The sequence below is a fragment of the Clostridium sp. MD294 genome, assembly GCF_000364165.2.
Taxonomy (GTDB): Bacteria; Bacillota; Clostridia; order Lachnospirales; family Anaerotignaceae; genus Coprocola.
The window spans coordinates 1614801-1845486 of sequence record NZ_CP097810.1 but is presented as its reverse complement, the minus strand read 5'-3'; the positions used below and the strand labels follow the sequence as shown (position 1 = coordinate 1845486).

General features: G+C 30.6%; 262 protein-coding genes and 1 pseudogene (2 of these 263 only partly in view). 45 read left to right on the top strand and 218 right to left on the bottom strand.

The features are described from left to right. On the bottom strand, nt 1–206 hold the 5' end (the start) of the coding sequence (locus C820_RS09300; RefSeq protein WP_004034545.1) for an APC family permease. 1501 nt of this gene lie to the left of the window's left edge; the window shows 206 of its 1707 coding nt (coding positions 1–206); the start codon lies at nt 204–206; its stop codon lies off the left edge, out of view. A 736-nt stretch (nt 207–942) separates the two neighbouring features. Between C820_RS09300 and C820_RS09295 the strand changes: the two genes are divergently transcribed. Further along, on the top strand, nt 943–1395 hold the full coding sequence (locus C820_RS09295) for a GNAT family N-acetyltransferase (protein ID WP_004034547.1): 453 nt from the start codon (nt 943–945) through the stop codon (nt 1393–1395). A gap of 147 nt (nt 1396–1542) precedes the next feature. On the opposite strand, the gene C820_RS09290 is transcribed toward C820_RS09295, so the two are convergent. The 12 genes from C820_RS09290 to C820_RS09235 all read right to left on the bottom strand — a co-directional run bounded on the left by C820_RS09290 (nt 1543) and on the right by C820_RS09235 (nt 12715). Next, nucleotides 1543–2001 (bottom strand): hotdog fold domain-containing protein, encoded by a 459-nt coding sequence (locus C820_RS09290; RefSeq protein ID WP_004034549.1) that lies wholly within the window; start codon nt 1999–2001, stop codon nt 1543–1545. A 27-nt stretch (nt 2002–2028) separates the two neighbouring features. Beyond that, nucleotides 2029–2547, bottom strand: coding sequence for a 2-oxoacid:ferredoxin oxidoreductase subunit gamma family protein (locus C820_RS09285; RefSeq protein WP_004034551.1), 519 nt, complete (start codon nt 2545–2547; stop codon nt 2029–2031). Continuing rightward, complete coding sequence (locus tag C820_RS09280) at nt 2544–3299, bottom strand: thiamine pyrophosphate-dependent enzyme (RefSeq protein WP_004034552.1); 756 nt, start codon at nt 3297–3299, stop codon at nt 2544–2546. The genes C820_RS09285 and C820_RS09280 overlap by 4 nt, the downstream gene beginning before the upstream one ends. Nucleotides 3300–3316: 17 nt before the next feature. Further along, nucleotides 3317–4369 (bottom strand): 3-methyl-2-oxobutanoate dehydrogenase subunit VorB, encoded by a 1053-nt coding sequence (gene vorB / locus C820_RS09275; protein WP_004034554.1) that lies wholly within the window; start codon nt 4367–4369, stop codon nt 3317–3319. A 15-nt stretch (nt 4370–4384) separates the two neighbouring features. Then, nucleotides 4385–4597, bottom strand: coding sequence for a 4Fe-4S binding protein (locus tag C820_RS09270; RefSeq protein ID WP_004034555.1), 213 nt, complete (start codon nt 4595–4597; stop codon nt 4385–4387). A gap of 379 nt (nt 4598–4976) precedes the next feature. Next, nucleotides 4977–5888 carry a DMT family transporter gene (locus C820_RS09265; RefSeq protein WP_004034557.1) on the bottom strand — a complete coding sequence of 304 codons (912 nt, stop codon included), beginning with the start codon at nt 5886–5888 and terminating at the stop codon, nt 4977–4979. A gap of 65 nt (nt 5889–5953) precedes the next feature. Next, entirely contained in the window at nt 5954–7000 is a 1047-nt protein-coding gene (gene dctP / locus C820_RS09260) for a TRAP transporter substrate-binding protein DctP (protein WP_004034559.1), read from the bottom strand. 14 nt (nt 7001–7014) lie between these two features. Then, nucleotides 7015–8292, bottom strand: coding sequence for a TRAP transporter large permease (locus C820_RS09255; protein WP_004034561.1), 1278 nt, complete (start codon nt 8290–8292; stop codon nt 7015–7017). After that, nucleotides 8292–8888, bottom strand: coding sequence for a TRAP transporter small permease (locus C820_RS09250; protein WP_004034563.1), 597 nt, complete (start codon nt 8886–8888; stop codon nt 8292–8294). Before C820_RS09250 ends, C820_RS09255 begins: the two co-directional genes overlap by 1 nt. Nucleotides 8889–9011: 123 nt before the next feature. Beyond that, the gene (locus C820_RS09245; protein ID WP_242824470.1) at nt 9012–10199 is read right to left on the bottom strand and encodes a M24 family metallopeptidase; all 1188 of its coding nucleotides are present in this window, start codon (nt 10197–10199) and stop codon (nt 9012–9014) included. 46 nt (nt 10200–10245) lie between these two features. Continuing rightward, the gene (locus C820_RS09240; RefSeq protein WP_004034565.1) at nt 10246–11421 is read right to left on the bottom strand and encodes a M20 metallopeptidase family protein; all 1176 of its coding nucleotides are present in this window, start codon (nt 11419–11421) and stop codon (nt 10246–10248) included. A 43-nt stretch (nt 11422–11464) separates the two neighbouring features. Next, a complete protein-coding gene (locus C820_RS09235; RefSeq protein WP_004034566.1) occupies nt 11465–12715 on the bottom strand; it encodes a Glu/Leu/Phe/Val family dehydrogenase in 1251 nt (416 codons plus the stop codon). Between the two features lie 215 nt (nt 12716–12930). On the opposite strand from C820_RS09235, the gene C820_RS09230 reads away from it, so the two are divergent. Next, nucleotides 12931–13809 carry a LysR family transcriptional regulator gene (locus tag C820_RS09230; RefSeq protein ID WP_004034567.1) on the top strand — a complete coding sequence of 293 codons (879 nt, stop codon included), beginning with the start codon at nt 12931–12933 and terminating at the stop codon, nt 13807–13809. A gap of 116 nt (nt 13810–13925) precedes the next feature. Here the strand turns inward: C820_RS09230 and C820_RS09225 are convergent, their stop codons facing one another. The 5 genes from C820_RS09225 to C820_RS09205 all read right to left on the bottom strand — a co-directional run bounded on the left by C820_RS09225 (nt 13926) and on the right by C820_RS09205 (nt 19743). Next, complete coding sequence (locus C820_RS09225; RefSeq protein WP_004034568.1) at nt 13926–15347, bottom strand: 6-phospho-beta-glucosidase; 1422 nt, start codon at nt 15345–15347, stop codon at nt 13926–13928. Nucleotides 15348–15366: 19 nt separating this feature from the next. Further along, nucleotides 15367–17295 carry a beta-glucoside-specific PTS transporter subunit IIABC gene (locus tag C820_RS09220; protein ID WP_004034569.1) on the bottom strand — a complete coding sequence of 643 codons (1929 nt, stop codon included), beginning with the start codon at nt 17293–17295 and terminating at the stop codon, nt 15367–15369. Nucleotides 17296–17371: 76 nt separating this feature from the next. Next, nucleotides 17372–18220: a BglG family transcription antiterminator LicT gene (gene licT / locus C820_RS09215; RefSeq protein WP_004034570.1), complete on the bottom strand. Its 849-nt coding sequence runs from the start codon at nt 18218–18220 to the stop codon at nt 17372–17374. A gap of 353 nt (nt 18221–18573) precedes the next feature. Next, nucleotides 18574–19239 (bottom strand): flavodoxin, encoded by a 666-nt coding sequence (locus C820_RS09210; RefSeq protein WP_004034571.1) that lies wholly within the window; start codon nt 19237–19239, stop codon nt 18574–18576. A 27-nt stretch (nt 19240–19266) separates the two neighbouring features. Continuing rightward, nucleotides 19267–19743: a flavodoxin gene (locus C820_RS09205; protein WP_004034572.1), complete on the bottom strand. Its 477-nt coding sequence runs from the start codon at nt 19741–19743 to the stop codon at nt 19267–19269. Between the two features lie 134 nt (nt 19744–19877). Here C820_RS09205 and C820_RS09200 point away from each other — a divergent pair, with 134 nt between their 5' ends. After that, nucleotides 19878–20342: a MerR family transcriptional regulator gene (locus tag C820_RS09200; protein ID WP_004034574.1), complete on the top strand. Its 465-nt coding sequence runs from the start codon at nt 19878–19880 to the stop codon at nt 20340–20342. Between the two features lie 261 nt (nt 20343–20603). On the opposite strand, the gene C820_RS09195 is transcribed toward C820_RS09200, so the two are convergent. Next, nucleotides 20604–20837, bottom strand: a complete 234-nt coding sequence (locus C820_RS09195) for a hypothetical protein (protein ID WP_004034576.1) — start codon at nt 20835–20837, stop codon at nt 20604–20606. A gap of 144 nt (nt 20838–20981) precedes the next feature. Here C820_RS09195 and C820_RS09190 point away from each other — a divergent pair, with 144 nt between their 5' ends. After that, a complete protein-coding gene (locus C820_RS09190; RefSeq protein ID WP_004034578.1) occupies nt 20982–21884 on the top strand; it encodes a radical SAM protein in 903 nt (300 codons plus the stop codon). Between the two features lie 84 nt (nt 21885–21968). Then, nucleotides 21969–22319 (top strand): cupin domain-containing protein, encoded by a 351-nt coding sequence (locus tag C820_RS09185; protein ID WP_004034580.1) that lies wholly within the window; start codon nt 21969–21971, stop codon nt 22317–22319. 438 nt (nt 22320–22757) lie between these two features. Here the strand turns inward: C820_RS09185 and C820_RS09180 are convergent, their stop codons facing one another. The 8 genes from C820_RS09180 to C820_RS09145 form a co-directional block, all read right to left on the bottom strand. Continuing rightward, nucleotides 22758–23345 carry a hypothetical protein gene (locus C820_RS09180; RefSeq protein WP_004034582.1) on the bottom strand — a complete coding sequence of 196 codons (588 nt, stop codon included), beginning with the start codon at nt 23343–23345 and terminating at the stop codon, nt 22758–22760. Between the two features lie 23 nt (nt 23346–23368). Further along, nucleotides 23369–24745 (bottom strand): AAA family ATPase, encoded by a 1377-nt coding sequence (locus C820_RS09175; protein WP_004034583.1) that lies wholly within the window; start codon nt 24743–24745, stop codon nt 23369–23371. Between the two features lie 282 nt (nt 24746–25027). Next, nucleotides 25028–25870, bottom strand: a complete 843-nt coding sequence (locus C820_RS09170) for a peptidoglycan recognition protein family protein (protein ID WP_004034584.1) — start codon at nt 25868–25870, stop codon at nt 25028–25030. Nucleotides 25871–25879: 9 nt separating this feature from the next. Then, nucleotides 25880–26143: a phage holin gene (locus tag C820_RS09165; protein WP_004034585.1), complete on the bottom strand. Its 264-nt coding sequence runs from the start codon at nt 26141–26143 to the stop codon at nt 25880–25882. Nucleotide 26144: 1 nt separating this feature from the next. Beyond that, nucleotides 26145–26399, bottom strand: coding sequence for a hypothetical protein (locus tag C820_RS09160; protein ID WP_004034586.1), 255 nt, complete (start codon nt 26397–26399; stop codon nt 26145–26147). Nucleotides 26400–26499: 100 nt separating this feature from the next. Beyond that, nucleotides 26500–26652, bottom strand: coding sequence for an XkdX family protein (locus tag C820_RS09155; RefSeq protein ID WP_004034587.1), 153 nt, complete (start codon nt 26650–26652; stop codon nt 26500–26502). After that, nucleotides 26645–26833, bottom strand: coding sequence for a hypothetical protein (locus C820_RS09150; RefSeq protein ID WP_004034588.1), 189 nt, complete (start codon nt 26831–26833; stop codon nt 26645–26647). Before C820_RS09150 ends, C820_RS09155 begins: the two co-directional genes overlap by 8 nt. Then, a complete protein-coding gene (locus tag C820_RS09145) occupies nt 26830–28614 on the bottom strand; it encodes a fibronectin type III domain-containing protein (protein ID WP_004034589.1) in 1785 nt (594 codons plus the stop codon). The genes C820_RS09150 and C820_RS09145 overlap by 4 nt, the downstream gene beginning before the upstream one ends. Before the next feature lie 174 nt (nt 28615–28788). Here C820_RS09145 and C820_RS09140 point away from each other — a divergent pair, with 174 nt between their 5' ends. The 3 genes from C820_RS09140 to C820_RS09130 are packed head-to-tail and all read left to right on the top strand — an operon-like array spanning nt 28789 to nt 29567. Beyond that, nucleotides 28789–29049, top strand: coding sequence for a DUF4160 domain-containing protein (locus C820_RS09140; RefSeq protein ID WP_004034590.1), 261 nt, complete (start codon nt 28789–28791; stop codon nt 29047–29049). 43 nt (nt 29050–29092) lie between these two features. Next, complete coding sequence (locus C820_RS09135; RefSeq protein ID WP_004034591.1) at nt 29093–29356, top strand: DUF2442 domain-containing protein; 264 nt, start codon at nt 29093–29095, stop codon at nt 29354–29356. After that, nucleotides 29349–29567, top strand: coding sequence for a helix-turn-helix domain-containing protein (locus C820_RS09130; RefSeq protein ID WP_004034592.1), 219 nt, complete (start codon nt 29349–29351; stop codon nt 29565–29567). Before C820_RS09135 ends, C820_RS09130 begins: the two co-directional genes overlap by 8 nt. A gap of 54 nt (nt 29568–29621) precedes the next feature. Here C820_RS09130 and C820_RS09125 read toward each other — a convergent pair whose 3' ends face one another. From C820_RS09125 to C820_RS14480, 35 genes are all read right to left on the bottom strand, one after another. Beyond that, entirely contained in the window at nt 29622–30383 is a 762-nt protein-coding gene (locus C820_RS09125; RefSeq protein WP_004034593.1) for a hypothetical protein, read from the bottom strand. A 12-nt stretch (nt 30384–30395) separates the two neighbouring features. Beyond that, the gene (locus C820_RS09120; protein WP_004034594.1) at nt 30396–31859 is read right to left on the bottom strand and encodes a peptidase G2 autoproteolytic cleavage domain-containing protein; all 1464 of its coding nucleotides are present in this window, start codon (nt 31857–31859) and stop codon (nt 30396–30398) included. Beyond that, nucleotides 31822–33714: a hypothetical protein gene (locus C820_RS09115; protein ID WP_162213044.1), complete on the bottom strand. Its 1893-nt coding sequence runs from the start codon at nt 33712–33714 to the stop codon at nt 31822–31824. Before C820_RS09115 ends, C820_RS09120 begins: the two co-directional genes overlap by 38 nt. 507 nt (nt 33715–34221) lie before the next feature. Next, the gene (locus C820_RS09110) at nt 34222–34962 is read right to left on the bottom strand and encodes a putative phage tail protein (protein ID WP_004034596.1); all 741 of its coding nucleotides are present in this window, start codon (nt 34960–34962) and stop codon (nt 34222–34224) included. Next, on the bottom strand, nt 34959–36077 hold the full coding sequence (locus tag C820_RS09105) for a baseplate J/gp47 family protein (protein ID WP_004034597.1): 1119 nt from the start codon (nt 36075–36077) through the stop codon (nt 34959–34961). Before C820_RS09105 ends, C820_RS09110 begins: the two co-directional genes overlap by 4 nt. Before the next feature lie 57 nt (nt 36078–36134). After that, nucleotides 36135–36551 carry a type II toxin-antitoxin system HicB family antitoxin gene (locus C820_RS09100; protein ID WP_004034598.1) on the bottom strand — a complete coding sequence of 139 codons (417 nt, stop codon included), beginning with the start codon at nt 36549–36551 and terminating at the stop codon, nt 36135–36137. Nucleotides 36552–36616: 65 nt separating this feature from the next. After that, entirely contained in the window at nt 36617–37030 is a 414-nt protein-coding gene (locus C820_RS09095) for a type II toxin-antitoxin system HicB family antitoxin (RefSeq protein ID WP_004034599.1), read from the bottom strand. Nucleotides 37031–37084: 54 nt separating this feature from the next. Continuing rightward, on the bottom strand, nt 37085–37255 hold the full coding sequence (locus C820_RS09090) for a type II toxin-antitoxin system HicA family toxin (protein ID WP_004034600.1): 171 nt from the start codon (nt 37253–37255) through the stop codon (nt 37085–37087). A 69-nt stretch (nt 37256–37324) separates the two neighbouring features. Continuing rightward, a complete protein-coding gene (locus tag C820_RS09085) occupies nt 37325–37774 on the bottom strand; it encodes a DUF2634 domain-containing protein (protein WP_004034601.1) in 450 nt (149 codons plus the stop codon). Beyond that, entirely contained in the window at nt 37767–38273 is a 507-nt protein-coding gene (locus C820_RS09080) for a S1 domain-containing protein (protein ID WP_004034602.1), read from the bottom strand. Before C820_RS09080 ends, C820_RS09085 begins: the two co-directional genes overlap by 8 nt. Then, nucleotides 38270–39253 (bottom strand): XkdQ/YqbQ family protein, encoded by a 984-nt coding sequence (locus tag C820_RS09075; RefSeq protein ID WP_004034603.1) that lies wholly within the window; start codon nt 39251–39253, stop codon nt 38270–38272. The genes C820_RS09080 and C820_RS09075 overlap by 4 nt, the downstream gene beginning before the upstream one ends. 13 nt (nt 39254–39266) lie before the next feature. Beyond that, complete coding sequence (locus C820_RS09070; RefSeq protein WP_004034604.1) at nt 39267–39944, bottom strand: LysM peptidoglycan-binding domain-containing protein; 678 nt, start codon at nt 39942–39944, stop codon at nt 39267–39269. 49 nt (nt 39945–39993) lie between these two features. Beyond that, nucleotides 39994–40887 (bottom strand): hypothetical protein, encoded by an 894-nt coding sequence (locus C820_RS09065; RefSeq protein ID WP_004034605.1) that lies wholly within the window; start codon nt 40885–40887, stop codon nt 39994–39996. Between the two features lie 194 nt (nt 40888–41081). Beyond that, nucleotides 41082–41204 carry a hypothetical protein gene (locus C820_RS14485; RefSeq protein WP_004034606.1) on the bottom strand — a complete coding sequence of 41 codons (123 nt, stop codon included), beginning with the start codon at nt 41202–41204 and terminating at the stop codon, nt 41082–41084. A gap of 79 nt (nt 41205–41283) precedes the next feature. Next, the gene (locus C820_RS09060; protein ID WP_004034607.1) at nt 41284–41724 is read right to left on the bottom strand and encodes an XkdF-like putative serine protease domain-containing protein; all 441 of its coding nucleotides are present in this window, start codon (nt 41722–41724) and stop codon (nt 41284–41286) included. Nucleotides 41725–41812: 88 nt separating this feature from the next. Further along, on the bottom strand, nt 41813–41995 hold the full coding sequence (locus C820_RS09055; protein ID WP_004034608.1) for a hypothetical protein: 183 nt from the start codon (nt 41993–41995) through the stop codon (nt 41813–41815). A 263-nt stretch (nt 41996–42258) separates the two neighbouring features. Further along, entirely contained in the window at nt 42259–42501 is a 243-nt protein-coding gene (locus tag C820_RS09050) for a non-structural maintenance of chromosomes element 1 family protein (RefSeq protein ID WP_004034610.1), read from the bottom strand. A 3-nt stretch (nt 42502–42504) separates the two neighbouring features. Beyond that, nucleotides 42505–43140 carry a hypothetical protein gene (locus C820_RS09045; RefSeq protein ID WP_004034611.1) on the bottom strand — a complete coding sequence of 212 codons (636 nt, stop codon included), beginning with the start codon at nt 43138–43140 and terminating at the stop codon, nt 42505–42507. A 162-nt stretch (nt 43141–43302) separates the two neighbouring features. Then, nucleotides 43303–43572, bottom strand: coding sequence for a hypothetical protein (locus C820_RS09040; RefSeq protein WP_004034613.1), 270 nt, complete (start codon nt 43570–43572; stop codon nt 43303–43305). After that, nucleotides 43569–45107: a phage minor head protein gene (locus C820_RS09035; protein ID WP_004034615.1), complete on the bottom strand. Its 1539-nt coding sequence runs from the start codon at nt 45105–45107 to the stop codon at nt 43569–43571. The genes C820_RS09040 and C820_RS09035 overlap by 4 nt, the downstream gene beginning before the upstream one ends. 3 nt (nt 45108–45110) lie before the next feature. Next, nucleotides 45111–46373 (bottom strand): phage portal protein family protein, encoded by a 1263-nt coding sequence (locus C820_RS09030; RefSeq protein ID WP_251855591.1) that lies wholly within the window; start codon nt 46371–46373, stop codon nt 45111–45113. 21 nt (nt 46374–46394) lie between these two features. Continuing rightward, nucleotides 46395–47825, bottom strand: coding sequence for a phage terminase large subunit (terL, locus tag C820_RS09025; protein WP_004034619.1), 1431 nt, complete (start codon nt 47823–47825; stop codon nt 46395–46397). A gap of 1 nt (nt 47826) precedes the next feature. Beyond that, entirely contained in the window at nt 47827–48480 is a 654-nt protein-coding gene (locus C820_RS09020; RefSeq protein WP_004034621.1) for a helix-turn-helix domain-containing protein, read from the bottom strand. A gap of 257 nt (nt 48481–48737) precedes the next feature. Next, the gene (locus tag C820_RS09015) at nt 48738–49151 is read right to left on the bottom strand and encodes a hypothetical protein (protein ID WP_004034622.1); all 414 of its coding nucleotides are present in this window, start codon (nt 49149–49151) and stop codon (nt 48738–48740) included. A 176-nt stretch (nt 49152–49327) separates the two neighbouring features. Further along, the gene (locus C820_RS09010) at nt 49328–49600 is read right to left on the bottom strand and encodes a hypothetical protein (RefSeq protein WP_004034623.1); all 273 of its coding nucleotides are present in this window, start codon (nt 49598–49600) and stop codon (nt 49328–49330) included. 183 nt (nt 49601–49783) lie between these two features. Further along, nucleotides 49784–50479, bottom strand: coding sequence for a replicative helicase loader/inhibitor (locus tag C820_RS09005; protein WP_004034624.1), 696 nt, complete (start codon nt 50477–50479; stop codon nt 49784–49786). Beyond that, a complete protein-coding gene (locus C820_RS09000; RefSeq protein ID WP_004034627.1) occupies nt 50476–51351 on the bottom strand; it encodes a hypothetical protein in 876 nt (291 codons plus the stop codon). The genes C820_RS09005 and C820_RS09000 overlap by 4 nt, the downstream gene beginning before the upstream one ends. A 141-nt stretch (nt 51352–51492) precedes the next feature. Further along, a complete protein-coding gene (locus C820_RS08995) occupies nt 51493–51870 on the bottom strand; it encodes a single-stranded DNA-binding protein (RefSeq protein WP_004034628.1) in 378 nt (125 codons plus the stop codon). Beyond that, entirely contained in the window at nt 51863–52441 is a 579-nt protein-coding gene (locus C820_RS08990; RefSeq protein WP_004034629.1) for an ERF family protein, read from the bottom strand. Before C820_RS08990 ends, C820_RS08995 begins: the two co-directional genes overlap by 8 nt. Continuing rightward, nucleotides 52416–52760, bottom strand: a complete 345-nt coding sequence (locus C820_RS08985) for a hypothetical protein (protein WP_004034630.1) — start codon at nt 52758–52760, stop codon at nt 52416–52418. Before C820_RS08985 ends, C820_RS08990 begins: the two co-directional genes overlap by 26 nt. A 14-nt stretch (nt 52761–52774) precedes the next feature. Beyond that, nucleotides 52775–53275, bottom strand: coding sequence for a siphovirus Gp157 family protein (locus C820_RS08980; protein WP_004034631.1), 501 nt, complete (start codon nt 53273–53275; stop codon nt 52775–52777). Nucleotides 53276–53361: 86 nt separating this feature from the next. Continuing rightward, nucleotides 53362–53538, bottom strand: coding sequence for a hypothetical protein (locus C820_RS08975; protein WP_004034632.1), 177 nt, complete (start codon nt 53536–53538; stop codon nt 53362–53364). Next, entirely contained in the window at nt 53535–53720 is a 186-nt protein-coding gene (locus C820_RS08970; RefSeq protein ID WP_156801391.1) for a hypothetical protein, read from the bottom strand. Before C820_RS08970 ends, C820_RS08975 begins: the two co-directional genes overlap by 4 nt. Before the next feature lie 12 nt (nt 53721–53732). Next, nucleotides 53733–53960 (bottom strand): helix-turn-helix domain-containing protein, encoded by a 228-nt coding sequence (locus tag C820_RS08965; protein WP_004034634.1) that lies wholly within the window; start codon nt 53958–53960, stop codon nt 53733–53735. A gap of 192 nt (nt 53961–54152) precedes the next feature. Continuing rightward, nucleotides 54153–54275: a hypothetical protein gene (locus C820_RS14480; RefSeq protein ID WP_279282463.1), complete on the bottom strand. Its 123-nt coding sequence runs from the start codon at nt 54273–54275 to the stop codon at nt 54153–54155. Between the two features lie 161 nt (nt 54276–54436). Between C820_RS14480 and C820_RS08960 the strand changes: the two genes are divergently transcribed. Both C820_RS08960 and C820_RS08955 read left to right on the top strand, forming a co-directional pair. After that, complete coding sequence (locus tag C820_RS08960) at nt 54437–54676, top strand: helix-turn-helix domain-containing protein (RefSeq protein ID WP_004034637.1); 240 nt, start codon at nt 54437–54439, stop codon at nt 54674–54676. Nucleotides 54677–54960: 284 nt separating this feature from the next. Continuing rightward, nucleotides 54961–55191 carry a helix-turn-helix domain-containing protein gene (locus tag C820_RS08955; protein WP_004034638.1) on the top strand — a complete coding sequence of 77 codons (231 nt, stop codon included), beginning with the start codon at nt 54961–54963 and terminating at the stop codon, nt 55189–55191. 58 nt (nt 55192–55249) lie between these two features. Here the strand turns inward: C820_RS08955 and C820_RS08950 are convergent, their stop codons facing one another. Together C820_RS08950 and C820_RS14475 are read right to left on the bottom strand one after the other, a co-directional pair. After that, nucleotides 55250–55447 (bottom strand): helix-turn-helix domain-containing protein, encoded by a 198-nt coding sequence (locus tag C820_RS08950; RefSeq protein ID WP_004034639.1) that lies wholly within the window; start codon nt 55445–55447, stop codon nt 55250–55252. 191 nt (nt 55448–55638) lie between these two features. Beyond that, nucleotides 55639–55764 carry a hypothetical protein gene (locus C820_RS14475; RefSeq protein ID WP_279282464.1) on the bottom strand — a complete coding sequence of 42 codons (126 nt, stop codon included), beginning with the start codon at nt 55762–55764 and terminating at the stop codon, nt 55639–55641. Nucleotides 55765–55905: 141 nt separating this feature from the next. Between C820_RS14475 and C820_RS08945 the strand changes: the two genes are divergently transcribed. The 3 genes from C820_RS08945 (at nt 55906) to C820_RS08935 (ending at nt 56740) form a co-directional block, all read left to right on the top strand. After that, nucleotides 55906–56136 carry a helix-turn-helix domain-containing protein gene (locus C820_RS08945; RefSeq protein ID WP_004034642.1) on the top strand — a complete coding sequence of 77 codons (231 nt, stop codon included), beginning with the start codon at nt 55906–55908 and terminating at the stop codon, nt 56134–56136. Nucleotides 56137–56216: 80 nt separating this feature from the next. Next, the gene (locus C820_RS08940; RefSeq protein WP_004034644.1) at nt 56217–56480 is read left to right on the top strand and encodes a type II toxin-antitoxin system RelB/DinJ family antitoxin; all 264 of its coding nucleotides are present in this window, start codon (nt 56217–56219) and stop codon (nt 56478–56480) included. Beyond that, complete coding sequence (locus tag C820_RS08935; RefSeq protein WP_004034646.1) at nt 56477–56740, top strand: Txe/YoeB family addiction module toxin; 264 nt, start codon at nt 56477–56479, stop codon at nt 56738–56740. Before C820_RS08940 ends, C820_RS08935 begins: the two co-directional genes overlap by 4 nt. A 52-nt stretch (nt 56741–56792) precedes the next feature. Here the strand turns inward: C820_RS08935 and C820_RS08930 are convergent, their stop codons facing one another. From C820_RS08930 to C820_RS08900, 8 genes are all read right to left on the bottom strand, one after another. Continuing rightward, nucleotides 56793–57167 carry a hypothetical protein gene (locus tag C820_RS08930; protein ID WP_004034647.1) on the bottom strand — a complete coding sequence of 125 codons (375 nt, stop codon included), beginning with the start codon at nt 57165–57167 and terminating at the stop codon, nt 56793–56795. A 9-nt stretch (nt 57168–57176) separates the two neighbouring features. After that, nucleotides 57177–57470 (bottom strand): Rha family transcriptional regulator, encoded by a 294-nt coding sequence (locus C820_RS08925; RefSeq protein ID WP_004034648.1) that lies wholly within the window; start codon nt 57468–57470, stop codon nt 57177–57179. Continuing rightward, nucleotides 57467–57748, bottom strand: coding sequence for a hypothetical protein (locus tag C820_RS08920; RefSeq protein ID WP_004034649.1), 282 nt, complete (start codon nt 57746–57748; stop codon nt 57467–57469). The genes C820_RS08925 and C820_RS08920 overlap by 4 nt, the downstream gene beginning before the upstream one ends. Before the next feature lie 4 nt (nt 57749–57752). Next, the gene (locus C820_RS14660) at nt 57753–57914 is read right to left on the bottom strand and encodes a DUF6906 family protein (RefSeq protein WP_502799853.1); all 162 of its coding nucleotides are present in this window, start codon (nt 57912–57914) and stop codon (nt 57753–57755) included. After that, complete coding sequence (locus C820_RS08915) at nt 57872–58144, bottom strand: Veg family protein (RefSeq protein ID WP_004034650.1); 273 nt, start codon at nt 58142–58144, stop codon at nt 57872–57874. Before C820_RS08915 ends, C820_RS14660 begins: the two co-directional genes overlap by 43 nt. 93 nt (nt 58145–58237) lie before the next feature. Then, nucleotides 58238–58465: a hypothetical protein gene (locus C820_RS08910; RefSeq protein ID WP_004034651.1), complete on the bottom strand. Its 228-nt coding sequence runs from the start codon at nt 58463–58465 to the stop codon at nt 58238–58240. Nucleotides 58466–58668: 203 nt separating this feature from the next. Further along, nucleotides 58669–59082, bottom strand: coding sequence for a hypothetical protein (locus tag C820_RS08905; protein WP_004034652.1), 414 nt, complete (start codon nt 59080–59082; stop codon nt 58669–58671). An 83-nt stretch (nt 59083–59165) separates the two neighbouring features. Next, the gene (locus C820_RS08900; RefSeq protein WP_004034653.1) at nt 59166–59348 is read right to left on the bottom strand and encodes a helix-turn-helix domain-containing protein; all 183 of its coding nucleotides are present in this window, start codon (nt 59346–59348) and stop codon (nt 59166–59168) included. 177 nt (nt 59349–59525) lie between these two features. Here C820_RS08900 and C820_RS08895 point away from each other — a divergent pair, with 177 nt between their 5' ends. Further along, entirely contained in the window at nt 59526–59909 is a 384-nt protein-coding gene (locus tag C820_RS08895) for a DUF2513 domain-containing protein (protein WP_083863683.1), read from the top strand. Here C820_RS08895 and C820_RS08890 read toward each other — a convergent pair. Genes C820_RS08890 through C820_RS08880 form a run of 3 tightly spaced genes read right to left on the bottom strand, consistent with a single transcriptional unit; the run spans nt 59875 to nt 60493 of the window. Further along, nucleotides 59875–60045, bottom strand: coding sequence for a hypothetical protein (locus C820_RS08890; RefSeq protein WP_004034654.1), 171 nt, complete (start codon nt 60043–60045; stop codon nt 59875–59877). The genes C820_RS08895 and C820_RS08890 overlap by 35 nt on opposite strands. Nucleotides 60046–60086: 41 nt before the next feature. After that, the gene (locus tag C820_RS08885) at nt 60087–60308 is read right to left on the bottom strand and encodes a helix-turn-helix domain-containing protein (RefSeq protein WP_004034655.1); all 222 of its coding nucleotides are present in this window, start codon (nt 60306–60308) and stop codon (nt 60087–60089) included. Continuing rightward, nucleotides 60305–60493 carry a hypothetical protein gene (locus tag C820_RS08880; protein ID WP_004034656.1) on the bottom strand — a complete coding sequence of 63 codons (189 nt, stop codon included), beginning with the start codon at nt 60491–60493 and terminating at the stop codon, nt 60305–60307. Before C820_RS08880 ends, C820_RS08885 begins: the two co-directional genes overlap by 4 nt. A gap of 142 nt (nt 60494–60635) precedes the next feature. On the opposite strand from C820_RS08880, the gene C820_RS08875 reads away from it, so the two are divergent. The 4 genes from C820_RS08875 (at nt 60636) to C820_RS08860 (ending at nt 61817) form a co-directional block, all read left to right on the top strand. Continuing rightward, nucleotides 60636–60854, top strand: a complete 219-nt coding sequence (locus C820_RS08875; RefSeq protein ID WP_004034657.1) for a helix-turn-helix domain-containing protein — start codon at nt 60636–60638, stop codon at nt 60852–60854. A 244-nt stretch (nt 60855–61098) separates the two neighbouring features. Continuing rightward, nucleotides 61099–61326 carry a helix-turn-helix domain-containing protein gene (locus C820_RS08870; RefSeq protein ID WP_004034658.1) on the top strand — a complete coding sequence of 76 codons (228 nt, stop codon included), beginning with the start codon at nt 61099–61101 and terminating at the stop codon, nt 61324–61326. A 28-nt stretch (nt 61327–61354) separates the two neighbouring features. Further along, a complete protein-coding gene (locus tag C820_RS08865) occupies nt 61355–61615 on the top strand; it encodes a hypothetical protein (RefSeq protein ID WP_004034659.1) in 261 nt (86 codons plus the stop codon). After that, nucleotides 61608–61817 carry a type II toxin-antitoxin system HicB family antitoxin gene (locus C820_RS08860; protein WP_004034660.1) on the top strand — a complete coding sequence of 70 codons (210 nt, stop codon included), beginning with the start codon at nt 61608–61610 and terminating at the stop codon, nt 61815–61817. Before C820_RS08865 ends, C820_RS08860 begins: the two co-directional genes overlap by 8 nt. 68 nt (nt 61818–61885) lie before the next feature. On the opposite strand, the gene C820_RS08855 is transcribed toward C820_RS08860, so the two are convergent. After that, nucleotides 61886–62092 carry a helix-turn-helix domain-containing protein gene (locus C820_RS08855; protein WP_004034661.1) on the bottom strand — a complete coding sequence of 69 codons (207 nt, stop codon included), beginning with the start codon at nt 62090–62092 and terminating at the stop codon, nt 61886–61888. A gap of 172 nt (nt 62093–62264) precedes the next feature. Between C820_RS08855 and C820_RS08850 the strand changes: the two genes are divergently transcribed. From C820_RS08850 to C820_RS08835, 4 genes are all read left to right on the top strand, one after another. Further along, a complete protein-coding gene (locus C820_RS08850) occupies nt 62265–62741 on the top strand; it encodes a helix-turn-helix domain-containing protein (protein WP_004034662.1) in 477 nt (158 codons plus the stop codon). A gap of 334 nt (nt 62742–63075) precedes the next feature. Then, nucleotides 63076–64065, top strand: a complete 990-nt coding sequence (locus C820_RS08845) for a replication protein (RefSeq protein WP_004034663.1) — start codon at nt 63076–63078, stop codon at nt 64063–64065. A 79-nt stretch (nt 64066–64144) separates the two neighbouring features. Next, on the top strand, nt 64145–64984 hold the full coding sequence (locus C820_RS08840; RefSeq protein WP_004034664.1) for an Rpn family recombination-promoting nuclease/putative transposase: 840 nt from the start codon (nt 64145–64147) through the stop codon (nt 64982–64984). A 146-nt stretch (nt 64985–65130) separates the two neighbouring features. Then, a complete protein-coding gene (locus C820_RS08835; protein WP_004034665.1) occupies nt 65131–66309 on the top strand; it encodes a tyrosine-type recombinase/integrase in 1179 nt (392 codons plus the stop codon). 65 nt (nt 66310–66374) lie between these two features. Here the strand turns inward: C820_RS08835 and C820_RS08830 are convergent, their stop codons facing one another. Next, on the bottom strand, nt 66375–66638 hold the full coding sequence (locus C820_RS08830; protein ID WP_004034666.1) for a hypothetical protein: 264 nt from the start codon (nt 66636–66638) through the stop codon (nt 66375–66377). A gap of 144 nt (nt 66639–66782) precedes the next feature. Between C820_RS08830 and C820_RS08825 the strand changes: the two genes are divergently transcribed. Continuing rightward, the gene (locus C820_RS08825; RefSeq protein ID WP_004034667.1) at nt 66783–68162 is read left to right on the top strand and encodes a hypothetical protein; all 1380 of its coding nucleotides are present in this window, start codon (nt 66783–66785) and stop codon (nt 68160–68162) included. A 20-nt stretch (nt 68163–68182) separates the two neighbouring features. Beyond that, the gene (gene asnB / locus C820_RS08820) at nt 68183–70036 is read left to right on the top strand and encodes an asparagine synthase (glutamine-hydrolyzing) (protein ID WP_004034668.1); all 1854 of its coding nucleotides are present in this window, start codon (nt 68183–68185) and stop codon (nt 70034–70036) included. Between the two features lie 55 nt (nt 70037–70091). On the opposite strand, the gene C820_RS08815 is transcribed toward asnB, so the two are convergent. Beyond that, nucleotides 70092–71087: a stalk domain-containing protein gene (locus C820_RS08815; protein ID WP_004034669.1), complete on the bottom strand. Its 996-nt coding sequence runs from the start codon at nt 71085–71087 to the stop codon at nt 70092–70094. Between the two features lie 314 nt (nt 71088–71401). Between C820_RS08815 and C820_RS08810 the strand changes: the two genes are divergently transcribed. After that, entirely contained in the window at nt 71402–72445 is a 1044-nt protein-coding gene (locus C820_RS08810; RefSeq protein WP_004034670.1) for a hypothetical protein, read from the top strand. Between the two features lie 151 nt (nt 72446–72596). On the opposite strand, the gene leuS is transcribed toward C820_RS08810, so the two are convergent. Next, a complete protein-coding gene (gene leuS / locus C820_RS08805; protein WP_004034671.1) occupies nt 72597–75008 on the bottom strand; it encodes a leucine--tRNA ligase in 2412 nt (803 codons plus the stop codon). Nucleotides 75009–75285: 277 nt separating this feature from the next. Next, on the bottom strand, nt 75286–75948 hold the full coding sequence (trhA, locus tag C820_RS08800; RefSeq protein ID WP_004034672.1) for a PAQR family membrane homeostasis protein TrhA: 663 nt from the start codon (nt 75946–75948) through the stop codon (nt 75286–75288). Nucleotides 75949–76127: 179 nt separating this feature from the next. Here trhA and C820_RS08795 point away from each other — a divergent pair, with 179 nt between their 5' ends. From C820_RS08795 to C820_RS08785, 3 genes are all read left to right on the top strand, one after another. Then, nucleotides 76128–76736 carry a DUF1836 domain-containing protein gene (locus C820_RS08795; protein WP_004034673.1) on the top strand — a complete coding sequence of 203 codons (609 nt, stop codon included), beginning with the start codon at nt 76128–76130 and terminating at the stop codon, nt 76734–76736. Between the two features lie 25 nt (nt 76737–76761). Beyond that, nucleotides 76762–78054, top strand: coding sequence for a tetratricopeptide repeat protein (locus C820_RS08790; RefSeq protein ID WP_004034674.1), 1293 nt, complete (start codon nt 76762–76764; stop codon nt 78052–78054). A 130-nt stretch (nt 78055–78184) separates the two neighbouring features. Then, nucleotides 78185–79684, top strand: coding sequence for a tetratricopeptide repeat protein (locus tag C820_RS08785; RefSeq protein ID WP_004034675.1), 1500 nt, complete (start codon nt 78185–78187; stop codon nt 79682–79684). A gap of 69 nt (nt 79685–79753) precedes the next feature. On the opposite strand, the gene C820_RS08780 is transcribed toward C820_RS08785, so the two are convergent. Further along, nucleotides 79754–80602 carry an undecaprenyl-diphosphate phosphatase gene (locus tag C820_RS08780; protein ID WP_004034677.1) on the bottom strand — a complete coding sequence of 283 codons (849 nt, stop codon included), beginning with the start codon at nt 80600–80602 and terminating at the stop codon, nt 79754–79756. Nucleotides 80603–80762: 160 nt separating this feature from the next. Here C820_RS08780 and C820_RS08775 point away from each other — a divergent pair, with 160 nt between their 5' ends. Both C820_RS08775 and C820_RS08770 read left to right on the top strand, forming a co-directional pair. Beyond that, the gene (locus C820_RS08775; RefSeq protein WP_004034678.1) at nt 80763–82199 is read left to right on the top strand and encodes a hypothetical protein; all 1437 of its coding nucleotides are present in this window, start codon (nt 80763–80765) and stop codon (nt 82197–82199) included. Between the two features lie 15 nt (nt 82200–82214). After that, on the top strand, nt 82215–83291 hold the full coding sequence (locus C820_RS08770; protein WP_004034679.1) for a PstS family phosphate ABC transporter substrate-binding protein: 1077 nt from the start codon (nt 82215–82217) through the stop codon (nt 83289–83291). Nucleotides 83292–83373: 82 nt separating this feature from the next. Here the strand turns inward: C820_RS08770 and yajC are convergent, their stop codons facing one another. Beyond that, nucleotides 83374–83853: a preprotein translocase subunit YajC gene (gene yajC, locus C820_RS08765; RefSeq protein ID WP_004034680.1), complete on the bottom strand. Its 480-nt coding sequence runs from the start codon at nt 83851–83853 to the stop codon at nt 83374–83376. Between the two features lie 82 nt (nt 83854–83935). Continuing rightward, entirely contained in the window at nt 83936–85066 is a 1131-nt protein-coding gene (gene tgt / locus C820_RS08760) for a tRNA guanosine(34) transglycosylase Tgt (RefSeq protein ID WP_004034681.1), read from the bottom strand. Nucleotides 85067–85219: 153 nt separating this feature from the next. Here tgt and C820_RS08755 point away from each other — a divergent pair, with 153 nt between their 5' ends. Further along, nucleotides 85220–86356, top strand: coding sequence for a THUMP domain-containing class I SAM-dependent RNA methyltransferase (locus C820_RS08755; protein WP_004034682.1), 1137 nt, complete (start codon nt 85220–85222; stop codon nt 86354–86356). A gap of 42 nt (nt 86357–86398) precedes the next feature. Here C820_RS08755 and C820_RS08750 read toward each other — a convergent pair whose 3' ends face one another. The 13 genes from C820_RS08750 to C820_RS08690 all read right to left on the bottom strand — a co-directional run bounded on the left by C820_RS08750 (nt 86399) and on the right by C820_RS08690 (nt 101292). Then, entirely contained in the window at nt 86399–87871 is a 1473-nt protein-coding gene (locus C820_RS08750) for a D-alanyl-D-alanine carboxypeptidase family protein (RefSeq protein ID WP_004034683.1), read from the bottom strand. Nucleotides 87872–87962: 91 nt separating this feature from the next. Then, complete coding sequence (locus C820_RS08745) at nt 87963–89249, bottom strand: methionine gamma-lyase family protein (protein ID WP_004034685.1); 1287 nt, start codon at nt 89247–89249, stop codon at nt 87963–87965. A 7-nt stretch (nt 89250–89256) separates the two neighbouring features. Further along, nucleotides 89257–90201 carry a tRNA (adenosine(37)-N6)-dimethylallyltransferase MiaA gene (gene miaA / locus C820_RS08740; RefSeq protein WP_004034687.1) on the bottom strand — a complete coding sequence of 315 codons (945 nt, stop codon included), beginning with the start codon at nt 90199–90201 and terminating at the stop codon, nt 89257–89259. Nucleotides 90202–90218: 17 nt separating this feature from the next. Next, nucleotides 90219–92114: a DNA mismatch repair endonuclease MutL gene (gene mutL, locus C820_RS08735; protein ID WP_004034688.1), complete on the bottom strand. Its 1896-nt coding sequence runs from the start codon at nt 92112–92114 to the stop codon at nt 90219–90221. Between the two features lie 4 nt (nt 92115–92118). Then, complete coding sequence (gene mutS / locus C820_RS08730) at nt 92119–94740, bottom strand: DNA mismatch repair protein MutS (RefSeq protein WP_004034690.1); 2622 nt, start codon at nt 94738–94740, stop codon at nt 92119–92121. 127 nt (nt 94741–94867) lie between these two features. Continuing rightward, on the bottom strand, nt 94868–95272 hold the full coding sequence (locus tag C820_RS08725; RefSeq protein ID WP_004034691.1) for a YlbF/YmcA family competence regulator: 405 nt from the start codon (nt 95270–95272) through the stop codon (nt 94868–94870). 7 nt (nt 95273–95279) lie between these two features. Next, nucleotides 95280–96704: a tRNA (N6-isopentenyl adenosine(37)-C2)-methylthiotransferase MiaB gene (gene miaB, locus C820_RS08720; protein WP_004034692.1), complete on the bottom strand. Its 1425-nt coding sequence runs from the start codon at nt 96702–96704 to the stop codon at nt 95280–95282. 269 nt (nt 96705–96973) lie between these two features. After that, a complete protein-coding gene (gene rpsI, locus C820_RS08715) occupies nt 96974–97366 on the bottom strand; it encodes a 30S ribosomal protein S9 (RefSeq protein WP_004034693.1) in 393 nt (130 codons plus the stop codon). A gap of 18 nt (nt 97367–97384) precedes the next feature. Continuing rightward, the gene (rplM, locus tag C820_RS08710) at nt 97385–97822 is read right to left on the bottom strand and encodes a 50S ribosomal protein L13 (RefSeq protein WP_004034694.1); all 438 of its coding nucleotides are present in this window, start codon (nt 97820–97822) and stop codon (nt 97385–97387) included. 194 nt (nt 97823–98016) lie between these two features. Beyond that, nucleotides 98017–98763, bottom strand: a complete 747-nt coding sequence (truA, locus tag C820_RS08705; protein WP_035295584.1) for a tRNA pseudouridine(38-40) synthase TruA — start codon at nt 98761–98763, stop codon at nt 98017–98019. A 5-nt stretch (nt 98764–98768) separates the two neighbouring features. Further along, on the bottom strand, nt 98769–99593 hold the full coding sequence (locus tag C820_RS08700) for an energy-coupling factor transporter transmembrane component T family protein (RefSeq protein ID WP_004034696.1): 825 nt from the start codon (nt 99591–99593) through the stop codon (nt 98769–98771). Next, on the bottom strand, nt 99590–100450 hold the full coding sequence (locus C820_RS08695; protein WP_004034697.1) for an energy-coupling factor transporter ATPase: 861 nt from the start codon (nt 100448–100450) through the stop codon (nt 99590–99592). The genes C820_RS08700 and C820_RS08695 overlap by 4 nt, the downstream gene beginning before the upstream one ends. Next, the gene (locus C820_RS08690; RefSeq protein ID WP_004034699.1) at nt 100426–101292 is read right to left on the bottom strand and encodes an energy-coupling factor transporter ATPase; all 867 of its coding nucleotides are present in this window, start codon (nt 101290–101292) and stop codon (nt 100426–100428) included. The genes C820_RS08695 and C820_RS08690 overlap by 25 nt, the downstream gene beginning before the upstream one ends. 214 nt (nt 101293–101506) lie before the next feature. Between C820_RS08690 and C820_RS08685 the strand changes: the two genes are divergently transcribed. Then, nucleotides 101507–102634, top strand: a complete 1128-nt coding sequence (locus C820_RS08685; RefSeq protein WP_004034701.1) for a stalk domain-containing protein — start codon at nt 101507–101509, stop codon at nt 102632–102634. A 14-nt stretch (nt 102635–102648) separates the two neighbouring features. Beyond that, entirely contained in the window at nt 102649–103809 is a 1161-nt protein-coding gene (locus C820_RS08680) for a stalk domain-containing protein (protein ID WP_004034703.1), read from the top strand. Between the two features lie 48 nt (nt 103810–103857). Here the strand turns inward: C820_RS08680 and C820_RS08675 are convergent, their stop codons facing one another. The 38 genes and pseudogenes from C820_RS08675 to C820_RS08490 form a co-directional block, all read right to left on the bottom strand. After that, complete coding sequence (locus C820_RS08675) at nt 103858–105525, bottom strand: immunoglobulin-like domain-containing protein (RefSeq protein WP_004034707.1); 1668 nt, start codon at nt 105523–105525, stop codon at nt 103858–103860. 136 nt (nt 105526–105661) lie between these two features. Beyond that, complete coding sequence (locus C820_RS08670; protein ID WP_004034709.1) at nt 105662–106204, bottom strand: bL17 family ribosomal protein; 543 nt, start codon at nt 106202–106204, stop codon at nt 105662–105664. Nucleotides 106205–106294: 90 nt separating this feature from the next. Further along, nucleotides 106295–106525: pseudogene (locus tag C820_RS08665) on the bottom strand (DNA-directed RNA polymerase subunit alpha C-terminal domain-containing protein); the annotation flags it as partial. A gap of 135 nt (nt 106526–106660) precedes the next feature. Further along, nucleotides 106661–107620 carry a DNA-directed RNA polymerase subunit alpha gene (locus tag C820_RS08660; protein ID WP_004034711.1) on the bottom strand — a complete coding sequence of 320 codons (960 nt, stop codon included), beginning with the start codon at nt 107618–107620 and terminating at the stop codon, nt 106661–106663. Nucleotides 107621–107694: 74 nt separating this feature from the next. Then, entirely contained in the window at nt 107695–108297 is a 603-nt protein-coding gene (gene rpsD, locus C820_RS08655; protein ID WP_004034715.1) for a 30S ribosomal protein S4, read from the bottom strand. A 30-nt stretch (nt 108298–108327) separates the two neighbouring features. Next, nucleotides 108328–108729 (bottom strand): 30S ribosomal protein S11, encoded by a 402-nt coding sequence (rpsK, locus tag C820_RS08650; protein ID WP_004034717.1) that lies wholly within the window; start codon nt 108727–108729, stop codon nt 108328–108330. 30 nt (nt 108730–108759) lie between these two features. Next, on the bottom strand, nt 108760–109128 hold the full coding sequence (rpsM, locus tag C820_RS08645; protein WP_004034719.1) for a 30S ribosomal protein S13: 369 nt from the start codon (nt 109126–109128) through the stop codon (nt 108760–108762). A gap of 247 nt (nt 109129–109375) precedes the next feature. Continuing rightward, the gene (rpmJ, locus tag C820_RS08640) at nt 109376–109489 is read right to left on the bottom strand and encodes a 50S ribosomal protein L36 (RefSeq protein ID WP_004034721.1); all 114 of its coding nucleotides are present in this window, start codon (nt 109487–109489) and stop codon (nt 109376–109378) included. A gap of 18 nt (nt 109490–109507) precedes the next feature. After that, nucleotides 109508–109726 carry a translation initiation factor IF-1 gene (gene infA, locus C820_RS08635; protein ID WP_004034723.1) on the bottom strand — a complete coding sequence of 73 codons (219 nt, stop codon included), beginning with the start codon at nt 109724–109726 and terminating at the stop codon, nt 109508–109510. A gap of 3 nt (nt 109727–109729) precedes the next feature. Then, a complete protein-coding gene (locus tag C820_RS08630; RefSeq protein WP_004034724.1) occupies nt 109730–110005 on the bottom strand; it encodes a KOW domain-containing RNA-binding protein in 276 nt (91 codons plus the stop codon). A gap of 12 nt (nt 110006–110017) precedes the next feature. Then, nucleotides 110018–110770: a type I methionyl aminopeptidase gene (gene map / locus C820_RS08625; RefSeq protein WP_004034730.1), complete on the bottom strand. Its 753-nt coding sequence runs from the start codon at nt 110768–110770 to the stop codon at nt 110018–110020. Nucleotides 110771–110772: 2 nt separating this feature from the next. Next, nucleotides 110773–111402, bottom strand: a complete 630-nt coding sequence (locus C820_RS08620) for an adenylate kinase (protein WP_004034731.1) — start codon at nt 111400–111402, stop codon at nt 110773–110775. Nucleotides 111403–111480: 78 nt separating this feature from the next. Then, a complete protein-coding gene (gene secY / locus C820_RS08615; RefSeq protein ID WP_004034733.1) occupies nt 111481–112746 on the bottom strand; it encodes a preprotein translocase subunit SecY in 1266 nt (421 codons plus the stop codon). Nucleotide 112747: 1 nt separating this feature from the next. After that, nucleotides 112748–113191 (bottom strand): 50S ribosomal protein L15, encoded by a 444-nt coding sequence (gene rplO, locus C820_RS08610; RefSeq protein WP_004034735.1) that lies wholly within the window; start codon nt 113189–113191, stop codon nt 112748–112750. Between the two features lie 27 nt (nt 113192–113218). After that, on the bottom strand, nt 113219–113398 hold the full coding sequence (gene rpmD, locus C820_RS08605) for a 50S ribosomal protein L30 (RefSeq protein WP_004034744.1): 180 nt from the start codon (nt 113396–113398) through the stop codon (nt 113219–113221). Nucleotides 113399–113411: 13 nt separating this feature from the next. After that, entirely contained in the window at nt 113412–113915 is a 504-nt protein-coding gene (gene rpsE, locus C820_RS08600) for a 30S ribosomal protein S5 (protein WP_004034752.1), read from the bottom strand. An 18-nt stretch (nt 113916–113933) separates the two neighbouring features. After that, nucleotides 113934–114302, bottom strand: a complete 369-nt coding sequence (rplR, locus tag C820_RS08595; protein WP_004034754.1) for a 50S ribosomal protein L18 — start codon at nt 114300–114302, stop codon at nt 113934–113936. A 118-nt stretch (nt 114303–114420) separates the two neighbouring features. Continuing rightward, nucleotides 114421–114963 (bottom strand): 50S ribosomal protein L6, encoded by a 543-nt coding sequence (gene rplF / locus C820_RS08590; protein ID WP_004034758.1) that lies wholly within the window; start codon nt 114961–114963, stop codon nt 114421–114423. A gap of 23 nt (nt 114964–114986) precedes the next feature. Next, nucleotides 114987–115388 carry a 30S ribosomal protein S8 gene (gene rpsH / locus C820_RS08585; protein WP_004034760.1) on the bottom strand — a complete coding sequence of 134 codons (402 nt, stop codon included), beginning with the start codon at nt 115386–115388 and terminating at the stop codon, nt 114987–114989. 19 nt (nt 115389–115407) lie between these two features. After that, nucleotides 115408–115593: a type Z 30S ribosomal protein S14 gene (locus C820_RS08580; RefSeq protein ID WP_004034761.1), complete on the bottom strand. Its 186-nt coding sequence runs from the start codon at nt 115591–115593 to the stop codon at nt 115408–115410. A 15-nt stretch (nt 115594–115608) separates the two neighbouring features. After that, the gene (rplE, locus tag C820_RS08575; protein WP_004034762.1) at nt 115609–116148 is read right to left on the bottom strand and encodes a 50S ribosomal protein L5; all 540 of its coding nucleotides are present in this window, start codon (nt 116146–116148) and stop codon (nt 115609–115611) included. 22 nt (nt 116149–116170) lie between these two features. Further along, a complete protein-coding gene (rplX, locus tag C820_RS08570; protein WP_004034763.1) occupies nt 116171–116482 on the bottom strand; it encodes a 50S ribosomal protein L24 in 312 nt (103 codons plus the stop codon). A gap of 15 nt (nt 116483–116497) precedes the next feature. Next, nucleotides 116498–116866 (bottom strand): 50S ribosomal protein L14, encoded by a 369-nt coding sequence (rplN, locus tag C820_RS08565; protein WP_004034764.1) that lies wholly within the window; start codon nt 116864–116866, stop codon nt 116498–116500. A 25-nt stretch (nt 116867–116891) separates the two neighbouring features. Continuing rightward, nucleotides 116892–117149, bottom strand: coding sequence for a 30S ribosomal protein S17 (gene rpsQ, locus C820_RS08560; RefSeq protein WP_004034765.1), 258 nt, complete (start codon nt 117147–117149; stop codon nt 116892–116894). Nucleotides 117150–117179: 30 nt separating this feature from the next. Continuing rightward, a complete protein-coding gene (gene rpmC, locus C820_RS08555) occupies nt 117180–117389 on the bottom strand; it encodes a 50S ribosomal protein L29 (RefSeq protein ID WP_004034766.1) in 210 nt (69 codons plus the stop codon). Further along, nucleotides 117386–117826 (bottom strand): 50S ribosomal protein L16, encoded by a 441-nt coding sequence (gene rplP, locus C820_RS08550; RefSeq protein ID WP_004034767.1) that lies wholly within the window; start codon nt 117824–117826, stop codon nt 117386–117388. Before rplP ends, rpmC begins: the two co-directional genes overlap by 4 nt. A gap of 2 nt (nt 117827–117828) precedes the next feature. Next, a complete protein-coding gene (rpsC, locus tag C820_RS08545; RefSeq protein ID WP_004034776.1) occupies nt 117829–118488 on the bottom strand; it encodes a 30S ribosomal protein S3 in 660 nt (219 codons plus the stop codon). An 11-nt stretch (nt 118489–118499) separates the two neighbouring features. Next, on the bottom strand, nt 118500–118889 hold the full coding sequence (gene rplV, locus C820_RS08540; protein WP_004034777.1) for a 50S ribosomal protein L22: 390 nt from the start codon (nt 118887–118889) through the stop codon (nt 118500–118502). A gap of 29 nt (nt 118890–118918) precedes the next feature. Beyond that, nucleotides 118919–119203, bottom strand: coding sequence for a 30S ribosomal protein S19 (rpsS, locus tag C820_RS08535; RefSeq protein WP_004034779.1), 285 nt, complete (start codon nt 119201–119203; stop codon nt 118919–118921). A gap of 49 nt (nt 119204–119252) precedes the next feature. Beyond that, nucleotides 119253–120083, bottom strand: coding sequence for a 50S ribosomal protein L2 (gene rplB, locus C820_RS08530; protein WP_004034781.1), 831 nt, complete (start codon nt 120081–120083; stop codon nt 119253–119255). A 58-nt stretch (nt 120084–120141) separates the two neighbouring features. Next, on the bottom strand, nt 120142–120441 hold the full coding sequence (rplW, locus tag C820_RS08525) for a 50S ribosomal protein L23 (RefSeq protein ID WP_004034782.1): 300 nt from the start codon (nt 120439–120441) through the stop codon (nt 120142–120144). Further along, nucleotides 120441–121061 carry a 50S ribosomal protein L4 gene (rplD, locus tag C820_RS08520; RefSeq protein WP_004034785.1) on the bottom strand — a complete coding sequence of 207 codons (621 nt, stop codon included), beginning with the start codon at nt 121059–121061 and terminating at the stop codon, nt 120441–120443. The genes rplW and rplD overlap by 1 nt, the downstream gene beginning before the upstream one ends. A 27-nt stretch (nt 121062–121088) precedes the next feature. Next, nucleotides 121089–121718 carry a 50S ribosomal protein L3 gene (gene rplC / locus C820_RS08515; protein WP_004034787.1) on the bottom strand — a complete coding sequence of 210 codons (630 nt, stop codon included), beginning with the start codon at nt 121716–121718 and terminating at the stop codon, nt 121089–121091. 192 nt (nt 121719–121910) lie between these two features. Then, nucleotides 121911–122225, bottom strand: coding sequence for a 30S ribosomal protein S10 (rpsJ, locus tag C820_RS08510; RefSeq protein WP_004034789.1), 315 nt, complete (start codon nt 122223–122225; stop codon nt 121911–121913). A gap of 423 nt (nt 122226–122648) precedes the next feature. Continuing rightward, a complete protein-coding gene (locus C820_RS08505) occupies nt 122649–122882 on the bottom strand; it encodes a hypothetical protein (protein ID WP_004034791.1) in 234 nt (77 codons plus the stop codon). Nucleotides 122883–123460: 578 nt separating this feature from the next. Further along, nucleotides 123461–125053 (bottom strand): DUF4153 domain-containing protein, encoded by a 1593-nt coding sequence (locus tag C820_RS08500; RefSeq protein ID WP_004034796.1) that lies wholly within the window; start codon nt 125051–125053, stop codon nt 123461–123463. Between the two features lie 3 nt (nt 125054–125056). Beyond that, entirely contained in the window at nt 125057–125266 is a 210-nt protein-coding gene (locus tag C820_RS08495; RefSeq protein ID WP_004034798.1) for a helix-turn-helix domain-containing protein, read from the bottom strand. Nucleotides 125267–125276: 10 nt separating this feature from the next. Then, nucleotides 125277–125717: a DUF2975 domain-containing protein gene (locus C820_RS08490; protein WP_004034800.1), complete on the bottom strand. Its 441-nt coding sequence runs from the start codon at nt 125715–125717 to the stop codon at nt 125277–125279. A gap of 172 nt (nt 125718–125889) precedes the next feature. Here C820_RS08490 and mnmA point away from each other — a divergent pair, with 172 nt between their 5' ends. The 3 genes from mnmA to C820_RS08475 all read left to right on the top strand — a co-directional run bounded on the left by mnmA (nt 125890) and on the right by C820_RS08475 (nt 128315). Beyond that, the gene (mnmA, locus tag C820_RS08485; protein WP_004034801.1) at nt 125890–126960 is read left to right on the top strand and encodes a tRNA 2-thiouridine(34) synthase MnmA; all 1071 of its coding nucleotides are present in this window, start codon (nt 125890–125892) and stop codon (nt 126958–126960) included. A 31-nt stretch (nt 126961–126991) separates the two neighbouring features. Next, a complete protein-coding gene (locus tag C820_RS08480; RefSeq protein ID WP_004034803.1) occupies nt 126992–127801 on the top strand; it encodes a histidinol-phosphatase HisJ family protein in 810 nt (269 codons plus the stop codon). 103 nt (nt 127802–127904) lie between these two features. Continuing rightward, entirely contained in the window at nt 127905–128315 is a 411-nt protein-coding gene (locus tag C820_RS08475) for a hypothetical protein (RefSeq protein WP_004034805.1), read from the top strand. 104 nt (nt 128316–128419) lie between these two features. Here C820_RS08475 and C820_RS08470 read toward each other — a convergent pair whose 3' ends face one another. Next, on the bottom strand, nt 128420–129766 hold the full coding sequence (locus C820_RS08470; RefSeq protein ID WP_004034807.1) for an RsmF rRNA methyltransferase first C-terminal domain-containing protein: 1347 nt from the start codon (nt 129764–129766) through the stop codon (nt 128420–128422). A gap of 140 nt (nt 129767–129906) precedes the next feature. Here C820_RS08470 and C820_RS08465 point away from each other — a divergent pair, with 140 nt between their 5' ends. Continuing rightward, nucleotides 129907–130497, top strand: a complete 591-nt coding sequence (locus C820_RS08465; protein WP_004034811.1) for a flavin reductase family protein — start codon at nt 129907–129909, stop codon at nt 130495–130497. 95 nt (nt 130498–130592) lie between these two features. Further along, nucleotides 130593–130880, top strand: coding sequence for a hypothetical protein (locus C820_RS08460; RefSeq protein WP_004034813.1), 288 nt, complete (start codon nt 130593–130595; stop codon nt 130878–130880). Between the two features lie 46 nt (nt 130881–130926). Here C820_RS08460 and C820_RS08455 read toward each other — a convergent pair whose 3' ends face one another. The 6 genes from C820_RS08455 to nifS all read right to left on the bottom strand — a co-directional run bounded on the left by C820_RS08455 (nt 130927) and on the right by nifS (nt 137462). Further along, entirely contained in the window at nt 130927–132069 is a 1143-nt protein-coding gene (locus C820_RS08455; RefSeq protein ID WP_004034820.1) for an acyl-CoA dehydrogenase, read from the bottom strand. Between the two features lie 249 nt (nt 132070–132318). Next, complete coding sequence (gene thpR / locus C820_RS08450; protein WP_004034821.1) at nt 132319–132882, bottom strand: RNA 2',3'-cyclic phosphodiesterase; 564 nt, start codon at nt 132880–132882, stop codon at nt 132319–132321. Between the two features lie 69 nt (nt 132883–132951). Next, the gene (gene tkt, locus C820_RS08445) at nt 132952–134937 is read right to left on the bottom strand and encodes a transketolase (protein WP_004034822.1); all 1986 of its coding nucleotides are present in this window, start codon (nt 134935–134937) and stop codon (nt 132952–132954) included. Between the two features lie 36 nt (nt 134938–134973). Next, nucleotides 134974–135621: a fructose-6-phosphate aldolase gene (fsa, locus tag C820_RS08440; protein WP_004034824.1), complete on the bottom strand. Its 648-nt coding sequence runs from the start codon at nt 135619–135621 to the stop codon at nt 134974–134976. 199 nt (nt 135622–135820) lie between these two features. After that, complete coding sequence (gene nifU, locus C820_RS08435; RefSeq protein WP_035296004.1) at nt 135821–136252, bottom strand: Fe-S cluster assembly scaffold protein NifU; 432 nt, start codon at nt 136250–136252, stop codon at nt 135821–135823. A 28-nt stretch (nt 136253–136280) separates the two neighbouring features. Next, a complete protein-coding gene (gene nifS, locus C820_RS08430) occupies nt 136281–137462 on the bottom strand; it encodes a cysteine desulfurase NifS (RefSeq protein ID WP_004034832.1) in 1182 nt (393 codons plus the stop codon). Between the two features lie 404 nt (nt 137463–137866). On the opposite strand from nifS, the gene C820_RS08425 reads away from it, so the two are divergent. Further along, complete coding sequence (locus C820_RS08425; protein WP_004034834.1) at nt 137867–138373, top strand: helix-turn-helix domain-containing protein; 507 nt, start codon at nt 137867–137869, stop codon at nt 138371–138373. A gap of 43 nt (nt 138374–138416) precedes the next feature. Here the strand turns inward: C820_RS08425 and recN are convergent, their stop codons facing one another. From recN to secG, 14 genes are all read right to left on the bottom strand, one after another. Then, on the bottom strand, nt 138417–140111 hold the full coding sequence (recN, locus tag C820_RS08420; protein ID WP_004034835.1) for a DNA repair protein RecN: 1695 nt from the start codon (nt 140109–140111) through the stop codon (nt 138417–138419). Nucleotides 140112–140168: 57 nt separating this feature from the next. Further along, entirely contained in the window at nt 140169–140624 is a 456-nt protein-coding gene (gene argR / locus C820_RS08415) for an arginine repressor (protein WP_004034837.1), read from the bottom strand. 16 nt (nt 140625–140640) lie between these two features. Further along, nucleotides 140641–141492, bottom strand: coding sequence for an NAD(+)/NADH kinase (locus tag C820_RS08410; protein WP_004034840.1), 852 nt, complete (start codon nt 141490–141492; stop codon nt 140641–140643). Next, complete coding sequence (locus C820_RS08405; RefSeq protein ID WP_004034841.1) at nt 141489–142316, bottom strand: TlyA family RNA methyltransferase; 828 nt, start codon at nt 142314–142316, stop codon at nt 141489–141491. The genes C820_RS08410 and C820_RS08405 overlap by 4 nt, the downstream gene beginning before the upstream one ends. Next, nucleotides 142309–144189, bottom strand: coding sequence for a 1-deoxy-D-xylulose-5-phosphate synthase (gene dxs / locus C820_RS08400; RefSeq protein ID WP_004034843.1), 1881 nt, complete (start codon nt 144187–144189; stop codon nt 142309–142311). Before dxs ends, C820_RS08405 begins: the two co-directional genes overlap by 8 nt. Before the next feature lie 41 nt (nt 144190–144230). Beyond that, a complete protein-coding gene (locus tag C820_RS08395; RefSeq protein ID WP_004034846.1) occupies nt 144231–144659 on the bottom strand; it encodes a divergent PAP2 family protein in 429 nt (142 codons plus the stop codon). Nucleotides 144660–144699: 40 nt separating this feature from the next. Beyond that, a complete protein-coding gene (locus C820_RS08390) occupies nt 144700–145584 on the bottom strand; it encodes a polyprenyl synthetase family protein (protein ID WP_004034848.1) in 885 nt (294 codons plus the stop codon). Nucleotides 145585–145588: 4 nt separating this feature from the next. Next, nucleotides 145589–145828 carry an exodeoxyribonuclease VII small subunit gene (gene xseB, locus C820_RS08385; protein ID WP_004034850.1) on the bottom strand — a complete coding sequence of 80 codons (240 nt, stop codon included), beginning with the start codon at nt 145826–145828 and terminating at the stop codon, nt 145589–145591. Beyond that, entirely contained in the window at nt 145803–147035 is a 1233-nt protein-coding gene (gene xseA, locus C820_RS08380; RefSeq protein ID WP_035296011.1) for an exodeoxyribonuclease VII large subunit, read from the bottom strand. The genes xseB and xseA overlap by 26 nt, the downstream gene beginning before the upstream one ends. A gap of 8 nt (nt 147036–147043) precedes the next feature. Next, a complete protein-coding gene (gene nusB, locus C820_RS08375; RefSeq protein ID WP_004034854.1) occupies nt 147044–147454 on the bottom strand; it encodes a transcription antitermination factor NusB in 411 nt (136 codons plus the stop codon). 87 nt (nt 147455–147541) lie between these two features. Then, nucleotides 147542–147928: an Asp23/Gls24 family envelope stress response protein gene (locus C820_RS08370; protein WP_004034857.1), complete on the bottom strand. Its 387-nt coding sequence runs from the start codon at nt 147926–147928 to the stop codon at nt 147542–147544. A 159-nt stretch (nt 147929–148087) separates the two neighbouring features. Further along, nucleotides 148088–149416, bottom strand: coding sequence for a sodium-dependent transporter (locus tag C820_RS08365; RefSeq protein ID WP_004034858.1), 1329 nt, complete (start codon nt 149414–149416; stop codon nt 148088–148090). A 32-nt stretch (nt 149417–149448) separates the two neighbouring features. Further along, nucleotides 149449–151596 carry a ribonuclease R gene (gene rnr, locus C820_RS08360; RefSeq protein WP_004034860.1) on the bottom strand — a complete coding sequence of 716 codons (2148 nt, stop codon included), beginning with the start codon at nt 151594–151596 and terminating at the stop codon, nt 149449–149451. A gap of 119 nt (nt 151597–151715) precedes the next feature. Further along, nucleotides 151716–152027 carry a preprotein translocase subunit SecG gene (gene secG, locus C820_RS08355; RefSeq protein WP_004034862.1) on the bottom strand — a complete coding sequence of 104 codons (312 nt, stop codon included), beginning with the start codon at nt 152025–152027 and terminating at the stop codon, nt 151716–151718. A 157-nt stretch (nt 152028–152184) separates the two neighbouring features. On the opposite strand from secG, the gene purE reads away from it, so the two are divergent. Further along, complete coding sequence (gene purE / locus C820_RS08350) at nt 152185–152700, top strand: 5-(carboxyamino)imidazole ribonucleotide mutase (protein ID WP_004034864.1); 516 nt, start codon at nt 152185–152187, stop codon at nt 152698–152700. A 29-nt stretch (nt 152701–152729) separates the two neighbouring features. On the opposite strand, the gene C820_RS08345 is transcribed toward purE, so the two are convergent. The 34 genes from C820_RS08345 to C820_RS08180 all read right to left on the bottom strand — a co-directional run bounded on the left by C820_RS08345 (nt 152730) and on the right by C820_RS08180 (nt 196478). Then, nucleotides 152730–153572 (bottom strand): DUF368 domain-containing protein, encoded by an 843-nt coding sequence (locus tag C820_RS08345; RefSeq protein WP_004034865.1) that lies wholly within the window; start codon nt 153570–153572, stop codon nt 152730–152732. 212 nt (nt 153573–153784) lie between these two features. After that, nucleotides 153785–154366 carry an NAD(P)H-dependent oxidoreductase gene (locus C820_RS08340; protein ID WP_004034867.1) on the bottom strand — a complete coding sequence of 194 codons (582 nt, stop codon included), beginning with the start codon at nt 154364–154366 and terminating at the stop codon, nt 153785–153787. Further along, a complete protein-coding gene (locus C820_RS08335) occupies nt 154363–155784 on the bottom strand; it encodes an ADP-ribosylglycohydrolase family protein (protein ID WP_004034868.1) in 1422 nt (473 codons plus the stop codon). Before C820_RS08335 ends, C820_RS08340 begins: the two co-directional genes overlap by 4 nt. A gap of 18 nt (nt 155785–155802) precedes the next feature. Beyond that, entirely contained in the window at nt 155803–156708 is a 906-nt protein-coding gene (locus C820_RS08330; protein WP_004034870.1) for an ABC transporter permease, read from the bottom strand. Nucleotides 156709–156713: 5 nt separating this feature from the next. After that, a complete protein-coding gene (locus C820_RS08325) occupies nt 156714–157787 on the bottom strand; it encodes an ABC transporter permease (RefSeq protein WP_004034872.1) in 1074 nt (357 codons plus the stop codon). Then, a complete protein-coding gene (locus C820_RS08320) occupies nt 157788–159332 on the bottom strand; it encodes an ABC transporter ATP-binding protein (RefSeq protein WP_004034873.1) in 1545 nt (514 codons plus the stop codon). It lies immediately after the preceding gene. A gap of 81 nt (nt 159333–159413) precedes the next feature. Further along, nucleotides 159414–160556 (bottom strand): BMP family ABC transporter substrate-binding protein, encoded by a 1143-nt coding sequence (locus C820_RS08315; protein ID WP_004034875.1) that lies wholly within the window; start codon nt 160554–160556, stop codon nt 159414–159416. A 70-nt stretch (nt 160557–160626) separates the two neighbouring features. Then, nucleotides 160627–161535: a ribokinase gene (gene rbsK, locus C820_RS08310; RefSeq protein ID WP_004034877.1), complete on the bottom strand. Its 909-nt coding sequence runs from the start codon at nt 161533–161535 to the stop codon at nt 160627–160629. A 29-nt stretch (nt 161536–161564) separates the two neighbouring features. Then, nucleotides 161565–163532 (bottom strand): PfkB family carbohydrate kinase, encoded by a 1968-nt coding sequence (locus tag C820_RS08305; RefSeq protein ID WP_004034879.1) that lies wholly within the window; start codon nt 163530–163532, stop codon nt 161565–161567. 155 nt (nt 163533–163687) lie between these two features. Then, nucleotides 163688–165715 carry a ferrous iron transport protein B gene (gene feoB / locus C820_RS08300; RefSeq protein ID WP_004034883.1) on the bottom strand — a complete coding sequence of 676 codons (2028 nt, stop codon included), beginning with the start codon at nt 165713–165715 and terminating at the stop codon, nt 163688–163690. After that, the gene (locus C820_RS08295) at nt 165705–165938 is read right to left on the bottom strand and encodes a FeoA family protein (protein WP_004034889.1); all 234 of its coding nucleotides are present in this window, start codon (nt 165936–165938) and stop codon (nt 165705–165707) included. The genes feoB and C820_RS08295 overlap by 11 nt, the downstream gene beginning before the upstream one ends. Nucleotides 165939–165951: 13 nt before the next feature. After that, nucleotides 165952–166542: a sugar O-acetyltransferase gene (locus C820_RS08290; RefSeq protein WP_004034890.1), complete on the bottom strand. Its 591-nt coding sequence runs from the start codon at nt 166540–166542 to the stop codon at nt 165952–165954. A gap of 82 nt (nt 166543–166624) precedes the next feature. Beyond that, on the bottom strand, nt 166625–168595 hold the full coding sequence (locus tag C820_RS08285) for an ATP-binding protein (protein ID WP_004034891.1): 1971 nt from the start codon (nt 168593–168595) through the stop codon (nt 166625–166627). Nucleotides 168596–168607: 12 nt separating this feature from the next. After that, nucleotides 168608–168997: a DUF4280 domain-containing protein gene (locus C820_RS08280; RefSeq protein WP_004034892.1), complete on the bottom strand. Its 390-nt coding sequence runs from the start codon at nt 168995–168997 to the stop codon at nt 168608–168610. Then, nucleotides 168963–169583, bottom strand: a complete 621-nt coding sequence (locus C820_RS08275; protein ID WP_004034894.1) for a Pvc16 family protein — start codon at nt 169581–169583, stop codon at nt 168963–168965. Before C820_RS08275 ends, C820_RS08280 begins: the two co-directional genes overlap by 35 nt. Nucleotides 169584–169593: 10 nt before the next feature. Next, nucleotides 169594–171708, bottom strand: coding sequence for a stalk domain-containing protein (locus tag C820_RS08270; protein WP_004034895.1), 2115 nt, complete (start codon nt 171706–171708; stop codon nt 169594–169596). Nucleotides 171709–171720: 12 nt separating this feature from the next. Further along, complete coding sequence (locus C820_RS08265; RefSeq protein ID WP_004034896.1) at nt 171721–173703, bottom strand: TolC family protein; 1983 nt, start codon at nt 173701–173703, stop codon at nt 171721–171723. Beyond that, the gene (locus C820_RS08260) at nt 173700–175205 is read right to left on the bottom strand and encodes an MORN repeat-containing protein (protein ID WP_004034897.1); all 1506 of its coding nucleotides are present in this window, start codon (nt 175203–175205) and stop codon (nt 173700–173702) included. The genes C820_RS08265 and C820_RS08260 overlap by 4 nt, the downstream gene beginning before the upstream one ends. Further along, entirely contained in the window at nt 175206–177917 is a 2712-nt protein-coding gene (locus tag C820_RS08255) for a HAMP domain-containing protein (RefSeq protein WP_004034898.1), read from the bottom strand. It abuts the gene before it with no gap. 26 nt (nt 177918–177943) lie between these two features. After that, on the bottom strand, nt 177944–179233 hold the full coding sequence (locus C820_RS08250) for a protein kinase family protein (RefSeq protein WP_004034899.1): 1290 nt from the start codon (nt 179231–179233) through the stop codon (nt 177944–177946). Nucleotides 179234–179257: 24 nt separating this feature from the next. Then, nucleotides 179258–181003 (bottom strand): hypothetical protein, encoded by a 1746-nt coding sequence (locus C820_RS08245; RefSeq protein ID WP_004034900.1) that lies wholly within the window; start codon nt 181001–181003, stop codon nt 179258–179260. A 15-nt stretch (nt 181004–181018) separates the two neighbouring features. Then, the gene (locus tag C820_RS08240) at nt 181019–182137 is read right to left on the bottom strand and encodes a phage tail protein (RefSeq protein WP_004034902.1); all 1119 of its coding nucleotides are present in this window, start codon (nt 182135–182137) and stop codon (nt 181019–181021) included. Nucleotides 182138–182150: 13 nt separating this feature from the next. Beyond that, on the bottom strand, nt 182151–184259 hold the full coding sequence (locus tag C820_RS08235) for a baseplate J/gp47 family protein (protein ID WP_004034904.1): 2109 nt from the start codon (nt 184257–184259) through the stop codon (nt 182151–182153). Between the two features lie 23 nt (nt 184260–184282). Then, on the bottom strand, nt 184283–187141 hold the full coding sequence (locus C820_RS08230; protein ID WP_004034905.1) for a baseplate J/gp47 family protein: 2859 nt from the start codon (nt 187139–187141) through the stop codon (nt 184283–184285). Nucleotides 187142–187176: 35 nt separating this feature from the next. Beyond that, nucleotides 187177–187566 (bottom strand): GPW/gp25 family protein, encoded by a 390-nt coding sequence (locus C820_RS08225; protein ID WP_004034907.1) that lies wholly within the window; start codon nt 187564–187566, stop codon nt 187177–187179. A 15-nt stretch (nt 187567–187581) separates the two neighbouring features. Next, nucleotides 187582–188337 (bottom strand): phage baseplate assembly protein V, encoded by a 756-nt coding sequence (locus C820_RS08220; RefSeq protein ID WP_004034908.1) that lies wholly within the window; start codon nt 188335–188337, stop codon nt 187582–187584. Further along, complete coding sequence (locus tag C820_RS08215) at nt 188334–189455, bottom strand: phage late control D family protein (RefSeq protein ID WP_004034910.1); 1122 nt, start codon at nt 189453–189455, stop codon at nt 188334–188336. The genes C820_RS08220 and C820_RS08215 overlap by 4 nt, the downstream gene beginning before the upstream one ends. A gap of 4 nt (nt 189456–189459) precedes the next feature. Next, nucleotides 189460–190077 carry a CIS tube protein gene (locus tag C820_RS08210; protein WP_004034912.1) on the bottom strand — a complete coding sequence of 206 codons (618 nt, stop codon included), beginning with the start codon at nt 190075–190077 and terminating at the stop codon, nt 189460–189462. Between the two features lie 18 nt (nt 190078–190095). After that, nucleotides 190096–192951, bottom strand: coding sequence for a hypothetical protein (locus C820_RS08205; RefSeq protein WP_004034914.1), 2856 nt, complete (start codon nt 192949–192951; stop codon nt 190096–190098). 12 nt (nt 192952–192963) lie between these two features. Continuing rightward, nucleotides 192964–193698, bottom strand: a complete 735-nt coding sequence (locus C820_RS08200) for a hypothetical protein (protein WP_004034921.1) — start codon at nt 193696–193698, stop codon at nt 192964–192966. A 13-nt stretch (nt 193699–193711) separates the two neighbouring features. Continuing rightward, a complete protein-coding gene (locus tag C820_RS08195; protein ID WP_502799881.1) occupies nt 193712–193882 on the bottom strand; it encodes a DUF6760 family protein in 171 nt (56 codons plus the stop codon). Between the two features lie 14 nt (nt 193883–193896). Next, nucleotides 193897–194259 carry a hypothetical protein gene (locus C820_RS08190; protein WP_004034923.1) on the bottom strand — a complete coding sequence of 121 codons (363 nt, stop codon included), beginning with the start codon at nt 194257–194259 and terminating at the stop codon, nt 193897–193899. 28 nt (nt 194260–194287) lie between these two features. Then, complete coding sequence (locus C820_RS08185) at nt 194288–194758, bottom strand: phage tail protein (RefSeq protein WP_004034925.1); 471 nt, start codon at nt 194756–194758, stop codon at nt 194288–194290. 16 nt (nt 194759–194774) lie between these two features. After that, nucleotides 194775–196478, bottom strand: a complete 1704-nt coding sequence (locus tag C820_RS08180; RefSeq protein ID WP_004034927.1) for a phage tail sheath family protein — start codon at nt 196476–196478, stop codon at nt 194775–194777. Nucleotides 196479–196841: 363 nt separating this feature from the next. Here C820_RS08180 and C820_RS08175 point away from each other — a divergent pair, with 363 nt between their 5' ends. The 3 genes from C820_RS08175 to panC are packed head-to-tail and all read left to right on the top strand — an operon-like array spanning nt 196842 to nt 199386. Beyond that, on the top strand, nt 196842–197690 hold the full coding sequence (locus C820_RS08175) for a Rossmann-like and DUF2520 domain-containing protein (RefSeq protein WP_004034929.1): 849 nt from the start codon (nt 196842–196844) through the stop codon (nt 197688–197690). After that, nucleotides 197687–198514, top strand: a complete 828-nt coding sequence (panB, locus tag C820_RS08170; protein WP_004034932.1) for a 3-methyl-2-oxobutanoate hydroxymethyltransferase — start codon at nt 197687–197689, stop codon at nt 198512–198514. Before C820_RS08175 ends, panB begins: the two co-directional genes overlap by 4 nt. A gap of 26 nt (nt 198515–198540) precedes the next feature. Continuing rightward, entirely contained in the window at nt 198541–199386 is an 846-nt protein-coding gene (gene panC / locus C820_RS08165) for a pantoate--beta-alanine ligase (protein ID WP_004034941.1), read from the top strand. A 52-nt stretch (nt 199387–199438) separates the two neighbouring features. Here the strand turns inward: panC and C820_RS08160 are convergent, their stop codons facing one another. The 25 genes from C820_RS08160 to C820_RS08040 all read right to left on the bottom strand — a co-directional run bounded on the left by C820_RS08160 (nt 199439) and on the right by C820_RS08040 (nt 224198). After that, nucleotides 199439–200395 (bottom strand): carbohydrate kinase family protein, encoded by a 957-nt coding sequence (locus tag C820_RS08160; protein WP_004034943.1) that lies wholly within the window; start codon nt 200393–200395, stop codon nt 199439–199441. Continuing rightward, nucleotides 200392–201825: a glycoside hydrolase family 32 protein gene (locus C820_RS08155; RefSeq protein WP_004034945.1), complete on the bottom strand. Its 1434-nt coding sequence runs from the start codon at nt 201823–201825 to the stop codon at nt 200392–200394. The genes C820_RS08160 and C820_RS08155 overlap by 4 nt, the downstream gene beginning before the upstream one ends. A gap of 21 nt (nt 201826–201846) precedes the next feature. Then, a complete protein-coding gene (locus tag C820_RS08150) occupies nt 201847–203778 on the bottom strand; it encodes a PTS sucrose transporter subunit IIABC (protein WP_004034946.1) in 1932 nt (643 codons plus the stop codon). Nucleotides 203779–203993: 215 nt separating this feature from the next. Further along, nucleotides 203994–204983, bottom strand: coding sequence for a LacI family DNA-binding transcriptional regulator (locus tag C820_RS08145; RefSeq protein ID WP_004034948.1), 990 nt, complete (start codon nt 204981–204983; stop codon nt 203994–203996). A 26-nt stretch (nt 204984–205009) separates the two neighbouring features. After that, nucleotides 205010–205342 (bottom strand): cupin domain-containing protein, encoded by a 333-nt coding sequence (locus C820_RS08140; protein ID WP_004034950.1) that lies wholly within the window; start codon nt 205340–205342, stop codon nt 205010–205012. A gap of 17 nt (nt 205343–205359) precedes the next feature. Further along, on the bottom strand, nt 205360–206010 hold the full coding sequence (locus tag C820_RS08135; protein WP_004034952.1) for an HAD family hydrolase: 651 nt from the start codon (nt 206008–206010) through the stop codon (nt 205360–205362). Between the two features lie 37 nt (nt 206011–206047). Beyond that, on the bottom strand, nt 206048–207256 hold the full coding sequence (gene dpaL / locus C820_RS08130) for a diaminopropionate ammonia-lyase (protein WP_004034954.1): 1209 nt from the start codon (nt 207254–207256) through the stop codon (nt 206048–206050). A gap of 80 nt (nt 207257–207336) precedes the next feature. Further along, the gene (trmB, locus tag C820_RS08125; protein WP_286010426.1) at nt 207337–207972 is read right to left on the bottom strand and encodes a tRNA (guanosine(46)-N7)-methyltransferase TrmB; all 636 of its coding nucleotides are present in this window, start codon (nt 207970–207972) and stop codon (nt 207337–207339) included. 118 nt (nt 207973–208090) lie between these two features. Beyond that, the gene (locus C820_RS08120; RefSeq protein ID WP_004034957.1) at nt 208091–209371 is read right to left on the bottom strand and encodes a hypothetical protein; all 1281 of its coding nucleotides are present in this window, start codon (nt 209369–209371) and stop codon (nt 208091–208093) included. 69 nt (nt 209372–209440) lie between these two features. Then, a complete protein-coding gene (gene rsmA / locus C820_RS08115) occupies nt 209441–210331 on the bottom strand; it encodes a 16S rRNA (adenine(1518)-N(6)/adenine(1519)-N(6))-dimethyltransferase RsmA (RefSeq protein ID WP_004034959.1) in 891 nt (296 codons plus the stop codon). 111 nt (nt 210332–210442) lie between these two features. After that, nucleotides 210443–211708: a S1C family serine protease gene (locus C820_RS08110; protein ID WP_004034961.1), complete on the bottom strand. Its 1266-nt coding sequence runs from the start codon at nt 211706–211708 to the stop codon at nt 210443–210445. 262 nt (nt 211709–211970) lie between these two features. Further along, on the bottom strand, nt 211971–212294 hold the full coding sequence (locus tag C820_RS08105) for a tetratricopeptide repeat protein (RefSeq protein ID WP_162213048.1): 324 nt from the start codon (nt 212292–212294) through the stop codon (nt 211971–211973). Between the two features lie 61 nt (nt 212295–212355). Continuing rightward, nucleotides 212356–213084, bottom strand: a complete 729-nt coding sequence (locus C820_RS08100) for an amino acid ABC transporter ATP-binding protein (RefSeq protein ID WP_004034965.1) — start codon at nt 213082–213084, stop codon at nt 212356–212358. Further along, entirely contained in the window at nt 213065–213730 is a 666-nt protein-coding gene (locus tag C820_RS08095) for an amino acid ABC transporter permease (protein ID WP_004034966.1), read from the bottom strand. Before C820_RS08095 ends, C820_RS08100 begins: the two co-directional genes overlap by 20 nt. 21 nt (nt 213731–213751) lie before the next feature. Next, nucleotides 213752–214567, bottom strand: coding sequence for a transporter substrate-binding domain-containing protein (locus C820_RS08090; RefSeq protein ID WP_004034968.1), 816 nt, complete (start codon nt 214565–214567; stop codon nt 213752–213754). Between the two features lie 269 nt (nt 214568–214836). Further along, the gene (gene deoC / locus C820_RS08085) at nt 214837–215478 is read right to left on the bottom strand and encodes a deoxyribose-phosphate aldolase (RefSeq protein WP_004034970.1); all 642 of its coding nucleotides are present in this window, start codon (nt 215476–215478) and stop codon (nt 214837–214839) included. A gap of 102 nt (nt 215479–215580) precedes the next feature. Continuing rightward, nucleotides 215581–215784, bottom strand: coding sequence for a hypothetical protein (locus C820_RS08080; RefSeq protein ID WP_004034972.1), 204 nt, complete (start codon nt 215782–215784; stop codon nt 215581–215583). A 212-nt stretch (nt 215785–215996) separates the two neighbouring features. Then, on the bottom strand, nt 215997–216482 hold the full coding sequence (locus tag C820_RS08075; RefSeq protein WP_004034974.1) for a hypothetical protein: 486 nt from the start codon (nt 216480–216482) through the stop codon (nt 215997–215999). 562 nt (nt 216483–217044) lie between these two features. Beyond that, nucleotides 217045–219012, bottom strand: a complete 1968-nt coding sequence (locus C820_RS08070) for a bifunctional 4-hydroxy-3-methylbut-2-enyl diphosphate reductase/30S ribosomal protein S1 (protein WP_004034976.1) — start codon at nt 219010–219012, stop codon at nt 217045–217047. Between the two features lie 2 nt (nt 219013–219014). Then, the gene (locus C820_RS08065; protein ID WP_004034977.1) at nt 219015–219599 is read right to left on the bottom strand and encodes a lysophospholipid acyltransferase family protein; all 585 of its coding nucleotides are present in this window, start codon (nt 219597–219599) and stop codon (nt 219015–219017) included. Between the two features lies 1 nt (nt 219600). Next, nucleotides 219601–220284, bottom strand: a complete 684-nt coding sequence (gene cmk / locus C820_RS08060) for a (d)CMP kinase (RefSeq protein WP_004034979.1) — start codon at nt 220282–220284, stop codon at nt 219601–219603. Nucleotides 220285–220294: 10 nt separating this feature from the next. Then, nucleotides 220295–220651 carry a chorismate mutase gene (aroH, locus tag C820_RS08055; RefSeq protein ID WP_004034981.1) on the bottom strand — a complete coding sequence of 119 codons (357 nt, stop codon included), beginning with the start codon at nt 220649–220651 and terminating at the stop codon, nt 220295–220297. Nucleotides 220652–220654: 3 nt separating this feature from the next. Further along, entirely contained in the window at nt 220655–221893 is a 1239-nt protein-coding gene (locus tag C820_RS08050; RefSeq protein WP_004034983.1) for a BaiN/RdsA family NAD(P)/FAD-dependent oxidoreductase, read from the bottom strand. Beyond that, nucleotides 221881–222537 (bottom strand): histidine phosphatase family protein, encoded by a 657-nt coding sequence (locus tag C820_RS08045; RefSeq protein WP_004034985.1) that lies wholly within the window; start codon nt 222535–222537, stop codon nt 221881–221883. The genes C820_RS08050 and C820_RS08045 overlap by 13 nt, the downstream gene beginning before the upstream one ends. Nucleotides 222538–222686: 149 nt before the next feature. Further along, complete coding sequence (locus C820_RS08040) at nt 222687–224198, bottom strand: hypothetical protein (protein WP_004034986.1); 1512 nt, start codon at nt 224196–224198, stop codon at nt 222687–222689. Nucleotides 224199–224430: 232 nt separating this feature from the next. On the opposite strand from C820_RS08040, the gene C820_RS08035 reads away from it, so the two are divergent. Continuing rightward, entirely contained in the window at nt 224431–224595 is a 165-nt protein-coding gene (locus C820_RS08035) for a hypothetical protein (RefSeq protein ID WP_004034988.1), read from the top strand. A gap of 102 nt (nt 224596–224697) precedes the next feature. Here C820_RS08035 and C820_RS08030 read toward each other — a convergent pair whose 3' ends face one another. The 3 genes from C820_RS08030 to C820_RS08020 all read right to left on the bottom strand — a co-directional run bounded on the left by C820_RS08030 (nt 224698) and on the right by C820_RS08020 (nt 228491). Continuing rightward, a complete protein-coding gene (locus C820_RS08030; protein WP_004034990.1) occupies nt 224698–226437 on the bottom strand; it encodes a methyl-accepting chemotaxis protein in 1740 nt (579 codons plus the stop codon). Between the two features lie 153 nt (nt 226438–226590). Next, nucleotides 226591–228165 (bottom strand): NAD(P)/FAD-dependent oxidoreductase, encoded by a 1575-nt coding sequence (locus tag C820_RS08025; RefSeq protein ID WP_004034992.1) that lies wholly within the window; start codon nt 228163–228165, stop codon nt 226591–226593. 26 nt (nt 228166–228191) lie between these two features. Beyond that, complete coding sequence (locus C820_RS08020; protein WP_004034994.1) at nt 228192–228491, bottom strand: hypothetical protein; 300 nt, start codon at nt 228489–228491, stop codon at nt 228192–228194. Nucleotides 228492–228757: 266 nt separating this feature from the next. Here C820_RS08020 and C820_RS08015 point away from each other — a divergent pair, with 266 nt between their 5' ends. After that, nucleotides 228758–230416 carry a putative manganese-dependent inorganic diphosphatase gene (locus C820_RS08015; RefSeq protein WP_004034996.1) on the top strand — a complete coding sequence of 553 codons (1659 nt, stop codon included), beginning with the start codon at nt 228758–228760 and terminating at the stop codon, nt 230414–230416. 45 nt (nt 230417–230461) lie between these two features. Here the strand turns inward: C820_RS08015 and C820_RS08010 are convergent, their stop codons facing one another. Beyond that, a protein-coding gene (locus C820_RS08010; protein ID WP_004035004.1) for a hypothetical protein crosses the window boundary here: on the bottom strand, nt 230462–230686 show its 3' end. It continues 420 nt past the right edge of the window; 225 of the gene's 645 nt are visible here — the last part of the coding sequence; its start codon lies off the right edge, out of view; it ends in the stop codon at nt 230462–230464.

Here is a 230686-nt window from a genome sequence, read left to right as displayed (position 1 = left end):
CCTAATTCTCCTACCATTTCACAAATAGGAAACGACCATATAAACGGGAAAATAATCAACATTGCTATTGTAACACCTGGACCACTTGCTGCAATGGCTTCTTCAATACCAAAAGCACCTGCTGCAACAAATGAAAATATTAGTGCAACAACACCTATCATTGACATTTTAGATTTTTTTAATTCTTCTATACTCTTCTGACTCATAAGTTTCCCCCTTTCGACTCTAATATTACAAAACATATTTATTTCTATATCATCAAAAGGTTTTGCTGCAGCTAACCTTTGTTAAAAAGGTAATTATTTCATTTACTTCATTTTTTCATAAGTATTTATCAGCAATATCAAAAAAGTATATAAAAAGACAGGGAAAATCTATTATTAACATAATAAACTTTCCCTGTCTTTTTGCCAGTTGGTTATTGCCTCATTGGCTCTATCTCTAAGATAGTCTTTCCAAGGTTCCGTCAAACAGTCATTTGCTTTACCTGTCAGTTTCACTAAAGTGATGTTAGTACTTTAGCTTTCCGCTTCGGTCTTCTTTATATAAAGAATGTTTCAGACTGTTATCATACGGTTTACATTTTTAATTTATGTTGATTTCTATTTCACTAATTCTCTATCCATTCATTGTATTTATTATAATACAATAACAAGTATAAAAACAACAGTATTTTTGCACAAAAACTCTTTTATAATATTATATATTTTCACCATAATATCCATAAAATTATCCTTTTAACACAAATACAATATATATTCATATGAAATATTAAAATCATAATATCATATTTATTATTTATTTTGAATAATATTGTATATTGTATTTTTATATTTATTATTTCCTATTTCTTATTTATATATTAATGAAAAATAATTATTGACGATACAATAATTGTATTGATATTAATATTTACATTTTTTTATAACGAAGGAGTTAAAAATGAACATACATTTTGAAGCAATTACACCAAAAAACAGACAATCTGTAGAAAATTTATGTCTATTTCCAGAGCAGGTCAATTTTATAGAAAGTACAATAGATTGTTTAAAAGAAGCTGATGAAGTTCCTCAATGGAAACCTGTTGCTATTTATGATGAATGTAATTTAATTGGGTTTGCTATGTATGGATATTTTGATGAACTTTCAAATTGTGGTGAGCTTTGGTTAGACCGCTTTTTAATTGACAAAAAATATCAAAAAAAAGGATATGGAAAAATCGCTATATCTGCTTTAATTCAAAAAATAACAAAAGAATATCATTGTAAAAAAATTCATTTAAGTGTATATGACATAAATAAAACTGCTATTCATATTTATAAAGAAATAGGTTTTTATTTTAATGGAAAATTTGATACAAAAGGCGAAAAAATAATGGTCTATGATGTTTTTTAAACCATACAAAATAATTTAAAAACCTTACTAATTTCCCATTTTTTTTAAAATCAGTAAGGTTTTTATAAAACTATTATTTTAATATCATTTCATACTTTATATTATTCAAATTTCTAATTTTATTTATTTTTTCAATAAATAAAGTGATTATTCTCCTGGGTGTTTTCTATCCATGAAAGAAGACTCCTGAGGACCTCTTTGGTCTTTTTTCGCAATAAACAAGCTTCCTGTTGCTCTACCACACAATACTGGAGGTTCACAAGCTGTTGCTGCTGTGCCAGGTGTTGCTACACCACTTAAATCTGCATCTGTTCTATCTAATTGTGTAGCAACTTTCCATGCTTCAAATTTACAAGTATAAGATTGATTTCCTACTTTTTCAATCCAGCCATGATATTCCATGAAGTCACCTACATATACAGGTGCTAAAAATTCTACTTTCTCATAACCTAAGAATAAGCTGATGTCACCATCTACATAAACCATAAGCTCCGTACCAACATCGCCCCATTGGTCAACTATTCTTGCTCCATTTACTAAACCGCCTACATAATGTGCATCTTTTGCACTCATCATTAAATGATGTACTACTTTTTTACCTATCATATTATTTTCCTCCTTTAGTATATTATTTTAAAAATGAAATCCAGCTTCTAATGCTTTTATATTTTGTTCTATCAATGCTGGCTTCATTTTCATTTTTATGACTTCTTTTATATCATCTAATGTAACAACAGTAAGTGTTTTTAATACCGCACCTAATGCAACCATATTTGCACTTTTTACTGTTGCAACTTCTGTTGCAATTTCTGTAAAAGGTATTTTTATCACATCAATGTCTTTTCTTTGTGTATCTGTTGTTATCATAGAATGATTAATAATTAATGTTCCTCCAGATTTTACCTTATTTTCATAATCCTTCAAACTTTTTTCGTCCATTACTAATATCGTATCTGCTTTTGACAATATCATAGAACCCATTTCTTCAGAAATAGCAATTTGGCAGCTTGCTCTTCCTCCTCTTTTTTCTTGACCATAAGCAGGAGAAAGTGTTACATAATAACCTTTTTGGGCAGCAGCAGTGCAAACCATTTTTCCCATTAATATCGTTCCTTGTCCGCCAATTCCAGAAAGTATTAATTCACTTTTCATGACTGTTTTTCCTCCTCTCCCAAATCTTTAAACACTTTAAGGGGATATTGTTTTACTACAATATCGTTAATATGTTCTAAAGCATCTGTTGGCTTCATTTTCCACCCTGTTGGACAAGGAGAAAGTATTTCTATAAAGCTAAGTCCTTTTAATTGCATTTGATATTGAAATGCTTTTTTAATTGCTTTTTTTGTCTTTTGTATATTTGCAGGAGAAGTAACACAAACTCTTTCACTATAATAACAGCCCTCAAGTCCACTTATGATTTCAGCCATATTAACAGGATTTCCTGTATTTTCTTGTTTTCTTCCATAAGGTGTTGTAGTTGTTACTTGCTCCATAAGTGTAGTAGGAGCCATTTGTCCACCTGTCATACCATAAATAGCATTATTAACAAATACTACTGTAAATTTTTCTCCTCTTATTGCTGCATGAATAATTTCTGCCATACCTTCTGATACCATATCACCATCACCTTGATACACAATTACCAAGTTTTCAGGGCAGGAACGTTTTATTCCTGTACCCATTGCAGGTGCTCTGCCATGCAATGCACAAATACTATCTACTTTAAAATATTTATCTGCATAAACAGAACAACCAATAGGCCATATAATTACAGTTTTACTACTCCACTGTTCTTCTTCTATAATTTCTCCAATCAATCTATTGATAATACCATGGCCACAACCTCCACAATATTTCATATACTCTTCTGTAAAAACTTCTGGTCTTTTATATACAATACTCATATTGTATCACCTCCTTATTATTGATAAATTTCACATAATTTTTGATATAATTCCATAGGAGTTGGCGTAATGCCTCCTAATTTTCCATAAAACTTTACTCTTTTTTTGTCATTCACTGCAATTTTAACATCATCTACCATCTGGCCTGCATTTAATTCTGTTACAAAAAATTTTATATTTGTTCCTTCATATTTTTCAAACGCTTTTTCTGGAAAAGGCCATAATGTAATTGGTCTAATAAGACCTACTTTTAGACTATTTTCTCTTGCTATTTTTACTGTATCCATACATACTCTTGCTAATGAGCCAAATGCAACAATGATAATATCTGCATCTTCTGTATTTATTTCTTCCCATCTTTGTTCTTTTTGTTTTATATTATTGTATTTTTGCTGTAAGGCAATATTAAATTGTTCCCATTGTTCTGGACCATCACCACAAGTTGTTATGTCATTATGGTGTGTTCTGCCATTTATACCATCACAAGCCCAATCGCTTCTTTTAAATTCATAATTTTTTTCAGGTAATTCCACATTTTCCATCAATTTTGCAATAGTACCATCACTTGCTACAACTACTGGATTTCTATATTTCTCTGCTAATTCAAATGAAAGTGCTGCAAAATCAGCATATTCTTGTACAGAATAAGGTGCTAAAACAATTGTATTATAATCACCATGTCCTCCACCTTTTGTTAATTGATTATAGTCACCTTGTGAGCCTAATATTTCTCCATCTGCTGGTCCTGGACGCATACAATCTACAATAACAGCAGGCAGTGACGCAGCTGACATATAACTCATAGCTTCACATCCTAATGAAAATCCTGGCCCAGATGTTGCTGTCATACCTCTTTTGCCTGTTGCAGCTACTCCTGCAACCATATTGAATGCCGATACTTCTGTTTCAGCCTGTACAAATACTAATCCCTCTTTTGGTGCTTTTTTAGCATAATATTCTGGTATTTCACTAGATGGTGTGATAGGATACCCAAAAAAATAGTTACAGCCACAGCGAATAGCAGCTTCTGCAAATGCTTCATTTCCTTGCATAAATACTTTTTGACCCATTTTTATGTTCCCCCTTTATACATTTTTTTCTACCATAATCGCACCCTCTGGACAAACAGAAGCACATATTCCGCAAGCGATGCAATGTTGTATATTTTTTGCTTGCACTGCATAATATCCCATTTTATTTAGGGTTTCTGATTTTACAAGTATTGTTTTTTTAGGACAAAATGTCATACAGTACTCACATTCTTTACACATTTCTTGATTTATTGTTACTCTATTCACATTAATCCCTCCTTACAGTAAATTTACTTTTTATGTATGATATTGATATTGTTTTTTTCTTTTTTACAAATTTATTATAACATTGTCAAATAGCGAAAAGGAAGTTCGCCTTTTTCATACTAAAGATGAAAAAATGTATTGTAAATGGACTATTATTTCATATAAAAAGTTATATTATATTATCAGTCTGTCAAAAAAACTCATTTTGTCGTAAAAAGCACGGGGTATAGGGAGTGCAACTCCTCATTCTAATCCGCAAGGCGAGCTTTGCCCGCCTGAGGAAAACAGTGAGTTTCAAGGCTTTTAAGCCCATGAAACAAGCTGTTTATACTTCTATTTAAACAAGTCGAAAACCTGTTTTCAACTTAGCGTGTCGACTTTATAGACACGCTGTATTATTTTTACAATTTTTTTTACATTTAATAGTTATATTGAGTAATATAAGTGAAAATAATATCATTGCAAGTCCTAATGTCTTTGCTATAGAATTGGCTTCATGAAACAAAATAATACCTAATATAGATGCTGTAAATGGTTCTATTATAGTAAAAATAGAAGCTTTACTTGCTTCAAGATATTCCAATGCCTTTACATACAGTGTGTGTGACAGTCCTCCACAGAACAGTGCAAAAAATAATAGATACATTAAAGTTTTAATGTCACTATGTAATACTTTATAAAATATTTGTGTTTTATCTGTCAAAAAAAATATTACTAAAAAAGCAAATAAAAAGTTATAAAAACTAATACTATAAACACTATATTTTTCTAAAAGATATTTATTAGCAAGCGTATAAATAGCATAACATATGCCTGAAGTCATTCCTAACGCAATGCCTTTTACAGAAAAGCTTTGTCCTATTTTAATTTCTTGTACTAAAAAACAGCCTAATACAACAAGAACAAAACAAATTATTTTTTTTACTGTAAGCTGTTCATGAAAAAGAAATACAGAAAATACCATAACAATAATAGGTGCTGTATAAACAAGTGCAACAGCAGCACTAATTGGTATATATCTTACTGCTTTTGCATAGGTCAAACCATACATTAAATAACCTATAGAACCACTTAAAAACAAAAATACTATATCTTTTACAGAACAAATTTTTTCTATTTTTTCTCCTACCATTTTCATAAAAATAAATATTAATATTAAACTAATACCAACTTTTGCAAATGTAATTTCATTTTCTGTAAATCCACATTGTGTCAATATTTTTATAAAAACGCCACAAGTTGCCCACATTACTGCTGCAATAATTACAAATAAAACACCTATTTTTTTCATAAAGCACCTCCTATTTAATAGTAAAAATAGCTCTGTTATATTGATGTAACAGAGCCATAAATTTGTTAATCATTTACTGTTTTTTCAGCAGCTTCAAGGTCTTTTGATAAAAGCTCAAGGAGTCTTTTTCCTTCCTCTCCTACAAGGCTGATATATTTATCTCGCCCTGCACTGCTTAACTTTTTAAATTCTTCTCTTTCTTCTTCTGTAAATTCATTTATAATAATGTCACTATTTTGTTTGATTTTTTCTAATCTTGATTTTGAATAATCTGCTTCTACTTTTACAATATATTCTGCTAATTCAGGCAAACAGCTTTCTACAAGTTGTTTTTGTTGTTGAGGTAAGTTTTCCCAGAAACGAGTATTAGAACAAAATGTACCTACAAACAGCTCATGGTTAAGATAGTTAAGATATTTTGATACTTCATAAAATTTCATTTCTTCCATAGCAAACGTAGGCTGCACTACAGAATCTATCATATTTAGCTGCAGATTACTGTAACATTCCATATAAGGTACTGATGTTGGATTAGCACCATATGCTGCATAAGAAGCAAATAACAAAGGAGAAGCCATAACTCTTACTTTCATGCCTTTCATATCTGAGGGTGTTCTGATTTCTTTTTGAGAACTAATTACCTGAAATCCTTCATTAAACCACCCAAGAGGAACAATATCTTTTTGTTGATAAAGTTCATTCATTTCTTTTACCGTTTCTCCCTCATTTAATATGATACTGTTCACTTCACTATCATCTGAAAACACAAAATGAAGTGTAAAAAGTTGGTTTTCTGGAATAATAGTTGCTACTGTTGCAGGATTATTAATTGCAAAATCTACAACGCCATATCTTAACATTTCAACCGCACCTACACTATCCCCTAGTTGACCAAGTGTATATACATTTACTTGAATTTCTCCATTACTTTTTTCTTCTATGAGTTGCTTAAATTTCATAGCATACATATCCTGCATACTTCCAGCACTTTCTTCATGAGATAAACGCCATATTGTAACATCTTCTGCATTTGCAGAAGTAGATTGTGAACAACTCGAAAGCATAGTAATACAAAAAATAGCTGTCAAAAATAATGATACTTTTTTTATCATAAGCTTTTCCCCCCTTAATATATCAAATGATAAAACCACATAGCTGAGCTAGGATAAACAATAAATAATATAGATGCAAATACAAGTAATATAATAAATGGAGGTATTCCCTTCACTACTTTCAGATAAGGTATTTTAAATATAGCACTTGCTGTAAATATATTGCACCCGAAAGGAGGTGTTGCTGAACCTATTGCACACTGAACAGAAATAATCAATCCTAAATGAATAGGGTCTATACCTGCTGCAACTGCAAGAGGATAAAATATAGGAGTAAGTATCAATATAACAACCATTTGGTCAACAAACATACAACCTATAAAATAAAATATGGTTACTACAATTAAAATTTGTGTTTTTGTTGGAGTATCTCCAAGTATCAAAGCAGTAAGCATTTGAGGAATTTGTGCATAAGAAATTACCCATGAAAATGCTTGTCCACATGCAACCAATATAAATATTGTTGCTGTTAAAAGACCAGTTGATTTCGCAATTTTTGGAATATCTTTTATAGTAATTGTTTTAAATACAAATACTTCAATAATTGCTGCATATAAAACAGAAACTGCTGCTGCCTCTGTAGGTGAAAAAATACCTGTGTAGATACCGCCCAGTATAATCGCTGGAAATCCTAAAGGCAATAATGCCTGTTTAAATGCTTCTGCTCTTTCTTTCCATGTAGCTTTTTGTTGTTTTGGAGTATGTCTTACTTTTGCCAGAAAAAAACTATAAATCGCAAAAAGAAGAAATAAAACAATACCAGGCCCTATACCTGCCATAAAAAGCTCTGCAACAGAAGTACCTGTTACTACACAATACATAATCATAACAACACTTGGAGGAATTAACAAAGCAATATTTGCTGTATTAATAATCAATCCTACTGTATCATCTTCTCTATAACCTGCTTCTGTCATTTCTCTTTTCATAGGCTTACCTACAGCAACAACAGTAGCTTGTGTAGAACCAGAAATTGCACCAAAAAGAGTACAGGTTGCACCTGTAGTAATGGCAAGACCACCACTAATATGTCTAACAAAAGAACCTATAAAATTAAGTAATCTTTTTGATGTTTCACCAACACACATAATATCTGCTGCAAAAATAAACATAGGAACTGCTAATAAAACAGAGGACGAAATACCATTAATTAATTGTTGAGAAAGTATAATAGGATTTACATTTGGAAAATATACTAATATAACAGCCATAGAAGCTACTAGCAGTGACATAAACATAGGAAACCCTATAAAAAGAAGTCCAAACATGATAACTACAAGCATCAATAACATTATACATCACTGCTCCTTTCTGTTGTCTTTTCCATTTCTTCAGATTTATATTCTTTTAAATCTGCTTCAAAAATAATGTCAACACCATTTTCTGTCTTTGATTGTGAACCAACATAAATAACGTCTTTTACTGTAATATTTTTTACAAACATTAGTAAATACTGCAATGCTGTGATAAAAATTCCAATTGCCAATATCATATTAATGATTACCATAGGAATTTCAAGAGCTGTAGAAATTCTTGATACTTTTAAGGAGTCAAGTGCATATAATAAAAATAAATAACCAAGATATGCTGTAATAATACAAGTAAAAAATGATATGATTGTTGTCATTGTTTTTCTAATTTTGAATGGCATATTATCAATAATTGCATTCATATTGATATGGTTATTAAATCGTGTTGCGGTGCTAATGCCCCAAAATGTCACTGTAACAAGAAAGAAACCTCCTAGCTCCTCTGCAAAACTAAGGCTATTATTTAAAACACTTCTAAAAAATACATTTACAATCAATAATATCGCCATTGCAACGGTGACATAGCTTAACAAAAAGTCTTCTATTCGCAGTAAAATAGTATTTAGTTTATCAATCATATTCTGCACCTCCATCTGTATTTATTATAGTTCATACCAATTTAAAATAATTACAAAACACAATATTATGTTTTATACTAAATATAGCACTGATAGCAAAAATCAGTGCTATACAAATGGTGATTAGTCGTTTATAATCAATTTTCTTGGATAATGAGCAAATGTTTCACAACCTGTTTCTGTAACAGTAAGTGCTTCACTGATAGATACCCCAAAATCGTCCAAATACATACCTGGTATACAATGGAATGTCATACCAGTTTGAAAAACTGTTTTATCTCCTGGTCTTAAACTTGCTGTATGTTCTCCCCAATCTGGAGGGAAATTTAGTCCCATAGAATAACCAATTCTAGACTCTTTTTCCATACCATATTTTGAAAGAACTTTTCTCCAAGCTGCTTCTGCTTGTTCACAAGTATTTCCTGGTTTAATTTGCTCTAATGCGGCATTGATACCTTCTACTGCTATTTTTGCTGTATCTATTACTATTTGTTTTGGTTTTCCTATACAAATTGTTCTAGCCATAGGAGAATGGTATCTCATATAACAGCCTGTTAATTCCACAGCTACTACAGTATTATTATCATATTTTTTATCTGTCCATGTAAGATGAGGTGCACCTGCAGTTTCTCCAGAAGGCATAAGTGGAACAATAGCAGGATAATCTCCACCAAATTCTTTTGTACCTTTTAAATGTGCACTATATATTTCAGCAACAACATCACATTGTCTTACACCTGCATGAAGATTGTCTACAGCTGCTTGCATTGCAATTTCAGCAAGTTTTCCAGCTTTTTTCTGAAGTGCTATTTCTGCTGGAGATTTTATAATTCTTACCCAATTTACAAGCAAATCACCATCTACAATATTCGCATCAGGTAAATTTTGAATTAATTTTGTATAAGCTTTTGCTGAAAACCAATAATTATCCATTTCTACAGCAATTGTTTTTTTATCTAATTTTAATTCTTTTAATACATTTGCAACATAATCCATAGGGTGCTTTGTTAAACTTTGTACGTGGTCATCACTGTATGCTCTGACATGAGCTTCATCTAGCCATGTTGTTTTTACTACACCACAAAATGCATCCATATATCGGCCAATGAAATAAGGCATTTCTTCATTCATATCAATCAAAGCCATTTGATATACATAAAATGACCATGCGTTATGACCTGTTAAATAACAGATATTTGCAGGGTCTGAAATTAAAAGTACATCAATACCCTTATCTGCCATACTCTTTTTTACTTTTACTAATCTTTGTAAATATTCTTGTTTTTCAAAAGGCATTAACATTTCTGACATTATCATCAACCCTTCCTGATATAATATAAATTTGTAGTATTTTTTACTATTTTGAAAGATACTGTAAAGCAGTATATACGTGTATTTTTACACCTGTAAGTAATGTATTTTCATCAATAGTAAAATCATTTCTATGATGAGGTTTATCACTTCCAACATTACTATTTCCTGTTCCTACAAATACTAATGCTCCAGGGATATTATTATGACTTGTAAACTCTGAAAAATCTTCTCCTCCCATACAACAATAAGGAATAATATTTTCACTTTCTACCACATGAGGAAGCACTTCTTTTTTTAAAAATGCAACACTTTCTTCATCATTTAAAACAATATAATTACTTGGCATAAATTGAATATCACACACAACACGATGAGCTTGACAAATAGATTTTACAATTCTTTGAAATCTTTTTATTGGTTGCTGTTCTCCTTCTTCACCACCGTCATAAAGATAGCGTAATGTTCCTTCCATCTCTACTTTTTCTGCAATAATATTAGATTGTGAGCCTCCATTGATTTTACCAAAAACAACAACCGTTGCGTCCATAGGGTCAATTTCTCTTGTTTGCATAATTTGCACAGATTGTATAACATTTGCAGCACAAATAATAGGGTCAATGCCATGTTGTGGTGCAGAAGTATGTCCACCTTTTCCTTTTAGCGTAATTTTAAAGTTGTACATTTCAGCCATTACTGCACCGCTTTTTAGTCCTATTTTTCCACTTGGTATAGGTGACCATAAATGTATAGCAAAAGAAGAATTTACTTTTGGATTTTCTAAAACACCCTCTTTTATAACAAAACTTGCACCGTCTGCCTCTTCATTTGGTTGAAAAACAAGTTTTACTGTACCATGAATATGTTCTTTATTTTTTACTATAATTTTAGCAGCTACCAAAAGCATAGCCATATGTCCGTCATGACCACAAGCGTGCATTACTCCTTCATTTTTAGAAGTAAATGAAAATGTATTTGTTTCTTGTATAGGAAGTGCGTCCATATCGGAACGTAACAAAAGTGTTTTTCCTTGCTCTTTTCCATGTATCAATGCTACAACACCTGTTGATGCAATTTTATAAGGTTCTAAACCTAAATCTGTCAAATATTTTATTATAAATTCTTGTGTTTTATATTCTTGAAAACCTAGTTCTGGATTTTCATGAAAATATCTTCTTAATGCAACCACTTCATCAAAATATTGTTCAAAATTGTCAATCAATTTTTATTTCCCCCCTTAAAGCCGTGTGTGATAACATACAGAATTATTCTTTCCAAGCCCAGCCACGTGTAATCATTGCTTTTTCTATTTTCTTTAATGCTCCAATCCATGCTGCATCTCTATAACTTACATTTAACTCTTTTGCTACATCTGCCATAGTATGGTATGCTTTTACAATTCTTTGTTCTAATTTAGCACGAACTGTTTCTCTATCCCAGTATTGGTCAGTAAGTCCTTGTGTACGTTCAAAACTACATACAATAGCACTTCCACAGTTTGTTAAAACATCTGGTATAATTGTAACTCCTTTTTGATACAGCATTTTTTCTGCTTCTGGCGTAGTAGGGCCATTTGCACATTCCATAATTAATTTTGCTTTTATATTATTTGCATTTCCTTCATGAATTACACTTTGTACTGCCGCAGGTAATAAAAAGTCACATTCTACTTCTAATACATCTGATGTTGAAATTTCTTTACAATTTGGGAAACCTTTTACAGTATGATGTTGTTCTACATATTTTCCAAGTTCAAAAATATCAATACCATTTTGATTTTCAATACCACCAAATATATCTGATACAGCAACTAATTTATGTCCATCTTTTTGTAAAAGTTCTCCAGCTACACGTCCTACATTGCCAAAACCTTGTAATGCAAATTTTTTGCTTGTACCATACCAATCTAAATCTTTCATAATTTCACAAGTAGCATAATATGCACCATGTCCTGTTGCTTCTCTAGAAAGTTCTGTACCATTTGCTTCAATAGGTTTATCATTGATAGCAGCAGGAGAATGAAAACCTTGTATACTTTCCAATTCGTCTAACATCCATGCTTGTGTTTGACCATGTGTTCCAATATCTGCACCAGGAACATCTACCCATGCCCCTTTCATAGGCAAATTACGTATAAAACCTCTTATCAATGCCTCATATTCACGTCTAGAAAGTTTACTTGGGTCTGCTTTTATACCACCTTTTCCGCCTCCTGCTGGAATGCCTCCTACAGCGTGTTTTATTGTCATCCAAAATCCTAATGCTTTGGCAGTATCCATATCCATATCTGGAACAACACGAACGCCATTTTTTACTTGTCCTAAAGCGTCACAGTAATGTACACGATATGCTGTAAAAATTTCTAAATGTCCATCGTCCATACGTAAAGGAATTGTAAATTCAAATTGACGTTTTGGCTGCTCTAAAAATTTTACTACTTCTGGATTGATATTTCCAATTTCCGCTGCTTCGTGTAATGTTTTTAAAGAAGTTTCAAAAGGATTACCTTTGTTCATAATAAAACGCCTCTCTTTCTATAAAAAATAAAATTATTGGTAAAACTATCTTTATATATATTATAAACTTTGTACTTATTCACAGTAAAGTTTGCATTTTTCATACTAAAGATGAAAAAATGTCATAATAAAAAAACTGTTATAAGCATTTTTTTTATTGTATAATAATAAATATGCTTTCCGAATTTTTATAAATAGAAAAGGAGGCTGATACTATGAATGTTAATAAATATGAAGTATTTTTAAAAACAGTAGAACTTGGTTCTTTAACAAAAGCAGGAGAAGAATTAAAATATACGCAATCTGGAATTAGTCATATTTTAAATTCACTTGAAAAAGAATGTGGTATGAGATTATTAGAAAGAGATCGTTCAGGAGTCTATTTAAACTCTTCAGGAAAAATGTTATATCCTTATATCAAAAAAGTATGTGAATGTCATCAACAGTTATCAGAAGTAATCAATACAATGCTTTCTTTAAAATCTGGTACTATACGTATTGGTACTATGACAAGTATTTCTACATCTTGGCTTCCTAAATTGCTCCAAACATTTAACGATATTTACCCTAATATAAAATTTCAAATGCTTTGTGGAGAATATTCTGAAATTGAAACATGGATACAACATGGTGATGTGGATATGGGTTTTGTAAAAGAACCTGTGTCAAACGACTTGACAGTGTATCATTTAAAAAAAGATGAAATGATGGTAGTATTGCCTATGGAACACCCATTAACACAGTTACAAACAATTCCTCATAAATCATTAGAAAATTATCCTTTTATTCTTTATATTGATAATGAAGACTCTGAAATAAAAGAAATATTAAACAAATATGATATTGTATCTAAAGCACAATATATTACAAAAGAAGATTATTCTATTATGGCTATGGTAGAGTCTGGTATGGGAATTAGTGTATTACCAAAACTGGTTTTATTACGTTGTCCTTATCATATAGAAATAAGAGGGCTTGAGCCGCCAGTTTACAGAAGTCTTGCTATTGCTGTAAAATACAATGACATTTTATCCCCTATTGCAAAAGAATTTTTAAAACATATATTAAATAATAAAAATGAAAGTGTTAAATAAATATTTTTAAAAAATAAAAGGTATTGCTAAATTTATATTATTATTTAGCAATACCAAATATTATTTTTAAAATGAATATATATACAAAATTTATTTATATTTTCTATACTTTAACATTATAATACTTCTCCATTTGAGGCAATCACTTTTTGATACCATTCAAAAGATTTCTTTTTAGTTCTTTTTAATGTACCTTTACCATCATTATCCAAATCTACATAAATAAAACCGTATCTTTTTTTCATTTCTCCAGAACTTGCACTTACTAAATCAATACAACCCCAAGCAGTATATCCCATCAAATCTACACCATCTAATTCAACAGCATCTTTCATTGCTTTAATGTGGTCACGGTGATAATTGATGCGATAGTCGTCTTCAATGCTACCATCATCATTTGGAATGTCCACAGCACCTAAGCCATTTTCTACTACAAATAATGGTTTTCTATATCTATCATACACTTGATTTAATGTAATACGAAGTCCTAAAGGGTCAATTGCCCAGCCCCAATCACTACATTTTAAATAAGGATTTTTTGCTGAGGCAAACAAATTGCCTTCGCCGATTTCCTCTTTCTGGTCAACATCTACACATCTTGTATTGTAATAGGAAAATGAAACAAAATCTACAGTATTATTTGCTAATAATTCTAAATCTCCCTTTTCCATAACAGGCATACAATTTTCTCTTTCCATAAATTTTAAACCATAATTAGGATATTTTCCTTGTACCTGCACATCTACAAATAAATATTCATTTCTATCTGTACAAAGTGCTTCCCAAACATTTTCAGGTTTACAATTATAAGGGTATGTACTACCTGCTGCAAACATACAACCCACTTTATTATTACTATCTATTTCGTGAGCTATTTTAGTAGCTAATGCACTCGCAACAAGTTCATGATGTGCTGCTTGATATTTAATTGCTTTTTCATTTTCGCCTTGTTCAAAACAAATGCCTGCTCCCATAAAAGGTGCATGAAGTATCATATTGATTTCATTAAATGTTAGCCAATATTTTACAAGTCCTTTATATCTTGTAAAAAGAGTACGACATAAATTTTCATAAAATGTAATCATTTTTCTATTTCTCCAGCCACCATACTTTTTAATTAAGTGTATAGGACAGTCAAAATGTACTATTGTTACAAGTGGCTCTATACCATATTTATGACACTCTTGAAATACAGACTCATAAAAAGCTAAGCCTTTTTCATTTGGTTCTGTTTCGTCACCATTGGGAAATATTCTGCTCCAAGCAATACTTAAACGATATACTTTAAATCCCATTTCTGCAAATAATTTAATATCTTCTTTATAATGGTGGTACATATCAATACCTAATTTTGCAGGATATTCATATTCTGGCAAAAAATCGTACATTTTCATTTTTCCAGAAATAACTTTTTTTCTACATTCTCCTTTTGGGCAAACATCAACATTTGCAAGTCCTCTACCATCTTTATCAAATCCACCTTCACATTGATTTGCTGCTGTTGCACCGCCCCATAAAAATTCTTTTGAAAATCCCATGCTATACTCCTCCTTTTGATTAGTGCATAACTGTAATAATTGTATCACCATATTCTGCTGTTTTTTGTTCTGCTGTAATCATATCTAAAAAGTCATCTGCATTTGTTACTAGCACAGGTGTTTCAATAGAATAGCCTTCTGCTACTATAGCATCTTTATCAAATTCTACTAAAACATCTCCTACAGAAATTTTATCACCTTGTTTTGCTTTTGCTGTAAAATGTTTTCCGTTCAACTCTACAGTGTTCATACCTATGTGTATCAATAGTTCTGCACCATCATCAGATGTAATGCCCATAGCGTGGAGTGTAGGGAATATTGTTGTCAATGTTCCATTTACTGGAGAAACAACTTTTCCTTCTTCTGGTACTATTACAACACCTTTTCCTAATATTCCCATAGCAAATGCTTCATCTTTACATTCTGTTAAAGGTAATACATTTCCTTTTAAAGGACTAGCAATCACTTCTTTTTTAAGTAAAGCTGGTTGTGCTGCTGCTTGTGGTTGTATTTCTGTTTCTGGTATATCATTTGTAGCTGTTTCTGTAGTATTTTCTTTTTCACGATATGTTACAAACATCATTATAAATGCTAATACAATAGCAAGAACTGCACCACTTATTGCTATAATAATATTTCCGTTTGTACCATCTGGATTTATCATAGCTGGAAATTCGAATATACCCATACCACCAGCAAAGAATTTTCTAAAATTAAAATGTCCATAATAGCCGCCTATTATTGCACCTACAATACAGCTAATAATAAATGGCTTTTTCATAGGCAATGTAATACCATAAATTGCTGGTTCTGTTACACCAAATATACTAGATATAAAGTTTGGTAATGCTAATTGTTTCATTTTTTTATCTTTTGATTTACAGAATATTGCTAATACAACACCTGCTGTTGCAAATGTACAGCCAAAGAATGGCATCATGATATTATCATATCCTAATGTTACCATGTTGTTGATATAAACAGGAATAAATCCCCAGTGCATACCAAATATAACAAGTATTTGCCATGTACCACCTACTACCGCACCTGCTAATAATGGACTAAATTCTCTTATTTTAAATACAAATTGTGATATTAACATAGAGCCAAATGTTGTTACAGGGCCTATCAACAAAAATCCTACTGGTAATGCTACTAACAATACTAACATTGGTACAAAAAAGAATTTTACTAAATCTGGTATAAATTTGCTAAAGAATTTTTCACATTTTGAAGCAAAATATACTATGAATATAACTGGTATAACTGTTGAAGTATAATCCATTGCTATCATAGGCAATCCTAAAAATGTCATATAAATATCAGACTCAAATACTGTACCAGTAAAGAGTGTATACAATGGTTCTCCTGCTGCGGACAATGTACTTCCTTGTAATGCTGGATAACACATTGCTGCACCGATTGCTAAACCAAGCATAGGTTTTAAACCAAATTTTTTAGCTGAAGTGTAACCCAAAAACATAGGTAAAAACATAAATAACGCATCACCAATACCATTTAACATAGTATAAATTCCTGCTGTATCTGTGTACAATCCCAATGCTACAAACAATGCATTTAATCCCTTGAGCATACCACAAGCAGACATAACACCTAATATTGGCTGGAAAATATTAGAAACAATATCAATTAAATTACTCTTTTTTTCTTCTTCCTCTGAAGATGCTGCTTTGCTTTCCAAGCCAATCAGCGGGCAAACATCAGCATATACATCTGCTACATGGTTGCCTATAACAACCTGATATTGTCCACCGCTTTTCATAACAGTAACAACACCGTCCATATTTTTTAACACATCATCATTTGCTTTGCTTTCATCTTTTAGCTTAAAACGCAAACGTGTAATGCAATGTGTTAAACCGCTTACATTCTCCTTTCCTCCTATTTGTTTTACAATTTCGTTTGCTAATGCTTCATACTTACCCATAACTTTTTCCTCCATTCTTAATAAATATAATTTATAATAATGAAGGTTTGGCCAACTGAATGTCACCACCCTATTGTTACCCATTTTGTCGTATTGCTTTTTCAATATGTATTGTTAAATATAATTGTTCTTCTTCACTCACCACATAAGAATAGTTATTAGCAATATATGCTGTAATTTTTAATGTACATTCATATGCAGATTTATATTTCATTTTAACAAGTGCTAATAAATCTTCATCTTGCTGTCCTTCATAATTGTTTTTTTGAAACAATCTTAATGCAAAAAACTTTAAATGTGTTACAAATCTATGATAGTATACAGACTCCTCATCAAATTTTATTTGAAAATGATATTTTACAATGTTTACAATTTGATGAATAAGTTTGGTTACTTCTCCTATTTCTTGTATTCCATTATAGTTATCGTCCATTTGTGCATTGACAATATGTAGTGCAATAAATCCTGCTTCATCTTCTGGTAGTCTTACAGCAAATGCTTGTTCTATCATGTCTAATGCTTTTAAACCAATTTGAAATTCTTCTCTATAGAATTTTTTGATGTCCCACAACATAATATTTTTTACACAAATACCTTCTTTTTGTCTTATGATTGCCATGTGCATATGGTCTAATAATGTAATATATATAAAATCATTTAGCTTTCTTTCTGCTTTTGTTCTAGCATATTCTATTATTTTTTCACTTACTTCTACATATTCTATAGGAATATCTTTTAACAATTGTTGTAATTTTGCATTGGTGTCTTTATTTTCTAATGTAAATATTTTGTCAATTTTATTTTCATCTATGCTGTCGCCTACTTTCTTTTTAAAAGCAATACCACAACCCATTACAATTTTTTCTGTTTTTCCTGTTTCATATATGACAACTACATTATTATTAAGCACCTTACCAATTTTCATACAATCCTCTCCTAAAAAAAGACCTATTTACACAAAAATAAAAAGACAAACAAATTTATCTTGATTTTTGTATAAACAGGTCTAGCTTGTATTAAAACAATCACTATCCATTTTTTATCATTATATACTATACTTCCATTGTTGTCAACAACATATTTAGCATTTATATAAAAAGTATCTAAAAGTTACTATTGCTTATACAGCATACTATAACATTAAAAACAGACCTTTTACTACATAAATAATTCAATAAAAAGGTCTGTTCATATGAATAAAATTATAACTTTATTATTATCATTTTTAGTACCGAAACAATTTATATGTTTAAAACTAAAATTTAATAATACTATTTTTTACTGTAATTCCTCTATCCAGTTTTGCAACTCTTCCTCTGACACATCTCCACTAAATCTTTTACCAGAAAGCCATACACCACTTGCAGATTGTTGTTCTAATTGTTCAATACTTTTTTCAATGCCACTACTTGCAGATGTACAAAATGGTATTATTTTAATATCGCTAAAATCATAGCTTTCAACAAATGTACTCATAATACGAGGAGCTTCCCCCCACCATATAGGATAACCAATATATATTATAGAATAATTGTCTAATTGTATTGTTTCACTTGCAATTTCTGTACGAACAGTAGCATCATTTTTTTCCATTGATGTTCTACTATTTTTATCATTATAATCTAAATCTTCATCAGAATAGGGATTACTTGGAACAATTTCATAAATATCTGCATTGGTAATATTTGCAATTTTCTCTGCTACATTTTTTGTTGTTCCAGTTGCTGAAAAATATACAACCAATATTTCTTTTTTTGTATTTTCTGTTTCTGGTGAATTTTTTTGTTCTATTTTTTGAGTATCTTTTTGTGATGTATTGTACTCTGTTTTATTTTCATTTTTATTTTGTTGCTCTACCACATTACTTTTTTTACAGGCAATGGAAGAAAACATAATACAAACCACTATAACAAAAGTAAAAAAATCTTTTAATTTTATTGTCATTTTTCATTACTTTCCTGTCTATAGTATTTATACCCACTCTGATGCCCAGTCAGCAAGTGCTTTCGCTGATATATTTGCAGAAAATCGTTTTCCTTTTGCAACTTTTGCATTTGGTGCTAATGCCTGTATATTTTTTCCACAATCGCCAATAGTACTGCCTCCTGATGTAGCAAAAGGAATGATTATTTTTCCACTAAAATCATATGCTTCTATAAATGTGTCAATAATAGAAGGTTCTCTATACCACCATATTGGAAAACCAATCAATATTACATCATATTGATTTATATTATCTACATGAGTACGAATTGCTGGACGACAATTTCTGTCATTCATTTCAATGGAACTTCTGCTTTTACTATTTTGCCAATCAATATCTGCATTCGTATAAGGAACTTTAGCTTCAATTTCAAATAGTTCTGCTCTAATTTCTTTTGCTAGTGTTTTTGCTACTTTTTCAGTTACTCCACTTACACTAAAATATGCTACTAATACTTTACTCATTTTTTATATCCTCCTTATTATATGTTTCATTGACTTTATAATGAAAGCTCTTTATAATGAACTTAAATTTATCATACAACTTAAAGTACACTTTAAGTCAATAGGTATTTCAAAAAATTTTAAGGAGATTTATTATGTCATATACAATTGGTGAAATGGCAAAAATATTAGGTGTTGCTGCTTCTACACTTCGCTACTATGATAAAGAAGGCCTTCTTCCTTTTGTAGAACGTTCTAGTGTCGGAATTCGTATGTTTACCGACAAGGATTATGAATGGCTAAAAGTAATTGAATGTTTAAAAAAATCAGGTTTATCCATAAAAGAAATTAGAGCTTTTATTGATATGGTAGGAAAAGGAGATGTTTCTCTTGTTGAAAGACTTGAATTATTTTGTTCTCGCAGAGATGCTGTCAAAAAGCAAATAGAAGATATGCAGCAAACACTAGAGCTGTTAGAATTTAAGTGCTGGTATTATGAACAGTCTATACAACATGGTACAGAAGAAAAAGTTCGTTCTTTATCACTTAACGAAATTCCAGAGCAATATAGAAACATTAAAAAAAATAGTAATTATATTTATGCAAACAACAACGATTAATTTATAGCAATGTTAATTTTTAATTAGATACATACAACAATATAAAGAAATCACATATATGAAAATAAAACCTTTTTTCATTACTTATTATATTCTGCCATTGGCAATTTATTAAGCATATATTCGTACAAATCTTATATACCACTAAATCTACAATATCTATCATATATCAATTTTTAATGTTATTACAATTTTTTTTACAAAATTAGTGTTGTTTCTTTTTTTATATATTAAAAAGCAGTGGAAAAATTCCCACTGCTTTTACTGGTATTCTATAGGCAAAACAAAACTATTTACAAATTTATCATAACAATTTTCACATATATCAAAATTATCTTTTCTACTATCTTTTTGAGAGAAATATCCCCATTGTTTTTCTATATGCAAATAGTCTGAAAAATAACCATGTTGTTTTGTAATTTCTTTTCCACAACAGTTACAAAGGACTTTTTCTACTCTTTTATTATCTTCTGTTACAGTTTCATACACTTTCATCACACAGTCCCCCTCATCTGTTCTCTGATTGTTTTATTAGTGTTTGTTTAATTGTAGTGTAACATAGCTTTTTTATTTTTGCACTATTAAAACGTTGGTACATCTGTTAAAATAAACATAGCAATTACAAAAAGGAATGATATTATGAACAATACTATGAAACATTGTACTATTTGTCCTAGAAACTGTGACGTAAATCGTTGTGAAGGAGAAAAAGGATATTGCAATGCAGGCTATTTACCTAAGTGTGCTTTGGCTTCTATTCACCATTGGGAAGAACCCCCTATTAGTGGCAGCAAAGGTTCAGGTACTATATTTTTCTCACATTGCAATTTAAATTGTGTATTTTGTCAAAACTATACCATAAGTGAACAAGCATTTGGAAAAGAAATCTCTATACAACATTTATCAGATATTCTTCTATCACAACAGCAAAAAGGAGTACACAATATCAATCTCGTTTCTCCTACTCATTTTATACCTCAAATAAAACAGGTATTGTTACTAGCAAAACAAAAAGGACTTTCTATTCCTATTGTATACAACACTAATGCTTATGAAAAAGTAGAAAGCTTGAAATTGCTTGAGGGGTTAATTGATATTTATTTGCCTGATTTTAAATATATCTCTTCAGAATACAGTAAACGCTATTCTTTAGCACATAATTATGCTGAATATGCTAAAAATGCAATATTAGAAATGAAAAGACAACAACCTAATATGATATTTGATGCAAATGGCATATTACAAAAAGGAATGATTATACGTCATTTAGTATTGCCTAATTGCTACAAAGACAGTTTCGAAATATTAAAATGGATAAAACAAAACATAGGAGAAGATACTTATATTTCTTTATTAAACCAATATACCCCTATGCACAAAGCACTACAATATAAAGAGATTTCACGTAAACTTACTACATTAGAATATCAAAAAGTAGTGAATTATTTTTTTGAAATAGGATTAAAAAATGGTTTTATGCAAAGCAAACATTCTGCTACCTCTAATTATACTCCTATATTTGATTTATCTGGTTTATCATAAACAATAATATTGATAAAAATATTACAATATTGTATAATAAAAATAATTTCATTAATATATTACATAGAAAAGAGGGATTATAATATGGTAAGAAAAGAAACAATTACAGAAGTGGAAGGACTTCGTGGTGGAAAAGGTTCTGCAGAAGTACATCATATTTTGAGTAAAGAGGAATTAATGGGACATGGAAAAATGTATGCTCGTGTTATACTTCGTCCTCACAGCAGTATAGGCTGGCATCAGCATGTTGGCGATACAGAACCTTATTTAATATTAAAAGGAGAAGGCGTTTTCATTGACAACGACCAATCTAAAACTGTTGTAAAAGCTGGTGATGTTTGTGTAATTAATGTAGGAGAATGGCACTCTCTAGAAAATAACACAGACCAAGAATTAGAAATTATGGCACTTGTTATAAATGAACAAGCAAAATAATATTACATCAAATCATGTTACTTTTGTAGCATGATTTTTTTATATAAGCAAAATAATTAATATGTTACTTTATTTTATATTCTTTAAAAAAGTATATAACATATCAAAATTGTAATGTCTTTACATCTTTTTCTTTTAAAAAGATTTATTATATACAATAAGTTTTATAAAAAAGTGGGACAAAAGAAGGACAAAAACAAAGTTGTAGTACGGCTTTATTGTATAAAATAAGAGGGAGTTTTTCTCCCTCTTATCTATCATATACGCCCATTCTATCATGTATTACAAATAACCTCAACATCGTACCTGTAAACAACAGTTCTCCTTTTTTACTTAACTTTATAAATTGTAAGGTTTTGTATGAAATACTATAGATATAATACAATATAAATTATATAAAAAATTAATATAACAGACAAAATATTATATCCTTTTTTATTATATTTTATTCTCAACAATTAAAATACAATGCTCTATGTATTTATCTAAATTTGTACTTTTACAAATTTTTAACTTTTTTAAAAGTTCTTTCGCAATTTGAATATCCAAATCGCCATGATTAGTAGGAAATATTGTTATATAATCTTTTTTGTTATATACAAGTATATCTGCATCTTTCATAGTCTTTTCTAAATTTGGGTCATTAAAAATAGGAACAATGTATTTATAAAGCCAATGCTGTTTAAATAAACTTTTATTTTTAAACTTTTCTTTCATATCAGCATTACAATCATCTACATCCATAATAATAAATAAGCAAAAGTTAATTAACTCTTTGTTTTTATATTCTATATCTGGAAAATGTTTTTTAAATACATCTATAGATTTAAAACGTTTGTCCTTATTTAAAAACTCTATAATGCCATTTATTTGTATACTGCTCCTTCCTTTATCACGAGCAATAATTTCTTGTTTTAATCGCAAATTAGATTGTACACTCTTACAAATACAATATTCTGATTTTCCATGTACAATAGTCATAACCTTCATATTTATAGTTGGTTTCTTAATTTTTTTTGCATCCATACCAAATGCCTCCTTACTCTTTATTAAGAAGACATTTCTTCTTTTACATTGTCTACAATTTCTTGTAAATCTAAAAATCCTATATATGGGATACCTCTATAATCACCATTCAAGTATTTTTTTTGTACATTATTTGTTTTTTGAGTTCTAAAATTGTAGCTTGAAGTACATTCCAATTTTTTATTGCCGTTTGAATCTATATTAATAATATAAACATCTTCAGGTGATAACTTTTCCATAAGTAATGTATTATGTGTTGTGGCAATAAACTGTCCATTAGAGTATTCCTTTAACAGTTCAATAATTTCACTCATCAATAAGTCATGTATACTACTATCTATTTCATCTATAAAAACAGTTTTTCCCCATATAAAAGAAAAAATATATGGAAATATTTCTAATAATTTTTTTGTTCCTGTAGATTCTAAAAATATAGGTATATCTAATATTTCACCATTAATTTGCTTTTTAAACATTAATACATACTTATATTTATTTCTTTTAGGCGTAATATCATAGTAGACTTTTTTTACATCGGAATATAATGATGTAAAAAAAGTATTTAAACTTTTTTCAAATATTTTTAATTCTTTGTCATTTTGGGAATTTATAGTCCCATTATCTAAATTACGTAAAAAGGCAAAAGGTATTGATATATTTGCAATTTGGTACCTAATATCCTTACATAACACAGAATATGTGCTAAGCCAATCTAACACCTCAAAAAAATTATTTCTAATTCGAGAAGTGACATATTTTATATTTTTAGTTTGTACTTCATAAAATAGTATGCTCATAAAAGTATGTTTTCCCCAAAATTTTTGAATATCGTTTAATAACTCTACATTATATGCATTATCTAAAAATACAGATGGACTTAAAAATATTTGGTTACTATGAATAGAAAAGATTACTCCTGTTCTCTTATTAATATAAAAATTTAATTCTTCAAATACTACTTTTTCATCATCAAATTCTAAACAATATGTTCCATGTTTCCCTTTAATATAAAAACCAATTTCTATGGACATATTTCCGTTATTTCCTATATTTTTATTTTTGTTTATCAAACTTGATAAACTGCTACTTGATAAACTGCTAATACCAATATTGTCTTCACTAAGCAATACCTCTAATAAAGTCTTTTTAAATATGTCGATGTCTATATCTATCTCATCTTCTAATGAATCCAAAATTTTTGTTTGTTTTTCATTTTCTTGATTTACTAATGTTTTTAAAGTATTACTTAAAAATAACATAGAATTCATTAAATTTGTTTTACCTGCTCCATTTTCACCATATATAAATGCCATTCTCTTAGGTATTCTATGTGAACCTCGTAAGTCTAATGTTATATCGCTAAAAGACTTAAAATTTTTCAATTTTAAATAAGAAAGCATATTATCTCTCCTTTATGTTAAATATTGTTATATATTATAACAAAAATCTTAATAAATAATACATTTTTTTATTAAATTATATTAAATTATATTAAATTTATATTAAATCTAATATAATCTCATAAAGTCTCAATTTTATTAAAAACTTATAAAAAAGATGCTTTTACTTATTATACATATTTAATATTTATTTTATTATTACAAAAAATTTCAGAAATAAAAGGTGTATCATATACACTCGTTCTGTTAGTTAAATTGATTATATTATATAAAAATATATTATTATCTGTCATATACACCCATTCTATCATGTATTACAAATAATCTTAACAGAATATATACAAGTTGTAATTCTCCCTTTTCATTGCCTTTTAATACACCTTTATCAATTAACTTTTGTACAGTTGGTTTTGCCCAATCTGGCACTTCTTCTATAGTGTTGTATTTGTCAAAATAACCCTCTTTATCAAAAATGACAAATAACCTCAACATTGTACCAGTCAACAACAATTCTCCCTTTTCATTTCCTTTCAATGCACCTTTGTCAATCAGTTTTTGCACTGTAGATTTTGCCCAATTGGGCATATTTTCATCAATGTAATTGTATATCATTTCTGCACCTTCTTTCTCGTCATTTTCTATCAGTTTCCTTTTAAAGTCTAACCATTGTACTTGATTTCTAACAAAAGGTTCTGGACAAGCCTTTCCAGTGACATCATAGTGCCTAATTACATTTTCTACTGGTATGTTATACTTTTTCATAAGCACTTTTATTAGCTCAATCGCTGTATATTGTGTTGCTTGGTTTATGTAGTATTGTCCTTTCTCATCTTTTTTGCTGCACATTTCTACACCTATGCTGTTGTCATTTCTACATTTTAGGTGTTTATAGTTTTTTGCCCCACAATGCCAAGCAGTATCACCATCTTTTACACTTTGTACTATAGTACTTTCATCTACAAAATAATGAGCGGAAGCATTTCTATTTGGTTGAGCAAAATAATTGCCGTTACCTTCTGCCTTGTCACCATTATTCGCTGTATAATGCACTACAATAAACTGTATATTCTGTTTCCTACCTTTATTGTAATTGCTTTGATGTGCTAAAACTTCCTTAATTTCCATGTAATCACCTCAATCCTTTTTAGGTTTCTGATAAGTCAATGCCTGTTTACTATCTGTAATGCCTTCTGTAGTAGGGTCATTGACATAGCCTACAACTGCCACAATTACACAACCTAATGCAAAAGGATTGCCAAAAAGCTGTTTCACTTGTGTTATCAATATCTCCCAGCTCGTAAACATCTCTGGTTTTGCCCCTACTGCAGCAAGTATAATCGCTACCAATCCAAACCAAAAATAAGGATTTTTTAGTCTTACTTTCCAGTTAATTCTCATGCTATACCTTCCTTTCTTCTAATATACTTATTCTATTCTCATGGTCTGCTAACTGTTCGTCTTGCTCATTATTATGGTTCCACAGTCTTACATGGCTATCATGATTATGATTTTCGAATTTCTCCATTTTTGACTCCAAATGCTCACAAGTATCATTTAATTTTGTAATGGTGTTTGTCAAATTCATAATAGGCTTTGTGACTGTAGCAATCAGCCCTAATAATGCAATCATTACTGTTACGATTTCCCATTCCATACTATTCCCCCCTTCTCCCTTTATACTAAAAAAATCTAAGTATCAAAAAATCTCAACAAAAAAAGAGTTAAAAAACGTTTTAATGCTTTTTAAAACTCTTTTAAAATTCTTCTTCAGTTTGTTCTGATTTTTGTTTTTCCCCTGTAATATCAAAATACTGTTCTTGTGTAATTTTCCCCAATATTACATATTTCTGTAACTGGTCTTTTCTCACAAAATTCTTTTTATATCTTTGTTTTAATATCTCAAACATTTGTATTTCCTCCTTCTAACATAGCTAATTCCAAATCTGCCATTTGTTGTGCTAACATTTGTCTTTCTTGTTGTGCTTGTTGTTCTAGTTGTAAAAGTGTTTCTACTACATTCTCCGTTTCTTTCTTTTTTCTGTCCCTTTCTTTTGCTTCTAATATGCTATCTTTTCTCCACTCTATCATTTAAAATTCCCTCCTACAGAACTGATATAAATTTCACCTGTTGCCGTATTTCTTCTCACTGTCACTTTAAAACTAAATCCCCACTTTGAAGCGGTTTTTTGTTCATTTAACAATATAAAATTTCTGCCTTCTTTTACAAATCGTGTTACATCTTCCCATGTAGGGCTAGTATCATAGGCATTATTGCAAGCCTCTATTACAAAATCTGCTCCTTCTGGTATCTGCCTAACCACATTCATAATACCTACGCTTGCAGCAGCATCTGTTTCAAAAGGTGTTTTTAATGTAAAAGCAATTTCATTTTCCTGTTTTTGAAATGTAACATTTTTTGTTGTAACACCACCATCTGTATCTGTTGCTGTAATAGAAAGTGTATTTGTACCATTTAATATACAAATAAACTCTTGTTGTGTTATCTGAAATGTATATGTTGCACCAGAAGTTGCTGTAAAACTCTTTTTCTGTACACCATTTATTTTTTCTACTACAGTTAATTTGTTGCTTTCTTGGTCTGAAACAGTGTAATTAAAAGAAAAAGCACCTGTTTTTAATCCTAAGTTTGTACTGTTTGTGGTAATCACTGGCAGTTCATTGTTTATAATATTTCTAACTTGTGCTGTTTTGTAAGCACCTTTTTCATTATAGCTATCATAAGCACAAACCCTATATTGTACTGTATTCCAGCCTTTTGTAATGCTATCACTATAACTTTTATTCGCACCTTTGTAAATTTGTGTGTAAGTACCACTATTTACAGAACGTTCTAATATGTACCCTGATAAATTCCCATCGCTGTCTGTGGCTGCTGTCCAAGTCACTACTGCCGTTTTTCCCCCATAAATATTCAGTGGAACGGTAATACTTTGCGGTGCAGTAGGAGCTTTATTATTTACTACAGTGCTTGTACCGCTTGCTTTGTATCCACTGTGAGCACCACTGCTATCATAGGCTCTTACTCTAAACATAACTTGTGTGGCTTCTCCAAATGCAAGTGTTATAGATGTACTTGTGCTACTTCCTTGATATATTTGTGTCCAAGTACTTCCGCCATTGATTGACTTTTCTAATTTATACCCTGATAAATTCCCATCACTATCTGTAGATTTTCCCCAACTTACTGTAAATGCTCTACCTCCATAAACAGTAGCAGGTACAGTAATACTTGATGGTACTGTTGGTGCGACATTTGGCTTACTATAATATACTGTTGCACTAGAACCTGTTTTATAACTGCTACTACCTCCACTATTTACCGCTTTTACTCTATACTGAACTCTTGTTGTGCTAGAGTTCAAACCATAATCCGTATAACTGGTAGATGCCCCAGAATATACTTGACTAAATGAACCACCATTTATTGCTCTTTCTAACACATAACTTGTTGCTCCTGATACACTCCCCCAAGATATGCAGGTAGAGTTATAGGAATTGATAGAAGTACTATAGCTAATTGATGATGGTGCAGAAGGTGTTGTTACAGATGGTGTATAACTTAAACTAACAGACTGTGATATTACATGGGTTCCATAAGCATCTGCTGTTAAAATTTGTATTTGTCTTACATTTGCTACTGTTTTTCCCCCAGATGTGTTACCACTAAATCTCGCATATCCATCTTCATCTGCTGTTGCTATTCCAGCAGAACAATATTCTTCACGACCATACATATCATCTGAATCATACATCCCTCTGCACTTATATCTTTCTCCTGCTTTTAAGCTATATACCAACACCACAAAATTAGTTTCACTTGTTGCTCTAACACTTCCTATATATGCCATATTTATCCCTTCTTTCTAAATTTTTCTCTAAAATTTATAAGTATTTTGTTTTATTTTTCTAAATAACAATATAAACAATCCTTGTATAAATGTACATCAAAATATAGCAAATATGCTATTGACTGATTATAGCAAATATGCTATAATTAAATTATTGAAAGGAGATGTTAATAAATGCCAACTATTTCAATGTTTTATGGTATTATCATTAGAATGTATAACAATGGAGAACATAATCCGCCACACTTTCATGCAGCATATCAAGGATACAATGCTGTATTTAATATGGAGGGAGAACTTACAGACGGAGATATGCCAAAAAAACAAATGAAGCTCATCGTAGCTTGGACAGAGCTCCATAAAGATGAGCTTCTAGCTAACTGGGAGCTTGCTATTAGTGAGCAACCTCTTTATAAAATTGCACCTTTGCATTAAGTAACGCATTCTATTATCATAATAAGAAAGGGGGTTATAACTTATGATAACTCCAGCTTGGGTAGTAAAAGAAGTGCAGCCTAAACAAGATTACACTTTACTTTTAACTTTTGCAGATGGAACAAAAAAAATATATGACGCTCGTCCTCTATTAGAGAAAGCCATTTATGCCCAACTGAAAAATATTACCTTTTTTCTTGGTGCAAAAGTTGAATGTGGCACAGTCGTTTGGAATGACGATATTGATATAGCTCCAGAACATTTATATGAATACAGTAAAACAGCAGGAGGTGCCATTTATGATTGATAATTGCACTACTTTTATTGATAAACTCATAGAACAACGTCATAATCAAGGAATGACACAAAAAGAGTTAGCTATTGCCACAAACCTAACACAATCTGTTATTGCACGACTGGAAAGCAAAAAAGTAATTCCTCAACTTGATACTCTTTTAAAAATAACAAATGCTCTAGGCTGTGAAATTGTTCTTGTTCCTATAAATAATATAACATAATTCTTATGTCATTAAATACAAACAAAAAAAACAGGAATTTTTACTCCTGTTTTTTTAACACTCCAGACATTTTTTATTTTTATTCCACACACCTTTTGTCAATGTAATACCATTCAACGTTTCAAATGTTACCAGAAATGGATTTTCTTTAATATCATAATAGAGTGCATTTTCAAGTCTTTCTATTCTTGCCTTTAAATCTGCATCTAACAATGTTTTGAGTTTGGGGTGGGCATTTTCATCTTCATTGTGTTTTTTAATCAAATCTTCCATATCTAATAAAAACTCTGGCAATAAATTGATAGTCAAAAATCTTCTTACTTCTTCTGCTGTCATAAAAGAAAGTGCTGGATAAGCAATTACTACTTCTACTTCATCAGATATTGCAATACTTACAGGATACCTTCTGACATCTATTGCACCATTTTGTTTATAAGCCATTACATGCTGTGGAAAATCTCCCAATGTTGCATAATATAATAATATTTCTTCCTCTCCATCTCTGGCAAACACACCAAACTCACTTATCCAAAATCCTTCTTGCAATCCCCCATTTAAGTCACTTCTATATTCTACTACAAATGAAACAACACCATCTTCTGCAACAGGTTCTGTAGAAGTCGCTTGTGCCACTGGCTGTATCAAGTCATCAAAATAAGCAGGACTTTCTTCTCCTAAATTTCCACTACCTACCATTACTCTCGTAATCTCCAACTGCTCCCCCGCTACCAGTTTCGCAAGCAATTTCCTTCCCTTCACTGTTATCATAAAACCCAGTTGTATGCCTTGATTTTGTTCTAATTCTTCCTTTTCCATATTATCACCTCTTTACAATATCAATAGTTTAATGTGGTTTTGGTCTAATCTTTTCATTACTCTAAAACGTGTTTTTTGTTCTGATATGGTAGCAATACCTCCTTCTCCTACTTTACACCAGCCATTTTCTTCACAACTGCCATCATCTATTGCAACTAATTTGCCCAATATTCCTACAGCGTCCCATTCTGGACGTTCTGAACGTGGTATATATTCTTTTGTGTTATCATATTCTGTATTAAGTTTTTGCCTTATTTCAGTATGTGCTTGTTCTATTACTATAACTTCTTTTACTTCTTCTCCCTCTTCATTTCTTGTCATAAATTCTTCTGTTCTTTCTGGAATTTCTACTTCTTCTAATATAGGTTGTCCATATATATCTGTTAAGTGCATATTTGCCCAAGTATCATCATATACATCTCCACAAACAGATGGACAAGCTGAAACAATACCTAATATGTAATCATCTTCTGGAGTAGCAATACGTATTTTCTCCCCTTCCAATGTCACAAATAATCCTGTTCTTTCTTTTTTATCCTTGTTTCCATCTAGCCATTCAAACATTTCTGCATAGTCCGCACCGCTGGATTTGAATGTACTGTTGGAATATACACCGTTTGTATTTGTTACTCTGAAGCAGTTGCTTCTTGCAGTATTACTTGTACCATTCCCTATAATAAACTTATCTGTTTCTACTGTACTTTCTTTATTCCATTTTCCTATTGCTGTTTGATACATCGCTTTTGCTATTGTATAATACCCTCCAGAATGACTGCTATTACCTATAGCTTGTGTTCTATCGCCCTCTGCATGAGAACATTCACCACTTGCAGTACTGCCGCCCTCTGCATGAGAATAATCTCCACTTGCAATACTGCCGCCCTCTGCATGAGAAGCATGTCCAGATGATTTTGAGCTAGAACCTTCAGAATGAGAAGCATTTCCTGTTGAAGTTGTTTGCCACCCTTCAGCATGTGCACAACTTCCATCTGCTGCTGTATAACTTCCTTCAGAATGAGCACACCAATTTCCTGCAAATGTTCTATCACCTTCTACATGTATACAATCAGCAATAGAATTATCAGTTGAAGTATAAAAAAATATATGATATAGGCATGAGCCTGCATAACTAGACAAAACTGTTTCGTTAACTATAATACTATTATTTTCTGTATTAATACTTTTAATTGTATATTTATCAATATCTCTGTTTATACGATTAAGTACATAAATTGGCATATTAACGCTCAATTTATTAAAATTGTCTATGTGTTTACTATATGTACTATCAAATCGAATTTCATTTGTAGAGGTATATGCAATTTTTATCCTCAAAGCATTCGCATTAGCAATACTTAATCCTCCTTCTGCGTGGGAACCTAAACCAACAGCCTCCGTACGAATACCTTCTTTGTATGAACCATTTGAATGTCTTACATCAATTACATGTACTAGGGTCTGCTGTTCCAGCACCATATTTTACTTCGCTAATTTCAGCTCTATCTATACCATTATTTACACTACCATCTTTTCTATAAGTAAATACAATTGATTTATTTGCTGCCAATTCTACAGTCAATGTTCCTGTTTGTTCTGTAGCACCGCTTGTATTTGCAAGTATTCGTGTTCCTGCTGCTGTAATGTTCAAATAATCATGTGTAGCTTCAGAAGAAACCTTCCAGCGAAATGAAATTTTGCATGCCTGTTTTGCTGTCCATGTAGATATAGCGGACGTACCATGTAATCCTGTATTATTACTTACCCACACTGTGCCATTATTTTTTGTCATGAAATCCAAAGCACCATATGTTCCAGCAGTTACACCACTATTTTTCAACGTTGTTGTTATTGTTTTATTTGCACTACCATCAAATGTTGTACTACCTGTTACATCTCCACTTAATGCAAGTGTTCTAGCTGTTTGTAATTTTGTAGCAGTAGCAGCATTGCCTGTAGTATTTCCTGTACCCCCATTTGCAATAGGTAATGTACCACTTGTAATATCATCTGTGCTATGTTTATGTTCTTTTTCTGACTTTTGGTCTAGTTTTTGTTGTACTGTTTCAGTATCTGCCTTTTTTGCTAATTCTGCTGTAATGGTTTCAGTGTCGGCTTTTTTGTTCAATTCTTCTTGCATGGTTTCAGTGTCTGCCTTTTGGTCTAGTTTTTGTTGTACTGTTTCAGTATCTGCTTTTTTGGCTAATTCTACTTGTATGGTTTCATTATCTGCTTTTTGGTCTAATTCTGCCTGCATTGTTTCCATATCCGCTTTTTTATTCAATTCTTCCTGCATGGTTTCAGCGTCAGCTTTTTTAGCTAGTTCCTCTGCAACGGTTTCTTTATCTACCTTTTTATCTAATTCCAAAGCAATATTAGCACCATCTATTTGTTGTTGTAATAGTTCTTCTATTTCTTCCTTATCTACTTTTTTATCTAGCTCTGTTTGTACATCTTCTTTATCTGCTTTTACTGCTAATTCTGTTATCATTGCTTCTTTGTCCGCTTTTTCTGATAGTTTTTGAAGCATTTCCATTTCATTGGCTTTTTGGTCTAATGCCTGCTGCATTGTTTCAATGTCTGCTTTTTGATTTAGTGCTTGTTCTACTGTTTCGGCATTTGCCTTTTTTGCTAATTCTTGCTGTACTGTTTCAGTATCTGCCTTTTTTCTTAGTTCTATTTGAATAGTTTCATTATCAGCTTTTTGATTTAATGCTATTTCCACATCTTGAGCATTTGCCTTTTTGGCAAGCTCCTCCGTTACTGTTTCTTTGTCAGCTTTCTTATCCAATTCTGCAAATACACTACTTTCACTTTCCGCTAAAATACCTTCCAAATAAGGCAAAGCCTCTATTTCTACAAACTCTTTCATTCTTTGTTCTGTTACAAATGCCAATGCAGCATATGCAATATTTACTTTTATATCATCTGTTACTAAAATACTTACTGGATATTTTTTAATATTCACTTTTCCATTTTCATAGGCTTCTACATATTGCGGATATTCTCCCAATGAAGCATAATACAACAATATTTCATTTTCTCCATCTCTAGCAAACACACCAAATTCTTTCAGCCAAAATCCTTCTTGCAATCCCCCATTTAAGTCATTTCTATACTCTACAATAAAAGAAATCACTCCATTTTTTACAACGGGTATGCTAGAAGTAGCTTGTGTTACTGGCTCTATCAAATCTGTAAAGTGTTCTGGAGATTGTCCTTGTTGCAATTCTCCCTTTCCCACCATTACCCTCGTAATATTTAATTCTCCTGTTATTACCAACTCTGCAAGTAATTTTTTACCTGCTTGTGTAATTACAAATCCTCTTGACAATATTCACCACTCCTTTCTTAATTAGTGAGTATATTTGACGTTTATGAAAGTTGCGACCAAGTGTTGACGAAGTAACACAGGAGCAACTGTAATGTCAAAATACGAACGGTTTTTCATACGAAGTATGAAAAAAATTTCTACTTTAAGTGAGTATATTTGACGTTTATGAAAGTTGCGACCAAGTGTTGACGAAGTAACATAGGAGCAACTGTAATGTCAAAATACGAACGGTTTTTCATGCAAAGCATGAAAAAAATTTCCACTTTAGTGAGTATATTTGACGCTTATGAAAGTTGCGACCAAGTGTTGACAAAGTAACACAGAAGCAACTATAATGTCAAAATACGAACGGTTTTTCATGCAAAGTATGAAAAAAATTTCCACTTTAGTGAGTATATTTGACGTTTATGGAAGTTGCGACCAAGTGTTGACGAAGTAACACAGGAGCAACTGCAATGTCAAAATACGAACGGTTTTTCATACGAAGTATGAAAAAAATCACCTCAATTACATTTCAGACAATGTTGTTTGTTCTATATCACACCAATCTGCTACTACATTCATTACTGCACTTGTTTTAAATTCCAACTCTGGCAATGTGGTTTGCAATATATTTTGAAATACACCACCTATATGTACTGTTATAGGGAATTGATAATTATATTCCATTTCCGATAGTATTGTTTCAGATATAGGCCTGAACACAGTACCACCTATATACACTGTTTTTTCTGGCATAGGTAATTGCAATATACTTTTTGCTTCTAATATCAAATGTGCTGGTTTATATTTTTCAATAGTTTGATAAACATTTTTCCATTGTTCTTCTAATATTTGACCATACAGTTCTACACAAAATGTATTTTTTGCAGTTCTTTCTAATACAGAAACTTTTTCTAATGAAAACAGAAACATCAATATTTGTTCTAATCTTTTGGGGTTCATAGGTGCCCTTGTTCTTACAGCAAGCAATATTTTTTGTCTTCTTTGTTCTATACTAATATTAGGGTGTATAGGCAGACCATATTCTTCTTCCCAATAATCTAATGCCCATGTTGCTGTTTGAGGCAATATTTGTGCTATTGTTTCATTTACCCATTTTACAAATAAATCTCCCTGTACTCCCATTGCTTCCATTATATACAGTGCTGTTTTAGCTTTATGATATACTGGTGTGATGTAGTCCAATCCATCTATTGCTGTTTTACTTGTCAATATTTGCTGTATGTCCTCACTTGTGTATTTCATAATAATGTCACGTCCTTCTGTTCTGTAACAGCAACACAATATTCTGCAATATCAATATTTACCACACCATCATTTATTTTTAATTGTTGATAATCCCACACCCCTTCTGTATTAATCAGCACTGCTCCCACTTCTGCATATTTTACTTCTGTATGTGCTTCTTCTGTTTTAAAATATTCTCTCAAATTTTTTAGAAATGTCTGTTTGACTTGTTCCTCATCATATCCTTGTTCCAATTCTACAATTGCACTTACTTGTATCGTAATAGGTTCTGCTGGTATCACATTCAAATAGGCATTGATAGGAGCAAGCCTTTCATACCAACTATCATATCTCATAATATGATTTTCTACTTCCTCACAAACAGACTGCTGTACTGGCATACCATCACTGTCTGTCAGTACAATTGTAACAATTCCTGTATCATCTTTTGCTGATATGACATGAGCAGCTCCTACTCCTGCTACTTCTAACGCCCAGCGTCTATAGTCTGCTGGAGAACCTACAAAAGAATTACCTAATGAAGCATCAAAATCCGCTATTCTTTGTCTAAAGCTATCTTCTGTTTCTTGCTCATATCCTCCATATGCTTTTTCTTTATTGACTACAGAAACAATACCTTTCATAGGTTTTACCATAAGTAATATCGTTTCTGCTGCAACATTTCCTTTTTTCCCTGCCTCTGTACAAACACATTCCACTTCTGCAATACCTGTTTCTGCTATTTCACATTCCTCTACTGTATAAAATACAATGCCACTTTTTTCTGGTGTAGAAACAGTAGAAAATGTAAAGCCTTTGGGTATTTTTGTACTCATAATCCCTTTAATGGTAAGCATTGCTTTTGCATAACTAGCTTGTTTCAAAAACAAATTTCTATTTTCTCCGTGTCCCAGCAATATATCACCATAGGAATACTTTGGTACAATATTTTTTATTGCTTCTACTAATGTAAACTCTATTGCTCTAGAAAATGCTATTGCAACAGGATAAAACAAATCACATACCCAGCCATTTTCTTCTTTACTGATATTATCTGGCAGTTTTTGAAGCATTTCAGAAAGTATTTTTTCTGTACTGTAATTCTGTAAAAACTCTGGTATTACAAATGGCATTTCTTTCTCCCCCTTTCTTTTTAAAATAAAAAACGCCCTAAAAAGAGCGTTTTAGTATTATTTGCTTAATTTATAAAGAGCGTATTGATTTAATGATACTCCTTCTTTTTCTGCTTCCATTGCTAATTTAAAGTGTAATGACTTTGGCAATCGAATAACAAATTTTCCACTATAATTTTCTGTTTGAATAGGTTCAGGTACATCAAAACCATTTTCTAACTTTGTTTCAATATAGCCTTCCATTGCTTCCTGCAAATCTTCCCATACCTCTTTATAGCTGTCACCTGTACTTTGACAACCGTCTAATTCTAATATTTTACCATAATAATAACTACCACTTTCATCGTTAATATGCTGAATAATAAAATTATAAGGTAAATTTTTATAATATTCTACTATTTTTTGTGCTTCTATATCTCTAATATTACTTGGTTGATTTTTTATTTTTGAAATGTTTTTTTCGATGTATGTCATTTTTTCACCTCCTATATATAGTATTATATACAGTATCATATATCAAGAGATGTTTTTAAAAATCATTATCTGGAAACACCTAGTTTTTCTATTAATGCCTCTTGTGCTACTTTTGAAACATTAATATGTGCTTTTTCTGCTTCTACATTTAACCAATTAGGTAATGTAATATTTCTTCTGACTGCTTTATTATCCACTTTTTTACGATATTCTGTAATATCAACATCTACTAAAGAAACATAACTTTTTCCCTCTTGTACAAATGTACCATTTTTTATATTAACATCAAATAAATTTGTTGGATTTGGTATTTCTATTTTGTCATATTCTAACGATATTATTTTTAATGCTATAGCATCTCTTGCCATATCTATTGCATTTGTAATATTTTCCCCTTCTGTTAAAATTTCTAAATCAGGTACTTCTACTAATATAACATATTCAGATTGTGTAAAAATCACAGGATATACTACTTTCATATTATTTCACTCCTTCTTGTGCATACTATCTATATAATAGGAAATATAGAAATTTTACAATCCCCATTTTTTTAATATTGCTTTTGCTAGTTTTTCATTGATTTCTTTATGTCTTGGAATAGTTTCTTTTTCTTTTCCTCTTGCATAAATATCATGACTACCTCCATGTCTTTCAAATTGGAAACCAATACTTTCTAGCTTTTTTACTAACTCTTTCTGCTTCATAGTTTCCTCCCTTCCATAGTTATATTATACACATAATATACACATTTATCAATTGTAATATACACATTTTTAACGTATCAAAAACGCTGTTAATTTTTTATCTTCTACCCACAAGCCATTTACCCAAAATGTAAGCTCTACACCATCTGTTTGCCATACAAATGTAAAATCATACACTCTTTTTGTTCTCTGATAAGGGTCAGCTAAAAGTGCTTCTGTTACTGTTTTTTCGATATAACTTTGTTGTGCTTTTCTATCCTCTTGAGCAAATGCTTCTTCCATTTCTACACCAGTTTGAGAGGAATAAGCAAAAAACGCCCATCTTTGTGTTAACACTGTTTTTAAACACCACTGTACCCAAGTATCATAGGGTGTTGCTGTTTTGATTTCTCCATTACTATCCAGTGCAATATCTCCTTTTTCAAAATCAAAATATATACTTTGTTTTGTTCTATTTTGTTTTTTGGTATCACTTTCTATTACTTTGGGTACAGCAAATGTAGGAAATAAATTAGTCACATTCCAGCACCACCTTTGCATTGAGTATCAAATCAATTACAATGGCATCTACTCCTACCCACGCTACAAGTACTCTGTCTCCTGGTTTTATCCATCTCATTTTATCGGGTAAATACACATCGTGATAATGTATTCCTGTACTACAAACACTATGATTATGTTTTCCTTTGGCATTATGTTCGTGGTCTGGGAATGTATCTGGTGGCTTGTGTAAATATTTCTCTCCTTCCTGCCAGCCTTTTTCACTCCAATCTTCTTCTTCCCAGCCTTCTACAACAGGGTCTTCTCCCTGCCACCACGTCATTGTCATAGGCTTTGCTGGGTTCCAGCTCACACTTCTGCATATAGAATAATCCTCTATTGGTATAGGAATGGGATAGGTATTTGTTAAAAGACTGTAATCCTCTTGTATCACACCAAAATCTAATATCAAAGGGCTTTTTGTACCGTTTTGCACTTCTTGCCTTATTACACTTCCCAAATGTTGAAATCCTTTCATATTCTTTCCAACTCCAGCTCCATTGTTTTTGAAAAACCGTCATGTGTTACTCCTTCTACTATAAAATATCCTGATAAATTACCAGCTACTAGCTTTATTTTGTCGCCTTTTCTCATTATAGGTACATCTATTGTAGATATAGAAATACTTTCTTCTGGTTTTCCTTTTTCTTTTAATATATTTTGTGCTTCTTTTTCTGCATCTTCTAATGTTTTGTTACTGTCTTTTGTAATAATTTCTTGTAATACACCATATTCTAAGCCACCATTTACCGTTTTTAATAAAGGAGGTCTTTTGTCTTCCTCAGACTTTCCATATACTAACACTTTTGTAACCAATCCTTGTAATGTCAAGCGGTCTGTAGTACTTTCTACATTTTTGCCGTGAAAATAGTAAATATCTGTATTACTGCCTTTTTTTCTAATAATGAGTGTGTCTTTTTCAAAAAGCATAACATATTTACTGTTTAGTTTTGTTTGTGCTTCATCTAGCACTGTTGTTAATTGCCTGCTGATTTCCATATCTTTTAAAGGCGTCTTTCCATGCGTCCAGCTTTCCCATTCATACTGCACAGTAATACCCCATTCTTTACAAATATCTTCTACTAAAAACTGTGTACTTTTTCCACTAGAATAGTATGTATTGCCTTTGCTTTGTGTCAAATATATCATTTTATCATATGCTGTAAATGACAGTTCTTTTTCTAATGCACTGGTGTAACTCCAATCCCATACAATTCCTCTGAAATACTCTTGTTTATTTACAAAAATTACTATTTGCGTACAAAGTTCTATCAAATCACTGATATATCCTTTGTCTATTTTGATATTTGCTAGTTTGATTTCTGCCTTTTGTGCAATGCTATCTTTTTCCTCTCCCCATGTTAATGAAGTACATAGTCCTGTCAAATCCATTACTTCCCCAGAAGAAAAAAATGCTTTTATACTGTATTTCAGTTTTGTAATATCTACTTCTGCCATAATTATCACATCCTTATACAGGAAGCAGTAACACTTGCCCTACACTAATTTTATTTGGATTTGAAATATTGTTTAATGTTGCAATTTCTTGGTATCTGTTTCCTGCTCCTAATTTTGATTGTGCAATATCCCATAAACAATCTCCTTTTTTGACAGTATAAGAAGTATCTGACTTTTTTTCTGGTCTTTGCTGTTGTTGTGGTGTGACTGCTTTTGTTGTGCCTTCTTCGTTGTCGCCTTCATTTCCTTCTGTACAAACTTTTAACTCTTTAGCATGAATAAATGAAATGTCACAGTCATAATCTCCAAATCCTCCTGCATAGGTCATAGTATAACTTTCTAAATATACCTCATGATTGACAGGTGTTTCTGTAATCAGTAACCTGCATTTTATTCCTCTATTTCTTAAAAAAGAAAACCACGACTGCACCTTTAAAGGGTCGCCGTGGCTAACAATAATGTAGGGATTTTGATAACTTCCATTTTCCTTTTTGACTTGTCTTTTTTCACCTGGTATTTTGCAGCTCCACGATATTCTTGTTAAATCCTCTCCTAGTGGCTGCATCACCTCACCAATATTCATAATATCATAACTTTGAAATCTTGTAGCACAATCTACTTTTATTTCTTCTGGCAGCATAGGAAATGTCATAAAATTCCCTGTGTCGCACTCTGTTAATATGATTTTCATTTCACCACCTCACAAAAAACACCTGTCCTTGTAAACACTGTAAGCAAATTTAATATTCTAATGCTTTTTTCAATTCTTCGTTTTCTTCACAAACTCTCACAAAGGCATCTGCATAACTTAGTGCAGTATCTGACTTCATCAATTCCTGTATTCTTTGTTCTGCCTGTTGTTTTTTGCTACCTGCACCTGCTCTACTACTGCCATATTCTTTAAATATACCACTTGCTTGTGTCATTTCTACCATTTCATCTAACATAGCAATATAGTCATTGTATGCCTGTTCATTAGACTTTTTTAAATCATATAGTTTTGCTGACAACTCCTCTGTATTTTTGCCAATTACTTCATATTGTTTTGCAATATTTTCAAACTCTTTTAATTCAAGTGATTTTTTTAATTCTTCCAGTTCTTGTTTTGCTGTTTCAGCTTCTTTAAGTGCCTTTTTGACTTCTGGGTGAAGTGTTTGTTGTATTTTTACTGTTTGTATTTCTGGTTCATATTTCTTTTTTAATTTTTCATAAATTTCACTGTCGCATTCATTCATTTTGTTAATATCCATAGTTTCCTCCTGTTTTTGTTCCTCTTTTGCAAAATCATATACAGTACTATAAAATTCATTTACACTCTTTTGTAATAATTCCTCTTTTTGTTCTGCTGTTTTGCTTTCATCTTTCAGCACACTTATTAAAGAAGTTTCCATAGCTTTTTTAATTTTTTGCTCTTGTGTTTGTTGTTCCTGCATAGAAACACCTAATGCCTTACAAATGTCCTCCACAGTAATATTTAGTTCCTTACATACATTTTGAATAATACTTGTTTTTAAATCTGACACTGTATTCTCCTCCTCTATACTTTTTTTCAAACAAATGAATGCTCTTTGATTTGCTCCTTGTTTGCATAAATCCACACTGTTTACAGATACATTTTTCAATTTTTTTGCCATACTTCACACTCCTTTTAGACATAAAAAAAGCACATGCTATAAAACAAGTGCTTTACAAAATATATTTTATTGTGTTATACTTTACTTACAAAGGAGGTAACCGCCAGCCTTTGCCACAAGGTGGAAGGTGGTTAGTCTCGGTTTGGTGTTTCAACTACCCAAAGCGTGTGAGGCTATAATGGGTAGTTTTTTTATTACTTTCTTTTATCCATCAAAATAACAATGATGAGAGAAAGCAACGCAATTAGAGTGTTAAACATATTTAACATCAGTTCAGTTGATGTAAGCATTAAAAACAATACTTCATATGTACTCATAGCATCGCCTCCTTCCTTTGTATAAGGAGGCTAACTACCCTATTTCGGTTACCTTATATTTATATTATCACATCAATTTTCATATTTCAACAAAACATTCTAAAAAGCTCCTTGCTTGTACTGCCTTATTTACATTTTCTACCTGTGCTGTGCCTTCTATAGAAAACATATTGTATTCGCCTTTTTTGATTTTATGCCAAGTACTGTCATCTGTTATCTGAAAACCTACCCACCAACCACAAGGCAAGCTATTCTCTGGAAGCCCTAACGCCTGTATCTTTTCTTTTGTAAATACAATACTTTCAATCATTTTGCCTTTTTTACGTAATGCAGGATTGTGTCTTTCTCCTGTATCTCTAAATTTTAGCACATAGTCATAGGCAGTTCTTTCCAGTTCTTCCCCTGTAATACTGTCGCCTTGATAGTCTTCAATACTATTCCCTTGTTCATCTTCAGCGACATTTGCCCAGCCAAATACCTGCTTTTTGTCCTCAACAGACTTTTTTAATTCAAAGTTCATTTCATCACTTCCTTTTTATTTCAAATAAGCAATAAAAAAACGCCCTAAGGCGTTAAGGTACAATATTACCAATCATCATCGTCATCATCTATGCCCCAATAATAAAAATATCTTTTTTATTTTTGACGCATTTTTTTAATACATCTACAAAATCGTTGTAACTATTATCTCCTATTTCAAATTCTTCTTCTCCACAAGGGTCAACTCCAAATAATTGTTCATATTGTTCTACTAAATCTTCTAGTTCTTTTGTCATTTTTCCATAATACATTATTTTAATCCCCTTTCAAATTCTTTTAATATAACATTAACTTGTTCTGTTATATTTGGAAAAATGCTATTAGCTACTATCCATACATCTTTATTTTGCATATATATCATTCCACCGTAATTTGCCCATGTCTCTTTCTCTACTCTAAAGGGTTTATTCCAATAATCTGGGTCAGGATGTATATAACCTAATTTTATCTTTCCTTTTGACATACCATTTAATATATCAGAAATTCCTCTGTAAGGTTCTTTTACTTCTTTCTCTCATAATTTATTAAGATTTTTTTTATTTGGCTTACAAAATCCAGGTATATCCTCAGCTATTTTATAGTTGAATTTTCCTAAAGCCTCACGTGTTTTTGTAGTTACTTTTTCATAATGTTTTAATAAAATATCATTTTTTCTCCATTCCTCTTCCTCTATTTTATTTTCAAAAATAAGAAACATAAATTGAAAGTCATTTTCCGTAGCAAGTAATTTTTGAATTAAAATTTTTGTTAATTCCATTAGTTATAACTCCTTTATGAATTTATACAATTCATTATCTTTTAGTTTTAAATGTTGCAGATTTATTATAAATTCTTTATATCCTTCACTAAAATAATCACCTAAACACAAAGTATTTAAAGTTCCTGCTTTACTATCAAATCTTCCTTTTCCATTTAAATCTGTTTCATATAAACGACCTTGATATTCTGATATAAATTTAGAGTTTTCTAATCTATAAATAGGAATATTAAATGTTTCGTCATCATAAATAATATCACCAATTCCTATATTTTCTAGTCCATTATTTAAAACTCTAATATATTCAAAATTTTTGTGTAATTTAAGTTTTGTTTCTAGTGCATGAGCAAACTCATGAATAACTTCTCCTTTTTCAGGATTTAGCGAAATATACATAATTCTTTTTTCTCTATCATAGCAAGAATTCCTTCCTTTTTCAACTACTATTTCTTTTACATAATCTTTTAATATTTTTTGATGTGTTTCAGGAATTAACGCTAAATCATTTTTGATAATATCTATTGTTTTTTTAGGAATGTTTTCTATATTCTTTATTCTTATAAAATTAGGATTATTAATATCATCAATATATGTTTTGATTGGTGCTTCTTCTGGTTCTGAAATTTCTTCATACTCCACAGCACACCTACAACTTGTATGAAAAGGTGGGAAAAGCACATCGCCCCATTGTGTTTTAAAATACTCATTTTGGTTTACTTCCTGTCCTTCTACTTCTCTACAGCCTTTACAAACTCTATTATAAGCAATAAAAAAACGCCCTAAGGCGTTAAGGTACAGTTTTTATTTTTGATGTGCTAAGTCAACTAATTTTATAACTCCACCTGATTTTGTTTCATCTCCTGTTTCAATTGCTTCTTTGATTTTCTGCTTATAGTCATCAATACTGCTATAAAAATCATAATGATATGGTGGAAATTCATTTGTAGGAAATATTTCTTTCCATTGTTCTTTTAACTCTCGCAAGTCTATATCATTCTTTAAAATACTAAAAAGAGGTGTTTTACGAGGTCTATAAAATGATGTTTTACGAGGTTCTCTCATTTCTTTCATGCTATCAGCTCCTTATAAGCTTCATATACTTCTTTTAAAATGCTGGTGCACTCCATTTTACTTTCACAATTTAATACATCAATCGCTGATAAATTAGCAAATATTTCCCTATACACATTTTCAGTATTTTTCCAATATCTTTCTTTATGCTTCCCATTCAAGATACCATTCATTTTACCTTTACTTAATGCACTAAATATATCTGAAAATCCTATATCATCAAAATATTTGCCGTCTTCTTTAAACCATTCTTTTATTTCTTTTTCATAATTATATATGATTTTGCTTGTATTTTCAACGGATTTTATAAATTTTTCATTTTCCCAGCTTCTATATAATAACTCATCCATTCTATGAGATAGTTCATGAGCTTGTACAATGTTCATATCGTATAAATCATAATTGGGTGCATTGGGGTTATATTTTATCAAGTCTAAATCCTTATCATAAGCAAATGCTGAACCTAATTTTTTATCTAACTGATATTCTGTAGTTTGATGAAGGAATTTCATATTTTTGTTAAATTCATTATCTTCACTTTCTTGAAGTATTTGTGTAAATTCATCATGTGATGCTTTTATTTTAGGGTCGTTGATTTCTGGTGCTTCTAATGTTTCCGTAACTTCTTCATACTCCACAGCACATCTACAACTTGTATGAAAAGGTGGGAAAAGCACATCGCCCCATTGTGTTTTAAAATACTCATTTTGGTTTGCTTCCTGTCCTTCTACTTCTCTACAGCCTTTACAAACTCTACCATCACCTGCAGTAATGACATACTTTTTCACTTTTCCCATCAATCCATCTTTTTGAGCCTGTTTGATGCTGTAATATTCTCCTGCGTTATATGCTCCTGCAAGTTCTGTTCTAGCGATAGTCATAGCCCTATATTCTTTTTGCTTTTTGGCATATTGCTTTGCCTTTTCTAATGCTTTTTGCTCTGCTGTCTGCTCTTTCATTTTAGTGTGGTTCTCTAATAGATTTTGTTTAATACTGTTATAGTAATTTACATTTGCTGTGACTTGTCCTTTATGTAATCCTATCATTGGCTTTAACAAATCCGCTGTACCTTCTGTAGTGATACCTAGTGTTTCTGCTCTGTCAATAACCAGTTTTATCGCTTCTTTTTGTGTTTTTGTCAGCTGTACTATCTGCTCTGCACAACTTTTTTCTATCCACTTTTTGGTTTCGTGGTATTTTATATCAAAAGAAAAAGAAGATTGCCTTTCGGTAATCTTCTTAACTATTTTTTCTGCTCCTTTTTCCATAGCAGTCTGTTTTTTTGTAAACATTTTTCCCAACACAAATATAGTAGTGCTTTGTAGTAATTGCTTTTCTATTTCATTTGTCACTTTCCCTTTTTTTACCATTTCTATGTACTGTTGTGCTGTAATCTCTCTTTGCTGATTGTCCCATAATTCTATGAAATATTGCTCTAGTTCTGGTTGTTCTTCTTCTAATGTTTCCCTTAATTCTTTTATTGCTTCAGGGTAGTTGTTGTGTTCTTTTTTGACTTCATTGTAAAACTGCATCATTCATTATCCTCCATTTTCTTCCTCTTTAGGAGGATAGGCAACTCCTTCTAATGCCTCAGGCAAACCACCCATTTCTCTTATTTTTCTTTCCAGATTTTGGTCTAATGTTAAAAGTCCCACATTTGCCATTTTTACAATATAATCTGCAAACTGTGTCAAATCCTGTTTTTCAATATCACCATGTATCAGTTTTGGCATATCGCTTATATTTTTAAAATGACTTTGATTGACTTTTATCAGCTTTGGTATTGCCTGTGTATTTATTGTTTGGCATATAATATCCAAATAAGTACCTATTGCTACCGCAAAAAGCCTTGTTTTATCGCTGGAAAGTGCAAAACTTCCTGTTTGTTGATGTCCCAAAAGCACAAAATCAGCCATACAAGTCATAGCCATTCTGTTGTCTATTCTTTCTATAATATTGCCTATTTCGAACTGTCTTTTGCTTCCGCCGTTTACTAGGCTAAACGTCCAGCCATACGGCAACACAATACCTTCTTTTTCGTCCCTTCTAATATTTTTTACTAGCTTTTCTGCATAGGCTAATGCTTTCATATTCTCTGGGTCGTCATTCCATATATCTGCTCCTTCTGGTGGTTGCAACAATGGCAATCCTGCTAAATCCCTCTCTACTCCTATGCCCTCTATCTGTCTAAATCTCTTTTTATAATAATAATCTGTATAGCAATTTCTTAGTATAGAACGCCCCTCTGGATTTTGTTTTCTACTCTTTGTTACAAAATGTAATGCTTTTTCAATGGGTATTGTTCTAATGATATAGTCTGGTGGTGCTATTTGCGACATTGCTAACAAGTCGTCATTTTCTCCATATTCCCAACGATACAATGTATCCTGTGAACGCAATGCTAATTTTTTCCAGCCTATCAATCCATCTGTATATTTACTTTGATTTTGTATTCGCCTTTTATAACAAATTTCGTGATAACTCCAGCCATAAATTAAAAATGACATGATTTCAGAAATGGTATCTTGCCAGGACTGTTCCATGTCATTCATACAGCTTTTTATAAATTCTGCTGCATTTTTATCTGCTTTTGTATTTGCTGCTGGTTCTATATCCCATGTTACTTGCCTCATAAGCATTTCTATTGCAAAAAGCATTGCTCCTATAATATCATCATTTTCAGACATTTCTTTATACACTTCAATGCCTTTTTGCCCTTGTAACTCTGTTAAAAATTCCTCAAAAAATACACCACCATATCGCCTTTGTCCTATACGTCCATATTCTCCAAATATATCCAATTTCCTCACCACCTCACTTTATTATATCCAGCCATTTTCTCTATCTTTTTCAGCAAAGCAATCAGGAGGTACAATAGCTGTGTTACCCTTTGTCAGTTCTGCAAAACCATTACTAGAAGCGTCTGCCATATCTTTATATTTTCCTTCTGGGAAGCTTTCCAGTTGTGATAAATAGCTTTCTGTCCAATCTGAAAGCAATACAAACACATTTCCTTTTTCTGTACCTTGCAAGCCTATCCACTGTGCAGAAAAAGGTTCTGCTCTTGTTTCTTTACTGCCCGACTCTCTTACCACTGACACCGAAAATCCAGAAAGCAATTTTATGTACTGTTCTGCTTGGTCTTTTCCTGCCTGTCCAGGATCTTGCGATAATCTTATTTTGACATTTTTATATTTTGTTTTATCTGTTTTTGCAGTATTTAATACCGTTTGTCTTACTTCACTTGCATTCATTCTTCTATTAATAACATCTACTATGACATAACTGCCATTTTTTCTTTTTCCTATCAATACCCCTGCGGTATATGCTGCACCACTTTCTGTATTTTTTCTATCCTCTGTAGCTGCAAAATCCCATGCCCTCACCCACTGCTTTACATCATTTGGTATTTCTTCTATCAAATTTACTTTATTTCTTGGGAAATACAGCCCTGCTGCTGGTTTGATTTTCCAGTTACCATATAACAGTCTTTCTCTTTCTACTATAGAAAGTGCTTTTAAATTTGCCATATAACTAGGGTCTTTTTCCATGAGTATTTTGTTGTCCTGTAATGTACTGGCTATAAATGTAACAGATTTTGGTTCTGCTTTTTCTTGCTCTGTTTTTAATTCAAACTGTTCAAAAAGTTGTTGTTTACTATCCGCCCAATATAATGTATCATCACGTCTTATAAACCACCTCAGCACACCACTTCTTTCTGGTATGGGATAGCCTGTGTTTTTATCCCACCACCAAGAAATAAACTCTGCTACCCAGCTTTCACTATCTGGATTACAAGTAGCCCTCACATAAGGCTTTACACCACAAGTAGAGCGGTTACGGGAAAGCATATAAAAAAATTGCTTTTTACTAAAATGTGTTAATTCATCAAAAAGTATCAGAGGTATTTGAGAACCCTGCCATTTTAATACATCTTTTTCTAACTCCATATAACTAAATGTGACTTTCATGCCACTTTGAAATTTCCATACAGATACTGGATTTTTGACTGCTTTTCCTCCACAATAGGGATAAATGTTGTAGGCTGTGTCCCAAAGTCCGCCTTCTGCAAATATCTGATTGTTATTTTTTCGAAATATCACTGCTCCAAATTTTCCATTGTTGATATAGTGTAGTGGTTCTAAAAGCAAAGCAAATGTTTTGCCTCCTCCTGCTGCACCTCCATAAATACAGATGTCAGCATTACAACATAAAAAACTTTCTTGTGCTCCCTTTTGTGGTCTGATTTCCATATTATACTCTCCCATTATCTGGCAAATAAATATTTACTGCTGTTGTTTGTTCTGTTTGTTGTTTGTTTTGTGTTTCTCCAAATTTTAAAAGTACCTCTAAGCACTTCATTTTCTGCTTTTTAGCTTTTTCGATTTCATTGTTGTAACGAAGTATCAATTCATGTACTGCTACAGTATTTGTAGTGATTTCTTGTTGTACATTTGTATTTTCTTTTTGCAAGTCTTCTATTCTTTTTTTCTTACTTACACCAGACACTACAAGTCCACCTGCTTTTTGTTCCAGTTCTTTTATTTTTCTCATAAATTTCAATATTTGCAAATCGCAAAACTTTATCATATTTTTACATTCTTCTATCTCATCTATTTCATGTTGCAAAAAGAATTGTTGTTCTTGCTCTGATAAAAATTCAAAAAGCATTCTCTCATATATGCCATGTTTGACATGATTTTTATTTCCCTTAGGAGCACCGCCTTTCTTCTTTTCTGTTTGCAACTTTTTTGCTGTTGTGGTTGCAACCTTTTCCCCTTTCTCCTGCTTCCAATAACGTACTGCCCAAGACTTTACTGTGCTCAAAGAAATGTCGTATTTCTCAGCGATTTCTTTATATTTCATTCCCCTTCGCCAGTCCTCATAAGCCTGTTGTTTTTTCTCCACTACATCATCACCACCACCTTATGTTGAATTGAAAAAAGGCACTCTTTGAGTACCTTATTTCTATGTTTCTAAATCTTACTTTTTTCTATTGCCCTTTCTAAAAATTTTGTATCAAATCCAAAGTACAAATAGCCCTCTGTACAAATATCTACATATTGCTTACTCTGTAACCAATTTTTTTATAAAAAAAGGAATAGCCATTTGACTATTCCCTAACATTTCATGTTACCATTATAACACTATATTACATTGAATTTCTATAGAAATTTTCGCTCAAAAGCTTTCAATGCCTGTCCATGTAGCAAAACCACATACTGAAATGTATAATTCATTTCACAAGCCACCATTTCTAACCTTTTATATTCTACATATCTTTTATAAAGCACTTGCATATATTTTTCATTTTCCAGCAATTGTATCTGATTGATAATACCATGCTTACTATCAATAAATCTATCAATTTCGGCATTGATTTCATTTTCCATGTCAATTATTTTTATCAATATAGTTTCAAAATCCGCACCACATTGCCTACTACATTGTACTTTTTGTTTTGTGTAATCTATCGCCCTTATGCCTTGCAATTTTTTCAATTCGTACAATTCCTGTAATTTTTGTTCAATCATACTATCTAACTTTTGTAATTGCTGTAAATATTGTTTTGCTTTCATAACTTCCGCCCCTTGTCTATATCAATAGAATATGATATACTTTTGTTGTTGGAGTGGGGCGGAAGCCCCTTTTTGTTTTTATTTTATTTTCATTCTTTTCAACTGCCTATTTATTTTATATTCCATTACTTTTTCCACTTCTTCCTCACAATCTAATTCTTAAATTTGGCATAAGCTCACTTCCATAATTTCTCTACTGGTTCTTTTATCAAATACTCTCCAGCAATTGTTGCATAAATTCCATAATAATCTTCACTAAATTGAATATCAAAATTTTCATTGAAGATAAAATTTAATGCTAATACATATATATCAAGCAAGGCTCTATAATCTATCTCTTCTACATTGAAAGAGTTCCTATAAATTAGTTTACAATATCTTTCTAAAGTGTCTTGTAGTTCTTGTCCAAATTCTGACTGTAATAATTTTTGTTTTTCTTTTTGGCTCATAATTTTCACTCCTTTTTTTCTTGTCTTATCCTTTCCAACTGTCTATTTATTTTATATTCCATTACTTTTTCCATTTCTTTCTCACAATCTAATTCTTAAAATACCTTATAGCCTTTTACTGTTTTATTTTCACTCATTCCACATACTCCTTTCTATATTGCACATTCATCAGTACTATTTTTATTATTTTGATTTTTCAAGCAATTCCTTTCTTTTTTCTGCAAACAATTCTGCCACACTAGCAAAATCATTTTCCTGTGGTTTAGGAGCATACAACAAAAGTGTTTGTAACTGTTTTTGTTTTTGTTGTTCTTGTTCTAACAATTTTTGCTGTTTCTGTTGTTGATACAACTCTTGTTTTTGCTGCTGATATTCTAACTGTTTTTGTTCTATTTTTTGCCTTGTTTCCAGTGGCAAAACATTTTTTTGTTTTTGTCTTTTTTCTTCTGCTTGATAGATTTTTAAAAAATGTGCTCTATCTATTTCTGTATCCTCACTTAGGCACAAATCCCTCCAGCCCATTCTTTGCACAACTGTTTTTGTCATATCAGACATACTTTCCAGTGCCTGCAATTCTCTATACTGACCATAATTTCGTATTGCTGTTATGACTTCTCCCCAAGCTGCTCCGCCGTCCAATACACAACCTGTATTGATTTCAGCAATGACTTCTCTGACTTCTGCCACAGTAGGAAAATACTTACTTGTAGCTATAATTTTCTGCACAGCCAAGTTCATGATTTCCCTGTCTGTATCCGCAAACATTGTTATCCATATATTGATTTTTCCTTCTGCCTCTTGTCTTGTCATATCTTTCAATGCTCCGGAGTAATTCGCTTTCAGCACTGCAAGAACCTGAACAATTTCTTCTCTTGTCAAAACAACACACCTCCTTCTTCTTGTGCAATATCCAAGAAAATGTTACTACTTTGTGGCTGTATTACAACGCCTGTTTTATTTTTATAATTGCCGTCCAACACTTTCGCCATATTACTGTCTTTTATTAGCCAATCGAAATTAGCTAACCAGTTATTGCGATTTGCACCTTTCAAGAAATCAGAATTTTCAGCTGTTTCAAATACTTTTTTGAAGTCTTCGATTGTATACTTTTTCAATCTAGCTCTTATTGCTTTTTCCCTAGCTTCCGACAGCTTTGTGCAGCGTGGCAACGACACGCAAGTGGCGTTGTAACAATCAGCGATTAGCTGATAAATACCCTTATTGCCTTCTTCTCCTTCTTTTCTTTCTTCTCTTTTTTCTTTTTCTTTTAATTCTTTTAATTCTTTAGTTGTTGTTACTCGTTTGTTATTCGTTTGTTGTTCGTTTGTTATTTGTTTGTTATTCGTTTGTTGTTTGTTTGTTACTTGCTTGTTATCTGTTTGTTGTTTGTTTGTTATCTGTTTGTTATCTGTTTGTTGTTGTGTTTGAAAAAAGCTATATTTTTCAATATGTATTAGCGTATATTTGCTTGTTGTTTTAATTGTTATTTCTCCTGTTTTTTTTAGTTTTGTCAAACACGTTCTTACTTGTTGTGGTGTTAATTGTGTTTCATTTGAGAGATGACTAATGGAACTAACAACATCTCCTTTTTGTATTTCTATCCCTCTCCATTTTTTATATTCATAATTTGCCTTTAAAAGCAAATGTAAAAACAACACTTTTACATTTATGTCATCATACCACTCCCATTTTAATATAGAACGATATAGCTTTATAAATCCACCACTTTCTATCAAATTATCACTATCCATAACGCCCTTCTTTCTACTGCTGTCTGCATAAACACAAACTGCAGTTTTTACTTCTCCATTATTCTATTTTCAAGGTACAAACTTTTTTATTTCATCATGTCATTTACAAAGTATCAAAACATCTCATTTTTTTATATACCATTAAAATGGTAAATCATCATCACTTTGTTCTACTGTATTAAAACTATTTCCTTCTGTTTCATTTACTTTACTATCTGCAAAGTACTGTTCTTCTACAATCACCTCTGTACTCCATTGCTTTTGACTATTTTCATTTTCCCACGAACGCACTTGTATTTTTCCTACAATTGCTATCTGTTTGCCTTTATTTAGATACTTTTGTGCAAACTCTGCTGATTTTCCAAAAGTAATACAATTTATAAAATCTACTTCTGATTGTCCTTTTTGCTGAAATCTTCTAGCAACTGCAAGGGTATACCTTGCAACTGCTACATTTTGCTGTGTATATTTTACTTCTGGTTTTTTTGTCAATCTTCCCATCAATATCACTTTATTCATTTTTTAGTCCTCTTTTCTCTATACAATCATTACAAAGTGCCTGACCAAATTTTTTACGTTTTAGAATAAATTCCTGTTCTGCCGTATATTCTTTATTTTTTGTTTTGAAACCTTCAAACTCTTTTCCGCATATTTCACAACAATATTTTTTATTTTGTTGCTTCTGACTTTCTTTTTCATATATATTTGTTGTATCACTGTCTTTGTTATCGTCTATACAGAATAAGCCATTCAAAGCATATTTTCTTGCATAAGAGCTACTTGCTCCTGTAATCTGGCTTAAATCCATACCTTTTTTATTTTCGTCTTCTCTTGCATAAGCACTATTTGCTATTTGTTCTCCTGTTTCAATGTCTATTATGCGTGCAGTTGCTTTTATGTAATATCTTTGCTCTATATTTGTGAGTTCATCTGATAACACAATAACTGCTTTTTGATTTGCTAAAAGCGGTTTTAATGCTTCTAATATATCCTCACAGCTTCGAAAAGCGTAATTGCCAAATTTATTATATTGCTCTTTTGGTGCTTTTAAATTTTGTTGTATCTCAAATAGCTTGCTGTAAATGCTCATAGTTATCACTCTTTTCCATTCGATTTTTCAACTCTTTTAAATATACTATACATTCTTCCATATACTCTTTTATTTCTTTATATGGGTCATTTAAGTGAATTTCAAGTCGTATATCTGGTTGTGCATACTCTCTCGTTTCTTCATAGGCATACCAGCCTGTTTTATGTATTTGTATTTTCAGTAGTGCGATATGTCCACTAAATTCAAAAAACACTGTTGGTTTCTCTCCTGTATATTTTCTTTGTCTTTGCTCTAATCCATTGATTTCAAAACACAGTTGCAATATCTCATTCACTTTTTGCATTTTTTCTAATTCCATATGTTTATCCTCCCTTATCGTATTCTCAAACTTGTCCCTTTTTCTTCCAGATGTGCAAAATGTAATTTTGCACCTTCTTCCAATGCCTTTCTAATGGCAGCTGTATCTGGTTTTGGTGGTTGTGGTATCAAATATTTTGTTGGTATATCATTCACATCTGCATCAATTTGTAATGGCTTCACACCACCATACTTTTGTATGGAAAAGCTATATAAAGCTGTTTTAAATTTCGTCTTTCCTGTCACTTCCATACACTGTTTTAAATGCTCTTTCATTGTTTTACATCTCTTTTCAAGCATTTTTTCTCTCTGGTAAAGCCTTTCTCTTTCACTCTTTGCAATAACAATTTGACCTTCTACATATTTCATTATTTTTGCATAATTGTCTGCTTTTTCTTCTATCAAACAATCTATACAATCCAATGTATTTAATATGGTTTCCATTTCTACCTCTTCATCAAATAACATTTCCTGTGCTTCTAAAAAATTTTCTGTTAATTCATATAAACTAGCCATTGCAAACACTCCTTCATTATGCTATAATACCCATAATTGTATTTTTCTTTGCCCCTTTTGGAATGCCAGTTCCTTAGGGGCTTTTTTCATCTCCATTCCATTCTATCTATCAGCCACCATATTATTACGGCTGCTAATATCGCTGCTATGTATTTCCCGCCTATTGCCTTGTAGCCCCTCTGTGTATAAGCTATATCACTCGCCCACAACAACATACTGCTTGCTACAGCAATACTTGCCAATATCTGTACTATTCTTTTCATAATTCTTCCTTATTTGTCACCTCCTCTACTTCATTTTGAAACTTGTTTAACAATTCTTTTAAATTTTCTTCTTTTATATTTGCTGCTACTAGAATATCTTTTGCGGTATATATTTCAACACCAGAACTTAATTCACTCAGTATTGCTTGCGTAATTAACTTTTTTCTTTTCTCACACATCATTTCCACCTTTTTTCAACCATTTGCTTCAGCCAATTCAATTTTACATTCTACTTTTACCAAATCATATACACTACATTGTAATGCTTGTGCAATTGCACAGCTTGTTTGAGGAGAGAGGGGCTTTTTGCCCCTCTCTATTTGACTTAACATAGAAGCTGTAATGCCTGCCCATTCAGCTAAATCTTGTTGCTTAATTCCCTCTTTTATTCTTCTCAATTTGATGTTATTGCCTATGCTCATTTTCTCCACCTTCTTACAATGATGGTAATAATTGCAATGTCAACTATGGCTGTTATTACATTTACTCCAATACTGAACATCTGCACTCCTGTCATATTTTTCCCTCCTTTATTAGTAATTGTTAACATTGACAATTAAGCAAGAAAAAGGTATTATTTTTATATAGGGGAGGAGTCGCCCTCCCCGTTTATATTAACTCAAGCTCATTATCACATTAATCAGTGTAATGATTGCTGCTGTGAGTTGAATTATTGCGGTGGCAAAAAGTATCATTTCAACTATGTACTTTTTGCCTTTTTTCTTTTTCTTGCTCATTGCCTTGACCTCCTTTCTGCTTAGTAATGAGTTTGTATTGTCCCTCCTTTTATGTTATAATATAAGTTAATTTCTTAACTTGATTATATTATATCTAAAGTTCTTTAGAAAGTCAATAGTTTTTTCTAAAGTTTTTTAGATTTTTTTTGGAGGTGACTATATTGCTCACATATCAATCAACAAAAGTTGCAGAAAAAATTAAAAGTATTTTAAAGGCTAATAAAATATCAGCAAGTAAAATGCTTATAGATTGTGGTATGAATAAAAACGCACTTTATACCATGCAATCATCAGGATACCTTCCACGTTTAGAAGCTGTTGCACAAATAGCCGATTATCTTGATGTTTCCGTTGATTACTTACTAGGTCGTACCGACAATCCTAATTCACACAAGTCTTAATTCTTTGGCTGTCTTCTGGCAGCCTTTTTTTCATAACAACCACTCCTGTTTGACTTTTTGTTTCTGTTTGATGTACAATGATATTAAGCTATTTTTTTAAATTACTTCTATCAACTTCTTGTTCCAGCAAGTAGTCGATGGTATTACTTTTTAAAATTGCGTGGTATAATGTAAGTTAATTTCTTAACTTGATTATATTATATACCCTTTTTAGGGTAAAGTCAATATATTTTTAACCTTTTTAGGTGAAATTGTTAAATTGCATAAAAGGAGTTGGATTTTTTATGTATAATTCACAAGAAATAGCTAATCGTGTAAAAACAATGGCAAAACAACAAAATAAAAGTGTTAATGAAGTCCTTGTTGCCTGTGAACTTGGTAAAAATACTATTTCTAAAATGGCAAATGGAACTGATGTCTATTCTAAAAATTTAGCTAAAATTGCTGACTACCTTAATTGTTCCGTTGATTATTTACTAGGTCGCACCGACAATCCTAATTCACACAAGTCTTAACTCTCTGGCTGTCTTCTGGCAGCCTTTTTTCATAATAACCACTCCTAAACAATCACCTTTAAATATCTTTTAAAAAGTCATCTGTCTTACAACCAAAAACATCTGCAATTTCTTTTGCAAGTTCCATACTTAATGACTTTGTTCCTCTCTCTATCTGAGAAATAAACGAAAAGGACACAGCAACTTTTTCTCCTAATTCTTTTTGTGTTATATTTCTTTCTAATCTCATTTTTTTAACATTTGTCCCTACACTCATTTTCTCAACTCCCTTACAAGTAAAACAATAATTGCACTGTCTACAATAATAACTCCAATGTTTGCTACAATACTGAATATTTGTAATACTGTCATATTTTCTCCCTTCTTTCTATCTATTGTTTATTGACAATGAGCAAGAAAAAGATTATTATTTTTATATGGGGGAGGCTGCTTTCCTCCCCCGTTTTGTTAATTCATCAGCTGTTGTATTATCAGCAATATAATCGCTGTTATCAGCTGAGTAAGTGTTGTAGCAAGAAGTATGACAATTTTTTCTATTTTCTTCTTGCTACTTTTTTTCTTTTTCTTACTCATTGCCTTAACCTCCTTTCTTTTGGTGTTTGTTAAGGTGGTGTTCCTTAACTATGGTTTAATTATATCACGGTATTCCGCAAAAGTCAACGGTATTCCGCAAAACAAAATAATAAAATATCAATAAATTTAGGAGTGATTTTTATGTATAATTCACAATTTACCGCTGACCAAATTAAAAAATTATTAATTGACAAAAATAAAACTGGCAAACAAATGGCTTCTGACTGTAATCTTGGTGTAAATGTTCTGTCAAATCTTCGTAGAGGTGATGTAAAAAGTATTGAAACTTTTTATAAAATCGCCGACTACCTTGACTGCTCTGTTGATTACTTACTAGGTCGCACAGATAATCCTAATTCACACAAGCTATAGTTCCTTGCAAATATTTTTATTTACAATGTAAATAATATTTGATACAATGTAATTAACAAAATATAAGTGAGGTGCAAATTATGGCTCAAACAAATGTCAATATTAGAATGGACGATATGTTAAAACAACAATTTGATACCCTTTGTAATGAACTTGGACTTACTATGTCTACCGCTATCAACATCTTTGCAAAAACAATGGTACGTCAACAAGGAATTCCTTTTGAAGTTTCTCTTGACCCCTTTTATTCTAAGAGTAATATGGCACATTTACGTCGTGGCATTGCAGCACTCGATGCTGGAAAAGGCATAGAGCATGATATAATTGAGGTAGACGAAGAATGAAAAAAATCTGGTTTGATGAAGCTTGGGACGATTATATCTATTGGCAAGCACAAGATAAAAAAACAATCAAACGTATCAATGCTTTACTAAAAGATATTGAACGCAATTATTTCAGTGGTATAGGAAAACCTGAACCATTAAAAGGTGAATTAAGTGGTTTCTGGAGCCGTAGAATAGATGATACAAATAGACTGCTCTATAGAATAAATAATGACACATTGGAAATTTTGTCTTGTCGTTCACATTATGATGATAAATAACCTGCGTTTCATTATTGTTACTTCTGGCTGTCATTTGCTTTGACAGCCTTTTTTATGCTATCTTTTCCAAATAAGCTATGTATCTAAATTGTTCTATTCTTTTCTTGCAACACTTATATATCTTCTTATAGTATATTTGTTGTTGTAGACCTTCCTGTATCACATGGTTTATGATATTTTCTATCAATATCAAATTGTTAAGCTGATTTGTAGTTGCTATATTTCTTTGATTGCTGTCTATCCCTACCGCCTTATTCGCTAAGTTACTAAATGTAATATAATATTTATCAGCGTTTTTACTGCCATTTTCTTTAGCATACGCAACCAATGCTTTTATTTCGTCTGTTTCTTTTAGTCTGTTTGCTTTTGCTTCTATTCTAGTGTTTTGCCATAGTGCAGTTTGTTTTTCTAATAATATCTGCTTCATCTGGTAAAACTACCTTACTAATTCTTTCTTAAAGTTTCTTATAATCTCTGTATTTTTAAGATAAGTCATTAACAACGTTGCTTGCTGTTCATTTAGCAAATAAATTTTTTGTTTTCTTCCTCTGGTTTCTGATTTATTTTCGCATTTTAAATGCGTAAATAAAAGTTTTCCAAAATCTTCAAAATCCTCTTTATATTTATTTAATAACTGTTGAATAGCATGATGTTCATTTCCTGTACCTTCTGCAATTACTAGACTTGTTGTAAACACATCATTATTTTTCAATAGTATTAACTTATTCATTTGCCTTCCTCCTTTTCTTGCTGTTTTTTCCTTTTTCGGTATTCTTTTCTCTTTCTTTTTACTTCTGGTCTTTTTCTATATTCTTTTTGGTATTCTCTTTGATAAATTTTTATTTCTTCTTTATGTTCTTGTTGATATTTTCTAGAAGCTGCATTTCTCTTTTCTTTGTGCTTCTGATGATATTCTCTATAATATGCCTTCTTTTTTTCACTTGGTGTTACATCTACAATACAATCTGTATATTTACATTCCAGACAGTTTTCGTCACATTTTTTCATATTTTTAAAGCTTTTCTTCCTTTCTAATTGTTCTACATTTATCTGAAAGCCTGTGTTTTATTACCATTTCTTGTACTGTATCCTTACACACAAGCCAATTCTCATTATTCAGATTTTTGCTTTTTAAAAATATTCTCTGTTTTTTCGTTGGTTTTTTGCCTTGCACAATCGCACCTCTCTCGTAATAATCTGACTATACATAAAACTTTCTTTTATATTTTCTTTTTTTCCTTGTATTTCTGCTATAAATACATAAGGACACAATTCGATTACTTTTCCTGTAAGCGTAATTTTTATAGCAGTTCCTTGTAATCTTTTTACACGCTTTATTTTTATATTTTTTCCTACCTGCAATCCCATTTTTATAGCTTGTTCTTTCAAATCACTTTCTATCATGCCATTCTTCCTTTTTATTTTTTAACACATTTTCTGTTAATTTTTTTCATCTTTAATATGTTTTTTTATCAAAAATTCCTCTTATACTCTATTTCATTTATTGCAGAACACTCCACAATAACATTCTTCTTTGCCTGTCCAACTCATAACAGCAACAATATCTTTTTCATTTGCACCAGACTGCAACAGCTTATTTGCAAATCTTTTACAATCCTTTTTCCAAACTGCATACCAATTACTGCCCTTTGCTTTTTCTCTTTCTTTTACCATATCCTCTAGCTTTTTCAAACCTTCTTTTTGTGTTTCAAATGGTATGTACATATTATTTCTCCTTCTTGCATTTCTTTTTGATAAAAACTATCAAACCAACTATTACACTAACTACTCCTAACACTATACAAGGAAATATTCCAACTACAATACCACCAATAATCAAAACTACATTTCTTATCACAGTAATAACACATCGCTATTAAAATCAGGCATATCGCTACAAATTCCCTTACTTCCATAACATTCCGCCTTTAAAATATAGCTTGTAATTTTCCATTCGGTTTTACTTTTGTCATTTTTCCTCCATTTCTGTAATACTCCTTTATTTCATCTAAATCTACTTGTATCTGTTTTCCTTTGGGATATTTTAAAACTTTACCCTCTTTTACCAAACTTCTGACTGACGATGTTGTAATTGATGTTTTAGGATCTTCTTCTTTCAATTCCTTTACAGCTTCTGGAATACTTCGTAATATTGGTATTTTATCATTTCTTATCACTTCCAGTTTTTTCAATTCCTTAAATGCCTTTTTTTCTACAGAACATTTTGGAATTTTACCTTCTTTAATTTTCAATGAAAAACCAGATATATCTTCTAATTCCTTGCCATCAATGCTAATTCTTACATCATTCTGGGATATGAAATCAATACTAATGTTTCGCATAACATTCCCCCTTTTTATTTCTCAAAGCCGTCCTACTTGCTTTCATTGTTTTTATTTGTAACTATTTTTTATTGTTTTACTTTTTAATCTTCAAAAAATTCCCACCAATTTACTTCTAAAAATTTACCTAATATTTTAGCTTTTTTCACTGATGGCTCTCTTGCACCACTACTATATTTTTGTAGTGTGTAATAATTAATTCCTGTTTGTTTGCTTAATTCTTGTACTGTTAAACCTTTGTGTTTCAATATATTATTTAGTTTCATATTTTTCACCTTCTAACTTGTAAAGATGTACCACATTGTTTGGACACAATATTGCTTTTTTCTCCCTTATCTCCTATACTTTACTTATCAGCAAACTGCCATTTGCTGAAATTTATAAGGAAAGGAGAGATGTCTTTCTAAAGATAAAAATATGATTTAGAAAGGTGGTATGATGCTATAAAACTTAACTTAGATTGTATTAGGGATATCCTTATTGCTGTAGAAGCAATAGAATATGGCAAAGATTTAACTGTACCTGAACTTCAAGAAAAAATTCCAAATTATTCTGAAGATGAACTTCAATATCATTGTATAAAATTAGTAGAGGGCAACTTTTTAGATGCTTCTACTATTGAATACTTAAGAAGTCCTAAAAGAATTTTTAGAATTAATGACCTAACATATGAAGGACACCAATTTTTAGCTAATATTCGTTCTGATACAACATGGAACAAAACAAAAGAAGTAGCCAAGAATATCGGAATTGATTCTCTCCAAGCAATTAAAGATATTGCGATTACTACAGTTACAACTTTAATTCAGAATAAACTTGGTTTGTGATAACATATATTGTTAGTGTCAGCTCTGCTGGTTTTTCGGCAGAGCTTTTTAATATGTATTCCTTTACATTTGAAATCTCTATACCATCCAAATAAATATGTTCGTTTTCGTCAATTACTAATTTTTGTAACTTCATGTTCTACCTCCAACTGTAAAATGTACTGCACCTCTTGGACATCATACTACACTTTTTTCATTTCCTTTTAATAACTCATCTGTTGTACAATCCAACGCTTTAGACATAAGATACAGTGTTTTTACTGAAACACTTTTTACTCCTGTTTCAATGTAACTTACCATAGTAGCAGAAACTGCTACCTTTTTAGCTAATTGCTTTTGGCTCATTCTTTTAGCAATTCGTCGTAATCTGATATTTTTTCCTACATCTTCCCAACTCAATATTTTTCCTCCTTCCTTTTTACAATTTCATCAACACTATTTGTTAGCTTTTTTTGTACTTCTTGTAAATTTTTACTTTCTATATTTGCCGCTAATAATATATCTTCTGCTGTATATATTTCTGTACCACAGCCTAGCTTGTCTACTATTGCTCGTAGTATAAGCTCATTTCTTGCTTTGGACATTGGTGTTTCTCTCCTTTTTGTGTTATAATTAAGTTAATTTTCTTAACTTGGTTATATTATAACTCGTATTTACGAGTAAGTCAATATATATTTTCGTATTTACGAGTTTTTGTTGTATCTATACAAAAAAGGAGTGCTATAAATGGTAAATTTAGATAATTTATTCTTACGTATCAAAGAGTTAAATCTAACAGCTAAGAAACTTTCAAATGATACAGGTATTTCAACAGGAAATATTAGTGACTGGAAAAGTGGGAGAAGTATGCCCACTGCTATGAAGCTTGATACTCTAGCAGACTACCTTAACTGTTCTGTTGACTATCTTCTAGGTCGTACCGACAACCCTGAAGTTAACAAATAATTCCCATCTCTTTTGGCTGTCAAATGACAGCCTTTTGTTTTATATTTTGTACTGTACCCTACTTATTGTTAGCAATATAAGTTGATTTCTATCTTCAGACATTGGTGTTTCTCTCCTTTTTGTGCTATAATTAAGTTAATTTTCTTAACTTGGTTATATTATATCAAGAAATTTCTTGAATGTAAATATAAAATCAAGATTTTTCTTGAAATTTACGTTTTGCACAAAAGGAGGTCACATTTTTATGTATAATGCACAAGAATTAGTTCAACATATTAAAAAACAAGCAAAAAAACAAAATATTCTTATTGGTGATATGTTATTAGCTTGTGACTTAAATATTAATACCCTTAGTCAAATCTCTGATAAAAAAGGATTATCATCATTTAGTCTTGCACGTATTGCCGACTACCTTGACTGTTCTGTTGACTACCTTCTAGGTCGTACTGACAACCCTGAAGTCAACAAATAACCTAATTTTACAGAAAGGATATATTCAAATGAGCCAAATTGAAAAATTACTGCTCTCTGTTTTAAGTGGTACACAAGACGCCAATATTAAATTCTCTGACCTTCAAAAGCTGCTTATTACATTGCATTTCAGAGAACGTATCAGAGGCGACCATTTTATATATACTAGAGTAGGGATTGCTGAAAAAATAAACATTCAGCCTATTGGAAATAAAGCAAAACCCTATCAAGTAAAACAAATACGTAACATCATTTTAAAATATCAATTAGGAGATGATATTAATGTATAATTACGAAGTTATTCTTTATTGGAGCAATCAAGATAACGCTTTCATCGCTGAAGTTCCAGAATTGCCTGGTTGTATGGCTGATGGCAAAACTCGCCTAGAAGCAATACAAAATGTAGAAGTTATTATCAGCGAATGGATTGAAATTGCCAAAGAAGATGGCGAAGAAATCCCTGTCCCAAAAGGTAAACTAGTTTATGCTTAATAACCTTTTTATTTTGGCTGTCTTTTGACAGCCTTTTGTTTTATATTTTATACTGTATCATCACAGCATCATATTGCACTTTTCTCTTTTATCAAGTCATCTAATGTACAGCCTAATACTTTAGCAATTTTACCGCCTACTCTCATGGTAGGGTCTTTAATATCATTTTCAATCTGAGAAATATAGGAACTTGTCACTCCTACTTTCTTTGCTAATTGCTTTTGTGTCATTTTTGCTTGTTTTCGTTTTGTTCTTACATTCTCAGCTAAACTCATATTTTCTCATCTCCCTTCACATATTGTTGTTTCATGTTACATTATGTGTTAAAATGTAGCTGTGCTACTCTTAACTTGGTTATAGTATATCAAGTTAAAACTTGATTGTCAATATATTTTCAAGCTAAAACTTTATTTTATATATATTGCATAAAAAAGGAGGTTAATTTTATTGTATATTACACAAGAAATAGCGGATAAAATAAAATCACAAGCTAAACTAAAAAAAATTACTATGAAAGAATTACTTTTTCATTGTGAACTAAATATTAATGCAATATCTGAATTTGCAAAAGGTAAACAATTATCCTGTCTTAGTCTTGCCCGCATTGCTGATTACCTCGATTGTTCTGTGGACTATTTACTTGGCAGAACTGATGATTGCACTAAAATAAAAAACTCTACTATATTAACTAAAAAAATAAAAGATACTAATATAGAAAGTGATATTATAGAAGATACTTTTGTAATGGGTACTAACATAGAAAACACTAACATAGGAAAAACCAATAAAAAGAATGATACCGAACAAACAATAAACGAAAATGAAGCCGAACTTCTTAAAGTTTATCGTTCCCTATCTTTTAGAGATAAGCACGAACTCATGTCTATAATATATAAAATGGAAGATAAGGCTACCAAGGCATGACAAAATTGACAGTGATTTATAACAGTGGCAGATTGCAACAGTAGTTGATTACAGCAAACAGCAGATTGTAATGACTTGCGAGCAATTGAAAACAATTGCAAGCAGATGAAATCAATTGTTTTTGTCATCTAATATGTACTTTCTAGCAAGACCAAAAATAACCAATAAAATAACTAACAAGCAATCAACGAACAACACAAGAAAATATTGTATCAGTTAAACCGACACAACTACCGACACAAACTGTGTTTCTTAAAGAAACGCAAACAGGGACGCAAAGTGATACACAAATAAAAAATACTTAATAACAACTATAGAAAAGGAGTAGAAACTTATGGAAACAAATAATAATCAAACATTTACAAAGTTTCCTAATGAATTATTAGAACATATTATGTGTTCTAAGCTAAATGCTTCAGAAATAAAGATATTGCTTTGTGTTGTCAGATATACTTATGGATTTCATAGAGAACAACACGAACTTTCTCAATCTTTTATTCAAAATGCTACTGACCTAAGTGAGAATTATTCAAAAAAAGTAATACAAAACTTAATTAAAAAAGATATTTTAATTGAAACAAAAAAATATACCGCAACCTCTCCTCGTTGCCTTGCTATTAACCCTAATTTTGATGTTGTATCTAAACCAAATAATAACCTAACTAAAACCAACGAAAACCAAAACAAAACCGAAAATAACCCAAGTGCGAAAAGTGAAAACCCAAGTGAAACCGAAAATAACCCAGATGATAATATGATTAATTTAATTAGAGGTGTTTTATATCATACCTCTAGTGGTGCTGAATTAGAACCCACCACAGGTATTGAATTAAATACCTGTAGTGGTACTTTAGAAAATACCCAAGAAAGAAACATTAAAAAAAAGATTTTAAAAAAAGAAGTTAAAGAAAATTCTAGGGTTGATACTTCTGTCAACAAGGGGGAGATTAAACCATTTAATATGAATATCCTAAAAAATCAAATTGTTCAACAATATTTTTTTGTTTCTACAGAAAATAATACATATTCTTTTACACTTGAAGAAGTTGTTGATATATTCGTATTCTACTATGAAGAATATAAAAAACATATGAACACAGACCATCCTATATTAAGTAACAAAAACATTAAGAAAATTATTGAAGAATTACCTTCATGTGATAATATTTCTAATAATGATTATATTGAGTTATTCCCTGATTTCTACCCTGATATGATTAAAAAGCATTTTGAAACTTCTTACCAAAATTGTGATTACAATATACTTCATTTTATAAGTGGTTCAATTAGAGCATTACGATATTATGAAACAATATACGAATAAAAAATAAATGTTGTAAAATTATATTAATCGTGTTAAAGTCAAAATAGAATACTAAATTATGAAAGGGAGTGGTATGAAAATGAATACTTTAATGAAACCCAAAGTTGACTATGCTTTTAAAGAAATTATGATGAATGAAAAAGCACGTGTTGGCTTTTTATCTGCTATATTAAATTTAAACCCATTAGACATAAAACAAACACAAATACTAAATACAAATCTCAGAAAAGTACATGAAAATGACAAACAAGGCATACTAGACGTTAGAGTGCTTATGAACAACAATACTGAAATTGATATTGAAATACAGCTTTCTCCTTTAACTGTATGGGCTGACCGCTCTTTATTCTATTTGTCTAAAATATATACAGAACAAATACAATCAGGACAAAATTATACTGTATTTAAAAAATGTGTGAGCATTAGTATATTAGATTTCAAATTATTTCAAGATACAGATGAATTTTATTCTTGTTTTCATATTTTAGAGGATACAAGACATACTTTATATACGGATAAAATGGAATTTCACGTGCTAGAACTACCCAAATTGCCAAAACAATTAAAAAAAGATGCAAGTGATGTATTGCTTTGGGCAAAATTTATTAGTGCTGAAACAAAGGAGGAGTTCGATATGTTAGCAAGTAAAAATGAATATATCAATAGTGCGTATGAACAATTACAAGTGATTAGTCAAGATAAACAAAAACAAATGGAGTATACTGCTAGACAAAAAGCAATACTGGATTATAATCAAGGTATGCTAGAAGCAGAACAAAGAGGCAGACAGGAAGGTCGACAAGAAACTTGTATATCAATGGTAATAGAAATGCTACAAGAGGGATTAAATATAAACACAATTTCTAAAATAAGCAAATTATCCATATCAGAAATTGAAGAATTAAAAAAGAACATTTAAAACAAAAATTGAAAAAAGCCCTTACTGCTGCTAACATAAAAGGGCTTTTTAAAAAGAATTAATATAATTGTAGTTCTTTATTTATTATATCAAAGCCGTCCTACACTTTCAAGTTTTTTTACAAAACACGAAAGGATTGATATAATATGGCAACAATTAGAAAAAGAGGAAACTCTTATCAAATTAGAATATATTGTGGTACTGACATTTATGGTAAAAAAATAATAAATTCTATGACATGGAAACCAGATAACAAAATGACACCTCGTCAAATAGAAAAAGAACTAAATAAAATTGCTATACAATTTGAAGAAAAAGTAAAAAATGGGATTGTTACAAAAATAGACAATAAAATAAAACTACATGAATTTTGTGATATTTATTTAGAAATGCAGAAAAAAGCACTTTCTCCTACTACTTTCAATTATTATAATAGTGTAATTGAAAACTATATTAAACCTGCATTAGGGCATATTAAGCTAACAGAAGTCACACCAATGCACCTACAAAAATTTATATATGCTCTTTCAGAAAAAAATATATCATCAACTTCTATCAAAACATATTATATTGTAGTACAGTCATTATTTGGTTTTGCTTGTAAAATGAATTATTTAGAATATAATCCATCTACTACAACAAAATTAAATTTTCCAAAAACTGCCCCATCTCATACAGATATTTTAGATGAAAAAAGTGTTAAAAAACTTTTAGAATGTTTAGAAAATGAGCCCATTATGTGGAAAACACTTATTCACTTAGCTTTGTGTACTGGTTGTAGAAGGGGAGAATTAGCTGCCTTACAATGGGACGATATTTCTTGGGAAAAACATCAAATTAATATTTGTAAAAGTTTATATTATGTAAAAGGAGAAAAGAATATCAAGTTGCCTAAAAGCAACACAAGCAATCGTATTATTGCAGTACCAGATTATATTATGAAAATGCTAAAACAATATAAAAAGGAACAATCAGAAATAAAATTATATTCTGAAAAAGAATGGAATAAACATAATATGATTTTTACGGATAAAAAAGGGGATTATATATTAGTAAATGCTATTTCAAAATGGTTCACTCATTTTTTAAAAAGAAACAATTTACCACATATTAAATTTCATGCCCTTCGTCACACTTCAGCAACTTTACTACTTATAAATGGTACAAATATTAAAACGGTTTCTAGCCGTTTGGGACATTCTAATTTGTCTATTACAAATAGGTATGTTCATGCTCTTGTAGATGCTGACATTGCAGCTGCTGAAACATTAGAGCAAAAGCTGAATTTTAAAAAAGTAGTACAAAAGTGGGACAAAAAGGCATAAAATAAATTAAAATAAAAAGTAAGAAGTGCTTAGAAGCATTGAAAATACAATGTTTTTTGTACTTCCTACTTTTTCTTATTCTTGCATGATTTTTTTATATAAGCAAAAAGCTCTAATGGTATCACATTAATTGCAATAATAACAGAAGATAGTAACAATTCTGCAATTCTTGTCATGTAATAATTTTTTTCATTTTTAATCATACCATTAATATTTTTTATAAATGTATTTTGTACAAGTGATTTTGTCGGTTCTTCTAAATTTTCTGTCAATGCTATACAGTAATTTAGTTCAGATTGTTTATTTTCCTCCAAATGTTTAAACATCATACAAATTCCTCCTTTATTTGACTTATTTTCATACTACCATGTTTTACAACAAAGTACAATACTTTAGCATCATCATACAGCATTTGTAACTCCTTTTTTATTTTTTCATATAATGTATGAATTACATTTTAAGGAGTTTTTATTATGTTATCTATTTCATTAACCCCTTTACATTATGTTTATTTAATTGGTGTCATTTGTATATTATTTGTAATGATATTACGAAAAGACACACCTATTGCTTGTATTGCATTTCTTTTTCTATTAGGCATTGTAGGCACAAACAGTTTCATAGGAGGTATACAAACGATATTTAAAGCAATACTATATGCTGGCAAAGAATTTATGGAAATTATAGCTACTATAGCACTTGTTACAGCATTTTCGAAATGTCTTATGGACTTAGGTAGTGATAAACTAATTATGATGCCTATGGCAAAAGTAATGAAAACACCTGCTATTACATGGTGGATATTAGGTATTACTATGTTAATTTGTTCTCTATTTTTGTGGCCTTCTCCTTCTGTAGCATTATTAGGTACAATTATGTTGCCTTTTGCTGTAAAAGCTGGTTTAAAACCACTTGCTGCTGCTATGGCAATCAATTTATTTGGTCATGGTATAGGTTTGAGTTATGATTTTGTCATACAAGGAGCACCTGCTATTTCTGCAAGTTCTGCAGGTATTACTACAGGAGAGCTATTATCCACTGGACGCCCTTTGTTTATTGTTATGGGTGTTACTACAGTTGTATTTGCATTTTTGCTCAATAGAAAGAGTTTGTCTTCTACAGATACTACAATAACTGCTCGCTCTATTTCTACTGTAACAGAAATTGAAAAACATCATCATTCCAAATCAGCTTTGATACTTGCTATCATTACACCTATTGCATTTATATTAGATGTTTTCCTTATGCTTTTATTTGATTTAAAAGGTGGAGATGCTACCAGTATTGTAGCAGGAACAGCTGTACTTCTTATGTGTTTTGGTGCTATTATAGCCTTTGGAAAACAATCTCTTGAAAAAGTAACAGACTATGTTACAGATGGATTTTTATTTGCTATTAAAATATTTGCTCCTGTTATTATTATTGGTGCATTTTTCTTTTTGGGAGGAGAAGGTATTCGTACGATATTAGGAGAACAATATCAGTCTGGCATACTCAATGACTGGGCAATTTGGTTAGCAAATAATACCCCTCTCAACAAATATATTACTGCTTTTATACAGCTTACAATAGGTGCTTTAACTGGTTTAGATGGTTCTGGATTTTCTGGTCTACCTTTGACAGGTTCTTTAGCTCAAACATTTGGTTCTGCTGTAAATGGTTCTGTGCCTATACTTGCAGCATTAGGACAAATAGGGGCTATTTTTGTAGGTGGTGGTACTATTGTGCCTTGGGGAATTATACCTGTTGCAGCAATATGTAATGTTGACCCTTTAGAACTTGCTCGTAAAAATATCATTCCTGTTTTGATAGGATTTTTATTTACATTTGTAACAGCTTGCTTTTTGCTTTAATATAAGAAAGGAGGATTTTTATGTGTGGTATTGCAGGATTTTTTAATCCACAACAACAATTTACAAAAAATGAACAAAAATACACAAAAATACTTTATAATATGAAAGAGGCTCTTTCTCACAGAGGGCCTGATGATAGTGGTATTTATATCAATGACTGTTTTGGTTTTGCTCATGCTCGTCTTTCTATTATAGACTTAACAACAGGACATCAGCCTATGGTAAAAAAAATGTATGGAGAAGAATATGCTATTGTATACAATGGCGAAATTTATAATACAAAAGAAATCAAAGAGGATTTAATACAAAAAGGCTATATTTTTGAAACTACAAGCGATACAGAAATGATATTATATGGCTATTTAGAATATGGTACAGACATTGTAAAAAAATTAAATGGTATATTTGCATTTGCTATAGCAGATACCAAAAATAAACAGCTTCATTTATTTCGTGATAGAGCAGGTGTAAAACCTCTTTTTTATACCAACAAAAACGGTACAATAATATTTGCCTCAGAACTTAAAGGACTTTTTCAATATACAGGTATTGAGCCAATTATAGATAAAAAAGGACTCAATGAAGTGTTTAGTATAGGCCCAGCTAAAACATACGGCTGTGGTGTTTATAAAGATATTGATGAACTGCTTTCAGGGCACTTTGTGACATTTGACACACAAGGAAAACACATTCATTGTTATTGGAAATTACAAAGTCGTCCTCATACAGACAGTTATGAAAAAACAGTTGAAAAGACTTCTTTTTTAGTACAAGACGCTATACGTAGACAAATGGTTTCTGATGTACCTATATGTACATTTTTATCTGGAGGAGTTGACAGCAGTATTGTTTCAGCTATTTGTGCATTGGAACTCAAAAAACAAGATAAACAATTACACACATTTTCATTTGATTTTGTGGACAACGACAAATATTTTAAAGCGAATGCTTTTCAGCCTTCTCAAGACCGTCCTTATGTAGAAAAAATGGTAGCATTTTTAGGCTCTCAACATCATTATTTGGAATGTGAAACAGCAAAACAGGCTGATTTGTTAACTGCTTCTGTAGATGCTCACGATTTGCCTTGTATGGCTGATGTAGACTCTTCTATGCTGTATTTTTGCTCTGTTGTAAAGCAAAGCCATAAAGTAGCATTAACTGGAGAATGTGCTGATGAAATATTCGGTGGTTATCCTTGGTTTCATAAAAAAGAATGTTTTGAAGCAGATACATTCCCTTGGACAATGGATTTAGAAGCAAGAAAAGTATTGCTTTCAAGCGACTTTTTAGCAGAATTAAATATGGACGAATATGTCAGCGAAACATATCATCGTTCTGTTGCAGAAACACCTAGACTAGATGAAGATACACCAGAAGAAGCTCGTAGACGTGAAATTTCTTATTTAAATTTAAAATGGTTTATGCAGACACTTCTTGACCGTATGGACAGAACAAGTATGTATTCTGGTTTGGAGGCAAGAGTTCCTTTTGCAGACCACAATATTATAGAATATCTTTGGAATATTCCTTGGCATATCAAAGCAAAAGATGGTGTTGTAAAACACATTTTAAGAGAAGCAGGCAGAGGATTTTTACCAGAAGAAATATTATTTCGTAGAAAATCCCCCTACCCTAAAACATATGATACAAAATACGAAGCACTGCTTTCTAACCGCTTAAAAGAAATTATAAATGACAGCAGTTCTCCTGTATTACAGTTTTTAGATAAAGACAAAGTCAATCGCTTTTTAAAAAGCCCTTCTGACTATGGTAAACCTTGGTATGGTCAGCTTATGGCTGCCCCTCAAATGATTGCCTATGTCATACAAATTAACTATTGGCTTAAAAAATATCATGTAAGTGTACAGCTATAATAAATAGTAAAAGGCGAAAGTATATTACTCTCGCCTTTTGTTTTTTCTTTTTCATTTAGTATGTAAATATCACTTCGGTTTCTGCTATCCACTTTACATTTTGCTCTGGAACATCTAATATTTCAAACATTGCCTTAATAGGAATATAGAGTCTGTTATTTTTTATTTCTGCTGCTGTTACCATTTCTATATTTTTGCCATTTAAATTCATAATATTACTATCTTTTGTTATAATAATATCATTTGGTGTTGTGTTATATGTTTTGATAATAGCTGTGTTTTGTTCACCATTCCACTTTATATCCCAAAGTGTATTTGGTACTGTCAATTTTTCCATATCTGCTACTGCTATCATAATTTCTCCATATTTTTCATAAGTGTTACATATTTTGTTTGTCAACAAATACTCCTTTTTTTGTCTATATGGTGGAAAACTCTTTGATGTTTCATACCATTCACTATCTTTCATAGTATCATAGACTTCTTTTGTATCTATGTAATAATTATGAATTTCTTGTTTGAAATTTGCATTTACTTTTATTTCATCTATATCTTCACCAAAAATAATCTCAAATCTATGAATACCTTCTTCTTTCAAATAACCATAATCTACAAAATGAGTATGAAATAATACATAAGTATCATATACTGAAATATAAACATCATTTTTTACAACATTCGCCGCATTATAAAGCCCTTTTTCTATACCATCTACTATTACTCTCTTTTGTTTATCAAAAAATTGTATTTTATTTTCTCCTATAGTAACCGTCATTGTTCCTTGTTGTTTATTATTTGTTACTTCAGCTTTTGTACCCATAACTTCCAATAACTCTTTTAAAGGAAACATAACAGCACATTGTTGTATATAAGGCTTATTTTGAAAGTAAATTTCTTTTGCTGGTAATTTTATTGAAATCTCTTTTCCTTCATCTTTTAAATCAACTGTAACAGATGTAATAAATGCTGTAGCTTTTGTTGAAACAGTAATACTACAACAATAAAACATTATTATAAATAAAATACTACATCTTATAAAAAGTTTTTTCATATGTTTTCCTTTCATAATTAAAATATTTCAATTATTTATCAAATAAAATATTATTCCACATGATTATAGTAATCATATTACTTCTATATGATTATGTCAAGTTAAACCGTTATTTTCGTGAAATTGTATTATTCTGTATTATTTTAGCATTACAATAACAATATTGTTATAAAATACTGCTTGTCTTTGTTTGTACAAGTCTTTTTTCATCAAAAAATAGAAAAAAGGACAACTTAGAAGTAGCACCCATTTTTATAAAATACATATGATATAAAAGAAACAATCAAAAACAATTTTTAAAGGAGGCTTTTATTATGGGAGCATTTGATTTTGAAAATAATAAGGTTGATTTAAGTGCAGAATGTAGAAATTGTTGCGGCAACAATACCAATGAAGAATGTATTATTGCACAAAAGATATTTGACCAATTAAGATTTCAAAAATGTCTTTCTCCTGCTATTATAGGTCCTGCAAGAGCAGCAAGAGGCATTTCAAATGGTACAGAAGCATTTTGTGAAGGAGATGTTATTGTTCCTCCATGTAATGCAGTCAGCGTATCTATCAAAAACACATCTTTATCTAAAATTGATATTATAAGCAAAAAGAAAAATCCTTTCCGTTCTAGTTGCTGGGACGTAGAAGTAAAATACACATTTTTATATACACTTGATTTCAGAAATTGCGAAAGTGTTTGCATAGGTACTATTGAAGGTACAAATTCTTACAATCAAAAAGTAACATTATTTGGTGGTGCAACTGGCTCATCAGAAACAGAAGTAACTGTTGCATCTGATTTGTATCAATGCTTTGATGAAACAGCAGCAGGACCATTTGTTAGTGTAGAAGGTACTGGTGTAGGCCTGTTAGCAGAATTAAAATATACCAATAGTTGTACTTGCAATTATCCATGCAACTGTGGCGATACAAATATGAATGACGCATCTTATGGTGCACCTATTGCAGTAAATGTTACATTAGGTTTATTCTCTATTATCAGAATGTTCCGTACCACAAACCTTTTGATACCAACATCTGGAAACTGTGTACCAGACGAAATTCGTTGTGTATCCAATCCAGACCCTTGTGATTTCTTTGATAAATTAGAATTCCCTATGGAAATTTTTGCACCAAAAACAGACGTAACACATTGTCGTGGATTAGGTAACTGTACCTCTGGTGGTAATATAAATGATTGTGGTTGCAATAACAATAACTGCAATAACAATAACTGCAATAACAATAACTGCAACAACAATAATTGTAACAATAACAACTGTGATGACAATTGCGGCTGCAACACTCCACCAAAAAATAACTGCTTTACTGCAAGAAGTAAAAACAACATGACAAAAAGATAATACTATTTTATTTGTATGTACTCTCTCCCTATTTTATCACTATAAAAAGCATTGTGTTTCCCTCCATAATACTTCTACCCATATTACTATAGTACAATTTATTTATATAAAAAAAGCCAGCACAATACAATGCTGGCTTTTCTCTATATTATTATTTTACAACAATATTTACTATTTTATTTGGAACATAAATTTCTTTTACAATTGTTTTTTCTTCTAGTCTTGAAGCCAATGCTTCTTTTGCTTTTGCTAATACTTCTTCTTTACTATCTTCTGCTCCAACAACTAAATTATCTCTAAATTTTCCATTGATTTGTAATGCAATTTCAATACTGTCTGTTTTTAATTTTGTTTCATCATAAACAGGCCATTTTTCAGCAAATACAGAAGTAGTATGACCCATTTCTTGCCACAACTCTTCTGCAATATGTGGTGTAAATGGTGCAAGTAATACAACAAGTGTTTCTAATGTATTTTTGTCAATACCATTTTCTTTTTTCGCTATATCAATCATTTTATTGGTATATTCCATAAAACCACTTACAACAGTATTCATAGTTAATGCTTCTAAACGGTTTGTAATTTCATATACTAATTTATTTCTAATGAATGTCATATCTTTTGTTTCTGCTATAGTATTATCTTTATAAGTTGCAATCAATTTCCAAACTTTGTTTAAATAACGGAATACACCATCAATACCACTATCGTCCCAATCAGAGTCTAATTCTGGTGGGCCAACAAAAAGTTCATACATTCTCAAAGAGTCACAACCATATTTTTCTACCAAGTCATCAGGAGAAACCACATTTCCTACAGATTTACTCATTTTTGCACCATTTTTAGTAATCATACCTTGATTAAACAATCTTGTAAATGGTTCATCAAAATCTACTGCACCAATGTCATATAAAAATTTAGTATAAAATCTAGCATAAAGTAAATGTAATACAGCATGCTCAATACCACCAACATACAAGTCAACAGGCATCCATTTTTTTAGTGCTTCTTTGCTTGCTAATTCTTTATCATTGTGATTATCTACATAACGTAAGAAATACCAAGAAGAACCTGCCCATTGAGGCATTGTATTTGTTTCTCTTTTTGCAGCAGCACCACATTGCGGACAAGTTGTATTTACCCACTCATCAATGTGAGCTAATGGTGACTCTCCTGTATCTGTTGGTTTATAAGACTCTACTTCAGGAAGTTCAATAGGAAGCTGGTCTTCTGGTACTGCAACAGCACCACAATGAGGACAATGCACAATAGGAATAGGCTCGCCCCAATATCTCTGTCTGGAGAATACCCAGTCACGCAATTTATAATTAATTGTCTTTTTACCAAGACCTTTTTCTTCTAAATAATGAGGTGCTTTTTCTTTGGCATCAAATGCTTTCATACCATTCCAATCACCGGAATTTATCATAATGCCATCGCCAGTATAGGCTTCTTTTAATTCTTCTTCTTTTTCGCCCTCTTTTAATATAACTTGTATAATAGGCAAGTCAAATTTTTTAGCAAATTCAAAGTCACGTTCGTCGTGAGCAGGTACACACATAATTGCCCCAGTACCATAGTCTGCTAATACATAATCAGATACCCATATTGGAATTAAAGCATTATTTAATGGATTGATACCATAGCTACCTGTAAATACACCTGTTTTTTCTTTATTTGTAATACGGTCAACAGAAGATTTTGTAGATGCTTCAAAACAATATTTCTCCATAGCTTCTTTTTGTTCTGGTGTAGTAAGTTCTTTGACATCTTTATATTCTGGAGAAAGTACCATAAATGTAGCACCATATAATGTATCTGGTCTTGTAGTATATACTATAATTTCTTTATCAGAATTTTTTACTTTAAAAGATACTTCTGCACCATAGCTTTTACCTATCCAATCAGACTGCATTTTTTTTACTTTTGCAGGCCAGTCTAATTTTGATAAATCTTGAAGTAATCTTTCTGCATATGCTGTAATTTTTAACATCCACTGTCTTAAATTTTTCTTTGTAACAACTGTTCCACAACGTTCACAAACGCCATTTGTCGCTTCTTCATTTGCTAAAACACATTTGCAGCTTGGACACCAGTTTAAAGGCATTTCTTTTTCATAAGCCAAACCTTTTTTAAACATTTGTACAAATATCCACTGTGTCCATTTGTAGTAAGATGGGTCTGTTGTGTTGACTTCTCTATCCCAGTCATAAATAGCACTGATTTCATGAAGTTGTCTTTTTACATTTTCAATATTGTCTGCTGTAGAAATACGAGGGTGTATATTATTTTTAATTGCAAAATTTTCTGCAGGCAAACCAAAAGCGTCCCAGCCCATTGGGTGAAGCACTTGGTATCCTTGTAATACTTTATAACGACTTACTACATCGCTTAATACATATCCTCTCCAGTGTCCTACATGAAGACCTGTGCCAGAAGGATAAGGAAACATATCCAAACAATAAAATCTAGGTTTTTTATCGTCTTCTTTATTAATGGGGTCTTTTTCCCAAATCTTACGCCATTTTTGTTCAATTTCTTTGAAATCATAACGACTATTCATTATATTGTTCCTCCTCTTTTTCTACCTACTTGTAAATTTCATTTTATTCTATATCTATTTTTTGTAAATAATTATTTTTAACGTTTTTAAACCCTTCCTCTCTAAAGGGAATAGGAAGGGTTTAAAAAATCTAATTCTTTATCGTTTTATGAATAAATTTATATCATAAATTAGTAAAAATTGCAATACTTTTGATATATTTTTTTGTAATAGAGAAGTAAACAACATTGTATTTTCAATAAAGTATCCATTTTATATTACAACATCACTATAATTATCACAATATATATTCAAACATAAAAAGAACGTGTAATGCACTCCCTCCCATAACAAATATATGAAATATTTCATGAAAGCCAAAATATTTTAATTTTAATTTCGACCATTTTACAGCATATATTACTGCTCCAATAGTGTATACAACACCTCCAGAAGCCAATAATACAATGCCACTAATAGGAATAGCCTGTTCTAATGGAAAAAAGGCAATTAATACAAGCCAACCCATTACTACATACAACAATGTAGAAAACCATCTTGGCACATTTGTACAAAATATTTTTAACAATATACCAGCTATAGCAAATCCCCACACACATATTAAAAGTGTCCAGCCCCATTTTCCCTTTAGAGGAATTAAACATACAGGCGTATATGTTCCTGCAATCAGTACAAATATCATAATGTGGTCAATACGTCTTAATAAAGCTGTACCTTTTTCAGATATGTTTAAAGTGTGATAAATTGTGCTTGCACCATACAAAAGTAACAGAGAAATGCCAAACATCAAAAAAGCAATTACTGCAACGAAAGAAGCTTCTTTCTGTGCTTTTGTTACTAACATAATTAATATTGGAATAGACATTAAAAATCCTAAAAAATGGGTAATTGCATTAACAGGTTCTTTAATTTTAAACTTTCTATTTTCTTCGCACTTCATTTTATTCATCTCCTAACCATATTATATAGTTTTTAAAACTACATTATATCATAACAATATTATAACCCTTTTCCATTCCTTTTACAATAAAATTTTCTATTTTTTTATTGATACATAGTTTGTAATACTATATAATATAGTTACATTATTATGATTAAAAAAATATAGGTGAATAAAATATGAAAGAACAAAAAAATATTACAGAACAAATTTCAAAAATATTAGACAGTTATGATATTGTGCCAATAGAAACGATACCTAATATAGATTTATATATGGACCAAGTTACTACATTTATAGAAAGTGCTTTATCTGGCTGCAAACGCAATAAAAACGATAAAATTCTTACCAAAACAATGATAAACAATTATGCTAAAGCAAAAATTTTTCCACCACCTCTAAAAAAGAAATATACTAAAAATCATATTATGCTTTTAATTATGATTTATCATTTAAAATCTATACTGTCTATTTCTGACATCAGCAGATTATTAAAACCTGTTACAGAGGAATTAACAAAAAATATGCAATCTCCTCTTTTAGAAATGATTTATAGCGACTTTGTGGAACTACAAAAACAAAATCAAAAAAATATTGCTATGGTATTAGAAAACAATTATATAGAAAATACCATAGCATCACCACAATATCATCAATATGAAAATGAAACAATTCAAAATATCATTGTTGTATTGCAGTTAGTAATACAGTCTAACACAGAAAAAAGAATTGCAGAGAAAATATTAGATGCTCATTTTTCTGTCAAAAAAACAACTTCAAAATCATAAAGACAAAAAACAGGAGGGAAAAACAATGACACTAAAAGAATTAGAGAAGGCAGCAGAGCAAGGCGATGCTCAAGCACAATATGAATTAGGACGTTGCTATGATGCTGGTGACAAAGTACCTAAAGATAATGCTATAGCAGCAAAATGGTTTGCTAAAGCTGCAGAACAAGGACATACTGTTGCACAGTTTAATTTAGGTTGTTGTTATGATTATGGGGAAGGTGTAGAACAAGATTATACCAAAGCTATGAAATGGTATACTAAAGCTGCTGAAAGCGGAGATACTCATGCACAATTTAATTTAGGTAATTTTTATTATAAGGGAAAAGGTATAATACAAAATTATACGGAAGCTGTGAAATGGTACACCAAAGCTGCTGAAAATGGTGATGCTAAAGCACAAAATACTTTAGGTTTTTGTTATAATCAGGGAAGAGGTGTAATACAAAATTATACGGAAGCTGTGAAATGGTACATCAAAGCTGCTGAACAAGGGCACACTGAAGCACAGTTTAATTTAGGTTGTTGCTATAATTGTGGGGAAGGTATAGAACAAGATTATACCAAAGCTATGAAATGGTATACTAAAGCCGCTGAAAATGGAGATGCAACAGCACAATTTAATTTAGGTAATTTTTATTATACTGGCGAACACGTAGAACAAAATTATACTGAGGCTGTGAAATGGTATACTAAATCTGCTGAAAATGGATTTTATTTATCACAATTTCGTTTAGGTATGTGTTATTATAATGGGGAAGGTGTGGAACAAGATTATACCAAAGCTGTAGAGTGGTTCACTGAAGCTGCAAAACAAGGCTATGCTGAAGCACAATTTAATTTAGCACTTTGTTATTCTGTTGGCTGGGGAGTGAAAAAAGACGATACACTAGCTGTAAAGTGGTATACTGAAGCTGCTGAAAACGGAGATGCAATAGCACAATATAATTTAGCAGTTTGTTATGATAATGGCTTTGGAGTGCCTAAAGATTATGCTATGGCAGTACAATGGTATAAAAAATCTGCTGAACAGGGATACTCAAGAGCCCAAGTTAATTTAGGTAATTTTTATTATGATGCGGAAGACATAGAACAAAATTATACGGAAGCTGTGAAATGGTATACCAAAGCTGCTGAACAAGGAAATGCTGATGCACAGAATAATTTAGGTCATTGTTATCATCATGGGTATGGCATAGAACAAAATTTTACAGAAGCTATAAAATGGTTCACTAAAGCTGCTGAACAGGGACATACACAAGCACAACAAAATTTAGATACTTGTTATGTTTTTATTCATATACCAGATGAAATATAAAATTACAACTACATCAGAAGCATAGTATTATTATAATATCATAATATGAAAATGAAACAATTTAAAATATTATTGTTGTATCAAAAAATATGTTTAATATGATAAAGGGAACAAACAAAGGGGAGAAATAATGGTACTAAAAGACTTAAAGAAGGCAGCAAAGCAAGGAGATGCTCAAGCACAATATGAATTGGGACTTTGTTATGATGCTGGTGACAAAGTGCCTAAAGATAATGCTATAGCAGCAAAATGGTATGCTAAAGCTGCTGAACAAGGACATACGCAAGCACAGTTTAATTTAGGCTGTTGCTATAATTGTGGAGAAGGCGTGGAACAAGATTATACCAAAGCTATGAAATGGTATACTAAAGCTGCTGAAAACGGATATACTGATGCACAATATAATTTAGGTAATTGTTATTATAATGGAAAAGGTGTAATACAAAATTATATGGAAGCTATGAAATGGTATACCAAAGCTGCTGAACAAGGAAATGCTGATGCACAAAATAATTTAGGTATTTGTTATTATAAAGGAAGGGGTGTAATACAAAATTATACAGAAGCTGTGAAATGGTACACCAAAGCTGCTGAAAACGGAAATAATGATGCACAATATAATTTAGGTATTTGTTATTATAATGGTTACGGAGTTACACAAGATTATATACAAGCTATTAAATGCTATACTAAAGCTGCTGAAAACGGACATGATAAAGCACAATATAATTTAGGTATTTGTTATACTTATGGACATGGCGTAACAAAAAATGATGCCATCGCACAAGAATGGTTTTCTAAAGCAATGCAGAAAGACAACAATATTGTTATACAAAAATTTCAAAAACAAGCTGAAAATGGAGATATTGAAATACAGTTTCAATTAGGTTTGCTTTACTATAATGGTCAGGGAATAACACAAAATTATACACAAGCTGTACAATGGTTTATGCAGGCAGCGGAAAAAAGACACATAAAAGCACAATATTTTTTAGGCATTTGTTACTATAAAGGAAGAGGTGTGAAAAAAAACTATAAAAAAGCTGTAGAATGGTTTACTAAAGCAGCAGAAAATGGAGATGCTAATGCACAAAATAATTTAGGCATTTGTTATGAAAGGGGGCATGGTGTAAAAAAAGATACTATTTTTGCTATGCAATGGTACGAAGAAGCATTAAAACAAAATAATTGCTATGCTTATTATAACACCGCTAGATGTTACCATAATAAAGCAGTAACAAAAATTAAATGGTTGTGTATTATATTGATTATAGTTTCTTTATTTGTTCCTAGCATAAATATTGTAGTAATTTGTATTGCTATAATTGTTTCTCAGCTTATTTATCCTATAAAATTAAAAAGTAATTTTTCTGAAGCATTTACTAAATTCAAATTGTTATTAGGTATATTAGTTATATTTAGTATACTTTCATTATTTATTCCTACTATAGATGCAACATCAGCTATTATGACTTTTGTTACTCTTGAACTAATTTATCCTACCTTATTGAAAAAAATATTTGAAACAGAACAAGGAAAAGAAATACTTTATTATTATCAAAAAGCATCTGATTTAGGAGATACCGCAGCAACAGAACAGTTACAAGAATTACAAGAATATTTACAATAAAAATAAAACCAGTATGTCAAAATTTAAAATACTAAAAACTTTGACATCTGGTTCTTTTTATTATATTACTTATGCAGCAATAAAACCTAAAAGCGTTTGTATACCAAAATAAAGCAATACCAATATTCCGAGTACAATTCTATACCAGCCAAACGATTTAAAATTATTCTTTTTAATATAGTTCATTAAAAATTTAATAGCAATAATAGAAACCACAAATGCTACTATCATTCCCACCAGAAGAACAGCCACTTCATCATTTTCAAATTTTATACCAAATTTCATCAATTTTAGCAAACTTGCTCCAAACATTACAGGCACTGCTAAAAAGAATGTAAATTCTGCAGCAACAGTACGTGACATACCTATCAGAAGCCCTCCAATAATGGTTGCACCAGAACGAGAAGTACCTGGAAATACTGCAGCAATCAACTGAAACAATCCTATTAAAAAAGCTGTTTTATATGTAATTTGAGAAAGTTTTACAATTTCTGGTCTTTTTCCATGGTTCATATTTTCAATAACCAAAAATAATATACCAAATAGTATTAACATAATAGACACTGTTTGATAATTATAAAACCAATCATTTAACTGGTCGTCAAACAATATACCTACTACTGCTGCTGGAATACAAGCAAATATAATTTTAAACCACATCTGCAATATTGGTATTTTAATTTGTACCCCTTTTTTAAAAGAAAAAGGAAATAGTTTATTCCAATATAACAACACTACTGCTAATATTGCACCTAATTGTATTACAACAAAAAACATCTCCATAAATTCTGCTGACATTTTCAATGTTACAAATTCCTGCAAAAGTATCATATGTCCTGTACTACTGATAGGAAGCCACTCTGTAATACCTTCTACAATACCAAATAAAAACGCTTTAAATATTTCTCCCCAGTTCATTTTTTTTCTCCTTAATAACGTATTTTTTCCATTTTAAACGATTTTTTTATAATTGTCTATATCTACGAATTGACTTTTTGCTCAAAAAGCTATACTCTTAATATAGCAGACATTTATAATATAAAATTATGAATATCTTTCATTTGGAAGGAGTTTTGTTATGTTAAAAAAAACATTTCTTATAATTATGATGGTTTCTGTTTGCTTTTGCATAGGTTGCCAAAAAATAAATACTTTTTTTGGAGAAGAAAAACAAAGTATAGCTTCCACTAAAAAAACTTCACAATCAGAATATACTGCATGGATTTATATGCCTTCTACCAGAACAATAAAAAACACTATGGTGCAATATTCTACTCCATTAGAATTTACATCAAATGACATTATTATAACAGAACATTTGCCTAAAGCAAAAAATTTAAAGCCTAAACTAGAAAGCGAATTAAATACATTTATAGAAAATTTAAGTTCTGAATTTGGTGATGCAGTATTATCTGATATTGATTTTTCAATACTGCAACAGCAAACAGCAATACCAGAAAGTTCTTTACAAAATCGTATTTCTATTGAAGGTACATTATCTTTTATTGGATACTATGCTAGTATAAAATTAACTGCTACCCCTAGCATAATAAATCAAAATACAAATGAAGAAATAGAACTACATTCTATTGAAGAAAATACTTATTATATTACAAAATTTTATAATGTCAAAGAAAATAAAGAAGCACAAATGCAAGAATTATTTTCAGATAAAAAATATATTTCTGTATTACAAAAATATATTCAAAACAAACTGTTATCTGAAAATGAAGAACATTTTAATGTATTAAAACGTTCTTTTTCTAATTTATCTGAAAATGATTTTTCGTTATGTTATGAAAGTGGAATTGATACAAATACTGAACCGCATTTTTTAGTATTATTAAATGAGCAAAATCCTTATTGTATTGGTAATACTACTGTTACATTAAATTTATCTCTTTTAATACCCTATTTATCATTTTCACCTAATGAAGTAGAAGACATTATGGATATTCCAAATTTACTTACAAAACAGTTTATTGATACAACGGATACTTTTTCAATACAGCAAGACAGTTCTATTACCATAGAAGGCTGTGATGACACATTATTCATTGCTGTCAGAAATTATAAAAATCAAACTATGACAGATAGAGTAAATGAACAATTAGATGTATCACAAAGAATATACGCTGATACAAACCCTATGTTAAACTATATTTCAAAAGCAGACACTTGTTCTTTTAAAGTAGTAGCATTTAAAGGGGTAGGTCCTTTTTTAAAAGTATTTATATTAAGCAATGCTACAGTAAACAATCAATATTTATTTAATCAAAGAAACATATTAATACATATGCCAAGTGGAGAACAATTATCTGTTCGAGATTTATTGCTACCTGACATCATAGACAATTTAACAGAAGTACAACAACTTCATTTAGATGATACTGATTTTACATTAGAAAATAGCGGAAAAATTACTGTACCACTACAACCTCCCGCTGAAGATGGTACTATGAATATTGTTTATGAAAGCAAACTATTTGATTTTTCAAAATATTCAAATTTTTAACAAAAGGAGTTTTATATGAAAAAGCCTACAAAAATAGTAATATCTTTTTTATTTATTTTATTATTTGTTAGTATGATTTCTACTGCAATTTATATGAGCTTTGCAGAAAAAACACAACAGCAAACACAAACTGCTGACAAAAAAACAGAACAAACACCTAAAACAGAAACACAAAAAACAACTCAAAATACACAGCAAACACCAGAAAATACAGAACAACTATCTGAAAATATAGAACAAACACCAGAAGATATGACAGAAGAAACGCCTCAAATTGACTGGACACAATTTTCTACAACGGACTTTTATGATGGTGCTTTTCCTAAAATTGGCGTTTGTGCTGTTACAGCTGCTATAGGTGAAAATATTCTTTCTGCATTTGAGCATAATATACCAGAACACGAAACTATGCTATATTACGATACAATAGAAAATAATATTCAAAATTTATTATCTGGAGAATATGATATAATACTTTCTCCTTTTCTTTCTGATGATTTATTATCATTACAGCAGCAATATTATACAGAATTAGAATTAATTCCTATTGCAAATGAAGCTATTGTTTTTTTAGTCAGCAACAAAAACAGTTTACAAAATTTATATTTAGAAGACATTCAAAATATTTATTCTGGTAGTATTACAAATTGGGAAAACTTTACAAGAGAAGAAGAAAATATTGTTGCATATCAAAAGCCTGAAAATTCCTTAATACAATATTTATTTTATTCTTTTGTTTTGTCTAAAGATAGAATTATGACACCACCACACCAAATTAAACAAAATGAAAATCGTGAACTGGAAAAAGTAACTTCTTACTATGATGGTGGAGAATATGCTATAGGATATGACACTTATTATTATGCCTATAATATACTTTTTGATTATAATATAAAAATGCTTGCTATTGATGGCATATATCCTACTAAAAGAAATATCAAAAGAGGTATTTATCCTATTATGACAAATTATTATGCTATTGTTAGAACAAATAGTAGTACAAATTCACCAGAAAGAAATCTTGTACAATATTTAATATCACCAACAGGACAGCAACTAATAGAACAAAGTGGATATATTCCTCTCAACTAAAAAAATGATATAAAAAGACTTTTTATAAAAATTAGTATTTTTTTTGACATATTAAAAAAAGCCCACTCAGGGCTTTTTTATTTTATTCAGACTCTTTTTTCTTTCCTAATCCAAGAAAACCTTTTTTCTCTTTTTCTGGTTTTGGCTGTTCAATTTCTTTGTTAGAAAGATTTGGCTCTTTTTTTACAAACACTTCTTGTTTTAAAACAGGTATTTTTACACCTTTGTTTGTACCAAATTCAATCACAAAACATTCTGCTGTAATATCTGCAACTTTTCCGAACAATCCGCTATTGAGCATTACAGTATCCCCAACAGCAATTTCATTTCTTAATTCTTCCATTTTTTGCTCTCTTTTTCTTGTAGGACGAATAGAAAAGAAATACATTACTGCAAATATAATGACGCAATACATTATAATTACCATAATAGGATTGCCTCCAAAACCCCCTGCCGCTTGTTGTGTTTGTGCTGCTGCATCTGCAACAGGTGCTGCTGCCTGTGTTCCACCTGAAGGTATTATTGGTGTACTAGCATCTAATAAAAATGTTGATAAACTCATATTACATTCTCCTTATCTTTCTATAAACTTTATATACAATATATTATTATATAAAATTTATTGTCATACGTCAACAAAAGACTTATGAATTCTGTTTAAAACCTTCTAATTTTTGTTTTTTATACTGAGCGAAACGTCCCTCTTCTAATGCTTGCCTTACTTCCGCCATCATTTGATTAAAAAAGTATAAATTATGAAGTACACACAATCTCATAGCAAGCATTTCTTTTGCTTTAAATAAATGGCGAATATATGCCCTTGTGTATCTTTGACAAGCAGGACAGCCACAGCCTTGTTCTATAGGGGTATCATCTAGTTCATATTTCGCATTTAATAAATTTAATTTACCTGCATTCGTATAAACATGAGCATGACGGCCATTTCTAGAGGGCAATACACAGTCAAAAAAGTCAACGCCTCTTTCTATTGCTTCTAGTATGTTTTCTGGTGTACCTACTCCCATTAAATACGTTGGTTTATTTTGAGGTAAATAAGGCACTACTTCCTCCAATATATGATACATTTCTGAATGAGTTTCTCCTACTGCTAATCCACCTATAGCATAACCATCTAAATCCATATCAGAAATTCTTTTTGCGTGTTCAATACGAATGTCTTCATATATTGCACCTTGATTAATACCAAAAAGCATTTGTTTTTTATTGATGGTATCTTCTTTTTGATTTAATTCATAAAGTGCTTTTTTACAACGTTCTAACCATCTTGTTGTTCTGTCTACAGAATTTTTAACATATTCTTTTTCCGCTGGAATACCAATACACTCATCAAATGCCATAGCAATGGTAGATGCTAAATTTGACTGTATTTTCATACTTTCCTCTGGTCCCATAAAAATTTTTCTTCCATCTACATGAGAAGAAAAATAAACGCCTTCTTCTTTTATTTTTCTTAAAGAAGTTAATGAAAATACTTGAAATCCTCCAGAGTCTGTTAATATTGGTTTATTCCAAACCATAAATTTATGAATACCGCCTAATTTCTTTACAATTTCATCTCCTGGACGAACGTGCAAATGATAAGTATTTGACAATTCTACTTGACAATTTATTCTTTCTAAATCTTCTGAAGATACTGCGCCTTTTATAGCTGCTATTGTACCTACATTCATAAAAACAGGTGTTTGTATGACACCATGAGGAGTATAAAATTCTCCTCTTTTTGCTCTACCCTCTACTTTTAATAATTTATACATACTTTTCCTCATTTCTTTGTTATATTATTTTTAATACTATACATTTTTTTTGTTTTTTTTTCAAGTTATATTACCATATATCATTAAATTCTGGTATAATTTATAATACAAAATAAATTTTTATCATATTATAATAAAAGAACGGAGAAACTTATGTCAAATATTAATTTTATTGCTTCTTCTACATTTGGTTTAGAAGCTGTTTTAAAAAGAGAAGTGATTGCATTAGGTTTTAAAAATGTAAAAACATATGATGGTAGAGTAGAATTTACAGGAGATGAAACAACAATAGCAAAAGCAAATTTATGGCTGAGATGTGCAGGACGTATTTGGATAAAAATGGGTACTTTTAAAGCAGTAACATTTGATGAACTTTTTGAACAGACAAAAGCATTACCTTGGGGAGAATGGATTACAGAAGATGGTAAATTTACTGTAGTAGGAAAATCTGTAAAATCCACATTGTTCAGTGTTCCAGACTGCCAAGCTATTGTTAAAAAAGCAGTAGTTGAAAAATTAAAACAAAAATATCATACAGACTGGTTTGATGAAACAGGTGCTTCTTACACGATACAAGTTGGTATATTAAAAGACATTGTTACATTAGCTATAGATACTTCTGGTTCTGGACTTCATAAAAGAGGTTACAGAGAAAACGCCATGATTGCACCTTTAAAAGAAACATTAGCCTCTGCTATGGTGCAGTTAAGTTATTGGAGAAAAGAACGTATTCTTTTAGACCCTTTTTGTGGTTCTGGTACTATTCCCATTGAAGCAGCTATGATAGCCAGAAATATAGCACCTGGATTAAATCGAAAATTTGCTTCTGAACAGTGGGAAAGAATAGGTCAAAAAATATGGAAACAACAACGTATTGAAGCATATAAAGCAATAAAATATGATGTTATGCCTGAAATTTATGGAAGTGACATTGACGCAGAAGCGATTGCTTTAGCAAAAGAAAATGCTATAAAAGCAGGTGTTGACGATTGTATACAATTTGAAGTAAAATCTTGTTTCGATTTAAAATTACCTGGTAAATATGGTGTTTTGATTACAAATCCTCCTTACGGTGAAAGAATAGGAGAATTAAAAGAAGTAGAAAATATCTATAGGGTTTTAGGTGAGTTAATGCAACAAGACAAAACATGGTCAACTTATTTGATTACTTCTATGGAATATTTTGAAAGTCTTTTTGGAAGAAAAGCAGATAAAAAACGAAAATTATTTAATGGACGTATTAAAACAGACTATTATCAATTTGAAGGGCCAAGGCCTCCCAAAAATTAAAAAATAGCGAGTGTTATGATTAACATTCGCTATTTTTATATTTTATCTGCGTCTTCTTCTTCTCATGCGACGGCCATCATTACGACTATGTTTGCGACGATTTGTTTTAAAAATATATTTAGAACGTCTTCTTCTATTTCTACGACTTGCCATTACTGCTATTATGCCTGCTAACAATGCAATCACTGCTGCTACAATTCCTATTATAATAGCAACACTTTTTAATGAAAAAGAAAACAAATTGCTTGTTAAATTTTGAAAGAAATATTTTATTGTAGTTAATATTGTGCCTTTTTCTATTTCTTTTTCTGCATAAATGTCTGTTTCTTTTATCACTTCATTTTTTGAATTTTTATAAGTCATTTTTCCAATAGGTTCTGCTGTTGAAATAGGTGCTTTTAATTTTGTGGTATTATCTTCTTTATTTTTTTGTTGCTCTACTAAATCACTTTTATATTCTATCACTTTTTCTATTGTTTCTGCTTCTTCTTTTAGCATATATTCATTAATATCTTCTTTTACAACAATATTTAATGTATCCCCTAAAAGTCTATTATGTTTTGACAACGCAACTGTATCTACAACATCACCTGATTTTTGCAAATCTAACATATCAAAATTATCAAAACCATATTCAAATAATGCTTTTGTATCTGTCCAGCGTGCTGGGTCTTCTGAATGAAACACAACAGCTATTAATGTAGTATTATCTTTTTGTGCTGCTGCTGAAAGGCAATCCCCTGCCTCGTCCATAAAGCCCGTTTTTAAGCCAATTGCATATTCATATTGATATTCATTATCCGTCACCAATAAATTATGGTTTGTCCAATTATACTTTCTTATTTTTAATGTATCATTTTCAAACCCTGCAATATCACCTTCTACACCATCTCCAGAATATCCTTTTTCTTTTGCAATTTCTGATATTGTTTCATTTTTGAGTGCTTCTTGTGATATAAAAAACATATCATGTGCTGTAGTATAATGATTTTCATCGTGATAACCATGAGCATTAGCAAAATGAGAATTTGTAGCACCTAACTGTTTTGCTTTCTCGTTCATTAATTCTGTAAAAACTTTTATACATTCTTCATAAGGAAGTTCTTGATTATTCTCTATTTTTCTTGCTACTGTAACAGCTAATACATTAGCAGAATCATTTCCAGAAGGAATAAGTAATCCACGAATTAAATTTTTAACAGTAAGTGTTTCTCCTCTAGTATGTCCTGCTTTACTAGAATCTGCTGGTATCTCATTAATTTCAGAACCTACCGTAATTAAGTCATCTGGTTTAAGATGTTCTAATGCAATGATTGCTGTCAATAATTTTGTCATACTTGCTGGATACATTTTTTTATCCATATCTTTTTGATATATAATTTTTCCTGTTGATGCTTCTGCTAATATTGCTGTTTGTGCAACTATTTCAGGTGGTGCTTCTGCTGCAAAAACAATATTAGGAAATGCCATTAACAGAATAAACAAAACAGCTATTATTTTATTTATTTTTTTCATGAAAATACATTCCTTCCTGTATTGTAATGACGAAAGCAGTATTTTAAATACTATTTCATACAAAATTTTATAAAAATACAATACTTTGTTTTTATAACTGTATCAATCCTTTATCTACCATTGTTTGCAATCCAGTCATAACACCAATTTTTCCATGATGCCAGCTTAATCCTCCCTGCATATAAACATGATAAGGGGGTTTAATAGGAGCATCTGCACTCAACTCTATAGAAGAACCCTGTACAAATGCTCCTGCTGCCATAATTACTGGACAATCATATCCTGGCATATCCCAAGGCTCTGGTGTAACATAGCTGTCAACAGGTGCTCCCTTTTGTATTCCCTGACAAAAAGCAATAACGTTTTCTGCACTTCCCATTTGTATTAGCTGCACAATATCAGCTCTTGTTTCATTTGATTTTGGTAAAACAGAAAATCCCAAGTCTTCAAATAATTTTGAAGCAAATATTGCTGTTTTAATACTTCCATTTACTACTTGAGGTGCCATAAAAAGCCCTTGCAGAAAAGAAGATGTAATTCCTAATGTTGCTCCTACCTCTTTTCCTAATCCAGGTGCTGTTAAACGATAAGCAGCATTTTCTACAAATTCCTCTTTTCCTACAATATAACCTCCTATAGGTGCTAAACCACCTCCAGGATTTTTAATCAAAGAGCCTACTACTAAATCTGCTCCTACTTCAGAAGGTTCTTGTATTTCTGAAAATTCTCCATAACAGTTATCTACCATACAAATCACATCTTTTTTAATGGATTTTATAAAAGAAATCAATTCTTTTATTTGTGCAACTGAAAAAGAAACTTTCCATCTATATCCTTTAGAACGTTGTATTGTAACAAGTTTTGTTTTTTCTGTAATCGCTTTTTCAATACCATCATAATCAAATTTATCTTCAGGTAACAAATCCACTTGTTTATAAGTAATACCATACTCTGTCAAACAACCTTTTTCTTTTCTTATGCCAATAACTCCCTGCAATGTATCATAAGGTAGCCCTACTGGAGATAAGAGTTCATCTCCTGGTCTTAAATTTCCTGCTAGTGCTACCGCTAGAGCGTGTGTACCACAAGTCAATTGTGGGCGTACTAATCCACTTTCTGTACAAAATACATCTGCATAAATATTTTCCAACACATCTCTACCTAAATCATTATAACCATATCCTGTTGTTGCTGCAAAATGAATATCACTTAATTTATTTTTCTGCATAGCAGAAAGCACTTTTAACTGATTATATTCTGTAATCTCATCTATTTTTTGAAATTGACTTTTGATTTCATTTTCTTTTTGTATACAATACTGTAACACTTTTTCACTGATACCAAATTTTGACTGCATTATATCATATAATTCCTGCATATTTATACTACTCTCCTATCACATTTGTTTGTTTTAAATATTGTATTATTTCCTCTGTTGCTTTTTCTAAATTCTGGTCTGTAATATCTATCCAATACCCATTTGTTTGTCTTTTAAACCATGTTAGCTGCCTTTTTGCAAAATGTCTTGTATTTTTTTTCAAATCATATATTGCTTGTTCTAATGATATTTGTTGACTAAAATAAGGTATCAATTCTTTATAACCTATTGCTTGCATAGAAACGAAATCTTTCGTATAACCACTTTTTAATAACTGTTCTACTTCTTTTAAAAGTCCTTTTTCTATCATAGTATCAATTCTTTTTTCAATTCTATCATACAATTTTTGTCTTTCCATTGTCAAAACTATCATTGCAGTATGATAAGGGGATTGTTTTTGTTTTTGCTCTGTATTGTATTTTGAAAAAAGCTGTCCTGTAAAATGATGATATTCTAATGCTCTTGTTACACGCTTTACATTATTTGCATGAAGTGTTTTAGCATAATCTGGGTCTATTTCTTTCAATTTTTGGTACAATGCTTCTGCACCATTTTCTTTTGCAAAGGCATACATATCATTTCGAAATGTACTGTCTTGTTCTATTTGTTCAAATAATGTATCATATACTATTGCATTGATATAGAAGCCTGTCCCTCCTACTAATATAGGAATTTTGCCCAAATTCCATATTTGTTCCATATATTGTTTTGCTTTTTTTTGAAATATCATAACATTATATTCTTCATTAGGCATTATTTCATCTATTAAATAATGTTTTATACCTTTCATTTCTTGTTTTGTAGGCTTTGCTGTTCCAATGTCCATATTACAATATACCTGCATAGAGTCTGCAGATATAATTTCTCCATTTATTTTCTGTGCCAGCAAAACACCTACATCTGTTTTACCACAGGCAGTTGCTCCTCCTATTACTACTAAAGGCTTTTTCAATATTAAAACCTCTTTTCTTAGTTTTGTATTCTTTTAAAACGTTTTTCTAATTCATATTGTGTCATTTCTATAATTGTTGGACGTCCATGAGGACAGGTAAAAGGATTTTCTAATTGTAATAATTTTTCTATCATTTCTGTAGCTTCTGTAATACTGAGCTTATCATTTGCTTTTACTGCTGCTTTGCAAGCCATTGTAGCAATGGTTAATACTTTTGTATCATACACATTCTTAATTGTAATATCTTCCAACAAATCTAATATATCTAAAAAGAATTTTGTATTAGTAGGTGCTTTCATAATAAAAGGAACACTCAAAAGTGCATAATTTTTTGGTGTTGTTTCTTCTATAGAAAAACCAAATTGTTTTAATAGTTCTTTATTTTGTTGTAATATCTCTTTTTCTTTTTCTGTTAAATTTAATAATAAAGGTTGTAATAACATTTGTGAAATTACTTTTTTTTGCTTGAGATGTGTCATTAGTTCTTCATACAGTATTCTTTCATGAGCTGCGTGTTGGTCTATTATAAAAATACTTTTGGACTGTTCTATTACCCAATAAGTATTAAAAATTTGACCTATTATTTTATAATTTTTAAAAAAAGTATCTCTTGTTCTTTTTGTCTGTATAGATTGTATTTCAAAAATGTCATTTTGATTTTTTTTTGAAGCATACATTGTAATATCTTCTTTTGCTTCTAAAACAATATCTTTTTTATTTTTTAATAAATTATCAACGCTTTTCAAAGAAGGAATTTGCATTTTTTTATTTTGTTTTGGTGGAATATATAAATCATTTTGTTGTACTTCTTTTTCTAATATTTTTTGTTGTATAGGAGTTGTTTCTATTTTTATATTTTTTTCTTTTTGATATTGTTCTACTTCTTTAGAATTTTTGCTGTTCCAATCTACTTTACTAATAAGTATCTCATTTTCAAATGTTTTACAAACTGCTTCGTAAAACATTTGATAAATTTCATCATCATTATGAAAACGTACTTCCAATTTTGCTGGGTGAACATTAACATCTACCAAAGTAGGTGGTATAGAAAATTGTAATACATAAACAGGAAATTTTCCTATCAACAACCTTGTCTTATACGCTTCTTCTATAGCAGAAGAAATAATTTTATTTTTAATATATCTGCCATTGATAAACAAATTTTCATAAGAACGGTTTGCACGAGAAAGCTCTGGTTTTCCTAGCAATCCTGTAATACTATACTCTCCCTTTTTATAATTGACCTCAAGCATTTTGGTTGCTGCATCTTTTCCATATACATAAAGTACAGCAGTTTTTTTGTCATGATTTCCAGAAGTATGTAATATTGTAGTATTGTTATTGACATACTTAAATGCAATATCAGGGTGTCCTAAAGCAAATTGATTTAAAATTTCAGAAATATGGCTTGCTTCTGTAGAAGGCTTTTTTAAAAACTTTCTGCGTGCAGGTACATTATAAAAAAGATTTTTTACAATAATACTAGTACCCTCTGTACAAGCTGCACTTTGAAATTGTACAATCTCTCCTCCATTGATTTCAATAAGTGTACCACTTTGTTCTGATTTTGTTTTTGTAATCATTTCTACTTGTGCTACACCTGCAATACTAGCGAGTGCTTCTCCTCTAAATCCTAATGATAATATTTTTTCTAAATCTTCTATCAAAACAATTTTATTTGTTGCGTGTCTTACAAAAGCCATTTTTACCTGCTCTTTTGCAATACCATGTCCATTATCTGTAACACGAATATAAGAAGTACCACCTTCTTTTATTTCTACAATAATAGAAGTAGCACCTGCATCAATAGCATTTTCCACCAATTCTTTTACAACTGACTTTGGAGACTCCACAACTTCTCCAGCAGCAATTTTATTGATTGTTTGATTATCAAGAAGTTGTATTTTCTGCATTGTTCTACATTCCTTTTATTTTTTTCTGTAAATCAAATACTATTTGTAATGCTTCCATAGGTGTAATTGAAAGTACATCAATATTACTAATTTCCTCTATTATTTGCATCTCCTTTTCTGAAAGCATATCTATTTGCTCTATAATATCCTCTGTTTCTTCTTTTGTTTCTACTGCTATTTTTTTCGCTTCCTTATTAATATCAGCAGCATTTAATTTTTTTAATATTTCTGAAGAACGACGTATTACTTTAGAAGGTAATCCTGCTAATTTTGCTACTTGTATACCATAGCTATTACTTGCACCGCCTTTTTGTATTTTTCTTAAAAAAACAATATCTTCTCCATTTTCTTCCACAGAAATTCTATAGTTTTTGACACCAGGCAATTTATTTTCTAACTCTGTTAATTCATGGTAATGTGTTGCAAACAGTGTTTTTGCACCAATTTTTTTAGTATCAACAATGTATTCTAAAACAGCCCATGCTATACTCAAACCATCAAATGTACTTGTTCCTCTACCAATCTCGTCCAGTATTAAAAGGCTGTTTTTCGTGGCATTATTTAAAATATTAGCTACTTCTGTCATTTCTACCATAAATGTACTTTGTCCAGCAGAAAGGTCGTCTGATGCACCTACTCTCGTAAAAATTCTATCTACTACACCAATTACTGCACTTTCTGCAGGCACAAAACTACCTATCTGTGCCATAAATACAATTAACGCAATTTGTCTCATATAAGTAGACTTTCCTGCCATATTGGGCCCTGTAATAATAGAAAGTTTATCTTTATCCATATCTAAATAAGTATCATTTGGTATAAATTGCTCTCCTATCATTTTTTCTACTACAGCATGACGGCCATTTTTAATATCTATAATACCCTCTTCATTCACAACAGGTTTTATATAATTCATTTTTTCTGCTACCTCTGCTAATGATACTAATGTATCAATTATAGCAACATATTGTGCAGAAGATTGTATTCTTTTTATTTCATCTGCTATAGCATTTCTAATATCTACAAAAATTTGGTACTCCAGTTCTACTATTTTTTCTTCAGAACCAAGTATTAACTCTGCAAGTTCATTTAATTCAGGTGTAATATATCTTTCGCAATTTGCTAATGTTTGTTTTCTAATATATCTATCTGGTACTTCATTTAAATAAGATTTCGTAACCTCTAAATAATAACCAAATACTTTATTATAACGTATTTTTAATGTTTTAATGCCTGTTTCTTCTTTTTCCTTTTGTTCTAATTCTATTATCCAATTTTTTCCTTCTGTACGAGAACGAACATAAATATCTAATTTTTCATGAAATCCTGATTGTATCATGCCTCCTTCTCTCACACTAATAGGAGGTTCCTCTACAATAGATTTTTCAATTAATTCACATACATTATCTAATGTATCTAAATTTTGTACAATTTCTTTTAAATAATCACTTTGACAATTTGTAATTACTTCTTTTAAAAGTGGAAGTTTTGCAATAGATTGTTTTAATGAAATTAAATCTCGTCCATTTGCAGTCTGATACACTATTTTGCTCATTGTTCTTTCAAAATCGTGTATATATTTTAAAATTTCTTTTAATTCTTCTCTTAAAAATACATTTTCTTTTAATTCTTCTACACCATCTAATCTTTTCTGTATTTCATAAATTTCAATCAAAGGCTGCTCTATCCACTTTCGCAACATTCTTGCACCCATTGCTGTTTTTGTATTATCTAACACCCATAAAAGAGAACCTTTTTTTCCTTTTTCTCTCATTGTTTCTGTCAATTCCAAATTTCTTCTAGAAGATACATCTAACACCATAAAGTCATTAGAAACATATAATTTTAATTTATTAATATGGCTTAAATCATTTTTTTGTGTATCATACAAATAACAAAGTAATGCACCACTAGCACTAATTGCACAGTTTTGATTTTTAATTCCAAAACCATTTAAGTTTTTTACATGAAAATGGTCACACAACTTTTTCAAAGCAGTTTGATAATGAAATAGCCAACTATCACAAGCAGTTATTTTTAAATAAAATCTATTTTCAATTTCTTTTATCTTTTCACTTTTTAAAAACAATTCATTACACAATAATTCTGCTGGACGATATTTTGCTATTTCTTCTACAATTTTTTCTTCCCCTTGTAAAAAAGGAAATTCAGAAGTTAAAAATTCTCCTGTTGTTACATCACAAACAGAAATGCCATACCCCTCTTTACTTGCAAATATTATCATAATATAATTATTTTTTGTTTCATCTAAGGCACCCTTATCTAATATTGTACCTGGTGTAACAACACGAATGACATCTCTTTTTACAATACCTTTTGTTGCTTTTGGGTCTTCTAATTGTTCGCAAATAGCAACATTATATCCTTTTTCTACTAACTTCACAATATAGCTTTCTGCTGAATGAAAAGGTACACCACACATAGGTGCTCTTTGTTCTTGTCCCCAATCTTTCCCTGTTAAAGCAATTTCTAATTCTCTTGACGCCACTAAAGCATCGTCAAAAAACATTTCATAAAAGTCACCTAAACGAAAAAATAAAAGACAATGTTTATAATTTTTTTTGATTTCAAGATACTGTTCCATCATAGGGGTGATTTTTCCCATGTCAAATCTCCTTTCTCAATGATGCTCTATCAAAAGTAATACCCGAATCGCTTATGTCAATTCGGGCATTGATAATAAAAAGTATTCCCATTTTTATATTACAAAAATATGATTACTCATTTTATAATTAATGGCAGCCGCCTCCGCAAGAAGCACAGCAATCAGGACTGCAACCACCTGTTTGACTTGGGTCATCTCCAGCTAATGTCGCTGTTACAATAGAAAATACAGAGCTAATAAATTGATTGAATTTAGACTCTGCTGCAAATAAATTTGCTGCTGCTTCATTTGATTTAATTACTTCTCCTCTTTTTTTCATTTCTTCAGCAAAAGCTTTTTGTTCTTCTTCTGTTGTTTTTCCTGCTGCAAAACGGATTTCAAAGTCTTGCTGCATTTCACCATATTCTTTTATCAATTTTACTATTTCTGTATCTGCTTCATATACTTTTTTAGCTTGTAAAAGCTGCTCTACTTCTGGTGTATTCATTAATTCTTTTCCTAATTCTCTTGCTAATTCATATACAGATGCCATTTTTTAATCATATCCTTTCTCCAATTACATAAAATGTTTTACTATCTATAATTTTTACTGGCAATATACTGCCAATTAACTCTTTTTCACCTTCAAAATGTACTAATGTATTATTTTCAGTTCTGCCTGTTAATATATTACTGTTTTGTTTGCTGACTTCTTCCACTAATACCTCTGCTACTGTTCCAATTTGTTTTTTATGAATTTCTTCTACAATAGGATTTAACACTTCAAGCAATCTATTAAATCTATCTTTTACAATCTCTTCTGGTATTTGATTTTCCATTTTTGCTGCTGGTGTACCAGAGCGTTTAGAATAAATAAATGTGAATGCAGTACAATATTTTACTTGACGAATTACATCTAATGTTTGTTGAAAATCTTCTTCTGTTTCTCCTGGAAATCCTACAATAATATCTGTACTAATTGTAATATCTTTTATAGCATTTTTTAATTTTTTTACTAATTCTAAATATTGCTCTTTTGTATAGCGTCTATTCATTTTTTTCAAAATAGCACTACTTCCTGATTGTATAGGTAAATGGATATAATTACACACTTTTTTGCAGCTTTTTATTGTTTCAATCAATTCATCTGATAAATCTTTGGGGTGAGATGTCATAAAACGAATTCTTTCCAAACCATCTATTTCATTGATTTTTTGTAATAATTTCGCAAAAGAAAGAGGTGTTTCTAAATTTTTACCATAAGAATTGACATTTTGTCCTAACAACATTACTTCTTTTGTACCATTTTTCACCAAATTTTCAATTTCATGAATAATATCTTCTGGTTTTCTACTTCTTTCTTTTCCTCTTACATAAGGTACAATACAATAGGAACAAAAATTTTCACAGCCATACATGATATTAACAGAAGCTTGAAATGTACTCTTATATAATGTTGGTATATCTTCTATTATTTCTCCTGCATCTTTCCAAATATCGAAAAGTGTTCCTTCTGTTTGCATACTATTATATAGTAATTCAGGCAGTTTATATAAATTAAATGTTCCAAAAACAATATCTACATATTTATAAGATTTTTGCAATTTTTCTATTACAATATCCTGCTGTGTCATACAACCACATAATGCAATTTTCATATTTTTGTTTTTGCCTTTATAATATTTTAATCTGCCTAATCTTCCATACACCTTTTCTTCTGCATTTTCTCTAATACAGCAAGTATTATATATTACAAAATCCGCAGTTTCTTCTGTGGGACTTTCTATATATCCCATATTTTCAAGCATACCAGCTAATTTTTCAGAATCATGAGCATTCATCTGGCAGCCTGTAGTCAATATAAAATAACTTTGTTTTCGTCCTATTTTTTGCTCTAGCTCAGAAATATATGTTCTCATTTTATACATATATTCTTGTTGCTTTATTAACTCAGCTGTTGCTACAGTGTTATTTTCCTTTTCCATCACCGTACTTCCACCTTTATTAAATTCTATCATTTTCTGTAATATTTCATAATTTAAGTATTATAGCACAAAAAAAGAATTCCTTCAACATATTATGTCAGAATTGTTATAAAATTTGTTTTTGTTGCACTATTATTTTATAAAATATAAAAATTAAAATATTACTATTATGTTTCTAATAAATAAAATTTTTTACATTTTTATAGTTTTTTAAACAAATAAAAGAAACCCCCAAAAAAAGTATTTTGGGGGTTATCATTTTTGTGAAATTATCTCTTACTAAATTGTGGTGCACGTCTAGCTGCTTTCAAGCCATATTTCTTTCTTTCTTTCATTCTTGGGTCACGAGTTAAATATCCTGCTTTTTTCAAAGCTGGTCTATAATCTGCGTCTGCTTCCAACAATGCTCTTGAAATACCGTGTCTAATTGCACCTGCTTGACCTGTAAATCCGCCACCGTATACATTTACAAGTACATCAAATTTTGCAGTTGTTTCTGTTAATTCTAATGGTTGGCGTACAATTAATTTTAATGTTTCCATACCAAAATAATCATCAATATCTCTTTTATTGATTGTAATTTTACCACTACCAGGCATTAAATAAACTCTTGCAACGGAAGATTTTCTTCTGCCTGTACCATAATATCTAGCTGCTGCCATACTTGCTTCCTCCCTCTATTAAAATTTTAATTCCAATACTTCTGGTTTTTGTGCTGCGTGTGCGTGCTCTGGACCAGCATAAACATGAAGTTTGCTAAACATTTTTCTACCCAGTGCATTTTTAGGAAGCATACCTTTTACAGCATGTTTAATTACTTCTTCTGGTTTCTTTTCTAATTGTTTTTTCAGTGTAATTGTTTTTAAACCACCAACATATCCACTATGATGTGCATATATTTTTTGGTCTAATTTTTTTCCTGTTACTGTTATTTTTTCTGCATTAATAACAATTACATAATCTCCTGTATCCACATTTGGTGCATACATTGGTTTGTTTTTTCCTCTTAAAACGGTTGCAATTTCAGATGCCAAGCGTCCTAATGTTTTGCCTGTAGCATCTACAACATACCATTTTCTTTCTACATCAGCGATTTTCGCTATGTATGTTGTTCTCATACGATTTACCTCCCTTAATATACTGTTTTGGTCTGTTGACTTTATGCACTACTTTGGGAAAAAGCAATACATAATCTCCATTATGACAAAGCATAACTTATTAGACCCCACTGTGAAACTTATATTTAAAGCCAAAAGGCTCTAAAGTCAAATCAATACAACAGAAATAATTATATTACAAAAATCTACTATTGTCAATAATAAATTTCAAGTAATGTTAATCCTTTTGCGGGAGCAGTCATACCTGCTTTTGTTCTATCTTTACTATCAATAATGGAAAGCATATCTTCTGCTTTTTTATTCCCTTTTGCTACTTCTAACAATGTACCTGCTATAATTCTAACCATATTATATAAAAAACCATCTCCTGTAATTATAATATTTACAAAATTCTCTTTTCTTTCTATTTTACAGTCAAATATTGTTCTTATAGTAGTAGTTACATTGCTTCCTGCTGCACAAAAACATTTAAAATCATGTGTTCCTATCAAATAACTTGCTGCTTGTTTCATTGCCAGTATATCCAATTTTTCATGAACAAATACACTATGTTTTCTTACGATAGGATTACAAAAATTATCATTATAAAATGTATAACAATATGTTTTTTTTATACAATTATATCTAGGGTGAAAACTTTCTGCTACTTCTTCTGTTTTCCTCACTACAATATCATCAGGTAAAAAAGAACGTATTGCAAAAGGAATTTTTGCTGTTGGTATAGGTGTTTCTATATCTATTACTGCTCTTTGTCCCATTGCATGAACACCTGCATCTGTTCTACTTGCTCCAATTACCTCTATATCTTGTTTACCAAACAGTTTTTTACAAGCATTTTCAACTGTTGCTTGCACTGTTTTAACACCATCATATTTTTGTTTTTGCCAGCCTGCATATTCTGTACCATCATAAGCAATAGTAAATAATATTCTTTTTTTCATGTTTATCACCATATAAAAGAAAATTGTGATGCTGCAAAACGTAGTACTATCAATGCAATACAATATGCCACTAATATTATAACTGCTCTATAGTCTGAAGACTTTAGTATCATCACATTCATTCTTGTTCTATTTTCATCACCATGATAGCATCTTGCCTCCATAGCCATAGCTAACTCATCTGCTCGGCGAAAAGAAGATATAAATAGAGGCACTAATATAGGAATTAAACTTTTTGCCCTCTGGAGTAAACTTCCGCTATCAAAATCTGCTCCTCTTGCTTGTTGTGCTTTCATAATTTTATCTGTTTCATCTAATAATGTAGGTATAAAACGCAATGCTATTGTCATCATCATAGCAATTTCATGTGCTGGCACACCTATTTTTTTAAAAGGACGCAATATATATTCTATACCATCTGTTAACTGTATAGGTGTTGTAGTTAATGTCAATATAGAAGAACCTATTACAAGTAAAACAATTCTAATACACATTTTTATAGCAATCAATATACCTTCTGTCGTAACTGTAAAAATACCCCATTCAAATAATATATGTTCTCCTCTTGTCATAAAAACATTTATAAATGCTGTAAATAATATAATAATCAATATACCTTTTATGCCTTTTAGCATAAATTTTAAAGGTACTTTTGACGCCTTAATTACTGCTGACATACACAATATTACAAAAATATATCCTAAAAATGTATTTACAAAAAACAATGTTAATATAAACAAAAATGTAATAATTAATTTTACTCTTGCGTCCATACTGTGTATAGGAGAATTGACAGGATAATACTGCCCTATTGTAATATCTCTAATCATAGTTGTTTCTCTCCTTTCAACAATGTATACAACGCTTTTACTGCTTCTTCTACTGTATAAATATCCTTTGGTAAAGTATAGCCCTTTTCTTTTAATGCTGCAATTACATAACTAATTTGAGGTGCTGCTAAACCTATTTTTTCTAATTCTTTTACTTTAGCAAATACTTCTTTTGGTGTGCCTGTCATAGCAATATGTCCCTTTTCCATTACAATAAGCCTGTCCGCTAATTTCGCCACATCTTCCATGCTATGAGAAACCAATATAATCGTAATGCCTCTTTGTTCATGTAGTTGTTTAATAGCATATAATATTTCATCTCTGCCTTTAGGGTCTAATCCTGCTGTTGGCTCATCTAATATCAATATCTCTGGGTTCATAGCTAACACACCTGCTATTGCCACACGTCTTTTTTGTCCTCCAGACAGTTCAAAAGGGGATTTATCATAGACTGCTTCACTTAGTCCTACAGTCTGTAATGCTTCTTTTACTCTTTTATCAATTTCTTGTTCTGTTAATTTCATATTCGTAGGGCCAAATGCTACATCTTTATATACTGTCATTTCAAAAAGCTGATGCTCTGGATATTGAAAAGCAAGTCCTACTCTTTGTCTTACTTCTTTTAATTTTGTTTTATCTTTGTGTATATTTTCTCCATCAAGTAATATTTCTCCTGATGTAGGGGATATTGTACCATTGAGATGCTGTATTAATGTAGACTTTCCTGAGCCTGTATGACCAATCAGTCCTATAAATTCTCCTTTTTGTATCTCTATACTAATATCATTCAAAGCTGTTTTTTCAAATATTGTATCTGCATTATAAATATGTGTTAAATGGCTGATTTTAATTGACATATTGCACCTACCATTTCTTCCACTGTTAAAATATCTTGTGATATATTAATTCCCATTTTTTTCAATTCATATGCGGTTTCTGTTACTTGTGGTACATCTAAACCATAACTTTTTAATGTTTCTACTTGAGGAAATACTTCTTTTGGTGTTCCCTCTAATACCATATTGCCATCATCTATTACAAACACTTTTTCTGCTTTTACTGCTTCGTCCATATAATGCGTTATTAATACAATGGTCATGCCTTCTTCTTTATTTAACTGCAATATAGTATCCATAACATCTTTTCTACCTACAGGGTCTAACATTGCTGTAGGTTCGTCAAATACAATACATTTTGGTTTCATAGCGAGTACACCTGCTATAGCTATTCTTTGCTTTTGTCCTCCTGAGAGTTTTGCAGGAGAATGTTGTTTATATTCCAACATACCTACTGCATTCAAAGCATCATCTACCCTCTTTCGTATTTGTTCAGAAGGTATTCCCATATTTTCAGGGCCAAATGCAATATCTTCTTCTACTACAGTCGCTACTAATTGGTTATCAGGATTTTGAAATACCATTCCTGCACTTTGTCTAATATCCCAAATCAATTCCTCTTTTTGTGTATCATATCCATTTATCCACAATACTCCCTCTGTAGGACGTACTAAAGCGTTGATATGTTTTGCAAATGTAGATTTTCCTGAACCATTATGTCCTAGTACCGCTACAAAACTGCCCTGTTGAATGGATAGATTGACATGGTTTAGTGCTAATATTTTTTCTTCTTTTGTGCCTTTTTCTGTTTCTATTACTTTAATATATTCATAAGACAGATTTTCGGCTTTTATCATTTCCATATTTTCACCGCCTGTTATATTAGTCTATGGCAAAAACTGCTCACAGCTAGAAATAGTATAATGTATTCTTTGTCAAAAAGCAATCATTTTGCTTTAATTGTTATATTCCTTAAAACTTTATTACATTTACTATATTGTATTAAAATTAATACCTTATTGTGGTATACTAATGATATATTATACTGTCATTTTATTTTTAAGAGAGGTAATGTCTATGAAAAAAATATATTTATTATTATTTTTATGTATTATTTTATTTCCTTTTACTGCTTCCGCAGAACAACATTCTCCCACTATTGAAAAACAAAAAGAACAAGAAAACAGCACATCTTTCATTTTTCAAATGGAAAATTATGAAGAATATTTACAGCAATATAAAGCATCTCAAACAACAGAAACAACTATAGCATTACCTTCTGAAAAAGATATTACTATTTCTACAAAAGGTGTTTTTCGTATTTATAATGCTGCTGTACTCTCTCCAGAATATATTAAAATAAAAGAACAAAAAGCTGGTTCTCTTAAAAAAGGTGACTGTATTTATTTTGAACTAAATAAAGGAAGATTTTTAAAAGATATTTCTGCTATTATAACACAAGGCGATATGAAAGCCACTGCTGTAGGAAATGGAAGTTATATCAAATTAGAAATTACACAAACAAGTACAGTTCCTTCTGAGATCATATTAAATCGCATTATGATATTGCCAGAAGGAAAAAACGAAAACAGTGAAGCAAAAAGTGAATTTGTACTTTCTTTAACTTCAAAATATATCAATGGTGATAATTTATTTCATAATACCAAAAATGTAATATTAAATAATCGTTTTGCTACTATGGAATGGTATGACGGAGAATACTGCTATGAAGGTTTTCGATTTGAAGGTAGGCTTTTATTTGCAAATGGTATTTCTTATTGTATATTAAATGATAATATTATATTTTTATACCATGACACTTATTTAAAACAAAATTATTTAATGGTGCCTTTGCGTTCTCTTTATCACGTTTTTATAGTAGACAACCATTATTGTGAAACATACGTTTTAAATCCTTCTATTAGTGTTTTCCGCCTAAACTGGGATACAGAACAAAAAATAGCTACTATAGGAGACGCTGATTATTATAGTGTTTCCTTTCAAGATAAATCCAATACTATGACTGTTATACGTGCCTATCGTAAGCAAAATAGTATAATAGAATTGCCTGTTGCTGCTGAAATTAAAAATGATACAATTTATGTTCCTCTCTGTGCTGAAACAGTAGGAGCAATATTACGATGGGATATAAGCAAGTATATGTACTGGGACGATACTGCAAAAACAATGTTAATTGAACATTAAAAGGGGGAAATAATATGAAATTTTGTTGTTTATTGTGTATTTTTCTGTTACTTTTTACAAATTCTACATTTGCAGAACAAAATTTGCCTTACTATGTGGTAAACAAAGAAAAAGCTCGTGAATACTCTTATTATAAAAATTATGGCATAGATGATAAAAAACATCAAAAATATATTGATGATTATAAAGCTTCACAAATTACAGCAACAGAAATTTCTCTTTCTACAGGAAATATTACTATTTGTACAGAAGGTAGCTTTTTACATCATGATGATGCTTATGCTCGTCCAAGCTACATCAAAATAAAAGAAAATACTGCTGGAGCTTTACAAGAAGGTTCTATATATATTACTATAGACGAAGGTACTTTATTAAAAGATATGAAATGTACAACAACATCTGGCGATATTATCGCATCTGCTATTGGAAATGGCAAAACAATTAAAATTGACATAGAACACCAAAGCACTATGCCCTCTGAAATCACAATTACAAATCTAACTATACTAACTAATCGTATGAATGAAAATGAATGGAAAGAAAGAGAATGTATACTTTCTGTATCTGTTTCAAATGAATTAGATAAAAATTTATTTTCAGAATATAGCACAGAAAATATTATAGTAAATGCTCGCTTTTGGGCACAGCACAATACTCTTAGACAAGGCTGTGGTGGTGATTATTATATTGGGGGAAGACTTTCTTTTACAGCAGACAAAAATTATTATATGTTAAATGATACAAAATTTGATATGGAAGGTAGTTCTTATATAAAAGATAATATACTTATGGTACCAGTATATTCTTTAGGAGAGGCTCTTTTTTTAGACAGTATTTATAGCGTTCGATACAATTATTCTATTCCTTATGGTCAAAATGACTTTGAACATTCTCATTTTTTAAATTGGTATGACAATAATCAATCTGCATCTATATTATATAGGTGTAATGTTCTTTTTCAAAATCAATCAAATATAGCACAAACTTTTTATGATTATGATAAAAAAGATTTTATTCCAAAAAGCATTGATGATACCATAGAAATGCCTACAAATGCAGAAATAAAATACGGTGTATTATATGTTCCTGTTCGTTCCGCTATTGATGCACTTACTTACAATAATACCAATTTCTATTGGGACGAAAAAACAAAAACATTTTATTATAACTACTAAATACAATATAAAACCTCTAGTATGCTAACTAGAGGTTTTATTACTTAACTACTCATATAATTTATATACTGTAGTATATCCTTCTTTTCTATCTTCTGATACCACTTTTATTAAAAATTCTCCATTATCGTGCCATATAATATCTGTTATTTCAATATTGATATGTCCTTTTCTTTTTTCTAATTTTAAAACTTGTTCTATTGCTGTTTGTTCTGAAAAATAATATTCTTGGTCTTTTATTTTTATTCTATATACTGTACTTCCTTGTGAATATTTCTCCATAATGTGTTTTACTTCTTCTACAGCATACATTGCACATTCTCCATTTGCTTTTGAAAACAAATGCTCTCCTGCTTCTCCTTGATATTTTTGTTTATATTCCCAATTTGACCAGTTACTTAAATATACATTATTTCCGTCTGTTATCATATAAGGATATTCTTTTTTTATAATACCTATATCTTTTTGTGTTCTTGTACTATCATAGCGATAAATATATTTTCCCTTTGTATATTCTACTTCTGTAATAAGTATATCACCATTTTTTAAATATCTTGTCATTCTTAAAAAAGCTGGTATTCCCAAATCTACGTTTTCTATAAATTTCTTTATATTTTCTGTATTTTCTGTTTCTCCACCTTCTATCAATACAACATCATCATTTTTTATAGCAATTTTTTTTGTATATTCTTTTGGTAGCCTTTGTAATTTTTCATAACCATAAGGAGAATATTTTGTATAAATAGATTTTCCAATTTCAAATTCAGCATAATATTTTCTTTTACCAAAAAAGCCATATTCTCCATAACTATTATCACTATCACTTACTTGCTTTATTAAGCGATATTTTCCTTTTGGTAAGTCTATTTCTCTTATATCCCAATCAGTAGCTGCTACGCTCCATCTAAATATACCTGCTCTCTTTTTATTAAAATTTAATGAAATTCCTGCGTCATCTCTGTCATGCCTGCGTGGTATCTCATACCACTTTTCATTTATAAACACTTCTACTTCAGTGTCATAACCATATTTTAATTCTTTTGCTGTCTGATTTTTAAATATATATGTAATTTCTTCAATATCTTCTGCATATACATTATGCTCTGTTTGAAATACTACAGAACCACTTTTATCAAAATCTGTTTCATTATATTTAGATGGTTGTAGCTCTATATTGCACCACATAACAGTATTTGTGTCACTTTCTGCATTTTTTGTATTACTAATTTCAAATTCTGCACAATATTTTCTTTCACCAAATACCCCAAGTTTTCCATATGTTCTATCGCTTAATTGTTTTATAATACGATACTTTCCTTCTGGCAAATCATAGCCTTCTATATTCCACTGAAATACATCTTCTCTTTTTGTATTGCTATTTAATATCATAGCAACATCATCAATACCTCTTTTAAGATTAATTTCATACCATTGTCCATTTACAAACATTTCTAATTCTGCATCATGACCATAACTTACTTTCATATTTGTATGATTTTCAAATATATATTTTATTTCTTTTACTTCTTTGTCATACATATCATGTTCTGTATAAAATGCTACATCATCGCTTTTATCAAAATCTACTTCATTATTATATTTAGAAAGTGTCAACTTCATATCGTACAACATGATTGTATTTTGTTCCGCAAATACCTGAAATAATGATATACAAATTATATATACTATGATGAATATAACAACAATTTTTTTCATTTCTACCCCTCCTATCTATTTATATAGTATAACACAAAAAAATACTTTTTTTGTAAATTTTAAATACTTTAAGAATTTTTTAATATTTATAACATAAAAAAAACCTTGAATATTCAAGGTTTTTTTTATGTTAATTTTATACTAATTCAATAATTACTTCTGGAGCACCGTCGCCTTTTCTCATACCAATTTTAATTATTCTAGTATATCCACCTTTACGGTCAGCATATTTTGGTGCAATTTCGTCAAAAAGTTTTGCAGCCATATCTACTTCTTTACTAAGGCTTCTTTTCTTTTTGCCATCTTTTGGTACTTCTGTTACTGTATAAAGTTCACTTAATATTTTACGTCTTGCGTTTAATCTAGATGGTTTATCTTTTTTAATTGTTTTTTTCTTTTCTTCATAAACAGTTACTTTTTTACCATCTACAATCTCTTTTACTCTTTTACCATTGGCATCTTTTTTTGCAACTTTTGCCATTACTTCTACTTCTTCAAAGTTATCTTTCTCTTTTACAGCTAATGTAATCAGCTTTTCAGCAATTCTTCTCACTTCTTTTGCTCTTGTTTCTGTTGTTTTAATTTTACCATGATACAATAAATTTGTAACTTGATTTTTCAAAAGAGCCTTTCTTTGTGATGATGTGCGTCCAAGTTTTCTATAACCAGATGCGTGCATATCTGTATCCTCCTTGTTATCGCCTGCAAAACTGACCCCGAAAAAACAACTCTTTGGCATTACGTTTTTTCGTAATTTTGCAGAATATTATTATCCACCGCTTGAGCGTAAAGCCAAGCCTAACTTTGCTAATTGATATTGAACTTCTTCTAATGACCTTTGTTCCAAGTATTTCACTTTCATTATTTCTTTTTCTGTTTTGTTAATTAAATCTTCTATTGTGTGAATACCCGCACGTTTTAGGCAATTATAAGAGCGAACCTCTAAATCAAGTTGTTCAATACCCATTTCAAGCATTTTTTCTTTATTGATATTTTGTTTTATATTCGTATTCTGATTGCAATTACTTATAAAAAGATCATCTATTTTTTGTATAGAAGCAAATTCTTCTGACATATCTATACCCTCTTTTACAAATATCTGCTAATCACTTACACAACATTTTTACAGAATACATTATTCATCGCTTGGGCGTAAAGCCAAGCCCAACTCTGCCATTTTATTAAGCACTTCTTCTAGTGACTTACGTCCCAGATTTCTTACCTTCATCATTTCTTCTTCTGTTTTATTTGCTAAATCTTCTACAGTATTGATACCTGCACGTTTCAAACAGTTATAGGAACGTACAGAAAGGTCAAGTTCTTCAATGCTCATTTCAAGCACTTTTTCCTTTTTACCTTCTTCTTTCTCTACCATAATTTCCGTATTTTTTGCATTATCAGACAAGTCAATGAAAAGGTTCAAATGCTCATTTAATATTTTCGCACCATAACTTACTGCATCGTCTGGTGCAATTGTTCCATTTGTCCAAACTTCCAATGTCAATTTATCATAATCAGTAATTTGACCAACACGAGTATTCTCTACTAAAAAGTTTACTCTTGTTACTGGTGTAAATATACTATCCACTGGAAGCATACCAATAGGCTGGTCGTCTTTTTTGTTCTTATCACTGCCAATATATCCACGTCCCTTATTTATGGTAATTTCCATAGATAAACGTGTATTTGTACCGCCGCTTAATGTTGCAATGTGATGGTCTGGGTTCATAATTTCAATGTCACTATCGGCTTTTAAATCAGAACCTTTTACTTCTCCTTCGCCTTCTACATCAATGTATGCAATTTTTGGCTCATTGCCTTCACTGTTGTTTTTTATGGCAAGTCCTTTCAAATTTAATATGATTTCTGTTACATCTTCTTTTACTCCAGGAATTACACTAAATTCATGAAGTACACCATCTATTTTGACATTGCTTACTGCTGCACCAGGTAATGAAGAAAGCAATATTCTTCTTAATGAATTGCCTAATGTTGTACCATAGCCTCTTTCCAAAGGCTCTACTACAAATTTACCATATGTTTTATCTGGTGCCATCTTATCAATTTCAATGCGAGGTTTCTCAAATTCAAACACTCATGCAAACCTCCCTCTTTTATGATAGTTTGCCGCAGAAATACTGCGGCATAATAATTGACTGATTTTTTTAATTATTTGGAGTACAACTCGACGATAAGTGTTTCCTCAACTGGTACATCAATTTGTGCTCTCTGAGGTTTAGACAACACTGTACCGCTTAATGCGTCATGGTTTGCAGACAACCATTCAGGCACAATTCTTGCACCTGTTACTTCCAAAACATCTTTATATCTTTGCATGGATTTATATTTTTCTTTGATTTCTATTGTATCGCCTACTTTTACTTGGTAAGATGGAATATCTACTGGTTTACCATTTACCAATACATGTTTATGACGCACAATTTGTCTTGCTTCTTTTCTTGTTCTACCATAGCCTAAGCGGAACATTATATTATCTAATCTTAATTCCAAAATCATAAGCAGGTTTTCACCAGGAATACCTTCTTTTTTTGCAATCTGTTCTGCTTTTGCATAGTATCCTCTAAATTGTTTTTCTAATACACCATATATAAATTTTGCTTTTTGTTTTTCTCTTAATTGTAAACCATATTCACTTAATTTTTTACCAGCTCTTGGATTTTGTTTTTTAGATTTTTTGTCAATTCCCAAAAAGATAGGGTCTAAATTTAATGACCTACATCTTTTTAACACTGGAACTCTATCTCTTGCCATTTCTTATAGCACCTCCTGTTAGATTTTAGATTAAACTCTTCTACGTTTTGGTGGTCTACAACCATTATGTGGTACAGGTGTTACGTCTTTGATAAGTGTTACATCAAGACCAGCAGCCTGTAATGCACGGATTGCAGCTTCACGTCCTGAACCAGGACCTTTTACAAATACTTCAACTGTTTTCAGACCATAGTCTGATGCAGCTTTTGCAGCTGTATCTGCTGCTTGTTGTGCAGCATATGGTGTGGATTTTCTTGAGCCTCTAAAACCTAACTGTCCTGCACTTGCCCAGGAAAGTGCATTTCCTGCAGCGTCTGTAATTGTAACAATTGTATTATTAAAAGTAGACTGAATATGTGCTTGACCACGTTCTACACGTCTTTTATCACGACGTCTACGTGTCGTTGTCTTTTTTACTGCCTTCTTTGCCATTTTACACTCAAACCTCCTTATGAAATATGATTATTTCTTCTTATTTGCTACTGTTTTTCTTGGGCCTTTTCTTGTTCTTGCATTTGTTTTTGTCTTTTGTCCTCTTACTGGAAGGCCTTTTCTATGACGAATACCTCTATAACAACCAATTTCAATCAGACGTTTGATATTTAAAGCGATTTCACGTCTTAAATCACCTTCTACTTTTTGAGAGCGGTCAATGACATCTCTTATACGAGATACTTCCTCATCTGTCAAATCTCTTACTCTTGTATCAGGATTTACTCCCGCTTCTTTTAATATTCTATTTGAACTCGGACGTCCGATACCATATACATATGTCAAACCAATTTCTACTCGTTTCTCTCTTGGTAAGTCTACACCAGCAATACGTGCCATGTATCAATTACACCTCCTGAAAAAATTCTATACTTTATCTATATTAACTACTATTATATTTTTATATCTTTACATTTTTATAGTAACGTTGGGTATCACAAATAGGGATATAGACCGTCCTCTATCAGCTGCCCCCACTATTAACTGTATACTCCTTCGATACCTACTTTTGACGGATTTTCTCCTCCGGTCTGGTAAGGACTATTGACCTCTCCATCACCATAAATAGATTATCAGCTGCTACTTATTAGCCTTGTTTTTGTTTGTGTTTTGGATTTTCACAAATTACCATTACACGGCCTTTTCTTTTAATAATTCTGCATTTTTCACACATTGGTTTTACAGATGGTCTTACCTTCATTAGTGAACCTCTCCTTCCTTATTTTGCTCTCCATATAATTCTACCTTTTGTTAAATCATATGGTGACATTTCCACTAATACTTTATCACCTGGTAATATTCTTATAAAATTCATACGAAGTTTACCTGAAATATGTGCCAATATTTGATGGCCATTTTCTAATTCTACCTGAAACATTGCATTCGGTAATTTTTCTAATACAGTTCCTTCTACTTCAATTACGTCATCTTTTGACAAAACCTAGAAACCTCCTTTACTATTACTATATTCTCTCAAAACTTTTACAATATCAGCATTTAACAGATAGCTTTTTTGATTGAGTTTTTGCTGTAAAGAGTTGCTGACAAATTTTGTTGCTTGTATATGTTTTATCTTTTTTCTTTTCGGTTTCTCCAAAGTACGGTTCTTTCCATCTATTAGATATACATACTCGCCTTCAACGGACATAATTACAAATATTCCGCCTTTGTCATGACCACTTTTTGAATAAACAATCTGCCCGACTTCATATTCCATTGTCATCACCTCTTATGGCAGTAATGTGAGAATTTCTGGTTCTCCATTCGTAATCACTACTGTATTTTCATAATGTGCTGCACAAAGACCATCTCTTGTTACAGCTGTCCAGCCATCTTTTAATACTTTTAACTGATAAGAACCCATATTTACCATAGGCTCTATTGCTAGTGTCATACCTCTTTTTAGTAATATGCCTTTTCGTTGTTGTCTATAGTTTGCAACAGAAGGGTCTTCATGCAGTTTTCTTCCTATACCATGCCCTACATACTCTCTTACAACAGAAAAACCATTTTGCTCTACATATTTTTGTATTGCTATACCAATTTGATTTAAATGACACCCTTGCTTAGCATATTGTATTCCTTCAAAAAAACTTTGTTTTGTTACATCAATCAGCTTTTGTAATTCTGGTGTGATTTCTCCTACTGCATACGTTCTTGCCGCATCTGCATGATAACCACCTATATAACTTCCCATATCTATACTGATAATGTCACCTTGTTTTAATTTTCTTTCACTTGGAATACCATGAACGATTTCATCATTAACAGATGCACAAATAGAACCAGGAAAACCTCCATAGCCTTTAAATGATGGTACTGCTCCCTGACTTCGTATATACTCTTCTGCTATACTATCCAACTGTTTTGTTGTTACTCCAGGTTTTATTTCTTTTTTTAATACCTCATCTAATTTCGCAAGTATTTCTCCAGCTATTTTCATCTTTTCGATTTGTTCTCTCGTTTTAATATGAACCGCCATTTTTATGCCTCTAATTCTGCTATAATTGCTTTAGAAACTTCTTCTACACCCAGCATACCATCTACTTCAAACAATATACCTTGTTTTTTATAATATTCTACCAATGGCTCAGACTGTTCATGGAATGTTGCAAGACGTGCTTTTCCTGCTTCCAATGTATCATCTTTTCTTTGTGTCAATCCTTCACCACATACATCGCAAATGCCTGCTTTTTTAGGTGGAAGTGATATTTTGTTATAAGAAGCTCCACATTTTGGGCAGGTTTCTCTTGCTGTAATTCTTTCTAGCATAACATCATCTGGTGCATTGATATAAACTGCTTTATCTAGTTTTACCATTTCGTCCAGTTTTTCTGCCTGTACTGTGGTACGAGGAAAACCGTCCAATATAAAACCATTTTTGCAGTCATCTTGTTTTATTCTTTCATTTACTATAGCAATAATTAGTTCATCTGGTACTAAACCGCCACTTGCCATAATACTTTTTGCTTTACTTCCCAACTCAGTTCCACGACTTACTTCTTCTCTAAGCATATCACCTGTTGAGATATACGCTAATTGAAAATGATTTATCAATTTTCTTGCTTGTGTTCCTTTTCCTGCTGCTGGTGCACCTATTAGTACTAATCTCATACGGCTTTTCTCTCCTCTCTACATCTTCCTACTATACAACCTTTCAGAAATGCAAGGCATTTCTAAAAGGTCAAAACATCAATGTCCCAAAAATCCTTTATAATGTCGCATCAACAACTGGGACTCTAAAGCTTTTACAATATCTAAAGCAACACCAACTACGATGATTAATGTTGTGCCTCCAAAACCAACATTTACTTTAAATATCCACTGCATTACTACTGGTGCCATTGCTAATATTGCATAGCATATCGCTCCTACTAATGTAATACGGCTTACTACCCTTGTAATATAATCACTTGTTGGCTGTCCTGGTCTAATCCCTGGAATAAATCCACCGCTTTTTTTCATGTTTACTGCAATCTGATTTGGATTTATCACAATAGATGTATAAAAATATGTGAAAATGATTATCAATACTACATATAAACACGCACCGACTGGATTTGTCATACGAAGCGTTTCGATTATCTTTGTAAACGTTTCACCCTTATTTGGTATAAATTGACCAATTTGTTCTGGAAACTGTAACAAAGAAATCGCAAAAATGATAGAAATTACACCAGAAGTATTTACTTTAATTGGCATAAATGTACTTCTTCCGCCAACTTGTTTCCTTCCTGCCATTTTAGCAGAATATTGCACTGGTAACCTTCTTTCTCCGTCATTTAGATATACAATAAATACCAATACAATTAAAAGCACTACAAGTATACCAGCCACTGTCGCTATTCCTTTTGTACCAGAACCTGCTGCCATATCATACATACTTTTTGTTGCCATAGGTAAACTAGAAACAATATTGATGAAGATTACCATGGAAGAACCATTTCCAATACCTTTTGCTGAAATTTGTTCCGCCAGCCACATAATAAATGTAGAACCAGCTATCAGTGTTACTACAGAACTTACATACAGTAACATACTATCTGCTATAAACAAACCTCTATAGCTATATGTTACACCAAGTCCCTGCAATAATGCAAGCACAACTGTTAAATATCTGCTATAAGATTGTACTTTTTTTCGTCCTTCTTCTCCCTCTTTTGACATTTGCTCCAATTTTGGTATGGCAATCGTCAATAACTGCATTATAATAGAAGATGTAATATATGGCCCAATACCCATTGCAAATATTGACCATTGTGAATTTGCTCCTCCAGCAATCATACTATATAGTGTTCCTATACCTGCTGCTTGCTGTGCTTCCTTCACTCCTACTACATCAATTCCTGGTATCGCAATAATTGTACCTAATCTCACTATTGCAAATATCATTAATGTATAAAGTATTTTATTGCGGATTTCTTTTACTTTCCAAGCGTTGATGAAAACGTTAAACAATTCAAATCACCTCTGCTTTTCCGCCGGCAGCTTCAATTTTTTCTACGGCAGATTTACTAAACTGCTGTACTTTAATTGTAAGCTTTTTATCAATCTCTCCAACGCCAAGTATTTTTACACCATCTTTTGGATTGCTGATTAAACCAACAGCTTTTAAAGCATCTATATCTATTACTGCATCATTTTCAAATCTTTCATTCAATAAACCTACATTTACTGTAACGATTTCTTTAGAATTTCTGCATTTGAAACCTCTTTTTGGAAGTCTTCTATATAAAGGCATTTGTCCACCTTCAAATCCTGTTTTTCCACCAGAACCAGAACGTGCTCCTTGTCCTTTATGACCTCTGCCTGCTGTCTTTCCATTGCCTGAAGCATGACCTCTGCCTTTTCTCCAATTATTTTTTCTGGAGCCTTCTGCGGATTTTAATTCGCTTAAGTTCATTTCGGCACCTCCTTCATTCTTTTTACATTAAATTTCTTCCACTTTTACAAGGTGACCTACCTGTTTTATCATTCCACGTATTGCCACATTGTCTTGATGGATTTTACTACTATGGAGTTTTTTCAAACCCAAAGCTTGCACTGTTTTTCTATGTTTTGGGATTGCTCCGATTGTTGATTTCACTAATGTGATTTTAATTTCCGCCACCGTTCATTCCTCCTTAGCTCAACAGTTCTTCTACTGTTACGCCACGCAGTTTTGCAACAGCCTCTGGTGTTGTTACTCTGGATAAACCTTCAATCGTTGCACTAACAACATTACGTTTGTTATTAGAACCTAATGATTTTGTTCTGATATTACGTATGCCTGCCAACTCTAATACCGCACGTGCAGGTCCTCCCGCAATAATACCAGTACCTTCTACTGCTGGCATAAGCAACACACTTGCACTACCAAATTTTCCTGTTGTTCCATGATATATACTATCTACTTCATTTCTTGCCACTGTTACAATATTTTTCATAGCATCTTCTTTGCCTTTACGTATGGCATCTGGAATTTCTGCTGCTTTGCCAAGCCCACAGCCAACGTGTCCGTTGCCGTCGCCTACTACAACCAATGCAGCAAATCTAAAAGTACGTCCGCCTTTTACAACTTTTGTAACACGGTTGATTGTAACGACTTTATCTTGAAGATCTAATGTACTTGGATCAATTCTTTTCAATTTGTCTTCCTCCTTGCCTTAGAATTGTAAGCCGGCTTCTCTTGCTGCATCAGCCAATGCTTGAATTTTTCCGTGATATACAAATCCGCCTCTATCAAATACAACTTCTTTGATACCTTTATCCATTGCTTTTTTTGCAATTGCTTCTCCTACAACTTTTGCAGCTTCTACTGTAGAAGTATGCTCTACTTTACTTGCAATATCCGCTTCCATTGTAGATGCTGCACAAAGTGTATTTTGTGCTACGTCATCTATAATTTGTGCGTAGATATGTTTATTTGAACGAAATACAGCCAGTCTTGGTTGTTGTGCTGTGCCGTTTACTTTATTACGAATTCTATAATGACGTTTTACACGGGCAGCTACACGTGATGGCTTATTAATCATTTGGCTTCACTCCTTTTTTACTACTCCACAAAGCCATAATACATATATATGATATAAAAAATTTTTGACTTTGTCAGCTTCTAAATTAGTCACTTTCCGATATAAATAATTTATTATATTATTTCTTACCGGTCTTACCAACTTTTCTTCTGATATGCTCATCAGCATATTTAATACCTTTACCTTTATATGGTTCAGGTGGTCTTTTTGTTCTGATTTCTGCTGCAAATTGTCCGACTTTTTCTTTATCAATACCTTTTACAGTAATTTTGTTTTGTCCTTCTAACACTGTTTCAATGCCTTCTGGATCCATCATTTCTACTGGGTGAGAATATCCCAATGTTAATGTTAATTTTTTGCCTGATTTTGCAGCTCTATAACCTACACCATTGATTTCAAGTACTTTTTCATATCCTTGTGTTACTCCAACAACCATATTGAATATTAATGTTCTTGTTAATCCGTGTAATGCTCTATGTCTTTTTAAATCACTTGGTCTTGTTACTGTGATTTGTCCGTTTTCTACTGCGATGTTCATGTCATCAGCTAATTTACGTTCCAAAGTTCCCTTTGGACCTTTCACTGTAATGTGGTTTCCTTCACCAATTTTTACTTCCACGCCTGCTGGAATATTAATAGGTAATTTACCAATTCGTGACATGGTCTGCACCTCCTATATTATTATTACCAGATGAAAGCAATTACTTCGCCGCCTACGCCTGCATTTCTTGCTTGTTTATCTGTCATTAATCCTTTACTTGTTGATATAATTGCTGTGCCAAGTCCTCCCAACACTCTTGGTAATTCCTCTTTGCCAGCAAATACTCTCAATCCTGGTTTTGAAATTCTTTTTAAACCTGTGATAACTTTTTCATTTTTATCTTTTCCATATTTTAATGTGATACGAATAGTTGCTTTTACACCATCTTCTATCACTTCATAGCCTTTAATATATCCTTCTGTTGTCAATATATCAGCAATTGCTTTCTTCATTTTTGAAGAAGGTACATCTACTGTATCATGTTTTGCTATATTGCCATTTCTTATTCTTGTAAGCATATCTGCGATTGGGTCGCTCATTGACATATGAAATCCTCCTTTCCCTTTACCAGCTTGCTTTTTTTACACCTGGAATTTGTCCCTTGTATGCTAATTCACGGAAGCAAATACGGCAAATTCCAAATTTTTTTAATACAGCATGGGGTCTACCGCAAACTCTACAACGTGTATACGCCCTTGTGGAAAACTTTGGTTTTCTCTGTTGCTTTACGACCATTGATTTTTTAGCCATTTTTGTCCCTCCCTATTATTTTGCGAATGGCATTCCGAATAATCTTAATAATTCTCTTGCTTCTTCGTCTGTTTTCGCAGTTGTAACAAATACTATATCCATACCTCTTATTTTATCTACTTTATCGTATTCAATTTCAGGGAAGATTAACTGCTCTTTTATACCCATTGTATAGTTTCCACGTCCATCAAATGAATTTGCTTTTACACCATGGAAGTCACGTACACGAGGTAATGCAATGTTTATCAATCTATCTGCAAATTCATACATTCTATTTCCTCTCAATGTTACTTTGCAGCCGATTGGCATACCTTCACGAAGTTTAAATGCTGCAACGGATTTTTTTGCTTTTGTTATAATTGGTTTTTGTCCGGATATTATTGTTAAATCCTTTACGGCACCATCCAATACTTTTACATTATCCTTTGCTTCACCAACACCCATATTGATTATGATTTTTTCAATTTTTGGTACTGCTAATTTATTTTTATAAGAAAATTTCTTAGTCATTTCTGGTACGATTTCATCATTATAAAAACTTCTTAATCTACTCAAGTTATTACCCTCCTTTCACGAATTAGTCAATTACTTCTCCTGTTTTCTTCGCAATTCTTACTTTTTTGCCATCTTTTATCATTGCTCCAATTCTTGTTGCTTTGCCATTATGCAAATACATTACATTGGACGCATGAATATAGTTCTCTTTTTTTATAATACCACCCTGTTGGTTCATTGGGTTTGGTTTTACGTGTTTTGATACCATATTTACGCCTTCAACGATAACTCTATTGTTTTTTAGGTCTACTTTGAGTATTTTTCCTTGCTTTCCTTTATCTTTTCCAGCAATTACTACTACTTTATCGCCGCTTTTTAATTTCATTTTCGCCACTTGACACACCTCCTATTACAGTACTTCTGGTGCTAAAGATAATATTTTCATAAACTGTTTTTCTCTCAGTTCTCTTGCAACAGGTCCAAAAATACGTGTTCCTCTTGGATTTTTATCATCTTTAATAATAACAGCTGCGTTTTCATCAAATTTTATATAGCTTCCATCTGCTCTACCTACAGAATTTACTGTTCTTACTACTACTGCTTTTACTACGTCACCTTTTTTTACAACACCGCCGGGTGTTGCATCTTTTACAGAAGCTACGATAATATCACCAACACCTGCATATCTTCTTGTAGAACCTCCAAGTACTCTGATACAGAGAAGTTCTTTCGCACCTGAATTATCTGCTACTTTTAATCTGGTTTCTTGTTGAACCATAGTAATGCCTCCTCCCGTAACAGTCTTATTTTGCTTTTTCCATAATTTGTACAAGACGCCATCTTTTATCTTTTGATAATGGTCTTGTTTCCATTACCTTTACACGGTCGCCTATGCCACATTCATTTTTTTCATCATGTGCTTTTAATTTATAAGTTCTATTTACGATTTTACCGTATAATGGGTGTTTTACTTTATCTTCTACAGCTACTACTATGGTTTTATCCATTTTATCACTGATTACTTTTCCAATTCTTGTTTTACGAAGATTTCTTTCTTCCACGAGGTTGCCTCCTTTCCTCTTTGACAACTATTATTCAGCTGCTTTTTGTTTCTGTGTAATAACTGTCTGTATTCTTGCTATATTTTTACGAACTTCCTTAATTCTTGCAGTATTGTCCAACTGGTTTGTTGCATTCTGAAATCTCAGGTTAAACAATTCTTTTTTCGCAGAAACAAGGTCATTTTTTAATTCATCTGCTGTTTTTCCAACTAATTCATTAACATAGCCTTTTGCTTTCACTGCTGATCACCTTCCATTTCCGCCTGTTGCTCTGCACGAGAAACGATTTTACATTTGATTGGCAGTTTATGAATTGCAAGTCTTAACGCCTCTCTTGCTGTTTCTTCTGCAACTCCACCAATTTCAAACATAATTCTACCTGGTTTTACAACTGCTACCCAATATTCTGGTGAACCTTTACCAGAACCCATACGAGTTTCAGCAGGTTTTGCTGTGATTGGTTTGTCTGGGAATATCTTAATCCATACACTACCACCACGTTTTATATATCTTGTCATAGCGATACGGGCTGCCTCTATCTGGTTTGATGTTATCCAGCTTGGCTCACACGCTTGAATACCATAATCACCATATGTGATTTTGTTTCCTCTCATCGCTTTGCCTTTTAAACGTCCTCTCATTTGTTTACGTCTTTTTACTCTCTTAGGCATTAACATAATTATCTAGTGCCTCCTTCCTTCTTTGCTTCTTTTACAGGAAGTACCTCTCCTTTATATATCCAAACCTTTACACCTAATTTTCCATATGTGGTATCTGCTTCTGCAAATCCATAGTCAATATCTGCTCTCAATGTTTGAAGTGGTATTGTTCCCTCATGGTAGCTTTCTCCACGTGCCATATCTGCTCCGCCTAAACGTCCAGAAACTGCTGTTTTAATACCTTTTGCTCCAAATTTCATTGTTCTTCCCATAGCTTGTTTCATCGCTCTACGGAATGTTACACGGTTTTCTAATTGTTGTGCAATATTCTCTGCTACAAGCTGTGCATCTAATTCTGGTCTTTTGATTTCTTCAATATTAATTGCTACTTTATGTTTTGTCAATTTTTGTACTTGACCTTTTAATTCTTCTATCGCTTGGCCATTTCTACCAATTACTATACCTGGTTTTGCTGTGAAAACAGTGATTTTCATTCTCTCTGCTGTTCTTTCAATAGCAATTTTTGAAATGCCTGATGAATACAATCTCTTTTTAATGAATTTTCTAATTTTAACATCTTCTACTAAGTAGTTTGCAAACTCTTTTTCAGCATACCACTTTGTATCCCAGTCTTTTATAATTCCAACTCTTAATCCATGTGGATTTACTTTCTGTCCCATCATTAACCTCCTTATCTCTCATTGAGGATTATGGATATATGACTTGATCTTTTTAATATTCTATATGCTCTACCTTGTGCTCTTGGACGAATTCTTTTCATTGTTGGTCCTTGGTTTGCACTTACTTCTTCAACATATAATTTGCTAATATCCATACCTAAATTATTTTCTGCATTGGCTACTGCTGATTTCAATACTTTCGCAATAATCTCCGCCGCATATCTTGGTGAATATTGCAATAAAGCCGCTGCTGTGGCAACATCTTTGCCTTTAATCTGGTCTAATACAATTTTCGCTTTTGTGGCTGGAATGCCAACATACTTAGCAGATGCGTGTGGTCTTTTTTCTCTATTATCCAAATTTCTCTGTTTTTTAATTTGGCTTCTATGTCCCTTTGCCATGAACGAAACCTCCTTCCACTATCTATAAATTAACGAACTTTTGATTTCTTTTCTGCGTCTTTTCCGTGTCCTCTGTATGTTCTTGTCAACGCAAATTCTCCTAATTTATGGCCTACCATATCCTCTGTAATGTACACTGGTACGTGTTTTCTTCCATCGTGTACTGCTATAGTATGTCCAATCATATCTGGAAATATTGTGGAACGACGAGACCATGTTTTTATAACACTTTTTTCTCCAGAAGCATTCATTGCATCAATTTTCTTTAAAAGATGCTCATCAGCAAATGGTCCCTTTTTCAATGATCTACTCATTACTTTTTATCCTCCTTTGCGATATTAAGCACATTCATGTGCCAAGTTATCAGCCGTTTCTACGACGTACAATATATTTATTGGAAGCTTTATGTTTTTTACGAGTTTTATAACCCATTGCTGGTTTGCCCCATGGTGTCATTGGTGATGGACGACCGATAGGTGCTCTACCTTCACCACCGCCGTGAGGGTGGTCATTAGGGTTCATAACAGAACCACGCACTGTTGGTCTAATACCCATATGACGTTTTCTTCCGGCTTTACCAATATGGATTAATTCATGGTCTATATTTCCTACTTGACCGATTGTCGCTCTACAATCTAATGGCAACATTCTCATTTCTCCAGATGGTAATTTCACTGTAGCATATTTGCCTTCTTTTGCCATAAGCTGTGCTACATTTCCTGCAGAACGAACAAGCTGTCCACCTTTTCCTGGTTTCATTTCAATATTATGAATGTTTGCACCAATTGGAATTGCTCTCATTGGTAATGTATTTCCTACTCTTACCTCAGCCTCAACACCACTCATTACAGTGTCGCCTACTTTTAATCCTACTGGAGCAAGTATATAGGATTTTGCACCATCAGCATATACAATTAAAGCAATATTTGCTGTTCTATTTGGGTCATATTCAATCGCTACTACTTTTGCTGGAATGTTGTCTTTATTTCTTTTAAAGTCAACCATTCTATATTTTATTTTTGCACCGCCGCCTTTATGGCGTACTGTGATTTTACCCTGGTTATTTCTACCTGAATTTTTTTTGATATGAACTACCAAAGATTTTTCAGGAGTTGATTTTGTAATTTCATCAAATGCGGACACTGTCATGTGTCTTCTGGACGGTGTATATGGTTTATATCTTTTAATAGCCACCTTTTCCACTCCTTTCAGTGTGTTATCACCTTTTTGTGTATCTTTTCTCTACTATCTATTACATTCCTTGGAAAATTTCAATATCTTTACTATCTGCTGTTAATTTTACAATGGCTTTTTTCTTTTTTGCTGTTTTACCCCATATCATGCCACGTCTTTTTGGTTTGCCATCATAGTTCATTGTATTAACAGAAGCTACTTTTGCACCATCAAACATTTTTTCTACTGCTTCTTTAATTTGTGCTTTTGTTGCGTCTGGGTGTACCAAGAAAGTGTATTTTTTTTCATCAAGTATTGACATACTTTTTTCTGTAATGACTGGTTTTTTGATAATGTCATAATATTTTAAATCTGCCATTATGCGTACACCTCCTCAATTTTTGCTACTGCTCCTTTTGTTACTACCAATGTATTGTATTTTAATAAGTCATACACATTAATTGTATTTACAGATGCTGTTTTTACATTTGGTATATTTCTTGCAGAAAGCATTACATTTGTATTAGAACCTTCCATTACTATCAATGCTTTCTCACATTTTATATTATTCAAAACTTTTACCATTTCTTTTGTTTTGATTTCATTTAATGTTAATTCATCTAACACTATGATTTTATTTTCTGCTACCTTTGTAGAAAGTACTGACTGCAATGCAAGTCTTTTTACTTTCTTATTTAATTTAAAAGAATAATTTCTTGGCTTTGGAGCAAATACAACGCCACCGCCTGTCCATTGTGGGGAACGTGTAGAACCTTGTCTTGCTCTACCTGTGCCTTTTTGTCTCCAAGGTTTTCTTCCGCCGCCTCTTACTTCAGCACGAGTTTTTGCACTCTGTGTACCTTGTCTTTGATTTGCAAGATACTGCACTACCGCCAAGTGCATTACATGTTCATTTGCTTCTATTCCGAAAATAGCGTCATTCAGCTCAATACTGCCTACATTTTCGCCATTCATGTTTACTACTGCAACATTTGCCATTGTTTGTTCCTCCTTTCGTAAAGTAAATTAAGCCTTTACGCTGTCTTTAATTACAAGTACTGCTCCCTTTGGTCCTGGAACTGCACCTTTTACCAAAAGCATATTTTTTTCAGCGTCTGCACGAACAACTTCTACATTTTGTACTGTTACATTTACACTACCCATATGTCCAGGCATTTTTTTGTTCTTTTTAACTCTACCTGGTGTTGTACCAGAACTCATAGAACCTACTACTCTATGTGATTTAGAACCATGTCCCATAGGGCCTCTTTGTGCATTATATCTTTTTATTGTACTTTGGAAGCCTTTACCTTTTGAAACACCACTGACATCTACTTTATCACCTGCTGCAAATACATCAGCTTTAATTTCAGCTCCTACTTCATATGCACTAATATCTTCTAATCTAAATTCTTTCAAATATTTTTTTGCTGTTACACCAGCTTTATCAAAATGACCTTTTACAGGTTTTGTTACGTGTTTTGCTTTTGCATCTACAAATCCAACCTGTATCGCTTCATATCCATCATTTTCTGTTGTTTTTTTCTGTACTACTGTACATGGGCCTGCTTCCAATACTGTTACTGGAATTAAAGCACCGTTTTCTGTGAAAATTTGTGTCATTCCCACTTTTTTCGCAATAATTGCTTTTTTCATTTCTTTCGCACCTCCTGATATTCTACAGCGGATTATTCTCTCTTTTCATATATAAAGAAAAAACAATCATACTAGCTTTATTTTGTATTACTTACAAAATATTTTTGAGAAAATGCTTTTTTCCTCAAAGGACTTGCTTGAAAGCCCTTTTTGTTTTTTTCATTTCTTCATTATATCAACTTTTTTTGACTTTTATTTCATCACTTTTAACACAATATCAACACCTGCTGGCAAATCTAATCTGCTCAAAGCATCTGCTGTTTTTGGGCTTGGTGATATAATATCAATCAGTCTTTTATGTGTTCTCATTTCGAACTGCTCTCTAGAGTCTTTATATTTGTGTACTGCTCTTAATATTGTTACAACTTCTTTTTTTGTTGGAAGTGGAATAGGTCCACTTACCTGAGCACCTGTTTTCTTTGCAGTCTCTATAATTTGAGCTGCGGACTGGTCGATCAATTTATGATCGTACGCTTTTAGACTGATTCTGATTTTTGGGTTAGCCATAAAAAAAGTCCCCTCCTTTTCGCACTATTGAACTTCAGCACGACAAGCGGTGACTGCACACACATTCGGACGTATCTCGCAACGTAAAGATACACAGAACTATTCCCTTTTTTTGAGAATGTCTTTTCCTATATTCAGTACAGTGACCATGTCGCCCGGTTTCTTGAACTGGACATCGCTCCTCAGAAAAACCTGCACACAACTCATTTTGTATGCCGCAACCTTCTGTATCATCGCTCGTATGTCACAACGTAATTCAGTATACATTAAAATTCATTTGTTTGCAAGTATTTTTTTTGACTTTGTTACAAAAATATTGTAATAATTTTCACAATAATATTGTGTTATTTTTGAGCAATTCATACAAATGCACTTTTTTCTCTTTTCATTTTACATAAAAAGTCTTTCCCATTTTAAAGCAATTTATTCAACATTTATGCCCATTCTTTCATGGTGCACTGTTATTAAAACAATAAACAGCACTTCAAATTTCTGTTCTCTTAAAAAACACCACATTTTTTCAAATTTTTCATCTGTCATGCGTTCTGCCCCAACGCCACATATTAAAAAAAATTCTTCTGGGTGGGTTAATATCCAATGTACTACCCTCGTCATTTTCTTTTTTCTATTTTTTTTCTTTTTTATTTTCATTTTCATTTTCTATCTTCTCCCTTAATTATATTGATTTTTTATCAAACCAAATTATAATATTAAAATGACATAAAAAGTTTCGCTATAACGAAATATTTAAAAAAATTTTATAAATTTCTCTACCTATTATTAAGGCATTAAAAAAGGGAGCGGCGAAACCGTTCCCTTTTATTTATAAAATTTTTTGTGGACTCTATCCACATCTGCAAACTTTTTTGACAAGCTGAGCATATTTTTTTCAAAAATAGATGCTTTACAAAATATATTTTTTGTGTTATGATTGCAATATAAAAGAGCAGTCACCACAAAGTGGCTTGCCCTACACTCTATTGATAGAAAAACTACCCGAGCTTGCTAGGGCTATGATGGGTAGTTTTTTTATGCTAAAAACTGACTCTTACTTTTTTAAGTAAGAGAGCAATTTCTATTACTACCAAACAAAAAGTAAGAAATAAATAAAGTTCTTCAAATGTTGTCATAATATCGCCCCCTTTCTTTATAGAGAGAGGGCTTAAAATACCCGTCATGACTACTCTTAATTACTATAGCATATTTTTTACCATATTTCAACAAAATAACTTATATTATTTATGCTTCTCTAAATATTCCCTTGCTGCTTTTTCTGCCTGTGCTACTCCTATATGATATGTTCTTGCTGTTCTCTCATCACATTCTCTTAGCACACTTTCAAAATATTTTTTCAGCATTTCCTCACCACTTTGTTCACCTTCTTTTGTTACAATTTTATTTACATCTATTTTCGCTATTTCTGGTACAATATCTAATGAACAAGCATATATAAAATGATTAATATCTGTTCTGGTATACTGTTTCATATGTTCCAAATTATATCTTACTACATATGCTTGTGGTCTTACCGCACTTAACGCTGTCAAAAACACAAACACCACTACAAACAAATATTGATATAATTTTTTCTCTTTATGAAATATACTATATACTACTCCTGCCATGCTCACCGCAAGCATTACTAAAAACCAAAGTACATACATTCTCATCACTGTCATATGATATGCCTTTACATACAACATCATTCTATAAAATGAAGATGCCATCATAACAAAATTACATATAGAAATTACTATTAATATACTATTTAATATTTTATTTTTTCTAAATTTCCAGTTACATATAATTACCATCAAAAAGTTTATCAAACTTACAAAAAGCAATTCAAAAAATCCTCTTCTAGCATAACTAGCATATGTAAACTCTTCTGGTAACTTTCCCTTTCCTATAAATAAATACCATATTTGTATACTACAGAAAAGCACATACACCACAAGCAACACACTCGTAAACGTGATAGCAATAATAGGCTCTGCCTGTTTACTTTCTTTTGTTTTTTGTGAGGCTTCTTTTCTTGCTAATCCTGACACAAAACAATAAAACAACCAATACCCTAGCATAAATAAAAATGTTACTGCTATGACATTTTGAGGTAAAAACAAATTTCCTACCAATTTAATTATCATATTTGCAAAAACACCATCAGCTGACATAAGCATTGCTACAATGAAAAATGTCAAAGGTAATGCAATACCCAATCCTAATATAACATATGACCATTTTTGATTTTTCTGTTCCTTTTTTTTCATCTGTTCAATAAAATTTTCTATAGGCTCGAACAAACTTGCTATACTACCAAAAAGCAATAAAAATAAATTATAAATATACGTTTTTAAACTCCACAATTTATCTTCATAAAATTGATGAAGCATCATCATAAAAAACAAAAGCAATATCATTTTTTTATGCCAAAAATGTAAAAAGCTTTGGTCTGTCCACAACATAAGCACATTCATTATTATTATCATAACAACATAATAAACAGTATCTTTTTTCATTTCTACTTTCCATTGTTTTAATACTGCAAAACAACAGCCTATTTGTCCTAATGATGCTATAAAAACGCCTATACCTGTACGAATTTTATATGTTCCTATTACGTAAAAAAAAGCAAAGCACATACTTATTAGCACAAAATTCCAAAATTTTTGCTTTATCTCTTGTTGGTATTCTGTTTGTTTTGGTTTTTTTATCTCTTGTTGTTGTATTTCCTGCTTGTCTTTTTCTAATATTTTTTGTACTTCTTTTTTTTCATTTTCTGTTTGTTGTTTTTGTTGTTCTATTTCTTTTTTTTCTTCTTCTGACATTTTTCACTCCTCCTTTACAAATTCTAATATATCTCCTGGTTGACAATTTAATGCTTTACAGATACTTTCTAATGTAGAAAAGCGTATTGCTTTTGCTTTATTATTTTTTAATATAGATAAATTTGCCATAGTGATATCTACCTCTTTCGCTAACTCTGTCAGTCCCATTTTTCTCTGTGCCATAACCACATCTAAATTTACACGGATACCCATATTTTTCCTCCTATATGGTCAAATCATTTTCTTGTTTATAATTTACAGCTTGCTGAAATACTTTTGATAATACAAAACTAAATAGTCCCGCTATAAAAAATATAATAATAATGACAACAGTAGAAGGTGTTATCGTATAAAACAGTCTTATTGTTGTTGCTATAGAGGTAACAATACTATAATATCCCATTTTTTTCAGACTAGTTACATTCTGTTGTATAAAACAGTCTTGTGCCAATACCGTCTGAAACATTTTTCTTAATTCTCCTATTATCATTACTGCAAATGCTCCTGCTATAAAAAATAATATACACATTGCTATAAAATGTGTTTGAAAAACAGTATACCATTTTCCCATATATTTGAATGCAACAGGAATACCAGCACATACTACACAACCGCCATAATACATTAAATCCAACAACCATTTTACACATTGTTCCAATTTCATTTATTCTTCCTCCTATCTAACAATACTATAGCACAATGTTTTTTGTTTTTCAATATTTTTTTATTGTTTTTCAATAAATATTTTTCTCTTATCAATAAATATTGTTCTTTGTTGTAAAATACAGTAAAATGTGCTAGTATAATACCACTAATAATTAAAGGTGGAAAATACTATGAATAAAAAAACAGTCGTTGTAGGAATGTCTGGAGGCGTAGACAGTTCCGTTGCAGCATATTTATTAAAACAGCAAGGTTATAATGTAATAGGTGTTACTATGCAAGCATTGCCAAAAGAAATTGAAAAACATAAACAAAATACTTCTGCTGAAGAAGACGCTTGGGAAATTGCTCATCAATTAAATATTCCTTATTTTGCTATAGATTTTAGAAAAGAATTTCAAAAAAATGTAATTGATTATTTTATTTCGGAATACCAGCAAGGACATACCCCCAACCCTTGTACCATATGCAACCGTTGTGTAAAATGGGAGGCTCTTTTACAATTTAAAAATCAAATTGGTGCTGATTTCATTGCTACAGGGCATTATGCTCAAATTGTAAATCATCCTCAAACACAACGATATACTTTAAAAACTTCTGTTACAGATAAAAAAGACCAAACATATGCCCTTTATAATTTAACGCAGCAACAATTACAATATACTTTAATGCCTATAGGGGCATATCATAAAGAAGACATCAGAAAAATAGCAGAACAAATTAATGTTAAAATTTCTCAAAAAGCTGACAGTCAAGAAATTTGTTTTATACCAGATGATGATTACAGCAATTTTATACAAACACAGACAAATACAACATATCCTTCTGGCAATTTTGTGGATTTAGAGGGAAATATATTAGCAAAACATAAAGGAATTATTCATTATACAGTAGGACAAAGAAAAGGGCTTGGTGTTGCTTTTGGCAAACCTATGTATGTTTATGCCATTGATGCAGAAAAAAATGAAGTAATACTTTGTGAAAATGATGCTTTATTTCAAAAAACGCTTTATGCTAATAAACTAAATTTTATGGGAATAGAAAAAATAGAAAATGGTATGCGTTTACAGGCAAAAATACGTTATCATCATAATAAATCTTGGTGTACTGTTTATATGAAAAATCAAAAAGAATTAGAATGTATATTTGATGAACCCCAGCGTGCTATTACACCTGGACAGGCAGTAGTATTTTATGATGGAGAATATGTTGCTTGTGGTGGTACAATTATTTGTTCAAAATAATTTTTTAAATAATATATAAGGAGGAAATAAAATGATTTATTCAGATTATCATATGCACACAAATTTTTCTTCTGACAGTGATACTGCTATGGAAGATATGATAAAAAAAGCGATTGTATTAGGATTAAAAGAAATTGCCATCACAGACCATTTAGATTATCAATATCCTGACCCAGAATTTCCTTTTTTACTTGACTATGACGCTTATACTGCAAAAATACAAAAAATGCAGCAAAAATATAGCGATAAAATTATCATTCGTAAAGGTGTGGAATTTGGTTTACAATGTCATGTCAAAAAAGAAACAGATGATTTTTATAATAATGGTACATTTGATTTTATAATAGGTTCTACTCATTGTGTAAAGGGTTTAGAGCTTTACGGTAATTCTTTTTACAAAGGAAAAACACAGCATGATGCCTATTTAGAATATTTTGAAGACTTATATAATAATGTAAAAATTTATGACTGTTTTAATGTATATGGTCATATGGATTATGTTAATCGCTATGGCAATTATGATAATAGAAATTTGAATTATAATGCGTTTAAAGAAATTATTGATGAAATATTAGCACTTTTAATCAGAAAAGACAAAGGTATAGAGCTTAATACTTCTGGTATTAAATATGGTTTAGGCTACATACACCCTAAAATTGAAATTATAAAACGTTATAGACAATTAGGAGGAGAAATTATTACAATAGGTTCTGATGCTCATTCCCCAGAATATATAGCTTCTCACTTTAAAGATGCTTATGAATTGTTAAAAAGTGCAGGATTTAAAGCATTTACTCTTTTTGAAAAACAACAACCTCGTTTTATAGATATTCCTTTATAAAATACAACAGTATTACAAAAATAAAATATACAAAAAATATTTTAATTATAAAATAAAATGGTATACTATAAATGAATTAAAAAAGAAAGGGGAGAGATATTACATGACACAGCAAGAAAAAACAGAAATTGTTTATGAATTAAAACAAGCTATGAAAGAGCAAATACAATTTAGCATGAAAGAAATACTTGATGTTGTAAAAGACAGTTATACTATTTTAAATGATAAAATAGATACTGTCAAAAATGATTTACAAGAAGTAAAAGCTGAGTTACAAGAGGTAAAAACTAGAATAACTAATGTTGAAGACAGATTAACCAATGTCGAAGATAGATTGACCAATGTCGAAGATAGATTGACTAATGTCGAAGATAGATTGACTAATGTCGAAACCAAAATTGATATTATGTCTGAAGATATTACATCTATAAAACTGAAAAGCGAAACATTTGATACTGCTATTATATCACATACTTATGATATAAATCGCTTAAAAAAAGTAAACTCCCTCTAAATATATAGAAGAAGTTTACTTTCATCAATCTCTACACAAAACATTAATACATAAGCAATAATACAATATTTTATAAAAGTACTTGTTTTTACAGGTACTTTTTTTTATTCCCATTTCCAGCTTACAGGATATTTATTTTTTAATCTTCCTTTTTGTACTTTTGCCCAACCTAATGTATAACCATCTACACAAATAATACACCAGCCTTCTTTTTGTTGTTCTATCGAAATACTTTCCCCTTTTAAATATCTTATAGCATCATTTTGTTTTATATCAAAATCAATATAATTATTCACATCATTTTTATTTAGTGCAAGTGCAAAAGCATGAGAAGGTTCAAATCGATTTTTTTTGAATGTTCCTAGTTGTAAACCACTTCTTAATACTCTAAGTCCTTTTAACATTGGTACATTTTCAGGAATATAGCACAAATCATCACCATATATTTTATAAATTCCTTTTGTTTTTTGCCAATTTGGTTTTAACACTTGTTTTTCAAATTCCCAAAAAAAAGACATTCTTTTATCAATTTGTTCTTTTTCTGTTTCAAAAATAGTATTTGCACATTCTTCTTGTTTTTGAAGCAATGCTAAAAAATGTCCTTCTCCTTTTATTTTATGAGGAAATAATCTTACACAACCTTCTATCATTCCTTTTTGAAATCCCCATTTTGCTTCTATAGGTACAATTTTAAATTCCTTATGATATTGCAAAAATTCTGTTATAATATGCTCATTTTCTTCTGGAGAAAATGTACAAGTAGAATATAACATCATACCACCTGCTTTTAGCATGATAGCACAATATTGTAATATTTCTTTTTGTTGTTGCATACAATGTGCTATTAAATTACTGTTCCATTTTTTTATCATATCACTATCTTTGCGAAACATACCCTCTCCAGAACATGGTGCATCAATTAATATTTTATCAAAATATTGTTCAAAATGTTTTGAAAGTTTTTGAGGTGTTTCACTCATTACAATACTATTTGTGATACCAAAACATTCTATATTTTTTAAAAGTGCTTTTGTTCTACTTGCACTAATGTCATTACATACTAATACACCTGTTTGTTTTAATTTTGTTCCCAACTGTGTACTTTTTCCTCCTGGTGCAGCACAAATGTCAAGTACACATTCTCCTTCATTTACAGGCAATATAGCAGCTGCTGACATAGCACTCGGTTCTTGTATGTAATATAAGCCTGCAGCATAATAAAGATGTTTTGCTGGACGCACTTTTTCACTACAATAATATCCTTCATTACACCATGCTACTTCTTCTGTTTCAAAAAGCTTTTTATTTAAAAATTGCTCTTTATTCCATTTTAATGTATTGATACGTATTCCTGTATATTTTTTTTGTTCAAAACAATTCAAATATTGTTGAAATTCTTTTTCACCTAAAAGCCTTTTCATATTTTCAATATACTGTTCTGGCAAATTCATAACAAAACCACCTATTTTTTTGTTTTAGTAAATATATTTATCATACAAAAAATACAATATTATTACAATACTTTTTTCTTTACAAAACTTCTTTTTTTCGTTACCATGATAAAAATACCATTTTTGAAAGGAGTTAAATTATGGCAAAACAAAACTGGAAAGCAGGCACAGTACTTTATCCTGTACCTGTTGTAATGGTTTCTTGCGGAAATATGGAAGGAGAAAAAAATATTGTTACAGTTGCTTGGACAGGCACAATAAACAGTGACCCTCCTATGACATATATTTCATTACGTCATTGTCGTCATTCTTATGATATTATAAAGCAATCTAAAGAATTTGTTATCAATTTAGTTACAAAAAAACTTGCTTATGCTTGTGACTATTGTGGTGTTAAAAGCGGAAAAGACATCGACAAATTTAATGAAATGAATTTAACTGCTGTAAAAGGTGCAAAAGTTTCCTCCCCTATTATATATGAAAGTCCTATTAATATAGAATGTTCTGTAAAAGACATTATACCACTTGGTACACACGATATGTTTTTAGCAGAAGTTGTTAATGTTTCTGTAAGTGAGGAATATTTAGACCAGAGCGGAAAATTTCATTTTAACAAAACAAATCCTATTTGTTATTCTCATGGCTGTTATTATACGCTAGGAGAAAAATTAGGTAGTTTTGGCTATTCTGTCAAAAAGAAAAAATCAAAAAAAGAAAAACATAAAAAATAATAAGGAGGATTTCAATGATAGAAAGAATGACACCCTTATAAGTATGGAGCAAATACACTATTATGTAAATCTAAAGCCCATACTGGTGAAGGGATATGAATGAAACACAAAAACAGATTTTACACTGGGAAAAACAACAGCATAAAAAAATTCTTAAAAAAATGTATGTCAAAAAACAACACAGAGGAAATCCCAGAATAAAAGCATTTCAAGATTTTAGACATCATCGTTTAACAGGGCACTGGTTTAAAAAAGAAACAAAGTACATTCGTAATATGACAAACAGAAAATTTCGCAGAATGTTAAAACAAAATTTATATCATCAAGCATATTACAGACCTAGAAACAGAGATTATCGCACTTATGGCTGGCTTACTTGGTGACACAAAAAAGGCTACTGTATTATTACAGCAGCCTTTTTTACATATATTATTTTAATTTTAACCAATTTGCAATAACAATTTTTTGTACTTCTGAAGTACCTTCATAAATTTCAGTAATTTTTGCATCTCTCATCATTCTTTCAATAGGATATTCTCTTGTATATCCATATCCGCCGAATAATTGTAAGCATCTTCTTGTTACATCACTTGCAGTACTTCCTGCCAAATATTTTGCCATAGAGGACAGATGACTATAAGGTCTATGAGCATCTTTTTCACAAGCTGCTTCATATACTAACAATTTTACAGCTTCTACTTTTGCTGCCATATCTGCTAATTCAAATTGTGTATTTTGGAATTGACCTATTTTTTTGCCAAATTGCTTTCTTTCCATAACATATTTAATACACTCGTCAATAGCACCTTCACTAATTCCTAATGCTTGAGAAGCGATACCAATACGTCCAGCATCTAATGTTTGCATAGCAACTTTAAAGCCTTGCCCTTCTTTTCCTAATATATTCTCTTTTGGTATACGACAGTTTTCAAACACTAATTCGCAAGTTGCAGAACCTCTGATACCCATTTTTCTCTCTTTTTTACCAAATGAAAAACCAGGTGTACCTTTTTCTACAATAAATGCAGAAATGCCTCTTGTGCCTTTTGAAATATCTGTCATAGCAATAACAACATAAGTATCTGCATATTCTCCATTTGTAATAAATATTTTTGTGCCATTAAGTACATATTCATCACCATCTAATACGGCCTTTGTCTGCTGCATAGAAGCATCTGTTCCTGCACTAGGCTCTGTTAAACCAAAAGCACCTAATTTTTCGCCTTTTGCCAATGGTACTAAATATTTTTGTTTTTGTTCTTCTGTACCAAATTGGAATATTGGCTGACAGCACAATGAAGTATGAGCAGAAACAATAACTGCTGTAGTAGCACATACTTTTCCTAATTCTTCTACTGCCATAGAATATGCTAAATTATCTGCTCCAGAACCACCATATTCTTTTGGAAATGGAATACCCATAAATCCATATCTCGCCAATTTTTTTACAGTTTCCACAGGGAAACGTTCTTGCTCATCTAATTCTTCTGCTAAAGGTTTTACTTCTTCTTCTGCAAATTTTCTGTACAAATCTCTCAATAACAAATGTTTTTTTGATAAACTAAATTCCATAAAACTGTCCTCCTTCGACAAACAAATAAATATTTGCAATATTTTTGCAAAAGTATCAAATAATAAAATGACATTTTATATTACTATGATACAAAAAAAATCGCCTTTTTTGCCAATCTATTCACATTATACATGATTTACACAAAAATTTCTATAGTGTTTTGAAAAAAATGCAATAAAATTTATACCAACTTCTACATAATTTATAAAATATCTTCTAATTATTTTAAAATATTTTATACTTTTTTGTTAACATATATTATATTTCTTTTTTTTCAATTCTTCTGTAAAAAGTGGTCTATATATTAGTTTTGTGCCTATTCTAACACTTTCAAACAATGTAATACAATCTACTAAAAAATTTTTTTGTTCTACAAGCACGGACTTTTGCATTTGTGCAAAAGAATGGTATGTCACCGCCTGTCTTGCTAGTGTAATATGTGGACTTAATTTTTTCTTTTCTCTTGCAAATCCCTGCTTTGATAAACTTCTTTGTAATCCCTCAAACAAATGTAAAAGTGCAGCACTTTTTTCTACTCCTGCCCATACTACGCCTGTTTCTCCTCTTTCAAATACACCTAACTGCTTTAATGTTAATGTAAATGATTTATTTCGTATTGCTGTTTCATATATTGCTTGTTTCAAATCTTCTATTTCTTCTGTTCTTGTTTCTCCTATAAAATGTAATGTCATATGAAAATTGTCTTTTTCTGTAAAATTACCTTTTTTACACATTTGACGACATTGTTGTTGTATTTCAAACAATGTTTGTTTTACATCTTCATTCATAGCAATTCCTATAAATGTCCTCATTCTATCACACTCCTTATTGAAAAAAGGCTTATAGCTATGCTAAAAGCCTTTTTTTATCATAATATAAATTTATTTTGCTACTACTTTTAATGCTGTTTCCACTACATTCTCTACAGTAAAACCAAATTCTTTAAATAGCGTACCTGCAGGAGCAGATGCACCAAAAGTATCTATTGTAACAGTTGCCCCATCTAATCCTACATATTTATGCCAACCAAATGAAGAGGCTGCTTCTACTGCTACTCTATTCCTTACTGCATTTGGCAATACACTTTCTTTATACTCTTGTGATTGTTTTTCAAACAACTCAAAACTTGGCATACTAATTACTCTTGCTTTTATACCTTTTTCTGCCAATACATCATATGCCTTATATATCAGTTCTACTTCTGAGCCACTCGCCATAAGTAATACATCTGGCGTTCCTTGACAATCTCTTAGTACATAAGCACCTTTTAATGCTTCTTTTCCTGTACCTTCAAGCAATGGTAAATTTTGTCTTGTTAATACCAATGCTGTAGGAGTTGTTTCAGTCATCAATGCTGCTAACCAACCTGCTGCGGTTTCTCTTGTGTCGCAAGGACGGAATACAATATGATTAGGCATACTTCTCAGTGCTGCCAAATGTTCTACTGGTTGATGTGTAGGGCCATCTTCCCCTACGCCTATACTATCATGTGTCATAATGCTAATAACTGGTAATTCCATCAATGAAGACATTCTCAGACCAGATTTCATATAATCACTAAATACAAAAAATCCAGCAATATAAGGTCTTAATCCACCATGTGCCGCCATACCATTTGCCATTGCTGTCATAGCAAATTCTCTAATACCAAAGTGAATATTACTTCCTTCTGGTGTTTGTGCAGAATAATATTGTCTATCTTTCATAACAGATTTATTAGAAGGTGCTAAATCCGCAGAGCCACCTATTAAATTTGGTATTACTTTTGATAATTTTTGAAGTACTTTTTCAGAAGATGCTCTTGTAGCAATATCTCCTTCATATGTCCAATAATCGTCATCATTTAATAAATCTACTGGCAATTTATTACTATGCCAAATTTCCCATTCTTTTGCTAACTCTGGATTTACTTTTTTATATTGTTCAAAAAGTGTATTCCATTGTTGTTCTTTTTTTGCTCCTTCTAACTGTAACGCTTTCATATGCTCTACTACTTGTTGTGGTACAGCAAAATTTTCTGTTTCTGTCCAATCTGCATTTTGTTTTGCTGCTTTGATTTCTTCTTCTCCTAAAGGTTCTCCATGTGCAGAGGCTTTTCCTTGTTTATTTGGTGCACCATAGCCAATAATAGTATCTATTTTAATAATAGAAGGTTTTGATTTTTCTCTTTTTGCAAATTCTATTGCTTTAGCAATGGTATCTATATCTGTACCATCACATACTTCTTGTGTATGCCAGCCATATGCTTCAAAACGTTTTAATACATCTTCTGTGAAAGCAATATCTGTACTACCTTCTATTGTAATGTTATTAGAGTCGTAAAGCAATATCAGCTTTCCTAATCCCATTGTTGCTGCTAAAGAAGCCGCTTCTGCAGAAACGCCTTCCATCAAACAACCATCTCCACACATAACAAATGTATAATGGTCTACTATTTTATGTTCTTCTGTATTAAATTTTGCTGCTAAGTGTTTTTCAGCTAATGCAAAACCGACTGCATTTGCAATACCTTGTCCTAAAGGCCCTGTTGTAATTTCAACACCTTTTGTCCATTTATATTCTGGGTGTCCTGGTGTAAAAGAACCTTTTTGACGGAATTGTTTTAAATCTTCTATTGTTAAGCCATAGCCAAACAAATGCAGTAAAGAATACAACATAGCTGAACCATGTCCTGCAGACAAAACAAATCTATCTCTATCTGCCCAATCTGGATTAGCTGGATTATGTTTCATTTCTTTTGCCCAAAGTGCATATGCTGCTGGTGCTGCTCCTAATGGTAATCCAGGGTGACCACTATTTGCTTTTTGTATTGCATCTGCAGAAAGAAAACGAATGGTATTTATAGATAATTGTTCTATTTGTTCCATAAAATGATTTCACTCCTATATTTTATTTTTTACGACTTATTTTTTAGGCACTGTTTCCCAATCTTTCAAAAATCTTTCAATACCAATATCTGTTAATGGGTGTTTTGCCATCTGTACAATAACATTATAAGGAATAGTCGCAATATGACAGCCTAATCTTGCGGCATTGATAACATGAAGAGGATTTCTTATACTTGCAGCAATAATTTCAGTAGGTATATCATGTACAGCAAATATGTCTACTATTTCCTCAATTAAATTCATGCCTTCTGTTCCAATATCATCTACTCTACCAAGAAAAGGACTAACATAAGTTGCACCTGCTCTCGCAGCTAAAAGTGCTTGTGTTGCAGAGAATATTAATGTTACATTTGTTTTAATACCTTCTGCTGTTAATATTTTTACTGCTTTAAGACCTTCTAATGTCATAGGAATTTTAATAACAATATTTTTATGTATTTTTACTAACTCTCGTGCTTCTTTTACCATGCCTTCATGCTCTAAGCTTATCACTTCTGCACTAATAGGTCCATCTACTATTGTTGTAATCTCTTTTACTACTTCTACAAAATCTCTACCTTCTTTTGCTATCAGAGAAGGATTTGTTGTAACACCACAAATTACACCCAAATCATTTGCCTCTCTAATATGTTCTACATTTGCAGTATCAATAAAAATTTTCATAGTGTCTCGTCCTTTCTTTCTCTCTATAATACTATAATTATTTGCTACTGTTCATTTTATAACAAATCAATTATAAAATCAATGTTAAAAGCAATAATATTTGTAAAAAACAATCTATTCAAACTATAAACATAGTGTAATATTATGCACAAAACAAACAAAAAAAGGATATGATTTTTATATCATATCCCTTTTGCTTTTATAGATTTTCATGTAATTGTTCTATATCTTCTACTGGTTTTTCTAGTCCTTCTATAATAATATTATTTTTTTGTGCATAATCCCACAATGCTGCATGAAGTGCTTCTTCTGCCAAACAGGAACAATGTACTTTTACTGGTGGTAAGCCATCTAATGCTTCCATTACTGTTTTATTAGTAATTTCTAGTGCTTGTTGTATATTTTTACCTTTTATCAATTCCGTTGCCATAGAACTGGTTGCAATGGCTGCACCACAGCCAAACGTTTTGAATTTTGCATCTTTTATCACATCATTTTCTACAGTAATATATACTTTCATAATATCTCCACATTTTGCATTTCCTACTGTACCTACACCACTAGCATTTTCAATTTCTCCCACATTTTTAGGGTTCATAAAATGCTCCATTACTTTATCGCTGTATTCCATCATTATTTTATTCCTCCGTATATTTATATTATTTTTTTTCTTTTAAAAATGCTTCATACAATGGTGACATATCTCTTAATTTTGATACAATAATAGGTAATTCTTTCAATACAGTATCTACTTCTTTTTCTGTATTATAATGTTCTAATGTCATACGCAAAGAACCATGTGCTTTTTCATGAGGTAATCCTATTGCTAAAAGCACATGAGAAGGGTCTAATGAGCCAGAAGTACAAGCAGAACCACTTGATGCTGCAATTCCTTTACTATCTAAAAGAAGCAGCATAGCCTCTCCTTCTATAAAATCAAACGATATGTTACAATTTCCTGGCAGTCTATCTGTTGGGTGTCCATTTAATTTACTATAAGGAATATTTTCTAATATGCCATTTATTAACTTGTTTCTCAAAAATACAAGTTTTTTTGTATTTTCTTCTATTTCTTCATTTGCTAATTCTATTGCTTTTCCTAGCCCTACAATACCTGCAATATTTTCTGTTCCTGCACGTCTTTTTTTCTCTTGCGCTCCTCCATGTATAAATGGTTCTATTACAACCCCTTTTTTAATATAAATAGCACCTATTCCTTTTGGTGCACACAGCTTATGTCCAGAAAGAGAAAGCAAATCAATATTCATTTCTTTTACATCAATTTTAACATGGCCTACTGCTTGCACAGCATCTGTATGAAAATAAATTCCTTTTTGTTTTGCAATTTCTCCAATTTGTTTAATAGGTTGTATCGTACCAATTTCATTATTAGCAAACATCACAGAAATCAATATTGTATCTTTACGTATTGCCTTTTTTAAATCTTCTAAATGAATTTTACCATATTCATCTACTGGTAAATAAGTAATTTCAAAACCTTTCTGCTGTAAATATTCACAAGTGTGTAATATTGCATGATGTTCTATTTGCGTTGTAATAATATGTTTTCCTTTTTTTTGCATTGCTTCTGCAATACCTTTTAATGCAAAATTATCACTTTCTGAACCTCCCGCTGTAAAATAAATTTCTTCTGTATCTGCATTTAATGCTTTTGCTACTTGTTGTCTTGCTTTTTCCAATGCTTTTTTACTTTCTCTTGCTATAGTATATACACTTGAGGCATTGCCATAATACTGCATAAAATAAGGCAATATTTCATCATATACCTCTTTTCTTACTGGTGTAGTTGCTGCATTGTCAAAATATATATTCGTTTTCATTCAAAATACACTCCTTTTTCAATTATTTTTAAAAGTGATATTGTGATGGTATAGTATTAAAAATATCATATTATTCCTATATGAATTACGGAATAATCGTATCACTTTTTTTTGGCTTTGTCAATGAATTTCTTTCTTATTTTTTTAACACAAATCAAAACAAATACCATTATTTTTTATTGAAAGTATTGTCAAAATATTACTTATTGCTATATAATATTACAATAAACTTCATGATTTGAATTAAAATAGCAAAAATTCCACAATAATCATGATATTGTATTCCCGTATAAAGTTTTTCAAAATATAATAGATGGTATTGGATAATTTGTTATGTGTAAATGTCCTTATTATAAACAACGCTACTAATTATATTATGCAGAAAAATACAAGAGGTGAGTCCTATGCAATTCAAAGACCGATTAAGAATGTTAAGAAAAGAAAAAAAAATGACACAGATGAGATTAGGCAATTTATTAAATTATGGTTATACTGCAATAGCAAATTATGAATCTGGAAGAAATAATCCTTGTATAGAAGATTTAAAAAAACTTGCAGCAATATTTAATGTTTCTATGGATTATTTATTGTGTGTTAATGATATTCGTCATCCTTATATAAAAGATGACACTTCCAACGAATTTAATGAAGTACGTCGTTTTTATGCAAAATTATCTCCTAAAAAAATAGACGAACTTCTTATGTTTATGGAATGGCTTGTAGCACGTCCTGAAGAAGAAGAAAATATAGAAAAAGGAAAAAAATCAAAAACTTCAAAAATAGAAAATACAGAAAGTATTTCAAAAGTACCAGAAATTAGTACTTCTGCTTATGAACAACCTTCTCCAAGACCTATTTTACAAGCAGCAGAAGATATTGTAACATATCAATTAGAAGATGAAAAAGAATAATATAAAAAAGACAGTGCTTTTTATAGTACTGTCTTTTTATTTATTATGTTATTTTTAATATGTTTGCTTGTTCTTTTAATTCTTTTGCAGCTTTCCATGTGGCTTCTGTCATTTTTGCACCACCAATCAGTCTTGCAATTTCATAAACAGATTTTTCACTATCAAGTGCTGTTACAGTAGTAATTGTTTTTTGTTGTTCTACATTTTTTTCAATTAAAAAATGATAATCCGCCATAGCTGCAATTTGGGGCAAATGCGTAATGCAAATGATTTGATGTGTTTTTGCTACAACAGCCATTTTTTCTGCTACTTTTTGTGCTGTTCTTCCACTCACACCTGTGTCAATTTCATCAAATATAAATGCTTCTATATTATCTGCTTTTGCTAAAACTGTTTTTAATGCAAGCATAACTCGTGACATTTCTCCCCCAGAAGCAATTTTTGAAAGTGGCTTTAATTCTTCTCCTGCATTTGCCGAAATTAAAAATTCAACTTTATCTTTTCCATTTTGTGATATTTCTTTTTTATTTTCTACCAAAATTACAAATTGGCACTGTTTCATTTCTAAATCCCAAAGCTGTTGCTCTATTTCTTTTTGTATTTGTTTCGCTTTTTTTATTCTAATATCACTGAGCTGTTGTGCTACTTGTTGTAATTGTTTTTCTATATGTTTTTTCTTTTGATTTAATTTTTGTGTCATTTCTTCGCTGTTTGACAAAAATTCCATTTCTTCTACTGCATTTTGATAAAATTGTAATATTTCCTGTTCGCTATTGCCATATTTCTTTTTTAAATGATATAGCAACTGTATTCTTTGTTCTATATTTTCTAGTTCTTCTGTTTGTTCTAGTGCATTATCATCATAATGTTTTAAATCTCTTATAGCATCGTCCATTTGTGCATATACAGAAGACAACGTTTCATAAATATTATTCATTTTTTCATCATACTCTGTCAAATCTGAAATATATTGCAATGCTTTAGAAAGCTGGTCAATAGCAGATTGTTCTGTTTCTGTACCATAATACAGCAGTTGTAAGCTATTTTCTGTCAAATTTTTTATTTTTTCTTTGTTTACCAATACATTTCTTATTTCTAATAATTCCTTTTCTTCTCCTACTGTAATATTAGCCTGACTAATTTCTTCTATTTGAAATTGAAGCAAATCCATTTTTCTAATTCTTTGCTGTTCGTCTTCTACTAATTTCGAAAGGCTTTTTTCAATTTCTTTATATTCTTTATAGTAAGTATCAAAAACTTCTTTTACTTTTTCTAATTCTTTTCCACAAAAACGGTCAAGTATTTGTATTTGTTTTGCTGTATTCAGCAATGATTGATGACTATGCTGACCATGTATATCTAAAAGTCCCTCCGCACATTCTTTCATCATTCCCACTGTTACAATACTGCCATTAATACGACATACTGTTTTACCTGACTGGTTCATTGTTCTAGTCAAAAGTATAGTACCATCTTGTTCTACTGCTATACCATTCTCATACAATTTTTGAAATACAGATTGCTCTTTTACGCGGAAAACTGCTTCTACAACAGCCATTTTTTCTCCTTTTCTCAAAAAATTACTGCTTGTCCTTTCTCCTAATGCAAAATTAAGAGAGTCAATTACCATAGACTTTCCAGCACCCGTTTCTCCAGAAATAATATTTAATCCTTTTTCAAAATCAATATTACTTTCTGTAATAAGAGCTACATTTTTAATATGCAAATGTTCTAACATTTTGTTCCTTCTCCTATCGCTTTTTATCGCTGAGAGTATTTATAATACTGCCTTTTATTACACAGTATGTATAATTCTATACAGTTTTTCCATAATTGTCGTTGCTTGTTGTTGTGTTTTAAAAAGACAAAATACTGTGTCATCTCCTGCTAATGTTCCTACAATATCATTTTCTTGCATACTATCCAGTGCTGCACCTACTGCATTTCCCATACCTGCAAGCGTTTTAATCACTAATGTATTTTGTGCATAATCCATTTTAATAACTGCCTCTTTAAATACTCTTACAGAACGTTCTGCTATTTCAGAATTTGTCCCCGAACTAACAGAATATTTTTGTTTCCCTTTTGCAGTAGCAATTTTTGTTAATCTCATTTCTCTAATATCCCTAGAAACAGTTGCCTGTGTTACTGTAAAACCAGCTTCCTGCAATCTTTTTGCTAATTCGTCTTGTGTTTCAATATCATAACTATCTATCAATTCCAAAATTTTAGTATGTCTAGCAACTTTCATAACATTAAGCCCTCCCTTATTTGCCTAGTTTTTCACGTAATACATCATAAAAACTTACTTGGTTCGTTTTCATAATTGTTGTAAAATATGGGGATTTTTTTACTTGTACTACATTTCTTCTTTTTAAAGACATAGAACATTGTCCATCTGTACTAACAATAAAATCTTCATTTGCTCTGCTAAATACTTCTACTGTAATTTTATCTTCTGCTGAAACAATAATTGGGCGACTTGTCAATGTATGAGGACAAATAGGTGTAATTGCAATAATTTCTGCATCTGTTTTTAATATAGGGCCTCCTGCAGAAAGATTATAAGCGGTTGAACCTGTTGGAGTACAAATAATAACACCATCAGCTCTTAATGTATCTACATATTCCATATTTACAAATATATTAAATTCTAATATTTTAGAAGAAAATCCTCTTGTAATACAAACATCATTTAATGCTAAAAGTCCTTCTATTCTTTTAGGTTCTGCAAAAATAGATGCCTCCAACATCATTCTTTTTTCAATATAACAATCTCCTTCTAATACTCTATCAATAGCACATTCTGCATAGTCTTTTTCTTCTGCTGTCAAAAAACCTAAATGACCTAAATTGATACCTAATATAGGTTTACCATATTTTGCACTACGACGTCCCACTCCCAAAAGTGTGCCATCTCCTCCTAATGATATTAAAAAATCTGCATTTTGATAGATTTGTTCTTCATCTTTTCCATATAGTTCTAAATTAGACATTTCTGCTATTTTTTTTGTAAGCATTGGTTCGCAATTTTTATAAAGCAAATAATTTACTAATCTTTTTGTTATAGCAAATTGCTTATCTTTTTCCAAATTAGGTAATATTGCGACTTTTTTCATATATCTTCCTCCCCTTGCAAGCATTTATGAGAGGCATTGACAACACTTTCTGCCAAAGTATATGCTTCCTCTTTTGTAATAATTGTTTTATTTTTTTGTAAATAAATTAAATATTCAATATTTCCTTCTGGCCCTTTTATAGGTGAAAAACTAATATTATGTATACCGACATTTTGTTCAGTTACATATTCTATAATATTGCATATCACTTCTTTATGCACATTTTTATCTCTTACAACACCCTTTTTCCCTACTTTTTCTCTGCCTGCTTCAAACTGTGGTTTTATCAAACAAACTAATTCTGCTTGTTGTTGTAATACTGCTAACACCGCTGGAAGCACTTTTGTTAATGATATGAATGACACATCTATAGAAGCAAAATCTGCTCTTTCTGAAATGTCACTTGGTGTAATATATCTTACGTTTGTTTTTTCCATACAAACAACTCTATCATCATTTCTCAATTTCCAATCAAATTGCCCATACCCTACATCTATAGCATACACCTTTTTTGCTCCATTTTGAAGCATACAATCTGTAAATCCTCCTGTAGACGCTCCTATATCTAAACAAACTGTATTTTCTAAACAAATATCAAACTCTTTTATTGCCTTTTCTAATTTATAGCCTCCACGACTGACATATTTCATTTTATTTTGTTTTACTACAATATCTGCTGTAATAGCTACTTTTGTTCCTGCTTTTTCTTCTTTTACACCATCTACATAAACATTTCCTGCCATAATATATGCTTTTGCTAATTCTCTGGATTTAGCCATATTTCTTTTTACTAATAATATGTCCAATCTCTCTTTTTCAGTCATTTAAAATTCCTTTCTGTATAATACTGTCATAAATACCTTGTCCATTTAATCCATAAAGCTGATACAATTCTTCCGTTGTACCTTGTTCAATAAATTTATCTGGAAAACCCAAACGAATGATTTTTATACCATTATTTTCATTTTCATTATAATATTCTAGCACTTTTGAACCAAATCCACATTGTATCAGTCCATCTTCTATTGTAACAATACAATCACAATATTGTGATACTTCTTTCAGCATTTGTCCATCTAATGGTTTTAAAAAACGCATATTTACAATATGTGCTGTAATATTATTTTTTTGTTTTAATAATTCTGCTGCTTCTACTGCAAAAGAAAGCATATGTCCTTCTGCCAAAAGTGCTATTTTTTTTCCCTTTTGTATTACTTCACTTTTGCCATATACTATTTTTTGTCTATATTGTTCAAATTGTTCCGAAGCAGTTCCTCTGGGGTATCTTATCGCAATAGGATTTTTAAAGTCTACTGCAAAAGCAAGCATATCTTCCAATTCCCATTTATTTTTAGGAGAAAGCAATGTCATATTAGGAATATGGCTTAAATAAGCAATATCAAATACACCTTGATGTGTTTCACCATCTGCTCCTACTATTCCTGCTCTATCTATAGCAAACACCACAGGTAGATTTTGCATACAAACATCATGTATAATTTGGTCATATGCTCTTTGCAAAAATGTAGAATATACAGCAAAAACTGGTATCATTCCTTGACAAGCTAAACCTGCTGAAAATGTAACTCCATGCTGTTCTGCTATAGCAACATCAAAAAATCTTTCAGGAAATTTTTTTTGAAATGCTAAAAGTCCTGTACCAGATGCCATAGCTGCCGTTAAAGCCAATATATTTTTATTTTTTTCTGCCAATTCTATTAGTTTTTTACCAAATACAGCAGAATAGTCTTCTTTATTAGAACAAGAAATCGCTTGTCCTGTTTTAATATCAAATTTTCCTACACCGTGATATTTCCATGACTCCTGCTCTGCATAAGTATAGCCTTTTCCTTTTTTAGTTTTGACATGAATTAGCAAAGGCCCTCTCATTTGTTTGACATTTTGAAATACTTCTTTTAATTCTTCTAAGTTATGTCCATCTACAGGCCCTATATAATGAAAACCCATTTCTTCAAAAAGCATACCTGGCAAAAACAAAAATTTTGCTCCAAAACGCATTTTTTCAAATATAAAATTTGCTACATTTCCTACAACAGGTATTTTTTGTGAAAAATTTTGAAAATTTTCTTTTGCTTGTATATAAGCGGAGTCTGTTCTTAAATGTGTTAAATATCTTGACATTGCCCCTACATTACTAGATATAGACATTTCATTATCATTTAATATCACAATCAAATTTGTATTCTCTTTTGCTGCATTATTTAGTGCTTCATAAGCAAGTCCTCCTGTCATTGCACCATCTCCTATTACTGCAATAACATGGTTGTATTCTCCTTTTAAATCTCTTGCTTTTGCTATACCTAATGCTGCTGAAATAGATGTAGAACTATGCCCTGCTGCAAATACATCATACTCACTTTCATGAGGCTTAGGAAAACCACTTAAACCATTTAACTGTCTTAATTTTCCAAAATCTTTTTTTCTTCCTGTCAGCAGTTTATGCACATATGCCTGATGTCCTACGTCCCATACAATTTTATCATTAGGTAAGTCAAAACAATAGTGCAATGCTACTGTTAATTCTACAACACCTAAATTAGACGCCAGATGTCCTCCTGTTTTAGAAACGCTTTTGATTAAAAAATATCTTATCTCTTTTGCTAATTTTTTTAATTCTTTTTCATTCATATTTTTAATGTCTTTTGGAAAATTTACTTGCTTTAATAATATACTCATATCTGCATTCACTCCTCTTTGCAGCAAAGTCATAACTACTTTTAAAACAACAGTCCTATCACTGTTCCCAACATTGCACCTGCAATCACTTCCAAAGGGGTATGCCCAAGTAATTCTTTTAACTGTTCTTGTGGTGTAATGCCTTGTCTGTGTATTAGTATATTTAAAAGTGCTGCCTGTTTTCCTGCTGCTCTTCTTACGCCTGCAGCATCATACATTACCACCAACGCCAATACTACACTGATTGCAAAAAAGGGAGAGGAAAAACCTTGATATTTTCCTAAACTAAATGTTAATGCCATTACTAATGCAGAATGAGAACTTGGCATACCTCCTGAGCCATAAAAGCGGGACAAATCTAATTTATCATTTTTCACAAATGATAGTATTGTTTTTAATATCTGTGCGATTGCCCAAGCTAGTACCGCTGCCCAAACGGGTTTATTTTGTAATATTCCAGAAAAATTCATAGTATCACCTGCTTACTTTATTTGTCCCATTTTTTAAATTTTAATTTTTTCTATCTATTAAATATTTTGTCAGTTCTATTAAAAAATTAGCATTTTCTCCTAATTCCTCAAAAAGAGAAATCGCTTGCTGTGAAAGTGTTTCTACCATTTGTTTTGACTTTTCTATGCCATACATTGTTATATAAGTATTTTTTTCATTTTTTTCATCACTATGCACAGGTTTACCTAATTCTTCTAATGTACTTGTAATATCTAATATATCATCTGCTATTTGAAAGGCAACACCTATTTTTTCTCCTGCTTGTTCCATCATTTCTATTTGCTTTTGTGTTGCTCCTGCTAATATTGCTCCTGCTTTTAATGCCCCTTGTAACATTGCTGCTGTTTTATTTTTGTGTATAAAATACATTGTTTTTTCATCAATTTGTTTTCCTTCACTAAGTACATCTACTACTTGTCCTGAAAGCATACCATATACTCCTGCACCATGTGCAATAGACTGCATAGCCTTTACTGTTTGTATAGTACAGTCTTTTACACAAGCATTTGACATAATCTCAAAAGCATGATGAAGTAATCCATCTCCTGCCAATATAGCAGTTGCTTCTCCAAATTTTTTATGGCTTGTTAACATCCCCCTTCTATAGTCATCATTATCCATAGCAGGCAAATCATCATGTATCAAAGAATAAGTGTGTATCATTTCTATTGCACAGGCAAAATCTATTGCTTTTTCAGTTTCTCCTCCTAATGCTTCACAAGCAGAAAGTAGTAATATAGGGCGTAATCTTTTTCCTCCTGCAAATATACTATATCTCATTGCTTCAAATATTTCTGAAGGGTATTCACTTTGTTGAGGTAATCTCTTTTGTAAATAATCATCTATTTCTTTTGCTTTTATTGAAATTTGTTCTTTACAATTCATTTTATTATTCTCCTTCCTCTACTTCAAAATGCGTTTGTTCTATTTCTCCAGAAATATTTTTTTGAAGTAATACTACTTCTGTTTCTGCTTTTGTAATTTTTGTCTGACAAAATTCTGCTAATTCCATACCTTCTTTATACAAATCAACAGATTTTTCTAGAGCAATTTCTTCCGTTTCTAATATCTCAACAATTTCTTCTAGTCTTTGTATTGCCTGTTCAAATGTCATTTTTTTCTTTGCCACTTTTATAAAACTCCTTCTCTAAAATTGCTGCTTTTGCGACACCATTTTGAAAACGCAGTATCACAATATCCCCTTTTTGTATTTTCTCAATGTTTTGAAGTGTTTCTCCTTTTTCATTTTCTGCCAATACATAACCTCTTTTTAATATGGCAAAGGGAGAGGCTGTTTGCAATCTTTTTTGTAATGTTTGGTGTTGCATTTGTTTTGTTTCCAAACAATACAGCATCTGTTTTTGTAATGCCTTTTGTAATTGTTCTAGTTGCCTTTTTCGTTGCTTTAATAATGTCATAGGCTGTATAAAAGCACTTGACTGCATTACCATTTGTAATACTTTTTTATATTGCAATAGCTTATTTTCTACTACATTTTGCAAAGCTATAGTGTAATATTGCAAATATTGTGACATATCTTGTGTATTTTTTACAGCAATTTCTGCTGCTGCCGAAGGAGTAGAAGCTCTTACATCTGCTACAAAATCTGCAATAGTAAAATCTGTTTCATGTCCTACAGCAGATATTACAGGAGTTTCTGATGCAAATATTGCTCTTGCTACTTTTTCTGCATTAAATGCTGATAAATCTTCTGCTGAGCCTCCTCCTCTACCCAATATAATAATATCTGCCTTTCCCCATTCATTTACAAGTTTTATACCTTTTACAATAGAAGATACTGCATATTCTCCCTGTACTAACACAGGCACTACTACAATTTTCACTGCTTGATTTCTTCTTTTTATAATTTTAATGACATCTCTTACTGCTGCACCTGTAGGAGAAGTAATTACAGCAACACATTTCGGATACTCACATAATTCTCTTTTATATTCTGCATCAAAAAGTCCTTCTTGTGCTAATTTCTGTTTTAACTGTTCAAAACTAAGTGCCAAACTTCCTATTCCTACAGGCTCTATCATTTCTGTATAAAGTTGATACTGTCCTGTTTTTTCATAAATAGAAATTGTACCATATATTACTACAAACAAACCATTTTTCGGCAAAAAAGGAAGCACTTCTGCTTCCCCTCGAAACATAACACATTGTATAGAAGCACAAGCATCTTTTAATGTAAAATAAAAATGCCCTGAACTATGGGCTTTAAAATTAGAAATTTCTCCTTTTATCCAAAAGCCATTTAACACAAAATCATTTTCAAGTAAATTACGTACATAGCGATTTATTTGTTCTACAGAATATACTTTTACTCCCATACTTTTCACTATTCTTTCTCTGAAACAATATTTCCTAATATGCCATTGACAAATGCAGGAGATTGTTCTGTACCAAATTCTTTTGCTAATTCTACTGCTTCATTGATTGCAACACTATTTGGTACTTCTTGAGAAAAATAGATTTCATAAATAGCCAAACGTAATATTGCTATGTCTATTTTTGAAATTCTTTCTTTTTTCCACTTTTTAGATTTTTTTGTAATGATTTCATCAATTTCTAACAAATGTGTTTTTGTGCCTTCTACTTCTTTTACTATAAATTCTTTTTGTTCTTTTGGTATTTCTTGTTCTCCTTGTTCAAAAAACAATTCTTTCATTTGTTCTAACTCTTCTTGTTCATGAAAACCTATTTGAAATACTAAATAAAAGGCGTTTTTTCTTGCCTCTCTCCTATTCATACTATCCTCCCATATTTTTGCCTTTTCGTCTTGAAACAAGGTCAATCATTTTGTATATTACAAAAGTGATTGACCCTTATTATTTTGTTATTCTTGTTCTATTTCATTTTTTGCTGCTTTAGGTTGTTTTTCTTTTACAATGCCGCAAACATTGACATTTACCATTGCTACAGTCAATCCTGTCATTGTTTCTACTGCTGATTTTACTTTTTTCTGTACTTCTGTTGCTGCTGTTTGTATTTTTGTACCAAAAAGTACTACAATATCTAATTCTAATGTTAACTCTCCACCATCAGAATTTACTTTGACGCCCTTTGTTTGACTTTTTTTACCAAAAAATTCCACAAAAGCATTTCCTGATGTACTAGAGGCATTCAGTACACCTTCTATTTCCATAGCTGCAGTTGCTGCTATGACTGCAACAACTTCATCTGCTATTTGTATTTGTCCAAATTCTTCTTTTTTATCAGGCACAACATTCCCTCTTTTCTTTATTCAAATATGATACTATATAGGCTTTATTATAGCAGATTTTTCATACTTTGCAAGTCAAAGGTGTTTGTAGATTTGTACAATAAATTCACAAACTTATTATAAATATGCACTTTTATAACACAATATTTTTTATTTTTATTATCCAATACCGTTATAAAATATTCCCATAATATACACAAATAATGTTAATCCTACAAAAACATATTTTGTCATAGGTTCAAACCATTTTCCTATTATTTTTTGTCTACCCATTTGAGCCTGTTCTCTTGCAAATTTACTACCACATACCCAGAAAAACATAATTGCTGCTAACAATGCTCCTAATGGTATGATATAAATAGAAATAATATCCATAAATACAGATACACTATCTCCACTTTCTATACAAACACCTACCGCTACTGCTATTATTGCTATTATTGCTACTGCTTTTTTTCTTGAAAATCCAAATTTTTGCTGCAATGTTTCTACAGGCGTTTCAAATAAATTAACAAGAGAAGTAATTGCAGCACAAAGTACTGCTAAAAAGAATATGATAGCAAACACTCTGCCCATAGGCATCATTTGGAATACCTTTGGCATAGTAATAAACATAAGAGGAGGCCCAGAAGCAGGGTCTAATCCAAATGCAAACACTGCAGGGATAATAACAAATACTGCTAACAATGATGCTACTGTATCAAAAAATGCCACATTTTTAGCACTTTTTACAACATCTTCTGTCTTTTTTAAATAACTACCATACACAATAGTGCCAGAACCAGCTAATGAAAGTGAAAAAAATGCCTGTCCTAAAGCATATACCCAAGTTTGAGGTTTTGCTACTTGCTCCCAATTTGGTTTTAACATATACAATATACCTTCTTGTGCATTTTCTAGCATAAATATGCGTACTGCCATTATCACAAACAGTAAAAAAAATGTTGGTATCATTATTTTATTTACTTTTTCTATACCTGTTGATATACCATATGCCATACATACAAATACTATTATAAGTCCCATAATATGCCAGCCTACACTACCAAAATTACCAGCCAATGCACCAAAATATTCTCCTGTATCTCCTGCTAATGCAGAACCTGTTACAGAGCCTACTAAAAATCGTATTATCCAACCTACTACTACAGAATAACCTATCGCAATGCCTAAAGAACCTACAACAGGTATAATACCTATCCATTCTCCCCAGTTGCCTCCTCTCATTTGCGACGCTTTTTTAAAAGCCCCTAATGCACCTGTTTGCATTGCTCTACCAAATGCCATCTCTCCTATTACACCTGTAAATCCTATTACAATAATAAATAAAAAATAAGGTATTAAAAATGCTGCTCCTCCATATTGTCCTACTCTATAAGGAAATAACCATATATTTCCCATACCTACCGCCGAACCAATACACGCCAACACAAATCCTATGCGACTATTAAAACTATCTCTTTGTTTATTTTGCTGCTTCGTTTCCATGTTACTTCCCTTTCTATTATTATAGTTTTATATTATTTTTCACAAAATGCAAAATCAATTTTCTTTAGTTCCAAATCTACTCTTGTTACTACAATATTTACTTTTTGTCCTAATAGATACTTTTTATTGGAATGTTGTCCATAAATCATCATATTTTCATCGTCATAAACATAAAAGTCATCTTCCAAACTTTGCAAAGGAACCATTCCCTCTACTGTATTAGGCAATTCTACATATATTCCCCAACTTGTTAATCCTGAAATCATTCCCTCATATTCATTACCTATTTTATTTTGCATATACTCTGCTTTTTTGAGATTGTCTGTTTCTCTTTCTGCTTCTTCTGCTATTCTTTCTCTTAGAGAACACTGTTTTGCTACATCAGGCATATTTCTTTTTAATGCTCTTTGTTTTTTTTCTGTCATTGTTCCATCTAATATCATTTTGATAATTCTGTGTATTTGCAAATCAGGGTATCTTCTGATAGGAGAAGTAAAATGACAATAATATTTAGCTGCTAAACCAAAATGCCCTCCATTGTCTGCCATATATCTCGCTTGTTTCATACTTCTAAGAACCACTCTTGTAATAATTCTTTCTTCTTCTTTTCCTTCTACTTTTGAAATAAGTTGCTGTATTGCTTTAGGGTGTATTTCATCTTTATTTCCTTTTAAGCGATAACCAAAGTTTCTAATAAAATCCTCCATTTTTTTGAGTTTTTCTTCATCAGGCACTTCATGCGTTCTATATAAAAATGGTGCTTCCTGCCAGAAAAAATCTTCTGCCACTGTTTCATTACATATCAACATAAATTCTTCTATCATATTTGTTGCTATGCTTGTTTCATATGGTTTTATTTCTAACGGTACTCCTTTTTCATCTAATATAATTTTAGACTCAGGCAAATCAAAATTAACAGAACCTCTTTTTGTTCTTTTTTCTGAAAGCAGTATTCTTAATTGGTTCATATTTTCAAACATTTCTATAAAATCAGAATATTCTTCCAATAATTTAGGTGTTCTATCTTCCAATATCTCTCTTACTGCTGTATAAGTCATTCTCCTATCAGAATGTATTACAGATTTTACTACTCTATGATTTACAACATTTCCTTTTTTGTCAATTTCCATAATACAGCTTAATGTCAGCCTGTCTTCACCAGGATTTAAAGAACAAATACCATTTGATAACTTATGAGGTAGCATAGGAATGACTCTATCTACTAAATACACACTTGTGCCTCTTCTATATGCTTCTTTATCTAATGCTGTATTTTCTGGTACATACTGTGAAACATCTGCTATGTGTACACCTAATTCATAATTACCATTTTCCAATATATTTAATGAAATCGCATCATCTAAGTCTTTGGCATCTTCTCCATCTATTGTCACTGTTTTATAATTTCTAAAATCTTCTCTGTTTTTTAATTCTTTTGGCTCTATTTCCATACCAATATTTTTAATTTGTTGATATACATCTTCTGGAAAATCAACAGGCAAATCATATTGTTTTATAATAGAAAGTATATCTACTCCAGGGTCATTGATATGGCCTAAAACTTCTACTATAACACCCTCTGGATTTTTTTCTTCATCACCATATTTTCTAATTTCCACTACTACTTTATGCCCTGTCACAGCACCCATACTATATTTATTGGCTATAAATATATCTTGTGTAATTTTTTTATCATCAGGCACTACAAAACCATAATTTTTTGATTGTTCATATGTGCCTACAATTTTATCATTTCCTCTTTTTATAATTTTTACAATTTCACATTCTGCTCTTTTATTAGGAGATTTTCTTTTATTTATTTTGTACATTACTCTATCTCTGTGCATTGCTCCATTTACTTTTGTTGCTGGAACAAATATATCTTCTCCCTGTTCTCTCTGTACAAAACCATAACCTTTTGAATGTGCTAAAAACGTTCCTATTTCTATTCCTAATGACTTTGGTGTCATAAGTTTGCCCTTATTTGTTTCTACTATTTTTTCTTCTTCCAAAAGTTGTGCTATAATTTCTTCAAAATCTTCTCTATCTTCTTTTGGCACATTCAACAGCGAAGCAATGGCTTTTCTTTTCATAGGAACATATTCTTTACTTTCTAAATAATTTTGTATTTTTTGTTTTCTTTGTTTCATAATTTGCTCTTTTTGTTCTTGCTCGTCCATGTGTTTCCTCCTTTTTCTACATTGTTATGATACACAAAAAGGGACACAACTGTGCCCCCTTCTTATTTTGCTCACATACCATCATTTACTAGAGATGTTTTTTTCCTTATGATACTTTATCAGCTCAAAAGGTTTATTATAAAAGCAATTATCATAAACAATGCACCACCAATTTTGGTATATCTTTCTAATGCACCTTCCATAGAATTGCCTTTATTTCTGCTCCAATAGGTGTCTGCACTACTTACGGCACTCACTGCACCCAAGCCCGCAGAACGTTTTGACTGCAATAATATGATAATACACAACACTATGCTTACAATAATGAGCACTACTGCTAATACAAATACTGCTGTGTTAACGCTGTTTACTGCTACTGTGCCTGCACTATCTGCTGCATTTGCAACGACATTTGTTGTATCTGTTTCCATATTTATTTTAATACTCCTTTCTATATAATTTGAATACATTATTGCTATTTTAACATAAATTATAGTAACAAGCAATAAAAATATTATTCTTTTGTTTTTTGTTTTATTGTGATAAAATATTTTTGACACAATACTTTATTTAAGGAGGTTAATTATTATGAAAGCACTTGTCGGTATTATTATGGGAAGCGACTCTGATTTGCCTGTTATGAGTGAAGCCGCTAAAATATTAGATAAACTTTCTATTCCCTATGAATTAACAATTATTTCTGCTCACAGAACACCTCAAAAAATGTATGACTATGCTCAATCTGCTGTAGAAAAAGGACTAAAAGTCATTATTGCAGGAGCAGGCGGTGCAGCGCATCTTCCAGGTATGACTGCCGCTTTAACTCCTTTGCCTGTAATAGGTGTACCTGTTAAAACATCTACATTAAGCGGTGTAGACTCTTTATATTCTATTTGTCAAATGCCTCCAGGCATACCTGTTGCTACTGTTGCTATAAATGGTGCACAAAATGCAGGTTTGCTTGCTGCTCAAATAATAGGGGCATTTCAGCCAGAGGTATTACAAAAAGTTGCTGACTACAAAAAAGGACTTCTTGATATGGTAGAACAAAAAGCCCAAAAACTTGAAACAATAGGCTATGCTCAATATTTAGAACAAAAATAGTGAGGGGAAAAACCCTCATTTTTTTTATTTTATGATTGTATCTTTTTAAGCATTTGCAATGCTATTATCATTATGCCCCCTATTGCAAAAAATACAATGCTAAATGTGGAAATACTCATAGCTTCTTTTGGAACTTCTAATGTTGTCGCTCCCATCACTATAGCATATAATGACCCTATCATAAGTCCTAATATGCTGTACACCGTTTGAGAGCGAAATTTCTCTAATGCAATTTTAACAAGTCTTACTATTGTTACAATTCCTACAATAATTCCCATACCAAACACTATTACAGCAGGTAATGCTTCTAATTGAAATGATAACACACTTTTTATACAGTTCATTACTGGTACATACAATCCAAATATCAATAATAATGTACTTCCTGATATTCCAGGCAATACCATTGCAGATATTGCTATCATTGCTGCTACAAATAAATATAATGCTGTTGCTACAGACATATGCAGTAAGTCAAAAGAGTTTTGTTTTGTTGCTGTAGTATTTAAATAAGTAATTAGTACTACAATAGCAATACCTGCTATCATATATACAATATTTTTACCATGTCCTAAAAAGTATTTTCTTTCTTCTCTTGTTACAACAGGTATAGAAAACACAATAAATCCTAAAAACAAAGAACTGACTTGATAAATATGTTTTTCAAATACTGTTGTCAATATCATTACTGCTAATATAAATCCTACTATCCAACCTATCATAAGCTGTAATAGAAAATGAATTGCCTTTTTTCTTTGTTTCATTGTTCCTGCTACTACATCATTTAAAGAGTTAATAAAATTGTCATACTGTCCTAACAAAAATGCTATTGTTCCTCCAGACACACCTGGAACGCTGTCTGCTAATGCCATAAAAAATCCACAAATTATTTTGATTATCACTTTTGTATTTCTCTCCTTTCCATTTTGCCTTTTATCATAACATATTATATAATATTTGGGTAGAATATTTATAATAACAAAATTTTTTTACAAAAAAATAACCTCACAAAATGTAAAGTTATTTTATTTGTCATTTTAGACATAGTATTAATTTATATTTTATTTCTTTAATATAATTTAAATTACCATCTTTTTACTGTTTCATTCAATCTTAATTTTGCTTTTTTCATAATTTCTTGTATATCTGACCCTTGTACATCTAAATTATCAGCATGTATATATTTACATTGATAGTTTCCTAACATTTTTAATACTTTTCTAACATAATCAAATCCCATATTTCTCTCTGCATCTCCTCCAGCGGTAGAGATATAAAGCATTTTTTTTCCTCTGCACAGTCCCACATATCTATCCTCTTGATACAAAAAGTTTAATTTTGATACCATAATATTTTCTATATAAACCTTTAACATAGAGGGAAAACTGCAATCCCAATAAGGTGCTCCTATTACAATTTTTTCTGCTTCATGAAACTGCAAAGCATACATCATTTTACTATTTTCCCAATCTCTTTTTGCAATTAATTCTTCTCTTTCTTTTAATGTTTCTTCTGTCATAGGTTTTAATTCCGCTCCACCAAAAAGAGAAACTTGTTCTATTTCAATATGTCTATGGTTTTTTTCATAATTTTCTAAAAAATATTTACATAATTCTAATGTTCTGGAATTTTCTCTTGCACATGCATTAATAAACAATATTTTCACTTTTCTCTCTCCTTCTGTTCCCATTGATTTAACGCATTTCTTACAGACTGTACCGTATCACAACACAACTGCTGTATACTAATTTTTTGAAATTTTCTCATTATAGTATAAATAGTGTCCCCTATTGGTTCAACATATTTCTGTTGGTTTATTTTTTCAAAGTCAATTAATATTGCAAGTGCATTTAATATAGGTGCTGCTGTACAATCTACATCTTGCCCTTCCATACAAATAATATGACAAGTTTTTTCAAAATCATTTTCACCATACCACAATGCTACAATTTCTGCTGCAACATTAGGATAGCAATGTATCCAATGATATTGCTTAAAACGATTTTCACAAATTTTCCATGCTTGCTGCCATGTATCATATTTTTTGCACTGTTGTAAAGTATAATTTGCTACAGAAGCATATTCACTTTTCTGAGGCAGTAATGCTATTGTTTTTTCAAGTAATTGTTTGGCATCTTTTTCTACAAAACTTAACGAAACAAGCATTGCATTAAACATTCCTCCTATGATACCATTGTTGCTATGAGAAATGACACTATCGTATACAGCCAATTTTGCTGCCATACCAGGATTTGCAGGTGCAACCATACCATGTATTGCAGTTCTCATTTGTGCCCCTATCCATTCACAAAAATAATTATTTACTATACCGCTTTCTGGAGGCATAATGCCTCTTCTTAAATTATATAATGCAGTTTCTTCTGCAGAATATCCATCTGCTATCAGTGCTAACCATTCTTGTGCTATATTCTCTGATGTCACATCATATCCTTTTTTTATAAAACTTTGCAAAAATGCTAATTCATATGTAATATCATCATTATATGTTTCTGGTTGTCTTAAATATCCTGTTACTTCTCCAAATTTTTTAGAAATATTTTCTGTAGTATAGCCTTCTATTTGTGTCCCTAATGCTCCCCCTATCAGTTGTCCTAACCAGCCATGTTTTATTTTTTGTTCAAATTGTTCTGAAAATACATCTATTTTATTACATTGTGGAAACACAACATCTTTTTCTATGTCTTCCCATGTTTTATACTGTTTATACTTCCAGTATTCACAATTCGTATCTTTTTTTGCTGTATTAAGCAAATAATATATTTTAGATGTAATTTGTTGTATTGTACTACCATCTTTTTGTTTTTCTGCCTGCAACCCTGCATCAATATATTTTTCTGCTTCTGTTACATCATATCCTCTATTGTGCATACTTTGTATTGCTGCCACAACCAAATGACAGGGTGCTTTAGAACCAGGTACTTCACTATACCAATCTTTAAATAGTTTTTCATCACTTGCAATACCTGCTTTAACATACTCTTTCCAATATTGTTCACAGCTTTGTTCTACATCAGGCGGTATTGCATTTTCAATCCATTTTCTTTCATATTCCCATGCTTTCAAAATATCACTTCCTTACCATTATCCTTTTTTCTGTTTTGAGCGTGAATAAGAATAAATTGCAATCGCTACAATCGTTATAACATAAGGTATTGTTTGTATAAGTTGTGCTGGAAGCTGCAAAAGTTGCAATCTTATAGCAAGAGAGTCCGCTGCCCCAAATAACAGTGCCGACAGCATTACTCCCCATGGTGTACCTCTACCCATAGACTCTGCTGCCATGCCTATAAATCCTCTTCCTGCAACCATCTCTTTTGAAAAAAATGATACATAGCTCATTGACATATATGCTCCACCTAATCCACACAATGCTCCTGCTAATATCAATGAAATATATTTATATTTTAGTATAGAAATACCTACAGATTTTGCTGCTTCTGGATTTTCTCCTACAGAACGAATACGCAATCCTGTAGGTGTTTTATATATCAAAAATGCAAGTAATATTGTAATCAATATTGCTAAATAAGTTAATACACTATGTCCTGAAAAAATATCTCCTATGATAGGAATTTCTTTTAAAAAAGGGATTTGTACATTTGCCACAGTAGCATTATTTAAACTTTGTGTAGAGCCTTTTTCTCCTGTAGCATAATATATTATAAATATTGTTAAACCACTTGCTAATGTATTTAACGCAATACCTGCAAGCACTGGTTCACTTTTTAATGATATTGTAACATACCCAAAAAGGCAAGACAATAATGCCCCTATTATCATAGCAACTATAACACCCAATATTGCACTTTTTGTAATATAACTGCCTAAAGGTGCTGCCAATGCACAAGTTAACATAATACCTTCTGTTCCTATGGAGTCTATTCCTCCTTTTGTAAATACCATACAAGCCAGTGCTGCAAACAATATAGGTGTCATAACTCTAATGGTTGTGAAAAAAAAGTCTGTAGAAAATATTACATTTATCATACCATTTACCCCCTTATTTCTTCCAGCTCTTTGGCTTCTTTTACTACCAATTTTTGACGGTATTTACTTAATATTGCCTGTGCAGAAATCAATACTATCATTATCGCTTGTATGATTTTAACAATTTCAAATGGTATATCTGTATTTCTTGACATAATATCTGCACCAATTCTCAAATAAGCTAAAAACAATGCTGCTAAAGGCACATATTTTGCCTGATACCTTGCCACAATAGCAATTAACACACCGTCCCAGCCATATCCGGGTAGTCCTTGATACTGAAATCTTTGATACATACCAAACAATTCTACAGAACCGCCCAGACCTGCAATCACACCTCCCAATGCTTGAGAGCCTATAATCATGCTACCTGCTGCAATACCTGAATATTTTGCCATAGTATCATTTTTTCCCACTAATGTGACTTTATATCCAAATGATGTTTTATTGAGTATAAGCCATACAATAATCACTGTCACAAATGCAATAATAGTGCCTGTGTTAATTCTAGTTTTAGAAAACAGTTTTGGTAATACCATACTATCCGCAAACATATAAGAATAATTTGAGTTCATTTGAGGGTCATAAAAAAATGCTGTAATAATATATAGTCCCAAATAAAGACATACATAATTTAACATCAGTGATGTAACTAATTCATTCGCATGACATTTTACTTTTAATATTGCTGGAATTAATGTCACAATGCCTCCTGCTACCATAGCAAATATCATTGCTGTAATTAAATTTATTACTGGAGGTAAATCAAATAACAATGCTCCTGCTGTCGCTGCTACTGCTCCTATAAAAAAAGCTCCCTCCATAGCCAAATTAAATAATCCCGCTCTATAAAGCATAGTGACAGAAAGTCCTGTAAATATTAATGGTGTCATTGCTTCTATAACATTTCCCATTCTTCTCACAGATGTCAAAGGCCCTATTAAAAAGTCTTTAAGTGCATACAAAGGCTGTTCACTTACAAGCAATATAATGGCAAATACCATTAAAAGAGAGCAAAATATTGCTACCATTGTTCTTAATATTTCTACAATATTTAATGTATTTTTTTTCAATATCATTTATGCTCCCTCCCTTTCTTGTTCTGTTTGCTTTTTAATTCCCAGCATATACAATCCTAAATCATATTCTGTAATGTCTTTGCTATTTTCAAAATAAGCTGCTACTTCTCCATCACACATTACAACAATACTATCACTCAATTCCATTACTTCATTTAAGTCTGCAGAAATCAATAATATTCCTTTTCCTGCATCTCTTTGCTCTACTATTTTTTTCCATATAAATTCATTTGCTCCCACATCTATACCTCTTGTAGGTTGGTTTGCAATTAAAAGTTCCGGATTTGACGAAAATTCTCTTGCTACAACAACTTTTTGCATATTTCCTCCTGAAAGCATACCTACAAGTTGTTGTTCATTTTTACAAAGTATAGCAAAGTCTTTTATTAATGATTTTGCCATTTCTATTATTTTTTTATGATTTAAAAGTCCATTTTGTTTTAACGCTTTATTATCTATTCTATCAGATACTAAATTTTCCCATATTGTAACATCTTTTGCTACACCTGTTTTAATACGGTCTTCTGGTATATAGGAAACACCTAAATTTCTAATATCATAAATACTTTTTTGAAGTATATCTTCTCCATTGAGTAATATTTTTCCTTGTACATTTTTATAAAAACCAAATATACATTCTGCTAATTCATTCTGTCCATTTCCCTCTACTCCTGCAACACCTAATATCTGTCCTCTTTTTAGCTCAAATGACACATTATTTAATATGTTTTTATTTTCTTGATTAGTATAACTGACATTTTGAAGTTGCAAAAGTATCTCTCCAAATTGTGCTGGTTTTTTATTGACATTTAATACTACATCTCGCCCTACCATAAAACGGGAAATTTCTTCTTCTGTAGAATTTGCTACAGGCATTGTTCCGACATATTTTCCGCCTCTTAAAACAGTGATATTGTCACATATTTGTCGTACTTCTTTTATTTTGTGTGATATGAATATTATGGTATGTCCATTTTGTTTTAACAGCAACAGTTGTTCAAAAAGTTCTTTTGTTTCTTGTGGTGTTAATACTGCGGTAGGCTCGTCTAATATTAAAAGCTTTGCTCCTCTTACAAGTACTTTTAATATTTCTACTTTTTGTTTTACTCCTACAGAAATATCACAAACTCTTGCCATAGGGTCAACATTCAAATTATATTTTTTTGCCATATCTTTTACTAATTGTATCGCACTTTCTTTATCTGTAAAAAGTCCCTTTTTTGGTTCTATACCTAATATAACATTTTCATATACCCTCAAAGACTCCACAAGCATAAAATGTTGATGTACCATACCAATACCCAGTTGTATAGTTTGTGCTGCATTTTGTGTATTGATTTCTTTTCCATCAAAATAGATTTTTCCACTGTCTTTTTGTTCTATACCAAATAATATTTTCATGAGTGTACTTTTTCCTGCACCATTCTCCCCCATTAGTGCATGTATCTCTCCAGCATTGACAAATAAATTGACTTCTTTATTTGCCATTACTCCATTAGGATATATTTTTGTAATATTTTCCATTCGCAATATCTCATTGCCCATATCACAATCCTCCTTTTATCTGCTATACAAATCCACCGCCTTTTGATATAGGCGGTGGTTAAGTAAATTATTTACACTCTATTATGGTGCAACAGAGTTAATAATGGACTGTACTTTTGTTTGGTCTTCTCCTAATGCCGAAGTAATTTGTACGTTACCCTCTATTACTTGCTGTTCTGCTTCACTTACTTTTTGTCTAATGTCTTCTGGGACATTTTTCTCATAATATTCATTTATTGCAATGCCTGCTCCTCCTTCTTTTATACCCAAACTTTCATATGCACCATATGGTACTGTGCCCTCTATTTCCATCTCTGCCATTCTCACAAGAGAATTGCCTACTTCTTTCAGCACTGATGTCAATATTACATTTGCCTTTGCCTCATCAGTATCTTTAAAAAGCATAGCTTGGTCTGAGTCCACTCCTATAATATATTTATTCATTTCTGTTGCAGCTTCCACACAGCCTAAACCTGCCTGCTCTGCTGCTGGGAATATAATATCTACACCCTGATTATATTGTGCTATAGCAGTTTCTTTTCCTTTTGCTGTGTCGTCCCATGAACCAATATAAGAAACATACACTTTAATATCTGGTTCTACAGATTTTGCTCCTTCAATATAGCCAACTAAAAAGTCTGTTATAATAGGGTGTTCAGAACCTCCTACAAATCCTATTTTTTTATCTTCATTAGCATATTCCATATCAGACGTTGTAACAAGTGCTGCTAAAACACCTGCTAAATAAGAACCTTCATTTTGTTTATAACTAATAGCATAAACATTTGGATATTTTCCATCTTCTATTTCTGAGTCAAACATAACAAATTTTTGTTCTGGAAATTCTTCTGAAACTTTTTCAATTACTTCTGAAGAACTAGAACCATTTGTTATAATAACATCATATTTTCCTTCTTCCGCTAAATCCTGAAATGTTGGTTCCCATTTTGTTTGGTCACGTCCTATTTCAATTACTCTTGTTTCACAGCCTAATTTTTCAGCAATTTGTGTTACACCATTATTTGCAGAGTCATTAAAAGATTTGTCGCCTAATTGTCCTGTACATACAAATACAAAAGAAGGTTTTCCGCTGTCTGTTGTTCCCTCTGCTATATTGTCTGTATTGTCACCACTTCCTCCACCATTACCACCACAGCCTGCTAATCCAAAAAGCATAGCTCCTGTAAGTATCATTGACAGCATTGTTATTAATTTCTTTTTCATTTTTATACACTCCTTTTTTATTGAAAATATTACTGCATTATTTTATATTACAGACAATACAGCAATTATTTTATACTTTCATTACCTCTTCATAACTTGGTATTGATGTTTGTGCTCCTTTTCTTGTTACTACAATAGAAGATACTTTTATTGCAAATTCTATTGCTTGCTCACAACTACAACCTTCTGATAATTTTAATGCTAATCCTGCTGTAAAAGCATCTCCTGCTGCAGTTGTATCTATTGCTTTTACTTTTTTAGAAGCAAAAACAGTGTGTCCCTTTTCTGTCACAAGTATAGCACCTTTTTCACCTAATGTTACAACAACTTTTTCTACTCCTTTTTGTAAAAGTGTTTTTGCTGCTTCTACTATTTCTTGCTCTGTTGTTGTTGGTCTTTGTGTTAATATTTGCAGTTCTGTTTCATTTGGCTTTATAATGGAAACATTTTGAAAAAGAGTTTTTGGTAAATCTTTTATAGCTGGTGCTGGGTCTAAAAGCATCATTTTTCCTTTTTGTTTTGCTAATTCCGCTACAGCACAAACACTTTCAATAGGTGTTTCCAACTGTGCTATTACAACATCACATTTATCAATATATTCTTGCATTTGCATAATCCATTGTTTTTTTAGCATAAAATTTGCTCCAGATACCACAATAATACTGTTTTCTCCTGTTTCTTCTACTGCTATCACTGCTATACCTGTAGGCTCATTTTTAAAAATTTGTATTCCTTTTGTATCTACTTTTACAGATTGTAAATTTTGTAATAGTTTCATGCCATTTTGGTCTGCTCCTACGCAACCTATCATTGCTACTTCTGCTCCCAATTTTGCCATGGCATAAGCTTGATTTGCTCCTTTTCCTCCAGGTATATAGTTAATTTCTTTTGCTAATATTGTTTCTCCTTTTTTCGGCATTTGAGAAACATTTATTACCATATCCATGTTTAAACTTCCTATTACTAACAAATTTCCCATTTTGTTGCCCTCCTCTTTTCGTTATATGCTTACATAAGCATTGCAACCTCTTTACTTACTCTCTTTTTAACCTCTTCTATCATTTCAATAATTTCTTTTTGATATAAATCCATTGTAATTCTATCTGGCATAGAAGGTTGTGCTCCCAATCTTGCAATACTTATACCAGCAGCATATGTTGCAAAAACAATAGCACTTATCATATCTTTTCCTTCACTTTTTGCTACGGCAAATGCACTAATAAAAGCGTCTGCTGCACCTGTAGTATCTTGTGGCTCAAATGGTGCGGCATCAAAATAAATACTATATTGTTTATTTCTAAAATAACAGCCTTTATTTCCCAATGTTACAATAACATTTTTTACTCCTTTTTCTATTAAAAATGCTGCTTTTTGTTCTATGCTCTCCTCTCCTTGTACAATCTTATGTAGTTCTTTTTCATTTGGTATTAAATAGTCTATATATTGCATAATATCATATTGCAATGTTTCTATTGTTGCTGGTTTGACAAGTACTATAACATTTGTTTCATGACACATTTTAATAGTATAAATTGCAGTTTTTTGTGGTATTTCTAATGATAGCAAACAATAATGTGCTTCTTGAAACAGTTTTTGATGTTGTCTTATTTGATAAGTGTCTAGTTCTCTATTTGCTCCTTGATATACTACAATAGTACTTTCTCCATCTTTTGCTACATTGATGTATGCTTTTCCAGTAGAAAGTGTTGTACTAAAATAAACACCTTCTGTTTTTACACCATTTTGCACAAGACAATGATATAGTTTTTTTCCATCTGCATCATTGCCTAAACTACCTACTGCATACACAAGTCCTCCTAATTTTCCTGTTGCTGTTGCTTGATTTAGTCCTTTTCCTCCTGGCAGTATTGCAAGATGATTTGAAAGTAATGTTTCTCCATCTGTAGGCAATTTTTCTACATTAATGATATTATCTATATTCATACTACCTACTACTATAATTTTTTGATAAGAGCCATGTATTTTTTCAAAGGGATTTGTAACACTTTCTCCTTCTATCAATGTAGGAAGAATACTTCTTCTAAAGCGAACAAATTCTTTTTTTCCTTCTATTTTTTGTAAAAGCATTTCTATTGCCTGTCTGCCTACTTCCTCCCAGTTTAATGCTACGTAGTCTAATTTAGGATATAATGTTTTATAAAATCCCATAGTATGAACACACACAATTGACATATCTTTCGGTATTGTTGTAGCATGTCTTTCGCAAGCAGCATAAGTGCCGCAAGCTATGACTTCATTTTCACATACAACAGCAGACAAATTACGATTGATTAGCTGATGTGCTCCTATTCTTCCTGTTTCTACTTCGTCTTGTCCTATAAATACATTCCCTGTTTCAAATAGTATATCCGCCTCAAACAATGCCTGCATATACCCCTCTTTGCATTCATTGCTATGACGGTTTTCATACAACAACAATCCTATTTTTCTATGTCCATATTGTATTAAATGTTTCGTTGCTAAATAAGTTGCTGTAATATAATCTCCATATACCTGCATTGTCTGAGGCAAATCTTTTTGTTTTTTTAAAAGTAAATAAGCTATTTTTTGTTTTTGCAGCATTTGTATACTTTCTTTTTCTTCTGCTATAGGGTACAATAATATTGCATCGATATTTTTACCTGAAAGTATTTGTATATATTTGATTTCATCTGAAAGTGTTTTTGTAAAATAAACCATAATATTATAGCCATTTTTAACAGCATTTTTTTCTATGCTTACAATCAATTCTTGTTTATACTGTAAATCTTCTGGCAATATCAATGCAAATGTATAACCACAAGAACCTACAGCAATTTGACGTATTTTAGAATAAGGCATATATTGATATTGTTTTGCAATTTCTAATACTCTTTTTTTGGTTTCTTCACTGATGGCACAATCTTTATTATTTAATATTTTAGAAACAGTACTAACAGAAACTTGAGCCAAATTTGCAATATCCTTTATTGTCATGAAAAGACTCCTTTCTGAAAAATATGTTAATAAAACTGTTTTACTAAAACAGTTTCTTATATAATATTACTATATACCAAATTTTATAAAATGTCAATATTTTTACCAAATCAACAAAAAAACTGCTTTACAATATTGTAAAGCAGTTTTTATTATTATAATAGTAAATTTCCCAAATGATATATCACAAATGTTACACACCATGCTACTGCAATTTGAAATAATACAGAAATGCCTGTCCATTTCCAACTGTTAGACTCTCTTTTAATTGTTGCAATAGTTGCAGCACAAGGTACATATAATAAACAAAATACCATAAGACAATACGCATTTAATATACCAAATCCCATACCGCTTAGTATTGCAGCTAATTGTGTCATACCCATTTCTGAATTGACATTTGGCACAGCAAACAACACAGCACAACTTGACACTACAACTTCTTTTGCTGAAATACCTGCTATCAATGCTACTGCGATTTGCCAATACCCCAATCCTATAGGAGCAAAAAATGGCTCTAGCAAATGTCCTATTACTGCACCGAAACTGTTTGTCATATCTGTAGAATATCCTTCTATACCAAAGTTTAACAAAAACCACATAATAATAGATGCTATAAATATCGTAGTACCTGCTTTTGTTAAATAATCTTTTACTTTTTCCCACACATATATCCAAACTGTTCTAATACTTGGCATTTTATATTCTGGCAATTCTATGAGTAAATCATTTTTCAATTCTTTGTTTTGTTTCATATTCATAAAAAATAATGCTATTAATGCTACAATAATTCCTATCACATACATAGAATATGCTGCCATCATGGCATATTTTCCAAAAAACATACTAGAAAACAATATATATATAGGAAGCCTTGCACTACACGACATAAAAGGAGTTACTAACATAATTTTATATCTATCGCTTTTTTGTTCTAATGCCCTAGATGCCATTATTGCAGGCACTGAACAGCCAAAACCTAATATCATAGGAATAAATGCTCTACCAGAAAGTCCTAACTTTCCCATAATACTATCCATAACATAAGCAACACGTGACATATATCCGCTGTCTTCCAAAAATGCTAATGCCAAAAATAATATAAATATATTAGGTAAAAATGTTAATATGCCTCCTACTCCTGCAATAATACCATCTACCAATAACGAAATAATAGGAGGACTTACAGAAACCAATTGCAAAGCTGTAGTTGCTCCTGTACTTATCCATTCTATCAGCAACTCAAAATATCCTTTTAACCAATCTCCTACTGTAAATGTCAAAAAAAATACACAAGCCATAACAGCTAAAAAAATAGGAATACTTGCTATTCTATGTGTTAAAAATTGGTCTATTTTATCTGTAAATGCAGCTCTTTCTTCTTTATGAAATAGTACTTCTGCTATAATTTCCTCTATAAAATCATATTTTTCATTTATAATATCAGACTCATAACTACGGTCAATAATATCTGGTAAATTTACTCTATATTTTTCTGTAATTTCTTGGTCTTGCTCCAACAACTTTAATGCGTACCATCTTTTATTTTCTAATTCTGTATGCTCTTTTTGCAATTCTTCTATAATACAGTCAATTTTTTGTTCTATATCATCACTATATACCATAGCATATTTTTGGTGTTTTTCTCCCCCTGCATGATTATGTATCAACATTTCAGGTTCTTTTTTATCATAGTGATGTGCTGCAGCATGCATCAAAGTATTAATACCTTTTCGTGTTCTTGCAGAAACAGGTACTACAGGCACACCCAACATTTCAGGTAGTCTGTGCATATCTATTTCCATACCTCTTTTTTCTACAATATCCATCATATTTAATGCTACAACAACAGGTTTTCCTAATTCCAAAAGCTGCAATGTTAAATATAAATTTCTTTCTAGTGAAGAAGCATCTACCACATCAATAATCATATCTACTTCATCACTTAGTATAAATTGGCGAGAAACTTTTTCTTCCATAGTATAAGAAGTTAAACTATATGTTCCTGGTAAATCGACTAAACGTATATTTAAATCGTGTTGTTTTAGTGTTCCTTCTACTTTCTCTACTGTAACACCTGGCCAGTTTGCAACTTTTAAATTTGCTCCTGTATAAACATTAAAAAGTGTTGTTTTTCCACAGTTCGGATTGCCTATAAAGCCTATTGTAATATCATGTGCCATACCAAGCCCTCCTTACTTCAATGTTTTTTGATATTCCTTTTCCTATTGCAAAACGTGTACCCCTTACTTTTATAATGAGTGTTCCGCCGCTTTTATTGTTTAATACTTCTACTTTTGTACCTGCCAACATACCTAACGCCTCTAGCCTTTTTTCTATATGTAATGGCAAATCTAATTTTTCTACAATATAAGTAGCATTTTTTTCTCCATTATTTAATGTCATGTTATTCCCTCTTTTATGCTCTAAAACCCGTTTTATCTGCCTCTGTAATTTTTCTGATGACTTTGCAAGGCACACCCCCTGCTATAACATTTTCTGGAATACTCTTTGTTACAACACTTCCAGAAGCAATAATTGTATTATCTCCTATTGTGACTCCTTGATTAATTTGTACTCCTCCACCAATCCAAACTGCATTTCCTATTTTCACCTTTTTTGCGTAACACCCTCCTGCTATACGTTCTTGTGCATTAATAGCATGGTTTGATGTATATATTCCTACTCTAGGGCCAAACAAAACATTGTTTCCTATTTCAATACCTCCACCATCTAACATTACACAATCAAAATTAGCATAAAAATGATTTCCTATGCTAATGTTATATCCAAATTCACATCTCATGTTTGGTTCAAAATAGACATTTTTTCCTACAGACTGAAAAAGTTTTTTTAATATTTGTTCTCTTTTTTCTGCATTTTGACCATAACTGTTATTATATTCATTTGTTAACAATACTGCATTTTTTCTGGCTTTTATCAGTTCTTCTGTCAAGTCATTATACATTTCACCACTCAATATTTGTTGTCTTTGTTGCTCCAAATTCATATTCATTCGCTCCTTTGTTTGTGCCATATTGATTAGGCTTTTCCTATTGTATCACTAGATATATTATTTTTCTACTATTTTATCAAAACAAATTTTCATATTTTCCAAAATCGCATGGTAAAAGTACTTTTCCCTGTTTTTGCAGTTCTTGTTTTATTCCCTTTAAAATATGTATTATACTGCATTTTTGTTTTTGACTTGCTGCCAAAAAAAGTGCAGTCAACATAGCATTTTTAATACTACCTCCTGTCATTTCAAACTGTTCCGCTAAATATTGAAAGTCAATATCTTTTTCTAATGGTACTTTATTTGTTACAAATGATTTCCACAATTCATATCTTTGCTGCACTTGAGGAAAAGGAAAGTGTACAACATACTGTATTCTTCTAAAAAAAGCAGTATCTATCTGTTCTAAATGGTTTGTAGCTAATATAGATATTCCTTTATGATTTTCTACTTTTTGTAGCAAAAATGCTACTTCCATATTAATATATCTATCATTAGCACTTTTACCATCTGTTCTTTTTCCAAAAAGTGCTTCCATTTCATCAAAAAACAATATTACATTACTTTTCATTGCTTCATCAAATATAGTATTGATATTTTTTTCTGTTTCTCCTATATATTTTGAAACAATTTGCGACATATCTACTCTATATACTTGTAGTCCTAACTCCCTGCCTATTACCTGTGCTGCCATTGTTTTTCCTGTACCCGATTTTCCTGCAAAAAGCATACAAACACCTCTACCATAAGGCAATAGTGCATCATATCCCCATTCATCATATACAATATGTTCATATAATACATGATTACAAATTTGTCTAAGCTGTTGTTTTTGCTGTTCAGGTAATATAAGTTGTTCCCATAAAAATATTGTTTTCATTTTTATTGCTTTTTTTGTCAAATATTTACTTTGAATATGAATACAACATTGTTCTATTAGTTTTTGAGAATATTCACATTTCTCTGAAATTACTTTTTGATTTGCAAGCGACACTGTTTGTTTGATTTGTCCTTGTGTCATAATCATTTTATTGCTTAATTGTTCTGCTGAAATAGTTTCGTCTTTTAAAAAATATTTCCAGAACTGTATGCTTTCTGTTTTTGTTAATTGCTTTGTTTCAAAATGATATTGTGGTATTATTGTTTTAGGCAGGTCAAATGCTTCTTCAGTCAATAAAAATATTGCAGAAAAAAACGAATAATATTTTTGAAACAATAATAATATTTCTTTCAAATCATTTTTTGCTATATTATGGCAATTTTGTATACAAATTGTCCCCTTATGTATTATTGCTTTCGTTATCATATCTAATATAGTATCTTTATTTGCATTTTCTCCCTCACAGCATAAAAACAAATTATTATATTTATAGGCATATTGTTCTGCTATAAATTTTTTGCCGCTGCCTTTTTGTCCTTTTATTACAATAATGCTATTTTGTTGTTGCTGTTGTATATTTTGTATACTCTTCCATATTTCTTTATTTGCTAATATTTCTTGTTTAGCACTATTTTTTATATCGTAATTATTTTGTTGCCACATTCCTGTTAATGAGAAATAAACTAATTCTTTTTTTAATATCAGTGCTTGCTCTGAAAATACATTTTTTTGTAATTGTGTTTCAGTTTCAAAAAGCAACTCATATGTAACAGAATACAATTGTAATAAAAAATCGCAATAAGAAATTTCTTCTATGGCACTGTTATAAATTTGCCATACAATTTCTATTGTAGGAAAGGGCATATTGATGCCATGCAGTTTTGAAAATAAATATCCATATTTTGTACTATACTGAGGTAAAAAAGCAATGCTTGCTGCAAAACGTTGTATATTATTTTGCGTCAAACAAGTCATTACAACAAAAAAGAAAAGTGAACTATTTTGATTTCGTTCTATTTGCTCAAAAGCATATTGATAAATCTGCTGTTCTGAATATATTGTCTGTTTTGCTAAATTATTTTTTAAATCACAAAGCGTTTTTTCTGTTTCTATACTGTCAATATATTTTCTTAAGCAACATTCTAACCACACAATAATATCGTTCAAAAAAATCTCCTCCTATTGTGCTGCTTGTACTGTCTGCTGTAGAGGTTGTACAATTTGTATTATTCCTCCCCACATACATAGTAACTGACTATTTTGAAGCAAAGCAGGTTTATTTTGAAATAATATAGTACTGCTGCCCATTGTCCACTGTGTTGTTACCATAGGTTTACATGGTTGTGGTGTCAACACACCTAAGGCCGCTGCTGTTGCTGCAGATACTGTAGGATTTGTCATAGAAGTACACATTCCAAATGTAGATATATTGGTAGGTGTGTTATCAAATATCGTTGCTACAATACTATTTGATGCTATTCCACTTTGTTGGCTATTTACTATAATAGGGCATGGTGTTGTGCCAAAAGTACATTTACACATTGTTCCTGCTGTCACCAATATTGCCATATTTTTCTCCTTTCTGTTTTGTTTGTATTTTAAATTCTTTTTTGACAACACGTTTTGTAGTATGTATCATTTCTGTATCCATAAACACAGGAGATACTTTATAAAAGCAAGAAGTTTCATAATAACAATTCCACATAGCATATAATTTGTTTTTTTCTTCTAGTGATATATTCAAATATTGTAGAGAAATCGCCTCTTGTGCTTTTTGTATACTTCCGCTTAAATATTGTTGTGGTATTTTTCTATAATTGTAAAACTGTTGTATTATTTTTCCTAATATTCTTTGCTCATCAATTTGTTTTGTACTACTATCTGATTTTAAATTCACAAATATCATATAATACAATGAAAATGATAAAGGAGGTTCTTTATATTTTGTTTCATCAATCATTATTCTAGATTGTAATTCCATTTCTTTATGTATTTCTATATCATATAAAAACGCTCCTATTTCATAGTTTTCTTTTTGTTTTGGACTACAAATTCCTATTTGTTCTGGTTTATTAAAAGGCTCTGGTGTAATAGTATTTCGTAATAATGTTATAATAGCTGTACTTACCTCTGCAAATGTAGTATAATTTCCCATAATATTCTCCCTATATTTTATAAACAATTATGTCATTTCCATTTTGTATATGTTCCATACCATAAGCTTTTTCAAATATACTTAAAGGTAAATAAGCTTTATTATTATAAACAGTAGGAGCAACAGAAACTTTAATTTCTTCTCCATTTACAAATACTATTTGTTCTCCTAAATAATATTGTATTAAAATACCGTTGTCTTTTAAAATGTAATCTTTATTTACATTTCCCTTATATACTTTAGCACCAATTTGTCTAGCTAACTCTTGTGCAGGAACATATATTTGTTGTTCTATAACGCAAATGGGAGAAAGCAATTTTACATCATAATATTGAAATGTAATATGCCAAGGCTCTAAAAATGTTATTTGTTGTTGCTGTAATTGTTGTATTGTGTTTAATATTTCTGCTTTTTCCTGTTCTGTGTAATTGTCTTCTTTTTTTATTTCTATATTTATATTTTTTTCATTTTCTGTATTTTGTTTTATATTTGTATTTTGATTGTCATTTGTCATAGTATTGTTTTGCTGCAATTCTTTTTCTATTTGTTTCATATGTTGCTCTGCTTGCTGCATTTGTTCTATAGCGTCATTTCTTTCTTTTTTTGTACTTTCTAATAACTCTGTTTGTCCATTTTCTGCTGCTGACAAATATTGTTGTTGTTTTTGTTCTGCCTGTTGTTGTGACTGTTGTTTTTGTTGTTTTGCCATTTGATACTGTTGTATACCATTTAACTGTAATACATTTCTTTTCTCTTCAAAATCACTTTTAACATTTTGTAATGCTATTTTTGCCTGCTCTGCTATATCAGAATTTTCATCAAACTGTTCTATAGCATTTTGTATATTTTCAATACTTTGGTTATAATAAGCAATCATTTCTTCAGTTTCAAAAAAATTTTCCATCTGTTCTAAATAAACTGTTACATCATCTAAAGCAACATGAAGTGCTAATAGTGCTTGTGATTGTATTTGTTGCAATACACTTTCTGTTTCTTTATTTTGTTTTGCTATTTGATATTGTTTTGTTTGACAGCCACTTTTTGACAATTCTTGTATACTTTTTTCTGCTTGTTGTTTTGCCTCTTTTAATGTTTCTAATTGTTGTTTTTTTTGCTGTTCTGTTTTGGGTTGTTCTCCCATCATAGCCGCTTTAATACTTAATATTTTTTCTAATCCAGTATCTGCTGCTTTTTGAATACCTTCTCCTGCTGCCTTTTGAAAAGACTGCTCTGCTTGTAATAACATTTTTTGCAGTTGAGAGCTTGTTTCATTTGTCTGTATTTGTTCTAAACTAGGCAATGTTGTTTGTATATTAGTAATATATTCTGCATATTTTGCTATCAATGCTGCATTTGCATTATAGTCTAATTTTGTTGTTTCATATTCTAATCGCTCTAATACTTTTTGATAGCATAATACTTTTCTTTGATTTTCTACTGCTGTTTTTTGATTTGTTGCTTCATTTATTTTTTGTAATGATGCTCCTTCTGCTCTCAAAGTTATAATAAAATTTTCTATATTTTGTAGTTGCTTGTCAAAATATTGTAGTTGTTGTAAAAATGGTTCTTTTTCTGTATACAAGCTTTCTATCACACTTTGTATACTCACAAAACATTTTGTGCCTTCTTTATCTCCTTGTTCTTTCAATGCCTTTTGTATTTGCAATTCTTCCTCTATTCCTTTTAACTCTACCATATTTTGAGGATATGCTATATCTTCTATTTCTAAAATATTTGTTTGCTCTCCTGTTGTCAAATCGATTACTTGTCCTTTTTCATTGATATAATGTGTTAAATTCAAACGATTAATTTGTTCATAAGAAACAATATTATCTATTGTTTTAGAAATTTCACTGATGTCACTGCTTTGTGTAATATCATACCATGTACCTGCATTAATGTCAGATTTATAGTAAATATGGTTTTGATTTTCTATTTGTGCAGAATTTTCTGCTTTCTCTAATATACTACTTGTCATGTGGTCTATTACAATAGCATATGTTCCCATAATTATAGTACGATTAGGAAAAGCACTTGCATCAGGGCGAAGTACTTCCGCAAATACAGTATTATATTGTAAAAACATAATACTACTTAATAAATACAAAAATAATTTCTTTTTCACACACTCACTTCCCTATTCTGTCCATAATGTTCCGTTTTGTTCTAAATATAATATAGCTAATTCTCTACCTTCTGTTTTTAAACGTACTTTCAAATGGGATATAGGCTGAAAATATAAATGTAATGCTACTATCATATCTCCTTTTTTTGCAGAACCAACTACAGTATTATCTACCATTAAGTCATAGCTATCATATTGATATTGTTGTGTTGTAATAAAAAAAGCATATATTATACTGTCATATTGCTGTATATTCCAAGTTCCTATTTGCTTTGATTGTTTTTGCTGTATCTGTGCTGTACCTGATGCTGGCTTCATATTTAATATACCATCATAATGAACACCTTGTATTTCTGCAGTATATTTCAATTGATTTCCTTTGTAAAAATTTACTGTCAACATTGTAGTATTACCATATGCAATAGACAAATGTGTCAATGTTTCAGAAATAGGTATTTTTTCTCCTATTTCAATATCTTCATAATAAAGTTGGTAGCTGTCTACATCATACTCTTCTGGTATAGTAACAGAAAACATAAAATTATAATCTGTAATATTATTTTTGATATGCCATGTTGCAGTATCTACAACACTTTGTCCCATTTCATACTCCTCTTGATTGTTTTGTGCAATACCTAAAAAATAATTGACATAGCCTGCTGTTTCACTATTAAATGTACTTAAATATTTAGCATAGTCTATTTTTGCCTCATAAAGTGATTGTTGTTGTTGAAAAAGACTCTGTCTTGCACTTTCTAACTCTACAAATGATACAATGCCCTTTTTATTATCTTCTAAACTTTTATTGTAACGTATTTCATTTTGTATTAAATTTTGTTCCATTTGCTGTATACTGCTTTGCATTGTTTTTAGTGTAGTGTATGCTGTTTGTATATTTTGTTCTAGTTGTTTTTGTGCTTGTTTTTCTTGCTCTATTGCTTTATCTCTTTCTACTAATGTCAAAAAAAGCTGATATTTTTCATCTTCCATATATCGCGTACCAGAGTATTCTCTTTTAAACCATTCTTTTGGAATATAAATTTTAAAAAATATAATATTAATAACATAACTTCCATACCAAGGACTGTCTATATTATCTAATGTATTTTGATAACGTGCTATAAATTGCTCATAATCCATTTTAGTATCTTTATGGCTTTTGATATAACTTTCTACTTCTGTCATATATTTAGAATACACGTTTTTATATATTCCTATTACAACATCTGTTTCTTTTTCTGCTAATATTCTGGCTTGTCTTTTTTGGTATAGCTCAAAATCGTGTTGTAAAGCATATTGTATAATTTGTTGTAACTGTTGTCTATCAAAATTAGTCTGCTGTATTTGTTCTGAAACAGCATAACCTAAAAAATTCTCTTTTCCTAAAATTTCAGCTAATTTTAATTCCTTTTCATATTGCAATATAATATTTTTTTCTTTTTCTTTTTGCAATGAAGTAATGCTATCTTGTATGTACTCTAAATCACTTTGTTTTGCTTTTGCTAATTTTACTTGTTCATCTATAATGCTTTTGGACTGTTGCATTTGCTCTAATTGTTTTGTAATTTCTTGTTGTTTATGTTGTGTTAGTAAAACATCATAATATGCTTGTTCTGCTGCTGTCTGAGATTTTAATGCTTCACTTTTTTTCTTTTCATTTAATATATCAATATCATTTTCTATTTCAGGTACTTTTGTAAGCAATTCTATTTCTTTTGGCATACCATGTTTTTCAGGAAATTTAATATTAAAAAGCAGTGAAAAACGTATTGTACTTTCCTTTTTTACAGTATCTGCAATACCTTCTTTTGCTTGCCTCAATTCTATTTGCTTTTTTATCAAATCTATTTTTGTATTTTGTATTCCAATACTATTTTCTATAGCAAGCGTTCTAACTTCTTCTAAAGTTAATATTCTATTCTCTGCAACTGCATTACAAATAAAATTACTGCACAATATTATAACTAATAGCAATATACAAATTTTCTTTCTCACGGAGTACCCCTTTCTATTTCATAATAGCACACAGTACCATTTTGTTTTTGTCCATACAACTTTATAATATTATCTTCAACATTACATTCTATAACATAATCTATATTTATTTGTTCGTCACAAACAGTATTATAAATTTGTTGTTGTTGTATCATTTCAAAACTATATTCTTTTTGTTTATATTGTTCTAGTTTTTGTTTTGCGTCATAAAATGTCATACCATTTTGTATGCCTTCTATATTTTGTTTACCAAAAAACTGTATACTTTTTAAAACAGGTGGCTCATCATATTGCGAAAAATCAAATGTAAATGAAATATCTAAACTATTATATATTGTTACAATACTATTTTCTAACATAATTAGTTGTGTTTCTCTACCGAATGCTTGTCTAATTTCTTCTAAATTGCTTTTAATAAACTGTTTATAGTCAATATTGTCATTATAAAAATTGCCTGTATATATTTTGCTACCATTTTGGTCATATAATGTACCTAATCCACTTTTTTTCCCTTCTGTAAAATTACCATCATATAGTAATCTGTTTGTATTGCTATCATAAATTTTTCCTGTGCCATGATAAGCTCCATTTAAAAAACTGCCTTGATACAATATTTTTCCTTTTTCGCTGTCATAAAGTACACCTTCTCCATAATATAATCCTCTGCTAAAATTGCCGTCATAAAGCAACTGCCCCTTTTGATATAGTCTTCCCTTTCCTTCATAAGCATTTTGAGAAAATGTACCTTGATACAACACAACATTATCTGAACCACTTGCATATAATGTACCCTCTCCTGTATAATACCCATTTTCATAGCTGCCTTTATATTGTATTTTACCATTTTCAAAATAAGAAATGCCTTCTTTTTGGTATCCATTTTCAAATATTCCAGAAAATCTAATATTTTCATTTTTATTATAAAGTATGCCTGTACCATGATATTGATTATTTAAAAACTCTCCTTCATATACTTTTTTTCCTTGCTGATATAATATTCCTGTGCCACAATATTGATTATCAGAAAGTTCCCCTTTGTAAATCATATCACCATTTTGATATACTTCTCCTTGCCCTTGTGCCTTTCCTTTTTCCAGTTTTCCTAAATAAAGCAAATTTCCATCTTTTTGAAATACTTTTGCCTTTCCTGTAAATTCATAAAAATCATTTGTATTTACTACAATTTCTGCTGACCATAATTTTCCTCTCAAAAAAGGATATACATATTGTATTGTCAAAAACAATACTATGCAAAATGATAAAAGCAATTTTAGTAAAAACTGTTTTGATACATATATAGAACCTTTTTTGATATAGTCCTGCAAAGTATTAGGTTTTTCAAATGCGTAATGAAACGTTCTTTGCAAAATACCATAATAATATTGTTGCAACTTTCGTGTTATATTTTTTAATTTTGATAATTTACTTTTTAATTTTGCTATGCTATTTTTCAAAAAGTTTACAGTAGTATTTCCAAAAAAAAGTAATATCTTTTCTACCATTTACTTTACCAGCTTTCTTCTAGGAAGTATAATTTTATTTTTTTTTGCAATAATTTCATCACAATAAAAAATATGTTTTTTTGCTGTAATATCATTTTGTGCAATGCTAATTGCTGTAACAAAATGTTTTCTTGCTTGCTCAAAATCTCCAGCATCGCAGCATTGTGTTCCTTTTATAAATTCTGACAAAGACTGCTTTTTTTGTTCTTTTTCGTCAGAATAATACGCATTCACACAATCAAAAAGCATTATATTATCTTCTATAGGTAAAACCAATTTTCTAATACTATAGCACTGTTTTTTCTGTATTTGTTCTACAACTTGATTTGTCATAACAAGTACAATACCATTTTTTTCTGCATATTTTTCCATATGGTATATCAAATCAATACTTTTGGACACTAAAGAAATCGCCATATGTCTTCCATTACCTACAACACCTAGCATAGTATTATCATACTGTAATGTCATAGTCAATTTTAATTTTTTTGCTGTTTTACGTTGATAGCATTCTATTTTTTCTACTACTTTTAATGCTGTATCTAAAGCAAATTCTGCCTGTTCTGTATAAATCACTCTCATACCAGCACCTTGATAACTTTCAATAATGCCATTACTTTCTCCTACTACACCTGAAATAAGTGCTAAAATCTCATTGATTTGTTTAAATTTTTGTTCTGTAGTCATCTCTTTTGTAATATTATAAAAATTACTTATTTTTATAGTCAATATATACATATTTAGCATGACTTGGTCACCTATTTCCAATTCTGTAATATTTTCTTTTCCCATTTTTTCAAACAATGCTGTAGGTAAAAATCTTTCACAAGCAGTATTCATTTGCAATATTGCATCTAAAAAACATTTAATGCGATAGGTCATTCTATTAAAAGCATTTCCAATTTCTTCTAGCTCATCATGGGAGTGTATTTGAGCTACAACATTCCAATCTCCTTCTGTTAAGGCATCTACACACTTTTTTAATTTTACTACTCCTTTTAAAAATCGTTTTAAAAACAATGTTGTTACAATAATTAATGTCATTACTGCAAATAATATTACTACAACAGTACGAATAAGTATTTCAGACATATATGTTATAACATCTTGTTTATTTAATCCTACATCAAATGCACCTACTAATTCTCCTTTACTATTATAAATAGGAGAAGCAGTAAAAAGCCATTGTTCTGTCATATCTGATGTCATTAGAAATACAGCCTCTCCTTTTTGCCAGCATTCTCTTTTTTGTTGTATTTCCTGTGCACTTGTAATATATTTTTCATTGGTATTACTTAGTTCTTTTTTCCCTTTAAAATTTACACTATCTATACCTATATAAAAAGTATCTTTTTCTAAAAAATATAATGTATAATAGAGATGTTTTTTCATAGCATTGTCATTTTGTTCATAAAACGCTGTTAAATCCAAATACATTTTTTCTATCAAAGTATCATAATAATCCCCCTTTTTTTGAGGAAATATTGCTTTTTCTAAATTATCACCATCAATATTATTTGCTATTAATGTAGATATACTATACAACTGCATATACACTTCATCTGTCATTTCTTCAAATATTTCTTTATATAGTGCTATACTAATACAGCTAGAGCCTGCAAAAAGTAATACAACCATTATCATAACTAATCTAACTAATATTTTTTTAGTATCATGCCAAATATGCCACAATAATACTATGCTACCCAAACAAAATATTGCTGCAAAAAAAGATTTTAAAGCACACTGAAAAAGCATAATTGATGTTTTATTCATAGTAAAAACAGTACGACTTTGCTGTGGTGTGCTAATATAAAAAAAGATTTCTTCTGTTTCATATAAAGGTGTACTTGCTAAAAAACTACCTTTATCATACTTTAAATCTCTTATTTTATGAAAAGGTACATCGCCTGTCATTATATCATTTTCTTCATAAATTGTTTCTATTTTATGATATTGTATATCATACTTTACAAAGCAAAAATGATGTATATCATTAAAATATAATTGCTTATTTTGTTCATCTATACTCAATTTATAAGGTACAAAATGATTTGGTAATGTAATTTGTGAAATCTCATTATTTTTATCTATAAAATATAATTCTGATAATGGTGTTGTAATATAAACACCATCATTTCCATCATATAATATTTCGTTAATAGTATAATCTCTATCAAAATAATATGTTTTTTTCCAACTTTGTTCTGTAATAGTATCATAATATAAACTATGTATTGTTCTATTATCTTCTATTAAAAAACAAACAATGATATTTTGTTCAGTAATATACTGTAAATTTTTTAAAACATGATTTTTATGTTCTGTCTGTTCTGTATCACAATCAAAAAGTGTTTTTTGAAATATTCCTTTCTCATCATATTTTACTATATATTGTTTTGTTATTTGCATTTGTGACTGCTGTTGTACAAGAATATAAGTATTGTTTTGTTCATCTTTAACAATATGAGTAGATTGTATTTCTGTATCGTTTTTTTCTGGTTTTATCAAAAACATATTTTGTATATTATTTTGTTCATCTAGTTCATATACTTCAGTAATGCCACAATAATTTCTTAAAAAAGAAACGGAATTATATTTTCCTATTGTTACATCTGTTATAAAAGAAACTGCTTCTTGCTTATGATAAAAAGTATAAAATAAACTAAAAAATAGACATATAATACATAATACAAACCATTTCTTTCTCACAGTATCCCCTCACATTACACATTCATTTAATAATAATCTTCTTCCTCCAATAATAGCGTATATCCTTCCATATCTTCATCATTTTGAACAGTTTCATTGTTTTCATTGTTTTTGTTATATTGTTGCTGTATTACATTTTGTTTTTGTATTGTTTTTTGAGAATATATTTCTTGTTTAGTGCCATATGTTCTAACTGGCATTTTTTGTAATTGCTCTTTAGGTGGTAATGTCAATATTTGTCCTGTATATATAAAATTAATATTTGTTATATGGTTATAATCTGCCAATGACTGCAAATATCCAATATCTCCATAATATTGCATACAAATCATTGTTAAGTGATTACCAGCTTTTACAACATATGTTTTATTTTTTTCAGTTGGTATTGCTTGTGTTGTTTGTATTTGCTCTGTCTGTAAAATTTCTGACAACTGTGTTTGTTGCTGTTTTTGTGTTACTTCTACAGCAATATCTTGTTTTTGCTCTTGTTGCTTTTGTGTTACAATTTCTACCGTTCCTAACTGTTTTAATTCTGTATATAAAAAAGTATCTTCTGTATTTTTTTTATAAACATCATAAATAATATAAATCATACCTGCTGCTGCTAAAAATCCTAAAAAAGCTGCAAACTTTTTTTTATTTTTTTTATTTTTCTCTGTTATATATGCTTGTACACTTTTTTGTTTTTCTACTGCTCCAGAAACATCTTGTAAATCTTTTATAACTTCCCCTAAATATTTATAAATCTTTTTTTGGCACTTCTGCATTACAATAAGCAATTTGGGTATACTTTTCAATTCTTCATTTGTAAAAAGTACTTTCATAGTCTGCTCCAACGCTTCAAAACAATTTATTTGTTTTTGTTCTGGTAAAAGCAAAAGTTGATAATTAAAATAAATGGTGTTATTTTGCACAATTATATTTGTGTACTGCAACATACAATATTGTATCATATCATCATAATGCTGATATTTTAAAAACTCTTGTAAAACCGTTTGTAAAAGTACCACTCTATAGTGCAATGCTAACTTTTCTGATTGCACATACTGCAATAAATTTTTTCCCTCTTTATAACAAAAAACAGTATATAGCTTTCCATTTTCTGCAAAACAATCTAAAAAATCAGCATATTTTTTTTGTCTCATTTCTAGCAATGTGGGTAACCACTGTTGTATCAGCATTTTGTCTGTCCATTGATTGAGCAGTACTTTTTGTGATGATTGCTGTTTTGTTTCACCTACGAATATGTTCATATATTGATTGTTTTTTAAAATATGATGTACTGTATATCTTTTTGAAAACAGAGTATCTGACACATTGCCTCCTCCTTACTTTATATATCAAATTTGTTTTACTACTACAAATGCTGTTGCTTTTTTATTAGAATATTTTACACTTTCTACAACAATCTCATAAACACCTTCTTTACTTGGTGCTTCATATACTCCATTGCTGTCTATTTTTCCACCATTGTCTTCTACAATGCTCCATTTACATTCTTGGCTTTCTGTGCCTGTCAATGTTGCCTGAAATTTATATTTTTCTCTTGGTTTTAGCATAATTGTATTTGGTTCAACAATTATTTCTACATTACTTACTTCTGCAAAAGAATTTTGTTTTTTATGTTCTCTTTTTAATGCCCACCATTTCACTTTTATTGTTGTCACTTTTGCATCTTTTTTAAATTGTACTCCTATGCGAAATGTTCCTTTATCTGGATAACAAAGTACACCAATTTCTACAGAGGGCAATTCTGTCTGAAAAGGAGAATTTTCAAAAACACTGCTTACTCCAAATATATTTTTTCTCATATTAAAAAAATCTCTTTGGTCAATTACATCTTCTAATGCTGTTTGTATCATGACATCTCCAGAACCTAAACCATGTGCTATTTCTTCACTAAAATAGGATTTTTTATTGCTGTAAAAATCAATTTCTATAATTTCTGTGCCACTTTCTATTTTGTATTGTGGTGATGGTAATTTTTGTGTAGATACTATTGTTTCTGTATGCTGTTTTGGTATAACAGATAAATGTTGTTTTTGTTTTAATAATGCAGTCAATATAGTGTTACTAAGCACATACTGTTGAAAAGGCATATTTTCTATAGAAGTAATAGAATAGTGTTCTCCTTGTTTTATCCAATTTATTTTTGCTAAATATAATTTATTTTCTCCTTCTGTATTAACAATGTCTTCAAAATGTTTTTTATTATATTTTTTAATAACATAATCCATCAATGACATTTTTCCTGTTTCACAAATTATTTTTTTATTTTGTATACTATAGTTTTCATTTCCTATAACAATACTTGATTTTTCTAACAATAAATATTCTTCTGGTAAAGAATTACTTTTTGCTAATATAGTATATTCTAGTATTGTTTTTTGATTTTCTATTATATTATTTTCTTGAAAATAAACAGAAATATCACTTTCTCCTTTTTCTGTTTCAAATCCACTACATTGTAAATGATAATAAACAGAAACTGTTTGAGGTAAATTTTGTTTCTCTATTACAACACGTATTATACCAGATTGTTTTTGTTGTATATAACAAGGTGTTATTTGTGTAATTTTCAGTCCCTGCTGTTCAAACAATACTTGTTCTTTTTCAATTAAATGATATTGTGTCAATTCATTACTATTTTCTGTTTCTGCTGTTAGAAAAAGTTGATACCCTTCTTTTATTCTATTATAATATTTATTTTCTCCTGTTATTTTTCCTGTTACAGAATGTATCAATTCCTGTTCTTTTTCTTCATAAGCAATACATAAATAAGCAGCTTGTCCATCTTCTAATTCCTCAAAGCCTTTTATTGTACTAAGTTTTTGTGTAATAGCTTCTGCTACTATAATTTCTCTACCTGTATAATCTAGTGCAAAACCCTGTCCTAATGATATTGTTGTTTCGTCTAATAACACAACATTCATACCACTCACAACACCTGCTCCTGTTGTTAAAAAATTAGAAAGTCTTCTCTTGTCATTAAAGTACTTTTGTTCTTCTTGAAAATCTCTTACAGAAAGTAATTTTCCATAAAAATAGTTATTTCTAACAAAAGGATAATATTTTTTATGTTCCATAACAAAAACCCTCCTTTATTCTAATAATGTTGTTTGAAAAGGTAATATTGTTGTATCATTTAATTGTAATGCTGTACTGCTTAAAAGGCAGCTATTTATGCCAATATAGCAATGTTGTCCAAATACCATAAAAGGACGTAGTACTACTAATTTTGATTTGGTATGAGCGGGCTGAAATGCTTCCAATAGTTTTTTTAGTTCTACATATTTTTTATAGTTGTCTAAATATTGCTGCTCTACTAATACAAAAAAAGTATAAATGTCTTTACCATAAAGTTCTGTATATTCTTTTTCCCAATCTGTATGGATACTATTTTGTAATATTTCATAGCTTTCTATAATAAAAGGCGTTTTTCCTGTATAAATTTCTACTAGCATAGAAATTCCTTCTTTTGTTCCCTTTTTCTGATAAAGTAAAAAACATTTTTGTAAAAATTCTATAACAATTTTTTCTTCCCAAAATAGGCCTTCTGGTACTGCCATAGCATCTGCAAGCCATTTCAAATTTTCTCCTGTTACAATACTAGGCACAAAGTATTCACACACATTATCAATTTTTTGTTGCATATCAAAAAGCATTGTGTGAAAAACAGCCAAAAATCTTTTCAAAAAAGAATTGTTTTTATGGTCACTATCATAAAATGAAGGCAAATAAGAAGTAATACTTTCTCTAGGAAATTCAATACGAAAATAGTCTATACAAAATGCACTTTCTTCGTACAGCAATATTTCTATTTTAAAATAAAAATACTGCCCTTTTACATCAAAAAGCAATATATCACTTTGTTGATTTATTGTTTTGTGCCAATAAGGCTCTAATAAATACAACTTTTCTTGTTGTGAAAAATCTGCACTTGTTAAAAAATCAGGCAATAACATTTTTTTCTTTTTTACTGTTATTTCTAAATTATCTGTTGCAAAATAAGAAATAGAAAATACGCATTGTCCCTTTTTCTGACAGTGTATAAGTAATCTGTGCCACAACATTTCTTTTTCTCCACTGTCTATATACTCTGAAATATATACTGCCTTTTTATTTTCTTTTGCTTTTACCGAAAGAGTATCTTCTATTATATTGCAATCAAAACATTGTCCTTCTTTCCACAATTCTTCATCAAATATCATACTATTCATACTTTTTGCCTTTCTATAATTCATATGTCATATTTATATAACAGTTCCTCAAATATACTTTTGCATAATGTGGTATTTCACTATCTCCAAAAGAATTACTTTTACTTCCATACAGTTCTAACTTTAAATAAGAAATTTCTTTGACATATTCTAAAGCTTCTAATAGTGCAAAAAAATCTCCATGATACAACATAGTATCATCATTGTATTTTTGTATTTTTTCTATATATTCCTGCAATATAGTTTGTATTGCTTGTTTACTATCAAAAGCTGTATATTGCATTACAAAATCTCCATAAATATCTAAAGGAATATAAACCGGCAGCATAACATATATTTTTGTTGTTATTAATGTTGTTTTATGCAAAAGTTTTTTTATATTTTCTAAATAACAATGAAGTATCTTTTTATTTTTAGGTTGTATAGGAGGCTCTACTACAACCGTTATTGTATTTTCTGCTTCGCTATCACTATAAGGGCAATACAAAGGTAATACTTTTACGCTTTTTATACAAAGTCCTTGACAATGTAGTACCATTTTTTCATATTCTTCTGCTGTAACTGCTCTATATTTGTTTTCTAACAGTGCTATTTTCATTCTTTCTATCAATTCCTCTATTGTTTCTATATTTTCACCATCAAAAGAATTTTGAAACTGCACTATTTTTATAATATTATTAAAATATTTTTGATTTTGTATTGTATCAATTACGCCTTTTTGTATACAGCCCTCTTTGCCATATGTAAATTGTACACAACCAAAAAGCACATTATTTTTTAAACGAGAAGGTACTTTTCCATGTATATTATCTCCAAACACTATACTATTTCCTTCTAATAAATAACATTGTTCTTTTTTTCCCTTTTCCTCTAAAAAAGAACAATGTTGCCAATTATCCCAATATTCTCCTTTTTGTGTTTTACTTTTTACAAAAAGAGAGAGTGTTTTTTCTATACAATATTTTTGTGCTTCTTTTAACACTATTTTTTGTTTTGTTATACCTTTATCTACACTTTCAAAAGCATACTGATAATATTCTTTTTCAAAACAAATTAACTGAAATACAATATCATTTTCTTTTAAATAAGCAAATTGTTGTTTGAATTGCTCTCTATCAGACACTCCTAGCTGAAATAGCATATCCGGCAATTGTTTTACTAAAAATACAATATTATTCTGCTCTGCATTTAAAAAACCATTCTTTGTATAAAACAAAAGTACAAAACATTCTTCTAATGCTAAATATTCATCAAATATCATTTTATTTTGTAAAAATTCTTTTTTTGTAAAAGATATTGTAATTGATTTTGTTTGCTGTTGTAAAAGTGTTATAACATTATATTTTATTTCTTGTAATACGGGTGGTATCTCATAACCATATTCTTTTACTTTTAAACGTAATGGAAATCCTTTTTCATAAAAGCAATGTTTTACATTTTCTGACAAATGCAATGTGACAAATCCTGAAAATAAAAATCCATATGTTTCATCTTTTAAAACAGTAACATCTTGCCAACCATTTTCAGTATAATATTGCCACTGTAATATACTTAAAGGTATAAAATTTTGTTTTTCTAAAATAGCATTTCTATTTTGTTCTAAAAGTTCTATGTAAATAGAAAAATATTGTTTTAATGCTAAAGGTTTTTCAAAATAAATTATAATATCTTGCTTATTTTGAAAAAGAATACTATTTCTTGCAATTTCCATTTGTTCATATGGTATTAAGCGATTTCCTAATGCAATAGAAACAATAGCATTATTTTGTAAAAATACTCTTTTGCTATTTTCATATTGATATTGTTTTGCTAAAAATACAGTACCTCTTGGTAAAAAAGTATCTTGTTTTACTATCACTTCTATAGATACCTTTTCTGGCTTTGCACTTTTTCTCTCCAACTGTAATATTTTTGCAAATTGCAATATCGTTTTATCATCTATTTTTTGCATAGATTGTTGTTGTTTTTCTTTTAAATAGCAAAGAAGTTCTAAAAATGTAATACCTGGGTCATGTATATCCATATCTGTCCATACATCACTATATTGCATATTTAATTTTTGTAATGCTTCATTTAACAATGTTTGACTATTTTTTTTGTTTAGATTAGAAAGAGGTAGCATTTTTTTCTCCTTATAATATTGTACTATAATTGTACATTGATATAAATTTCATGAGTTCCATTTATTGGCACAGCATAAACACAATTTTTTGCTGTTTCCCAAGAAATTTCTTGTTTACTTTCATTTATACAATCATAATAATTAATATGCAGTATATTGATGCTTTTAATATGTTCTATTGTTTTCAGTAAATGATTTATTTTCACTTTTGTAGGAAGTTGTCCTATTAAAAATCCTTTTTTGTCAAAATTTCCTGTAATAGGGTGAATGTATTCTGAAAGTTTTTTTTCTACAGTATCATATACATTTTGATAATATTCATAATTATCTATTGTTATTTCTGCTTTTATACAATAAGCAATATATTTTACTTGTATCATATCAATACGATTTGCCATTACAATAGGGGCTTTTTTGAGAAGCATTTTTTTAATATTCTGTTTTATTTCTAAAAAAGAACTACCTTCCTTTGCTATTTCTTTTGGTAATATCGCCAATGTTAAACAGTATTTTTGATTTTTTTCATTTTGTAATACTTTTACTTGCATTACATTTCTATCTGCTTGTTTGCAAAGTAGTATATAATCTTGTGCTGCTATAGCTCTGTTTTGTGTTTTTAATATATTTTTGCATCTTTGTATTGCCTGTTCTGTTTTTTCTATATTACACCCTCCAGTAATTTGCTCATGATTTGTTACATAGTCTACAAAAGGCACAGCATCTGCAAAATCATTTATTTTTTGTATATCACAATTTCCTTTTTCTCCTTTACAAACTGCATATTTTATATGTATTGTTGCACTATATCCAGAAGGTGGTATTTTTCCTTTTTTATTATCTCCAAAATATACTTCTCCTGCTTTTTTATCTAAAATATATACTCTGCTTTGTTCATTACAAATAGAAAAATCATCTGTTTGCTGCCATTTTATCCAATTATTTTCTTCTTTTATAAACACCTCTAATTTTGTAACATTTCCTGAAAGTAATGTACATTTTTTATTTTTCTGATTTGGTGCAATATAGAAATACATTTCTTCCATTGTTTCCTGTTGTATAATTTTTACAGTATTAAAATAAATGTTCGAAAAACAAGGTTTTTGTTCTTTTTCATTGTCATATCTGCCATCGGTATTTACAGCTCTTAGCCAAAAACAGTTTTTTTGAAACATATTTTTTCGCTTCATTTCAAAATGTATCATATAACTAAGCAATCCACTTTGTGCAAAAAAATTTGTTTGGTCTAAAATCTGAAGTGGTATCCATTTTTGTATTTCATTTTGTTCTCCAAAATACTCCCATTTTATTGCTGGGGCATTTCTTTGATTTGTTTTTGCATTTTGAAAAAACATTTGTATATTTCCACCCAGCATAGGCTGTGATAATGCAATATAACAAGTTGGTAAACTATTTTTATGAGAAGGCAATATTGTAATTTCGTTTTGTTCTGTAATATTTATTTCTATTGTTTCCATATCTTTTTTAATATAAAAAATATCAGCATTTGCTTTTGGTAAAAAATCACTATATGATATTGAAATTTGCTTTAAAACAGGCACATTATAATATTTGTATTGTGCAAAAACATTGCTGATATGTATTATTCTAGCTCTTATAAAATATCCATTTTCTGCCCCTACTATAAACCTTTCTATATCATCAGGACAGCGAAATGACATTTGTATTTGCTTTGATTGTTCTCCTGCAAAAAGATTATTGTGTTCTTTTGTAAAAAACAGTTTTTTCCACCCTATACCATTCCAATATTCCCAAATCACTTCTTCTATAGTAACAGGTAACTGTTTTGGTTGCTGTATTTCTGTTTCTGAAAGTATTGCTTTCCATTTTATATTTGTTTGAGGTGTTATTCCTTCATATTCATATACTTCATGAAATATAGAAATATCTATTGTAATAATAGCATTTTTTTTGCAAAATGCTTCTTCGCAATTGATATAAAAAGCATCATATATTTGATATTGTTTTCCAAAAGGCAAACTATACTTCTCTGATAATAAAAAATCATTATAATATAAATTATCTACTTTTAAATTATAATTCGCAGAAGATATTTTAACATCTGTTATAATAAGAGGAACATCACCTTTTTTTAAAAAAGTACATTTCAAATAACGGCTTTGTTTTTTGATTTCCTTTTCTTCTAAAAGTGGTATATTATAACCAATCTCTAATATAACAGAATTATCTACTGTTTTTACTGATTTTACTTTTTGCCAACCATTTTCTGTAAGTACTTCCCATATTACTATATTACTTCCTAACATTTCTGCTGTTTTTTGTGCCATATATTCTTTTTCATTATGAAAAAAATGTAAAGTAATATTTCCTTTTTTATTAACATTAAAAATAGTTTTGCTGCCCAATATCATATAATATTGTTGTAAATTATTTTTTTGTTCAAAATCAAACAATGTAATTTCTTTTTGTTTGTCTTTTTTTCTATCATAAGCACATATAATACAACTTTCATCTGATGTAGTACAATAAATTGCTTCTATTTTATTGGGCACAGCTAAAAAATTGTTTTTTGTTTCATAAATTGTTCTTTCTTCTCCCTCTTTTTCATAAAAAAGTCTTGTTCCTTTTTTTATGGGAACTCCTTTATAATTTCCTTCATTCATATGTACTGTAGCATAACCTGATGCTGGTGTACTTTCAAATATATCTGCTCCTAATATATTTAAAAAAGTAATATAATTTCTTTGTTTCATTTTATGATATAATGTTATGCTATCTTCCATTTGTTCTGCAAATATTTGATATAATACCATTCCTACATCTACAGTACCCTCTGTATTCCATTCTGGTACATAAGAACTTGCTAATTTCAACATTTTTTCATAAATTTGCTCTTTTGTCATATTTACTAATCTATTGATAGTATCACCACTTTGTTTTATAAACTTGCCGTCAAATCAAAAGCATAGTGCCATGTTTGCCATTGTTGTATCTGTTCTATATAATATTGTATTTGTACAATTAATGTTGTATATTGTTCTGTACTTTCAAATATGTCTACTGTAACAGAAGAAACTCTTTTTTCCCATTTTCTAATGCAATTTTCTATTTCTTGTTGTATATTCTTTTTTAAACTATTTTGTAATGGTTCAAACATAAAACGATTTAAGTCACTGCCATAGTTACTATGTCCTAATCGTTCTCCCTTTTGTGTATGAAGTAATATCATAATAGACTGTTTTATGTCATTTTCTAATGTTGTTGTTTTTATTTTTCCTGTTACAGCATCTACTTCTAACGGAAATTGCCAGCCTTTTACTGTTTTCAAAATATATCACCTTTATCAATTCAATTTTACTACAGCACCCTTTACATTTGTTGCTCCATCTGATTTTATATTTACACTACCATTTGCTTTTAAATCCAATGTACTTTTTGCTTCTACTACAATCTGTCCGCTTTTTATTTCTAAATATTGCCCACTTGAAATACTAACTTTGTTTGCATTTGCATCTAATATCATGTGAGAATTTCCTGAAGAAATATCAATTTTATTTTCTCCTTCTATTGTCACAACACCATTTTTAACATCAATTTTAATGCGATTTTTATTATTTTTTTCTTTGATATGAATTACTTGCTCTTTATCATTCAAATTCATTTCTAATTGGTTTGGTGTATTGATTTGTATATAATTTTCTTCTTCTTTATCACAAAATATTAATTCATTTCCATTTTTTGTTTTTATTTTACGCAATTTATTTTCTTTATTTTCTATAGTAACAGGAGGTATATTATTTTTGTTCCACAATGCCCCTAATACATAAGGTCTTGCAATTTCTCCTCCGCTAAAGCCAACAAGTACTTCATCTCCCACTTCAGGGAAAAAAAACATACCCCACTGCTGTCCTGTCATAGGTGTCATAATACGAATAAAATCTGTTTCATATTCTGAGGTATCTCTATTGAGTAATTTTACTTTTATTCTACCCAATTTTTCAGGGTCATCAATATCTGTCACAATAGCAGGCATAATTCCTAACACAGGAGAAAAAGGATATTGTTGTTGTTCTTCTGACAATGCTTTTAATATACTCAATATTCATTCACCTCTATTTCACAAACTGTTTTATAATTTCCATCTTTTATAGTATGTATTACTTTTGAAATATAATATGTTTTATCAAATGGCTTTCCAAATCCTTTTAAACTACAAAATGTTCCTGCTTTTAATTGTGGTATGCCTACTGTTGTAATACTGCCTGTAACAGTATTTTTTACAATTTGATGAAGATACGCCTTTGCTTTTTGTTTTGCTTCTTCCTGTGATGAAACTGTTGTATCTGTAACAAATTTAGATACTCTTTGTGTGAAAACAGGAGAAACTGAAGAAGCTGTTATTGTGCCATTTTCTGCTGTTTTTGTATAAGAAGATACTTTTGCTGAAAACGGTTTTTCAGGTGTTTGTTCATTATTGCTTCTTATCATAACATGATTTACAAATCCCTTTAAAGTACTATGTATTGTAAAATTTTCTAAATAAGAATTAATGTGATATTTTATTGCAGTTTGTTTTTGTTTTTTTTCCAAAGGTTGAAATATAACCTCTCCTGCAACAATATAAAACTCACAACCAATATTTTTCGCCATGCGTACTACAAATTGATAGTCACTTTCATTATGTTGTTCTATTGGTACATTTACATCATTATCTTGTTTATAAAAAGATGTACTTCTTAATTTTAAAAGAGAAGTATATTTTTTTAATATATCTTCTGCTGCTAAACTATATTTTTTAATGCTCTTTTTTGTTTCAGAATGTATACTATTCATCATAATGCCTTTTGCATCAAGACATTCTACAGTATATACAATTTCCTCATCTTTTTCATAATCTAAATAAATACTATCAATATATCCTTTAAAAACATAAATATCTGCTTTTTCTAAATAGCCAATTTTAGCTTCTACAATATTTCCTAATTTTAATAACGAAGTAATTTGTTTATAACTATATAATGCTTGTTCTTGTTTGTCTTTTTCAAAGGCATTATAAATTTTAAACTGCAAAAATCCTGCTTCAAATCCTGTTGTAATCTCTACTATCAACTCTTGATTTAAAAATTCCTGTTCTATTTCAGTATCATTAATTAAAATACTATAGCAAGGCTTTACAAAATTGTTATACTCCTTTGCTAACTTTTCTAAATCAATCATAAACTCATTCCTTTTTTGACTCTTTCATAGAAAGGGATATCTCTGCTCTAATAGGCTCACCCTCTTTATCAAAACGTTTATATTCCACATCAACAGAAGTTACATAACCTGTAAAATGAATAGAGCCATATCGAAATGTAACAAGAGGAGGACGTAATGTGTCTTTTGAAAGACTGGTTAAACTCATTATTTTTTCAATATATATTTTTTGTATATCAATTGCTTTATTATCTTGTTTTGCTGTCATAACATTACTTTCTCCCATAATGCTTTCTGTCTGAAAAGATATTGTATTATTTGTTTTTGTACTACTTTTTTGTTCTGTTTCAAAAAATGCGTCAAAAAGTAATTTCATATTTAATGTTCTAGGAGAAATATTTTGAAATGCTCCATAATTTTTATTATACTTTCCTCCAAAATTTATTTTAGGATTAAAGTTTGTTTCTTTTTTAATAGTATATGAAGTAGGATTTAACTGTACTATGATACTATCATTTGTTTTCCAATAAATTGTACTGCCCGTCATCACATCTTCTATTACTGCATTTTCTTGTAATAAAAAACATGCTTTTTGTGGAACACCTTCTTTTTCTAAAATCATTTCTAATTGATTTTTTTGCATTAATATCCTCTCACTATTCTATCTGTTATATTGACGCTTTTCACGATACAATGCTCTTTCCAAATTTTGATATATTTTTTGATAAAGTTTTTCTTGGTCAAACTGTTTTTGAAAGTTTATTTGTTCTTCTGTGATTTGTTTTGTATATTGTTGTAATATAATCTGCTGTTGTTTGATTTGTTTTTGAAGTAATATCTCTACTTCTTTTTTTATAATTTGCTGTAATTGTTGTAATTGTATTGTATCTTTTTGTTTCTCATTTAACACTTCTTTTTTTTGTAACATAATTATGCTTTGTTCCTCATTTAAAATTTCTTTTTTATTTTTTAAAAAAACTAAACTGTTCTCTGTTTTTTCTATTTCATTTTTTTTGTTTTGCATTATTATTTGTGTTATAGTATTTTTTTGATTTTTTTGTTTCCATAATAAATTATTTTTTAGTATTGGTATTGCTGTAATTTTTTGTTGATTAAACAGTAAATGCAATAATTTTTTATATACTATTGTTTTGCTTATTTGTTTTTTGCTATACAATGAATTTTTTCGAGAAATTTCAGAAAAATCTTGTTTTATTTTATATTTTATATTTTCTTTTTTTTGATAAAATTGTTCCAATAAATTATCTTTATACAATGCTACTATATTTTGTTTATCTTTTAATTTCTTTTTATATCTTTTTTGTAATAATATATTTTTAGTATGTATTATATTTCCTTTTTCATAATATAAATTTTTTAAAATATTTTGATTATTTTCTATTTTTTTCTTTTTTTCTTTTAATAATAAATTTCTAAAGTATATTTTATTATCTCTTTCTATTTCTTTATTTACTAATTCTTGTAAAAAATTTTGACTATATATTATAATATCTTGTGGGTTTTCTATTTTATCATCTTTTTTTATTTCTTTATTTACTAATTCCCACAAAAAATTTTGATTATATACTATAATGCCTTGTTGGTTTTCTATTTTTTTCTCTTTTTCTTTTAATAATAAATTTCTAAAGTATATTTTATTATCTTTTTCTATTTCTTTATTTACTAATTCTCGTAAAAAATCTTGATTATATATTATAATGCCTTGTTGGTTTTCTATTTTTTTCTCTTTTTCTTTTAATAATAAATTTCTAGAATATATTTTATTATTCTTTTTTATTATTTCACTTTCTAATCTCCATAATAACCTTTTATTTAATATTATTATACTTTGATTATTTTCTATTTTTTCTTTATTATAATACTCTTTTTGTGTCAATATATTTTTATATAATATATTCTTTTCTTTTTGGTATTTTAATAATTTATTTTTATAAGATATAATTAAATTTTGTTGTTTTATTTTTCTTTCTTTTTTTTGTATTGTTTTTCTCTTACCATAATGAAGACTATACTGAGTATTTTTTTGCCAATCAAAATATACCATTTTGTTCTGTAATATATGTTTCAAATACCATTTATTTCTGTCATGATATTTTATAGTTTTAATTTGGTACAAAGTGTTATAAAAAGTTTTATATTTATTATCAAAATGATATTTTTGAAAATTTTTTATCATTCTATAATATTCATTTTTATATTGTTTTGTATAAAAAGTATTATCATTATTTTTACTATATTTTAATAATACATTTTGTAATATTTTAAGTTTTATTTTTTGTTGTTCTAATTTTTTATAAAAATTTTTAAATAAACAAAATTCGGTATTATTGATAGCAAAAAACTGCATAAAATGCAATTTTTTCACAGTAGTGTCATATAACACACTATTTCTTTTTTCCAAAAATTCATTTTGAACAGATAAAGAATATAATATTATATTATCATATATTTCTTTTATATTTTTATCAGTACTATTATAATTTAATATTTTATTAAAATATTGTTTTTGTTTTTCTTTAACAAATACTATATTTCTATTTGGTTTAATTTGGTTGACAGTTTTTTTATCCCATATTTTTAAATATTTTTTTCTATTTTGTAATTTCTGATTACTATAGTTTTCTATTTCAACATTTTTATAGTATCTATAATTATATAAAAAATATTGTATTTGTTGTTGTAAGATATTTATATTATTTTTATTTTGAAAACTATATTTTAAAAATGTTGTATTTTGTTTTCGCAATATATTATTTTGAGAGTTAGTAAAATTTTTTAGTATTTGTTTTTTTAGTATTTTATTATATAGGGTAATTATTTTTATTTGAGAAGAATTATTTTTTTGTATAGTATCCTCTTTTAAATAATGTATATCTGTAATAAAATAACTATTTATTTTATTTCGAAATAGTATTTGATATTTAGTATTTTTAGCATTACGCAAATTAAAAAAATTCATAAAAGCACTAATCGTTTTATTTTCAAAATCAATATTTCTTAAAAGCGTATTTTTTTTATTTAAAATTTGTTGGTTATTTATTATATTAAAAAAATAATTATTTGAATAGAAATCATTAAAATTTTGTTGTATATTTTCTTTATGATTTAATATATCGTTTTTTTTTAAAATATTTTCTATACAATTTATTGCTTTCTCTATCAAAACAGTATTACAATTTTCTTCTGATAACAACAAATTTTTTACTTCCTTCAACTCATTGCCCAATATAGAACTATTTAATATATTTTGTATTTGTTGTTTTTGTAATACCATTTGAAAATTAAAATTTGTTGTATGTTGCATTGTTTTTATATAATACAAAATTTCTAGTATCATATTCATATCAATACTTGACTGTTTTTTATAAATAAGTGCAGTATCTTTTACATTTCTTTCTAAAATAGTCTGATGTTTTAGTATATTCTTTTTTGTAAAAGTATCAGATAATTTTTTAATATTTTTAGCAGAAATAGGTATTATTTTATTATTTTTCATAACTTATCATTCCTACACTGAAAAATCTACTTTTTTTATAGCATTATTATTTATTTGTTCCTTTTTTTGCTCTAATTCTAATACTTGTTTATTTTGTTTTTGAAATGCTTTTTGATTTTGTTTTTTAATAAAATCTAAATTATCATTTTTAGTAGTACTTTTTTTATTTTGTTCTGTATTTTTGAAATTTGTCACACTTTTTTTATTTTGTGTCATTACTAATGGATATATTACATTCTCATTAACATTTATATTTTCTTTTTCTAAATTACTACAAGTTTGTTTTATATCTTTTGCTTCATTTAACATTGTATAAGCTATAGTCATAGACTGTATTAAAATCTCCGTTTTAGAAGCATCTAAATCAGAAAATTTAATTTCCTGCACTACAGCATAACTTGTACTATAGGCTTGTACAATATCTCCTTTTTGATTTCTTAATAAAATAGTAACATCTGTTATATTGTCACAAAATCCCATTAAATCAATTGTGCCATAGCCTTTTTCTAGCACCATTGTATGTATATTTTTTTTGCTATCTCGAAACAAATAGGGCTGATTTCTTCCTCCTTCATTGACTGCTGTAATTTCTGAAGATTTTAGAACTAGTCCTGTTATTTTTGAAAAACTTGTCAAACACCCTCCTAATATTACATCATACTGATAACAAAGGAGAGGATAATATTGTTTCTGTGCAATCTGTAAATGAAATTTCTTCGCTAATGCAGATTGATTTTTATAATCCATTTTTTCCTCTCCTTCATACATCAAAAATATTTTTCTTTTCTTTTTCTCCATTGATACTTTGATTTATTTTTGAAATTTCTTCACACCATTTTATACGTTCTTTATGTTCCATATTCATTAATGTTTTATAATCCCAATGATTATAATAAGCAATAAATTCCATTTCTTCATATAACTTTTTTATGGGATATTGTTTTATTACTCCCCCTCAAAAGGCCATGCAACTTCAATTTCTTCTCCGCAATAAGGGCAAACACTTTTAATAGCATAATTATCCATTTCATTTATTTTTTGGTATAAATCTTGTAAAAAAGCTAAATCTGCTGTAAAAAGATTTTCGATTACTCTTGTATCTACATGAGATAAATCACCTAATTTTACAATTACTCTTGCCAACAATATAATTGTAATATAACTAGGATTTTGCTGTACTCTTGGGTCTTTCATAGGTATAATTTCATCTCCAGCAGTTGCTAAACGCATAACTCCTTTTTTATGTAATGTACCATTTCCATCAACATATCCTTTTGGCAACTCAAATGCAAATTCTGTTTGAAACATTTTTTATTTTCTCCTTTCTTTATTTTTATTATTCTGCTCCACCACCACCAAGTGATGTACGTACTAATCCCTCATGTGCAAATTCTATTGACTCAATCGCTACATCAGAGCTAGCACCTTTTAAATCAGGCCCTACATATTTACAAGGAAATGCTCTTACTAATTTCCATTCTGCCACAGGCGTATCTTGATTACTATCATCAAATAAACGTACTATAACAGATTTTCTTTCTGGTGTAATTTTTCCTTGATTGATTTCATCTAACCATGTAAAAAATTCTATGGCATCTACTACACCCCTTTTAAATGTAATATTGCTATATTTTACAAGACCTGGCAATTTTCTAACGGTATTATCTTTTGCATCTCCTTCTCTATATTCTGTAACATCAATGGTAGCATCAAATCCTGTTACTTCACTAAATCCTGCTACAAAAATATTATCTATTTCTACTTTAAAGCGGTACCCTTTATAAGGATAAGGAAATTCTCCAGCCATTTATTTTTTGCCTCCTTTATATTGCACCATTTGTTTTTTGCGTAATACGAAATATCACAAATTCTGCAGGTTTTACTGGTGCTACACCTATCACACAAATTAGTTTTCCATTATCAATATCGCTTTGAGTCATTGTATTTGCTCCAATATCTACAAAAAAGGCTTCTCCTTCAGAACCTCCTACCAACGCACCCGTTCTCCACAAATCTCCTAAAAACAATTCTATTGTTCTCTTTACACGAAGCCACAACAATGGTTCATTTGGTTCAAATACTACCCAATTTGTACTCACTCTAATAGACTCCTCTATATATAAAAACAACCTTCTTACATTGACATATCTCCACAAACTATTAGAGCTTATTGTTCTTGCCCCCCAAATGCGAATACCTGAACCTGAAAAACTACGTATTAAATTAACACCTTTTGGATTTAAAACATCTTGTTCTCCTGTTGTATAGTTACAGTCCAATCCTACACAAGCAGACACAATTTCATTTGCAGGTGCTTTAAAAACACCTCTTGTATTATCTGTTCTAGCATACACTCCTGCTACAGAACCAGAAGGAGGAATAGCAACTGCATTTTTTGTAATTGGGTCTGCCACTTTCACCCATGGGTGATACATTGCTGCAAAATCACTGTCAAATAAATCACGATATTCTACAATGTCATTCACTGTCTTTTTTTCTCTTGGTATATCCAATATTGCAAAACGATTTCCCATATTTTCACAATGTGCTATAAGTGACAGTAAAACTTGAGCATCTGTAATGCCAGGCACAGCAATTAAATTTATTTCATTATTATCTATAAATGACTGCAATCCGCTTCTATTATTAGGCCCTTTATCTTCCCCTATAAAATCTATAGCAGAAAGTGCTTGTTTTGTACCATTTTTTCCTCCCAGCAAACGAATATTACAACTCTCTTTTTCTTCTTCACATAACAATAAAAAATGTGGTATATCTTCCTCTATCTCTTTTATATCTATCATAATTAACTCACTTTTTGTTAATCTTTCTGCTACAAAATCATAAGAATTTCTATTGAATGAACAATTTTCATACTTTTCTTCTATCAAATCATATTTTACACGAATGTCAAATTTACATACTGAAAGCACTATTTGAGGTACTATATTATCATCTGTTACATTTTTTTCAAATACCTTTTGCATTGTAATTATATTATCATCTACATCTATCACTCTATTGTAATAAACATTTTCATCTATTGTAACACATACAATATCTCCTACTAAAAAACCTTGTGTACTTTTTACACGATATTTATTTTCTATTTCTTCTAATATTTGTGTTTTTACATTGTTATTTTTTGTTATAGTAATTGTAATTTTATTTCCCCATTCTCCGGGTTCTTTTGCATAAAAAACAACAGGAGATTGTTCTGAACTATAACTATAGCTTGCATCAGAAGGTACAACTCTTTTAATATAGCATCGTGAACCACCATTTGCAAAAAACTGATTTATTGCATAAGTTAAATAACGATATTGTCCAAATTCTCTTTCTGTCAAATATCCTCCGAATATTCTACGAAATGAAGCAAAATTTGTAATTAATACAGGTGCTCCATATTGAGGGCCTTTTTCTGTTACTCCTATAAATCCTGCTGTACTTGTACTGACACTTGACATAGTTGGTTCACTAGAACTAAATTCTTCTACATATACACCTGGAGTTAAATAGTCTGCCATAATTTCCCAATTTTATACTATTATAAAATCAGTTCCTCCTTTCTGTTTTATGCTTTTTATTGTAACATTATTACTTAAAATTCATCATTTTTTATATTATTTTAACCATTTTTAACAAAATATAACAATGTTATTATAACATACCATGTCATTTATCGCAAATGCAATTTATTTAAACAGTGAAGTGGTATTTTTGTAAATAATTGTTTTTTTACTCTTTACATACTTTTGTAGTAATGCTATACTTGTCTACGATGGATAGTATTCCAAAGGAAATTATACCTGACATGATAACAGCATATTATAAAAATACCCATTAAAAAAAAACGAACGTCATCTATCAAAAAAGGAAGGTGATGTCCTATGAACATTGGTTTGATTGGAGCAGGAAAAGTCGGTTGCACTCTAGGAAAATTTTTTGTACAACGTAAGTATACTGTTGCAGGCTATTATAGTCGAAGCAGAACATCAGCAGAAGAGGCGGCACGATTTACACAAACAAAAGTATTTGATACTATAGAAGAAATCGTTAATGTTTGTGACGTTCTATTTTTAACAGTTCCTGATGGGAGTTTAACACAAGTCTTTGAGCAAATTGCAAATATGCCCATAGACGGAAAATATATTTGTCATTGCAGTGGCACACTTTCTGCTAGTGAAGCTTTTACTGGTATAGAAAAAACTGGTGCCTTTGGATATTCTGTTCATCCGCTTTTTGCCATAAGCGATAAATTTCACGCTTATGAAGAATTGACGGATATTTTTTTTGCTTTGGAGGGACACCCCGCTCATTTAGAAGAAATAAAAAGTCTATTTCATGGCTGTCGTATCAAAACTATTCCTTCAGACTGTAAAACTGCTTATCATGCTTCAGCCGTTATAGCAAGCAATTTAGTGATTGCTTTACTAAATACTGCGTTTGATTTAATGCAGCAATGTGGTTTTACACAACAACAAGCACGTTCTGCATTATCTCCTTTAATAGAAGGAAATATCAAACACATATTGCAAAAAGGAGCAGAACAAAGTTTAACTGGCCCTATAGAGCGTGGAGATAGTTCTACCATAGTAAAACATTTAAACTGTCTTTCTCAGAAACAAAAAGAAATTTATATCCCCCTTTCTCGTGCATTGATAGAAATTGCTGAAAAAAAACATACTAATAGCGATTATAGTAATATACGAGATATTTTGAAAGGAGAACAACAATGAAAAACACAGTATCTACATTTCAAACTATGAAAGAAAACGGTGAAAAAATATCTATGCTTACAGCATATGACTATTCTACAGCGAAACTAATAGACGAAGCTGGTATTAATGGCATATTAGTAGGCGACTCACTTGGCAATGTTATATTAGGCTATACAGATACACTTTCTGTTACTATGGACGATATGATACATCATGGCAGAGCTGTTGCAAGAGGTTGCAAAAATACATTAGTTGTTATTGATATGCCTTTTATGTCTTATCAAACATCAGTTTATGACGCTGTAGTAAATGCAGGTCGTTTAATGAAAGAAGGTCGCGGTGGTGCAGTAAAATTAGAAGGCGGTATTGAAGTCGTTGCTCAAATTAAAGCAATTACTTCTGCTGGAATTCCTGTTATGGGTCATTTAGGTATGACTCCTCAATCTGTTAATATGTTAGGTGGATTTAAAGTACAAGGTAAAAACGAAGCAGTTGCTAAAAAAATGATTGAAGATGCTATTGCTTTGCAACAAGCAGGTGCATTTTCTATAGTATTGGAATGTGTACCAGACCGCTTAGCAAAAATGATTTCTGAAAAATTAACCATTCCTACTATTGGTATTGGTGCTGGTGTTGGTTGTGACGGTCAAATATTAGTTTACCAGGATATGTTAGGTATGTTTAAAGATTATGTTCCAAAATTTGTCAAAAAATATGCAGATGTTGGTACAATTATGACAGAAGCATTCCAGAACTATGATAAAGAAGTGAAAGAAAGTTCTTTTCCAGATGCTGCACATAGTTTCACTATAAAAGATGATGTTTTAGAAAAATTATATTAAAATGTTTTAGAAAGGTGGTTTAAACCGTGATAATTGCAAAAACAGTTGCACAAGTAAGGGAACAAGTAAAACAATGGAAAAAAGAAGGTTTAACAGTAGGTTTCGTACCCACAATGGGCTATCTTCATGAAGGGCACGCCAGTTTAGCAAAACAATCTGTTGCTTTATGTAATAAAACAGTAGCTAGTGTATTTGTAAATCCTATACAATTTGGCCCTTCAGAAGATTTAGTTTCTTATCCTAGAGATTTTGAACATGATTGTGCTATATTAGAAAAAATTGGTGTAGATTTAGTATTTCACCCTTCTTCTGAAGAAATGTATGCTCCTGATTTTTGTACTTATGTAGATATGGAAAATTTAACAACACAACTTTGTGGTAAAAGCAGACCTGGACATTTTAAAGGTGTTTGTACTGTTGTTTCTAAACTGTTTCATATTGTGCAGCCAAATAAAGCATTTTTTGGCGAAAAAGATGCTCAACAATTAGCAGTCATTCGTCGTATGGTACGTGACCTTTCTTTTGATATTGAAATTGTAGGTTGTCCTATTGTTAGAGAAGCGGACGGTTTAGCAAAATCTTCCAGAAATGTTTATCTAAATGCTGAAGAAAGAAAAGCCGCATTAATACTAAGCAAAACTGTACTTTTAGGAAAAGAAATGATTGCAAAAGGCGAACGTAGCGGAAAAGCTCTTACTGATGCACTAAAAGCAAATATACAAAAAGAACCTTTAGCACGTGTAGACTATGTAGATGTGGTAAACGGTATTAGTATGGAACCTATAGAAAATTTGCAGGGTCAAATTTTAGTTGCTATGGCTGTATTTATTGGTAAAACACGTTTAATTGATAATTTTTCTATTACATTATAATTTTTCTTCTATGTTTAAAGCCTCCTATAAAAACTATAGGAGGCTTTTTATATTATTTTTTCATTTCTGCCATAGTAGCATAAGAAGCAATTGCTCCTTTTCCCTGCACACTATAAGCACAATACGCATTAGAAAAATCCATATATTCTATTGCTTTTTGCTCTGACAATTCAGAAAGATTTTGAGCTGTCACACCATCCGCGGAAAGCTGATACAAAAAAGAACCTATAAAAGCATCTCCTGCTCCTGTTGTATCTACTGCCTTCACTTTTTTTCCTTCTGAAACAGCTTTCATTTGTTTTGTGTATACTTCTGCTCCATCTGCCCCTTTTGTAAAAAGCACTAATTTTACATTGCCTTTAAACAAAATATCCTTTGCTTGTTCTATTGTTTTACAGCCCGTAATAAATTCTAATTCTTCATCTGAAATTTTTAAAATGTCAGCTTCAGGCAAAAATTCTAACACTGTCTTTTTTAATGCTTCATGGTCGTCCCACAAAGGTAAGCGAATATTAGGGTCAAAACTTATCATTGCTCCTGCTTTTTTTGCATATTCTATAGCAGTTTTATGAGCATATTTCATAGGATACTCTCCTAATGAAACAGAGCAAAAATGCAGTGCAAAACTATCTTTAAACCACTTTTGGTCAATATCTTCTTTTTGTAAAAGCATATCGGCACTTGGCTTTCTATAAAAAGAAAATTCTCTATTACCATCTTCCATCAATGATACAAATGCTAAACAAGTATTTGCCTCATCTGTTCTCAAAATATGCTCTGTATTGATGCCAAAATATTTTAAATCTTTTTCTATTTTATCTCCAAAGGCATCTTTACCTAACTGTGTTATCATATTGGATATGCCGCCCAGCTTTGTGTATGCACCACAAACATTTGCAGGTGCCCCTCCTGTAACAGGGTGAAATGTATCCACTTCTCCTAGAGAGCAACCTTTCTCTGTTGGTATAAAATCAATTAATGCTTCTCCTATTGCTACCAATTTTTTCATACAATATTCCTCCCCATACTATAGCTATTCATATGCCACATTTTACAATATTCTGTGTCACAATGATAGTATAGCACAACTTCATCATTTTGTGGATAAAATCTTGTACAAAATACTTCTTCTCCTTCATTAATGTATATTTCTAATATAGATTTATCAGCAAATATATTTACTTTGTCACATTGTTTCAAATCTACAGAGCGACTTTTTCTACCTGCTCCCATTTCTCCTTTAAAACAAATTTCAAAATAGCATTGTTCTTTATTAAATTCAATTATGGCATCATTATCTATTTCAATAGAAAAACTTTTTCCGCTTTTATTGTCAATTTCTAATTCAAATGAAGGTATTATTGTCATATTATTTTTTACAACAATTTCGTACTCTCTAAGTTGTTTCATTTCCTCTACAGGCATTTGATAAACTTTTCCATTTTTATATTTTAATTCTCTTGGCATTGTCAGCATATGCTGCCAGTTTTGTTTTATTGTTGGATTAGTATATCCTTTTTCATCAGGTATACCTGCCCAGCCTATTAATATTGTTCTGCCTTTTTCATCTAAAAATGTTTGAGGAGCATAAAAGTCAAATCCTCTATCCCATTCTTTAAAATTTTGTAATGTATAATTTTCATAATCTCCTTGCATCAAAAAATATCCAGACTGATGTATATTTTGATAATTTCTTCCTTGCATTTGCAATCCTTGAGGAGAAACAGAAAGTATTTTTTGCCCTTCTAATTCAAATAAATCAGGACATTCCCACATATATCCAAAATTCTGCTGTGTTGTTAATGTATTTTTAAATTTCCAATTTATTCTATCTTTAGAAGTATACAGCAATACAACGCCCTTTTGCTGTTTTGTTCTTGCTCCTAATACCATATAATAAACATCATTCTCTTTCCAAACTTTAGGGTCACGTACGTGAAGTGTTAAACCATCTGAATAATCTTTTTGTGTAAGTATACACTTTTTCTCTTTAAAATGAATACCATCGTCACTTTCTACCAATATTGTATTAGATTGTCTACCCTCATTGATATAGTCAAAATCTCCTTCTAATTTTACATTGCCCGTATAATACAAATACATTTTTTCATTTTCTATAAATGCACAACCTGAATATGCACCATGCACATCATAAGGTTGGTCTGAAAAAAGTGAAACTCCTAAATATTCCCAATGAAGCATATCTTTACTTTTATAATGTCCCCAAAATTTCAATCCACCTTCTACATCAAAAGGAGAGTATTGAAAAAATACATGATATTCTCCTTTATACATACATAAACCATTCGGGTCATTCAGCCAACCTACAGGGGGCATCAAATGATACCCCGCCCTCCATTTTTGTTGGTGCATTGTTGAAAAAGCATCTTTTTCTACTATATCTAACTGTTTGCTTAAATATTGAAGTAATACATTCATTATTTTTCACCTCAAAATAAATTATTCAATGTCTATAATAACATCACCTTTTTGTACTTGTTTTTCTGCCAAACCATTTACTTGTTTAAAATCTGCTGTGTTTGTAATAACAACTGGTGTTGTAATTTCATAGCCTTCTGCAACAATCGCTTCTTTATCAAATGTTAAAAGTAAATCGCCTTTTTTTACTTCATCACCTATATTAACATGCGTTTGATAATATTTTCCATTTAATTGTACTGTATCCATACCTACATGTATCAATATTTCTACACCGCTATCACTTGTCATACCTACAGCATGTTTTGTATCCATTACTACTGTTACTTTGCCATCAAATGGTGCTACTACTTTGCCTTCTTCTGGCTGTATTGCAACACCTTTTCCTAAAAATTCTCCTGCAAATGTTTCATCTTTTACAGAACTTAATGCAATTACTTTTCCTTGAATAGGGCTATATACCGTTTTATCATATGATTTTATTTCTGCTTTTTGTTCTGTTATAGTTATTTGTTGTGTTTTGTCTGTTTGTTGTTCTGTTTTATTTTCTGTTTTATTTTCTGTTTTCTTTTGTTCTTCATCTTTCCATATTACCCATGTCAATACAAATGAAACTCCTATTGCGATAGCCATTGTAATAATATACTGCATAGGTCTATGTAAATGAAGTAATATACCAAACAAACCTGTTACACCTGTTCCAGTTGCACCTAAACCTACTATAGAAGCATATAACGCACCACAACCGCCTCCTATAGATGCTGCTACAAAAGGTTTAAAAAATCTCATATTAACACCAAATATTGCAGGCTCTGTAATACCTAAAAATGCACTTAATGAAGATGGCAATGCCATTGATTTTAATTTTTTGTTTTTTGTTTTTAATGAAACTGCAAGTGTTGCTGCACCTTGTGCTACATTTGCCGCAGAAGCCAAAGGCAACCAATATGTCATACCATACTGTGATATTTGTCCCAAGTCTATAATGGTATACATATGATGAATACCTGATACTACTGTTGTTGCATATGCTGTACCCATTATAAAACTTCCTATACCTAAAGGCAATGCAATTAACCATTGTACGCCACCTAATATTCCATTTTCAATCAATACAAATATAGGCCCAATAATTGATAATGTCAAATATCCTGTTACAAATACACTAACTAAAGGTGTTACAAACAAATCAAACATTGCTGGCACAATTTTATGTAATTTCTTTTCAATGGTACTCAATACCCAAACTGCTATAATAACTGGTATTACGTGTCCTTGATACCCTACCATATCTATACTATATAGTCCAAAAAATACACTTTGTTTTTGTAATACGCCCTCTGTTGCTACTGTCCAAGCATTTTGTAAATTGGGGTGTATCATTATCATACCTATAACTGCACCTAAAAACGGATTTCCTCCAAATACTTTTGCTGCACTTACTGCTATCAGTATAGGCAAAAATGTATACGCTGTATTACTGAAAAGCTGTGCAAAAACATATAGAGAACTTGATGTATCAATGTTTACAATGCCATTATTTACCATAAAGTTAAGCGATTCCATAATCCCCATCAAAAAACCACTTGCTACGATAGCTGGTATAATTGGTACAAATATATCTCCTAATGTTTTAATACCTTTTTTAAACCAATTTGTTTGTGCTGTTGCTGCTGCTTTGACTTCTTCTTTTGTACTTGCCGTAATGCCAGAAACTGCTATAAATTCATCATATACTTTATTTACAATACCTGTTCCAAATATAATCTGTAACTGTCCTGAAGCAAAAAATACCCCTTTTACACCATCAATTTCTTCCACTGCTTCTTTGTCACATTTTGCATTGTCTGCTATAACAAGTCTTAATCTTGTTGCACAATGTGCTGCTGAAATTAAATTTTCTTTTCCTCCGATTTTTTCATAAACCTCTTTTGCTGACTGTTTATAATCCATAAGCTCACCCTCTTAAATTATTATTTCTATTAAAACGCTGCTCTTTTTATGAAATCGATTTCATATCTTGTTTCATATTATAGCGGTTTTTATATCTGTTGTATAGAGCCAAAATACACAAATTATTTTAATTATTTTCTGTAAATAACAACAAAAACTGCCTAATATATTGTATTTTATATCTATTTTACACTATATTGGCAGTTTTATATTTATTAATTATTTTTTGTACTTTCTTGTTCTATTATTTCAAATCCAAGTTTTATCTCTTTAATTACCCTTTTTTCCTCTTTTAATAATGTTAAAAGCATCTCAGCAGCATCTTGTCCACTTGTTTTATAATAAAAATGGGCTGTCGTTAGTGTAGGTGTAATAATACTTGACAGCTTTGTATGTCCTATTCCTACAATTTGTATATCATTTGGTATGTTTATTTTTTTTTCTTTTAAATATTTCATAGCTCCTATCGCTATGAAATCGGTTGCACAAAATATGCCATCTACTTTTTTGCCGCTTTCAAACAATTTTTTCATTGCATCATAGCCAGCTTCCATTGAAAAATCACTTTCTATCATAATATCTTGTTCTGCTGTAATATGATATGATTTTAATGCTTCCAAATATCCCTTTTTTCTTTCTAATCCTGCGGCTTTATCTTTTGTGGTAACACCTATATATGCTATTTGTTTTCTACCATTGCAAAGCATAATTTCTGTCAATTCTTTTGAAGCTAAAAAATCATTGTGATAAATACAGCTTGTATAATCTACTCTTTGCCCCACTACTACCACTGGTACACCTATTTGTTTTATAATTTTTTTATGTTCTTTTCTAAGCAATGTTGCAATAAATATAATACCATCTACATTATTGTTTTGAAAAACACTCAAATATTCCAGTTCTTTTTCCACACTATTTTCTGTATTGGCAAGTAATATTTGAAATCCATGCTTTGAAAGTATGAAACTTATTCCTGCTACAATTCTACTTATTGTTTCAGAATTGATTTTTGGCAATACTACACCTATCAATTTTGATTTTTTTGTACGTAATGTTTGTGCTTGCAATGAAGGTCTATATCCTGTTTGTTCAATCACTTGTTTTATTTTTTGCTTTTTTTCTTCGCTAATATATCCATTATTCAAATAGCGAGATACTGCCGCACTAGATACTCCTGCTAGTTTTGCAATTTCGGCTATTGTCACGCACTTTCTCCCCTTTTGCTACTCCATTAAAATATAACATTTAAAAGCATTTTAAATCTTTCCTGTCCATATACCGCATGAGGTATATCTTTAGGCATAATAATACTTTCGCCTTGTTGTAACACAAATTCATTTCCATCTATTGTAAATTTTCCCGTTCCCTCCAACACTGTTACAAGAGCATCTCCTCCTGCTGCGTGTGTACTAATTTCTTCTCCTTTTTCAAATGCAAACAATGTCAAACTTACTGCTTCATTTTGTACCAACGTTTTGCTTATAATTTGTCCTTGCTGATATACTATTTGTTCTTTTAATTTTAATATTGTACCTTTTTCAATATTTTTTAGTTTTCCACTCATTTTTTATATTCTCCTTGTTATATTAAATATTGTATAACATCTGATAAGTCATTACATTGTGCATAAACTTGCTCTATATATTGCTTTTCCGGTGCTACCAAATCTTTTATAAATATTACTTCTATTCCTGCACTTTTTGCTGCGATAATACCATTTTGAGAGTCTTCTAATACTAAACATCTTTGTTTTGGTACATTTAATTTCTCTGCTGCTTTTATAAAAACATCTGGACTAGGTTTTCCTTTTTCTATTTCATCGCCACACACAGCTAAATCAAAATGTTCTAATAATCCTGTTCTTTTTAATATTAAATTCATATTTTCCCTTACTGTACCTGTTGCTACAATTTTTTTGATATTTTCTTTTTCTAAAAATTCCACAAGCTCCCACAGTCCTTTTTTGACACAAATTTGTTCATTATGATATACATTTAGTTTTCTTTCCAAAAGCTTTTTTAAAAATATATTGTGACAAAATGCTTTTCCATATTCCTGTTCCAAAACTTCTTTTGTTCTACTATCTGTCAGCCCAATTAATTTTAATATAATTTCATCTGTTACAGTAAATTCCATTTCTTTTAGTATTTCTTTTACTTCTCTTTGCATTATTCTTTCTGTGTCTACCATAAGCCCGTCCATATCAAATATTACAGCATCAAATTTTCTCATAATTCAATACCTCCCATATACTCCCCTCTAAATTATTTTATACTTCAAATTTAGAATATTTTCCTTCCCAAACAACTTCTTTATAATTTTGAACATCTGTATCTCCTTCTGTACTGATACACAATATAACAGAGTTTTCATCTATTTTTAGCATTTTTTTGATATGTTCCAATTCTTCTTTCTGCAATATATTTGCCATACAGCCTATTCCTACTGCACCACTTTCTCCAGATACTACAGCAGTATCTCCTTTTACTGGTGCTGCTAACATTCTCATACCATCAGCCGCTACATATTCGGGGCAGCGTATAAAGGCATCTGCATATTCTTTTAATACATTCCAGCCTATTGTACAAGGTTCTCCACAAGCCAATCCTGCCATGATTGTATCCATATCCCCTTTTACACAATGCAATGTACCATCATTTGCTTTTGCTGTCTGAAATAAGCAGTCTGCTTTTGTTGGTTCTACAACAACTATAATCGGTTTTTGTTCTTTATAAATATTTGCAAAAAATCCTGTTATTGCTCCTGACATACTTCCAACACCAGCCTGCAAAAAAATATGTGTTGGTTTTTGCTCTAACTGCTCCATTATTTCATATCCCATTGTGGTATATCCTTGCATAATCCATTTTGGTATGTCTTCGTATCCTTCCCACGCTGTATCTTGTACCATTACCCAGCCATTTTCTACTGCTTTCTGCTGTGCTAATCTTACTGCATCATCATAATTTTTATCTGTAATTTCTGCTTCTGCTCCTTGTGCTATAATATTTTGTAATCTTTCTTTACTACTACCTTTAGGCATATATACCACTGCCTTTTGTGCTAATTGTTTCGCTGTCCATGCAAGCCCCCTGCCATGATTTCCGTCTGTTGCTGTTACAAATGTTATTTCGCCTATTTTATTTTTTATTTCTTTAGAAGCAATTTTTTCTGCTGACAATTCTGAAATATCTTTTCCTATTTTTTGTGCAATATGATTTGCTATGGCATAACTTGCTCCCAATACTTTAAAGGCATTTAATCCAAAACGATAGCTCTCATCTTTTAAATAAATAGCATTTACATTACATTTTTGTGCTAAATGTTTTAAATTTACAAGAGGTGTTTTTTCATAAACAGCAAAACTTTTGTGATATTGTATTGCTTTTTGAGATTGCTCTTTGTTTAAAAAAGAAATATCTCCTTTTTCATTTCCTTTTTTTTCATTCCATACCATTTCTATACTTTCCTTTTTCATAGTATCTTCCTTTCTTTATTTCTTTATTTTCCATAATATCCAAAAAGTCCCACTGTCAAAAGACAAGGGACTTTTATTTGTTATTCTTTGTCATATCGTGCTTCTAATCTGTATATTGGCATACCTTTTTCAGAAAATTTTCGTTCATATTCTGTCATAATATTATATTGCATATATTCACTGTTATGTAAATCAAAACAAATGTTGGACAAATTCCATTTATCTGCACAAAATTCGTTTAATGAAAATTCAAACAGTTTTTTATTATCTGTTTTAAAAAAGATTTCTCCACTTTCTCCCATAATATGACGATAACTTTGTAAAAATTCCCTGTATGTCAATCTTCTTTTCATACATCTTTTTTTAGGCCATGGGTCACTAAAATTTAAATAAATTCTTTCTATTTCTCCTGTTTCAAATAAATCTGATAATTTTGCTGCACTGTCACAAACAAGTGCTAAATTAGGTAAATACTGTTCTATTTTTCTTGCTGCAATAGCAATTACAGTTGTTTGTCTTTCTATTCCTATAAAATTTACATTTGTATAGCGTTTGGCATTTTCTATAATAAATCCACCTTTGCCACAACCAATTTCTACATGAATAGGATATTCATTTCCAAAATATTCTGCCCATTTTCCTTTTAGTTGTGTAGGTTGTTTTACTACATTATCATTTGTTTGTAATTCTTGTTCCGCCCAAGGCTTGTTTCTCATTCTCATAATATAATAAAATTGCTATGTAAAAAACTAGCATTCTCCTTTCGTTTTATGCTATTATACTATATTACACAAATTACTTCAATACCTTGTTTTTTTCTAATAAAGAAGCAAATTATTCTGCTTTTATACTTCTGAGCCAATAGCCATAACAGCCTGTTTTCATCACTTCTTTACCACAAGGCTGAAATGTCGTAAAATATAAATGTTCTGCTTCTCTTCTTGTTTCAGGATAATATTGTGCAGGTACTCCTATGGTATACTCGTTTTCTGCTGTTTTTTGAAATATAAAATGTTTGTATTTTCTGTAAGCACAGATATAAAATAAATTTTTCATTACTTCTGTAATATTAACAGGCAATACAGCCAGTTCTTCTAATGCAATGCTTTTCCAAATTCCTTCTTCAAAAGGTTGTAATGTGTCATTATTTTGTAATATGTATGCAATTTCTTTGTTTTGTTCTACTGTTATATTATTTTGAGGTATTGCTACATTATCTTGAGGTATTTGAAACTCTTGTACTGTTTTTTCTATTTGTGGCTTTTGTTCACATTCTGTTTGTTGCTGTTGTTGTAATTTTTGTTTTATTTCTGTTTTTTGTTCAGCATCTATTTTTTGTTGTTGTATTACTGTTTGTTTTGATTGTGTATTTGTTGTAATTTGTGTAATATTTTTTTGTTCTTCTTTTGTTAATATACCACTTTGTTCTAATTTTTCTAATTCTCTTTTAAAATTAAAAAGCATATTTTTAAAATTTTTTTGAAAAGGAGAAATTTCTTGTTTGTTTTGTATTGTATCAGAAATTTTTTGTTCTTCTACTATATTTTGTGGCTGTTTTGGCTGTTCTGGTTCGATTTCTACAATTGTATTTTCTTGTTTTAATTGTACCATTTTTTTAGATTGTTGTATACTCTCTTTTGGTTCTTCTAATAATATCGCTTCTGCTGCTCTCAAATCTGGCTTTTGTTGTTGTTCTTCTTTAAAGCACTTTTTCCATGCTACCTTCTCATTAAAATATCCGGCTAAAGGTACTACAAGACCATATCCACCTTTTACAATCAATGCTACTGTATGCAGTTCTTCTACAGAAAATCCACTTTTTCCTATCAAATCAGGGTCAAATTCCCATTTTAATTCTCCTTTACCATGTTGGTCTACTTCCACAATGCCACAGTTAATCCCTCTCATAGCATTGCCTTTTCCTGCTATAATAAATGCTTCATATCTTCTGCCATCTACCAGCTTTTTTAGCCCTTGTACTGAAAATATCAGTCGTCCTTTTTTATTTTTCAATTCCATAATACAGCTTCCCCATGCAGAATGCTGCCCTAATGAAAATCCTCCTAATTCTTGTTTTAACATTACAAATGCTTTATCATATCGTCTATTATACATATTATCATTCCTTCCAAATAAGCCTACTTTACTATTATAAACTTTATGAAAGCAATGTAAAAAACAGAACTATTTTTTATGATATGCAACTGGCAGTTTTAAAGAAATTTGTTTTGTTAAATCTCCAAATTGTTGTATAGAAAGTGCTTCTCCCCTTATTTTTTCATCAAGCCCTACAAACTGTATTACTTCTGTTAGTGCTTCTTTAGAAAGTCCTAATTTTGATTGATTATAAAGACTATTTAAAAGTGTTTTTCTTCTTTGTCCAAAAGCACATTTTACAATATGAAAAAAGAGTTTTTCATCAATCCCTTTTAATATAGGTTCTTTTCGCAATTTCAGTGTAATTACAGCAGAGGATACTTTTGGCTTTGGCATAAAACAAGAAGGTGGTACAATCATATCAATTTTAGCTTCACAATAATATTGTACTGCTATAGACAATGCTCCATAGTCTTTACTGCCAAACTGTGCCTGCATACGTTCTGCGACTTCTTTTTGCACCATAACTGTAATACTTTCTACTTTTCTATGATTTTCTAACAAATCCATAATAATGGGTGTTGTAATATAATAAGGCAAATTTGCCACAATTTTAATATCTTTTCCATTATTTTCTTTTTGTATCATTTCATCTATATCTGTTTTTAATATGTCTTGATTTCTAATTTCAATGTTTTGATACTCTCCTACTGTTTGCTGTAATATAGGTATTAAATGTTTATCAATTTCTATTGCAATAACCTTTTTGGCTTTTTCTGCAAGTACCTGTGTTAAACTACCTATTCCTGGCCCTATTTCAAGTACACAGTCCTCTTTTGTAATACCAGCACATTCTGCAATATTTTGCAATATATTACTGTCAATTAAAAAATTTTGTCCAAAATTCTTTTTAAAATAAAACTCGTTTTGTTCTATAATTTTTTTTGTTACAGATGGTGTTGCTATTCTTTCAATCATACTATCCTTCCTTTTTATACTACATTTTTACAGATTATACCCAAAACATTACTTTTTGTCAAAAATATACTGTAAACAAAAAAGAGCATTTATAAAAATGCTCTTTTTTATTTATTGTTCATATTCGTTCATATCACCAATTACTACATCTAATTTCACAGAGGTATCTCCATTTCTAACAACATAAACTTCTACTGTTTGCCCAATTTCAAGCTGTTTTAATATATCTGTTAAATTATCTGTATTCATTACTTTTTTACCATTTAATTCTACAATAATATCTCCAGACTGCATACCTGCTTTTTCTGCATTTCTATCTGGAATAACCTGCTCTACCATAACTCCTACAGGCAAACGATATAAATTTGCTACTTCTCCTGACACATTTCTTACATAAATTCCCATACCTGGTTTTGGTGCTGTGCCTTCTGTCAACAATGTTTCTGCAATTTCTTTTACACTATTACTTGGAATAGCATATCCTATGCCTTCTGCTGTTCCTCCAGAAATTGATTTTGCTGTGTTGATACCTATAACTTCTCCATTTACATTTACCAAAGCACCACCACTATTACCTTGATTGATTGCTGCATTTGTCTGCAAAACATTTTTTAATGTACTACCTTGTACTGTAACCTCTTTATTTATAGCACTAATCATGCCATCTGTTGCACTCATTCCTTCTCCTAAAGCATTTCCTATGGCATATACATCGTCGCCAACTTCTACTGCATCAGAATTTCCAAATTTTGCTACTGTAATCTGTTCTATACCTTCCTTTTTTAAGTCTTCTTTTGAAACAGTTAATACTGCAATTTCTGCATCAGTATCTCTACCTACTATTTTGGCTTTTACTTCTTTTTCTTCACTAAATAGTGTATAAACCTCTGCTGCATCTTTTACTACATGGTTATTTGTTACAATACCTACTTTTTCATCATCTTCATAAAATATAATACCACTACCTGCTCCAGAACCCTCTACTATGCCCCACATAGACTCTCCTTGTATTCTTGTAGAAATACTTACTACAGAAGGCATAACAGTTTTTATGACATCTTTTTTACTCATTGTTGTACTCGAAATTGCTTTTGCAGAAGGTGCATAATTTTCTGGTGCTGTTACAGTATCTGATGGCAATGCTTTAGAAAAATAATTTTGTGACCAACCTAAACCTACACCAAAACTTGCCCCTCCTGCAATACTAATTATCAAGCAAGTTGCAATATATTTTGCCCAAGGTCTATACTGTTTTTTCTTTTCTGCTCTTTTTACCTGTTCATAATAATAACACTTATCTTCTTCTATAATAGGTGTTGTTTCATTTATATTTTCTTCCATATTTTCATTCATTGTATTTTTGTCATCTTCTAACATAATATATCTCCTCCTAGCTATTTATTTTTTATTGTTATGACGTTTTTATACTTTCTATGAGTATGAGTATACTGCATATATTTGAATAAAATATGAATGACTAGTGAATAAATTTTAAATATATTATAGCTAAAATATTACTAATTTCAATGCTATTATCAAAAAAAGCATAAAAAAAGACTATTTTCGTAAAATAATATTTATTTCATTTATCATTTTTTGTATCATACATTTTATTTCTTTTTTGTCTTTTAATATCATTTTAGTGTTTTTTACAATTTTTTTCTGTTATAATACCCTGTTCATAAAATACAGTTAAACAATATAATGCTTCGTTATGTCCTTGTTCTGCTGCTTTTTGAAACCATTTTAATGCTTCTTTTTGTTGCTGTTGTTCATCATAATATAATGCTAATTCATATTGTGCATTTACTTCTCCTTGTTTTGCAGCCTTTTTACACCATTTTATTGCTTTTTGCATTTCTCCTCTATTATAATAATATATTGCTAATTGGTGTTGTGCATTACTATCCCCTTTTATTGCTTTTTGTTTATATTTTTTTAAAGTATTATTTTGTTTTTTCATACACATCTATTTCTCCAATTTATATAACAAAAAAGACTGCTTAATAAAGCAGTCTTTTTATTTACAAAACCATATTTAAAAAGTCTTGTGTTCTTTTATTTTGCGGATTTCCAAATACTTCTTCTGGTGTGCCTTGTTCTACAATATAGCCACCGTCCATAAATATTACTCTATCTGCAACTTCTCTAGCAAAACCCATTTCATGCGTCACAACAATCATTGTCATACCTTGTTCTGCTAATTTTTTCATAACATTTAATACTTCCCCTACCATTTCAGGGTCTAATGCTGATGTAGGTTCGTCAAAAAGCATAACATCTGGCTGCATTGCTAATGCTCTCGCAATAGCAACTCTTTGTTGTTGTCCTCCTGAAAGCTGTGCTGGAAAAACTTCTGCTTTTTCTTCTAATCCCACTGTTCTCAAAAGTTTCATTCCTTTATTTCTTGCTTCTTCTTTCGTCATTTTTTTTCTGTCAACAGGAGCAAGCATAATATTATCAATTACTGATAAATGTGGAAATAAATTAAACTGTTGGAACACCATACCTATATTTTCTCTTATTTTATTGATGTCTGCTTTTTTGTCTGTTAAATTATAATCATCTACGATTATTGTACCACTTGTTGGTTCTTCCAAAAAATTTAAACATCTCAAAAATGTACTTTTTCCACTGCCAGAAGGCCCTATTAGACAAACAACTTCGCCCTCATACACTTCCACATCAATATGCTTTAATACTTCTAAATCGCCAAATTTTTTCTGTAGTGCCTCAGCCTTTACTTTTACCATTGGAAAGTCTCCTTTCTATGATTTGAGATATTTTTGTTAGTATCATAATCACTATAAAATACACAATTGCAACCATACCATACGTTTCAAAACCTCTAAATGTTCTGTTTGCAATCAATGTACCTACTCTCATCAATTCTCCCATACCAATAACGGAAATGATAGAAGTATCTTTTAATGTAATAATAAACTGATTTACTACAGAAGGAATAACAATGCGTATTGCTTGAGGGATAATAACTTTACTCATCGCTACATGATAAGGCAATCCAAGACTTCTTGCTGCCTCCATTTGTCCCTTATTTACTGCGGAAATACCACTTCTAAATATTTCTGATAAATATGCTCCTGCATTTAATGTTAATACTATAACACTCGCCCAAAAAGATGGGATTTGTATATTTAATACAGATGCAATACCAAAATACAAAAAATATGCCTGTACCATGAGAGGCGTACCTCTGATTATGCTTAAATATATTGTTGCAATCCAATTCAAAGGCTTAATACTTGAAATTTTAAAAAAACAAGAAATCATACCTACAATAATGGCAAAAATCAATGAAAGTATTGTCAACTGGAGGGTAAGTGACAAACCTTCAAGTAATCTTGGCAAATTTTGTAAAAAAAACGCATAAAAATTCATATTCTATTACTCCTAGCCTGATTACTTTGTGTAGCTATCTACGATTTCTTGATATTTTCCATTTTCTTTAATATTTGTTAAACCATCATTAAATTTTTGAAGCAATTCTGCATTTTTATCTTTTGCTACTGCAAAACCATAGGAGTTACCTGCTTCTTGTTTATCATTAAGTTTTAATGGCAAACCTTGTTGTATACCATATGCAATTACTGGATAGTCTTCAAAACAAGCTACAGAATTACCTACTGTAACGTCTTGATACATACCATTAGAGTCATCAAATACTACCATTTCAAAACCATATTCATCTTTAATACTTTCAGCAAAAGCATAGCCTTCTGTACCAACTTTTACAGCAACTTTTTTGCCTGCTAAATCTTCATAAGATTTAATGTCTTCATTTGTTGCAGATACTGCCATAACAACTGCTGAGTCATAATATGGTTCTGAAAAATCATATCTTTCTTTTCTTTCTTCTGTGATGCTCATACCTGCAATCATACCATCAGCTTGTCCTGCTTCTACAGCTTGCAAAGCTGCACTAAATCCTAATACCTGTAAATCTACCTCAAAACCTTGGTCTTGTGCAATAGCATTTAATAAATCAATGTCAATACCTACAAAATTTCCACTTTCATCTTCAAATTCAAATGGTGCAAATGTTGTATCGGTTGCAATTTTATATGTTTTTACATCTCCAGATGGAGCTTCTCCTTCTTGTCCTTCTTGTGAATTTTGTTCTGTTTCATCTGGTGTAGCAGAACCCCCACAAGCTGCAAGCCCCATAACCATTGTTAATGATAACGCAATCGCTGTTACTGATTTAAAAAATTTCATTTTTTCTCATTCTCCTTTATGATTGATATTTTTTATATCAAGAAATACATAGCCCCTCCGCAAATGCTTTCTTGATGCTTTTACTGAATGACTGAGTATCTTTGACATTTACTAACACAGTAAAAATACTTTTGTCAATGATACAAATAATTTTTTATACTATAATATGTTAATATGTTTCTTTAAAAACAATACTGTTTATATTATATTGTTTTATACGAATATATACAAGAGTAAATTACCAAAAAATTATAATTTACTTTATTTTACTATTTTTGTGTTATCATACTCAACAAAGAACTAGAGCCTAATCTTTCTACACCCATATTTAAAAATTCTTCTGCATCTGAAACACTTTTAATACCACCCGCTGCTTTTATTTTTACATTATTTGATATATTTTCAGAAAATAATTTAATATCTTCTACTGTTGCCCCTCCATTACCAAATCCTGTACTTGTTTTTATATAATCTGCTCCAGAATGACTTACTATTTTACAAAGTATTTGTTTTTGCTCATTTGTTAAATAACAAGTTTCTACAATTACCTTCAATATATGATTTCTACAAGCTTTTTTTACCGCTTTAATTTCTTGCTCTACCAAATCAAAAAGCCCATCATTTACCCAACCCAAATTGATTACCATATCAATTTCATTAGCACCATTTTTTATAGCATTTTCTGTTTCAAACACTTTTACTTCTGTTGTATGATATCCATTCGGAAATCCTATTACAGTACAAATAGCAATTTGACCATTTACAAATTCAGATGCCTTTTTCACATAACTTGGTGGAATACAAACAGATGCTGTTTTTTGTTGTATTGCTTCTTTACAAAGTTGTTGTATTTGTTGCCACGTTGCTGTCTGTTTTAATAATGTATGGTCAATATGACAAATGATATTCAAACAATATCCCCCCTCTTTGTTTTATTTTTAAAAACACACTTTTATAGTATATCACAATTTTTCTAAAATCACAACTTTTTCTACAATATGCTATTACAATATTCAGCATTTATCTTTTTCTATATACTTTTTATTTTGAATATAAATGCAAAAATAAACAATAGCACTTATCATATAAACAAAAGCAACTATACCAGAAAATTTTTTTGAAATGGTTTCCTCTGGCATTTGCATTTTTACTATAAACAAAACACTTATTAACAGATTACTAACTGCAAGTATCATATTCCATTTATTACTTTTCATACTACAATCCCCTCACTAAATAATATCAATTATTTTCATTTTATCATATTATAAATTTTATCACAATGCTTTTCATAAGTATAACTTTGCACCACTTTATACATAAAAAGACAGCAAATATATATTCGTTGCCTTTACTGAAAAAATAAAAGTTAAATAAAAAAGAACTTAAAATTTGAGTTCTTTAAATTTAAGTTCTTTTTTTAACAATATTAAATGGTGTAACTAAAATCAAGTAATACTTTATTTTCGCCTGTATCAAGGCTCATATTAGTATAAACAGATACGAATACACTCCATGGATTTGTAACTTGAATAGTTACATATCCTTTACAAGCTATGTATGTTTCTTTTTCAGTTTTTAAATTAGAATCTAAATTTGCTATATTACAAGCTTGAGGTGGTGTAGCAGTCATTGTAGTATCTGTATATGATAATTTTGTACAACCAACGCTATTATTTCCTAATGTGGAATAATAAATTTTTTGTTCTAAAGAACCACCTGTATATTTACCACCAAAATGACTATTTACAGTCATCGTAGTAACATAGGATTTATAATTTTCCACATCATATACATCTATAATATCAATAGGTGTTGGTGTATCTAGTTCTTCAGTTTTTATTTTTACAGTACTAATATAACCATCACTTAATATTACATCAAATTCCTTATAACCTGGAATTGTTATATCCATGTTTGACAATTCTGTTTTAATAGAATTATTTAGAATATCTAAATCTTCTTGTATCTCTTTCTTTACAATTTTTTCAGTAACTTCTTTAGAGGTGGAACTATATCATCATTAGCAAATGCAGATGTTGAAAAAGTTCCTATACTAATAACTGCTGTTAATAATACAAATATCTTTTTCATTGCTATTTCTTCTCGTATCGTGTATAATTTAGAATAACTTATTGAATAATATTTTATATAAACAATACAATATATTAAATCACAAATCAAGTACAAAATCTCTATTTTTTTTCACGATAATATTATTTTTTTATATTTTATCATAAATCGAATTTTATTATAGATACTTTTACATTATTAATAATTTATTTAACACACTAATGGGGAGGAATTCAATTTATGGAAAATATTATATTTTCATTTTTTTTGGGTTCAATTATTTTATTGCCAATTGTCATATATACCATTTGTCCAATTGTTATAATTTTTCTATTATATAAAATATATAAACAAAACAAAAATAAGTAATAGAAAAGCAGTGGCTATACCACTGCTTTTTATTATTATTCTGCTTTTTCTTCTTCCTTTGGAGTTTCTTCTGTATTTTCTTCTGCTTTTCTTTTTGATAAACTAATTTTTTTCTGTTCTGTATTTACTTCTAATATTTTTACTTTAATCATTTCTCCGACTTTTAATTCATCTTCTGGTTTTTCAACATGTTTATTTGCTATCTGAGAAATGTGAACCAATCCGTCAACACCTGCTTCTAATTCTACAAATGCCCCAAATGGTACCATGCGTACTACTTTTCCTTCTGTAACAGAACCTACAGGATATTTTTCTGCTGCTGTTGTCCAAGGATTGCTTTGGCTGTCTTTTAAAGAAAGTGAAATTTTTCCTTTTTCTTTATCTACATCTAATATAATAACTTCTATTTCTTGTCCTTCTTTTAATACTTCTTTTGGATTTGTAATGCGTCCCCAAGACATTTCTGAAATATGAATAAGTCCATCTACTCCGCCTAAATCAACAAATGCTCCAAAATCTGTAATTCTGCTTACTTTTCCTTTTACTTTAGAACCAATTTCCAATTTTTCAAATATACTTGCTTTCTTTTCTAATATTTCTTTTTCTATCAATGCTTTTCTGCCACCTATAAAACGACGTTTTACTTTATCCAATTCAATGATATTAAATTCCAATTCTTTTCCTTTAAATACATTTAAGTCTTCAATAAATTTATTTGAAACCTGTGAAGATGGAATAAATATTCTAACGCCATTTACCATAGCAATTAAGCCGCCTCTTACCACATCTACTATTTTTCCTGTTACTATTGTTTTGTTTTGGTAAGCTGCTTCTACTTCTTCCATACCTTTTTGGTCTTCTATACGTTTTCTGGAAAGAAGAACATTGCCATCTCCATCGTTTACACGAACAACAAATACTTCAATTTCATCTCCAGGTTGTAATACTTTACTTGGAACTATACTTGCATCTCTACTATATTCTCCCTTTGGAATAATACCATCAGATTTGTAATTTAAGTTTACAGAAACTTCCTCATTTGAAATATTGATTACAGTTCCTTTTACTACATCTCCTGTATGAAGTGTAACAAAAGATTGTTCTAACATTTGCTCAAATGTTAGTTCTTCTTCACTTCCTCCGTTATTTTGTACTGCATCTTTTAATGCTTCACTCATTGTACCAATTACCTCCTTAATGATTGCTGGCGGTGTTGATGCACCAGCAGTTATCCCTATTTTATCATTCTTATCGAAAATATTCAACACCAAATTACAAATTGTTTCAATATAATATGTTTTTTTACAATGTTTTTTGCAAATTTCAAACAATTTTTGTGTGTTAGAACTGCTTTTATCCCCTATTACTATCATTTTGTTTACATTTTTAGATAATGCTACAGCTTCTTGCTGTCTTTCGGCTGTTGCAGAACATATTGTATCAAAAATATCTAATTGTAAACCCTTTTGTTTTAATATTTCTATTATAGCATCAAATTTATTTTTTCGGAATGTAGTTTGTACTACTACAGTATAATTTTTATTGTTACAAAATTGTGTTTGTTCTGTTTGTTCTACTTCTGCTAATATAATAGCACTATATTCACACCAGCCATTTATGCCTTGTACTTCAGGGTGTTTACCATCTCCTATAATAATAATTTGTTTTTTTTGTTCATATGCTTGTTTTACAATATCATGTATTCTTTTTACAAAGGGACAGGTGCCATCTATCATTTGTAATCCCTTTTGTTTGATAGCATCATACACTTTTTGTCCTACACCATGAGAACGTATCATAACAGTGCCTTGTTTTACTTGTTCCAAATTTTCAATCACATGGATACCCTTTTTTTCTAAATCTGCTATCACTTCTTTATTATGTATCAAAGGGCCATAAGTATAAATATTTTTATTTTTATTGATTTCATCACAAGCCATATTGATTGCTCTGCTTACTCCAAAACAAAACCCTGCCGATTTTGCCACTATAATTTCCGCCATAATTAAGCCTCTACTTTCATATTATCAATTTCTTTCATTATAATTTCTGTAATTTCATTGAGAGATTGTGTATTTAGTCTTTTTTCTCTGTATTGTTCCAAATATAAAGGTTTTCCATACACTATTTTCATAGAAGAAAAAGGTTTACAACTTCCACTGATTGCTACTGGTACAACAGGAGCTTTTCCTTTCATAGCAAATAATGCTACACCTGCTTTTGCTGCTTTTTCTTCTCCTTTTTTTACTCTTGTGCCTTGTGCAAACATTCCTATTGTTTTTCCTTCTTTTAATAGTTTTACTGCATTTTTAAATGCTGTCATATCCGCCATACTTCTATCTACAGGAAAAGCATTTAATTGCTTCATAAGCCAATACATAAATTTACTTTCAAAAAGTTCTTTTTTAGCCATATAATAAACCGTTCGATTGGTATAAATTCCCATTGTTACAGGGTCGAAATTACTGCTGTGATTAGCACAAAGTATTACACCACCTTCTTTAGGTACATTTTGCTCTCCCTCAACTGTCATACGAAACAATATTTTATAAAGTATTTTTAGCACCACTTTTGCAATTTGATAAAACATATCACACCTCCAAATCCGCTATTTTTTGTTTTACAATATTTAAAACTGCTTTTGTTACTTGTTCTATATTCATATCAGAACTATCTATTTCAAAAGCATCTTTTGCTTTTGTAAGAGGATTATGTTTTCTATTTTTATCATTTTCATCTCTTTGTATAATTTCTTTTTTGACACGTTCACTATTATATTGTTTCCCTAGTGCTTTCAATTCATTACAGCGGCGTTTTGTTCTTTCCTCTATACTTGCATTCAAATATATTTTAACACTTGCATCAGGTAGTACATTTGTTCCTATATCTCTTCCGTCCATAATTACACTATGCCCTTTTGCTAAATCTCTTTGTATTTGTACCAATTTTTGTCTTACTGCTAATATTGCAGCAACATCAGAAGCTGCTTTTCCTACTTCTTGTGTTCTAATTTTTTCTGTTACATTTTCACCATTCAAATATATATTTTGTATTCCTTGTAATAATTCTATACTCATATTTATATTTTTTAATGCAGAAGCAATTTTTTGTTCTTCTTTCAAATCAATACCATTTTTTAAACAATATAATCCTACTGCTCTATACATAGCACCTGTATCAATGTATAGTAAATTTAATTTTTTTGCAATTTGTTTTGCTACAGTGCTTTTACCTGAACCTGCTGGCCCATCAATGGCAATGCTATAATTATTCATGCTTTTTCCCTCACTCACTTAAATCTGGCCTTAGTGCTTTTGCTCCTTGTAAATATACATGAATTGCTTGTTTTTGTTTTTTGTCTACATCACATAATACTGCACAACGAATACATTTTTTCAAGCTTCCTGTAATATATAATTCCTGCATACACATCAATGCTGCTTGTGTAATACCTATTTCTCTCGCTGCAACTGCAGGGTATGCAGCATCTAAATCTTTTGTCATTGTAAACTGTATCTGCACAATATCAGATAATTCCAATTCATTTTTTGCTATAATACACTCCAGCATTTCTTTTGTTGCTTTTAATATCTCATTCACATCATTTTTCTCTGTTGTCGTTGCTCCTCTTACACAAATCATATTTTATTCCTCCTTTATACCTTCTGCTGCTGTATATGCTGTTGAAAAAGCTATTTGTAAATTAAATCCTCCTGTATAGGCATCTATATCCAATACTTCCCCTGCAAAATACAATCCTTTTATCATTTTAGACTGCATTGTAGAAGGGTCTATTTCATCTACACAAACCCCTCCGCAAGTAATTACTGCCTCTTCAAATCCTGTTGTACCTATTATAGTAACTGTCAAATGTTTTATATGCTGTATAATATTTTTTCTTTCTTGTTTTGTAATATCATGCACTTTTTTTGTAGGTTCTATTTCTGAAAGTGATATAATAACTGGTATTAATTTTTGAGGTAATAAATCATCAAGTGCATTTCTAATATCTTTATTGCTGTATTTTTGAAAATCTCTTAGTATTCTGTTATCTAACGTTTTCTCTTGTAATGCAGGTTTTAAATCTATTTCTATATAGTAAATTTGTTTGTTTAAATCCTTTACAATATGCCTGCTTGCACTCAATATAACAGGGCCTGATACACCAAAATGTGTAAAAAGCATTTCTCCAAAATCTTGATACACTGTTTTGCCTTTTTCATTTTTTACAGTAATAGAACAGTTTTTTAAACTCAATCCCATAATATCCTGACACCATTTTTCACTTGTTTTTAAAGGCACTAATGAGGGATACAATTTTGTAACAGTATGTCCTGCTGATTTTGCCATACCATAGCCATCTCCTGTAGAGCCTGTGCCACTATAAGATAGCCCACCAGTACATACAATAACATTATCTGACTGCACTTTTTTACCATTTGATAACACAATACCTTTTACTGTACTATTTTCTATCCATATTTGTTTTACATTTGTATTTGTATGTATCAATACATTATTTTGTTTTAAATATTTTTGTAATGCCCTTACAACGTCACCTGCTTTATCACTTACAGGAAATACTCTATTTCCTCTTTCTGTTTTTGTTTGTACTCCTAATTTTTCAAAAAACTGTTTTGTGGCTTCGCTATCTAATGTATAATACGCACTATACATAAAATAAGGATTACTTGGTATGTTGTTTAAATGTGTTTCAATGTCACTGTCATTTGTAATATTACAACGTCCTTTTCCTGTAATATATATCTTTTTACCTAAACGGTCATTTTTTTCATATAAATGTACAGTATGTCCTTTTTCTGCTGCTCTGCCTGCTGCCATCATACCAGAAGCACCGCCGCCTACTACAATTACATTTGCCATTCTTTTTCACCCTTTAATGTATTCATTGTTTCTAAATGTGCAAAATCATTTAATGTTAATAACACCATTTTTCCATTTTCACTTACATCTATTGTAGTAATAGAAGTGTTGCTTAACCACATTTTTTTATAAAATGTTTCGTCCATATCCATAAGTGCCATAATTAGTACTCTTAATACACCGCCATGTGATACAATCGCAACGCTTTGCCCCTTATGTTTTTCCAAAAGTTGATAAAATCCTTCTACAGAACGTTCTTTTACTAATGTAAAACTTCCCTCTCCAGGAAAAGCATGGCTAAAAGGTCTTTCATAAAAATCTGTATAGCTTTTTCCATATTTTTCTGTTAGCTGTTTCACATTGTGCCCTTCCCACTCTCCAAAATTAATTTCTTTAAAATGTTGTTCTGGTACAACAAATAATCCTTTTGCATTTGCTATACTTTCTGCTGTTTTGATGGCTCTTTGCAAAGGAGAAGAATATACTGCATCTAATTTCATAGAAGTATTTTCAAAACGTTTTCCTAAACATAATGCTTGTTTTTCTCCTTCTTCAGAAAGAGGAATATCTGTTAATCCTTGATAAATGCCTCTTGCATTCCATTCTGTTTCACCATGTCTTATTAAATAAAATCTCGTTTTCATATTTTTACCGTCCTATTCTTTATTTTTCACTTTTTCATTATAAGACAGACATTGTTGTGTTTCAATATAAAACTATACAAATTATGCAACTGTTTTATAAATACAAATAAGAGTATGTTTTTACAAAACCATACTCTTATTTACTATTATCATTCTTCTTTTTGGTCTTTACTATCCTCTTTTTCTTTTTGGTCTTTTTTATCTTTGCTGTCTTCTTTTTCTTTTTCGTCTTTTTTGTCTTTGCTGTCTTCTTTTTCTTTTTCGTCTTTTTTGTCTTTGCTATCTTCTTTTTCTTTTTGGTCTTTTTCATCTGTGCTATTTTCTTTTTCTTCTTCGTTATCGTTTTCTTTTTCAGTTTTATCATTTTGTTCTTGTTCACTATCAGAACTATTTTCTGATACTTCATTTAACTGTGCTGCAGTTTGTTGTAATGTTTCCGTTGCTTTTGCTGGCAGTTCTGAATTTTCAATTTCAATGTATTTATTTTGTTCTACATCATAACGATAAATAGCACTCTGGTTTGTTGCAACAAAATATTTTCCTTGAAATTCATTTGTACCTGCTTTTCCTAATTCATATAAACTAATACCATAACAATTATGATTATTTATAGAAGACTGTCCATTATCATAAATCGCTTTATATTCTTCTATTGGTTTTGGTAAACCTAATTTTTCAGCAGAAAAACTAGATAGATAAGTTAATGCTCCATCTCTTGAAATATCTATTTTATCTGAGTCGTCTTTTGGTTTTGGCAATTTTTCACTTGTTTTACTTACCATTACTTTATAATCTGTATCTGTATAGTCAATATCTATTTTTAGTGTTTTGCCTTCTTCTTGAGATGCCGTACCTACAGAAACATAGCCTCCAGGTGCATCTAAGTTATAGTCAAACATAGGTACAAATTCTTGCTCTCCTGTTAAAAAATTGATATAATCTTTCACTTCTTCATCAGCATTTTTTAATTCTGTATAGTTATATACAATACGTTTACTACCATTATTTTCTTCCTCTGTAATTTCTGGTAAAGCCCTTTTTTCACTCTCTCCTAAAAATTTAGGAATAGACGTTACAAAATCATCATCTAACACATATGCTTCTATGTAAGGGTCTTTTTCTTCTTCTTTATTTCCTCCTCTAAAATGCAAAAATCCTACTACACCTGCACACACAAATACTAATGCTAAAGCTCCTGCAAACAGTTTCTTTTTATTTCCTCCAGCACTTTGTTCTCCTTTTTCTTTCCCTTTGTCCTTTGCTTTTGGACTTGGTTTTACTTTTTTAGCTGGTTTCTCTTTCTTTTTTGCTTTTGTACTTGCTGCTTTTTCTCCTGATGACGTTTTTCCTTGTTTTGCATTTTCTTTTAGTGTCTTTATTTTACTAGCAGCTTCTTGTTTTGCATTTTTCTTTCGTTCTGCTGCTTCTTTTTTGGCTGCTTTTTTTTGTTCTGCTAATTCTTTTTGTGTTTCTTTTTTTGCAGAAGCAATTTCTTTTTTGGCTGCTTTTCTTTGTTCTTGTAATTCCTTTTTAGCCTCTTTTTTAGCTGTAGCAGCTTCTTTTTTTGCCTCCATTTTTTCTGCTTTTTGCTGCTGTTTTTGCAGCTTTTTATCAATTTTTAGTTTGGCAAGTTCCGCCTTTTCTTCAACAGTCTTTTTCATGATATATTCTCAACCTCTCCAATATTGCAATAACTTTTTTCATTTATCACTATAATGAAACTTTCTGCTTTATATATTATACCATATACTCCAATAATATCACAATAAAAATGTGCAATATATATCATATAAATACTATTGTATTCTCTATTATTTCTAAAAATAATATCACTTTCATATTGTTTTGCATAAAAAAAAGTATTTTGTACAAAATAGCACTGAGGTGATAATAATGTCTAAAAACATAAAAAATGTAAATGATTTGCTCAATTCTAATATTCACGCAAAAGAATATTATTTGACATTATCAGAAGGAGCAAGTGGAAATGTCAATCTTCACTCTTCTGATATAAGAAGCTTAGAAGAACTAAAAACATTCTCAGAAAATATACGTTAACATTACTGTTTCACACATTTTTTATTTATCATAGTACTATTATTGCTAAATAAACAAAAGGCTTTTGACTATTTTGGTCAAAAGCCTTTTCACACATTTTTATTAATATTTGCTCATATCATCTACTACAAAATTATAGTCTTCTTCTGGTTCTATATTTAATGTAATGGCATTATTTTCCATGCCATCACACTGAAATTTTGTTATCAATCTTCTCATATCAGCTGCCTGTGCAGACAATTCTTCACTGGCTGCTGCACTTTCTTCACTTGTTGCTGAGTTTGTTTGAACTACAGCAGAAATTTGTTCAACACCAATTGTAACATTACTTACAGCAGTTGCTTGTTTTTCACTTGCTTCTGCAATAGTATCAATCAATGTAACAACTTCTTTTGTTACAGAAACAGCTTCTTCTAATGTTTTTGCTGTTTCTTCTGCAATTCTAGAGCCATTTCCTACTGCTTTTACAGTATCTCCTATCAATATTGTTGTACTACTTGCAGCTTCTCCAGATTTTCCTGCCAAATTTCTAACTTCATCTGCTACAACAGCAAATCCTTTTCCTGCTGTACCTGCTCTTGCTGCTTCTACTGCAGCATTGAGTGCAAGTATATTTGTTTGGAATGCAATATCGTCAATTGTTTTAATGATTTTAGAAATTTCTTGTGATTTCTCTGTAATTTCATTCATTGCTGTCATCATTTCGTGCATTTGTTCATTGCTAATATCAATTTGGTCGCCTGCTTTTTGTGATTTTTTACTTGCTTCTCTCGCATTTTCTGCATTCTTTGTAATTTGTTGTGATATTTCTGTAATGGTTGCAGAAAGTTCTTCTACAGAGCTTGCTTGTTCTGTAGCACCTTGTGCTAATGCCTGAGAACCACTAGATACTTGTTCTGCATTTGCAGACACTTTATTTGCTGTGTCATTTACTCTTACAATCGTATCAGACATATTTCTGGATAATGTTTCAATAGCACTTTGAATATCTCTAAACTCTCCATTAAAATCTTGTGACAAATGTACTGTAAAATTTCCGTTTGCCATTTCTCCTGTTACTAAACTAATATCTGCTATATAAGAAGCAAGTGTCTTTAATGATAATCTAACATCATCTGCAAGTTCTCCTATAACATCTGTGGATTGATATTCAATTTCTCCACTTAAATCACCTTCAGACATTTTTCTTGCTACTTTTTGTACTTCTCTAATAGGTTCTGTAATACTTCTTGTAATAAATATAGCAAATATTAATGAAATTATAATGCTTGCAATAAGTAAAACAGTTACAAACAATGAAGCTGCTGTTGCACTTCTTTCATTACTTGTTAAGGCATCTGTTTGTTGTGTATGTAAATCATTTTCCAATATTTCAGCCATTTCTGCCGACTCTGCCAAAAGAGGAATACAGCTATTAATCAATAAATCTTTTGCTTCTTCATCAGCATGGGCTTGTAAATACAATATTACCCTATCCGCTTCCGAAATCCATGTTATTACCTTATCATAATACTGATTTACTTCACTTATTGAATTACCATATTTTTGTTTTAATGTAGTAAGCTCTTCTTCTAAATCTGCCTGTGTTTCTCTAAATTTCGCTTCATATTGTGAATAATCATCTTGTATAATCATATCACGTACATATTTTCCTAAAATGTTTAAATGTAATCTTGCTCTTATCAATGTTGTCGTATCAGTTATTGGTCCATTAATTGTTGTTTGATAATTATTACTTATACTAGATAATGAAAAAATAGAAATTATTGTCATAACTGCAGATAGTACAATTACGCATATAAAACCACCCAAAAGTCTACTTTTAATACTTAACTTTCTCACTGACAATCCCCCTCTTGATTATTATGCTATTCATTTATTTCTGTCACTATTTGACCAGAATATTAACAGAAATTTCAATCAAGTAAATTTTAGCACTTGGCTATAACATTGTCAATAGATTTCATTTTTCTTTTTATGTTGTCGAAACTGATTTTATTTGTGTATTTGAAAAATTTTTTCTGCTGCAACAATACCATCAATGGCTGCTGATACAATCCCTCCAGCATAGCCAGCACCTTCTCCTACAGCATAAAGTCCACTTACAGAAATGCTTTGTATTTGCTTATTTCTTACAATTCTAACAGGAGAGGAACTTCTACTCTCTACTGCACTAATTACAGCATAATCCGCATCAAATCCTTTTAATTTTTTTCCAAATTCTGGTATGGCTTCTTGCAATGCTTCTGTGATAAATTGAGGAAGTATTTCCGCTATATTACAAAAACATACTTCAGAGGGACAACTACTTTGTATTTCTCCCCAATTTTGAGAACACTTTTGTTTTAAAAAATCCCCTAATAGCTGTACAGGTACAGCACCATTTGCTTTCTGAAATGCTTTTTGTTCTAATTCTCTTTGCAAATACATACCAGCTAAAGGCTCATCATTTCCAAAATCTTGAGGAAAAACTTGTACTAAAATTGCACTATTAGCATTAACACCATCTCTTTTATATTCACTCATACCATTTATAGCAGTATATCCTTTTTCAGAAGAAGCATTTACAACATATCCTCCTGGACACATACAAAATGTATATACTGCTCTACCTTTTTGAGTAGTATAAGTAAGTCTATAGTCTGCTGGAGGGAGCTGTTTTGCTTTTTCTCTATATTGTACTTCATTTATCATTTGCTGTTTATGTTCTATTCTAATGCCCATTGCAAAAGGTTTTTGCTCCATATAAATCCCTTTTTTATTTAAAAGTTCATACATATCTCTTGCACTATGTCCTGTTGCTAACACTACTGCTTCTGTATTAATTCTTTCTTCATCATTTACTATAACACCTTTTATATTTCTTTGTGCTATTTTTAAATCAGTTACTTTACTACAAAATCGAACTTCACCCCCTAATGCTATAATTTTTTTTCTAATATTTTTTACTATAGTTTTTAATTTATCTGTACCAATATGCGGTTTATTATCATACAATATTTGAGGCGGTGCACCTGCTTCTACAAATTCTTCAAGCACTTTTCTAGAACGTATATCTTTACTCCTTGTTGTTAATTTTCCGTCTGAAAATGCTCCTGCTCCTCCTTCTCCAAACTGTACATTGCTTTCTGTATTCAATTCCTTTTTTTTCCAAAACAATTCTACTGTTTTTGTTCTGTTATCAATATCTTCTCCTCTTTCTAATATAATCGGTTTTAGTCCCATTTCTGCAAGCAAAAGACCTGCAAACATTCCTGCTGGCCCAAACCCCACTACAACAGGTCTTGTATTTAAAAGCGATTTTCCTTGAGGAAAATAATATGTCATATCAGGCGTTATTGTTACATCTTTTGTTCTGATACGCTCTAATACTTTTTTTTCATTTTTTAGTTTAACATCTACTGTATAAACATAGTGAATGTTTTCTTTTTTTCTTGCATCTAATGCTTTTTTATAAATACTTTGTTCTAATATTTCCTCTGCATTGATATGCAGCTTTTTTACAATTTTTTGTTTTAATTCACTTTCATTTTCTTCTATTTTTAATTTAATTTCTCCCACTCTTATCATATCATGTTATTATCCTCTCACTATTGTTATTCTTTTTTTATAGTATATTGTTTGCTCCATTTTGAAAAATACACCAATATCACTATCATTACTGCAAAAAATAATATTGCACTATATTTTCCTACTAAATATCGTTGTACTATTTTTTCAAACAATATAAATAACACACCAATAAATAATTCAATTTTACCTAATCCTTTGGTATATTCTATTTTTTTTTGTTCTATAATACCCTTTTTTTTATCTGCAAATTTTTCTGTCATAAAAAAATCTCTTATCCCTTGAAAAATCCATACTACTCCAAAAAGCGTCAATATTCCTACCATTTTTTTGCTAGTCCTCCTGCATATTTTATTTCATTATAGTATAACATATTTTTATGCAATGTTTAAATTCTTTTTTAACACTGCAGTATTATTTATGTTCTTTATTTTAAACAAAAATTTTATGTTTTATTTGTATATTAACATTGACGAAAAAATGTAATTTTTATATACTAAATATATTAATATTATATCATTTGAAATAGCATTTCATAAATTGCTCCTGTGCATTTATGCTATCTATTTCTATAAAGAAAGAAGGTATTTTTATGAATGTACAAGAAAAAAAGCCTATTTATGTCATAGGACATAAAAATCCAGACACAGACTCTATTTGTTCCGCCATTTCTTACGCTCATCTAAAAAATAAAATCAGTAGCAATACCTACATTCCTATGAGAGCGGGTCAAGTGAGCAATGAAACAAAATTTATATTAGAAACATTTGGTATAGAAAGTCCTCAGCTTATCACAGATGTTGCAACACAAGTAAAAGACCTTTCTATCAAAAAGCCACAAGGCCTTTCTCGTAATACTTCTTTACAAAAAGCTTGGACACTTATGCGTGATACAAAAGATGCTACTATGCCTGTTATTGGTAAAAATGGAGAATTAGAAGGTATTATTGCATTAAAAGACATTGCAACGGCAAATATGGACGTATATGAAACACATATACTTTCTTTATCCAAAACACCTTACAAAAATATATTAGAAACCATTGACGGCACTATGGTAGTAGGTGATGAAAATGGCTTTGTAGAACAAGGTAAACTTTTAATTGGTGCAGCAAATCCTGACCTTTTAGAAAGCTATGTAGAAGAAGGTGACATATTAGTTACAGGAAATCGTTACGAGTCACAACTTTGTGGTATTGAAATGGAAGCAGGTTGTATTATTGTTTGTATGGGAGCTCCTATTTCTAAAACAATACAAAAACTTGCTTCACAGCATAATTGTCGTATAATTAGTACTCCTCATGATACATACATGGTAGCAAGGCTAATTAGCCAAAGTACTCCTGTAGGTTATTTTATGAAAACAAGCAAACTGTTCACGTTTAAAACAGAAGACTTTGTAAATGACATTAAAAGTGCTGTAGCAAAAATAAGACATAGAGAATTTCCTATATTAGATAGTGATGGTAATTATTGTGGTATGCTTTCCCGTCGTTCTCTTATTGACATGGATAAAAAGAAAGTTATTATGGTAGACCATAACGAAAGGTCACAAGCAGTAGATGGCATTGATGATGCAGAAATACTCGAAATTATTGACCATCATAAAATAGGCACAATAGAAACAATTGCCCCTGTATATTTCCGCAATCAGCCTGTAGGTTGTACTGCTACTATTGTTTATCAAATGTATTGTGAAAATGAAGTAGAAATTGAACCTAATATTGCAGGTCTTTTGTGTTCTGCTATTATATCAGATACACTTATGTTCCGCTCTCCAACTTGCACACAAGCAGATAGGCAAGCCGCAGGTGCATTAGCAAATATTGCAAAAATTGATATTGCACTTCATGCAGCAGAAATGTTTAGAGCAGGTAGTGCTTTGCAGGACAAAACAGAAGAAGAAATTTTTTATCAGGATTTCAAAAAATTCAGCACAGAAGATATTAATTTTGGTGTTGGTCAAGTTTCTTCTATGGATAAACAAGAACTGGAAGCTTTGCAGCCAAAAATTGAAGAATATATGCTTTCTCATTTAGAAAAAACAGGATTAAATATGCTTTTCTTCTTACTAACAGACATTATAGAGGAGTCTTCTATTACTGTATTTGTTGGTGAACATTCACCAGAAATTATGAAATCTGCTTTTAAAGCAGAATTTCCAGAAGGACAAAATTATTCTTATTTAAAAGGTGTTGTTTCCAGAAAAAAACAACTTATACCGAAATTGATGGCAGCATTACAACAATAATGCACAAACCCGTATGTAATATTTTTACTACATACGGGCTTTTTATTATTGTACATCTGTTATTGTTTCTGCTCCATTTTCACGATAAGTATATACTGTAAAACCGTTATATTTCCACTCACCGTCTTCTCCTTCTCCTAAACAACTAGGAGAATAATCAGTAGAAGAAGGGCTTCCTATTGCTCCTTGCAAACTACTTGCACTCTGACCTATGTAATCTATTGCAATTTGTTTTGTATCTTTTGCTGGTGCTGCTTTTTGTGCAGGTTC

What these genes read in the sequence shown, in the direction of transcription:
- C820_RS09295 (WP_004034547.1), top strand. Translation starts at nt 943, where the DNA reads ATGAACATACATTTTGAAGCAATTACACCAAAAAACAGACAATCTGTA.
- C820_RS09290 (WP_004034549.1), bottom strand. Translation starts at nt 2,001, where the DNA reads ATGATAGGTAAAAAAGTAGTACATCATTTAATGATGAGTGCAAAAGAT.
- C820_RS09285 (WP_004034551.1), bottom strand. Translation starts at nt 2,547, where the DNA reads ATGAAAAGTGAATTAATACTTTCTGGAATTGGCGGACAAGGAACGATA.
- C820_RS09280 (WP_004034552.1), bottom strand. Translation starts at nt 3,299, where the DNA reads ATGAGTATTGTATATAAAAGACCAGAAGTTTTTACAGAAGAGTATATG.
- vorB (WP_004034554.1), bottom strand. Translation starts at nt 4,369, where the DNA reads ATGGGTCAAAAAGTATTTATGCAAGGAAATGAAGCATTTGCAGAAGCT.
- C820_RS09265 (WP_004034557.1), bottom strand. Translation starts at nt 5,888, where the DNA reads ATGAAAAAAATAGGTGTTTTATTTGTAATTATTGCAGCAGTAATGTGG.
- dctP (WP_004034559.1), bottom strand. Translation starts at nt 7,000, where the DNA reads ATGATAAAAAAAGTATCATTATTTTTGACAGCTATTTTTTGTATTACT.
- C820_RS09255 (WP_004034561.1), bottom strand. Translation starts at nt 8,292, where the DNA reads ATGTTATTGATGCTTGTAGTTATCATGTTTGGACTTCTTTTTATAGGG.
- C820_RS09250 (WP_004034563.1), bottom strand. Translation starts at nt 8,888, where the DNA reads ATGATTGATAAACTAAATACTATTTTACTGCGAATAGAAGACTTTTTG.
- C820_RS09245 (WP_242824470.1), bottom strand. Translation starts at nt 10,199, where the DNA reads ATGTCAGAAATGTTAATGCCTTTTGAAAAACAAGAATATTTACAAAGA.
- C820_RS09235 (WP_004034566.1), bottom strand. Translation starts at nt 12,715, where the DNA reads ATGAACAAAGGTAATCCTTTTGAAACTTCTTTAAAAACATTACACGAA.
- C820_RS09230 (WP_004034567.1), top strand. Translation starts at nt 12,931, where the DNA reads ATGAATGTTAATAAATATGAAGTATTTTTAAAAACAGTAGAACTTGGT.
- C820_RS09225 (WP_004034568.1), bottom strand. Translation starts at nt 15,347, where the DNA reads ATGGGATTTTCAAAAGAATTTTTATGGGGCGGTGCAACAGCAGCAAAT.
- C820_RS09220 (WP_004034569.1), bottom strand. Translation starts at nt 17,295, where the DNA reads ATGGGTAAGTATGAAGCATTAGCAAACGAAATTGTAAAACAAATAGGA.
- licT (WP_004034570.1), bottom strand. Translation starts at nt 18,220, where the DNA reads ATGAAAATTGGTAAGGTGCTTAATAATAATGTAGTTGTCATATATGAA.
- C820_RS09210 (WP_004034571.1), bottom strand. Translation starts at nt 19,239, where the DNA reads ATGACAATAAAATTAAAAGATTTTTTTACTTTTGTTATAGTGGTTTGT.
- C820_RS09205 (WP_004034572.1), bottom strand. Translation starts at nt 19,743, where the DNA reads ATGAGTAAAGTATTAGTAGCATATTTTAGTGTAAGTGGAGTAACTGAA.
- C820_RS09200 (WP_004034574.1), top strand. Translation starts at nt 19,878, where the DNA reads ATGTCATATACAATTGGTGAAATGGCAAAAATATTAGGTGTTGCTGCT.
- C820_RS09195 (WP_004034576.1), bottom strand. Translation starts at nt 20,837, where the DNA reads ATGAAAGTGTATGAAACTGTAACAGAAGATAATAAAAGAGTAGAAAAA.
- C820_RS09190 (WP_004034578.1), top strand. Translation starts at nt 20,982, where the DNA reads ATGAACAATACTATGAAACATTGTACTATTTGTCCTAGAAACTGTGAC.
- C820_RS09185 (WP_004034580.1), top strand. Translation starts at nt 21,969, where the DNA reads ATGGTAAGAAAAGAAACAATTACAGAAGTGGAAGGACTTCGTGGTGGA.
- C820_RS09180 (WP_004034582.1), bottom strand. Translation starts at nt 23,345, where the DNA reads ATGGATGCAAAAAAAATTAAGAAACCAACTATAAATATGAAGGTTATG.
- C820_RS09175 (WP_004034583.1), bottom strand. Translation starts at nt 24,745, where the DNA reads ATGCTTTCTTATTTAAAATTGAAAAATTTTAAGTCTTTTAGCGATATA.
- C820_RS09170 (WP_004034584.1), bottom strand. Translation starts at nt 25,870, where the DNA reads ATGGAAATTAAGGAAGTTTTAGCACATCAAAGCAATTACAATAAAGGT.
- C820_RS09165 (WP_004034585.1), bottom strand. Translation starts at nt 26,143, where the DNA reads ATGAGAATTAACTGGAAAGTAAGACTAAAAAATCCTTATTTTTGGTTT.
- C820_RS09160 (WP_004034586.1), bottom strand. Translation starts at nt 26,399, where the DNA reads ATGGAATGGGAAATCGTAACAGTAATGATTGCATTATTAGGGCTGATT.
- C820_RS09155 (WP_004034587.1), bottom strand. Translation starts at nt 26,652, where the DNA reads ATGTTTGAGATATTAAAACAAAGATATAAAAAGAATTTTGTGAGAAAA.
- C820_RS09150 (WP_004034588.1), bottom strand. Translation starts at nt 26,833, where the DNA reads ATGATAGAGTGGAGAAAAGATAGCATATTAGAAGCAAAAGAAAGGGAC.
- C820_RS09145 (WP_004034589.1), bottom strand. Translation starts at nt 28,614, where the DNA reads ATGGCATATATAGGAAGTGTTAGAGCAACAAGTGAAACTAATTTTGTG.
- C820_RS09140 (WP_004034590.1), top strand. Translation starts at nt 28,789, where the DNA reads ATGCCAACTATTTCAATGTTTTATGGTATTATCATTAGAATGTATAAC.
- C820_RS09135 (WP_004034591.1), top strand. Translation starts at nt 29,093, where the DNA reads ATGATAACTCCAGCTTGGGTAGTAAAAGAAGTGCAGCCTAAACAAGAT.
- C820_RS09130 (WP_004034592.1), top strand. Translation starts at nt 29,349, where the DNA reads ATGATTGATAATTGCACTACTTTTATTGATAAACTCATAGAACAACGT.
- C820_RS09125 (WP_004034593.1), bottom strand. Translation starts at nt 30,383, where the DNA reads ATGGAAAAGGAAGAATTAGAACAAAATCAAGGCATACAACTGGGTTTT.
- C820_RS09120 (WP_004034594.1), bottom strand. Translation starts at nt 31,859, where the DNA reads ATGGTGCTGGAACAGCAGACCCTAGTACATGTAATTGATGTAAGACAT.
- C820_RS09110 (WP_004034596.1), bottom strand. Translation starts at nt 34,962, where the DNA reads ATGAAATACACAAGTGAGGACATACAGCAAATATTGACAAGTAAAACA.
- C820_RS09105 (WP_004034597.1), bottom strand. Translation starts at nt 36,077, where the DNA reads ATGCCATTTGTAATACCAGAGTTTTTACAGAATTACAGTACAGAAAAA.
- C820_RS09100 (WP_004034598.1), bottom strand. Translation starts at nt 36,551, where the DNA reads ATGACATACATCGAAAAAAACATTTCAAAAATAAAAAATCAACCAAGT.
- C820_RS09095 (WP_004034599.1), bottom strand. Translation starts at nt 37,030, where the DNA reads ATGAAAGTAGTATATCCTGTGATTTTTACACAATCTGAATATGTTATA.
- C820_RS09090 (WP_004034600.1), bottom strand. Translation starts at nt 37,255, where the DNA reads ATGAAGCAGAAAGAGTTAGTAAAAAAGCTAGAAAGTATTGGTTTCCAA.
- C820_RS09080 (WP_004034602.1), bottom strand. Translation starts at nt 38,273, where the DNA reads ATGAAAGGATTTCAACATTTGGGAAGTGTAATAAGGCAAGAAGTGCAA.
- C820_RS09075 (WP_004034603.1), bottom strand. Translation starts at nt 39,253, where the DNA reads ATGGCAGAAGTAGATATTACAAAACTGAAATACAGTATAAAAGCATTT.
- C820_RS09070 (WP_004034604.1), bottom strand. Translation starts at nt 39,944, where the DNA reads ATGAAAATCATATTAACAGAGTGCGACACAGGGAATTTTATGACATTT.
- C820_RS09065 (WP_004034605.1), bottom strand. Translation starts at nt 40,887, where the DNA reads ATGGCAAAAAAATTGAAAAATGTATCTGTAAACAGTGTGGATTTATGC.
- C820_RS14485 (WP_004034606.1), bottom strand. Translation starts at nt 41,204, where the DNA reads ATGAGTACATATGAAGTATTGTTTTTAATGCTTACATCAACTGAACTG.
- C820_RS09060 (WP_004034607.1), bottom strand. Translation starts at nt 41,724, where the DNA reads ATGAACTTTGAATTAAAAAAGTCTGTTGAGGACAAAAAGCAGGTATTT.
- C820_RS09055 (WP_004034608.1), bottom strand. Translation starts at nt 41,995, where the DNA reads ATGTATTATGGAAAAATGACAAAAGAACTAGAAGATTTAGTAGAACAA.
- C820_RS09050 (WP_004034610.1), bottom strand. Translation starts at nt 42,501, where the DNA reads ATGGAATTAACAAAAATTTTAATTCAAAAATTACTTGCTACGGAAAAT.
- C820_RS09040 (WP_004034613.1), bottom strand. Translation starts at nt 43,572, where the DNA reads ATGAAAGAAATGAGAGAACCTCGTAAAACATCATTTTATAGACCTCGT.
- C820_RS09035 (WP_004034615.1), bottom strand. Translation starts at nt 45,107, where the DNA reads ATGATGCAGTTTTACAATGAAGTCAAAAAAGAACACAACAACTACCCT.
- terL (WP_004034619.1), bottom strand. Translation starts at nt 47,825, where the DNA reads ATGGAAATCAGACCACAAAAGGGAGCACAAGAAAGTTTTTTATGTTGT.
- C820_RS09015 (WP_004034622.1), bottom strand. Translation starts at nt 49,151, where the DNA reads ATGAAAGCAAAACAATATTTACAGCAATTACAAAAGTTAGATAGTATG.
- C820_RS09010 (WP_004034623.1), bottom strand. Translation starts at nt 49,600, where the DNA reads ATGAGCCAAAAAGAAAAACAAAAATTATTACAGTCAGAATTTGGACAA.
- C820_RS09000 (WP_004034627.1), bottom strand. Translation starts at nt 51,351, where the DNA reads ATGGATAGTGATAATTTGATAGAAAGTGGTGGATTTATAAAGCTATAT.
- C820_RS08995 (WP_004034628.1), bottom strand. Translation starts at nt 51,870, where the DNA reads ATGAATAAAGTGATATTGATGGGAAGATTGACAAAAAAACCAGAAGTA.
- C820_RS08990 (WP_004034629.1), bottom strand. Translation starts at nt 52,441, where the DNA reads ATGAGCATTTACAGCAAGCTATTTGAGATACAACAAAATTTAAAAGCA.
- C820_RS08985 (WP_004034630.1), bottom strand. Translation starts at nt 52,760, where the DNA reads ATGGAATTAGAAAAAATGCAAAAAGTGAATGAGATATTGCAACTGTGT.
- C820_RS08980 (WP_004034631.1), bottom strand. Translation starts at nt 53,275, where the DNA reads ATGGCTAGTTTATATGAATTAACAGAAAATTTTTTAGAAGCACAGGAA.
- C820_RS08975 (WP_004034632.1), bottom strand. Translation starts at nt 53,538, where the DNA reads ATGAAAAGAATAGTACAGATATTGGCAAGTATTGCTGTAGCAAGCAGT.
- C820_RS08970 (WP_156801391.1), bottom strand. Translation starts at nt 53,720, where the DNA reads ATGATGTGTGAGAAAAGAAAAAAGTTAATTACGCAAGCAATACTGAGT.
- C820_RS08965 (WP_004034634.1), bottom strand. Translation starts at nt 53,960, where the DNA reads ATGAGCATAGGCAATAACATCAAATTGAGAAGAATAAAAGAGGGAATT.
- C820_RS14480 (WP_279282463.1), bottom strand. Translation starts at nt 54,275, where the DNA reads ATGAGCAAGAAAAAGAAAAAAGGCAAAAAGTACATAGTTGAAATGATA.
- C820_RS08955 (WP_004034638.1), top strand. Translation starts at nt 54,961, where the DNA reads ATGTATAATTCACAAGAAATAGCTAATCGTGTAAAAACAATGGCAAAA.
- C820_RS08950 (WP_004034639.1), bottom strand. Translation starts at nt 55,447, where the DNA reads ATGAGTGTAGGGACAAATGTTAAAAAAATGAGATTAGAAAGAAATATA.
- C820_RS14475 (WP_279282464.1), bottom strand. Translation starts at nt 55,764, where the DNA reads ATGAGTAAGAAAAAGAAAAAAAGTAGCAAGAAGAAAATAGAAAAAATT.
- C820_RS08945 (WP_004034642.1), top strand. Translation starts at nt 55,906, where the DNA reads ATGTATAATTCACAATTTACCGCTGACCAAATTAAAAAATTATTAATT.
- C820_RS08940 (WP_004034644.1), top strand. Translation starts at nt 56,217, where the DNA reads ATGGCTCAAACAAATGTCAATATTAGAATGGACGATATGTTAAAACAA.
- C820_RS08935 (WP_004034646.1), top strand. Translation starts at nt 56,477, where the DNA reads ATGAAAAAAATCTGGTTTGATGAAGCTTGGGACGATTATATCTATTGG.
- C820_RS08930 (WP_004034647.1), bottom strand. Translation starts at nt 57,167, where the DNA reads ATGAAGCAGATATTATTAGAAAAACAAACTGCACTATGGCAAAACACT.
- C820_RS08925 (WP_004034648.1), bottom strand. Translation starts at nt 57,470, where the DNA reads ATGAATAAGTTAATACTATTGAAAAATAATGATGTGTTTACAACAAGT.
- C820_RS08920 (WP_004034649.1), bottom strand. Translation starts at nt 57,748, where the DNA reads ATGAAAAAATGTGACGAAAACTGTCTGGAATGTAAATATACAGATTGT.
- C820_RS08915 (WP_004034650.1), bottom strand. Translation starts at nt 58,144, where the DNA reads ATGATAGAAAGTGATTTGAAAGAACAAGCTATAAAAATGGGATTGCAG.
- C820_RS08910 (WP_004034651.1), bottom strand. Translation starts at nt 58,465, where the DNA reads ATGTACATACCATTTGAAACACAAAAAGAAGGTTTGAAAAAGCTAGAG.
- C820_RS08905 (WP_004034652.1), bottom strand. Translation starts at nt 59,082, where the DNA reads ATGCGAAACATTAGTATTGATTTCATATCCCAGAATGATGTAAGAATT.
- C820_RS08900 (WP_004034653.1), bottom strand. Translation starts at nt 59,348, where the DNA reads ATGAAACTAAATAATATATTGAAACACAAAGGTTTAACAGTACAAGAA.
- C820_RS08890 (WP_004034654.1), bottom strand. Translation starts at nt 60,045, where the DNA reads ATGAAGTTACAAAAATTAGTAATTGACGAAAACGAACATATTTATTTG.
- C820_RS08880 (WP_004034656.1), bottom strand. Translation starts at nt 60,493, where the DNA reads ATGTCCAAAGCAAGAAATGAGCTTATACTACGAGCAATAGTAGACAAG.
- C820_RS08875 (WP_004034657.1), top strand. Translation starts at nt 60,636, where the DNA reads ATGGTAAATTTAGATAATTTATTCTTACGTATCAAAGAGTTAAATCTA.
- C820_RS08870 (WP_004034658.1), top strand. Translation starts at nt 61,099, where the DNA reads ATGTATAATGCACAAGAATTAGTTCAACATATTAAAAAACAAGCAAAA.
- C820_RS08865 (WP_004034659.1), top strand. Translation starts at nt 61,355, where the DNA reads ATGAGCCAAATTGAAAAATTACTGCTCTCTGTTTTAAGTGGTACACAA.
- C820_RS08860 (WP_004034660.1), top strand. Translation starts at nt 61,608, where the DNA reads ATGTATAATTACGAAGTTATTCTTTATTGGAGCAATCAAGATAACGCT.
- C820_RS08855 (WP_004034661.1), bottom strand. Translation starts at nt 62,092, where the DNA reads ATGAGTTTAGCTGAGAATGTAAGAACAAAACGAAAACAAGCAAAAATG.
- C820_RS08845 (WP_004034663.1), top strand. Translation starts at nt 63,076, where the DNA reads ATGGAAACAAATAATAATCAAACATTTACAAAGTTTCCTAATGAATTA.
- C820_RS08840 (WP_004034664.1), top strand. Translation starts at nt 64,145, where the DNA reads ATGAATACTTTAATGAAACCCAAAGTTGACTATGCTTTTAAAGAAATT.
- C820_RS08835 (WP_004034665.1), top strand. Translation starts at nt 65,131, where the DNA reads ATGGCAACAATTAGAAAAAGAGGAAACTCTTATCAAATTAGAATATAT.
- C820_RS08830 (WP_004034666.1), bottom strand. Translation starts at nt 66,638, where the DNA reads ATGATGTTTAAACATTTGGAGGAAAATAAACAATCTGAACTAAATTAC.
- C820_RS08825 (WP_004034667.1), top strand. Translation starts at nt 66,783, where the DNA reads ATGTTATCTATTTCATTAACCCCTTTACATTATGTTTATTTAATTGGT.
- asnB (WP_004034668.1), top strand. Translation starts at nt 68,183, where the DNA reads ATGTGTGGTATTGCAGGATTTTTTAATCCACAACAACAATTTACAAAA.
- C820_RS08815 (WP_004034669.1), bottom strand. Translation starts at nt 71,087, where the DNA reads ATGAAAAAACTTTTTATAAGATGTAGTATTTTATTTATAATAATGTTT.
- C820_RS08810 (WP_004034670.1), top strand. Translation starts at nt 71,402, where the DNA reads ATGGGAGCATTTGATTTTGAAAATAATAAGGTTGATTTAAGTGCAGAA.
- leuS (WP_004034671.1), bottom strand. Translation starts at nt 75,008, where the DNA reads ATGAATAGTCGTTATGATTTCAAAGAAATTGAACAAAAATGGCGTAAG.
- trhA (WP_004034672.1), bottom strand. Translation starts at nt 75,948, where the DNA reads ATGAAGTGCGAAGAAAATAGAAAGTTTAAAATTAAAGAACCTGTTAAT.
- C820_RS08795 (WP_004034673.1), top strand. Translation starts at nt 76,128, where the DNA reads ATGAAAGAACAAAAAAATATTACAGAACAAATTTCAAAAATATTAGAC.
- C820_RS08790 (WP_004034674.1), top strand. Translation starts at nt 76,762, where the DNA reads ATGACACTAAAAGAATTAGAGAAGGCAGCAGAGCAAGGCGATGCTCAA.
- C820_RS08785 (WP_004034675.1), top strand. Translation starts at nt 78,185, where the DNA reads ATGGTACTAAAAGACTTAAAGAAGGCAGCAAAGCAAGGAGATGCTCAA.
- C820_RS08780 (WP_004034677.1), bottom strand. Translation starts at nt 80,602, where the DNA reads ATGAACTGGGGAGAAATATTTAAAGCGTTTTTATTTGGTATTGTAGAA.
- C820_RS08775 (WP_004034678.1), top strand. Translation starts at nt 80,763, where the DNA reads ATGTTAAAAAAAACATTTCTTATAATTATGATGGTTTCTGTTTGCTTT.
- C820_RS08770 (WP_004034679.1), top strand. Translation starts at nt 82,215, where the DNA reads ATGAAAAAGCCTACAAAAATAGTAATATCTTTTTTATTTATTTTATTA.
- yajC (WP_004034680.1), bottom strand. Translation starts at nt 83,853, where the DNA reads ATGAGTTTATCAACATTTTTATTAGATGCTAGTACACCAATAATACCT.
- tgt (WP_004034681.1), bottom strand. Translation starts at nt 85,066, where the DNA reads ATGTATAAATTATTAAAAGTAGAGGGTAGAGCAAAAAGAGGAGAATTT.
- C820_RS08755 (WP_004034682.1), top strand. Translation starts at nt 85,220, where the DNA reads ATGTCAAATATTAATTTTATTGCTTCTTCTACATTTGGTTTAGAAGCT.
- C820_RS08750 (WP_004034683.1), bottom strand. Translation starts at nt 87,871, where the DNA reads ATGAAAAAAATAAATAAAATAATAGCTGTTTTGTTTATTCTGTTAATG.
- C820_RS08745 (WP_004034685.1), bottom strand. Translation starts at nt 89,249, where the DNA reads ATGCAGGAATTATATGATATAATGCAGTCAAAATTTGGTATCAGTGAA.
- mutL (WP_004034688.1), bottom strand. Translation starts at nt 92,114, where the DNA reads ATGCAGAAAATACAACTTCTTGATAATCAAACAATCAATAAAATTGCT.
- mutS (WP_004034690.1), bottom strand. Translation starts at nt 94,740, where the DNA reads ATGGGAAAAATCACCCCTATGATGGAACAGTATCTTGAAATCAAAAAA.
- C820_RS08725 (WP_004034691.1), bottom strand. Translation starts at nt 95,272, where the DNA reads ATGGCATCTGTATATGAATTAGCAAGAGAATTAGGAAAAGAATTAATG.
- miaB (WP_004034692.1), bottom strand. Translation starts at nt 96,704, where the DNA reads ATGGAAAAGGAAAATAACACTGTAGCAACAGCTGAGTTAATAAAGCAA.
- rpsI (WP_004034693.1), bottom strand. Translation starts at nt 97,366, where the DNA reads ATGGCAGCAGCTAGATATTATGGTACAGGCAGAAGAAAATCTTCCGTT.
- rplM (WP_004034694.1), bottom strand. Translation starts at nt 97,822, where the DNA reads ATGAGAACAACATACATAGCGAAAATCGCTGATGTAGAAAGAAAATGG.
- truA (WP_035295584.1), bottom strand. Translation starts at nt 98,763, where the DNA reads ATGAAAAAAAGAATATTATTTACTATTGCTTATGATGGTACAGAATAT.
- C820_RS08700 (WP_004034696.1), bottom strand. Translation starts at nt 99,593, where the DNA reads ATGATTAGAGATATTACAATAGGGCAGTATTATCCTGTCAATTCTCCT.
- C820_RS08695 (WP_004034697.1), bottom strand. Translation starts at nt 100,450, where the DNA reads ATGTCAATTAAAATCAGCCATTTAACACATATTTATAATGCAGATACA.
- C820_RS08690 (WP_004034699.1), bottom strand. Translation starts at nt 101,292, where the DNA reads ATGGAAATGATAAAAGCCGAAAATCTGTCTTATGAATATATTAAAGTA.
- C820_RS08685 (WP_004034701.1), top strand. Translation starts at nt 101,507, where the DNA reads ATGAAAAAAATATATTTATTATTATTTTTATGTATTATTTTATTTCCT.
- C820_RS08680 (WP_004034703.1), top strand. Translation starts at nt 102,649, where the DNA reads ATGAAATTTTGTTGTTTATTGTGTATTTTTCTGTTACTTTTTACAAAT.
- C820_RS08675 (WP_004034707.1), bottom strand. Translation starts at nt 105,525, where the DNA reads ATGAAAAAAATTGTTGTTATATTCATCATAGTATATATAATTTGTATA.
- C820_RS08670 (WP_004034709.1), bottom strand. Translation starts at nt 106,204, where the DNA reads ATGCACGCATCTGGTTATAGAAAACTTGGACGCACATCATCACAAAGA.
- rpsD (WP_004034715.1), bottom strand. Translation starts at nt 108,297, where the DNA reads ATGGCAAGAGATAGAGTTCCAGTGTTAAAAAGATGTAGGTCATTAAAT.
- rpsK (WP_004034717.1), bottom strand. Translation starts at nt 108,729, where the DNA reads ATGGCAAAGAAGGCAGTAAAAAAGACAACGACACGTAGACGTCGTGAT.
- rpsM (WP_004034719.1), bottom strand. Translation starts at nt 109,128, where the DNA reads ATGGCACGTATTGCTGGTGTAGACTTACCAAGAGAGAAACGAGTAGAA.
- rpmJ (WP_004034721.1), bottom strand. Translation starts at nt 109,489, where the DNA reads ATGAAGGTAAGACCATCTGTAAAACCAATGTGTGAAAAATGCAGAATT.
- C820_RS08630 (WP_004034724.1), bottom strand. Translation starts at nt 110,005, where the DNA reads ATGGAATATGAAGTCGGGCAGATTGTTTATTCAAAAAGTGGTCATGAC.
- map (WP_004034730.1), bottom strand. Translation starts at nt 110,770, where the DNA reads ATGGCGGTTCATATTAAAACGAGAGAACAAATCGAAAAGATGAAAATA.
- C820_RS08620 (WP_004034731.1), bottom strand. Translation starts at nt 111,402, where the DNA reads ATGAGATTAGTACTAATAGGTGCACCAGCAGCAGGAAAAGGAACACAA.
- rplO (WP_004034735.1), bottom strand. Translation starts at nt 113,191, where the DNA reads ATGAACTTAAGCGAATTAAAATCCGCAGAAGGCTCCAGAAAAAATAAT.
- rplR (WP_004034754.1), bottom strand. Translation starts at nt 114,302, where the DNA reads ATGATTAATAAGCCATCACGTGTAGCTGCCCGTGTAAAACGTCATTAT.
- rplF (WP_004034758.1), bottom strand. Translation starts at nt 114,963, where the DNA reads ATGTCACGAATTGGTAAATTACCTATTAATATTCCAGCAGGCGTGGAA.
- rpsH (WP_004034760.1), bottom strand. Translation starts at nt 115,388, where the DNA reads ATGTCAATGAGCGACCCAATCGCAGATATGCTTACAAGAATAAGAAAT.
- C820_RS08580 (WP_004034761.1), bottom strand. Translation starts at nt 115,593, where the DNA reads ATGGCTAAAAAATCAATGGTCGTAAAGCAACAGAGAAAACCAAAGTTT.
- rplN (WP_004034764.1), bottom strand. Translation starts at nt 116,866, where the DNA reads ATGGTTCAACAAGAAACCAGATTAAAAGTAGCAGATAATTCAGGTGCG.
- rplP (WP_004034767.1), bottom strand. Translation starts at nt 117,826, where the DNA reads ATGTTAATGCCTAAGAGAGTAAAAAGACGTAAACAAATGAGAGGACGT.
- rpsC (WP_004034776.1), bottom strand. Translation starts at nt 118,488, where the DNA reads ATGGGACAGAAAGTAAATCCACATGGATTAAGAGTTGGAATTATAAAA.
- rplV (WP_004034777.1), bottom strand. Translation starts at nt 118,889, where the DNA reads ATGGCAAAGGGACATAGAAGCCAAATTAAAAAACAGAGAAATTTGGAT.
- rpsS (WP_004034779.1), bottom strand. Translation starts at nt 119,203, where the DNA reads ATGAGTAGATCATTGAAAAAGGGACCATTTGCTGATGAGCATCTTTTA.
- rplW (WP_004034782.1), bottom strand. Translation starts at nt 120,441, where the DNA reads ATGGCAGATTTAAAATATTATGACATTATCAAAAAACCAGTCATTACA.
- rplD (WP_004034785.1), bottom strand. Translation starts at nt 121,061, where the DNA reads ATGGCAAATGTTGCAGTAGTAAACATGAATGGCGAAAATGTAGGCAGT.
- rplC (WP_004034787.1), bottom strand. Translation starts at nt 121,718, where the DNA reads ATGAAAAAAGCAATTATTGCGAAAAAAGTGGGAATGACACAAATTTTC.
- rpsJ (WP_004034789.1), bottom strand. Translation starts at nt 122,225, where the DNA reads ATGGCTAACCCAAAAATCAGAATCAGTCTAAAAGCGTACGATCATAAA.
- C820_RS08505 (WP_004034791.1), bottom strand. Translation starts at nt 122,882, where the DNA reads ATGAAAATGAAAATAAAAAAGAAAAAAAATAGAAAAAAGAAAATGACG.
- C820_RS08500 (WP_004034796.1), bottom strand. Translation starts at nt 125,053, where the DNA reads ATGTCAGAAGAAGAAAAAAAAGAAATAGAACAACAAAAACAACAAACA.
- C820_RS08495 (WP_004034798.1), bottom strand. Translation starts at nt 125,266, where the DNA reads ATGGGTATCCGTGTAAATTTAGATGTGGTTATGGCACAGAGAAAAATG.
- C820_RS08490 (WP_004034800.1), bottom strand. Translation starts at nt 125,717, where the DNA reads ATGAAATTGGAACAATGTGTAAAATGGTTGTTGGATTTAATGTATTAT.
- mnmA (WP_004034801.1), top strand. Translation starts at nt 125,890, where the DNA reads ATGAATAAAAAAACAGTCGTTGTAGGAATGTCTGGAGGCGTAGACAGT.
- C820_RS08480 (WP_004034803.1), top strand. Translation starts at nt 126,992, where the DNA reads ATGATTTATTCAGATTATCATATGCACACAAATTTTTCTTCTGACAGT.
- C820_RS08475 (WP_004034805.1), top strand. Translation starts at nt 127,905, where the DNA reads ATGACACAGCAAGAAAAAACAGAAATTGTTTATGAATTAAAACAAGCT.
- C820_RS08470 (WP_004034807.1), bottom strand. Translation starts at nt 129,766, where the DNA reads ATGAATTTGCCAGAACAGTATATTGAAAATATGAAAAGGCTTTTAGGT.
- C820_RS08465 (WP_004034811.1), top strand. Translation starts at nt 129,907, where the DNA reads ATGGCAAAACAAAACTGGAAAGCAGGCACAGTACTTTATCCTGTACCT.
- C820_RS08460 (WP_004034813.1), top strand. Translation starts at nt 130,593, where the DNA reads ATGAATGAAACACAAAAACAGATTTTACACTGGGAAAAACAACAGCAT.
- C820_RS08455 (WP_004034820.1), bottom strand. Translation starts at nt 132,069, where the DNA reads ATGGAATTTAGTTTATCAAAAAAACATTTGTTATTGAGAGATTTGTAC.
- thpR (WP_004034821.1), bottom strand. Translation starts at nt 132,882, where the DNA reads ATGAGGACATTTATAGGAATTGCTATGAATGAAGATGTAAAACAAACA.
- tkt (WP_004034822.1), bottom strand. Translation starts at nt 134,937, where the DNA reads ATGGAACAAATAGAACAATTATCTATAAATACCATTCGTTTTCTTTCT.
- fsa (WP_004034824.1), bottom strand. Translation starts at nt 135,621, where the DNA reads ATGAAAATTTTTATTGATACTGCAAATGTAGAACATATTAGAGAGGCA.
- nifU (WP_035296004.1), bottom strand. Translation starts at nt 136,252, where the DNA reads ATGGAATACAGCGATAAAGTAATGGAGCATTTTATGAACCCTAAAAAT.
- nifS (WP_004034832.1), bottom strand. Translation starts at nt 137,462, where the DNA reads ATGAAAACGAATATATATTTTGACAATGCAGCAACTACACCAGTAAGA.
- C820_RS08425 (WP_004034834.1), top strand. Translation starts at nt 137,867, where the DNA reads ATGCAATTCAAAGACCGATTAAGAATGTTAAGAAAAGAAAAAAAAATG.
- recN (WP_004034835.1), bottom strand. Translation starts at nt 140,111, where the DNA reads ATGTTAGAACATTTGCATATTAAAAATGTAGCTCTTATTACAGAAAGT.
- argR (WP_004034837.1), bottom strand. Translation starts at nt 140,624, where the DNA reads ATGAAAGTTGCTAGACATACTAAAATTTTGGAATTGATAGATAGTTAT.
- C820_RS08410 (WP_004034840.1), bottom strand. Translation starts at nt 141,492, where the DNA reads ATGAAAAAAGTCGCAATATTACCTAATTTGGAAAAAGATAAGCAATTT.
- C820_RS08405 (WP_004034841.1), bottom strand. Translation starts at nt 142,316, where the DNA reads ATGACTGAAAAAGAGAGATTGGACATATTATTAGTAAAAAGAAATATG.
- dxs (WP_004034843.1), bottom strand. Translation starts at nt 144,189, where the DNA reads ATGAGTATATTATTAAAGCAAGTAAATTTTCCAAAAGACATTAAAAAT.
- C820_RS08395 (WP_004034846.1), bottom strand. Translation starts at nt 144,659, where the DNA reads ATGAATTTTTCTGGAATATTACAAAATAAACCCGTTTGGGCAGCGGTA.
- C820_RS08390 (WP_004034848.1), bottom strand. Translation starts at nt 145,584, where the DNA reads ATGAATTGTAAAGAACAAATTTCAATAAAAGCAAAAGAAATAGATGAT.
- xseA (WP_035296011.1), bottom strand. Translation starts at nt 147,035, where the DNA reads ATGGGAGTAAAAGTATATTCTGTAGAACAAATAAATCGCTATGTACGT.
- nusB (WP_004034854.1), bottom strand. Translation starts at nt 147,454, where the DNA reads ATGAATAGGAGAGAGGCAAGAAAAAACGCCTTTTATTTAGTATTTCAA.
- C820_RS08365 (WP_004034858.1), bottom strand. Translation starts at nt 149,416, where the DNA reads ATGGAAACGAAGCAGCAAAATAAACAAAGAGATAGTTTTAATAGTCGC.
- rnr (WP_004034860.1), bottom strand. Translation starts at nt 151,596, where the DNA reads ATGGACGAGCAAGAACAAAAAGAGCAAATTATGAAACAAAGAAAACAA.
- secG (WP_004034862.1), bottom strand. Translation starts at nt 152,027, where the DNA reads ATGGAAACAGATACAACAAATGTCGTTGCAAATGCAGCAGATAGTGCA.
- purE (WP_004034864.1), top strand. Translation starts at nt 152,185, where the DNA reads ATGAAAGCACTTGTCGGTATTATTATGGGAAGCGACTCTGATTTGCCT.
- C820_RS08345 (WP_004034865.1), bottom strand. Translation starts at nt 153,572, where the DNA reads ATGGCATTAGCAGACAGCGTTCCAGGTGTGTCTGGAGGAACAATAGCA.
- C820_RS08330 (WP_004034870.1), bottom strand. Translation starts at nt 156,708, where the DNA reads ATGATAAATGTAATATTTTCTACAGACTTTTTTTTCACAACCATTAGA.
- C820_RS08325 (WP_004034872.1), bottom strand. Translation starts at nt 157,787, where the DNA reads ATGATATTGAAAAAAAATACATTAAATATTGTAGAAATATTAAGAACA.
- C820_RS08320 (WP_004034873.1), bottom strand. Translation starts at nt 159,332, where the DNA reads ATGGGCAATGAGATATTGCGAATGGAAAATATTACAAAAATATATCCT.
- C820_RS08315 (WP_004034875.1), bottom strand. Translation starts at nt 160,556, where the DNA reads ATGAAAAAGAAATTAATAACAATGCTGTCAATGATACTTACAGGAGCT.
- rbsK (WP_004034877.1), bottom strand. Translation starts at nt 161,535, where the DNA reads ATGGGAAATTTGTTAGTAATAGGAAGTTTAAACATGGATATGGTAATA.
- C820_RS08305 (WP_004034879.1), bottom strand. Translation starts at nt 163,532, where the DNA reads ATGACAATAAAGGATATTGCAAATTTGGCTCAAGTTTCTGTTAGTACT.
- feoB (WP_004034883.1), bottom strand. Translation starts at nt 165,715, where the DNA reads ATGGCACATGATATTACAATAGGCTTTATAGGCAATCCGAACTGTGGA.
- C820_RS08295 (WP_004034889.1), bottom strand. Translation starts at nt 165,938, where the DNA reads ATGACATTAAATAATGGAGAAAAAAATGCTACTTATATTGTAGAAAAA.
- C820_RS08290 (WP_004034890.1), bottom strand. Translation starts at nt 166,542, where the DNA reads ATGAATTTGGAGCAACAAAGACAACAAATATTGAGTGGTGAAATGTAT.
- C820_RS08280 (WP_004034892.1), bottom strand. Translation starts at nt 168,997, where the DNA reads ATGGCAATATTGGTGACAGCAGGAACAATGTGTAAATGTACTTTTGGC.
- C820_RS08275 (WP_004034894.1), bottom strand. Translation starts at nt 169,583, where the DNA reads ATGGGAAATTATACTACATTTGCAGAGGTAAGTACAGCTATTATAACA.
- C820_RS08260 (WP_004034897.1), bottom strand. Translation starts at nt 175,205, where the DNA reads ATGGTAGAAAAGATATTACTTTTTTTTGGAAATACTACTGTAAACTTT.
- C820_RS08245 (WP_004034900.1), bottom strand. Translation starts at nt 181,003, where the DNA reads ATGGAACATAAAAAATATTATCCTTTTGTTAGAAATAACTATTTTTAT.
- C820_RS08240 (WP_004034902.1), bottom strand. Translation starts at nt 182,137, where the DNA reads ATGAATAGTATGATATTTGATGAAGAATTGTGGAAAGAAGGACAATGT.
- C820_RS08235 (WP_004034904.1), bottom strand. Translation starts at nt 184,259, where the DNA reads ATGCTACCTCTTTCTAATCTAAACAAAAAAAATAGTCAAACATTGTTA.
- C820_RS08230 (WP_004034905.1), bottom strand. Translation starts at nt 187,141, where the DNA reads ATGACAAAAGAGCAAATTTATGAAAAAATGTTGAAATTAGCAAGTTCT.
- C820_RS08215 (WP_004034910.1), bottom strand. Translation starts at nt 189,455, where the DNA reads ATGATTGATTTAGAAAAGTTAGCAAAGGAGTATAACAATTTTGTAAAG.
- C820_RS08210 (WP_004034912.1), bottom strand. Translation starts at nt 190,077, where the DNA reads ATGCAAAAAAATCAATTAGAAATGATTTTAGAAAAAGAAGGTGTTCCA.
- C820_RS08205 (WP_004034914.1), bottom strand. Translation starts at nt 192,951, where the DNA reads ATGAAAAATAATAAAATAATACCTATTTCTGCTAAAAATATTAAAAAA.
- C820_RS08200 (WP_004034921.1), bottom strand. Translation starts at nt 193,698, where the DNA reads ATGGATTATAAAAATCAATCTGCATTAGCGAAGAAATTTCATTTACAG.
- C820_RS08190 (WP_004034923.1), bottom strand. Translation starts at nt 194,259, where the DNA reads ATGTTTCAAACAGAATTTGCATTTGAGTTGCCAAAAGGATATGTTGAT.
- C820_RS08185 (WP_004034925.1), bottom strand. Translation starts at nt 194,758, where the DNA reads ATGGCTGGAGAATTTCCTTATCCTTATAAAGGGTACCGCTTTAAAGTA.
- C820_RS08180 (WP_004034927.1), bottom strand. Translation starts at nt 196,478, where the DNA reads ATGGCAGACTATTTAACTCCAGGTGTATATGTAGAAGAATTTAGTTCT.
- C820_RS08175 (WP_004034929.1), top strand. Translation starts at nt 196,842, where the DNA reads ATGAACATTGGTTTGATTGGAGCAGGAAAAGTCGGTTGCACTCTAGGA.
- panB (WP_004034932.1), top strand. Translation starts at nt 197,687, where the DNA reads ATGAAAAACACAGTATCTACATTTCAAACTATGAAAGAAAACGGTGAA.
- C820_RS08160 (WP_004034943.1), bottom strand. Translation starts at nt 200,395, where the DNA reads ATGAAAAAATTGGTAGCAATAGGAGAAGCATTAATTGATTTTATACCA.
- C820_RS08155 (WP_004034945.1), bottom strand. Translation starts at nt 201,825, where the DNA reads ATGAATGTATTACTTCAATATTTAAGCAAACAGTTAGATATAGTAGAA.
- C820_RS08150 (WP_004034946.1), bottom strand. Translation starts at nt 203,778, where the DNA reads ATGGATTATAAACAGTCAGCAAAAGAGGTTTATGAAAAAATCGGAGGA.
- C820_RS08140 (WP_004034950.1), bottom strand. Translation starts at nt 205,342, where the DNA reads ATGAGTGGAAAACTAAAAAATATTGAAAAAGGTACAATATTAAAATTA.
- C820_RS08135 (WP_004034952.1), bottom strand. Translation starts at nt 206,010, where the DNA reads ATGAGAAAATTTGATGCTGTAATATTTGATATGGACGGGCTTATGGTA.
- dpaL (WP_004034954.1), bottom strand. Translation starts at nt 207,256, where the DNA reads ATGAAAAAGGAAAGTATAGAAATGGTATGGAATGAAAAAAAAGGAAAT.
- trmB (WP_286010426.1), bottom strand. Translation starts at nt 207,972, where the DNA reads ATGAGAAACAAGCCTTGGGCGGAACAAGAATTACAAACAAATGATAAT.
- C820_RS08120 (WP_004034957.1), bottom strand. Translation starts at nt 209,371, where the DNA reads ATGTATAATAGACGATATGATAAAGCATTTGTAATGTTAAAACAAGAA.
- rsmA (WP_004034959.1), bottom strand. Translation starts at nt 210,331, where the DNA reads ATGATTGAAAGAATAGCAACACCATCTGTAACAAAAAAAATTATAGAA.
- C820_RS08110 (WP_004034961.1), bottom strand. Translation starts at nt 211,708, where the DNA reads ATGTTAGAAGATGACAAAAATACAATGAATGAAAATATGGAAGAAAAT.
- C820_RS08105 (WP_162213048.1), bottom strand. Translation starts at nt 212,294, where the DNA reads ATGAAAAAACAAAATAATACTTTAAAAAAATATAAACAAAAAGCAATA.
- C820_RS08100 (WP_004034965.1), bottom strand. Translation starts at nt 213,084, where the DNA reads ATGGTAAAAGTAAAGGCTGAGGCACTACAGAAAAAATTTGGCGATTTA.
- C820_RS08095 (WP_004034966.1), bottom strand. Translation starts at nt 213,730, where the DNA reads ATGAATTTTTATGCGTTTTTTTTACAAAATTTGCCAAGATTACTTGAA.
- C820_RS08090 (WP_004034968.1), bottom strand. Translation starts at nt 214,567, where the DNA reads ATGAAATTTTTTAAATCAGTAACAGCGATTGCGTTATCATTAACAATG.
- C820_RS08080 (WP_004034972.1), bottom strand. Translation starts at nt 215,784, where the DNA reads ATGAAAAGTAATAAATGGAATATGATACTTGCAGTTAGTAATCTGTTA.
- C820_RS08075 (WP_004034974.1), bottom strand. Translation starts at nt 216,482, where the DNA reads ATGGATATAACAATTCCAGGTTATAAGGAATTTGATGTAATATTAAGT.
- C820_RS08070 (WP_004034976.1), bottom strand. Translation starts at nt 219,012, where the DNA reads ATGGCGGAAATTATAGTGGCAAAATCGGCAGGGTTTTGTTTTGGAGTA.
- C820_RS08065 (WP_004034977.1), bottom strand. Translation starts at nt 219,599, where the DNA reads ATGTTTTATCAAATTGCAAAAGTGGTGCTAAAAATACTTTATAAAATA.
- cmk (WP_004034979.1), bottom strand. Translation starts at nt 220,284, where the DNA reads ATGAATAATTATAGCATTGCCATTGATGGGCCAGCAGGTTCAGGTAAA.
- aroH (WP_004034981.1), bottom strand. Translation starts at nt 220,651, where the DNA reads ATGATTTGTGTAAGAGGAGCAACGACAACAGAGAAAAATGATGTGAAT.
- C820_RS08050 (WP_004034983.1), bottom strand. Translation starts at nt 221,893, where the DNA reads ATGGCAAATGTAATTGTAGTAGGCGGCGGTGCTTCTGGTATGATGGCA.
- C820_RS08045 (WP_004034985.1), bottom strand. Translation starts at nt 222,537, where the DNA reads ATGAAAACGAGATTTTATTTAATAAGACATGGTGAAACAGAATGGAAT.
- C820_RS08040 (WP_004034986.1), bottom strand. Translation starts at nt 224,198, where the DNA reads ATGAAAAAGACTGTTGAAGAAAAGGCGGAACTTGCCAAACTAAAAATT.
- C820_RS08035 (WP_004034988.1), top strand. Translation starts at nt 224,431, where the DNA reads ATGTCTAAAAACATAAAAAATGTAAATGATTTGCTCAATTCTAATATT.
- C820_RS08025 (WP_004034992.1), bottom strand. Translation starts at nt 228,165, where the DNA reads ATGATAAGAGTGGGAGAAATTAAATTAAAAATAGAAGAAAATGAAAGT.
- C820_RS08020 (WP_004034994.1), bottom strand. Translation starts at nt 228,491, where the DNA reads ATGGTAGGAATATTGACGCTTTTTGGAGTAGTATGGATTTTTCAAGGG.
- C820_RS08015 (WP_004034996.1), top strand. Translation starts at nt 228,758, where the DNA reads ATGAATGTACAAGAAAAAAAGCCTATTTATGTCATAGGACATAAAAAT.